General features: G+C 61.1%; 194 protein-coding genes, 2 tRNA genes and 2 pseudogenes (2 of these 198 only partly in view). 110 read left to right on the top strand and 88 right to left on the bottom strand.

The genetic code is table 11. The features are described 5' to 3' along the window. A protein-coding gene (locus H2170_14590) for a putative C-S lyase (GenBank protein ID MCS6301302.1) crosses the window boundary here: on the bottom strand, positions 1-1007 show its 5' portion. It extends 163 nt beyond the left edge of the window; 1007 of the gene's 1170 nt are visible here — the first part of the coding sequence; the start codon lies at positions 1005-1007; its stop codon lies off the left edge, out of view. 501 nt (positions 1008-1508) lie between these two features. On the opposite strand from H2170_14590, the gene nadD reads away from it, so the two are divergent. The 8 genes from nadD to H2170_14550 all read left to right on the top strand — a co-directional run bounded on the left by nadD (position 1509) and on the right by H2170_14550 (position 12769). Beyond that, positions 1509-2099, top strand: coding sequence for a nicotinate (nicotinamide) nucleotide adenylyltransferase (nadD, locus tag H2170_14585; GenBank protein ID MCS6301301.1), 591 nt, complete (start codon positions 1509-1511; stop codon positions 2097-2099). 1 nt (position 2100) lies between these two features. Beyond that, positions 2101-2754 (top strand): ribosome silencing factor, encoded by a 654-nt coding sequence (gene rsfS / locus H2170_14580; protein ID MCS6301300.1) that lies wholly within the window; start codon positions 2101-2103, stop codon positions 2752-2754. A 677-nt stretch (positions 2755-3431) separates the two neighbouring features. Then, positions 3432-3788 (top strand): prepilin-type N-terminal cleavage/methylation domain-containing protein, encoded by a 357-nt coding sequence (locus tag H2170_14575; GenBank protein MCS6301299.1) that lies wholly within the window; start codon positions 3432-3434, stop codon positions 3786-3788. A gap of 146 nt (positions 3789-3934) precedes the next feature. Continuing rightward, positions 3935-5797 (top strand): hypothetical protein, encoded by a 1863-nt coding sequence (locus H2170_14570; protein MCS6301298.1) that lies wholly within the window; start codon positions 3935-3937, stop codon positions 5795-5797. A gap of 5 nt (positions 5798-5802) precedes the next feature. Continuing rightward, positions 5803-7659, top strand: coding sequence for a hypothetical protein (locus H2170_14565; GenBank protein MCS6301297.1), 1857 nt, complete (start codon positions 5803-5805; stop codon positions 7657-7659). After that, positions 7640-9142, top strand: a complete 1503-nt coding sequence (locus tag H2170_14560; GenBank protein ID MCS6301296.1) for a glycosyltransferase — start codon at positions 7640-7642, stop codon at positions 9140-9142. Before H2170_14565 ends, H2170_14560 begins: the two co-directional genes overlap by 20 nt. Positions 9143-9157: 15 nt before the next feature. After that, positions 9158-11494 (top strand): hypothetical protein, encoded by a 2337-nt coding sequence (locus H2170_14555; GenBank protein ID MCS6301295.1) that lies wholly within the window; start codon positions 9158-9160, stop codon positions 11492-11494. Positions 11495-11506: 12 nt separating this feature from the next. Further along, positions 11507-12769, top strand: coding sequence for a hypothetical protein (locus H2170_14550; protein MCS6301294.1), 1263 nt, complete (start codon positions 11507-11509; stop codon positions 12767-12769). On the opposite strand, the gene H2170_14545 is transcribed toward H2170_14550, so the two are convergent. Beyond that, the gene (locus H2170_14545) at positions 12762-14786 is read right to left on the bottom strand and encodes a hypothetical protein (protein ID MCS6301293.1); all 2025 of its coding nucleotides are present in this window, start codon (positions 14784-14786) and stop codon (positions 12762-12764) included. The genes H2170_14550 and H2170_14545 overlap by 8 nt on opposite strands. A gap of 43 nt (positions 14787-14829) precedes the next feature. Between H2170_14545 and H2170_14540 the strand changes: the two genes are divergently transcribed. Together H2170_14540 and H2170_14535 are read left to right on the top strand one after the other, a co-directional pair. Next, positions 14830-15567: a class I SAM-dependent methyltransferase gene (locus tag H2170_14540; GenBank protein MCS6301292.1), complete on the top strand. Its 738-nt coding sequence runs from the start codon at positions 14830-14832 to the stop codon at positions 15565-15567. A gap of 12 nt (positions 15568-15579) precedes the next feature. After that, positions 15580-17178 carry a hypothetical protein gene (locus tag H2170_14535; protein MCS6301291.1) on the top strand — a complete coding sequence of 533 codons (1599 nt, stop codon included), beginning with the start codon at positions 15580-15582 and terminating at the stop codon, positions 17176-17178. Between the two features lie 198 nt (positions 17179-17376). On the opposite strand, the gene H2170_14530 is transcribed toward H2170_14535, so the two are convergent. Then, complete coding sequence (locus H2170_14530; protein ID MCS6301290.1) at positions 17377-18870, bottom strand: hypothetical protein; 1494 nt, start codon at positions 18868-18870, stop codon at positions 17377-17379. A gap of 239 nt (positions 18871-19109) precedes the next feature. On the opposite strand from H2170_14530, the gene H2170_14525 reads away from it, so the two are divergent. From H2170_14525 to H2170_14515, 3 genes are all read left to right on the top strand, one after another. Beyond that, positions 19110-20612 (top strand): hypothetical protein, encoded by a 1503-nt coding sequence (locus H2170_14525; GenBank protein MCS6301289.1) that lies wholly within the window; start codon positions 19110-19112, stop codon positions 20610-20612. Between the two features lie 242 nt (positions 20613-20854). Next, the gene (locus H2170_14520; GenBank protein ID MCS6301288.1) at positions 20855-21634 is read left to right on the top strand and encodes a glycosyltransferase; all 780 of its coding nucleotides are present in this window, start codon (positions 20855-20857) and stop codon (positions 21632-21634) included. 93 nt (positions 21635-21727) lie between these two features. After that, entirely contained in the window at positions 21728-23221 is a 1494-nt protein-coding gene (locus H2170_14515) for a hypothetical protein (GenBank protein MCS6301287.1), read from the top strand. Positions 23222-23640: 419 nt separating this feature from the next. Here H2170_14515 and H2170_14510 read toward each other — a convergent pair whose 3' ends face one another. The 7 genes from H2170_14510 to recQ all read right to left on the bottom strand — a co-directional run bounded on the left by H2170_14510 (position 23641) and on the right by recQ (position 34104). Beyond that, entirely contained in the window at positions 23641-25737 is a 2097-nt protein-coding gene (locus H2170_14510) for a hypothetical protein (GenBank protein MCS6301286.1), read from the bottom strand. Further along, a complete protein-coding gene (locus tag H2170_14505) occupies positions 25737-26705 on the bottom strand; it encodes a glycosyltransferase family 2 protein (protein MCS6301285.1) in 969 nt (322 codons plus the stop codon). The genes H2170_14510 and H2170_14505 overlap by 1 nt, the downstream gene beginning before the upstream one ends. A 411-nt stretch (positions 26706-27116) precedes the next feature. After that, positions 27117-28292, bottom strand: a complete 1176-nt coding sequence (locus H2170_14500) for a DUF1343 domain-containing protein (GenBank protein ID MCS6301284.1) — start codon at positions 28290-28292, stop codon at positions 27117-27119. Between the two features lie 293 nt (positions 28293-28585). Beyond that, complete coding sequence (locus H2170_14495; GenBank protein ID MCS6301283.1) at positions 28586-28849, bottom strand: DUF1653 domain-containing protein; 264 nt, start codon at positions 28847-28849, stop codon at positions 28586-28588. Positions 28850-29332: 483 nt separating this feature from the next. Beyond that, positions 29333-30976: an apolipoprotein N-acyltransferase gene (gene lnt / locus H2170_14490; protein ID MCS6301282.1), complete on the bottom strand. Its 1644-nt coding sequence runs from the start codon at positions 30974-30976 to the stop codon at positions 29333-29335. A 352-nt stretch (positions 30977-31328) separates the two neighbouring features. Beyond that, positions 31329-32147, bottom strand: coding sequence for a redoxin domain-containing protein (locus H2170_14485; protein MCS6301281.1), 819 nt, complete (start codon positions 32145-32147; stop codon positions 31329-31331). Between the two features lie 127 nt (positions 32148-32274). Further along, complete coding sequence (gene recQ / locus H2170_14480) at positions 32275-34104, bottom strand: DNA helicase RecQ (protein MCS6301280.1); 1830 nt, start codon at positions 34102-34104, stop codon at positions 32275-32277. A gap of 451 nt (positions 34105-34555) precedes the next feature. Between recQ and H2170_14475 the strand changes: the two genes are divergently transcribed. The 8 genes from H2170_14475 to H2170_14440 all read left to right on the top strand — a co-directional run bounded on the left by H2170_14475 (position 34556) and on the right by H2170_14440 (position 41340). Then, complete coding sequence (locus tag H2170_14475) at positions 34556-35041, top strand: hypothetical protein (protein MCS6301279.1); 486 nt, start codon at positions 34556-34558, stop codon at positions 35039-35041. Between the two features lie 574 nt (positions 35042-35615). Next, positions 35616-36764, top strand: coding sequence for a tyrosine-type recombinase/integrase (locus H2170_14470; GenBank protein ID MCS6301278.1), 1149 nt, complete (start codon positions 35616-35618; stop codon positions 36762-36764). Between the two features lie 4 nt (positions 36765-36768). Continuing rightward, positions 36769-37362, top strand: a complete 594-nt coding sequence (locus H2170_14465) for a hypothetical protein (GenBank protein ID MCS6301277.1) — start codon at positions 36769-36771, stop codon at positions 37360-37362. A gap of 69 nt (positions 37363-37431) precedes the next feature. Next, the gene (locus H2170_14460; GenBank protein ID MCS6301276.1) at positions 37432-37677 is read left to right on the top strand and encodes a hypothetical protein; all 246 of its coding nucleotides are present in this window, start codon (positions 37432-37434) and stop codon (positions 37675-37677) included. A 4-nt stretch (positions 37678-37681) separates the two neighbouring features. After that, complete coding sequence (locus H2170_14455) at positions 37682-37942, top strand: hypothetical protein (GenBank protein MCS6301275.1); 261 nt, start codon at positions 37682-37684, stop codon at positions 37940-37942. A 1-nt stretch (position 37943) separates the two neighbouring features. Beyond that, entirely contained in the window at positions 37944-38636 is a 693-nt protein-coding gene (locus tag H2170_14450; protein ID MCS6301274.1) for a hypothetical protein, read from the top strand. 62 nt (positions 38637-38698) lie between these two features. Beyond that, on the top strand, positions 38699-40288 hold the full coding sequence (locus H2170_14445) for a DUF3987 domain-containing protein (protein ID MCS6301273.1): 1590 nt from the start codon (positions 38699-38701) through the stop codon (positions 40286-40288). An 11-nt stretch (positions 40289-40299) separates the two neighbouring features. Then, positions 40300-41340, top strand: a complete 1041-nt coding sequence (locus H2170_14440; protein ID MCS6301272.1) for a hypothetical protein — start codon at positions 40300-40302, stop codon at positions 41338-41340. A 344-nt stretch (positions 41341-41684) separates the two neighbouring features. On the opposite strand, the gene H2170_14435 is transcribed toward H2170_14440, so the two are convergent. Together H2170_14435 and H2170_14430 are read right to left on the bottom strand one after the other, a co-directional pair. Next, positions 41685-41769: transfer RNA gene (locus tag H2170_14435), tRNA-Leu, on the bottom strand. Between the two features lie 270 nt (positions 41770-42039). Continuing rightward, positions 42040-42315 (bottom strand): LysR family transcriptional regulator, encoded by a 276-nt coding sequence (locus H2170_14430; GenBank protein MCS6301271.1) that lies wholly within the window; start codon positions 42313-42315, stop codon positions 42040-42042. A 135-nt stretch (positions 42316-42450) separates the two neighbouring features. Here H2170_14430 and hrpA point away from each other — a divergent pair, with 135 nt between their 5' ends. The 7 genes from hrpA (at position 42451) to chrA (ending at position 53823) form a co-directional block, all read left to right on the top strand. Further along, entirely contained in the window at positions 42451-46746 is a 4296-nt protein-coding gene (gene hrpA, locus H2170_14425) for an ATP-dependent RNA helicase HrpA (GenBank protein ID MCS6301270.1), read from the top strand. A 79-nt stretch (positions 46747-46825) separates the two neighbouring features. After that, positions 46826-48421 (top strand): hypothetical protein, encoded by a 1596-nt coding sequence (locus H2170_14420; GenBank protein ID MCS6301269.1) that lies wholly within the window; start codon positions 46826-46828, stop codon positions 48419-48421. A 148-nt stretch (positions 48422-48569) separates the two neighbouring features. Then, the gene (locus H2170_14415; GenBank protein MCS6301268.1) at positions 48570-48983 is read left to right on the top strand and encodes a Spx/MgsR family RNA polymerase-binding regulatory protein; all 414 of its coding nucleotides are present in this window, start codon (positions 48570-48572) and stop codon (positions 48981-48983) included. A gap of 133 nt (positions 48984-49116) precedes the next feature. Beyond that, a complete protein-coding gene (locus H2170_14410) occupies positions 49117-49380 on the top strand; it encodes a hypothetical protein (GenBank protein MCS6301267.1) in 264 nt (87 codons plus the stop codon). 408 nt (positions 49381-49788) lie between these two features. Next, positions 49789-51345, top strand: coding sequence for a carboxypeptidase M32 (locus tag H2170_14405; protein ID MCS6301266.1), 1557 nt, complete (start codon positions 49789-49791; stop codon positions 51343-51345). Positions 51346-51549: 204 nt separating this feature from the next. Next, a complete protein-coding gene (locus tag H2170_14400) occupies positions 51550-52347 on the top strand; it encodes a TatD family hydrolase (protein ID MCS6301265.1) in 798 nt (265 codons plus the stop codon). Between the two features lie 141 nt (positions 52348-52488). Then, positions 52489-53823, top strand: coding sequence for a chromate efflux transporter (chrA, locus tag H2170_14395; GenBank protein ID MCS6301264.1), 1335 nt, complete (start codon positions 52489-52491; stop codon positions 53821-53823). Positions 53824-54002: 179 nt separating this feature from the next. Here chrA and H2170_14390 read toward each other — a convergent pair whose 3' ends face one another. Next, on the bottom strand, positions 54003-54347 hold the full coding sequence (locus H2170_14390; GenBank protein ID MCS6301263.1) for a hypothetical protein: 345 nt from the start codon (positions 54345-54347) through the stop codon (positions 54003-54005). A gap of 153 nt (positions 54348-54500) precedes the next feature. On the opposite strand from H2170_14390, the gene H2170_14385 reads away from it, so the two are divergent. Further along, the gene (locus H2170_14385) at positions 54501-55256 is read left to right on the top strand and encodes a DUF2293 domain-containing protein (GenBank protein ID MCS6301262.1); all 756 of its coding nucleotides are present in this window, start codon (positions 54501-54503) and stop codon (positions 55254-55256) included. A gap of 315 nt (positions 55257-55571) precedes the next feature. On the opposite strand, the gene H2170_14380 is transcribed toward H2170_14385, so the two are convergent. Then, positions 55572-56897: an MFS transporter gene (locus tag H2170_14380; GenBank protein ID MCS6301261.1), complete on the bottom strand. Its 1326-nt coding sequence runs from the start codon at positions 56895-56897 to the stop codon at positions 55572-55574. Positions 56898-57187: 290 nt separating this feature from the next. On the opposite strand from H2170_14380, the gene H2170_14375 reads away from it, so the two are divergent. Together H2170_14375 and H2170_14370 are read left to right on the top strand one after the other, a co-directional pair. Further along, positions 57188-57418: a ribbon-helix-helix protein, CopG family gene (locus tag H2170_14375; GenBank protein MCS6301260.1), complete on the top strand. Its 231-nt coding sequence runs from the start codon at positions 57188-57190 to the stop codon at positions 57416-57418. Next, entirely contained in the window at positions 57399-57668 is a 270-nt protein-coding gene (locus H2170_14370; GenBank protein MCS6301259.1) for a type II toxin-antitoxin system RelE/ParE family toxin, read from the top strand. Before H2170_14375 ends, H2170_14370 begins: the two co-directional genes overlap by 20 nt. Positions 57669-57959: 291 nt before the next feature. Here the strand turns inward: H2170_14370 and H2170_14365 are convergent, their stop codons facing one another. The 6 genes from H2170_14365 to H2170_14340 all read right to left on the bottom strand — a co-directional run bounded on the left by H2170_14365 (position 57960) and on the right by H2170_14340 (position 71705). Beyond that, positions 57960-59228: a serine hydroxymethyltransferase gene (locus tag H2170_14365; GenBank protein ID MCS6301258.1), complete on the bottom strand. Its 1269-nt coding sequence runs from the start codon at positions 59226-59228 to the stop codon at positions 57960-57962. A gap of 211 nt (positions 59229-59439) precedes the next feature. Further along, the gene (locus H2170_14360; GenBank protein ID MCS6301257.1) at positions 59440-63306 is read right to left on the bottom strand and encodes a CHASE domain-containing protein; all 3867 of its coding nucleotides are present in this window, start codon (positions 63304-63306) and stop codon (positions 59440-59442) included. Between the two features lie 350 nt (positions 63307-63656). Further along, positions 63657-65798 (bottom strand): response regulator, encoded by a 2142-nt coding sequence (locus H2170_14355; protein ID MCS6301256.1) that lies wholly within the window; start codon positions 65796-65798, stop codon positions 63657-63659. Between the two features lie 522 nt (positions 65799-66320). Further along, positions 66321-68753 carry a response regulator gene (locus H2170_14350; GenBank protein MCS6301255.1) on the bottom strand — a complete coding sequence of 811 codons (2433 nt, stop codon included), beginning with the start codon at positions 68751-68753 and terminating at the stop codon, positions 66321-66323. Next, a complete protein-coding gene (locus H2170_14345) occupies positions 68750-69748 on the bottom strand; it encodes an ABC transporter substrate-binding protein (GenBank protein ID MCS6301254.1) in 999 nt (332 codons plus the stop codon). The genes H2170_14350 and H2170_14345 overlap by 4 nt, the downstream gene beginning before the upstream one ends. 931 nt (positions 69749-70679) lie before the next feature. After that, on the bottom strand, positions 70680-71705 hold the full coding sequence (locus tag H2170_14340; GenBank protein MCS6301253.1) for a haloacid dehalogenase-like hydrolase: 1026 nt from the start codon (positions 71703-71705) through the stop codon (positions 70680-70682). Positions 71706-72151: 446 nt separating this feature from the next. Between H2170_14340 and prfA the strand changes: the two genes are divergently transcribed. Together prfA and prmC are read left to right on the top strand one after the other, a co-directional pair. Next, a complete protein-coding gene (prfA, locus tag H2170_14335) occupies positions 72152-73273 on the top strand; it encodes a peptide chain release factor 1 (GenBank protein ID MCS6301252.1) in 1122 nt (373 codons plus the stop codon). Positions 73274-73629: 356 nt separating this feature from the next. Beyond that, entirely contained in the window at positions 73630-74493 is an 864-nt protein-coding gene (gene prmC / locus H2170_14330; protein MCS6301251.1) for a peptide chain release factor N(5)-glutamine methyltransferase, read from the top strand. Positions 74494-74576: 83 nt separating this feature from the next. Here the strand turns inward: prmC and H2170_14325 are convergent, their stop codons facing one another. The 6 genes from H2170_14325 to fliD form a co-directional block, all read right to left on the bottom strand. After that, complete coding sequence (locus H2170_14325; GenBank protein MCS6301250.1) at positions 74577-74792, bottom strand: hypothetical protein; 216 nt, start codon at positions 74790-74792, stop codon at positions 74577-74579. Between the two features lie 347 nt (positions 74793-75139). Next, entirely contained in the window at positions 75140-75472 is a 333-nt protein-coding gene (locus tag H2170_14320) for a hypothetical protein (GenBank protein MCS6301249.1), read from the bottom strand. A gap of 12 nt (positions 75473-75484) precedes the next feature. Continuing rightward, positions 75485-75892 (bottom strand): flagellar export chaperone FliS, encoded by a 408-nt coding sequence (gene fliS / locus H2170_14315; GenBank protein MCS6301248.1) that lies wholly within the window; start codon positions 75890-75892, stop codon positions 75485-75487. A gap of 4 nt (positions 75893-75896) precedes the next feature. Further along, positions 75897-76190 (bottom strand): hypothetical protein, encoded by a 294-nt coding sequence (locus H2170_14310; protein ID MCS6301247.1) that lies wholly within the window; start codon positions 76188-76190, stop codon positions 75897-75899. Positions 76191-76282: 92 nt separating this feature from the next. After that, entirely contained in the window at positions 76283-76966 is a 684-nt protein-coding gene (locus tag H2170_14305; protein ID MCS6301246.1) for a hypothetical protein, read from the bottom strand. Then, positions 76963-78705: a flagellar filament capping protein FliD gene (fliD, locus tag H2170_14300; protein ID MCS6301245.1), complete on the bottom strand. Its 1743-nt coding sequence runs from the start codon at positions 78703-78705 to the stop codon at positions 76963-76965. The genes H2170_14305 and fliD overlap by 4 nt, the downstream gene beginning before the upstream one ends. Before the next feature lie 630 nt (positions 78706-79335). On the opposite strand from fliD, the gene H2170_14295 reads away from it, so the two are divergent. From H2170_14295 to H2170_14225, 15 genes are all read left to right on the top strand, one after another. After that, positions 79336-79914: an Rrf2 family transcriptional regulator gene (locus tag H2170_14295; GenBank protein MCS6301244.1), complete on the top strand. Its 579-nt coding sequence runs from the start codon at positions 79336-79338 to the stop codon at positions 79912-79914. Between the two features lie 231 nt (positions 79915-80145). Then, positions 80146-81150, top strand: coding sequence for a sulfate ABC transporter substrate-binding protein (locus H2170_14290; GenBank protein ID MCS6301243.1), 1005 nt, complete (start codon positions 80146-80148; stop codon positions 81148-81150). Positions 81151-81243: 93 nt separating this feature from the next. Continuing rightward, entirely contained in the window at positions 81244-82074 is an 831-nt protein-coding gene (gene cysT, locus H2170_14285) for a sulfate ABC transporter permease subunit CysT (protein ID MCS6301242.1), read from the top strand. Between the two features lie 278 nt (positions 82075-82352). Further along, positions 82353-83264 (top strand): sulfate ABC transporter permease subunit CysW, encoded by a 912-nt coding sequence (gene cysW / locus H2170_14280; protein ID MCS6301241.1) that lies wholly within the window; start codon positions 82353-82355, stop codon positions 83262-83264. 193 nt (positions 83265-83457) lie between these two features. After that, positions 83458-84504, top strand: a complete 1047-nt coding sequence (locus H2170_14275; GenBank protein MCS6301240.1) for a sulfate ABC transporter ATP-binding protein — start codon at positions 83458-83460, stop codon at positions 84502-84504. 117 nt (positions 84505-84621) lie between these two features. Beyond that, positions 84622-85608, top strand: a complete 987-nt coding sequence (cysK, locus tag H2170_14270) for a cysteine synthase A (GenBank protein ID MCS6301239.1) — start codon at positions 84622-84624, stop codon at positions 85606-85608. A 355-nt stretch (positions 85609-85963) separates the two neighbouring features. Next, positions 85964-87301, top strand: coding sequence for an HlyC/CorC family transporter (locus tag H2170_14265; GenBank protein ID MCS6301238.1), 1338 nt, complete (start codon positions 85964-85966; stop codon positions 87299-87301). Between the two features lie 3 nt (positions 87302-87304). Then, positions 87305-87856, top strand: a complete 552-nt coding sequence (locus H2170_14260) for a DUF2062 domain-containing protein (protein MCS6301237.1) — start codon at positions 87305-87307, stop codon at positions 87854-87856. A 418-nt stretch (positions 87857-88274) separates the two neighbouring features. Continuing rightward, positions 88275-88499, top strand: a complete 225-nt coding sequence (locus H2170_14255; protein ID MCS6301236.1) for a hydrogenase nickel incorporation protein HypA — start codon at positions 88275-88277, stop codon at positions 88497-88499. A 103-nt stretch (positions 88500-88602) separates the two neighbouring features. Next, positions 88603-90144 (top strand): glutamine-hydrolyzing GMP synthase, encoded by a 1542-nt coding sequence (guaA, locus tag H2170_14250; GenBank protein MCS6301235.1) that lies wholly within the window; start codon positions 88603-88605, stop codon positions 90142-90144. Between the two features lie 673 nt (positions 90145-90817). Continuing rightward, entirely contained in the window at positions 90818-92113 is a 1296-nt protein-coding gene (gene hisD, locus H2170_14245) for a histidinol dehydrogenase (GenBank protein ID MCS6301234.1), read from the top strand. 100 nt (positions 92114-92213) lie between these two features. Beyond that, positions 92214-93317: a histidinol-phosphate transaminase gene (gene hisC, locus H2170_14240; protein MCS6301233.1), complete on the top strand. Its 1104-nt coding sequence runs from the start codon at positions 92214-92216 to the stop codon at positions 93315-93317. After that, positions 93302-93892 (top strand): imidazoleglycerol-phosphate dehydratase HisB, encoded by a 591-nt coding sequence (hisB, locus tag H2170_14235; GenBank protein ID MCS6301232.1) that lies wholly within the window; start codon positions 93302-93304, stop codon positions 93890-93892. The genes hisC and hisB overlap by 16 nt, the downstream gene beginning before the upstream one ends. A gap of 86 nt (positions 93893-93978) precedes the next feature. Then, positions 93979-94614: an imidazole glycerol phosphate synthase subunit HisH gene (gene hisH, locus H2170_14230; GenBank protein MCS6301231.1), complete on the top strand. Its 636-nt coding sequence runs from the start codon at positions 93979-93981 to the stop codon at positions 94612-94614. Between the two features lie 276 nt (positions 94615-94890). Beyond that, positions 94891-96186: a citrate synthase gene (locus H2170_14225; protein MCS6301230.1), complete on the top strand. Its 1296-nt coding sequence runs from the start codon at positions 94891-94893 to the stop codon at positions 96184-96186. A 101-nt stretch (positions 96187-96287) separates the two neighbouring features. Here H2170_14225 and H2170_14220 read toward each other — a convergent pair whose 3' ends face one another. The 7 genes from H2170_14220 to H2170_14190 all read right to left on the bottom strand — a co-directional run bounded on the left by H2170_14220 (position 96288) and on the right by H2170_14190 (position 101951). After that, positions 96288-97274, bottom strand: coding sequence for an alpha-E domain-containing protein (locus H2170_14220; GenBank protein ID MCS6301229.1), 987 nt, complete (start codon positions 97272-97274; stop codon positions 96288-96290). 88 nt (positions 97275-97362) lie between these two features. Further along, complete coding sequence (locus tag H2170_14215; protein MCS6301228.1) at positions 97363-97776, bottom strand: four helix bundle protein; 414 nt, start codon at positions 97774-97776, stop codon at positions 97363-97365. A 71-nt stretch (positions 97777-97847) separates the two neighbouring features. Then, positions 97848-99338, bottom strand: a complete 1491-nt coding sequence (locus tag H2170_14210) for a circularly permuted type 2 ATP-grasp protein (GenBank protein ID MCS6301227.1) — start codon at positions 99336-99338, stop codon at positions 97848-97850. Positions 99339-99359: 21 nt separating this feature from the next. Next, a complete protein-coding gene (locus H2170_14205; protein MCS6301226.1) occupies positions 99360-99872 on the bottom strand; it encodes a hypothetical protein in 513 nt (170 codons plus the stop codon). Between the two features lie 519 nt (positions 99873-100391). Then, complete coding sequence (locus H2170_14200; protein MCS6301225.1) at positions 100392-100898, bottom strand: hypothetical protein; 507 nt, start codon at positions 100896-100898, stop codon at positions 100392-100394. Beyond that, on the bottom strand, positions 100898-101365 hold the full coding sequence (gene nrdR, locus H2170_14195; GenBank protein MCS6301224.1) for a transcriptional repressor NrdR: 468 nt from the start codon (positions 101363-101365) through the stop codon (positions 100898-100900). Before nrdR ends, H2170_14200 begins: the two co-directional genes overlap by 1 nt. Before the next feature lie 19 nt (positions 101366-101384). Continuing rightward, positions 101385-101951 carry an aminodeoxychorismate/anthranilate synthase component II gene (locus H2170_14190; GenBank protein ID MCS6301223.1) on the bottom strand — a complete coding sequence of 189 codons (567 nt, stop codon included), beginning with the start codon at positions 101949-101951 and terminating at the stop codon, positions 101385-101387. A gap of 68 nt (positions 101952-102019) precedes the next feature. Here H2170_14190 and tgt point away from each other — a divergent pair, with 68 nt between their 5' ends. Further along, on the top strand, positions 102020-103162 hold the full coding sequence (gene tgt / locus H2170_14185; GenBank protein MCS6301222.1) for a tRNA guanosine(34) transglycosylase Tgt: 1143 nt from the start codon (positions 102020-102022) through the stop codon (positions 103160-103162). A gap of 129 nt (positions 103163-103291) precedes the next feature. Here tgt and tkt read toward each other — a convergent pair whose 3' ends face one another. The 4 genes from tkt to rpsP form a co-directional block, all read right to left on the bottom strand. Continuing rightward, complete coding sequence (gene tkt, locus H2170_14180) at positions 103292-105277, bottom strand: transketolase (GenBank protein ID MCS6301221.1); 1986 nt, start codon at positions 105275-105277, stop codon at positions 103292-103294. A gap of 134 nt (positions 105278-105411) precedes the next feature. Continuing rightward, a complete protein-coding gene (gene rplS, locus H2170_14175) occupies positions 105412-105780 on the bottom strand; it encodes a 50S ribosomal protein L19 (protein MCS6301220.1) in 369 nt (122 codons plus the stop codon). Positions 105781-105797: 17 nt separating this feature from the next. Continuing rightward, entirely contained in the window at positions 105798-106472 is a 675-nt protein-coding gene (gene trmD / locus H2170_14170) for a tRNA (guanosine(37)-N1)-methyltransferase TrmD (GenBank protein MCS6301219.1), read from the bottom strand. A 77-nt stretch (positions 106473-106549) separates the two neighbouring features. After that, positions 106550-106810, bottom strand: coding sequence for a 30S ribosomal protein S16 (gene rpsP / locus H2170_14165; GenBank protein ID MCS6301218.1), 261 nt, complete (start codon positions 106808-106810; stop codon positions 106550-106552). A 154-nt stretch (positions 106811-106964) separates the two neighbouring features. Between rpsP and ychF the strand changes: the two genes are divergently transcribed. After that, entirely contained in the window at positions 106965-108068 is a 1104-nt protein-coding gene (gene ychF, locus H2170_14160; GenBank protein ID MCS6301217.1) for a redox-regulated ATPase YchF, read from the top strand. 157 nt (positions 108069-108225) lie between these two features. On the opposite strand, the gene rsgA is transcribed toward ychF, so the two are convergent. The 3 genes from rsgA to H2170_14145 all read right to left on the bottom strand — a co-directional run bounded on the left by rsgA (position 108226) and on the right by H2170_14145 (position 110681). Further along, entirely contained in the window at positions 108226-109329 is a 1104-nt protein-coding gene (rsgA, locus tag H2170_14155; GenBank protein MCS6301216.1) for a ribosome small subunit-dependent GTPase A, read from the bottom strand. Between the two features lie 17 nt (positions 109330-109346). Next, a complete protein-coding gene (locus tag H2170_14150) occupies positions 109347-109655 on the bottom strand; it encodes a YhbY family RNA-binding protein (GenBank protein MCS6301215.1) in 309 nt (102 codons plus the stop codon). 135 nt (positions 109656-109790) lie between these two features. Next, positions 109791-110681: an HDOD domain-containing protein gene (locus H2170_14145; GenBank protein ID MCS6301214.1), complete on the bottom strand. Its 891-nt coding sequence runs from the start codon at positions 110679-110681 to the stop codon at positions 109791-109793. A gap of 350 nt (positions 110682-111031) precedes the next feature. On the opposite strand from H2170_14145, the gene H2170_14140 reads away from it, so the two are divergent. Both H2170_14140 and H2170_14135 read left to right on the top strand, forming a co-directional pair. Further along, positions 111032-111241 carry a DUF2934 domain-containing protein gene (locus H2170_14140; protein MCS6301213.1) on the top strand — a complete coding sequence of 70 codons (210 nt, stop codon included), beginning with the start codon at positions 111032-111034 and terminating at the stop codon, positions 111239-111241. A gap of 47 nt (positions 111242-111288) precedes the next feature. Further along, entirely contained in the window at positions 111289-111573 is a 285-nt protein-coding gene (locus tag H2170_14135; protein ID MCS6301212.1) for a hypothetical protein, read from the top strand. A 403-nt stretch (positions 111574-111976) separates the two neighbouring features. On the opposite strand, the gene H2170_14130 is transcribed toward H2170_14135, so the two are convergent. After that, positions 111977-112189 (bottom strand): DUF2132 domain-containing protein, encoded by a 213-nt coding sequence (locus tag H2170_14130; protein ID MCS6301211.1) that lies wholly within the window; start codon positions 112187-112189, stop codon positions 111977-111979. 409 nt (positions 112190-112598) lie between these two features. Here H2170_14130 and ltrA (H2170_14125) point away from each other — a divergent pair, with 409 nt between their 5' ends. Then, complete coding sequence (gene ltrA, locus H2170_14125; GenBank protein ID MCS6301210.1) at positions 112599-114299, top strand: group II intron reverse transcriptase/maturase; 1701 nt, start codon at positions 112599-112601, stop codon at positions 114297-114299. Between the two features lie 370 nt (positions 114300-114669). On the opposite strand, the gene H2170_14120 is transcribed toward ltrA (H2170_14125), so the two are convergent. Beyond that, a complete protein-coding gene (locus tag H2170_14120; GenBank protein MCS6301209.1) occupies positions 114670-114873 on the bottom strand; it encodes a transposase in 204 nt (67 codons plus the stop codon). Between the two features lie 441 nt (positions 114874-115314). Between H2170_14120 and H2170_14115 the strand changes: the two genes are divergently transcribed. From H2170_14115 to H2170_14090, 6 genes and pseudogenes are all read left to right on the top strand, one after another. After that, on the top strand, positions 115315-116382 hold the full coding sequence (locus H2170_14115; GenBank protein MCS6301208.1) for an IS630 family transposase: 1068 nt from the start codon (positions 115315-115317) through the stop codon (positions 116380-116382). 30 nt (positions 116383-116412) lie between these two features. Then, positions 116413-116682, top strand: a complete 270-nt coding sequence (locus tag H2170_14110) for an L-rhamnose mutarotase (protein MCS6301207.1) — start codon at positions 116413-116415, stop codon at positions 116680-116682. 52 nt (positions 116683-116734) lie between these two features. Beyond that, complete coding sequence (locus H2170_14105; GenBank protein MCS6301206.1) at positions 116735-118324, top strand: fatty acid desaturase; 1590 nt, start codon at positions 116735-116737, stop codon at positions 118322-118324. A 27-nt stretch (positions 118325-118351) separates the two neighbouring features. After that, a pseudogene (locus H2170_14100) lies at positions 118352-118606 on the top strand (NADH:ubiquinone reductase (Na(+)-transporting) subunit F). A gap of 21 nt (positions 118607-118627) precedes the next feature. Then, positions 118628-119023, top strand: coding sequence for a hypothetical protein (locus tag H2170_14095; GenBank protein MCS6301205.1), 396 nt, complete (start codon positions 118628-118630; stop codon positions 119021-119023). Positions 119024-119053: 30 nt separating this feature from the next. Continuing rightward, positions 119054-119887 carry a sugar phosphate isomerase/epimerase gene (locus H2170_14090; protein ID MCS6301204.1) on the top strand — a complete coding sequence of 278 codons (834 nt, stop codon included), beginning with the start codon at positions 119054-119056 and terminating at the stop codon, positions 119885-119887. A gap of 63 nt (positions 119888-119950) precedes the next feature. Here the strand turns inward: H2170_14090 and H2170_14085 are convergent, their stop codons facing one another. From H2170_14085 to H2170_14075, 3 genes are read right to left on the bottom strand one after another with little or no spacing between them, the layout of a single operon-like run. Then, the gene (locus H2170_14085; GenBank protein MCS6301203.1) at positions 119951-120814 is read right to left on the bottom strand and encodes a sugar phosphate isomerase/epimerase; all 864 of its coding nucleotides are present in this window, start codon (positions 120812-120814) and stop codon (positions 119951-119953) included. A gap of 14 nt (positions 120815-120828) precedes the next feature. After that, a complete protein-coding gene (locus H2170_14080; GenBank protein ID MCS6301202.1) occupies positions 120829-121668 on the bottom strand; it encodes a sugar phosphate isomerase/epimerase in 840 nt (279 codons plus the stop codon). Beyond that, complete coding sequence (locus H2170_14075) at positions 121665-122780, bottom strand: Gfo/Idh/MocA family oxidoreductase (protein ID MCS6301201.1); 1116 nt, start codon at positions 122778-122780, stop codon at positions 121665-121667. The genes H2170_14080 and H2170_14075 overlap by 4 nt, the downstream gene beginning before the upstream one ends. 157 nt (positions 122781-122937) lie before the next feature. Between H2170_14075 and H2170_14070 the strand changes: the two genes are divergently transcribed. Both H2170_14070 and H2170_14065 read left to right on the top strand, forming a co-directional pair. Further along, positions 122938-123570 carry an AraC family ligand binding domain-containing protein gene (locus H2170_14070; GenBank protein MCS6301200.1) on the top strand — a complete coding sequence of 211 codons (633 nt, stop codon included), beginning with the start codon at positions 122938-122940 and terminating at the stop codon, positions 123568-123570. 34 nt (positions 123571-123604) lie between these two features. Beyond that, a complete protein-coding gene (locus H2170_14065; protein MCS6301199.1) occupies positions 123605-125194 on the top strand; it encodes a transposase in 1590 nt (529 codons plus the stop codon). 42 nt (positions 125195-125236) lie between these two features. Here the strand turns inward: H2170_14065 and H2170_14060 are convergent, their stop codons facing one another. From H2170_14060 to H2170_14045, 4 genes and pseudogenes are all read right to left on the bottom strand, one after another. After that, entirely contained in the window at positions 125237-125851 is a 615-nt protein-coding gene (locus H2170_14060) for a hypothetical protein (protein MCS6301198.1), read from the bottom strand. Between the two features lie 70 nt (positions 125852-125921). Further along, positions 125922-126005: transfer RNA gene (locus H2170_14055), tRNA-Leu, on the bottom strand. A gap of 437 nt (positions 126006-126442) precedes the next feature. Beyond that, positions 126443-126703: a hypothetical protein gene (locus H2170_14050; protein ID MCS6301197.1), complete on the bottom strand. Its 261-nt coding sequence runs from the start codon at positions 126701-126703 to the stop codon at positions 126443-126445. A gap of 9 nt (positions 126704-126712) precedes the next feature. After that, positions 126713-127483, bottom strand: a pseudogene (locus H2170_14045) (IS630 family transposase). Positions 127484-127545: 62 nt separating this feature from the next. Here H2170_14045 and H2170_14040 point away from each other — a divergent pair. Next, the gene (locus H2170_14040; GenBank protein ID MCS6301196.1) at positions 127546-128718 is read left to right on the top strand and encodes a transposase; all 1173 of its coding nucleotides are present in this window, start codon (positions 127546-127548) and stop codon (positions 128716-128718) included. A gap of 96 nt (positions 128719-128814) precedes the next feature. On the opposite strand, the gene H2170_14035 is transcribed toward H2170_14040, so the two are convergent. The 4 genes from H2170_14035 to H2170_14020 form a co-directional block, all read right to left on the bottom strand. After that, positions 128815-129582 (bottom strand): ATP-binding protein, encoded by a 768-nt coding sequence (locus tag H2170_14035; protein ID MCS6301195.1) that lies wholly within the window; start codon positions 129580-129582, stop codon positions 128815-128817. Then, the gene (locus H2170_14030) at positions 129579-131045 is read right to left on the bottom strand and encodes an IS21 family transposase (GenBank protein ID MCS6301194.1); all 1467 of its coding nucleotides are present in this window, start codon (positions 131043-131045) and stop codon (positions 129579-129581) included. The genes H2170_14035 and H2170_14030 overlap by 4 nt, the downstream gene beginning before the upstream one ends. 286 nt (positions 131046-131331) lie before the next feature. Next, positions 131332-132921 (bottom strand): transposase, encoded by a 1590-nt coding sequence (locus tag H2170_14025; protein ID MCS6301193.1) that lies wholly within the window; start codon positions 132919-132921, stop codon positions 131332-131334. Between the two features lie 15 nt (positions 132922-132936). Continuing rightward, positions 132937-133704, bottom strand: coding sequence for a class I SAM-dependent methyltransferase (locus H2170_14020; protein ID MCS6301192.1), 768 nt, complete (start codon positions 133702-133704; stop codon positions 132937-132939). 444 nt (positions 133705-134148) lie between these two features. Here H2170_14020 and H2170_14015 point away from each other — a divergent pair, with 444 nt between their 5' ends. The 3 genes from H2170_14015 (at position 134149) to H2170_14005 (ending at position 138097) form a co-directional block, all read left to right on the top strand. Continuing rightward, entirely contained in the window at positions 134149-135126 is a 978-nt protein-coding gene (locus H2170_14015; protein ID MCS6301191.1) for an NAD-dependent epimerase/dehydratase family protein, read from the top strand. A gap of 230 nt (positions 135127-135356) precedes the next feature. Beyond that, positions 135357-136211 (top strand): hypothetical protein, encoded by an 855-nt coding sequence (locus H2170_14010; GenBank protein ID MCS6301190.1) that lies wholly within the window; start codon positions 135357-135359, stop codon positions 136209-136211. Positions 136212-136213: 2 nt separating this feature from the next. Beyond that, a complete protein-coding gene (locus H2170_14005; protein MCS6301189.1) occupies positions 136214-138097 on the top strand; it encodes a hypothetical protein in 1884 nt (627 codons plus the stop codon). Positions 138098-138142: 45 nt separating this feature from the next. On the opposite strand, the gene H2170_14000 is transcribed toward H2170_14005, so the two are convergent. Beyond that, on the bottom strand, positions 138143-139819 hold the full coding sequence (locus H2170_14000; protein MCS6301188.1) for a tetratricopeptide repeat protein: 1677 nt from the start codon (positions 139817-139819) through the stop codon (positions 138143-138145). A 354-nt stretch (positions 139820-140173) separates the two neighbouring features. On the opposite strand from H2170_14000, the gene H2170_13995 reads away from it, so the two are divergent. Next, positions 140174-142156 (top strand): tetratricopeptide repeat protein, encoded by a 1983-nt coding sequence (locus H2170_13995; protein ID MCS6301187.1) that lies wholly within the window; start codon positions 140174-140176, stop codon positions 142154-142156. An 805-nt stretch (positions 142157-142961) separates the two neighbouring features. Here the strand turns inward: H2170_13995 and H2170_13990 are convergent. Next, positions 142962-144014 carry a GntR family transcriptional regulator gene (locus tag H2170_13990; GenBank protein ID MCS6301186.1) on the bottom strand — a complete coding sequence of 351 codons (1053 nt, stop codon included), beginning with the start codon at positions 144012-144014 and terminating at the stop codon, positions 142962-142964. An 83-nt stretch (positions 144015-144097) separates the two neighbouring features. Here H2170_13990 and H2170_13985 point away from each other — a divergent pair, with 83 nt between their 5' ends. The 3 genes from H2170_13985 (at position 144098) to H2170_13975 (ending at position 147264) form a co-directional block, all read left to right on the top strand. After that, on the top strand, positions 144098-145015 hold the full coding sequence (locus tag H2170_13985; GenBank protein ID MCS6301185.1) for an NTP transferase domain-containing protein: 918 nt from the start codon (positions 144098-144100) through the stop codon (positions 145013-145015). A gap of 19 nt (positions 145016-145034) precedes the next feature. Next, entirely contained in the window at positions 145035-145961 is a 927-nt protein-coding gene (locus H2170_13980; GenBank protein ID MCS6301184.1) for an NAD-dependent epimerase/dehydratase family protein, read from the top strand. A gap of 184 nt (positions 145962-146145) precedes the next feature. Next, positions 146146-147264, top strand: a complete 1119-nt coding sequence (locus tag H2170_13975) for an aminoglycoside phosphotransferase family protein (GenBank protein MCS6301183.1) — start codon at positions 146146-146148, stop codon at positions 147262-147264. 436 nt (positions 147265-147700) lie between these two features. Here the strand turns inward: H2170_13975 and H2170_13970 are convergent, their stop codons facing one another. Then, positions 147701-148954, bottom strand: a complete 1254-nt coding sequence (locus H2170_13970; protein ID MCS6301182.1) for an ISL3 family transposase — start codon at positions 148952-148954, stop codon at positions 147701-147703. Between the two features lie 76 nt (positions 148955-149030). On the opposite strand from H2170_13970, the gene H2170_13965 reads away from it, so the two are divergent. The 5 genes from H2170_13965 to H2170_13945 all read left to right on the top strand — a co-directional run bounded on the left by H2170_13965 (position 149031) and on the right by H2170_13945 (position 154583). Continuing rightward, positions 149031-150524: a hypothetical protein gene (locus H2170_13965; GenBank protein ID MCS6301181.1), complete on the top strand. Its 1494-nt coding sequence runs from the start codon at positions 149031-149033 to the stop codon at positions 150522-150524. Positions 150525-150745: 221 nt separating this feature from the next. After that, entirely contained in the window at positions 150746-151381 is a 636-nt protein-coding gene (locus H2170_13960) for a hypothetical protein (GenBank protein MCS6301180.1), read from the top strand. 615 nt (positions 151382-151996) lie between these two features. Beyond that, positions 151997-152356 carry a hypothetical protein gene (locus H2170_13955; protein ID MCS6301179.1) on the top strand — a complete coding sequence of 120 codons (360 nt, stop codon included), beginning with the start codon at positions 151997-151999 and terminating at the stop codon, positions 152354-152356. Continuing rightward, entirely contained in the window at positions 152353-153819 is a 1467-nt protein-coding gene (locus H2170_13950; GenBank protein ID MCS6301178.1) for an IS21 family transposase, read from the top strand. The genes H2170_13955 and H2170_13950 overlap by 4 nt, the downstream gene beginning before the upstream one ends. Beyond that, the gene (locus H2170_13945; GenBank protein MCS6301177.1) at positions 153816-154583 is read left to right on the top strand and encodes an ATP-binding protein; all 768 of its coding nucleotides are present in this window, start codon (positions 153816-153818) and stop codon (positions 154581-154583) included. The genes H2170_13950 and H2170_13945 overlap by 4 nt, the downstream gene beginning before the upstream one ends. Before the next feature lie 397 nt (positions 154584-154980). Here H2170_13945 and H2170_13940 read toward each other — a convergent pair whose 3' ends face one another. The 3 genes from H2170_13940 to nagB form a co-directional block, all read right to left on the bottom strand. Continuing rightward, complete coding sequence (locus H2170_13940; protein ID MCS6301176.1) at positions 154981-155835, bottom strand: PIG-L family deacetylase; 855 nt, start codon at positions 155833-155835, stop codon at positions 154981-154983. Positions 155836-155884: 49 nt separating this feature from the next. Next, positions 155885-157309 carry an ROK family protein gene (locus tag H2170_13935; GenBank protein MCS6301175.1) on the bottom strand — a complete coding sequence of 475 codons (1425 nt, stop codon included), beginning with the start codon at positions 157307-157309 and terminating at the stop codon, positions 155885-155887. Between the two features lie 75 nt (positions 157310-157384). Beyond that, the gene (gene nagB, locus H2170_13930; GenBank protein ID MCS6301174.1) at positions 157385-159301 is read right to left on the bottom strand and encodes a glucosamine-6-phosphate deaminase; all 1917 of its coding nucleotides are present in this window, start codon (positions 159299-159301) and stop codon (positions 157385-157387) included. 130 nt (positions 159302-159431) lie between these two features. Between nagB and H2170_13925 the strand changes: the two genes are divergently transcribed. After that, positions 159432-160316 (top strand): AraC family transcriptional regulator, encoded by an 885-nt coding sequence (locus tag H2170_13925; protein ID MCS6301173.1) that lies wholly within the window; start codon positions 159432-159434, stop codon positions 160314-160316. Between the two features lie 576 nt (positions 160317-160892). Here H2170_13925 and H2170_13920 read toward each other — a convergent pair. Further along, positions 160893-162482, bottom strand: coding sequence for a transposase (locus H2170_13920; protein MCS6301172.1), 1590 nt, complete (start codon positions 162480-162482; stop codon positions 160893-160895). Positions 162483-162576: 94 nt separating this feature from the next. Continuing rightward, on the bottom strand, positions 162577-163671 hold the full coding sequence (locus H2170_13915) for a transcriptional regulator (GenBank protein MCS6301171.1): 1095 nt from the start codon (positions 163669-163671) through the stop codon (positions 162577-162579). 386 nt (positions 163672-164057) lie between these two features. On the opposite strand from H2170_13915, the gene tadA reads away from it, so the two are divergent. From tadA to H2170_13810, 21 genes are all read left to right on the top strand, one after another. Then, positions 164058-165185, top strand: coding sequence for a Flp pilus assembly complex ATPase component TadA (gene tadA, locus H2170_13910; protein MCS6301170.1), 1128 nt, complete (start codon positions 164058-164060; stop codon positions 165183-165185). A gap of 142 nt (positions 165186-165327) precedes the next feature. Continuing rightward, positions 165328-166854 (top strand): secretin N-terminal domain-containing protein, encoded by a 1527-nt coding sequence (locus H2170_13905; protein MCS6301169.1) that lies wholly within the window; start codon positions 165328-165330, stop codon positions 166852-166854. Beyond that, positions 166851-168608 carry a type II/IV secretion system protein gene (locus H2170_13900; GenBank protein MCS6301168.1) on the top strand — a complete coding sequence of 586 codons (1758 nt, stop codon included), beginning with the start codon at positions 166851-166853 and terminating at the stop codon, positions 168606-168608. The genes H2170_13905 and H2170_13900 overlap by 4 nt, the downstream gene beginning before the upstream one ends. A 23-nt stretch (positions 168609-168631) precedes the next feature. Continuing rightward, the gene (locus H2170_13895) at positions 168632-169522 is read left to right on the top strand and encodes a pilin (GenBank protein ID MCS6301167.1); all 891 of its coding nucleotides are present in this window, start codon (positions 168632-168634) and stop codon (positions 169520-169522) included. Between the two features lie 69 nt (positions 169523-169591). Beyond that, positions 169592-170407 carry a prepilin-type N-terminal cleavage/methylation domain-containing protein gene (locus tag H2170_13890; GenBank protein ID MCS6301166.1) on the top strand — a complete coding sequence of 272 codons (816 nt, stop codon included), beginning with the start codon at positions 169592-169594 and terminating at the stop codon, positions 170405-170407. Positions 170408-170991: 584 nt separating this feature from the next. Beyond that, positions 170992-171798 (top strand): type II secretion system protein, encoded by an 807-nt coding sequence (locus H2170_13885; protein ID MCS6301165.1) that lies wholly within the window; start codon positions 170992-170994, stop codon positions 171796-171798. A gap of 146 nt (positions 171799-171944) precedes the next feature. Continuing rightward, a complete protein-coding gene (locus H2170_13880) occupies positions 171945-172763 on the top strand; it encodes a prepilin-type N-terminal cleavage/methylation domain-containing protein (GenBank protein MCS6301164.1) in 819 nt (272 codons plus the stop codon). Positions 172764-172787: 24 nt separating this feature from the next. Further along, positions 172788-174224 carry a hypothetical protein gene (locus H2170_13875; GenBank protein ID MCS6301163.1) on the top strand — a complete coding sequence of 479 codons (1437 nt, stop codon included), beginning with the start codon at positions 172788-172790 and terminating at the stop codon, positions 174222-174224. Then, positions 174221-174775, top strand: coding sequence for a hypothetical protein (locus tag H2170_13870; GenBank protein MCS6301162.1), 555 nt, complete (start codon positions 174221-174223; stop codon positions 174773-174775). Before H2170_13875 ends, H2170_13870 begins: the two co-directional genes overlap by 4 nt. Beyond that, positions 174772-175320 (top strand): hypothetical protein, encoded by a 549-nt coding sequence (locus tag H2170_13865; protein MCS6301161.1) that lies wholly within the window; start codon positions 174772-174774, stop codon positions 175318-175320. Before H2170_13870 ends, H2170_13865 begins: the two co-directional genes overlap by 4 nt. 92 nt (positions 175321-175412) lie before the next feature. After that, positions 175413-175964 carry a hypothetical protein gene (locus H2170_13860; GenBank protein ID MCS6301160.1) on the top strand — a complete coding sequence of 184 codons (552 nt, stop codon included), beginning with the start codon at positions 175413-175415 and terminating at the stop codon, positions 175962-175964. Positions 175965-175977: 13 nt separating this feature from the next. Further along, complete coding sequence (locus H2170_13855; protein ID MCS6301159.1) at positions 175978-177186, top strand: type II secretion system F family protein; 1209 nt, start codon at positions 175978-175980, stop codon at positions 177184-177186. A gap of 14 nt (positions 177187-177200) precedes the next feature. After that, complete coding sequence (locus H2170_13850) at positions 177201-178202, top strand: hypothetical protein (protein MCS6301158.1); 1002 nt, start codon at positions 177201-177203, stop codon at positions 178200-178202. A gap of 491 nt (positions 178203-178693) precedes the next feature. Next, positions 178694-178945, top strand: coding sequence for a hypothetical protein (locus H2170_13845; GenBank protein ID MCS6301157.1), 252 nt, complete (start codon positions 178694-178696; stop codon positions 178943-178945). A gap of 335 nt (positions 178946-179280) precedes the next feature. Next, entirely contained in the window at positions 179281-179565 is a 285-nt protein-coding gene (locus H2170_13840) for a hypothetical protein (protein MCS6301156.1), read from the top strand. Positions 179566-180121: 556 nt separating this feature from the next. Next, positions 180122-180481: a hypothetical protein gene (locus tag H2170_13835; protein MCS6301155.1), complete on the top strand. Its 360-nt coding sequence runs from the start codon at positions 180122-180124 to the stop codon at positions 180479-180481. After that, positions 180478-181944: an IS21 family transposase gene (locus H2170_13830; protein MCS6301154.1), complete on the top strand. Its 1467-nt coding sequence runs from the start codon at positions 180478-180480 to the stop codon at positions 181942-181944. Before H2170_13835 ends, H2170_13830 begins: the two co-directional genes overlap by 4 nt. Continuing rightward, entirely contained in the window at positions 181941-182708 is a 768-nt protein-coding gene (locus H2170_13825; protein ID MCS6301153.1) for an ATP-binding protein, read from the top strand. Before H2170_13830 ends, H2170_13825 begins: the two co-directional genes overlap by 4 nt. 759 nt (positions 182709-183467) lie before the next feature. Beyond that, the gene (ltrA, locus tag H2170_13820; protein ID MCS6301152.1) at positions 183468-184445 is read left to right on the top strand and encodes a group II intron reverse transcriptase/maturase; all 978 of its coding nucleotides are present in this window, start codon (positions 183468-183470) and stop codon (positions 184443-184445) included. A gap of 249 nt (positions 184446-184694) precedes the next feature. Next, positions 184695-186035, top strand: coding sequence for an ISAs1 family transposase (locus H2170_13815; GenBank protein ID MCS6301151.1), 1341 nt, complete (start codon positions 184695-184697; stop codon positions 186033-186035). 47 nt (positions 186036-186082) lie between these two features. Then, positions 186083-186517 carry a hypothetical protein gene (locus H2170_13810; GenBank protein MCS6301150.1) on the top strand — a complete coding sequence of 145 codons (435 nt, stop codon included), beginning with the start codon at positions 186083-186085 and terminating at the stop codon, positions 186515-186517. A 66-nt stretch (positions 186518-186583) separates the two neighbouring features. On the opposite strand, the gene H2170_13805 is transcribed toward H2170_13810, so the two are convergent. From H2170_13805 to H2170_13765, 9 genes are all read right to left on the bottom strand, one after another. Further along, positions 186584-187594 (bottom strand): class I SAM-dependent methyltransferase, encoded by a 1011-nt coding sequence (locus H2170_13805; GenBank protein ID MCS6301149.1) that lies wholly within the window; start codon positions 187592-187594, stop codon positions 186584-186586. Between the two features lie 183 nt (positions 187595-187777). Continuing rightward, positions 187778-188566, bottom strand: coding sequence for a DUF1295 domain-containing protein (locus tag H2170_13800; GenBank protein MCS6301148.1), 789 nt, complete (start codon positions 188564-188566; stop codon positions 187778-187780). A gap of 254 nt (positions 188567-188820) precedes the next feature. Further along, entirely contained in the window at positions 188821-189318 is a 498-nt protein-coding gene (locus tag H2170_13795; GenBank protein MCS6301147.1) for a DUF2062 domain-containing protein, read from the bottom strand. 2 nt (positions 189319-189320) lie between these two features. Continuing rightward, positions 189321-189734 (bottom strand): DUF1475 family protein, encoded by a 414-nt coding sequence (locus tag H2170_13790; GenBank protein ID MCS6301146.1) that lies wholly within the window; start codon positions 189732-189734, stop codon positions 189321-189323. 327 nt (positions 189735-190061) lie between these two features. Continuing rightward, complete coding sequence (locus tag H2170_13785; protein ID MCS6301145.1) at positions 190062-191378, bottom strand: class I SAM-dependent methyltransferase; 1317 nt, start codon at positions 191376-191378, stop codon at positions 190062-190064. Then, positions 191375-192289 (bottom strand): DUF1365 domain-containing protein, encoded by a 915-nt coding sequence (locus tag H2170_13780; GenBank protein ID MCS6301144.1) that lies wholly within the window; start codon positions 192287-192289, stop codon positions 191375-191377. The genes H2170_13785 and H2170_13780 overlap by 4 nt, the downstream gene beginning before the upstream one ends. Positions 192290-192763: 474 nt before the next feature. Then, the gene (locus H2170_13775; GenBank protein MCS6301143.1) at positions 192764-193642 is read right to left on the bottom strand and encodes a DMT family transporter; all 879 of its coding nucleotides are present in this window, start codon (positions 193640-193642) and stop codon (positions 192764-192766) included. Positions 193643-193849: 207 nt separating this feature from the next. After that, positions 193850-196639, bottom strand: a complete 2790-nt coding sequence (metH, locus tag H2170_13770) for a methionine synthase (protein ID MCS6301142.1) — start codon at positions 196637-196639, stop codon at positions 193850-193852. 20 nt (positions 196640-196659) lie between these two features. Continuing rightward, on the bottom strand, positions 196660-197736 hold the full coding sequence (locus H2170_13765; GenBank protein MCS6301141.1) for a homocysteine S-methyltransferase family protein: 1077 nt from the start codon (positions 197734-197736) through the stop codon (positions 196660-196662). Positions 197737-198406: 670 nt separating this feature from the next. Between H2170_13765 and H2170_13760 the strand changes: the two genes are divergently transcribed. From H2170_13760 to H2170_13710, 11 genes are all read left to right on the top strand, one after another. Next, positions 198407-200407 carry a TonB-dependent receptor gene (locus H2170_13760; GenBank protein MCS6301140.1) on the top strand — a complete coding sequence of 667 codons (2001 nt, stop codon included), beginning with the start codon at positions 198407-198409 and terminating at the stop codon, positions 200405-200407. Beyond that, the gene (locus H2170_13755) at positions 200407-201426 is read left to right on the top strand and encodes an ABC transporter substrate-binding protein (GenBank protein ID MCS6301139.1); all 1020 of its coding nucleotides are present in this window, start codon (positions 200407-200409) and stop codon (positions 201424-201426) included. The genes H2170_13760 and H2170_13755 overlap by 1 nt, the downstream gene beginning before the upstream one ends. 43 nt (positions 201427-201469) lie before the next feature. Continuing rightward, entirely contained in the window at positions 201470-202447 is a 978-nt protein-coding gene (locus tag H2170_13750) for an iron ABC transporter permease (GenBank protein ID MCS6301138.1), read from the top strand. A gap of 64 nt (positions 202448-202511) precedes the next feature. Further along, positions 202512-203240: an ABC transporter ATP-binding protein gene (locus H2170_13745; protein MCS6301137.1), complete on the top strand. Its 729-nt coding sequence runs from the start codon at positions 202512-202514 to the stop codon at positions 203238-203240. Then, on the top strand, positions 203237-204721 hold the full coding sequence (locus H2170_13740; GenBank protein MCS6301136.1) for a cobyric acid synthase: 1485 nt from the start codon (positions 203237-203239) through the stop codon (positions 204719-204721). Before H2170_13745 ends, H2170_13740 begins: the two co-directional genes overlap by 4 nt. 50 nt (positions 204722-204771) lie before the next feature. Next, positions 204772-205353, top strand: a complete 582-nt coding sequence (locus tag H2170_13735) for a bifunctional adenosylcobinamide kinase/adenosylcobinamide-phosphate guanylyltransferase (GenBank protein MCS6301135.1) — start codon at positions 204772-204774, stop codon at positions 205351-205353. A 63-nt stretch (positions 205354-205416) separates the two neighbouring features. Next, on the top strand, positions 205417-206454 hold the full coding sequence (gene cobT / locus H2170_13730) for a nicotinate-nucleotide--dimethylbenzimidazole phosphoribosyltransferase (GenBank protein ID MCS6301134.1): 1038 nt from the start codon (positions 205417-205419) through the stop codon (positions 206452-206454). 166 nt (positions 206455-206620) lie between these two features. Then, positions 206621-207376: an adenosylcobinamide-GDP ribazoletransferase gene (locus H2170_13725; GenBank protein MCS6301133.1), complete on the top strand. Its 756-nt coding sequence runs from the start codon at positions 206621-206623 to the stop codon at positions 207374-207376. Further along, positions 207373-208092, top strand: a complete 720-nt coding sequence (locus tag H2170_13720; protein MCS6301132.1) for a histidine phosphatase family protein — start codon at positions 207373-207375, stop codon at positions 208090-208092. Before H2170_13725 ends, H2170_13720 begins: the two co-directional genes overlap by 4 nt. A gap of 4 nt (positions 208093-208096) precedes the next feature. Continuing rightward, positions 208097-208702 carry a cob(I)yrinic acid a,c-diamide adenosyltransferase gene (gene cobO, locus H2170_13715; protein ID MCS6301131.1) on the top strand — a complete coding sequence of 202 codons (606 nt, stop codon included), beginning with the start codon at positions 208097-208099 and terminating at the stop codon, positions 208700-208702. 393 nt (positions 208703-209095) lie between these two features. Then, positions 209096-211135: a chemotaxis protein gene (locus H2170_13710; protein MCS6301130.1), complete on the top strand. Its 2040-nt coding sequence runs from the start codon at positions 209096-209098 to the stop codon at positions 211133-211135. Positions 211136-211607: 472 nt separating this feature from the next. Here the strand turns inward: H2170_13710 and H2170_13705 are convergent, their stop codons facing one another. From H2170_13705 to H2170_13695, 3 genes are read right to left on the bottom strand one after another with little or no spacing between them, the layout of a single operon-like run. Continuing rightward, complete coding sequence (locus H2170_13705) at positions 211608-212753, bottom strand: response regulator (GenBank protein ID MCS6301129.1); 1146 nt, start codon at positions 212751-212753, stop codon at positions 211608-211610. A gap of 36 nt (positions 212754-212789) precedes the next feature. Further along, a complete protein-coding gene (locus tag H2170_13700; GenBank protein MCS6301128.1) occupies positions 212790-213305 on the bottom strand; it encodes a chemotaxis protein CheX in 516 nt (171 codons plus the stop codon). Positions 213306-213362: 57 nt separating this feature from the next. Beyond that, positions 213363-213725, bottom strand: coding sequence for a hypothetical protein (locus H2170_13695; GenBank protein MCS6301127.1), 363 nt, complete (start codon positions 213723-213725; stop codon positions 213363-213365). 137 nt (positions 213726-213862) lie between these two features. On the opposite strand from H2170_13695, the gene H2170_13690 reads away from it, so the two are divergent. Further along, positions 213863-215437, top strand: a complete 1575-nt coding sequence (locus H2170_13690) for a sigma-54-dependent Fis family transcriptional regulator (GenBank protein MCS6301126.1) — start codon at positions 213863-213865, stop codon at positions 215435-215437. A 231-nt stretch (positions 215438-215668) separates the two neighbouring features. On the opposite strand, the gene H2170_13685 is transcribed toward H2170_13690, so the two are convergent. The 13 genes from H2170_13685 to coaD form a co-directional block, all read right to left on the bottom strand. Continuing rightward, positions 215669-216919, bottom strand: coding sequence for an SAM-dependent methyltransferase (locus tag H2170_13685; GenBank protein MCS6301125.1), 1251 nt, complete (start codon positions 216917-216919; stop codon positions 215669-215671). A 134-nt stretch (positions 216920-217053) separates the two neighbouring features. Further along, the gene (locus H2170_13680) at positions 217054-218106 is read right to left on the bottom strand and encodes an ABC transporter substrate-binding protein (protein ID MCS6301124.1); all 1053 of its coding nucleotides are present in this window, start codon (positions 218104-218106) and stop codon (positions 217054-217056) included. Continuing rightward, on the bottom strand, positions 218103-218927 hold the full coding sequence (locus H2170_13675) for an aminotransferase class IV (protein MCS6301123.1): 825 nt from the start codon (positions 218925-218927) through the stop codon (positions 218103-218105). The genes H2170_13680 and H2170_13675 overlap by 4 nt, the downstream gene beginning before the upstream one ends. A gap of 188 nt (positions 218928-219115) precedes the next feature. Continuing rightward, on the bottom strand, positions 219116-221089 hold the full coding sequence (pabB, locus tag H2170_13670) for an aminodeoxychorismate synthase component I (GenBank protein ID MCS6301122.1): 1974 nt from the start codon (positions 221087-221089) through the stop codon (positions 219116-219118). Further along, complete coding sequence (gene folB / locus H2170_13665; GenBank protein ID MCS6301121.1) at positions 221058-221447, bottom strand: dihydroneopterin aldolase; 390 nt, start codon at positions 221445-221447, stop codon at positions 221058-221060. The genes pabB and folB overlap by 32 nt, the downstream gene beginning before the upstream one ends. A gap of 50 nt (positions 221448-221497) precedes the next feature. Further along, a complete protein-coding gene (gene folP / locus H2170_13660) occupies positions 221498-222355 on the bottom strand; it encodes a dihydropteroate synthase (GenBank protein MCS6301120.1) in 858 nt (285 codons plus the stop codon). A gap of 20 nt (positions 222356-222375) precedes the next feature. Continuing rightward, a complete protein-coding gene (locus tag H2170_13655; protein MCS6301119.1) occupies positions 222376-223170 on the bottom strand; it encodes an ABC transporter permease in 795 nt (264 codons plus the stop codon). Next, a complete protein-coding gene (locus tag H2170_13650) occupies positions 223167-223958 on the bottom strand; it encodes an ABC transporter ATP-binding protein (protein ID MCS6301118.1) in 792 nt (263 codons plus the stop codon). Before H2170_13650 ends, H2170_13655 begins: the two co-directional genes overlap by 4 nt. Beyond that, a complete protein-coding gene (locus H2170_13645; GenBank protein MCS6301117.1) occupies positions 223955-224881 on the bottom strand; it encodes a tetratricopeptide repeat protein in 927 nt (308 codons plus the stop codon). The genes H2170_13650 and H2170_13645 overlap by 4 nt, the downstream gene beginning before the upstream one ends. A gap of 15 nt (positions 224882-224896) precedes the next feature. Continuing rightward, positions 224897-226105 (bottom strand): ABC transporter permease, encoded by a 1209-nt coding sequence (locus H2170_13640; GenBank protein ID MCS6301116.1) that lies wholly within the window; start codon positions 226103-226105, stop codon positions 224897-224899. Next, positions 226102-226863, bottom strand: coding sequence for an ABC transporter ATP-binding protein (locus H2170_13635; GenBank protein ID MCS6301115.1), 762 nt, complete (start codon positions 226861-226863; stop codon positions 226102-226104). Before H2170_13635 ends, H2170_13640 begins: the two co-directional genes overlap by 4 nt. 26 nt (positions 226864-226889) lie before the next feature. Then, on the bottom strand, positions 226890-228248 hold the full coding sequence (locus tag H2170_13630; protein ID MCS6301114.1) for an efflux RND transporter periplasmic adaptor subunit: 1359 nt from the start codon (positions 228246-228248) through the stop codon (positions 226890-226892). Between the two features lie 110 nt (positions 228249-228358). After that, positions 228359-228844: a pantetheine-phosphate adenylyltransferase gene (gene coaD / locus H2170_13625; GenBank protein MCS6301113.1), complete on the bottom strand. Its 486-nt coding sequence runs from the start codon at positions 228842-228844 to the stop codon at positions 228359-228361. A 111-nt stretch (positions 228845-228955) separates the two neighbouring features. Between coaD and pgsA the strand changes: the two genes are divergently transcribed. Further along, positions 228956-229543 carry a CDP-diacylglycerol--glycerol-3-phosphate 3-phosphatidyltransferase gene (pgsA, locus tag H2170_13620; protein ID MCS6301112.1) on the top strand — a complete coding sequence of 196 codons (588 nt, stop codon included), beginning with the start codon at positions 228956-228958 and terminating at the stop codon, positions 229541-229543. After that, positions 229540-230064 carry a phosphatidylglycerophosphatase A gene (locus H2170_13615; protein ID MCS6301111.1) on the top strand — a complete coding sequence of 175 codons (525 nt, stop codon included), beginning with the start codon at positions 229540-229542 and terminating at the stop codon, positions 230062-230064. Before pgsA ends, H2170_13615 begins: the two co-directional genes overlap by 4 nt. Here the strand turns inward: H2170_13615 and H2170_13610 are convergent, their stop codons facing one another. Then, a complete protein-coding gene (locus H2170_13610; GenBank protein ID MCS6301110.1) occupies positions 230065-230430 on the bottom strand; it encodes a gamma-glutamylcyclotransferase in 366 nt (121 codons plus the stop codon). A gap of 75 nt (positions 230431-230505) precedes the next feature. Next, a protein-coding gene (locus H2170_13605; protein ID MCS6301109.1) for a low molecular weight protein arginine phosphatase crosses the window boundary here: on the bottom strand, positions 230506-230686 show its end. 308 nt of this gene lie beyond the right edge of the window; 181 of the gene's 489 nt are visible here — the last part of the coding sequence; its start codon lies off the right edge, out of view — the gene reads right to left on this strand; the stop codon is at positions 230506-230508.

Raw genomic sequence — 230686 nt, 5'->3', positions numbered from 1 at the left:
GTGAGGTTCAGCGTCTCAATGTTGATCCACGCCAGGTAGGTGGCCTCCATGGGGGCGTCGATTCGTAGGCCGGGTAATTCGCGGGCGAGAAAATCGAGCAGGAAGTCGCGGTTGCCGCGCAGGTAGGCGAGTAGGTCCTGGCGCCAGCCTTCGCTGTCGCGGTAGGCGGCCTCGCAGGCGGCGAAGCCCAGCGTGGTGACCTCGGCGACGATGCCGGTGGTCGCACGGACAAAGCGTGCGCGCAGGGTGGGGGAGGGGATGATCGCAAAGGAGGTGCCAAGCCCGGGGACGTTGTAGGTTTTGCTCGGCGCCATGAGCGTCACGGTGCGCTCGGCCAAGGCCGGTGAAAGCGTGGCGGCGGGGATGTGCGGCAGCGCGGGATCGAGGATGAGGTCGCAGTGGATTTCGTCGGAGCAGAGTACGAGGTCGTGGCGGGTGCAGAACTCGCCGAGTTTCTCCAGTTCTTCGCGACGCCACACCCGGGCGAGCGGGTTGTGGGGGTTACAGAGAAAGAAGAGTTTGGTCTGGGGCGTGACGGCTTTTTCCAGGGCGTCCCAGTCGATCGTCCAGCGGCTGGGTTGGCTGGTGGCGTCGAGGACGAAGGGCACCGTTACCGAGACGCGGCCACTGTTTTTTGGCGCGGTCATGAAGGGCGGGTAAACGGGGGTGAGGGTCAGCACCTCTTCGCCGGGTTGCGCGAAGGCTTGGGCGGTGACGTTGAGCCCGCAGACCAGTCCCGGTAGCCAGACGATCCAGGTCGGATCGATGGTCCAGCCGTAGCGCGCGGTGAGGGCGTCAGTGACGGCGGACACGGTGGCGGCGGTCGGGCGGGCGTAGCCAAAAATGCCGTGCTCCACGCGCTCATGAAGGGCGGCGATGATGGCGGGCGAGGAGCGGAAATCCATGTCGGCGACCCAGAGTGGGAGGATGTCGCGGCCGGCGTATTTTTGCCATTTTTGCGAGTCGGTGCCGAGGCGCTGCGGGACGGTGTCGAAGTCGAAGCTCATGATTGTCGCTAAGACGGACAGAGGCGGGGCGGCGGGCAAACCTCAAAACGGGGGCGTCTCCGTTTTTGAATAAAGGCCATTCGTTGAATTTTTTTAACGCAAAGGGCTCCTAGGACCGCGAGGGTCGCAAAGGCAGGGTTCCTCGACGTTTTCGGTGGATAGCACACTCATCCATTGGCCACAAAAAACACCAAATGACACAAAAAGCCCCATCCACGGCCATTGCTTCGGGGATAAATATCGGATGATTGAGCCGCAAAAAAGCGCAGGAGTCGCAAAAGGAAACCACCTCCGGAAGCACTCCGATTTTTTGCCCCCCTTGAGCCTCTTTGCGGCCACCCGCCGTCTTTGGAGTCGGAGGCTTGCTGAACATGGCTTGGCTTCCTGCCCTCTGCGATCGCTTGTTTTGAAGATGAGCCTACGGGGCTGCGCTTGAGGCTGGTTTTTGGGGGAGTCAAACGCGGCCTTGCGGGGCGCGGTGGGCGCGTTTTGTTTTGCGGCATGAAGATTGGTTTTATGGGCGGGAGTTTTGATCCCGTGCACTTTGGTCACCTGTTGGCGGCGCAGGACGCCTACGAGCAGGCGGGGCTCGACCGGCTGGTTTGGGTTCCGGCCGCACAAGCGCCGCTAAAACCGGATACGCCGCAAGCTTCGGCCGAGTCGCGGCTGGCGATGGTGCGCGCGGCGGTGGAGGGTGACGAGCGGTTCGCCGTGTGCGATTACGAGGTGCGCCGGGGAGGGGTTAACTACACGATCGATACGGTGCGTTATCTAGAGACGCAGTATCCGGGGGCCGAGCTGTGCTGGGTGATCGGGGCTGATCAAGTCGCGCAACTCAACAAGTGGAGCGAGATCGGCGCATTGGCGCAGAAGGTTGAGTTCATCGCCTTGGCCCGTCCAGGCTGGAGCGGGAGCCATGACGCGGGGATTGCCGGGCTGGGGGTACGGCTTCAGTGGTGTGAGGGGCACCAAGTGGAGCTCAGTTCCACCGAGGTGCGGCAACGCGTGGCACGGGGCTTGCCGATAGATTACATGATTCCGCACAAGACGGTTGAGTATATCCGGGAAAACTCCCTCTATCGCCAAAAATAACATGTCGAACACGCCTACACCCGATCCCATTTTCACGTTAGTTCAGCAGATGGTCCGCGCCCTCGCCGATAAAAAAGCCGAGGATCTGCGCGTGCTCAAAGTGAGTGGAAAGTCCACGATCACCGATTATCTCGTGCTGGCCACCGGTAACTCGGATCCGCATCTGCGCGCGCTGCGCATCGAGGTGGAGCGGGTGTTGGATGAGGTGAAGCACCCCATCTGCGGCATGGAAGTGGGCGGCTACGGCAGCGGCTGGACGGTGGTCGACGCCTACCAGATCATGGCGCACATTTTCACCCCGGAGCAGCGCGGCAATTACGCGTTGGAGCGCCTGTGGAAAGATGCGGAGTCGATCAATATTTCTAAGCTGATCGAAGAGCCGAAGGCGGTTAAGTCCGTGGCCACGCCGGCGGTCGAAGTTGTCGTCGCAGCCAAGCCTGTGGCTAAAAAAGCGGTGGTGAAGAAAGCGGTTAAGGCGGTCGCGAAGAAAACCGCGGTTAAGAAGGTCGTGAAGGCCGTCGCCGTAAAGAAGCCCGTCGCCGTCAAGAAGGTTGCCGTCGCGAAGAAAGCGGTCGTCGCCAAGAAAGTTGTTAAAAAAGCAGTCGTGAAGAAGGCAGCCGTGAAGAAGGTCGTGGCGAAGAAGCGGAGCAAGTGAGTAGGGCTGGGGCCGGCGGTAGGCGCGTGGCGCGTGAAGCGTAACGCGCGGCGGTGGTAGGGCGTGCGGGGGGAGCGAAGGCCTGCCGCCCGCGCCCGTGGCACGCTTCATTGCCCCAGCGAAGCGGTGGTTCTTCGACAGTTTCAGTGGGTGGAAAGCCAAACAACGAACGAGGAAACGGATGGGTGTCACAGAGCCAAGCCAGAGCGCCGACACAGAGAGCACAGAGTTCGATCCGCAGCAGCGGGGAAATCGTTAATCTCAATACTCGGAAGGAGTAAGGAACCCAGACGGAAGGGAGTTCGAATGCTTCTGAACCAACGGAGTCTATGCGGTCTTCCTGTCTTCAAACTCTGTGTCGGCGCTCCGGCTCGGCTCTGTGATACACTCCGGCGGTCTGATTTTCTACCTCGCAACCCACCGGAAACGTCGAGGAACCGAAGCGGTTACACCAATCAGCTTTGGAATAAGGGATGCCGCCCAAAGGCCTCCGTCATCAAGAATCGATTGAGTTAAGCTCATCTTGAACGCGAATGGGTATCAGCCCTAGGGGATTCCCCCTAATGGATACGGGGTGTTCCTGCCTGAAATAAGCATTGCAAGAGGCTCGGGTGCATGGCCAAGTTTTGGCAACTGCTCACCTTTGAGCCTTTCTTAAATCCAAACGTAAAACTGCTATGAAAAACCTCCGTTCCAGCAAGGGCTTCACCCTCGTCGAAATCATGATTGTCGTGGTCATCATCGGCCTGCTCGCCGCCATGGCCATCCCCGCCTTCCAAAAGGTGCGCTCCGCCTCGCAAGACAAGGCCGTGACGAACAACCTTCGCCAGCTCTCGGCTGCCGCTGACCAGTACTTCCTGGAAGCCGGTGTTTCCACCGTCCTTGCCGCTGATCTGATTGGTACCAACTCCTCCCAGTACATCAAAGTGCTGGCTACCGTGGCCAACGAGACCTATCCGGTCAACTTGACGCAGGGTATTGCCCTCACCGCTACGGGCGTGGGTGGTGCTCGTACCGTCACGTATAATAACTAAGCGACACTGCGTTCGCTTGGCTGTCTTTCGCCGCTCCCAGTAACGGGAGCGGCTTTTTTGTGCCCATTCCGCTGGAATGGGCACGTATCGGATTCCTTACTCGATTTCGCTGTGCCCCTAATCTAGTTACTGCATCTTATTGCCTTATGATTCGTTCGTTATCCGCAAATCGAGCCTTATTGCTTCTTATTGTGCTGTGCTTGCTGGTGCTGGCCTTGGGGCGGTGGCTATTGCCACCCGGACTGGCGCTGAATGCGGTGATTTCGCTCGGGTATTGGTGGACGCTGGCGGCGGTCATCCTTGCCGGTGTGTCTTTTTGGCGACTCTTCCAGCAGTGTGCGGTTGTTAACCGCCCCACGGGGCTAACGGTGGTAGTGATTTTGGCGGTGAGCGCCTGTTGGCACGCTCAGGAGCGGTTCGGCTTTAAGGTCCTCAGCGACGAGATTGTGATGTTGGGGACCTCGCAAAACATGCATCTCGGCCGTGATGTCGGTTATGGTATTCGCGCCACCGATGTGCGCGGGCCATTTGAGTTGCTTCAATGCGTGCTCGATAAGCGCCCGCTGCTGTATCCCTTTTTGGTGTCTGTCCTGCACGACTGGACGGGTTACCGGCCGGCCAATGCCTTTTGGCTCAATGCCGGCATCGGTGTGGGCTTCTTGGTGTTGCTGCATGGGCTTGGGGCTAAGATCGGTCGCCATCGCTCGGCGGGCCATGTCGCCGTGCTGATTGCCGGGGGAATTCCATTGTTGGCGCAGCAGGCCTCCGGCGGTGGGTTCGAGTTGCTGAACCTCACTCTGCTAACGGCTTGGTTGTGGCAGGGAATTACATACTTGGAGGACGTTGATGGCGTGCGCCAAGACGCCTTTGTGCTCACTGCGGTGTTGTTGGCCTGTACCCGTTATGAGTCGCTCCTTTATCTGGTTCCGACTGCACTGCTGGTTGGCTTTGCCTGGCGGCGCAGTCGGACGATTTTGATTACGCCCGCGACGGTGCTAGCACCGGTGTTGTTGCTGCCTTCGCTCTGGCTCCATGCCACCTTTGATGTCGATGCAGGCCGCTGGGAGATGGCCTCCAAGGGGGCTGATTCGGTTTTTTCGCTTTCCTATGTTCCTGATAATTTGGGGCACGCGGCGGCGCACTTTCTTGCCACCGATGGTTATCAGCCTAACTCATTGGTTTTTGGTGTCTTGGGGTTACTGGCGTTGCCGCTTTTTCTTCTTTGGTCGTTACGCGTGTGGCGAGCGCCGCGTCAAGCTGCGCCGGCGGATCTCGCCCTTGCTTGGTCTTGCCTTGGGTTGTGGGGCGGATCGGCACTGTTGATGCTGTATTTTTGGGGTCAATTCGATCACCCCGTGATCCATCGCCTCAGCTTGCCCACGCAATTGCTTATGTTGGTGGCGCTGCTCGTGGTTCTTGGTCGGATGGTTCCCTATCGTCAATGGCTGTGGAAAGCGGCGGCGTTGGTCGCCATCGCCACCTTGCTGGGATGGAGTCTGCCGGTGATGGCAAAAAATGCGTACGGGCACACTTATACTCCCGGCCTCGCCTATGCCTGGCGCGAGCAGTTCCTCCACCAAATCGCCGAGCGGCAGGTGTTGGTGATTGATCGTGACACCCAATTTTGGATTACCCAAAAGATCGCGGCCACCCCAGTAGCCCAAGCCGAGGTGCGCAAGGAGGGTATCGCCTTCCACCTGCGCAACCGCAGCTTTGCGGATATTTTCGTGTTTCAGTGTTTCAAGTATGACGAGGCAACTGGGATTGAGGCGGTTTACCCCGAGGATAGCCTGAGCCCGGCTTTTGAGCTCACGCCCGTGGCTCAGCTCCGGTTGACGATTGGGCATATGGCTCGGATCAGTCGGGTAACGGCGATTCGCGAGGGAGACAAGGTGGTGGCGCAACCCACCTGGCCGACCCCTACGCGTCCGGCGGTTAACCTGCCTGCCGAGCAAACGGAGGCCGCTCGGCGAGCCTATATGGATAATTGGATCAAGCAGTTGCCCTGACCCGCATGATTCCCGTGATCCCCGCCTGGCTGCGGCCTGCTGAGCCCGACACGCGTCGGCGGTTGGTGCTACTTATACTGACATCCCTGGCGGCTGTTCAGATCGGTTTTGCTACGTTCACGCCAGCGCAAGATGCGTGGATTTTACGCTACTGGGGGTATCCGGTAATCGCGCTCACCTTTGGTCTTTGGCTGGCAGCTCTCTGGCGCCTGCGCCCGGCGCGGGCCGAGATTCGTGGGTGGGTGGTTGGTGAAGGTCGTTGGGTGTTGGCCGCAGCGGCGGGATTTACGCTGCTCGCGTTGGTCTCCGCGCCCTACCTTTACAGGGTCCTCTACGACGAAGTGGTGATCCAAAGCACGGCAACTACCATGCACTGGCAGCGCGAAGTGGGGGCGATCGGTCGCGCCTACAATTATGAGGGGGCGCTGCAGATTCTCCAGCCGTACCTCGACAAGCGTCCCTATTTTTTTCCTTTTTTGGTTTCGCTGCTGCACGACCTGATCGGTTGGCGGGAAGCCAATGCCTTTATCCTCAACACCGCCCTGCTGCCGGTGGTCCTTGTGCTGACTTATGCGGGAGGGCGGGCGTTGGCGGGCACTCGCGCGGGGCTGGTCGCACTCGTTTCGCTGGGATCCTTTTCTTTGGTCCTGCTCAATGCCACCGGGGCAGGCCTAGAGATGCTCAATCTCGCCCTGTTTTTGGGTTTGGTTGTGAGCGGGGGAGCGTACTTGGCGCGACCAGATACTCAACGGCTCGATCTTCTGGTGCTTACCAGTGTCCTGTTGGCCAGCACGCGCTATGAGTCGAGTATCTACGTCGGCTCGACCGCATTGATCGTGGTGGCTGGCTGGGCCCGCGCAGGTCGGCCCCTGTTGTCGTGGGGAGCCCTGGCAGGGCCGCTGTTGCTCATCCCCTACGCCTTGCACAACCGCTACCTCACGGCCACGCCCATCCTCTGGGAGCTGCGCGAGGGCCTGCAGCATCGCTTTTCAGTCGATTACCTCGCGGCTAATATCGATTTTGCCTACGATTTCTTTCTTAACGTTGGGCCGAACATTGCCAACTCGCCTTGGCTTACGGGGGCCGGCGGAGCCGCACTTATTGGGCTGGCGAGCGTGGCATTTCGGCGCCACTTACGCTGGGGGGATTTGTCGCCAGCCAGCCAAGCCTGTGTGGCGCTCGCCGTTGGCGTTACGGTTAATCTCGTCCTGCTTCTTGCCTATTATTGGGGGGATTTGAGCGACCCGATTGTGTCACGGTTGTCGTTGCCCTTGCATGCCTTGCTCGCCCTGGCGATTGGCGGTGCTGTGGGGACACTCGAGGCGCATCGCTCTTGGCGATTGGCGGGTCCTGTGATGATTGGTGCGCTGGTTTGCTACGGCGTGTGGGGCGCGCGCGTAACCCAAAACCAGCCGGATGGTAACCAGGTGGAAACCGCTCAGCGCTGGGAGCTTTCTGTGATCGAGCGGCTCCCCCCAGCTACGCGTCTGGTGCTTACGGATAAAAGTGCCTTGTTTTGGTTCGCGCAGGGAATGGGCGCGACGTCTTGTTTCCGGTCGGTTCTGTGTGCGGAGGGAATCGCTTACCATTGGCGGGCCCATTCGTTTCAGGAGATCATCGTCATTCAGCGCTTTGCTCCGCTCGGAGCTGAGGGAGGGTGGGCGCCTGAGCCCGACTCGCGCATTCCGGCGGGCATCACCTTGGATCCCCTGGCGGAACGCCGCTTCGGGGTGAAGTTACAACGGATCAGTCGGGTCGTGGCCATAACCCCGCCGCCGCCCGTGCCCGCCGCCCCGTCCGCCAAGCCCAGTCCGCCCACCGCAGCCACCACCTCCCTTACTCATGCCATCGCCGGAAATTGACCCATCCTCTGCCTCCCTGGTCACCCACTTCGACTGGGTCGCCATGCACGACGCCCGCGCCCGCCGCGCCCAGCGCGGTTTCCACGCCCAGTTGCTGGCTCACTTCCGCCACCACATTCCCGCCGGCAGCCGGGTGCTCGAACTCGGCTGCGGCACGGGCGACTTGCTCGCCGCTCTCCAACCGGTGCGCGGCCTCGGATTGGACTTCAGCCCCGCCATGATTGCCAAGGCCCGCGTTCGCCACGTCGGCAGCCCCACCTTGGAATTCCGTGTCGCCGACGCAGCGCAGGTGCCCGAGGGCGAAACCTTCGACCACATCATCCTCGATTACATCACCGGTTACCTCGACGACATTCAGGCGGTGCTCGAACGCCTCCGGGCCTGCGCCCATCCCCGCACCCGGCTGCACCTGACTTCGCTCAACACCCTGTGGACGCCCGCCCTGCGGTTGGCCTCCGCCACTGGCCGGGTGATGCCTCAGCCGCCCAGCGCCTGGCTGGCCGACAGTGATCTGCTTAACTTGTTGGAGCTCTCCGGCTGGGAGGTCGTCCGCTTTGAGCGCCTCCAACTTTGCCCCTGGGCCATTCCCGGTCTGGCCGCCCTGTGCAACCGCTTTCTCGTCCGCCTGCCCGGGCTGCGCCACCTCGGGATTACCCTGGCTTTCACCGCCCGTCTGCGCACTCCGCCGTTACCCGACGCCGCTCGGCGACTGACCTGCTCGGTGATCGTACCCGCCCGCAATGAGTCCGGTAACATCCGCCCCGCGCTGGAGCGCATCCCCGTGCTCGGAGCGGGCACCGAGGTGATCTTTGTCGAGGGCCACAGCCGTGACGACACCTGGGAGGTGATCGAGCGCGAAGTCGCCGCCTACACCGGGCCGCATCGGGTGCGCTGCCTGCGCCAGCCCGGCAAGGGCAAGTGGGACGCAGTCCACGCCGGTTTCGCCGTGGCCACCGGCGACGTGTTGGTGATTCAGGACGCCGACCTCACCGCTCCGCCTGAGGATTTGCCCAAGTTTTTCCGTGTGATCGCCTCGGGGGCGGCCGAGTTCGCCAACGGCAGCCGCCTGGTTTACCCGATGGAAAGCCGGGCCATGCGCTTCTTGAATTTGCTGGGCAATAAGTTTTTCGCCTTGGCCCTGTCCTTCGTGCTCGGCCAGCCGGTCAAGGACAGCCTGTGCGGCACGAAAATGCTGCTGCGCTCCGACTACGAGCGCCTGCTGCAACGCATCGCGCCCTTTGGCGACTTCGACCCGTTTGGGGATTTTAATCTACTGTTTGGGTCTTCGTTGCTCGACCTGAAAATCCGCGACGTGCCGGTGCGCTACAAGGACCGCACTTACGGCGAGACCAACATTTCCCGCTTCCGCCACGGCTGGATTTTGCTGCGCATGACCTGGTTTGGTCTGCGCCACCTGCGCTGTTATTCGATGCGAGTGGCGTCCTGCGCGAGCGATCCGGCGCGCACCGTTTCTGTGGTTTAAGCGTCGCGTGGTTTTATGGCTGAAATCGGAGCTTTTCTTTGGGGGGTGATTCCCTGGTCGGTGTTGGGGCTGTTGATCTGGCAAAGCCACCGCCGCCGGGCAGGCCCGCTCGCGCTGGCGCGGTGTGTCGTCGGCTGGGGCATCGGGATTTGGGGCGTGAGCCAGCTGCTAGGCTTGGGGCACGCGCTGGCGCCTGGGCCTCTGCGACTGGCTTGGGTCGCCGCGTTCGCTGGCGTTGCTTTCTACGGCTGGAATCAGCGCGCTGAGCGTCCGGCTAACGGCATCGACGGCGGTTGGCTGCCGCGTGAACCAGGGGTGCGTTGGCTCTTCGGACTGGCGGTGCCTTTGCTGGGACTAGCCTTGGTGCGCGCTTTCGTTTCGCCGCCGAACACCGTGGATGTACTCAGCTACCACCTGCCGCGCCAGTTGCTTTGGTTGCAGCAAGGCTCGTTGGATTTTTATCCAACAATCAACGACCGGGAAAATATGATGCCGCCCTTGGCCGAGGTGCTTGGCCTGCAGTTTTTGGCAATCACCGGCGATGATCGTTGGGCTAATCTAGTCGAGTGGGCCGCTTATCTGGGCTCCGCGTGGGCTGTCGGTATACTGGCGCGTCTGCTCGGGGCGCGTCGGTTGTTGGCCGCTGCCGCTGGGGTGGCGGTGCTGCTGGTACCGATGAGTCATCACGAGGCTTCCAGTGGTAAAAACGACCTCCTCGCCGGGTTCTGGATGCTTTGTTTCGCTGTGGAACTGGCTTGGCTGGTTCGTCGCGGCCTGACTCGCCTAAGGCCTCGCGATGGGCTGTGGCCAGCGTTGGCGTTGAGTGCCGCTTGGTTGACCAAGAGTACCACGATGGTCATCGCTCCGGTGCTCGTGTTGTGCGCCGGGGTGGCTCTCGTGTGGCCGGCCCGCGCGGCCTTTCGCCGGTTGTTCGTTCCCGCACTTTTGGCCATCGGCGTGCTCCTGCTCTGCGTCGCGCCGTTTCATTTGCGCAACATCGCCTACTACGGCACTCCGCTCGGCCTGCACCGGGCCGAGGATGGCGGTGCCCAAGCCAACGCCGCCTGCTCCCCAGCGCTGGGTACCTCCAATTTGCTGCGTCATGCCACCGTCCACCTGCTGCTGCCCTGGCCGGCATGGAACGAGACGTTGCTGGCGGGCGTACGTGACGCCCACCGTATCCTCGGTGTCGATGCGGAGGACCGACGGACCACGCTCTGGACGCTGTCGTTTGATCCGGTCTATCACCCGGATTGGGAGTCTCAGGCTGGCGCTCCAGGCCACTTCGGGGTGGGCGTTCCCTTGCTTATACTGGCAGCAGTCTTGCCGGGGCGACGGCGCGCGCGCTGGTGTGCGGTTGCTGTCATTATCGGCGCATTCGGATTGGTGTTGGTCCTCAAATGGCAGCCTTGGTTGGCGCGATTACATCAAGGTTTGTTTTTTGCCGGTATCGCTGCTGTTGCCGCTTCCTGGCAGCCCCTGATGGCTAAGGGGTGGGCGCGCGTTGCCTTGGGCATCGTGCTCGTTGGACTGGTGGGCGCCTGGTGGCCGGGGCGAGAGACCGACGGGCGTCGGCTTTGGGGTGCTCATTCACTTTTTTCAGAGAGCCGTGATGCCAACTATTTTAGTCGAGTAGACGGGGTGGTGAAGCGAGTGGATGGATTGGCGCGTACGGTCATCGTCAGCGGCGCCCGCAGCGTGATCATTCCGAATGTGCATGATGTGGCCTATCCGCTCATGCGTGCCTTGCGGGTGGCTAATCCTGAAATCGTTTTCGCGGAGGTGCCTCGTCGAGGGGCTCCGGCGCTTTCGGCTGAAGCACTGGTGCTGATGGAATGCGGTCAGGTGCAGCCGCTTTGGCGCGAGTACGCCGGCCGCACCGATTGGCGCCTGGTGGGAGTGGGATTATCCAGTGGAGGCGTTTATTTGCCGCTCGCCCAAGTGGTCGCACGGGGCGGGTTGGACGTCCTGCCCACTTTCGCTGGTTGGCGACTCGCTAGCGGGCTGCAGTTGGCGCACGTGCAAACCCCTGCCGGGCCAATTTTACCGGCCTGTATTTTTACGGAGGACACGGCTGCGATTGTGCTGCCACCGCTGCCCAGTGGCGGCGAGTTGCGTTGCACTCTATTGGGGGCCCCGCGTGAGCAATTGCGGGTGGGGTGGAAAGACGAAATCACGGGCCACGATCAGCCCCTCACCTTGAGCTGGCAGGAGAACTCGGTTGCGGGGCATGGTTTCACCCTGCAGTTATCGGCGGCGATGCTGCCTCGGCGCCTCTATTTTCAATTACCCGCTGGCAGTCGCCCGGTTTTAACTCGGTTGCAGCTGCAGGATCGGCTTAGCTCCCATTGACCTCTTTCCCGGATGTTTTCCTTCAATCTCCTTTGGATGCGTTGGCGCTGGTCGTTATTCGTCGGCGCGACGATTTTTGGGCTCATCAGCGGCGGCATTCTTTATCCAGTACTTTGGCGGGTTCTAGGGGTGGGGGCCTCGCCCCCCGCCTTTTCCGACATGGAGGCGCTGCTGGCGGCGGGTGAGGCCTGGGTTGCGGGACATGACCCCTACCTCACGCCCAATCACTTCGATTCGTTTGGCCGCCCGCATATTTACGGTCCTGCTTGGTTACTCACTGGTCTGTTTGGCTTTACCGTGGCGCATATCGCTGAGTTTGGCGTGCTATTGCTCATGGTTTTTTTGGGGGGATTGGCTTACTGGTTCCGCCCACACAATGCGCGGATGGCTGCCGGTGCACTCGCAGTGATGCTGGCTCCATCGATTTTGCTCGGTTTGGAGCGCGCCAACAACGACCTCTTTATTCTGACGTTGATCTCGTTTGCGGCACTGCTCAGCCGACGTGATGAGAGGCTCTCAACGCTGGGGGTTACCCTGCTCTTGGCCAGCGCCGCATGGCTTAAGATTTACCCGCTGGTTGCCGGTCTTGCGTTACTCACCTTGCCGGGTGGTTTCCGCTTGGCGGTCGAACGGCTAATTTTATGGGGTTTGCTGACCGTGACCGGGTTTGCGCTCTACGCCTTCGACTACTTGCGGTTGCTCAAAAATGTCCCCGTTGAGCAGTCGGTTTTTTCCTATGACCTGCGCTATGCTTTTTGGATTTCAGTCGGGGGGGCGGGCGGCCGCGGCTGGGCGTGGGCGGGGGCGCTGCTCGTCGCAGTGGGGTTTACCGCAATGGTCTGGCGGTACTGGCGTGACTACTGGCATGGGCTGCCTTTGACGGGGCCGTGGGCGTTTTTTACCGTTAGTTCCGCGTCCATCTGGGTGGGATGTTTGCTGGCGAACCCGAGCTATCCTTATCGTTCTGTGTGGGTGCTGCCGCTGCTGGCTTGGGTGGCGGCGACCGGAGCGATGCGACCTGCCGCCTGCCGGGCGCTGATCGGTTGCCTGCTGTGTTTTTTGTGGCTCTGGTGGATTCAATGGCAGTGTTACCACACCTTGGTCGAACCGCATCCGGGCAAGTATGAGTCGCTTTGGCTGTTCGTGCTGGGGGCCACGCAGAACAGTGTTCTGCTGACCACCGGCTTGGTTGCTTGGTTATTACTGGGTTGGGGGTGGCGCCGACTTCGCTCGCTGGTTCCCCCCTCGGCGGTCGGTAGCGCCAGTGTCACTTAATACCTGAAGTCGGTGGGCAATCTGCGGCTTGCAGTTCGAACACCAGCAGCGCACCGCCGGCGAGCACGGCCAACGGTTTTCGCCTGTGTAACTGGTGGGTGACTCGTCCCAACGTCAGCGCATCGTAATCGGCCCGCGCCAGGTCGGCTTCTTCGGGGGTTAACAACCGGCCTGTCGGGCCGGTGATCGTCGCTCCTGGCCGCCGGGCTCCTTGCGCCGGTAGCCAGGCGTTCAGATCCAGATACAGCCGTTCCCGCTCCGCAGTCCAGGGCCCGCGCACATAGCTGTAGACCCGCTCAAACTGGGTTGAGCCGAACACATATAGACCGGGACCCAAGGACGTCGGCAGGGCGCGGGGTTTTCGGCTGAAGGGCAGGTCGCCCCAGCGCACCACGTCGCTCAGCTCGGGGTAAAACGCCGGGTCATCGGAGCCAAAATAACTGAGATAAACACTCCGCCCCTGCTGGTTTTCTTGCAACCAGGTGGCCAGCTCCGGCAAGCCCTGCCCCCAGTCCAGATTGCTATCCACCAGCAGGCGGTGGTGTTGTTCGGCGGGGCCGGCCAGGAGGTTGAAATAGGCCAGGTAATGGGGCCGGGCCGCGATACTGGCCCAAGCGTGCGCAGCGAGCAGTGCCACCACCGCGCCTTCCACCGCCCAGCGCCGTGCCCTCCGGAATTTGGTCGTGCCGAGGGTGGCCACCGCTCCGGTCAGCACCCACCCTGCGGCGATCAAGGGTAGTTCATGGCGCAAGCCGATGTTCAGGTTGCCCGCGATGGAAACGCCTCCGTAAACCGCCCCCAGCGCGATCAAGGGCGCCAGGCGATAAGCGTGCCGTCCGCGCTCCCTCCCCAGTGCGACCGTGGCCACAGCCACCACCAGCAGCAGGATTCCTGCGAGCGTGCTCTTCCACCACCACGCCAAGGGGAAATACAGCCACCATCCGGTGGTGCCATGTTCGCCGGCGAAAAACGCCAACCGCGAGTGCGAGTGGTAGGCCACGAATCCCATCCCATAAAGCCATGCCTCCGGCAGTAAGCGGTGATCCCGGGCCCAGCGCAGACCCTGTTGCAAGGCCCCGGCCTGTAATTGAACTTGGTGGGCCTCCGCCGGCTCGCACAATTGCGGTAGCCCTACCTTTTGCGGTTGGGTGATCAGGATCGTGTCCCAGTTCTTCATCCAGGTGCCGCCTGCCGGCGCTGCGGCGAACCGAAACCCATAGGCGGACCAGACGATGACCCACGCCACCAGGATCGCCGCCAACCAGGCCCCGCCCAGCGCCCAAATCCGGCCGCTGCGGTGGCGGAGTCGGCCTGCGCCCAGTCCCGGCAGCGACCACGGTAACGGCGCAGGCCGGACGACGCGCACCACCAGTAGCCCGGCTATGACCGCCGGCAGTAGCACTGCGGAAAACTTCGCGATCGCCAAAAATCCTGCCGCCAGCCCGGCCATCGCCACGCGTCCGAGGGTGATCCGGTGGCACAGTCGCCAGCCTGCCAATACGGCGGCCAGAAATCCCAGTGCTCCCGCCGTGTCGGAGGTGGCCAGTCCGGCGTGAGCCAAAAGATTCGAGCAAAACGCCGCCGCCGCCACCGACACCAAGCCGCCCCGCCGTCCCCACAGCCCGGCTGACCAGGCGTAGATCACCAGCAGCAACCCGCAGCCGAGCAGCACGGTCATGGCTCGGCTGGCCGCCAGCAACGCCGTGCGTCGCGGGCCCGCCGTATCCAGCAACTGGTGGCCGAGGGCCCAGATGTCGGCGTGTTCCCATGCGGCTCCCGATTTGGCAGGCACCTCGACACCCGCCAGCACCCAGGGCAGTGCCACCCAGCGTTGCGGGAAGTTGCCGTTTTCCGGCTGAAAGCGGAAGTCGCCCGTCTGCCAGTAATACAGCCCGGAGACGATGTGCACCGGTTCGTCCGCCGTCATTCCGACCTGGGGTGAGACGCTCCACGCCATCACCGCATGGGCTGCGATTAACAGCGCGACTAGCCAGCCCGAGCGCCGCCGCATTTGCATGGACGGGGCGGGGGTTATCGGGTGACGTGCAGAACTTTCCGGCATGAATCCTGAAGAATACGCCAATCTCGACCGCGTGGAGCAATCCCATTGGTACTATGCCGGTAAACGTGAACTCGTTCGGCGTTGGATTCAGCGCGTTCGCCCGCCCCAACCCGACGACACCCTGCTCGACTGCGGTGCCGGCACCGGGCGCTTTGGCCTAGAAATGGCTCCCCACTGCCGAGTCTTCGTGCTCGACGACCACGAGGAGTCACTGCGCCTGCTGCGCCAGCGCTTTCCGGCCGAGTGCGTGCTCAGCCTCGGAGCTGACGGCAGCGTGCCGTTACCCGACGCTTCGCTCGATTACCTCACGGCCCTCGACGTGCTTGAACACACCCCCGATGACACCGCGGTGGTGAAGGGGTTTCGCCGCCTGCTGCGCCCGGGTGGGTTGGCGGTGATCACGGTGCCGGCCAGTATGGCTCTGTGGAGCGATTGGGACGTCGGGCTGCATCATTACCGGCGCTATTCACGGGGGCAGCTGCAGGCGCTTTTCCCCAACGGCGAGTGGGAGACGGTTTATGTTAATTACACCAACGTGCCGGCCTTCCCGGCGGTCTGGCTGTTGAGGAAGTGGCGCCGCTGGTTCCCGGCCCGCGCCGACGCTCCCCGGGCTGAAGACCGCCAGCCCGCCCCGTGGTTGAATCGCCTGTTGCATCGACTGTTTGTCGGGCTGGCGTTTTGCCGCATCCCCTTTCCGTTTGGCGTCAGTTTACTCCTGGTTGCCCGCCGCCGCTGATTCGCCCCGAGCATGACTAAATTTGATGTTTTTATCGCCGCGCTAATCGCCCTCGTGGCTGGGCTAATTTTTTACCCCTTCGCTGCCATCGGGGTGGATTCTCACCACGACGGCATCATGCTCAAGCCGGCCATGGATGTACTCTCCGGCCAGGTGCTGTTTCGCGACACCTTTAGCCAATACGGACCACTCACCACTTACTTTCAGGCGCTGGCTTTGGCCGTGAGTCCGACGCTCCACAGTCTGCGGATTCTTACTGTATTGGCCTATGCCGGAAGCCTCGGATTTCTCTACTTGGCCTGGCGCGCGCTGCTGCCGCGTTCGCTCAGTCTGATCGCTTCCCTTGTGTTTGTCGGCTACGCCCCGTTTTTTCACCCAAATTGGCCGATGCACCCATGGTCGTCCGTCATGGCGCTGGGGTTTCAATCCATAGCCATCCTCGCATTGGTGCGGATCGTTGCCGGTGACCGGCCCGCGGTTTGGGCGTGGGTGTTGGGCTTGGCCTGCGCCTCGACCCTCTGGTGCCGCCAGCCGGTAGGCATTATCTTAACTGCGAGTGTAGGAGTGATCGCAGTGGCACTACACCTCACAGGGTGGCGATTGGCCCCCGGTGAAGTGAGCCGCGTATGGGTGCGAGCAGCCGTTGGATTTGTGTGCGTCACGATCTTGGTCCTGGGTTACCTGATGATGAATGGTGCAGTCGCACCTTGGTGGGAGCAGACCGTCTTATGGCCATGGAAATGGGCTAAGTCGGGCACGATCGTATCATTTTGTTTTTACCTCACACCCAACAACACGCTGATCTTTCCCAGCATCCTGTTGGTCGCATTTTCGCCCGCTTTATTACGGCTCGTTTTCACTCGGCTGCCCCTCTTCGTTGATCTCTCCTGGTGGATGTTCCTGGTGGTTTTATATTGCACAGTTGCGGGTCCGACGGTGCGGCCTTACCTACTGATTTATACCGGCGGGTGGGGCGTCCTCGTACTTGCTCTCACTGGACTGCAAGTGCTGCTGGTTATCATTTGTGCGTTCATAAAAAAATGGGGGGAGTCTCACGGCAATGAGTTTTACCGGGTGTCGGTGCTGAGTGGATTGGCCATCGGCAGTGCGGCCCAGATTTATCCAGTGGCCTGCGTTGATCACGTTTATTGGGCGCTCGCTCCAGGGTTTGGGGTTTTTGTCTATTTTGTCTACAGATGCCTGCGGTTGCCTTCGCTGTATTGCTGTTTGGGGCTGTTGCTCCTCCTTGCTCCGGCAATATATGACAAGTTTAGGTGGGGCTTGTATAATTTTACGCGGCCCACTGTGGCGTTGTCCAGTCCTTCGGTTTTAGTGGGGATGCGTGTTGATTCAGACTTCGCCGGGGCGATCATGCGCACGGACACGGTTGTGCGGGGGCTGCTTGCGCGGCATCAGAATCGACCGGTTGTGTTGTATGGGAACAGTCCGCTTTGCCTGGAGTGGTTTGATAATCGGTTTAATCCGTCGCCCTATTTTGTTACGTGGGATCGTTTGGTTCCCGAAGCAGAGCAGCATAAAAGAACTGCGTATTTGATGGGGACGCGACCTGTATTACTCCTCGCTGAGTCGGCTTCAGAGGCCTTAAGTTAGAGCCTGTCCCAAATTTCCGGATTTTTAAAAAGTGCGCAGAGGTCCATTGGGATTGCGGGCGAACGAGGTGGCACGAATCACCCCAGCGACGTTAAACGGCGGCCCGAATCGATTTTTCCCGCCCCCAAGCGCGGTAGTAAGGTACGGCAAAGCCGGGGCGAGCCCCAGGGTTATTCACATTTTTGCCGGAAAATTGAATTAAGCGGCCAGCGGAAGTGTTATTTCCTCGGCAAGGATTCGTGACACCAGCCAGAGGTTGTGACCGAGTACACTCCAACCCACCGAACGGTAGCGGTTGGCAAACCCTTTACAGCGCAAGCGTCCGCCGAGGCGTTGTTTGAGGATCGCAATGCGCGCTTCGGTCGCCGAACGGCGCCGCTGCAATTGGGCGAAGCGTTTTTCGCTCAAACGCTCCTTGAGCGCGTGCGGATCACGCGGGCATACCGCATCGTAAACGTCTTGTTGCTTGAGCATTGCGGAAGTTTTTTTGGTGGCGAAGCCGCGGTCGGTGCCGACCGCGCTAATCGGCGCACTCAGGTCAAAGCGGTTCTGCCGCGCCAGGCTTTCCTCGAGTTGGCACCATTCTGCCGGAGCCGCGCCCTGGTAGAGTTGCCAGTCGGTGATTAAACCGGAGAGCGCCTCGCTCAACAGCAACGAGTTGCCAAACTCGACTTGGCTCCCTGCTTTGCCGCGAACCAGTACGTTCACATCAAGTTCATGCACGCTGAGGATCTTTTGGTCGTTGGGCACCGGGCGTCCGCCGATGATGCGCTCGTGGGCCTGCTTGATGACGGCGGGCAGTTGGCCGAGCATAGCGTCGATGCGGGTGGTTATCCGCTTGGTTTGGCGTTGGCTGTAATGGGTTTGGCTATACTTCTGCGCCAACAGGTCGCGGTGGCGGCGGGCATGTTCTCCGATCGTGCGTAACAGCGTCTTCATCTTGCGCAGGATCTGTTTACGCGCGCGCTTGGCGTCGTTGCGGCGGCCTGCGTGGGTCATTGACATGCACAACTTGTTCATCTGCTTGGCAAAGCACTCCGGCTCTTCAGGCATACGGTGGAGCAGTCCAGCGCGGCGGATTAAAATCATGGCCTTGAGCAAAGTCTTGGACACATCACGCAACAGCACCCAGTCCACCGGGAAGTGGATGTTGGTCTCCAAGCACGTGCCGTCGATGAGGCAAACATCCATGTCCAGCGGCGCGCTCAACCCGAGTTCAGTGGCGCGATCCTTCTCGCCGCACATCTCCACCAACACTTGCCCCATCCAGCGCACCTGTTCGGCGGTGAAAAACTTCGAGGCCCGCTCCAGCACACTTTTGGACGCCCCCTTGATTCCCTCAAGCGTGCGAACACCGCAAAAATCCGCCAGTAAATCACTTGAGGCAATGCTACGGGAAAGCTCGCGAAAGGATATGTTGCCCAAATGCACCCGCAACACTTCAAAGCGTAACGCTTTGAGCGCAAACTCCATACGCTGGCGTAGTTGTGCGACACTGGCTTGGCCTGCCCCCGCCTTGGCAAAGTCCATCGCCATCGTCTCCAAGTGGCTGCCACGCAACAACGCGTCGAGTCCTTCCAATTGCTGGCGAAACTCGGCGTAATCTTTATTGGCACCGACTGGCGTTAGCGCCGGACGCAACCAGCGTTGCAGGGCAATGGCCGAGGTGGCGGATACGGGTTTTGACTTCATGGCCGATTATAGCGGCTTTTTTTTGACCAAAACCAGGGAATTACCCCTCTTTAGGCATCATTAAACTTATGCTAATAGTTCACTGCTAGGTTTTTATGCTTTCGGGACAGGCTCTAAGTTATGTTCCGATTGATTATGAGGTGGTTCACCAAGAACCCGCCCTTTCACTGCGCATTATGGTCCCTCGCAACAGTATCGCCGACGGTGGGCTCTAGTTATCCGCTTCACTGCTTCAATTAATGTTTATGCTGGATCTAAGAAACTTCATTTGGAACCCGCTCAAATCAGACGCATGGATTGCGTCATTGCTCACGCTAGTGGCGGGGGTGATTTTTTACCCGTTCGCGGCCATCGGCGTGGATCCTCACCACGACGGCATCATGCTCAAGCCGGCCATGGATGTACTCTCCGGCCAGGTGCTGTTTCGCGACACCTTTAGCCAATACGGACCACTCACCACTTACTTTCAGGCGCTGGCCTTGGCGGTGAGTCCGACGCTCTACAGTCTGCGGATTCTTACGGTATTGGCCTATGCCGGCAGCCTCGGATTTCTTTACTTGGCGTGGCGCGCGATGCTGCCCCGTTCACTCAGTTTGGTCGCCTGTTTATTTTTCGTCGTCTACGCACCATTTTACCACCCCGACTGGCCGATGCTGCCGTGGTCGTCGGCACTGGCTTTGTTTTTTCAGTCGTGGGCGGTGTTGTCCCTCATGCGCATCGTCGCCGGCCGTGCGCATCCGGTTTGGGCTTGGGGGCTGGGAATCGCATGCGCCTGCACCCTCTGGTGCCGACAGCCGGTGGGCATCATCCTGACGGCGAGTGTGGGGGTGATTGCGATCGCCTTACACGTGAAAGGCTGGCGGATCCCGGACGGGGCCACCGGGAGGGTCTGGGGCCGGGTCGCCGCAGGCTTTGGCGTCGTCACCGTGCTGATCCTCGGGCACCTTGCGACCCATGGTGCGTTCGGGGCGTGGTGGGAGCAGAATATCCTCTGGCCCAAGCGCTGGGCCCAGCATGCGGACAAGTTTCTGTTCACATGGTTTGCGCCCCGAAACCTGTCGCTCGCGCCTATGTTGGGGTTGCTGGGGCTGTTTTGTGCGGGGTTTGTGCCTGCCATTATTCGCCGAGCTTGGTCGGGTCTTCCCCGCTGGGCCGACCTAGTTTGGCTGGGGGTGGGGGTGGCCGCCTACTTCGGTTTTGCCCGCGCTCTGGTTCGTCCTTGGCTATTGTTACCCGAGGGCGGCTGGAACGCCCTGATCATCGGCCTGATCGTGCTACAGGCGCTGTGGGTTGTCGTGGTCCGCATCGACCCTGCGCGGACCGGTGAGCGGGCGGACGGATATTTGCTCGCGGCGATGACGGGCGTGGCGCTGGGCTCGGCGGCGCAAATCTATCCTGTGCCCTGCGGCAACCACATCTACTGGGCCCTTGCCCCTGGGTTGGGACTATTTGTTTACCTGTGCTGGCGGTGGTCGCGGGCAGAGGTATGGGTCTGCAGTCTGCTCGTCGGGTTGTTGCTGCTGCCACTCGGCTACGACAAATTTCGCTGGGGACAGTATACTCTGGGCCTGCCGGCTATCACCCTTGAATCCCCCTCGGTGCTGCGGGGTATGCGGACCACCCCGGAGCGGGGCCAAGCACTTCAGCGGTTGGATCAGGTGCTGCAGCCTTTGCTGGCCGCCAATCCGGCCCAGCCTGGGATGCTCTACGGCGATGATGCGCTTTACCTCACTTGGTTTTAAAACACGGAAAATGCTTCGCCCTTTTATGTGACGTGGGGCGGCCTGCTGAGTTCAGCCGATCAGCTGCAACGAATCCGCTTTCTGGTGGAGCGGCGGCCAGTTTTATTGCTGCATCTGCAAAAGGAGGACGAGGTGCAGGCACTGCTACGGGCCGTAGATTATCAAATCGTTTACAAGGCCCCCGAGCTGTATCTGTGGGTCGCCCTGCCTATTTCCTCAGCGTCAGCTGCTTCCTCTCGTCCATGAAAACCATCACCATCGTTTCCGGCTGCTATAATGAAGCGGATAACCTCGATGAATTCTTCCGTCGCGTCTGGGCGGTCACCGCCGGGTTTTCTCAGTATAACTGGGAGTTGCTGGTGATTGATAACTGTTCGACGGACGGCACCCAGGAGCGGCTGCGGGCGGCGGCCACGCTGGAGCCGCGGCTTAAAGTCATTTTTAATATCCGTAATTTCGGCCACATCCGTTCGCCTAATCACGGGATTCACCAAGCACGGGGCGATGCGGTTATCTTTATGGCTTCGGATCTGCAGGACCCGCCCGAGTTAATCGAAAAGTTCATTTCCCCATGGGAGACGGGCACGAAGGTGGTCGCTGCCATCAAGGAGCAGAGCGAGGAGTCGCCCCTGTTTTTTATGGTCCGCAAGGCTTACTACCGTACGGTGGCGCGCTTGGCTGACGTGGATTTGCTTACGAATTTCACCGGCTTCGGGCTTTATGACCGCGAAGTGGTGGATCATTTGCGCGCGGCCGAAGACCCCTATCCTTATTTGCGGGGGCAGATCTCGGAGTTGGGGTATCCGGTGGTGCGGGTTCCGTTCGTCCAGCCATTGCGCAAGCGGGGGTTTACCAAGAATAATTTTTATACGCTATTTGATATAGCGATGCTTGGGTTTACCAATCACACCAAGGTTCCGCTGCGCCTGGCCTCCATGGTGGGTTTTTCCATGGCGCTGTTTTGTTTTGGAGTGGGGGTGGCTTACTTTACGTATAAACTAGAGCCTGTCCCGAAAGCATAAAAACCTAGCAGTGAACTATTAGCATAAGTTTAATGATGCCTAAAGAGGGGTAATTCCCTGGTTTTGGTCAAAAAAAAGCCGCTATAATCGGCCATGAAGTCAAAACCCGTATCCGCCACCTCGGCCATTGCCCTGCAACGCTGGTTGCGTCCGGCGCTAACGCCAGTCGGTGCCAATAAAGATTACGCCGAGTTTCGCCAGCAATTGGAAGGACTCGACGCGTTGTTGCGTGGCAGCCACTTGGAGACGATGGCGATGGACTTTGCCAAGGCGGGGGCAGGCCAAGCCAGTGTCGCACAACTACGCCAGCGTATGGAGTTTGCGCTCAAAGCGTTACGCTTTGAAGTGTTGCGGGTGCATTTGGGCAACATATCCTTTCGCGAGCTTTCCCGTAGCATTGCCTCAAGTGATTTACTGGCGGATTTTTGCGGTGTTCGCACGCTTGAGGGAATCAAGGGGGCGTCCAAAAGTGTGCTGGAGCGGGCCTCGAAGTTTTTCACCGCCGAACAGGTGCGCTGGATGGGGCAAGTGTTGGTGGAGATGTGCGGCGAGAAGGATCGCGCCACTGAACTCGGGTTGAGCGCGCCGCTGGACATGGATGTTTGCCTCATCGACGGCACGTGCTTGGAGACCAACATCCACTTCCCGGTGGACTGGGTGCTGTTGCGTGATGTGTCCAAGACTTTGCTCAAGGCCATGATTTTAATCCGCCGCGCTGGACTGCTCCACCGTATGCCTGAAGAGCCGGAGTGCTTTGCCAAGCAGATGAACAAGTTGTGCATGTCAATGACCCACGCAGGCCGCCGCAACGACGCCAAGCGCGCGCGTAAACAGATCCTGCGCAAGATGAAGACGCTGTTACGCACGATCGGAGAACATGCCCGCCGCCACCGCGACCTGTTGGCGCAGAAGTATAGCCAAACCCATTACAGCCAACGCCAAACCAAGCGGATAACCACCCGCATCGACGCTATGCTCGGCCAACTGCCCGCCGTCATCAAGCAGGCCCACGAGCGCATCATCGGCGGACGCCCGGTGCCCAACGACCAAAAGATCCTCAGCGTGCATGAACTTGATGTGAACGTACTGGTTCGCGGCAAAGCAGGGAGCCAAGTCGAGTTTGGCAACTCGTTGCTGTTGAGCGAGGCGCTCTCCGGTTTAATCACCGACTGGCAACTCTACCAGGGCGCGGCTCCGGCAGAATGGTGCCAACTCGAGGAAAGCCTGGCGCGGCAGAACCGCTTTGACCTGAGTGCGCCGATTAGCGCGGTCGGCACCGACCGCGGCTTCGCCACCAAAAAAACTTCCGCAATGCTCAAGCAACAAGACGTTTACGATGCGGTATGCCCGCGTGATCCGCACGCGCTCAAGGAGCGTTTGAGCGAAAAACGCTTCGCCCAATTGCAGCGGCGCCGTTCGGCGACCGAAGCGCGCATTGCGATCCTCAAACAACGCCTCGGCGGACGCTTGCGCTGTAAAGGGTTTGCCAACCGCTACCGTTCGGTGGGTTGGAGTGTACTCGGTCACAACCTCTGGCTGGTGTCACGAATCCTTGCCGAGGAAATAACACTTCCGCTGGCCGCTTAATTCAATTTTCCGGCAAAAATGTGAATAACCCTGGGGCTCGCCCCGGCTTTGCCGTACCTTACTACCGCGCTTGGGGGCGGGAAAAATCGATTCGGGCCGCCGTTTAACGTCGCTGGGGTGATTCGTGCCACCTCGTTCGCCCGCAATCCCAATGGACCTCTGCGCACTTTTTAAAAATCCGGAAATTTGGGACAGGCTCTAAACTACTCAACTGGGACAGTTTTTCCCTAGGCACCGCACCGGTGGTGGTAGGGCTTTTTTTTATCGGCTCAGTCCAACTCTTTTTTATTGGCGTGTTGGGTGAGTATATTGGCGCGATTCATACCAAGGTAACCAAGCGCCCGTTGGTGGTGGAGCGGGAGAGGCTTAATTTTTAAGGCAACAATTTCGGGGAAAGCCACAAACGCCTATGTCGTTTGTTAGTCGGCCGGCAGGGCGTTCTCCGGGATCACCTGCACCGAGATCTCCCCGATGGCGATTTCCCGCTGTACCCCTTTCGGCCAGTCGTTGGGTAGCGACGCCTCAATGTGCCAGGTCGTTGCGTCCTGTTGGCTCCACGTTGCTGACGTGAGGCATATGCCAAGCCAATCCGATCGGGCGGGGGCGCGTAGCCGGATCGGGGCCGGACCGCTGGGGCGCACCACCATTGCAACCAACCGGTCATTTTCGACCCGAAACGTGTCATAGGCCGCAATCCGGCGCCCCCGCTTCACGCAGAGGTCGTAGCCGCCTACACGGATCGCAGGTGCAAAGGCTGTACGGAGATAATCCGCCAGCAGTCCCGAGGGGCCGTAGCCATTTTGGTAAAGCAGTCTTAATAAATCACGCTGAACCACGAGCATGGCCTTTGGGTCAGCCGCCAGAACCTTTATAATCTCCGTCTGTTGAGGCTCATTGAGCAGGCTGAACCAGTGCGTGGTATTGGCCGCCGTCGGGGTCGGCCTGCCGCTCCATAGGTTCAGGCTGAACATACCCGGCAGGCTAAAAACCACCCCGGCGTCACGCTGGAGGTTCGTCTGCAGGATTTGCAGCGGACGGGTAATGTCGGGCGGCGGTCGCAGCCACCGGGCGCCCGGCAGTTGCAGCGGTGTGCTGTCCATCCACCAGTTGTGGGCGCCGCGCACCACGATCCCCGTCGTGGTTAAGGCCACCCCGGCCCAAGCCAGCGCACCCACCGCGGGCGCCCACCGCCAGCGCACGCTGGCCCAGCGCCCTAGGTCCACGCAGCCGACCCCGGCAATGACCACCCACAAGGCCCCACCCCAGGTCACTTGCGATCCAGCCACCGGGTAAGCCTGTAACAGTTGCCAGACAAAAATCCACCCGAGCCACCAGCGTGCGCGCAGCTGCCGGGAGGAGTGCTCGGTTAACGGAATAAGCATCCATCCGGCCAGCGCTGGCCCCCAGGCCAAGGCGTAGTCGTATAACCCCCACTGATTATGCGGGGCTTTCATGTGCCAAAAGTAGCCCGCCACCCCCGTTAACCTTACCGCCACAATGATCGATGTGCGCCAGCCGCCGAGGCGACTGCGCGTCGTCAACCAAAAGGCGAGGAGTGAAACCCAGGCCACACCGCCGACCACCAAGGGGGTGCGCGCCGGAAAGGTGTACATTTGGGGGTGGCGCAACGGTGCCAGCAAGCCGCCTTCCAGCAGCGCGGCCGGTGAAGTGCCGAGCGCCGCCATGCCCGCGACGACGGTTCCGATCACCACCCCGACCGCCCCCAGCCAAGCCCAGCCGGCTGCGTTTTCATCGCGCCCCTGCGATCGTACGATTTGCCACCATAACCCGAGGGCCCCGGCGCTGAATATCCAGGCAAAACCCAGCGCCCAAGGCTCCGTTAAATGAAGCCGCATCAGCACCAGCGGAGCCGCGATCACGCTCACACTTATTGCCCATCCCAGATAATGCCGCCAGCGGGAGCACTGCACCTCTTGGGCGAGCCACCAACTGCCCCACGCGCAGAGCAAAAACAGGCCCACGTTGATTTTGATCAAGAGCATGGCGGCTCCGATGGCGCCCATCACCACCCCCATGCGCTTGCTCCAGCCTCGTAGGATACATTCCGCACCCGCCCAGGTTGCCACCACGCTTAATAAAACCAGTAAACTGCCGGGGTGAAACGGCTCGTTGATGTTGGGGGTCAGGGCAACAAACCCCAGCGCCGTCGCCGTCCAGCCGGTGATCACGGAGGCGGTCAGCCTTCGCGTTAACCAGCCGATGACCCCCGCCGTCGTCAGCCAGTAACCGAGCGTCAGAAGCCTGCCAACCTCATGATCGTAGACTAGTCCGGTGAGCGCATGCAGGCCGCGATAAAACAGGAAAAATGCCGGCCCGTACTGGCTGAAAACCTCGGTGTACAGCGGCTTGCCGTCGCAAAACTGCCGCACCGACATGAGCACATAGCCTTCGTCATCGTAGACCATGAAGGAGGTGGCGATCAGCACCCAGCCGAGCCCAGCGAGCGCCCCCAGCAAACCGATCCAGCCGAGCGTTTCCCCGAGGCGGCGTTTCATCACGATTCAGCCGGCGGTCTCAGCACATACAGCGGCCGGCGCTTCGCCTCGTCATAAATGCGTCCGAGGTATTCGCCTAAAATGCCGATGCCGATCAGCTGCACTCCGCCTAAAAACAAGATCAGCGTCACCAATGTCGTGAACCCCGTGAAGGCCACCTCCTGCCCGAGCAGCCGGCGCATCACGAAAAACGCTCCCACCGCGAAGCCTAGGCCGGCGATGAACATGCCCGTGTAGGTCATCATCCGCAGTGGGAAATATGAAAAACTGAAAATCCCGTCCAACGCGTAGCGCACCAGTCGGCGCAGGGTTTGCCCCGGGGTGCCCGCTGCCCGCTCTTGGCGGTCGTAGATCACCTCGGCTTGTTTAAAACCAACCCACGCCCGTAGCCCGGGGAAAAAGCGGTGGTGCTCCTCCAGCGCGTTGATCGCCGCCACCGCCGGGCGGGCCAAGAGGCCGAAGGTCCCGGTGTTGGCTTCGATCTTGAAATCACTCACCCGCTGAAACCAGCGGTGAAAGACGTCGAAGCCCACCCGACGCAGGCCCGCGTCTTGGCGCGAGCGGCGCACCGCCAGCACCACTTCGGCACCGGCTTGCCACGCTTTTACCAATTCGGGGATGAGCTCGGGCGGGTCTTGCAGGTCGGCGTCCATCGTCACCACCGCATCGGCCAGCCCGGCCTGCGCCAGTCCGGCGGTCAGAGCGGGTTGGTGTCCAAAATTCCGCGACAGGCGCACCAGCTGAAAACGCGGTTCGAGTACGGCTGCCGCCGCCAGCATTGAGGCGGTGCGGTCGCGCGACCCGTCGTCCACAAACACCACTTCCCAGCGCACGGTCGTCAGGCTGCCCAAAACCCGCTGCAACCGCTCTAGCAATTCTGGTACAACCGGCTCTTCGTTAAAAACGGGGATAACAACGCACAGCAGGGGCAGGGTGGCGGATGGCGACGGTGTTTGGGGATCGGACATGCGGAGAAAAAGGGGGTAACGGTTTATACGGCTCTGGCGGCCGATTCAGCGGTGGTGAAACGGATGGGATTTCAACGGATAATACAAGTCCGCGCCACGCTCTGAGGTAGTGCGGTGCTTTAGCCCGCAGGTTTGTATTGAATTTCCCTCACAATCGGCCGATGCGGGCTAAAGCACCGCACTCCTTTCGATCCGTTCCTTTGAGTGTTACTGCCGCGTAGTGGGTCGTAACCTGAAACCTAGCGGATGAAGCCAAGGCAGTTTAGCCGCGAAAGAACGCAAGGATCGCAAAGAACAGACCCTGTGTTTCTATGCGTTCTCTGCGATCTTTCGCGGCTAAACGGATCGATGGATTCTGTCGATTTTGTCGGCCCGAAGTCGGCCGCCGCCGCTGCGGCCCTTGGTCGTGGATTATTGGTAAAGCCAGTATTTGCGCGTGGCCTGCTGGTAGGCGAGCGCCTTGACGTTCCACGCGGCTAGGTTGCCGCTGACGTCCACTCGCGCGCCGTCGCGTTTGAGCGCTTCCCACCAGGCGGTCGAGCCGACGTGAATGTTGAAACTGCGCATGCTTTTCGCGTCGATTTTAACAAAGGGGTTGGGCGGATCATAGCGGCAGGCCAGGCGCATGAGTTCGAAGCTCAGCTGGGTGGGGCGCCACGCGGCGTAATTACTCACGTCTACGTAAACGCCTTCCTTGGGTTTCCCGTCCAGGTCGGGACCGGTGATTTTGCGGTAGCTGAGGCCGGCGATTTTGAGTGCCTTTAGGTCTTTGATGAGGCGATCGGCGGTCACCCCTTTGAAGGCGATTCCACGGAATGGATACTGCGAGCCGATCCCGTGTTTAAAGCCGCTGTATTCGCAGCCAAGGCCGGTCATCGCATAACCCATGACTGTGGGGAAATCGCGCACCATTGGGGATGTCGGGATAAACTTCAGCCCGGTCTCCGGCCAGAGCATCGAGCGTTTCCAGCCGCGCATGGAAATCACCGTGAGTTTACCTTTGCCGCGGATGTTTTCAGCGACGGCGAGAACCCCGGGTTCGCTGGCGGCCCAGCGCGCGAGTTCGCCCATCGTCAACCCGTGAACGTAGGGCATTTGAAAGGCTCCCACGCCACTGAACCATTCGCGGTCGAGGCTGGGGCCGTCCACCTTCAGGCCGCCCAGCGGGTTGGGGCGGTCGAGCACGATCACTTCGACGCCCGCCTCGAAACACGCGTCCATCGCGTAGCGCATGACCACGTTGTAGGTGTAGGAACGCACTCCGATGTCCTGCAGGTCGATGACCAGGGCATCGATGGTTTTGAGCTGGGCGGGGGTGGGCTTGCGGTTTTTGCCGTGCAGCGAATAGACCGGCAGCTTGGTCACAGAATCGATGCTGTCATCGACGTTGACGGAGGCTTTCACGTCCCCGCTCAAGCTGTGTTCGGGGGAGAATAGGCAGGTGAGTTTGGCGTTGGGCGCGCGGCGTAAAACCGTGATGGTGCTCTCGCCGCGGCGGTTGACGCCGGCGGGGTGGGTGAGCAGGCCGATGCGTTTGCCGGCAAGGGCGCGAAAGCCGGCGGACTCCAGCACGTCCACCCCGAGCATGACGGGGAATTCAACCACCGGTTTGGCAACCACGGGCGCAGGTGCCGCTTTAGGGGCAACAGCGGTGGGGGCGGGAGCTGCGGCGGGTTTGGCCGGTGCAGCGACGGCGGGGGTGCGCTGGGGCTTTGGTTGAGCATGTGCCTTGTTCGACGAACAGCCGGCCAGCCCGATCAGGGTGGCGGCGAATACCAGCAGCAGCGTTGCAGAGGGGGGGCGAGGGAGTCCGGACATGCGCAGGGTGGAGAGTTTAACCGAGAGTGGAGTGGGTCGAGGCGGAATCCTGCCGAGGGGCATTATTCCGGGCCGACGTAGGCAAAGCGGGGCAAAGTTTGGCCGTTGATCACAACGGTTTCCATGAACATGGCGCGGGGCCGTATCCACAGGCTGAAGTCGCCGTAGAGCATGCGATAAACCACCAGTTCCTCGGTCGTTTCGGAGTGGCGCGCGACCCCGAGCACGAGGTACGGGTTGCCCTTGTAGTGGCGGTAGCGGCCGGGGCGGGGGCCGTCGGGGTGCTCGGCAAGCGGGGGAATGGCGGTGGGGTTGAGCGCGGACATGCGGTGAGTAGTGAGTAGCAATTAAGGTGTCGGATCGAAAGTAGCGCGGTGCTTTAGCCCGCATCGGTAATTGCAGGAGGGAATCCGGTGTAAACCTGCGGGCTAAAGCACCGCACTACCTCAGAACTCAATCCGACAATTTTCATGTGACTGCGTACCCGTTTCAATCGGGTTGGGGCGAGAAAACAAAGCCTCGAACAGCGCGGTACGCGATTTTTCCGGTTTTGGGCGGGTGGCGAAGCGTTAGCGTGTTTTCTGGGAAACTATAGCCATACCGGAATCGGATTTTAGCCGCAAAAGAACGCAAGGATCGCAAAGAAAAGATTTAATCTGATTCCTCTTTGCGGTCTCTGCGTTCTTTTGCGGCTACACTTCCGGTTGAAACGCTCTAGCGTGCACCGAAAATAATATTATAGCCGAGATCGGCTCGACGTAGCGCAGGCTTCTAGCCTGCTTTTCTCATGAGCAGACTGGAAGTCTGCGCTACTTCAGGCGGCGTAGCAGCAGGAATGCGACGAGCACCAAGCCTGCGCTCACCACGACGAGCCAATCGCCGTGCTGCACATAAAAACTCGGGCGGCCGATCCAGCGCGCATCGACGTTCACGGCGACCGTCTGGGTGCCGCGGAAATACACCGAGCCGTGCGGGGCGAGTTTGGGGCTGGCCGTGGAGAGTTTTCCGCTCTCCGGATCGCGGGTGAGCACGGCGCGGATACTGCCAAACTCGTCGATCCAGCCGCTCCAGCCGCCGTTGCCGCAGCGCAGCACCGGGCGGCGGGTTTCGACGGCGCGCAGCACGGAATTGGACGCGTGTTGGTACGCCGCGCCGCCCTCGCCGAACCAGCCGTTGTTGGTGTGGACCACCAGCACATCGGCCCCGGCGAGCACGCTGGCTCGCACCGTTTGCGGGAAAATATCCTCGTAACACAGCAGCGGTCCCAGCGCCACGGGACGGCCGTTGAGGTTAACCGTTAAAAGCGACGGATCGTTGCCGCGCTGGAAGTCCTCACCGATGGGAACGAACTTTTCGAGCCAGCCGAGCACGGGGCGCAACGGTACGAATTCCCCAAACGGCACCAGTTTTCGTTTGGCGTAAAACTTCGGCTGCAGGCCGGTGGCGGGATCGACGGTGAACACGCCGTTGCGCCAGTCGTCCTCGGCCGGGTTAACTGGGGAGGCTTCGCGGGCGATGGAGCCGAGCATCAGCGGGGTGCCGGTGCGCGCCACCAATTGCTCGACCCAGCCGCGCATGGCGTCGTCGCCTTTCACCGCCCACGGGGTGGTCGCTTCGGGCCACAGGATCAAATCGGGCTTGGTCGCGCCGGCGGCTAGGGTGAGGTCTTCGAGGACTTTGAGGATGGCAGGGCCCTGGGCGTTGTCCCATTTCACGGTTTGTGGGATGTAGGGCTGCACAAAGGCCACGCGTCCCAGCGGCGCGGAAAAACGGTGGCGGTTAAAGGTTTCCTGGAGCCGGGTGGCCACGCAGATCACCAGCAAAAACATCGCGGCGAAAAACTCCGGGCAGCGTTTGCCCAAACCGGCTCGGCCTTCGCGCAGGAGGCGGTGCGCGTAGGCGGCAAAGCCGAGGTTCATGGCGATCAGGATAAACGACACCCCGCCCGCGCCGGTGAACGCGGCGATTTGCAGGATGGTCATGCGTTGCCACTGGCTCGCGGCGAGCGGCATCCACGGGAAGCCGCTGAGCATCCAGGTGCGCGTCCATTCGCCGATCACCCACAGTCCGGCCAGGCCGAAGAGCGCGGCGATTCGCACGGGCGTGGCGCGTCCGAGCATGCGGGGCAGCGCCCAATGCGCGGCGATGAACCACACCCCGATCCACATGCCGATAATGGGCCCGAGCAGGAGCAGCCCGCCGACGGTGACGTTGTGCAACCAGCCGAGCAGGATCGTCCACGCGACCGCCTGGGCGCCGAGAATCGTCGCCGCGTAAAGCCGCAGCGAGGGGCGCAGGTAGGCCCAGAACAAGGCGGGAACGGCAAACGCGTAGGCGAACTCCGGGGTGGGGGAGGGCGGGAACGACAGTACGGTTAACACCACCGTGGCGACGAAGACCCCGGCCGCCCACAGGTGTTGCGCGTGGCGGTTCACCCAGGACGACGTCGGCAAATCAGAGGCGTCGGAGTCGCTGCCTGCGGCCGCAGTGGCCGAAGCCGTCACGCGGTCAGCGGCAGTGGAGGATGTGGAGGGACGGAAGCGCACGGAAAAGAGGTCAGTGTGCCGAAGCACGGTCGGGCTGCAAGCGGCTCGGTTATCCGGAACCTGCCGCAGCGTTTTTGCGTAACCTCGGTTATACCCATTCGCGTTCAAGATGAGCTTAACTGAATCGGTTCCTGCGCGGGGGGCATACCTTTGGCAAACACCCTGAGCTCACGCTCAAGGCCACGAGGAATGTGTTCGCGAAGCGTGTGGCCTTGAGCGTGAGCTCAGGGATGCCTCCCAGTTTGAACGCTAATTAGCATCACTTCTTAAAATGCTTCTGTATCGTCGCGAGCACGGCTCCGGGGCCGGTGTAGGTGCCACTGGAAGTGTAGGTCGTGGCGAGTTCTTTGCCGTCGGCGGTCATGAACACGAGGTTGGGGATGCCGCTTTCATTGCCCGGCCGCTGGAGGGTTCGGACGTTGTCCTTTTGGTCGAAACGCACTGCTGGCCAGGGCATGAGGCTTTCGCGCATGTAGCTTTTCATCGAGTCCTCGTCTTGGTCGCTGCTGACAAAAATCACCTCAAACTCGGGGTGAGCGGCCTTGATCGATTTGTACGCCGAGACGAGTTGGGGCGTGAACGCGCGGCAGGGCGGGCACCAGTGCGCGGAATAATAAAACGCCACATAGCGGATGCCGGCTAGTGGCGCCTGTGGCACGGGAGCCAGCGACGAACCTTTGAGGTGAACGAGTTTGCCGATAAGCGGTGCGATCACTTTGCCTGCCTTAGTTGATGCGGCTGGTGCAGCGGAATCATCCTTGGGTTCGACTGCGGCCGCAGGCGTTGACGCGGTCACGGGTGCAGCAGCCCCTGTGGCGGCTACGGCACCGGGGGCCTCAGCGGGGGCGTTGCGGCCGGTGAGTGCATCGATCCGGACGCGATCGGCTTCGGAGAGTTTACTGTAAGGCAGCAGGTAGCGGGCGCCCGAGGATTTTTGAAACGTGATGTAATCGCTGCTCCTGCGGATAAACTCGGCCTGGATGGGCAGCCCGTCGGGCCCGGTCCATGTTTCAACGGCGGCCTGGGTCGAGAGGGGGAGGAGGGCGGTGATCAGCAGGGCGAGGCAGCGGGAGTTCATGGGGTAGAAATGAAGCGGCGTTGGGTGTGGCGTGAGGGGATACGAAGAAAATGGGGGCGGGGGCAGATCAGGGGCGTCCCGTATTTGCGGCGGGCCGTGTTGGCTTGCGGGGCGTGCTGGCGGGCGGTCAGTCGTTAAAAGTTTGTCGCGAGTTATCCTGAAGGAAAGTCGAGATCTCGCGGGCGAACAGCTCGCTGAACTCGGCGCGTTTCTTCGCACCCATGCCGAAGATGTGCGCCATGGCGTCGTCGCCTTGCGGATACTCGCGGGCCATCTGGCGCAGCGTGGCGTCGCCAAAGATAACGTACGCGGGGACCTTGCGCTCGTCGGCCAGCTTTTTGCGCAGGTCGCGCAGGCGGTTGAACAAAATCTCGTCGCACTCAATGTCGCCCTGGCGGCGCACGACCTTGCGGACTTTGGGCGCTTCCATGGGCTTGGTGAGCGTGATGGGGCGGCGGGTTTTGAGCGCGTCGAGGCCCTCGGCGGTGAGCTGGAGGGTGGGGAATTCGCCTTGACTTTGCGCGAGCAGGCCGAGGCGGAGCAGGTCGCGGCCGATGGCGGTCCAGGCGGGGCGCGAGAGGTCTTTGCCAATCCCGTAGGTGGTGAGCCGGTCGTGGTCCCAGCGGCGGATTTTGTCGGTGTCGGCGCCGGTGAGCACTTCGCCTACGTGGTTGATGCCCACGCCGAAGCGGCTGGCGGCGTTGATGCGGTAAACGCAGGAGAGGAATTTTTGGGCAACAATGGTGCCGTCGTAGGTGTCTCGAGGCTCTTGGCAGTTGTCGCAGGCACCGCAGTTATCGAGGGGGAACTTTTCGCCGAAGTAGGCGAGCAGTTCGCTGCGGCGGCAGTTGGAGCCGTCGGCGTAGCGCAGGATTTGGCGGAGCTGATTGCGGGCAACTTGCGCCTCCTGCTCGTTGGTCATCTCGTCGATGAAGTGGGTCTGCTTGGCGGCGTCGCCGGCGGAGAACAACAGCAGGCAATCGCCCGGCAGACCGTCGCGGCCCGCGCGGCCAGTTTCTTGGTAGTAGCCCTCGATGTTTTTGGGCAGGTCGTAGTGGATGACCCAGCGCACGTTGGGTTTGTTGATACCCATGCCGAAGGCGATCGTCGCGCACATGATGTGCACCTCGTCGCGCAGAAACAGCTCCTGATTACGGGCGCGTTCGTCGGCGGGCAGGCCGGCGTGGTAGGGGCGAGCGCTGTAACCTTTGGCGGCGAGGGCTTCGGCCACGCGCTCGGTGGCGGCGCGGCTGGCGCAGTAAACGATGCCGCTCTCGTCCTCGCGCTTTTTTACCCAGGCGATGATTTGATCGGCGGGTTTTTCCTTGGGCGTGACCTTGTAGGTGAGGTTGGGCCGGTTAAAGGAGGCGACGAACACCGCGGGAGCGCGCAGCTTGAGGTGTTTAATGATGTCGGCGCGTACCCGTTCAGTGGCTGTGGCGGTGAGCGCCATCAGCGGCACGTCGGGCAGGAGCTCGCGCAGTTTGGCGATCTGGCGGTACTCGGGGCGGAAGTCGTGGCCCCATTCGGAAACGCAGTGCGCCTCGTCGATGGCGATGGCGGCGACGTTCCAGGCCTTTAAGTTAGCCTGCCAATTATCGAGCATGAGGCGCTCGGGGGCGACGTAGAGCAGCTTCCATTCGTTGCGGTGCAGGCCGGCGAGGCGCGAGCGGGCTTCAGCGGGCGAAAGCGTGGAGTTGAGAAACGTGGCGGCGACGCCGGCGGCCTGGAGCTGGTCGACCTGATCCTTCATCAGCGCGATGAGCGGGGAGACGACGATGGTTAGCCCGGTGCGGTGCAGGGCGGGGATTTGAAAGCAGAGGGATTTGCCACCGCCGGTGGGGAGCAGAGCGAAGACGTCGCGGCCGGCGAGCGAGGTTTCGATGATGTCACGCTGGAGCGGCCGGAATTCCGGATAACCGAAGCTGGAGTGGAGAGTGTGGAGAAGTTCGGGCACGGGAGCAGGCGGGACGCAGCGGCAGCCAAAGGGAAGTGGGCCCTATCAATCGAGCTCAATGCGCAGGAGGTGGCGCGTAAAACGCCAAAATGAGCTGGCGAAGCGGGCGCCGTAGTGGTGCTGATACGCATTAGCGTTCAAGTTGAGGTTTACGGCATCCTTGAGCTCACGCTCAAGGCCACACGCTTCGCGATCACACGCCTTGTGGCCTTCGTGTAGACACTCATCGTGGCCTTGAGCGTGAGCTCAGGGTGTTTACCCAAAGGTACCCGCTCCCCCTGAACCCTCTTAATGAGGCTCATCTTGAACGCGAATGGGTATGAGTTGGCGATAATGACGCCGTTTAAGAAGTTGGGTGGTTAACTGCTCGCGAGTTGCTGGAGCGTACTTTAATTTCATGGGTTGCCCCTTGCCTCGTTAAGTCCGAGCGCTCTGATTCGCCAATCCACTTATGAACGACGATCTGCTCAAAGCTATCCACCAAGAATTGGTTGCCATCCGCCAGCTCCTCGCTGACGGCAACAAAGCGGCTCCCGCGCGCAGCACACCGGCGCGTGCGACCACCTCCACCAGCAGCGCATCCCGCCCGAGTTCCGGTGATGCCGAAGTGGTTCCGCAGCCGAGCGAAATCATCGCCAATCCCGGTGACGTTCAGGTGCATTTTGGCAAAAACAACGGCGTGCCTCTTTCGCAACTGGGTGAGCGCTCGCTGTCGTGGTATGCCCAAGAGCAAGCCCCGCGCCTCGACAGCAGTGGCAACCCGTATCCCGCGCGTCCCCAGGAAATCACCCTGCGCAATGCCGCCCGCACACTCTGGCATCAAAATAAGGGCACGCTCGGTGGCGGCGCACCTGCCTCGAAAGCGGGTTCCTCGGCCGAGGCTTTTGTTGAGCCCGCCTCGCATCCTTCGGATGAAGAAGAGGCGCTGCCGTTTTGATTTATACCTGAAGGCATCTCCAGAAACAGCCCTTGCCAGAAGCCCCCAGCTGAAACCACAGCCAAGCCGGGGGATTCTTTTAACTGCCTCAGCGCGGGCTAGGCATAGGATGATCTTTTGTTTTCGATCGGGCATCGTCGCGATGAGGCATGCGGCGTAAAGGGGCTGCGGGAGTAAACGCAACAGGCGTTTCGACCGGCGCTTAATACTCATTAGCGTTCAAGTTGAGGTTTACGGCATCCTTGAGCTCACGCTCAAAGCCACACGCTTCGCGAACACATTCCTCGTGGCCTTGAGCGTGAGCTCAGGGTGTGTATCCAAAGGTGTTTTTTCCTCCAGGAACCAGGTTAATTAAGCGCATCTTGAACGCGAATTGGATTACTACCTAGGCTCTTGCGTTAGGGGTGAAACCACTAAGGTCTTCACGTACTTACAAAAATGGTGCCCGGGAACGGACTCGAACCGTTACCTTGTTTCCGTTCCTTTATAAATCGCTGTTGCCTAGGTAAAAGCAAAGTATGGACAACCTAAAACATCCTTGAATGTTGTAAGTCCGGTTGTAAGGTTTTGGTCCATGGCATCGCTCCGCAGACTTCCCGGCACCAAGTTTTTCATCGGCTGTTACACCGACGCCAATGGTCGGCGCTGCCAGCGGTCCACCAAGTGCACCGACCGCAAGTCCGCGCTGAAGATCGTCACCGCATGGGAAGGCGTGGCCAGTAGTCGCGCCACTGAGGCCCAGACTCGCCGGGTCTTGTCATCGCTGCATGAGCAAATCCACGGCACCCCACTATCGTCGGCCACCGTCCAATCCTACGCCGACCAATGGCTGGCACGTAAAAAGGTGGAGACTCGCGCGGTCACTCATGCGGCCTACCGGGGAGCGCTAGGCTCATTCCTCGGCCATCTGGAGGCCAAGAAAGATCAGTCCATTGCCTACGTCACCCCGGCCACCGTCGCAGCGTGGAGGGACGCCGGTGCCTCTGCTGCCACCCCCAGGACGGCCAACAACAAGTTGAAGGTGCTGCGCGTATTCTTCCAGGCGGCCTGGTGCGAAGGTCTGCTGCCAGACGGCAACCCCGCCGCGAAGATCAAGATTTTGGCCACCGAGGAATCCACTCGCCGCCCCCTGACGATCCCGGAGATCAAGCGCGCGCTGGCCGCAGCGGATAACCAATGGAAAGGGATGATCCTCGCCGGCCTTTATTCCGGCCAGCGGTTAAAAGACTTGGCTGGCCTTACATGGGCGAGCGTGGACCTGGTGAGTAAACAGATCAGCTTCGCCACCTCGAAGACGGGGAGGCGGCAACACATCCCGATTGCCACCCCGCTGCTCGCCTACCTGGAGGCACTACCATCTACCGACGATCCCAAGTCGCCCATCTTTCCCGGCCTGCATCCCTACGCCATCAAGGCCAACGGGAGCGCGGCCCTGTCTCAGCAATTCCACGACCTGCTGGCCGTCGCTGGTCTGGTCACTGCCAGGGACGCCAACAAGCAATCCACCGGCGTCGGCCGCAAAGGTGCCCGCGCCAAAACCGAGATCAGTTTCCACTCGTTGCGCCACTCCGCCACCTCGCTGCTGAAAAAAGCAGGCGTGAGCGAGTCGGTTGCCATGGACCTTATCGGTCACGACTCCGCCGCCATGAGCGCCAACTATACCCACACCGACGACGACGCTCGGCGCGCTGCCGTAGAATCGCTGCCAGACATCACAAAATAACCCCATGCCCCGCAAAGATCGCAAGCCCGCCGGGCACATCTACCAGACGCCCGACAAGCCGCAGACCAGCGCGCCGTACCTCGAGATGGTACTCGGCAACCTCTCCACCTCCGAGGTCCTAAGCTCCGACCTCTTAAAAAAGCTCGGCCTATGGGACGGTAGGCGCCGGACATTCAAGCCGCAGGCGCTCGCGCTGGATATAAACGAGCCGGGCCATCACGCCGTCATGCTGCTCCAGGAATCGCGCAAGGTCCGCGCCTACCTCCGGGACCATCCCGGCGCCGCAGAAGTGGTTTATTCAACGATGGGCGTGGAACACCGCCACACCCAGATCGTGAACGGCCCGCACATCGCCGCAGCATTTAATCGAGCCGCAGGGAAGCGTCGGCAAAAAGCCGAGGCGCCCACCATCCGAATGGCGGCTGAGGTGGCGGCATACCGAGAAGCGCAGCGCATGAAAGGCAGGGAGAAGGTTTGGGTGCAGTTTGATCGCTTGTGCGGGGAGCGCAAAATTGGCCCTAAGCCGCATGGCTGCAAATCGGCAAACGCACTGGCACGACGGAAAATGGCGTGGAAAAACGCTGGAGCCTTAAAATAGGCGTCGGGCATTCAATGCCCTCACTTTAAGCGGAAAGACATTTTAGCAGGTGCGCGGTTGGGTTGTTTTATGCAACCCGCATACCTTACTAATCCCCCCGCCGCCGCTTCGCCGGTTGGCGTTTGTCCTGAGTTTTTAAATATACCCGCCAAGGGTGGAGACGCGCTGTTTAACCGTAGCCGCTCATGGTGGTACGGAATTGAGGCCCAAGGGCTCATCCGCCTGACCCGCTTCCGCCGCCCCGGCAACGTGCGCGGCCGAGTCGCCATCCCGGTGGCCGCCGCCCGCCAGGTCCTCGCTGGTTTAGCTGCTTAATACCATGAGCACCACCACCGACACCCACCTGGCCCGCCACCGCATGTTCACCATTGCACAGCTCGAGGCCGACCTGGCCGAGATCGCAGGCAATAAATCCCTGACCCCGGCCGAGAGGCTGGAGGCCAAGGCCATCGCCATCACCGACGCCACCACCGCGCTCGCCACTCCGCCCAAGGGCACCCGCGTTTCCTACGTTCGCCCCACTGCCACTGACATCACCACCCCCACCGGCCTGTTCGGCCCCAACTCCAAAAAACTCTAATATGACCTCTACCATCACCGACCACACCGACCCCATCGTCGAATCCACCGCCCCCTCGGCCGCCATTTTCGCCGGACGCCAGGCCATCGTGGAAGCCAAGCAACGCGAAGCCGCCACCCGCACGGCGCACTTCCGCACCCAAGCCGAGGTTTCTCAGCTGGCCGACCAAATCGAGGCCGACCGCCTGGCCGACCTCGAGCGCAGGGTTGAAGCCGAGATCGCTGGACTCACCGCACCGGCCGCAAACATTGGACTGGAGCGCAAGTTGGCAGCTCTCGCCACAGCCGTGGAAGTCGCCAGCCGCGTGTCGGCGGCATGGGAGAAGGCCCGCAACGACATCCCCCAAGCTTCCAACTCGCTCATGCGCGCGATCCTGGAGGAGCACGCCGCCCAAGACCTGCCCCAGCTCGAGAACGCACTCGAGCGCGCGCTCGGCGGCCTGGCCGACCTCACCAAGATGGCCGGCGCCGATCAGCACCACCTCTGGGGAGCGCTGGCGCCGATGCTGGCGATGACCGCCACCGGCCACAGCTCCGCTCGCGATGCGGCCAGAATCTCCGCTGAGGCGAGCGAAGCCCAGGTGATCGTCTTAATCGACCGCCAGCGCGAAGCTCGAGCCGCCGCCGGCTGGCCATCGTTCGCCCAAATCGAAGCGCGCGCCAAAGCCGCTGCTGAGGCCCTGCGCACCGTCTAATCCAAACACAAAAAGCCGGTAAGGCACCAGCGCCCACCGGCTTTAATAAACATCTAACTCCGATGTCAAAACTGACTAATTCACCCCATGGAATCAATCCCATTATTGGTATTCTGGATACGGTTTCACCGTCATCTGTTCTGCCTTCTACCTTTGTTTATCCTAAGCCGATTGAGGCCATCGACCTCACCTTTGGCCGGCCGGAAAACTTCCCCTTAAATGCCCTGCCGGCGGTCCTGCGCACCGTCACCAAGTCCATGAGCTCCACCTACCAGGTCCCGGCCTGCCTGCCCGCCATGAGCGCGCTGGCGGTCCTGAGTGGTGCCATCGGTAAAAGCACCACCCTGGTCGGCGGCCACAAGGACAAGACCACGCACTTCAACATCTATGTCTTTGCCTCCAGCGAGCGCGGGAGCGGCAAGGGTAGCGTGGCTGAGCGGTTGGCTCGGCCCATCGTCGAAGCCAACGAGCTGTTGCGCCTAAAGCACGACGGCGCACTGGCGCTCTCCCGTAGCCGGTTGGGTATTCTCAAGAAAGAGATCACCAAGCTGGAGACGGTCTGCTGTTCTAAAACTGGGCTGGAGCGCGACCAAGCCGAGAACGAGCTGGAGCACAAACACCGCCAGCTACTCGAGGCCGAGCGTGAGACTCTCAACGGGGAGCGCACCACTCTGTTGGTCCAAAACTCAACGAGCGAGGGATTGGCCGCCGCCCTCGCTGCATCCGACGAGACGCTGTTCTCGTACTCGGCTGAGGCCGGCGCATCGCTGCGCGTCTGCCTGGGTAAATATACAAGCGGTTCGGGAGACTTCGACCTGCTGTTGAACGCGTACAGCGTGGAGTTTGTCCGCCTCGACCGCGCTGGCCGCCCGCCAGTTGATTTAAAGGCGCCATGCCTGTCGCTGCTATGGTTGGCCCAGGGTTGCGTCGTGCGTGAGCTCTGCGCCTCACCTGAGGCAATCGAGCGCGGCCTGACTGCGCGCTGTCTGGTGTTTGAAACTGGAGCCGAGCGCCAACTCGACGACCGGCTGAGCCTGCGCGCTGAAACCGAGGAATGGGACAACCTACTGCGCCAGGTACTCGCCCGCCGCCTCGACGGCCAAATCGAGATGATCCAAGCCGACGACGACGCCCGCGAGGTGTTCGCCAAGTTTCACGACGAGAGCGTGGTGCTCGGCCGCACCCAATTCCAAGACCTCGACGGTGAGCTGAGCCGCTGGCGGGAAAATGCAATCAAGGTGGCTGGACTGTTCGCCGTACTCGAAGGTGCCTCCACCGTTGGTTCCGACATCGCCACCAGTGCCTGCGCGTTGATCCGCTGGTGTGCCCACAGCTATCTGTCGATCCTGAGCGCCGGCCGGTCGCAGGCCAAAGCTAAGGAATTGGCCCGCCTGCTGGAGATCGTCGCAGAGCACGGTGGTGCGGTTGCGTTGGGTGAACTCGGCAGGCACCACGGTATCGACCGCAAGCAGGTGGAGGCAACGCTGGCCGCCTGCCCTGGTCGGCTGGAGCTGGTAAAGTTGGCGCCAACTGGTGCCGGCCGCCCCCGCGAAATCCTGCGGCACCCCAGCAATAAATCTGATAAATCCGACTTATTACCCGATGGAGCGAATAAGTCAGATAAATCAGATTTATCGGCGGCCCCCTGCTGATTTATACGGCCATGAGCATCAACACATCGAAGCTCGAGCACATCCGGGTACTGAGCGGGAAAACCACCGCCAGGTGCCCGGCCTGCGCTGAAGTCGGCACCGACCGCAGTGGTGAGCACCTTGTCATCCTCGAGAGCGGGAAATGGGGCTGCATCGCCAACGCTGGAGCCGCTGGCCATGAGCACCGCCGCCGCATCGCTGAGCTGGTCGGGGACGACGATCACCGAGATCGTGGTGCCTATCGCCCTGCACCACGGCCGGCACCGCCAAAGCCTGTTTGCAAGCCCGCCCGACCACTGCCTGAGCTGCGCCGACCCACCGCTGAGGAACTGCGCCAAATCGCCACCGTTCGCCGCTGGCCATCGGCCGCCGGGCTCGAGGTACTGGTGGAGCGCGGTCTGCTGTTCGTCGGCGGTATTTACGACGACGGCACGACCTGGCCGTGTTGGGTGGTCACCGACTCCACCCGGCGCAACGCACAAGCCCGGAGACTCGACGGCCAGGTGTTCGTCGGCATCGACTCCAAGGCCAAGACCCTGCCCGGCACCTCGGCCCGCTACCCCATCGCCAGCGTCGGCCCCGAGCACGACGAGATCGTGGTGGTGGAGGGTCCGCCCGATTTACTCGCCGCCGCTGTTGTGCTGAGCCTGGCCGGACGCGACCTGTCGAAGATCGGGTTTATCTGCGTCACCGGCGCTGGCTGCGCGCTCGGGGAGATCGCCCATCAACTCGAAGGAAAGATCGTCACCATCGCCCAGGACGCCGACGCCGCAGGCCGGGAAGCTGCTGCTGGTTGGGCGCGGGAGGCTTACGCTGGTGGAGCGCGGGAGGTTGTCGGGTTTACTTACGACGCAGGATGTAAAGACCTGAGCGACCACCTCGAGCGCATCGGCCCGACCCCCGCACCAACTGGTTTGTGTCCGTCCTGCTGGTCCCGTCGCATCGCTGCCACCATCGGCGGCGCTACCTGCGGTTGCACGACCTACACCTGGCCGAGCTGGTCGGCTGAGCAAATCGGGGCTGATCGTGCGCAGGTGGCCGACGGGGAATGAGTGCATCTGCACCGGCTGAGGCCCCCCCCCTAAAATATTCGGGTAGGTACTCCGCAAGCCGGGGTATGTCGGAGGGGATTTGCCCAGCGCCGACCCTTTTCTAGACATAGATTTTTTAAAAGTGACTTCCTTCCCTGTTTCGGCACCCGAAAACCCAAATTAGCACCCCTCGGCATCACCTAAGCCATCGACCGTTCCTCAAAAGGGAGCGGTTTTTTAGTGCCCAAACACATCACGAAACGAAACAGCACAAAGCTGGACGTGTTGTAAGTGGCGTTGTAAGTTGGCCTGTTTTGGTCAACCCTCACTTTTCTTTCTCCCTCGTAAATAGTCACTTACAAAAATGGTGCCCGGGAACGGACTCGAACCGTTACACCTTTCGGCACAGGCTTCTGAGACCTGCGTGTCTACCAATTCCACCACCCGGGCAGGGAAGGGAGGCAAACCACACGGGCCTCGGACGCCCTAGGCAAACATAAAATGCACCGATCCCTTGGCGAGGCATAGATTTTGCGGAAAGCGCGCCTGTTTTGCGAAAGTAGCGCAGACTTCCAGTCTGCTTCTGCCTCGTGGTTACTGCCAAAATAAAATCCGCCTAACTACGTTCACACGCACTCTCTCTCTTTCGCCATCTCCCACACCAAGCAGACTGGAAGTCTGCGCTACTTTTTTCTTCGGCGGGCCTCGTGGCCCGTTGGGTTATTTACTCCACGTGGCCAGCTCGGTGCGGGCGCGTTGCATCTCGGCTATGATTTTGTGCGCATGATCGAGCAGGTGTTTGCCGGGCGCGGTTAACGTCACCCGCCGCCCCAGCCGATCGAACAGCCGACACGATAAATCATCCTCCAAAGCCTTGATCGCGTGGCTGATCGCCGACTGCGTGAGGTTCAACTCGTGCGCAGCCAAAGTGAAGCTGCCCACGCGGGCTAGGGTGGTAAACGCGAGCAGCTTACGGCTATCTAGAAGGATCGTCATGGGAAAGGTGGGCGTAAGTAGGAGTCACCTTAAAAGCACGTTCCAAGCCAGCCGGCCGCCTCAGCCAGACTTGGTGCAAAAAACCCCTCGCGGGTGCCGCACTTCAGTGCCACGGTGCGCTTCCTTTAAAAAAACGTGGCCCGCTCCGACGACCGTTCTCCGCCTGCTTTCCGCATCGATTTCCCTCCCGAACTGCCCATCAGTTCGCGTGCCTCCGAGATCGTGGACCTGATCGCGGCCCACCAGGTCATCATCCTCGCCGGCGAAACCGGTTCGGGCAAAACCACCCAGATCCCCAAAATGTGTCTCGCCGCCGGTCGGGGCGTGCGCGGGGTCATCGCCTGCACCCAGCCGCGCCGCGTCGCCGCCTTGTCCGTTTCCCGCCGCGTCGCCGAGGAGCTCAACGTCCCCTGGGGCGGCCCGGTCGGCTGCAAGATCCGCTTCGATGACCGCACCACCCGCGACACCGTCATCAAGTTCATGACCGATGGCATGCTGCTCGCCGAGGTGCAGAACGACCCGATGCTGCGCGCCTACGACACCGTCATCCTCGACGAGGCCCACGAGCGCTCTCTCAACATCGACTTCCTCCTCGGCCACCTTCGCAACCTCCGCCATCAGCGCCCCGAGCTTAAAATCATCGTCACCTCGGCGACCATCGACACCGAAGCGTTTTCCAAGGCGTTCGACGGCGCGCCCATCGTCCAAGTCTCCGGCCGCACCTACCCGGTCGAGGTCATCTACGCCCCGCTCGATTCCCTCGGCAGCGACGCGGCCGAGGGTGACGAACGTTCCTCGCGCTCCGAGGCGCTGCACTACATCGACGGCGCGGCCGAGGCCGTCGAGCGCATCTTGCGCGACAGCGCCTCGGGCGACATTTTGGTTTTCCTCCCGGCCGAGCGCGACATCCGCGAAACCACCGAGCTGCTCGAAGGTCGCCGTTTGCCGAATACCGAAATTGTCCCGCTCTTCGGCCGGCTCTCCAACTCCGAGCAGCAGCGCGTGTTCGCCTCATCGCAGCGGCGCAAACTGATCCTCGCGACCAACATCGCGGAAACCTCCCTCACCATCCCCGGCATCCGCTACGTCGTGGACACCGGCCTGGCGCGCATCAGCCGCTACTCGCCGCAGGCCCGCACCCGCCGCCTGCCGATCGAGGCGGTCGCCCAGTCCAGCGCCGACCAGCGCAAGGGCCGCGCCGGCCGCGTCGCCGACGGCGTCTGCATCCGCCTGTATTCGGAAGCCGATTTTAACGAGCGCCCGCGCTTCACCCAGCCCGAGATCCAGCGCGCCAACCTGGCCGACGTGATCTTGCGCATGAAGGCCTTCGGCTTGGGCGACATCGAGCGATTCCCTTTCATCAACATGCCGGCGGCCAAGTCCATTCGCGCCGGCTATGCGCTGCTGGAGGAAATCGGCGCGCTCGATTCCAACGCCACCGAAGCCGCGCGCCAACTCACGCCCGTGGGACGTGAACTGGCCCGCCTGCCGGTGGACCCAACCGTGGGCCGCATGATTTTGCAGGCCCGTACCGAGAAGGCGGTGCGCGAAGTCTTGGTGATTGCCTCGGGCTTGAGCATTCAGGATCCGCGCGAGCGCCCGATGGAGGCGCGCGAAAAAGCCGACTTGGCCCACCGTCGCTTTAACCACCCGGACTCCGATTACCTGGCGTTGCTCAACATCTGGGACGCCTACCACGAGCAGTTCGACCGCCTGTCCCAGGCCCGCCTGCGCCGCTTCTGCAAAGACCACTTTTTGAGTTACACGCGCATGCGCGAGTGGCGCGACGTGCATTCGCAACTGCTCGACGTGATGGAGCAGCGGAAGGATTTTCAATTCACCTCGATTTTCGATGGCATCCCGGCGGACAAAATCAACGCGGACAAAACCGCCTTCGCCTCGCCCGGCTACCGCGCCATTCACCGCAGCATCCTCGCCGGTTTGTTGGGCAACATCGCGACCCGCGACGACGACAACGGTGGCTACAAGGCGACTCACGACCGCCGCGTCGCGCTGTTTCCCGGCTCAGTCTTGTTCGTGCGCGACGAGAAGAAATCGCACTCCAAGCGGGGTGAAGACCCGCGTCAAAAAAACGATTCAAAAAACAACAAGAGTCCGCGGTGGATCATGTCGGCGGAGATCATGGAAACCACGAGGCTGTTTGCCCGCACCTCCGCGCGGATGGATCCGCTTTGGGCGCTCGATCTAGGCTCGCACGTGGTGAAGGTTGCCCACAGCGAGCCGTTCTGGAATCAGGACGCCGGCCGCGTGATGGTTAAACAACGCACCCGCCTCTACGGGCTGGAGCTGGAATCGCGCGCCGTCAGTTACGGCAAGGTGAACCCGGTGCACGCCACGGAGATATTTATCCGCGAGGCGCTAGTTAACGACCAGGTGACGTGGCCGCTGGATTTTATCGCCCACAACCGGGGCGTGCGCGAAGAGGTCGAAAACCTGCTCACCCGCACCCGCGACAGCGGCTACCTTAACCTCGACGAGGGGATTTACCGGTTCTACGCCGCTCGGCTGATTCCTGAAAGCGGCAAAGGTGCCGGAAGTGGCACGGGCGTCCCGCCCGTGGGATCGACGGCGAGCCCCGACATGGGCGGGGACGCCCATGCCACGTCAGACACGCAAACCCATGGGCGGGGACGCCCATGCCACGCCGGAGCGGATCGACGTGGCACGGGCGTCCCGCCCGTGGGATCGACTGATCGCAATCATGGGCGGGACGCCCATGCCACTTTGGAGGCTGCTTCCAATCCCCCGTTTGCGGGCGTCTCCTCCGTCGCCGAGTTGGTCGACCTCGTCCGCGAGCGCAAAGGCGCCGAGCCGCGTTTCCTCATGTTTGCGCCCGACGACCTGCGCGACCCCGAAGAACTGCAGGCCGACACCGAGGCCTACCCCGAGGCAATGCCGCTCCAGCAAGCCGCGCTGCCGCTGAACTACGCCTACAAACCCGGCCAGACCGACGACGGCGTTACCCTCGATGTGCCGGTGCGCGTCGCCGCCGATCTCACGCCCGCCGCGCTCGACTGGGCGGTGCCCGGCCACCTCGCGGCCAAGGTGGAACATTACCTACGCGCGCTGCCCAAGGAGCTGCGCCGCGACTTTGTGCCGCTCGGTGACGCCGCGCGGCAGTTGGCCAAAACCGCCGCCCAACACACGCGCCTCACCGCCCAGCGCCACACCTTGCCCGAGGCGCTCGCGATTTTGATCGGCGAACGGCTCAAGTTGAAGATCAACGCCAGCGTGTTTGCCGAAGAGCGCCCGCTGCCCGACCACCTGCGCGTACGCGTGCGGGTCGTCGATGACGAAGGCCACGAAATCTGCGCCAGCCGCGAGTTGCCGGAGATCGCCCTCGCCATCGCCGCGCACCAGCGCGAGGCCAGCGCGAGTGTTTCGCGAGAAGACCCCGACGCCTGGCGCCGCGCCCGCGCCAAACACGAACTGGGCGAGCAGACGGAGTGGAAGTTTGGCGACGTGCCCGAGCGCGTCCACGTGTGTGACCAATCCGGCGTGGAGGTGTATGCGTTTCCTGGACTCAAAAACGGTCCGGGCGGCGGTGTGGCGCTGCGACTATTTAAAACCCCTGAAGAGGCGGCTGTGGCGACTGCCCCGGCGCTGGGACGGCTCATGGAGTGGCAACTCGCGCACCCGCTGGCCTGCCTGCACAAAGATTTGAAACAACTGCGCGAGCTGGGCGCGCTGCTCGCGACCCTCGGCACCACCGAGACGTTGCGCGAACACGCCTACGAGGCGCTCCGGCACTGGGCCTGCGCCGCTTCGCGCGTTAAAACCCTCACCGCCGCCGCCTTCGCCGCCGCGGTCATGAAGACCAAAGCCGACCTGCTCGGGTTGGTGCCGCGCCTGGTCGATTTGCTCCGGGAAATCCTCACGCTGCGCCAGGCGCTGTTGGTGCATGCGCATCCTTATCGCGGGCAAGGCCCCGAGCTGACCGCGCTGGTGCCAGCGGACTTTTTGCGGGTGACGCCTTACCCGCAACTGGCGCATTTCCCGCGTTATCTAAAGGCGATGAAGCTGCGCGCCGACCGCTGGAAACAGGCCCAGGTCAAAGACACCGAGCGGGCCAAACAACTCGCGCCCTTCCTCGGAGTGGCGGCGCTGCGCTGGCAGGTGGAGGAGTTGCGGGTGAGTTTGTTTGCCCAGGAGTTGGGCACGGCCGAACCGGTCTCGGTGCAAAAACTCGAACGCACCCTCGCCGAACTCAAGCAGAGCCAGTCGGCGAAGGCGGGAGTGACAAGCGCCAAGCTCGGATCTGCCGTGCCCAAGCTCGGTGCGGCGTCCGCTCCCGCGCCGGTTGTCGAACCGGTTAAACCGCGTGAATCTACCCCGTTGCCGGTGACGACGACCAAGCCCAAAGCCCCGCTCAAGAGCTTTGGTTCGCTCGATGCGCTGTTTCGTAAATAAGGCGAATGAGAGGTAGTGTAACCGCGTGTCCATGATCGAGCCAATCCCACGGGCGGGACGCCAGTGCCACTCTGAGGCCATGCATGGGCGGAACGCCCATTCTGCGTGGACTCGGTTCGGTGTGGCATGGGCGTCCCGCCCATGGGTTTTCCTGCTGCTGGCTCTGGCACCGTCCTCGTTGCTGGCGCGGCCGTTCACGGTCATGGTTTATAACGTGGAAAATCTTCACGACGCCGACGGTGTGGCGGTTTACGACGATTACCAACCGGCGCGTTACACGCCTGCCCATGCGTTGACCAAGCTGCAGAATATCGCCGCCGTCGTTGCCCGCGCGGGTTCCGTCGGCAACCCGCCCGAAGTCATTTTGTTTCAGGAAATCGAGATCGACCACACGCCGGGGAAACGCCCGCCGGATTATCCGGCACTGCTCAAGCGTTACGCCGGTACGACCATCGAGCGGATGCTCGGCCCTGACTTCACGCCCGAGATCGCCGACCTGCCCGCCGAGGCGCTTTTGCTTAAGGCCTTTGTCGATCGAGGAATGGTTGGCTACTCCGTAGTCAGCGGCGGTGATGGCGACGCTGCAGCCGAAGGCGCTGGGCCCAACGCGGACGAGGTGGTCGACCTGCGCGCTCGCCCTGCGATCAAGAACGTGGTGTTCACCCGGCTCCCGATAAAAACGGTGCGCACCTTCGCGATGAGCAGCGCCCGCAACCTGCTTGAGGTGCAACTCGACGTGGACGGTTATCTGCTGACGGTGTTCAACAACCACTGGAAAGCCGGCGCCAGCGACGCTAAAATGGAGCTCATTCGTCTCGAAAATGCCGCCGTGTTGCGCCGCCGTCTCGACGAACTTTTGAAGGCCGATCCTCATGCCGACATCGTCATCGGGGGTGACCTGAATTCCCACTACAACCAGAAGCGGCGTTACCGTAAATTCCCCTCCACCGGGATCAACGAGGTGCTCGGTTCGCAGGGCAACGAGCTGGCGATCCGCGGCTCGACCCGCGACCTCTACAACCTGTGGTTCGAGTTGGCCGAGGCCGAACGCGGCAGCGACGTCTACGCGGGTGAATGGGGGACGTTGATGCACCTGCTGATCACCCGCGGCCTCTACGATCAGACCGGCGTGCGTTATGTGGACAACTCCTTCGCCGTCGCCCGCTTCGCCGGGCTCAACGCCGACGCCGCCGACTTGCTGCCCGTGCGCTGGAGCGCGGAAGGCGCGGGGGGGCGCGGCTACTCCGATCATTTCCCGCTGACCGCACGATTCCAGACCGTCACCGATGGGCAGCCCGGTAAATTTACCCCGCTCACCCGAGAAGCGGCCGGCCGCGAGGACGACGGCGATGCGGCCGCGCGCAAGGTGGATTTGGCCAAGACGGATTTCTCCGCCGCTGTGGAGCTCGCCCAGCTCCCTGCAGAAGCGAATCTGCGCGACGGCACGTGGACGGGTAAATTCTTTCGCGTCAAAGCTCAGGCGCTCGACGATCGTCTGCTCCGCATCGAGGTGCGCGGTCAAATCTACGACGTCTACGGCCCGCGCAAAGAGATCCGCGAACGCCTCTACGCCCAACGCCGAAACCAAGAGGGGAACCTCACTTTTTACGGCGAACTGGGCACGTTCAAAGGCACCTGGCAGTTTTTGGTGAAATCGACCGACTGGGTGAAATGAGGCGGATAATGACTGGCCAAGTGACGCAGTCTTCCGGTCTGCTCCGATAAAAGTAGCGCAGACTTCCAGTCTGCTTTGCGACCGCTACAAGAACCAACCGGAGCAGACTGGAAGTCTGCGCCACTTTTTGCCCTTAAACCAAACACCGATGTCCACGCTCACGCTTTATACTTACGCCAACTGTGATACCTGCCGCCGCGCGGTAAAATGGCTGGACGCACACGGCATCGATTTTGACGAAAAGCCGATCCGCGAAACCCCGCCATCGCCCGCCGAGTTGCGCGCGATGCTCCGCCGCCTCGGAGGCCGGGTTGCGCTGCGCAAGCTCTTCAACACCTCGGGGGTGGAGTACCGTAAGCTCAAAGTCGGCGAACTGCTGCCCACCTTATCGGAGGCCGAAGCCCTCACGCTGTTGGCCGGAAACGGCAGCCTGGTGAAACGCCCCTTCGTCATCGGATCGGGTGATTCAACCGGTGCCAATGGTGCGTTGGCCGGGGTGGGTCTGGTGGGTTTCGACGAACCCACGTGGTCGGGCGTCTTCGCCGGCTGCGTGCGTAGGTAGCGCCAATTTCCCCTCAAGGGCGGGTGTTTTCAGCGTAAACGCACGGCTCCATGCTACCCGTTTTCACCCTAATCTGCGCGTCGGCTCATTCCGCCCGTTGACTCGCGCCGGATTCTTCCTGCACTGTGCCGCCGTGAGAGCTCCCGAAACCAGTCCTTTTCAAAAAACCGTCAGCTGGCTTGCCGCGCATGCGAATTTCCCTGCCTATCGCCTGCCCGATAAAGCCGAGCTGATGGTGCTCATCGTCACTGCCGCCGAACAGGAGCAGGTCGCATTGCAGCGTTCCCCCCGGTTCCTCGTTGAGAGCAACAACGTTGCCGCCGACGCCTCGCTCAAAGCCTACAACATGAACCGTTCGTTGGCTCACTACGTGTGCAACAACGGTCAGAAGACGTAATCCTTTCTGAAAAGTAGCGCAGACTTCCAGTCTGTCTGAGGAATTAAGCGCGCAGGTCAGGTGGGCGGTGATACGGGTTAGCGTTCAAGTAAGGGGTTACGACATCCTTGTGCTCACGCTCAAGACCACACGCTTCGTGAGCCCACTCCGCGTCACCCCACTCCTCGTGGCCTTGAGCGTGAGCACAGGGTGTTTTCTGCAAAGCATCCGCGCACCCAAGAGCCCCTGTAGTTAAGCTCACCTTGTACGTGAGTTGGTTTACCGCGAACTTGCCGGCTCAACCTGCGGCAATGAGTTCGAGTCCAGGCTCCCGTGGCGCATGAAGGCGGATAGCCCGTTTTGATTCGTACGTCCGTCTGCGGCGATTCTTCGCTTCGCGATCTTTGTTGGCTGTGCTTGCATGGTGCCATGACTGCCACCGCCTACGAGCGCCTCGTCGCCAAACTCAACCGTGCCCATTATCTGGGTACCGTGGCCGGCCTGCTTGGCTGGGATGAACAGGTTAATTTGCCCGCCGACAGCGCCGACCAGCGCGCCGAACAACTCACCCTGCTCGCCGAACTCCAGCACGCCGCCGCATCCGATCCCGAAATCGGTGAACTCCTCCGCGATCTGGAGTCCACCACCTTCGCCAATCCAAAGTGTCACCTAATAGGTGACACTTTGGCCGGGGGCGGTGTGGCGGGAGGGGCGGATCAGGCGGTGGTGGTGAGAGAGGCGCGCCGCGACTATGAGCGGGTGGTCAAATTGCCTGCTGCGTTTGTGGCCGAGAAGGCCCGCCACTCCAGCGCCGCCTACCACGCCTGGGCCGCCGCCAAGGAGCATTCTGATTTTGCGGCGTTCGCCCCGTTTCTCCAAAAACACCTCGACCTCGCCCGCCAGGAGGCCGTCTTCCTCGGCTGGGGCGACCGGCCCTACGACTACGCCATCGACAAACACGATCCCGGCCTGACCGCCGCGAAACTGACCGAGCTGTTCGCCGAACTGCAGGCCGGCCTCGTGCCGCTCGTGCGCGCCATCGCCGCTTCTCCCGTGCGCCCCAAGCCAGGCATTTTCAAAAACTTCCCCGTCGAGTCCCAGCGCGACTTCCTGCGCGAGGTCACCGAAAAACTCGGATTCAACTACCGTCGCGGCCGCATCGACGTTTCGCTCCACCCTTTCTGCGAGGGCTCAGGAGCCGATATCCGCATGACCACGCGCTTCGACGCCGACAACCCGCTCGATTCGCTGTTTTCGGCCATCCACGAGACCGGCCACGGGCTCTACGAGCAGGGCCTCCCACTCGCAGCTCAGGGCACGCCGCTCGGCCAGAACGCCGGCATGGGTGTACACGAATCGCAGAGCCGCCTGTGGGAAAACCAGGTCTCGCGTAGCCGCGCCTTCTGGAGTTTTTTCGAGCCGTGTTTCCGTGAAAAATTTCCCGCGCAACTCGCCGATGTATCGTCCGCCGACCTGTACTTGGCGGTCAACGAAGTCGCACCGACACTCATCCGCGTCGATTCTGACGAGGTGCATTACAACCTCCATATTCTCCTACGCTTCGAGCTGGAGCGGCGGCTGTTTGCCGGCGAACTCTCGGTGGCCGACCTGCCGTCGGCATGGAACGCGCTCTCGGAAAAGTTACTCGGCCTTACACCGACCAGCGACCGCGTCGGGGTGTTGCAAGACGTGCACTGGTCGGGTGGGGCGTTCGGGTATTTCCCGAGCTATTGTTTGGGTAACATGATCGCCGCCCAGCTCTGGTTTACCGTGCGCAAGGTGTACCCCGAGCTGGACGCCGATTTTGAGAAAGGGGATTTCACTCGCCTGCTGGGCTGGCTGCGCACGCAGATCCACGAGCAGGGACGGCGCTACGAAGCGCTGGAGTTGGTCCGGCGGGTGACCGGTGACGAGCTAAGCCCGAAGTACCTTTTGCGTTATCTGCAGGAGCGTTACGCACCGCTGTACCTGACGGGAAAAGGGTGACGCTTTAACCAACGCATCGGGGCGGTTTGAGGCAGCGGAGAGTGGGGTGAGGAGGAGTGTGCTCACGAAGCGTGTGGCCTTGAGCGTGAGCTCAGGGTGGTTGGAGTTATCGTTGCTACCCAACCCGAGTATAACCGCCCCATCGGTCGCCGTGGGTTTGGTTTTGCCTCGCGCACTGCGGGCGGGCCATGCCGTCATGGTGCGATGCACCTGATCGATACCCACACCCACCTTGATGGCTTTGCCCGGCGCGGCGAGCTGCCCGCGGTGCTCGACCGCGCCCGCGCGGCCGGCGTCACTTCGATGATTTCCATTGGTACTGATAGCGAGGATTGGGCGCTGATCCGCGATCTCGCCGTCGCGCATCCCGGCGTCGTTCACTTTACGGTCGGGCTCCACCCGTGTTCGGTGCGGGAAAACTGGGCTGACGAGGTCGCTCAAATTGAGGGTTTTTGGGCGGACGGAAAAAAGCCCGTCGCCCTCGGCGAATGCGGGTTGGATCGGTTTCATTTGCCCAAGGACGACGCGGCTCGGGCCGAACAAATCTTCGCCTGGCAACAGGCCGCCTTCGCCCTCCAGTTGAAAATCGTCCAGCGCCTGGGCTGCCCCGTGGTGGTTCATTCCCGGGGGGCGTTTACCGAGACCGTGGCGATGATCGACGCGAGCGGCGTCGACTGGACCCGCGTGGTGTTTCACTGCTTTAGCGAAGGGCCCGAGGAGATGGCCGAGTTGGTGAAACGCGGGGCCTTCGGGTCGTTCACCGGTGTACTCACGTATAAGAATGCGGAGAACGTGCGGGCGTCGGCCCTCGCCCAGGGTCTCGACCGGCTGATGCTGGAGACCGACGCGCCGTACCTCACGCCGGTGCCGCATCGGGGCAAACCCAACGAGCCGGCGTTTATGCGCCACACCGCCGACTACGCCGCCGGGGTTTTCGGGGTGAGCGTGGAAAAGTTGGCGGAGGCGACGACCCAGACGGCGCGGACGTTTTTCGGGTTGTAGCCCACGAAAAACACGAAACGACACGAATAACCTGAATATGCGCCCTCTGCGCAGGCACACCCAAGCTGCCGGATTCCTTCGCTGGTTTGCTTTGCACAACTAGGCTCGCCTCGGGTGAGGCGTTGCGCACGTTCGGCAACCATGGCGGGTCATCCTACTTTTCGTGAGGCGTTCCGGTTCTGGCTCAAGCTAGGCTTTATCAGCTTCGGTGGGCCGGCCGGGCAGATCGCCCTCATGCAACAGGAACTCGTGGAGCGCAAAAAGTGGATCGGCCAGCAGCGCTTTCTGCATGCGCTGAATTTTTGCATGCTGCTTCCCGGCCCCGAAGCTCAACAACTGGCCATCTATTGCGGCTGGTTACTGCATCGTACGTGGGGCGGCATCGTCGCCGGCGTCTTGTTCGTGTTGCCATCGGCGTTCCTGCTTTGGGCGCTAAGCGTGGTGTATGTGTTTTATGGGCACATCGGGTGGCTGGCTGCCGTTTTTCACGGGCTGAAACCGGCGGTGGTGGCCATCGTGGTCGCAGCCGTGTTGCGCATCGGAAAAAAGTCGCTGCACAACGCGCCGCTGTGGGCGATTGCCATAACGGCCTTCGCCCTGGTGTTTTTTCTTAAAACGCCGTTCCCGCTCATCGTCGTGGGGGCGTTGCTGGTGGGGTGGATCGGAGCGCGGCTGGCGCCGGAGGTGTTTGCGCCAATGGGCGGCGGCCTCGGGGTGAGGGCAGGGGCTTCATCACCTGCTGATATTACCGAACGCGTCACCGAGCGGGCGGTGATTGCTGATGCGGCGTGGCATTGCGGCGTGTTGCCCACGATGCGGCGGGCGGTGCGCGTGGTGACGGTTTGCGTGGTGCTCTGGTTCGCGCCGGTGGGGGTGATTGGCGTGCTGCTGGGGTGGCACTCGGTGTGGGTGAACCAGGCAGTGTTTTTCAGCAAGGCGGCGATGGTGACTTTTGGCGGCGCCTACGCGGTGTTGCCTTACGTGGCCCAGCACGCGGTGGAAACCCACGGCTGGCTGGCCGCCCCGCAGATGCTCGACGGGTTGGCTTTTGCCGAAACCACCCCCGGGCCGCTCATCATGGTGCTGCAGTTTGTGGGCTTCCTTGGCGGCTGGAATCAGCCGGGAGCGTTGAGCCCGCTCGCCTCGGCAAGCTTGGGGGCAGCCATCACCACGTGGGTGACCTTTGTGCCCTGTTTCCTGTGGATTTTTCTCGGTGCGCCTCACATCGAGCAGTTGCGCGGAAATAATCAGCTGGCGGGGGCGCTGAGCGCGGTGACGGCGAGTGTGGCGGGCGTGATTTTAAACCTCGCGGTGTGGTTTGGTTGGCAGGTGCTGGTGCCGGGCGGAAGTTGGGCGAGCGTGGATTGGCTGGCCGTCGGCCTGGTCGTGGGGGCGTTTGTGGCGTTACACCGCTTTCGGGCGAACGTGGTGGCGGTGATCGCCGCCAGCGGCTTGATCGGTCTGCTGGCGGCGTAGGCAGTAACATCCGAGTTGTCGCATTCTGCCGCCCTGAAAAACAAAAACACTTCGATCCGTTTAGCCGCGAAAGAACGCAGAGAACGCATAGAAATACATGGGTTTTTCTTTGCGCTCTCTGCGTTCTTTCGCGGCCAAACTGCGCTGGTTTGATCCGACACTTTGCTTGTTACCGAAACTCAGCGCATCGCCGGGCGCAGTTCGCGGCGCAGGGCACCCGCGACGATGACCTGCTCGCGGCAGGCGGCGCTGACGGCTTCGGGCGTGGTGTCGGCCAAAGGCATGGCTTTAAAGGATACGGTCAGCGCGGTGCCGGCCGGGATTTTGGCGGTGGCGAGGCGTTTCACGCAGAAATCACGCAGGCTGCCCGCGCGCGATTCGAGTACCAGGTAAATGGTTTCGCCGGCTTCGCCCACCGCGTAAACCACGGCGACACCGATCGCCTTGGCGGGAATGGCGGTGGTGATTTTTGCGGCGGTGCAGGTCTTGAGTTCGAAGCGGACTTGCCAGGAGGGAGTTGTCATAGCCGGATCGTTTCCACGGCGCGTGGCTAACACAATGGCGTTTACGCGGGAGTTTAACCCGTCGGGCCTGCCCACGAACGGTCCGCCTCAGGTGTTTCCTCTAAAAAACAGAATGGTTCGACGCCCGCGAGGCGCCCGCTTTGCTTCGACTTCATGCCTACCGAAACCCGTGAAGTCCGTCCGTTTTCCAAGCCCGGCCACGTCCTCGCTGCTGATACCCGGGTGCTGGCGATACCGGCCGGTTGGGCCCTGCTACCGCCCGGCGACGCCGCCCTGAGCAAGCGCATCAAGCAGGACGGGCCGACTTGGACGGTGGTTGAGATGAAGGGCAATAAACGCTTTTCGCGTGGTATTTGGGCGCCGGCTACACGCATCGCCGCGCTTCAGACTGAACGCGCCGCCGAGCTCCAGGACCCAGCCTACCAGCGCCAACTCGCCGCCGGGCGCAACCGCCGTGCCGCCGAACAGGTCGTCTACGCCGAGGATTTCCGTGCGGCCGTGCAGGCGTTTCTTAACTTCCATCCCGCTTTTCGCGGTGAGGCGCAGTTGATGGCGAAACTCATTGCCGATCACGCCGTGCCGGTGGGCAGTGGCACGGTGGCGCGCACGGAGCGCATTCCCATCGAGGAGCGCGCCGAGGCGGCCACCATCGCCTGGATGCGCCATCAAACCACCGGCTATGACACCATGGTGATTCCCTTGGTCAAAGGCCGCCGCCGCGAGGTCCGCCGAATGCTCGCCCAGCGCTCGGTGCAACTGCTCGCCCGCTACCGCCAAGGTCAGCCGATCGAAGTCGCCACTTGCCCCCTGGCCCGGGCGCTCGCCCCGTATCGGCCCAAGCCGGCGTCACCCGCTTCGGCCGGCGCTCCCGCCGCCGCAGCTCCGGCGCAGATGCCGCTGGCGTTTTAGCAAACACCTTGAGCTCACGCTCAAGGCCACGAGGAGTGTGTTCGCGAAGGGCAAACACCTTGAGCTCACGCTCGAGGCCACGAGGAGTGTGTTCGCGAAGGGCAAACACCTTGAGCTCACGCTCAAGGCCACGAGGAGTGTGTTCGCGAAGGGGAAACACCTTGAGCTCACGCTCAAGGCCCCGAGGAGTGTGTTCGCGAAGGGCAAACACCTTGAGCTCACGCTCGAGGCCCCGAGGAGTGTGTTCGCGAAGGGCAAACACCTTGAGCTCACGCTCAAGGCCACGAGGCGTAGTTTATGCGGCGTCCGTACCACTCACTTCACCGGCTGCGGCAGGCGGGTGCTGGCGATCCACGCACCGATCGCCATCACCGCCGCACCGATGAAGACGGCCTTCGCGCCCAGTGTCCAAAACACGATGCCGGCGCTGATCGGCGTAATCGCCCGCGAGAGCGAGCCGAGCGAGCGGAAAATCCCCAGCACCCGGCCCTGTTCGTCGGCTCCGGCGTACAAGGAAATGAGTCCCGTGGTCGAGGGGTTAACCAAGCCGGACCCCAGCGCCAACAGGCCGACGCCGGTGTAAAGCCAGAAGGGCACCGGCGCGAAGCCGATGCACAGCAGGCCCACCGTGGAGATGAGTAAACCACTGGCCAGTAAGCGGGTCTCGGGGACTTTCAGCAGTAGGCGTCGCACGATAAAACCCTGGGTGATGATCGAGCACAGGCCGAGGAAGCCCATGAGCAGGCCGTTGTCGCGGGCGGTGTAGTTGAAGCGTTCAGCGCTCAAAAAAACCAGCGCGGCTTCCATCGCGACGAAGGCGATCGAGTAAACAAACGCCACGACGTTGACGCCGCGGATGCGCGCGTCGGCCAGCGAGAGGATGGCGCCGAGGGGGTTGCGCAGGCGGGTTTCGCCGGGGACAACGCGTGCCTCGGGCGGGCGGGTTTCGCTAAAGCGGCGGTAGATCCACACCAGGTTAACCGCACTCATGCCCAGCGAGAACAGGGCGGGCACGGAGAACGGGTTAATGCCCCACGCGGCCAGGCCCGGGAAGCGGTCGAGCAGGTTGATGTGGGCGGTGAACGCGCCGATCATCGGGCCGGTGACCAGGCCGAGACCGAAGGCGGCACCGACTAGGCCCATCGCCTTGGAACGTTCGGCGCGGGTGGTGACGTCGGCGACGGCGGCGGTGGCGACGGAGAGGTTGCCGCCAAACGCACCGGCGATCACGCGGGCGGCCAGGAACAGCCAGAACGAGCCGCTGATTACCCAGAGCAGGTAACTGAGGGTAGTGCCGGCGACGGTGAGCAGTAGAATGGGGCGGCGGCCGCGTTTGTCGGAGAGCGTGCCCCAGAACGGCGCGAAGACGAATTGGAGGATCGAGAAGACCGAGCTGATGATGCCGCCGAAGAGGACCTCGGGCAGGTGGGTTTCGTTGCCGAGGGTGCGGGCGAGGGCGTTGATGTGCTCTAGGAGCCAGCCGAGCAGGCCGCTTTGGCCGTCGACGGCGAGGTAGTGTTTGAGCAGGTCCGGCCCGAGCGGGAAGATGATCGAGAAGCCGATGAGGTCGATGTAGAGCGTGAGGAAGATCACGCCAAGGGACAGGGAGCGTTTGGGCGCGGGAATCTCGGTGGTGGACATGGGCAAGAAATGCACAGGAAAACGACTCCGCGAGCATAGCCAAGGCGCGAATCGGTGAAAATGGGCCGGCGGAGGGAGTGGGGAGCAATGACCAAGGACCAATGGCCAAGGACCGAGCCGGAGTGCTGAGGGCGGGGGTTGGCTCGGGTTGGTTGGAGGTTGGACGTTGTCCGGGAGTAGCGCACTCCTTGCGCTCACGCTCACGTGGCTGTGTTCCATGACTGGGAGATTGCGTACGCCGTGGGCTCAATGACCTTGACCGGAGGCGTGAACGGAGCAGGGTTTCGGGCATGGTTTCGTTAAGATTACCCGCTAAAGCCGAACGCGAGCTGGGGCGCCTTGCCAAACGCCAGCACAGCTCCAAGGCGGCGCTGGCCCGCGAGGCGGTTTATGGTTTACTGGCCGACCTGAAGGACTCCCGTGATGGCGCTGCGGTGCTGGCCCGGGTAGAAGCAGGTAAGGAAAAAACCTACACGCTCGAACAGGTCGCGGCGGAACTCGATGTCACCTTGGAAGGTTGAGCTGGCCGACACGGCCAAAAAGCAGTTGGCCAAACTGGATCGCGGGGCCCAAGAGCGCATTGTACGCTACCTGTTCACTCGCATCCAACCGGCCAGCGATCCCGCCGTGTTTGGTAAACCACTCCGGGGCGATGCGCACGGCCTTTGGCGGTATCGGGTGGACGATTATCGGGTCATTTGCCGGATCGACGCCGGCAAACTGATTGTTCTGGTGGTGAAAGTCGGCCACCGTGCGGATGTTTACGAGTGAGTCCGTTGCTCGGATTTCGGAGAACGTTCAACATCCAGCACTCAATATCCAACGTTCAACGAAGCTGCGCAGACTTAGTGGCGGTTGGACGTTGTCCGAGAGTGGCGCACTCCTTGAGCTCACGCTCAAGGCCACGGGGAGGTGTCGTGGGCGCAGGGCGGGGAGCGGGATGTGGCCTTGAGCGTGAGCTCAAGGTGCAGCATAGGCCCACAAAAAGCCGCCCCGGGGTTTCCGGGGCGGCTTTGGGGCGGTTACATTAACGCAACCGGGGGTGCCTACGCTTTCGCTCGCTTACAGCGTGTAGGGCAACGGGTACTTGGCCGTCACCACCGCCACGCGGGCTTTGGCGGCGGTCAGCGCGGCGGCTTCGCCTTCGGTGCCGATCGCTTTGAGCACCAGATCAATCACCGCAGCGACTTCGTCCATGTCGGACTCCACAAAACCGCGCGAGGTGATGGACGGCGTGCCCACGCGGATGCCGGAGGCTTGGAAGGGCGAACGGGTCTCGAAGGGAACCGTGTTTTTGTTGAGCGTGATGTGCGCCAGATCGAGCGTTTCTTGCGCCTTCTTGGCGGTGAGCTCGGGCAGGTTGTGGCGCAGGTCGACCAGGAACAGGTGGTTGTCGGAGCCGCCCGAAACCAGCTTGTAGCCGCGGCTAACAAAGGCGGCGGCGAGGGCTTGCGAGTTTTTAACCACCTGCTGGGCGTAGGTTTTGAACTCGGGCTTGAGGGCTTCGCCGAAACACACGGCCTTGGCGGCGATCACGTGCATGAGCGGGCCGCCTTGGGTGCCGGGGAACACGGCGGAATCAAGCGCCTTGCCGTGCACAGCCTTGGCCAAAATCAGGCCGCCACGCGGGCCGCGCAGGGTCTTGTGCGTGGTGGTGGTGACAAAATCGGCGTGCGGGAAGGGCGACGGGTGAACTCCAGCGGCAACCAAGCCGGCGATGTGCGCGATGTCGGCAAACAGGAAGGCGCCGACCGAGCGGGCGATTTCACCCATGCGGGCGAAGTCGATCACGCGCGAGTAGGCGGAGGCGCCCACGGTGATCATCTTGGGCTTCTCGCGCAGGGCGATGGCGGCGAGCTCGTCGTAGTCGATCAGGCCGGTGTCTTCGCGCACGCCGTATTGGACGAAGTTGTAGAGTTTGCCGGAAAAATTCGCCGGGTTGCCGTGGGTGAGGTGGCCGCCGTGGCTCAGGTTCATGCCCAAAAGTTTGTCACCGGGGGTGAGCACCGAGGCGTAGACGGCGGTGTTGGCCTGCGAGCCGGAGTGGGGCTGGACGTTGGCGTACTCGGCACCGAAGAGCAGTTTGGCGCGGTCGATGGCGATTTGCTCGATCTTGTCGACGTACTCGCAGCCGCCGTACCAGCGCTTGGCGGGGTAACCCTCGGCGTATTTGTTGGTGAGCACGCTACCCTGGGCCTCCATGACGGCCGGGTAGGTGAAGTTTTCGGAGGCGATGAGCTCGATGTGGCTCTGCTGACGGGAAAACTCGGAAGCGAGGGCCGAGTGGATCTCGGGATCAAGGGTGCGGAGCGGCGTGGAGTTTAGTGACATGGTGATAGGAAAAGGGGCAGTCCGGAGATCAATCGGCGCGGGCACAAACGGAAAAAGCGCCAAGGACCAATTACCAATGACCAAGGGCCAATGACCAAGGACCAATGATCAATGTCCAAGGAGCAATGACCAATGTTTAGCAGGCGGAGGTGCGGAGAACGTTCAACCTTCGCGGCAATCCTCGGGTTGAGCATTGGTCATTAGTCATTGGTCATTGGACATTGGTCATTGCTCCTTGGCCCTCCCTCCGCCCGCGCAGGCCTTCGGCCGCCCGCGCGATCGCCCCCGTCAGCGCCTGGCCGCTGATCGGCTTGCTCACATAGTCGTCCATGCCGGCCCCAATACACTTTTCCCTGTCCCCTTCCAGCGCGTTGGCCGTCATCGCCGTGATCCACGGGCGCGTCGACGCCGGGTATTTCGCACACAGGTGGCCCGCACAGGTTAACCCGTCCATCTCGGGCATCTGCATGTCCAAAAAGATCAGGTCAAAGGTCTCTTTGGCCACCGCTTCAAGCGCTTCCACACCGTTGTTGGCAATCGCCGCCGTGTACCCGAGCCGCCCCAACAGCAGCGTCGCCACTTGTTGGTTAATCTCGATGTCTTCCACCAATAATATGCGCAGCGCCGGCTTCAGCGTAGGCGCGTCCGCCCCCGTCTCCGCCCCTGCCACGCCTGAGTTCCCATTCGCCGCCGCAGCCCCGGCCGCGTCGGCTTTCGCCTTCGTGGGCTTGGGCTGAAAGAGCTCACCTAATGCACCTCGGAGTACCTCGGCGCGCGCCGGTTTGCTCAGCACGCGGGCCACGTCGAGCCCAGCGAAGGCCTGCGCGGTGGTGCCTTGCGAGGTCAGCACCAGCAGCGGCAGTTGGCTCGCGGGTAGGCGGCGACGCAACTCGGCGGCGAGCGTCAGCCCGTCCATGCCGGGCATTTGTACGTCGATGAGCGCCGCGTCAAAACGGGTGCCGGCGTCGATTAACTGGAGGGCGGCGGCGCCGGAGTCGACCGTCTGTGCGTCGAGTCCCCAGCCGCTGCACTGGCTGGCGAGGATGCGGCGGTTGGAGTCGTTGTCATCGACGATGAGCAGGCGGCGTCCGGCCAACACTGCCCTGTCACCTTCGCCGGCGCGCGGCGGGCAGGCGGCACTTTCGTAGGGGATCTCAAAGCTGAAGGTGGAGCCTTGGCCCGGGGTGGATTCCACGCCGATGCGCCCGCCCATCATCTCGACCAGGCGTTGGCTGATCGCCAGCCCCAGCCCCGTGCCGCCGAAATTGCGCGTGATGGAGCTGTCCACTTGGCTGAACGACTTGAACAGCCGGTCGAGCTTGTCGGCGGGAATGCCCATACCGGTGTCGCGCACCGCAAAACGCAGGCGCTGGTCCGCTTGCAGGGAGAGGCTCACTAACACCTCGCCTTGAGTGGTGAATTTGACCGCGTTGCTTAACAGGTTGGTGACGACTTGGCGCAGACGGGTGGAGTCGCCGAGCATGGCCTCGGGAGTGCCCGGTTCGATTTCGAGCATCAAGTCGATCCCCTTGGCGGCGGCACTGTGTCCGCTGATTGACACAGCGGTTTCAAGGCAGTCGCGCAGGTTGACCGGCATGTGCTCGAGTTCGAGGTAGCCGGACTCGATTTTGGAGAAATCGAGGATGTCGTTAATCAAACTCAGCAGCGCCTCGCCACTGGTGCGGATGGTGCCAACTAACTCGGTTTGTTCGGCGTCGAGCGGCGAGCCTTGGAGCAGCTCGGTCATGCCGATGACCGCGTTCATGGGGGTGCGGATTTCGTGGCTCATGTTGGCCAGGAAATCGGCCTTGGCGCGGGTGGCGGCCTCGGCGGCGTCTTTGGCATGGGCGAGCAACTCGCGCTGGCGGTGCGACTCGGTGATGTCCTGCAAAGCGCCGCGAAGGAGCACGGTGGTTTCACCCACGCGGCTGGCTTCGCCGACGGCGCGCACCCAGAGGTGGTTGCCCTGGGCGGTGCAGAAGGGCAGTTCGATGTCGAAGGGCGTGCCGTGGTCGAGGGCGGCTTTAATGAGCCCCTTGATCGTGGCGGCGGCCTCGCCGAGGTAGAAGGCGGTGGCGGTGGCCAGCGTGGGCTCGTAGTAGGCGTCGACCTCGTGGATCACGCGCACCTGGTCGCTCCAGGTGAGGGTTTGCAGGAGCGGGTTGTATTCCCAGGCGCCGACCTTGGCCAAGCGGCTGGTGTGGTCGAGCGCGGTGACGTGCCGCTCGATCTCAAGCTGGGCGAGTTGCGTGCTCGTGATGTCATGGTGGGTGCCGACCATACGCAACGGTTTGCCGTCGGCTGAGCGACTCACGACGCGGCCGCAATCCATGATCCACAGCCAGTGGCCGCGGCGGTGTTTGACCCGGTGCCGGCACTGATAAAACGCGGTCTCTCCGGAGAAGTGGCGCTGCAGCGCGGCCTGGGCGATCGGCAGGTCAACCGGGTGGCAGCGCGTTAGCCATTCGTCGACGTGGGGGCGCAAATCGGCCAACTCCTCGCCAACGATGGCGGCCCAGCGGTGGTCGAAGAGGGTTTCGCCGGTGACGACGTTCCAGTCCCACAGGCCGAGTCCGCCGCTCTCCATCGCCAGCTCGGTGCGTTCGGCCTGTTCCTTGAGCAAAACCTCGGCGTGTTTGCGTGCGGTGATATCCAGCTCGATCGCCATAAACCCGGTGAGCAGCCCAGCGTCGTCGCGCAGCGGAATGATGTTGAGGTCGAGCCAGTAGATCTGGCCGGCTTTACCGCAGTTGATGATCTCGCCTTTAAAACCTTCGCCGGCGTTCAGCGCTGCCCGCATCGCCAGGATCGTCTCAGGGTCAGTTGCGCTGGATTGCAGTACCTGTCCGGGCGACTTGCCGAGGACTTCGTCCAGGGTGTAGCCGGTGATTCGCGTAAAGCCCGCGTTGACCCAAGTAATACGGCGCTCGGCGTCGGTGAAGACGACGGCGTTGGTGGTGCGGGTGGCGACCAAGGCGAGCATCTCCGCCTTGGCCTTGGCGGCGGCGAGGTCGGCGGTCATCGCGGTGGCCAGCGCCTGGGCTTTGCGCGTGGTGCGACTTAGGTTCATCAAGAGGGCCGCGAGCAGCAGCGTGAGCAGCGGCCCGCCGATTGCGGCGCTATAAACGCCGAGCCGCGAAGTATGGTTGAACTTGGGGGTCGTGCTGGTGGCGAGTGTCCACATGAGCCCGCCGACGCTCACAGGCGTGGTGGTGTGGAATTGGCGCTGCGTATAGTTTTGGGCCGTTACGGTGCCGGTTGAGCCTTTTAAATGCCCGTCGGCATCGAAAATCGTGTGGGCGGCGTCGAGGGTTTCACCCTGGAAAATTTCAAAATCGAGTTCGCCGCCGACCTCCTCGGTCACGTGGGCAAAGATGCGCGAGGCAACGATGGGCATGTAGGTCCAGCCTAACAAGGCGGCGCGGCGTTGCTCGGGCGTGACGGGGTGGGTGCCGTTTTTATAAACGGGGTAAAAGTACAGGAAGCCGGGGCCTTCATCCTTGGCCTGCACCAGGATAATGGGCTCGGTGAGCGCAGCCTGGCCGGTGAGCATGGCGCGTTCGGCCGCAGCGCGGCGGTTTTTTTCCTGGCCGACATCGAAGCCCTGCGCGGCTTGGTTTTTGGCCAACGGTTCGATGAATTCGATGACGAACAGGTCGGCTGCCTCGCCGCTGGTTTTGAGCTTAAAATCAGGCGCTTCGTCGGCGCGCGTGGCGGCGAGGAAGGCGGGGATGTCGGCGCGCTCGACGCGTTTGATGAAACCGAGGCCGAGGGCACCGGGGAACTCGCTGGGGAGGTCGCGCGCAGTAAACATCTGGGTGAATTCGCCGCGTTCCACCGACTTAGTGGCGGGCCAGAGCGCCATGGAGCCGCGCAGGCCGTAGTCGAAGCGGCGGACGCTGCGGGTGACCGCCGCTTGGATGCGCTCGTTGAAGCGCTGGAAGCGTTGGAGGTCGGAGGAGGCGGCGGTCTTCTCGGCCTGCCAGGCGAGCGCAGCGCTCAGGGCCAGGCCGAGGGCGATCACCAGTGGGGTGAGCGTGCGGAGCTTGGAGGCGCGAAAGTGGAGCGGGAGCGGCATGGGGGGGGGCGGAGGGCTTAAAATCTTTCTCGTTACTCTTTATCTTAATCGTTCTCTACTCCGATCCGACTCGGGCCGGCCTTGACGAAAGATTAAGATGAAGAGGAAAGAGAAAGAGGGCGGAGGGGGGCCAATGACCAATGACCAATGACCAATGACCAATGACCAATGACCAATGACCAATGACCAATGTCCAATGACCAATGAGCAATGACCGAGGTGGAGTGCGGGTGGCTGGTTTGCTCGGGTTGGTTGGATGTTGAACGTTCAATGTTGGATGTTGGACGTTGTCGGGGATGTTGTTTCGGGGTCCGTTGTTGGCGTTGTTTGGCGGCTGGTTTTTCGGGTTTTCACCGCCGAAGCATTAGGCTGGCGTGGGCGTTGACCAGGGCGCGGCCCAGCGCCACTGCGTTGATCGGTTTGCTGACATAAGCGTCCATGCCCGCCTTCAGGCAGACTTCGCGGTCTCCTTCCATCGCGTTGGCCGTCATCGCCACAATCCAGGGGCGTTTGCGCGTCGGATACAACGTGCCGAGCCGAAGCGAGGCTTCCAAGCCGTCGAGTTCCGGCATCTGCACATCCATAAAAATGACGTCAATGGGCTGGCGGGCGACCGCTTCAAGCGCTTCAAGGCCGTTGCCCACGGTGATGCAGGTGTAGCCGAGGCGCTCTAGGAGGAGTTGCGCAACCAGTTGGTTGGTGGGGTGATCTTCAGCGAGCAGCACCTTGAGCGGGTACGCGGCGCCGAGGTTGGCGTCGATCGGGATGGTGGCAGGGGCGGCCTCTTCGCTGGCCGACGCAAACAGTCCCGAAATCACCTGGAGCAGCACGGTGGTTTTGGTCGGCTTGGGCAGTACGCGGGCTAACGTAAACGGAGCAAAGCGCGTGGCGTCTTCGCCCAGCGGAGCCAGCGTGATAATGGGGAGTTTTACGGCCGACCTTCGTTGGCGCACGGCTGCGACGAAGGCGTGGCCGTCGGCGGCGCAGGTTTGCACGTCGATAATCGCGAGGTCGAATGCCTCGCCTTGATCGAGCAGGGCGAGCGCTTCGGAGCCGAAGGCAGTGGGTGTGGTCACCAGACCCCAGCTGCGGGCCTGGCGGGTGAGCACCTGGAGTTTCTCCGGATTGCCATCGACCAGCAGCAGGCGTTTACCAGCGATCTGCGCCGGGGGCGTGGCGGCCACGGGCTCATCGGGCGGCAGCTCCAGCGGTAGTTCAAATTGGAATTGGGATCCGCGACCGGGTTGGGACTCCACCCAGATGCGTCCGCCCATCAGCTCCACCAGACGCCGGCAAATCGCCAGGCCGAGCCCCGTGCCGCCGTAGTTGCGGGTGGTGGAGGCATCGACTTGGGAAAACGCCTTAAACAGCCGGTGCAGCCGGTCTGTCGGGATGCCAATTCCGGTGTCGCGCACGCACACGTGCAAGCGCTCGGGCTGCGGCGGCTGCGTGAGGGTGGAGGCGGTGGCGGGCAGCCGTGCAAGGCTAACGACCACTTCGCCGCAACGGGTGAACTTGATCGCGTTGGACACCAGGTTCACCACGACTTGGCGCAGGCGCGTGCTGTCGCCGAGAATACGCCCGGGCAGCTCGGCGGAGATGTCGGCGTACAGTTCCAGTCCCTTGGCGTTGGCCTGAATGGCACCCAAATCGAGGGCGCTTTCCAGGCAGTCGCGCAGGTTAACTGGCACCTTTTCCAGTTCCAAGTGGCCGGACTCGATTTTCGAGAAATCCAAGATGTCGTTAATCAACGTCAGCAAACTCTCGCCGCTGCTGCGGATGGTGCCCACGAAGTCGGTTTGCGTCTCGGTGAGTTCGGTGTGCTGGAGCAGATCGGTCATACCGATGACCGCATTCATGGGGGTGCGGATTTCATGGCTCATGTTGGCCAGGAAATCGGCCTTGGCGCGGGTGGCGGCTTCGGCGGCCTCTTTGGCGGCGACGACCGCTTCGTTGCGCAGGCGCAACTGGGCGGTGGTTTCGCGGTGGTCGATGTTTTCCTGGCGCAGGGCGATCTCGGTCATGACCATCGCCGTGAGGTCTTCGAGTAGCGCGATGTCGGCGGGGGTCCAGGAGCGAGTCACGCCGTCGATCACGCAGAACGAACCAAGGACAAAGCCGTCGCGGTCGCGCACCGGGATGCCGAGGTAGGCGGCCACACCGAGATCGGGGATGGCGAGGTTGTCGCAGACCACGGGGTGGCCGCGGGCGTCCTCGACGACCAGGTTGGCACCGGAGGTGACGACGTGTTGGCAAAAGGAATGGGTGAGGGGCGTTTCGCGGGCTTCGCCGGCCCAGCCGCCGAGGCCGACGGCGGATTTGAAAAACTGGCGGTGGTCGTCGACAAGCGAGAGCAGGGCGACGGGGGCCTTGAGCAAGTGGGAGGCGAGGCGGGAGACGCGGTCGAAATTGGCCTCGGCTTCGCTGTCGAGCAGGCGCAGGCGGTGGAGGGCGGCAAGCCGGTCGGGGTGGGCGAGGGGGAGGGGGAGCATGGGGGGATTGGGGAGGGGAATCTTTCTCGTTACTCTTTATCTTAATCGTTCTCTTTTCCGATTGGATCGATCCGGCTGATCCCTGACGAAAGATTAAGATTAAGAGGAAAGAGAAAGAGGGAGGAGGGGGGAGGGGGGAGGGGAGGCGGCGGAGGTCGGAATTCGGAGAACGTTCAACTCAGGGGCGGGGGGACCAATGACCAATGATCAATGACCAAGGACCAATGACCGAGTCGGAGTGCGGGGGGTGGAGGTCGGGTCGGTAGGTTGAATGTTGGACGTTCAATGTTGGATGTTGGATGTTTTCCGAGGCTTTGTTCCGGGGGATGGACGACCTCCGTGTCGTCTGGGTCGGCAGGTTGAATGTTGGACGTTCAATGTTGGATGTTGGACGTTGTTCGAGGGGTTGTTCCGGGGGAGGGGCGGAATTCGGAGAACGCTCAACATCCAACATTGAACATCCAACGTTCAAAGGGCCGGATTCGGAGTGCGGAGATTTTCGGTAGGTTGAATGTTGGACGTTCAATGTTGGATGTTGGACGTTGTTCCGGCTGTTGTTGGCGACGCCGGTAGCCAGCGCTCGACCATCGCTTTCAGCGCCAGCGGTTCGATGGGTTTACTCAGGTAATCGCTCATCCCTGCCGCCAAACACGCTTCGCGGTCACCACTGAGCGTGTGCGCGGTCATCGCGATGATCGGTACCTGGCGCTTGGCTTCCCCGGCTTCCCCTGCACGGATGCGCGTGGTGGCTTCATGGCCGTCCATCTCCGGCATTTGCACGTCCATCAACACCAGCTCGTAGGGGTGCGCGGCGAGGGCGCGAATCGCCGCTGCGCCGTCGCCTACCGTGGCGCAGGCGTAACCGATTTTTTTTAATAGGCTGAGCGTCACCAGTTGGTTCGTCTCGTTGTCGTCGGCGAGTAAGATGCGCACCGGCGTGGTCGACGCGGGAGCCGAGACGCTGACGGAAGCGGTTACCGGGGCAGCCGAGCTCCAACTCGGCGTTACACGGGCAGCTTGGCGGGCTGTGGGCGGCTGGCGTCCGAGCCGCGCGGTGAACCAAAATTCCGAGCCTTGCCCGGCTTGGCTGCTTACCCCGACTTCTCCGCCCATTAACTCGGCGAGTTGTTTGCAGATGGCCAGGCCCAACCCCGTGCCGCCGTATTTGCGCGTCGTCGAGGTGTCCACTTGGCTGAACTTGTTAAATAACCGCCCGATTTTGTCCTCCGGTATTCCCAGTCCGGTGTCGCTCACCGCGAAACGCAAAACCACTTCCGTGGGCGTGAGGCGCGGGGCGGTGATGCTCAGTTTCACCTCGCCCTGGGTGGTGAACTTGAGGGCGTTGGTCATCAGGTTGGTGATAACCTGGCGCAGGCGCACCGGGTCGCCCACGAGTAGCGTGGGCACCGTGGGCTGGATTTCCTGGATCAACGCGATCTGTTTCTCCTTCGCGCGGAATTCGAAGATCGGCATCAAGGAGCTGATCAGGTGTGCGAGATCCAAGTCGATGGACTCGATGGTGAGTTTGCCGGCCTCGATCTTGGAGAAATCGAGGATATCGTTGATCAAGGTGAGCAGGGTCTCGCCGCTGGCGTTGGCGACGGTGGCGAACTGGCGCTGTTCCTCCGAAAGCGGGGAATCGATTAACAGGCTCAACATGCCGATGACCCCGTTCATCGGGGTGCGGATTTCGTGGCTCATATTCGCCAAAAAATCGGCCTTGGCGATGGTCGCCATCTCGGCGGTGAGGGTCAGTTGGTTGGCCCGGTCGATGGCGAGGTTGAGCTGGCTGTTGGTCTCCATGAGCTCGGCTTCAGCGGCCTTGCGCTCGGTGATGTCGCTACGCAGCGCTACGTAGCGAACGGGTTTCCCAGCGGAATCCAATTCAGGGACGATCGTGGTATCCACCCAGTATAACTTGCCACTTTTGGTCCTGTTGCAGATTTCCCCATGCCAGACACCGGCATGCTGGATAGTTTTGTAGAGATCGGCGAAGAATTCGCGTGGATGGTGGCCGGAGTTAACGATGCGGTGATCCTGACCGAGCAGTTCTTGCCGCGAATACCCAGAGACGTTGCAGAACCGGTCATTGGCATAAATTATCCGGCCGCGCGGATCTGTAGCCGCCACGATGACATGTTGGTTGAAGGCGAATTCAATGTGATCGCGCTCAATGCGTGCGGCGTTGATGGCGGTGAAGGTGCGGGTGAGCGCGGCGTCGAGCTGGCCGATTTCGTCGGCGGGGTCGACCACGGTGGCCGCAGGGCGTGGACTGGGGACCGGGGCGCCGAGGTGGCGTTGGGCGAGCTCGGAGAGCGGGCGCAGCACGAGGCGGCGTAGGTTGAGGTAATACAGCGTGCTGAGCGCTACCAGCGTCAGGCTGAATCCGACCGCCGCCCACGCGGTGAGGCGCCAGACATCCGCCCGCGTGGCGGTGGTGTCGAGGGCGACCAGCACCACGGCGGGGTACAAATTAATGGTGTTAACCTCTAGGTTGTGCAGTTGCAGGGGCAGGGAAACCACCAGCCAGTCGGCGGGTGGTTTGCGCGGGTCGAGGCCAATCGCGCTCCATGTGGCTTGGGTGATCTCCTCGTACCGGTGGAGTTTTACCGTGGCGAAATCGAGTTCGAGCGGGCGTTTGCGCCAAGTCGGGTTGCTGCTAGCGACAACCGCGTTGGGATAGCCGCCGGAAACCAGCAGCAGGGAGACTTCCCGCTCCGCACCGGTTGCGCTGACGATGCGCTGCAATTCGCCTTCCCTATCTATGTTTTCGGCGGCGTAGGCGATGGATTGGGCGATGGTCTGAGCGCGCAGGCGCAGGCGCGCTTCTAGGTGCGAGCTGACGATGGTGTAGATGCCCGCCACGCCGAGCGCGGCCAGGCAGGTGCCCACGAGCACCAGCGGCAGGGTGATCTTGCGCGAGAGCGAGCGTGTGGGCGCGGGGCTTTCGCTCATGGGGCAGCCGTTACGAAGCGATCGCTGAAGTAGGACTCAGCCGCCTTGGGTTGGCGGAGGAGTTTGGTTTGGGTGAGGACCTGGCCGGTGCGGGCGATCACGGTTTTGATTCCGCCCTCGCGCAGGTAGGCGGCTTGGTCGGCGGCGGTCACGATGCGCATGCCATCGGTGAGCGCCTGTTCGAATTCCTCAGGGGAAACGCCTTCGCGTTTGGCCATGATCTGGAGCGCTTCGGCCTTGTGGGTCACGTAGTAATCCTGCGCTCGTTTGAAGGCGCGCAACATGGCGGCCACGTCCTTGGGGCGCTGGGTTATGGCTTTGTCGCCAAAGGCGATCACGTCGATGACCTCGCGTGGCGTTTTTTTGGTGCTAAAAACGGTTTGGAACGCCGGGTCTTTGAGGATCGCCATCGAGGTCGGCGGGTAGGTGACGACCGCGTCGAGCAGACCGGCGCGCAGGTCGGCCTCCATGCTGGCCTGGTCTTTGGACACGGGGGTGATGTCGGCGAGCGTCATGCCGGCTTGTTCGAGGGCGCGAGCGAGCACGTACACGCAAATCGAGCCGAGTTCGACGCCGACCTTGCGGCCCTTGAGCGAGGCGAGGTCGGGGAAGCTGGGGCGGGTGATGATGACGTCGGCGCCGTCGGAGTAGTCCACCACGTTGACGATTTTAAGGGGATCGGCGGAGGCTTCGCCGGCCATCATGACCTCGACGGAGGTGGTGCCGAGGCCGTCGATCTGGCCGCGTTCGAAGGAGCGGCGGGCGTCGCCCAGCGAGGAGAAGTCGATGATTTTAACGTCGACGCCCTCCTGCTTGTAGTAGCCCAGGTGTTGGGCGAGGTAGATGAATTCGTAGCCCGGCCAGATGTTCAGGCCGATGCGCAGGGGTTCGTGGCGGGTGCAGCCGGCGAGGCCCGCGAGCAGGCTGAGCAGGGCAAATGCGGGCAGGACGGAGCGGCGGAGGGTAGGCAGGCGGAAGCGGAGAAAGTGGGGCATGGGGGTGGCTTTGGGGTAGTTGTTACCCGTGTTATCGGCACGTTCGGCGAGGGGCTTAAGGGGTATCTTCGGCCAAAATGCGGGGGGGGCGGGGCGTTTGGAATCGTTCTCGTTACTCTTTCTCTTAATCGTTCTCTCCTCCTCCTCCGATCCGGTCCGATCCGAAACCTCGACCCCTGACGAAAGATTAAGATAGAGAGGAAAGAGAAAGATTCGGGAGGCCGGCGGGCGGGCACGGACGACACGGAGGTCGTCCCTCCGGGGGAGGCGGGATCGAGGGAGGGCCCACCTCCGTGTGGGCTGGTTCGGAAAAGTAGCGCAGACTTCCCAGTCTGCTCCGGCGTCGGCACTCGCAAGCAGCTGAGGCAGACTGGAAGTCTGCCTAGAGTTTGGCCCCTGACTAGTCGAACGCAGATCAGCCGAATCCTTGAGCTCACGCTCAAGGCCACATGATTCGCGAACACACTCCTTGTGCCCTTGAGCGTGAGCTCAAGGTCTGGAGTTTGGCCGTTTAACCTGAATTCCGAAGTTCAAACCAACCACAGATTACACAGATTGCACAGATACAATCCCTTAGGAGGTAAACGGACTCAGCTTGATCCCCTTTTTTTCATCCTGTCTTCAAATTCAGTAACACTCTGTTATCTGTGCTCATCTGTGAATTCCGTGGTTAAAACTTCGGCGTTCGGGTTTAACTCGTGCCAAGAACCATACAGGTGCTGCGCATCATGTATGGCGATCTGAGCTGATCACTCCGGAGAGTTTCGCAGACTTCGCAACAGCCACCCTCACGTCAACGAACTCATCGAAACCCATGCCGTTGCTACCTGCGGTACGATTCTACCTTAGCTGGGGGGGGGGCGGATCTCAATTCGTTTTGGGGCCAAACTCCAGGCAGACTGGAAGTCTGCGCTACTTTGCGGAGCCGCGCCTACGCTTCGTCAATAAACGTGCTCTGCCTCGGGGCGGCGGGCGTCTCGGGGGCCGCGTCGGTGGCCGCGCCGAGGTGCCTTGGCGGGCGCGAAACGCGTTGCGCCACCGCGGCTTCGCGGTCTGCTACGATGCGGTCGCAGATGCCGTGGATTTGCAGGCGTAACCAGCGTGAGGTTTGGCTCTTTTCCGCGTAATCAGCCGGGCCGTAGTGGTCGATGCGGCCCACTTGGCGCAGGCGGTCGTTTTGCTCGAACTCGGCCGATGAGTCGGGGTTGTACACCGCGTACGCTTTGCCGCCACCGCGCTTGACCACCGAAAAACTGGGGATGTCGCTCGGGCCGTCGGCGATGTAGATCATGTTCTGCAACGGGATGCGGCGGTCCTCGGGCTTGATGTTGGAGTTCACATCAATGGAGGGGTTTTTGTTGGTGCCCTTGTTGATCTCGAAAATGGCGCGCGTCTTGGTGGTGTTGTCGATGACCATGCCGATCTGGGCGATCTCAGACTCGGCGGCCAATTCCAGCTCCTGTTGCTCCAGAAAGCCGGGCTGGAGTGGGTTTTCGACAAACTCGCAGCCCCAAATCCCGTCCACGCCCTTGGCGGCGGCGCTGCCGCGGATCATCTCGGCCAAGCCGGTGCTCACGATGTAGTGTTCCAGGGTGATCTCGTGTTTGCGGTACTCGGGCTTTTCGTGGACGAACGCGCGGCTGCGTTCGAAGAAGCCGGGCATGCCGGGGTAAAAGCCGATGTCGGCCCCGCACTCGCGCAGGATGCGGTTGTTGAGCCCGGCCATTTTGCCGGCGAGCACGTGGGTGAGGATGTGGTTAAGGTACGCGATTTCGCTGGAAAGCTGGTAGCCGCGCTTACGGTAGTGGGAGACCAGGTTGTTGGTCTCGTTCCAAAAATTAGCCTCGTTGACCCCGTAGCGGCGGAATAGCGGCGCCTGCATGTAGTCGGGTATCAGGGTTTTGTCGAAGTCCCAGATACAGGCGATGATGTTCTGAGTGAAAAGCGTCGTAGCCATGGTTAAGCAAGACCGCCACGGACGAACCCCTGAATCAACACCCAAGCCCCTGAATCAACGTCCAACATTCAACATTGAACGTCCAACGTTCAACCAGCCCGGTCTCCGATTTGAGCCTTGGTGCCTTGGCCATTGGTCCTTGGTCATTGAGCCTTGGTCCTTGGCCGGCTCCCCCTTGGACGTTGGATGTTCAATGTTGGATGTTGAACGTTCTCCGCGTCCTCCCGTTCCCCGTGCCGCCTTTTCCCTCAATCGTTCTCGTTCTCTTACTCCTACTCGTTCTCACCTCGTGAAATCGGATTCCTCCGCTCTCTAGGCGGCCTTGGAGAACGAGTAAGAGTAAGAGAACGAGTAAGAGTAAGAGAACGAGTAGGAGTAGGAGAACGAGAACGATTCAAACCGTCCTCGCCAGTCGCTGCGCGCTCCCCTACTTAAACCGCTCCCGCATGGATTCCCTGCCCGATATTCTTCCCTTTAAACGCCGCCTCGATGAGCTCGACGCGCAGATGGCCGATCCGTCGTTTTACGCCAACGCACGCAAGGCCACCGAGATTTCCCGCGAACAACAAAAAGTCGCCCAAATGGTGGCCGACCACCGCGCCTACGAAAAGGCCGTCCTAGAGCTGGCCGAGGCCCAGGCGTTGCTCAAAGATCCGCACGGCGACCCCGAGCTTAAAGAGCTTGCTGCCGGTGAGTTGCCTGAGTTGACGGCGACCATCGAGCGCCTGCACGGCACCGTGCTCGCCGCCATGATCCCGCCCGAGGCGAGCGATTCGCGCAACACGGTGATGGAAATCCGCGCCGGCACCGGGGGCGAGGAAGCCGCGCTATTCGCCGCCGAGCTCACGCGCATGTACCAGCGTTACGCCGAAAACCGCGGCTGGAAGATCGAGCCGATGGGCAGCAGCCTGAGCGAGCGCGGCGGCTACCGCGAAATCAGTTTTCTCATCACCGGCCAGGATGTTTATCGCCAGCTCAAGTTCGAAAGCGGCGTGCAGCGGGTGCAGCGCGTGCCGCTGACCGAGGCCAACGGCCGAATTCACACCTCGACGGTAACGGTGGCCGTGTTACCCGAGGCTGAGGAGGTCGATTTCCACCTCGATCCGCAGGACCTAGAAATCAGCGTGCAACGCGCCAGCGGCCCGGGCGGGCAAGGGGTTAACACGACCGATTCGGCCGTGCGCATCCTGCACAAGCCCACCGGCATGATGGTGTACTGCGCCGACGGCCGCTCGCAGCAGAAGAACAAAGCGAGTGCCTTGGCCGTGCTGCGTTCGCGCCTGTTGCAGCACAAGGAGGAAGAGGAGCGCGCCAAATACGCCGACCAACGCCGCAGCCAGATCGGCACCGGCGGGCGCAGCGAGCGCATCCGCACCTATAACTTCCCCCAAAGCCGCATGACCGACCACCGTATTGGGCTGACGCTGTACAGTTTAGCGCAGTTACTGCAGGGTGCGATCGACCCGGTGATCGAGGCGCTGCAACGCGCGGATTTCGAGGAAAAGTTCGCCGCCCTCACCGGCCAACCTTACGTGCGCACCCGCGCCAAGGACGGCGACGACGACTGAGCCGCCACCGAGCCAAGTGGAACCCGAATTTTTAACCGCTAATGAACGCTAAGGGACGCTAATAAAAACCACTGAATCCGAGGCTCTAAATTAGCGTTCATTAGCGGTTAAAAAACGCCGAGGTTCTATTCCACGTTCGGATCAGTGCCCATCAGTGAGAATCAGTGGTTAACTCGTTTGCTGGTTCGCCTCCGTATTGAATATCGATACTCGATCTCCCCAGCTTTTAACCACTTATTGGCACTTATTATCACTGATGAAGATCCGGGAATTACTCCCTGGCCTCTACGTTGGTCGCTCTGGCTCGGCTCTGTGTAACCCTTCCGAATCCGACTCCGCTGCCCCCTTTTTCTAAAATGATCACCGTTCTCGCCGTCGTACAGAAGACCACCGATTTCCTCGCCGCCAAGGGCGTGGAATCGGCGCGGCTCAACGCCGAGTTGCTCATTGGCCACGCGCTCGGGCTTAAGCGCATGCAGCTTTACCTGCAGTTCGAGCGCGAGTTGCCCGAAACCGACTTGGAGAAAATCCGCCCGCTGGTGAAGCGCCGCAGTCAGCGCGAGCCGTTGCAGCATATCCTTGGCGAGACCGAGTGGTCGGGGGTGAAACTCAAGGTGGACCGGCGTGCGCTCATTCCCCGGCCCGAGACCGAGTTTTTAATCGAATTACTCGAAGCCCGGCTCGCCCCGAATCCGCCGGCGCGGATTCTCGACCTCGGCACCGGCACGGGAGCCATCGCCTTGGCCCTGGCCAAGCGCTTTCCCGAGGCCCAGGTGGTGGCGGTCGACGCCAGCGACGACGCGCTGGCGCTGGCCGGCGAAAACGCCCGCGCGCTGGGGCTCGACAGCCGTGTTTCGCTCGTGAAATCGAGTTGGTACACCGCGCTCACGGCGGCGGCGACCGAGCCGTTTGATGTGATCGTCTCCAATCCCCCGTATTTGACGGCGGCGGAGACGGCGGCGGCTGAGCCCGAGGTGCGCGTTTACGAACCCGTTACGGCGCTGACGGCGGCGGAAGCCGGGCTGGCGGACCTGCGCGAGATCATTGCCGGCGCAGTGGCCTTTTTAAAGCCGGACGGCTGGCTGGCGCTGGAGACGGGAATCGCGCAACACGCTGAATTAATAACGGTTCTGGAGGCCGCGGGGTGGGCGGGCGTGGAATCGAAGCGGGATTTAACCGACCGCGACCGGTTTATGTTCGCGCGCCGTCCCGCGCTTTGAGGGCAAAATGAGGGCAGCACGCAAGGGTGATGGTATGCCGGCTCCGAGGGAGGGCCCACCTCCGTGTGGGCTGGTTCGTTAACTCACTCGGTCAGCGCACAGACCTCGACGACGCGCTCCAAGGCCTTGGCGAGGTGATCGCGGGCCACGTTGGTGCCGAGCATCTTCGGTTTGTTCTCTTCCAGACGGCCCAGCAGCGTCGTCATCAGTTCCGTGTTGTAGGCCTGCATCACCATCTCGATCGCCTTGTCGCGGGCGACCTTTTCAGTGATTTTTTTCATTGCTTGTTTTTTGTCCATAAGATTGGCGGGGTGTTGGTTATGACGTTTGTTGAAAACGCGGGTTTTGCAAGTTCGGCGGCGTGTAAAACGGCTGATTTACGCCGGGCCTTCGGCTCCCCTGCGACTTCGGCCGCTTCAGCGCGCGTTCGTCTCGCTAAGAGTCGGAGTTAACCTTCGAGTTGTTGCCTCCGTCGCCCCCGCAAAATCAACCGAAACCATCGAACCTTTAGCCGCGAAAGAACGCAAAGAACGCATAGGGATTCAGGGTTTGTTCTTTGCGCTCCTTGCGTTCTTTTGCGGCTAAATTGCCGTGGCTTGATCCGGCCCGTTTCCTGTTGCGGCTTCCTATTCGGCCTCAGCGCGGTTCAGGCCTTGAGGTAGGTGTTGCGCACTCCGTGGATGCGTTTGGTGGTCTCGCCCAACTTGGCGAGTTCCTCGCTGTCGCGGGCTTGGGCCGCGGCGATGCGTAGGGCCATTTTATCGAAGCGCTGTTGCAACTTTTCGGTGTGCGGCTTGAGCGCCGAGGCCTCGGTCGGTTTTTCTTGGGAAAGGCGCTGCAATAAGGCGAGTTCACGCTCCAAAATGCTGACCAGCCCGTGCCAATCTTCGTGGCCCATCGCGCCGTCTTCTTGGTGGGAAAACGATTCCAGGCAGGCAACCAGCCGCTGCGTGGTGGGGCTGAGGGTGGAGTGGGGCATAACGCGGACAAATCAGGCGACGCGGTTTTCGTTGGAACGGAGCATTTCGGCCCAGGCGTCGCGCAGGGTGCGCACCAGGGTTTCGACCTCGATGAGCGGGGCCTCGTCTTTGCGCAGGTTGCATTCAAAGAGTCGGCGAAGGTGGTAATCGTAGAGACGATCCAGGTTGGCCGCGATGTCGCCACCGGCCTCCATGTCGAGGTTGGCGCGCAGTTCGCTGAGGATCGCTTGGGCGCGCAGCAGGGCGGTGTGGATCGTCTCGATGCGCCGGGGGTTGTCCTCGGGCAGGGCGAAACCGGCGCGGGCTTGGGCCATAAAACGCAATGCCCCGTCATACATCAGCAGCACCAGTTGGCCTGGGCTTGCTGTGAGTATCGACTGCGTTTGGTAGGCGCGTGCGCCCGGGTTGGCATACGCCATGAGCTTAATTCTCCTGTAAACTCAGGTCCTTGGACTGGGCGAGTAAGCGCCCGATTTTACCCATAATGGCTACCGAGGGATAGCCCGGGTCTTTGGCCAATGCGGACGCGCGTTCGACCACTTCGGGGCGGATCGCGGGGGTTTTGGCCAGCGCTGCGTGCAGTCGCGCGGCATTTTCGGTGCTCAGCGAGTCGTTCGCGGCGAGTGCTTGCGGCAGCTCGGCGCGGCTCGTACTCGGTCGAGGGGCGACGTTGGCGGGTGTCGGGACGGACCCGAGGTTGTTGGTATTCGTGATCATTGTTTTTGTTATGATAGCACGGTCAGCCCTGAAGCACTAAGGGAACGCCGTTGGTCTTTGCACAGGTCATATCGGCACAGCTTGTAAAAAGTTTAGTTCGATTTTGCATTCGGATCGATTCGAGGAGGAAGCAGTTCGCAGACCGCCTGAAACGCATATTCGGCGAAACGGGTCGGACTTTGGACAATGCTGCTGGTGGTGTCGCCCTTGCCGGAACCGTTGGCCTTTGCATAGCGGCGGGCGGCTCGGGCGGTGGAATCCCGGCCTGAATCGAACAACTCGTCGACCATCCAGAGGGTTTCTCCGGTGGTCACGTCCACCAGGCGGGCACGGAAGGACAACGCCAGAGGTGGGTAGGCGGTGGTGTTGTTAAGATCGAGGAAGAGCACCGCCTGCGCGTCGGTTTCACGACCTATGCGCAGCAGTAAATCGGGGGGAAGTAGGCCGGTGGCCGAAAAGGTTTCTTTGGTGGTCCAGGTGGTGAGTTGCGGGCGGTTCAGGCCGATAAATTCGGCGCGTTGGCTGCGATCGAGGGTGCGGCGCCAAATCGTGTCGTAGGTGGTGACAAAACTGGCCGGCAGGCGTCCCGAGGTGTCGTGGGCGGGCAGGATCGCAACCCGGCGAATGGCCGCCGGCCAGGCGGCGGGGCCGCGTGAGTTGACCGGTTTGTAAACCGGCCCGATATCGTCGAGATGCGGGTCGAGCGAGGCGCAGCCTCCTGCGAATAACGCCAAGCCAAGAAAAGTGAGTAAACGAAGGGAACGCGGGGCGGTCATGATTTGTTGTAGGCACTGGCTGGCGTGATGCTGGCTATCTGCGACTGCGAGCTCTTGATCAGGGACTGGGCTCGCTCCATGGCGATGAAGCTGGCTTCGAGCACGGAGCGGCGTTGCACCAGGCGGCGGTCGATGTCGGCAATCTGGGTGGTGAGCGAGGTGTTGCTGGTGGTTAACCCGGTTTTCTGCTTCGCCAGGATGCCGCCGGTGCCGAGCGTGCCGCCGTTAAAGCTGTCCAGTAACGTGTTGAGGCGGGCGAAGATACCCGTGGAGGATTGACGGAACATCGCGGATACCTCGGTGGGCCGCTCTTTGAGCGCGGCGTCCAGTTTGGCCGGTTCCTTGATCGAAAGCAGGGAGCTGGTGCCGGAAAAATCGATGCCGATGTGGCTGAGTTGCGACATCGTGCTGCTTAGGCCGGGCACGGCTGCGAAGATGTTTTTGCGCAGAGACGGCCCCCAGCTCTGAATCTCGCGATTGTCGCTGAGCGTGGAGGTGGTGACTTTGCCGTTGGTACTGGTGACTTTGGTCTGCGTGTCGATGAAGCTTTGGACCGCGTTAAAACTGTTGATGAAGGCGTCGATTTTGGTGCGCACCGAGGTGGTGTCGGCGGCGACGCTCACGGTTTGTGTTCCCAGCGAGGTGGTGGTGAGGGACAGGCCGGTGATGCCGTGGGTGTCGGCGGTGAGCGTGTTGCTCATACTGGTTTGGGTGGCACCGCCGTTGACTGAGAATTGGGCGTTGAGACCGCTTGTTAAGGTGGCTCCGCTCGTCAGGCCCAACGAACTCAGAAACGTGCCCGTGGTATCGGCTAAACTGAAGCCGAGGTCGCCGGTGCTGGTATTTTGGAGCGAAACTTTATCGGTGATGGGGTCAAAGGCGGCGGTCACCCCGGCGCTGGCGGCGTTGATGCGGTTAACGACACTGTTGAGCGTGTCCGTCCCGGTATTATAAGCGATGGCGACGCCGTTGATGGTGAACGAGCCGTTACCCGAACCATCGACTCCGGAGATGGGGGTTTTAAGGCGGGCGTTGGCCAAGGTTGCGGTGGGGTTAGCCGCGCCCAGCTTCGTGCTGCTGGTAATCGAGGTGCCAGCGTTGTTGGCTAAGCGTGTAATGGATAAAAAGTTGGAGGTGTCGGTGGACGAGCCGAGCACGATGGGCGTGGTGTTCAGCGGGTTGCTATTGGCCAGGGTGATTTTGTCGTCGGTCGCGTTGTAGGAGGCGGTCACTTTGCCGGCGGTGGCCGTGCCAATGGCGGTGAACAGATCCGCGAGAGAACTGCCGAGGTCCACGGTCACGCGCGAACCGTTGACGGTAAACACGCCGGCGGTAAGCGCCGTGCCGGTGCCGAGGTTTGCCAAACTGACGCCGGAAACGTCGGAGGAGGAGGCGATGTCGTTGCCGATATCGTTGGTGCTTGTAAGTTTAGCTGCCGTGGCAAGCTGGGTCACAGTGAAGGCGGCGGAGCCTGGGGCGGCGGTGCTGGCGGCGGTGGCGGCCCAGCCGGTGCCTGAGGTGGAGGCGGTGCGGGCGTCGAACACCCCATCGGTATTCAGGGCGGTGATCGCCGTATTCAGGCTGGTGAGCATGGTGCCCACGCCGTCGAGGGCGGCGGCCTTGTCCGAATTGGTCTCGATTTCGGTCTGCAGTTTTTTGGCAGGCGTGCGCTCAAGGTTGATGATGGTGTCGACATAAGTTTTCCAGTCGAAGCCCGAAACGAGACCAGAGAGTTGCATGGCTGGCATGAGATTGAGGTGGTTCGAAGGTGAAGAGCGGACGGAGGTGTCCGGCTAGTTAATCGGCACGTTTGCCCGCGAACTTGAATTATTTTTTTGGGGGATCGTTTCGGGCGTTGTGGCCTTGAGCGTGAGCTGGGTGACAAGCCCCCCCCCTTGCGCTCACGCGCAAGGCCACGGGGAGCTGGGGGGGAATCGTAGCGGCGCTTGAGCGAGTTCCGAACGTGGCCTTGAGCGTGAGCTCGAGGAGGCTCGAAGGCCGGCATACGGCCGACCTTGAGCTCACGCTCAAGGCCACGGGATCGGCAGAACCGCGCGAACAAGTAACGAAGTGGGTAAATGGAATTGATTAACAATGTTTTGCGTACTAATTCACGCCACTTCGCGGGCCGTCGCGGCATGTGGGGAAGCTGGCCGTCTTTCGTGTCATTTGGTGTGTTTCGTGGGCAACATCGGCCGATGCCGTACTGCCGAGTAGGGATGGATCGCCTTCCTCATGAGCTTTAAATAATTACGTTACCCATTTTATTTAAGTGTTTAATGTATTAATTAAACTGAGTTCATGACTTAACCTAGGATTGTGCTTGAGCTCAAACCCTACCTATTCACTGTGGTTTAAGTTTAACGCACATGAAGCTCTCCAAAAAAGGTGAATACGCCCTCCGGGCCCTGATCGATCTCGGCATCGCTGCCGAGGTGGGCCGGCCGCTCGTGCAGGTGTCGGAACTCGCCGAAAAGGAGCAGATCCCGGTGAAGTTCCTCGAGCAGATCATGCAGCTCCTTAAGGAGGAGGGTTTTGTGGAAAGTCGGCGGGGCAAGTTTGGCGGCTACCGGTTGGCGGGGCCGGCCGCCAAGATCACAGTGGGCAGCGTGGTGCGGGTGATCGACGGCCCGCTGGCCCCGATCGGCTGCGTGAGCCACTCGGCGTACGAAAAGTGCAGTTGCCCCGACGAGGTGCACTGCGGCTTGCGAATGTTGATGCTCGATGTGCGCAACGCCATCGCCGGCATCCTCGACCGCTATTCGCTGGCCGACGTCGTTGAGGTGACGCTGCGCAAGATGCGGCGCGACGAAGTGCCCCTGCCGTTTTCCGAAGCGCTGGTCCCAGGTCGCGCCGCCTGCAAAGTCTCGGCTCGCTGCCCGGACCATCCCGACCTCAAGCCCGTCGCCGGCCTACTTTCTCAACTCTTTCCTGATTATAGTATTTAACGGCGATCGTCCGCATCATGAGCGCCCCCACCTCCCATTCCGCTAAATCCACATTGCCCGTTGGGCTCGCCATCGTCCGCCAGAGCGAGCGTAGCGAAAAGACCCGCTAGCCTTATTAATTGAAACATAGCGCGGTGCGGCAGGTCTCCCGTCTCCCTCCCTCCGTTCCCGCGCCGACCATCGTTTAATCCTTCCACTCGCCCCCTTTCACGCCTGCTTCATTCCAGCATCATGAAACTCAAATTTCTGCTCTCCCTTCTCGCCGCCGTCGCCCTCGCCGGCACGGCCCTCGCCAAAAACATCGAGCTGCTCAACGTCTCCTACGACCCCACCCGCGAGCTTTACGTCGATTACAACGCCGCTTTTGCCAAACACTGGAAGGTCAAGACCGGCGACACCGTCACAATAAAGCAATCCCACGGCGGCTCCGGCAAACAGGCCCGCTCGGTCATCGACGGCCTGCGTGCCGACGTCGTTACGCTGGCCTTGGCCAACGACGTCAACGCGCTCCATAAAAACGGCAACCTCGTCCCGGCCAACTGGCAGCAGCGCCTGCCGCACGACTCCGCGCCCTACACCAGCACCATCGTTTTCCTGGTCCGCAAGAGCTCGCCGTTCTATGGCAAAATCAAGGACTGGGCTGACTTGGCCCAGCCCGGCGTCGCCGTGATCACGCCCAATCCGAAGACCTCCGGCGGCGCGCAGTGGAACTACCTGGCCGCCTGGGAATACGGCCGTCGCACCTATGGCAGCGATGAAAAGGCCAAGGAGTTCGTCGCCAAGATCTACAAAAACGTGCCCGTACTTGATTCCGGTGCCCGGGGCGCCACCACCACCTTCGCGCAGCGCGGCATCGGCGACGTGTTCATCTCGTGGGAAAACGAGGCGTTCCTGGCGGTCAAAGAGTTTGGCCCCGACAAGTTCGAGATCGTCGTGCCCTCCGTGAGCATCCTCGCCCAGCCTTCGGTGAGCATTGTGGACCGAGTGGTGAAACGGAAGGGCACCGAGGCAGTCGCCAAGGCTTATTTGGAGTACCTCTACTCCGACGAGGCCCAGGACATCATCGGCAAGCACTACTACCGGCCAACCTCAGAAAAGGCCAAAGCTAAGTACGCGAATGTCTTCGCCAACCTGGAGCTGTTCACCATCGATGCGGCCTTCGGGGGCTGGGCCAAGGCCGCCGCCACCCACTTCGCCGACAACGGCACTTTCGACCAGATCTACCTGCGCCAGTAATCCTTGCCGAAACCCTTGCCATCCGGCGCGAGCTCGAAAGCATCCCCTGTCCTCGCGCCCACCGCGTCCATATCGCCACTCCGTCAACCTTTGATGTCCAGCCGTTCCTCACGTTCCATCCTGCCCGGCTTCGGCCTCTCGCTCGGCTTCACGGTCGCCTACCTGAGCCTGATCGTGCTGCTGCCGCTGTCGGCCGTTTTCATTAAAACCTCGGGCATGACGGTGGCGGAGTTTTGGGCGTCGGTGAGTTCGCCCCTAGTGGTGTCGGCCTACAAGGTCACCTTTTTCGCCTCGTTGGCGGCCTCGCTGGTTAACTCGTTTTTTGGGCTGATTGTGGCGTGGGTGCTGGTGCGTTATACGTTCCCCGGCAAGCGGGTGGTGGATGCGCTGGTGGATCTGCCCTTCGCGCTGCCCACGGCGGTGGCGGGCATCGCGTTGACCACGATTTATGGGCCGACCGGCTGGATCGGCCGCTGGTTGGCCCCCCACGACATCCAGATCGCCTACACGCCCTTGGGTGTTTTTGTAGCGCTGACCTTTATCGGTTTACCCTTCGTGGTGCGCACGCTCCAGCCGGTCATTGAGGAGCTGGAGCCGGAGTTGGAGGAAGCCTCGGCCACCCTCGGCGCCAGCCGCTTTCAGACCGTGTTTAAGGTGATCATTCCGCAACTGGTGCCGGCGCTCATCGCCGGCACCGCCATGGCGTTTGCCCGGTCCCTGGGCGAATACGGTTCGGTGGTTTTTATCGGGGCGAATTTGCCCATGAAAACCCAGATCGTGCCGCACGTGATCATCGAAAAACTGGAGCAATACGACTACAAGGGCGCCACCGCCATTGCCACCGTAATGCTCGTATCTTCCTTCGTTTTATTGTTGCTCATTAACCTGTTGCAGAAGTGGAGCCGTCGCTACCACAAGATCTAGGCGAGGCGGCAGAGAAATGAGCAAGGACCAATGCCCAATGCCCAAGGACCAAGGACCAATGAGAAATGACTAATGACCAAGGACCAATGAGAAATGACCAATGACTAAGACTCGATGACCAATAACCAATAATGAAACGCCCAACTTCAACCAGCCGCCCCCTCCGCACTACGGATTGGTCATTGGCCATTGAGCATTGGTCATTGGTAATTGGTCATTGGTAATTGGGCCTTGGTCATTGAGCATTGGATTTTCCGCCCTCCGCCTCCTCCTCCCGCATGGCCTCCATCGTCACTCACCTCCATAAACCCGGTTCCTCGCACGGCCACGCCTCGCGGGTGACGCAGGATGCCCCGTGGGTGCGTTGGTCGCTCACCACGGTGGCGCTGCTGTTCCTGTTTGGCTTTGTGCTGCTGCCGCTTACCGCGGTGTTTGCCGAAGGGTTGCGCAAGGGCGTGGTTTTGTTTTTCCAGGCGCTGGTGGATTCCGATGCGCTGGCGGCCATCAAACTCACCTTGCTCACCGCCGTCATCGCCGTGCCCTCCAACGTCGTCTTCGGCGTGGCGGCGGCTTGGTGCATCACCAAGTTTAGTTTTCCCGGCAAAAGCGTGCTCATCACCCTCATCGACCTGCCCTTCGCGGTCTCGCCGGTGATCGCCGGCATGATCTTTGTGCTCCTGTTTGGGCTCCAGGGCTGGTTGGGCCAGTATTTGAACGCTGAAAACGTCTGGTTTCCCTGGCTCCAGCAGTGGCTTTATCGGCAGGATTTCCAGATCATCTACGCCACGCCCGGCATCATCCTAGCCACCATTTTTATCACCTTCCCGTTTGTCGCCCGTGAGCTCATTCCGCTGATGCAGGCCCAGGGCACCGACGAAGAATACGCCGCCGTCACCCTCGGTGCCAGCGGCTGGCAGACCTTTTGGCGCGTCACGTTACCCAACATCAAGTGGGGGCTTTTCTACGGCGTGGTACTGTGCAACGCCCGTGCCATGGGCGAGTTCGGTGCTGTGTCGGTGGTTTCAGGCCACATCCGCGGCGAGACCAACACCATGCCGCTGCACGTCGAAATTTTGTACAACGAATACCATTTTTCCGCCGCCTTCGCCGTCGCCTCTTTACTGGCGCTGCTGGCCATCGTCACCCTGGTTTTGAAATCCGTCATCGAGTGGCGTAACAGCCGGGCTTGAGCCGGACATCAGACATCAGACATCAGACATCAGACATCAGACATCAGACATCAGACATCAGACATCAGACATCAGACATCAGACATCAGACATCAGACATCAGACATCAGACATCAGACATCAGACATCAGACATCAGACATCAGACATCAGACATCAGACATCTCAGATCTCCGACTTTCGCCCGATCCCGCATGAGCATCACTGCCAAAAACATCAAAAAAACCTTCGGGGCCTACAAAGCGCTCGACGGCGTCAACCTGAACGTGCCCGCGGGCAAGCTGGTGGCGCTGCTCGGCCCGTCCGGCTCCGGCAAGACCACGCTGCTGCGCATCATCGCCGGGCTGGAGTTTGCCGACGAGGGCAGCGGCCAGATCGGCTTTCACGGCGAGGACGTCACCCAAGTGCCCGCCGGCAAGCGCGGCGTCGGCTTTGTGTTTCAACACTACGCGCTGTTCCGCCACATGACCGTCGCCGAGAACATCGCCTTCGGCCTGGATGTGCGCAAACGCGCCGATCGCCCCGCCAAAAGCGAGATCGCCGACCGGGTGAACAAGCTGCTCAAGCTCGTCCAGCTCGACAACCTCGGCCAGCGTTTCCCCTCGCAGCTCTCCGGCGGCCAGCGCCAGCGCGTCGCCCTGGCCCGCGCCCTCGCGGTCGAGCCCAAGGTCTTGTTGCTCGACGAGCCGTTTGGGGCGCTTGACGCCAAGGTCCGCAAAGAGCTGCGCCGCTGGCTGCGCCAGTTCCACGAAGAGATCAACCTGACCACCCTGTTCGTTACCCACGACCAGGAGGAGGCGCTGGAAATCGCCGACGAGGTGGTCGTTATGAACAACGCCAAGGTGGAGCAAATCGGCACGCCCCAAGACGTCTACGATCACCCGGCCTCGCCCTTTGTTTACAACTTTTTGGGCAACGTGAACCGCCTCCAGTTGCCCTGGCGCGGACTCGCCCCCGAGGGGGCCGGCGGGCCGTTTACCGACACCAAGATCGCCTACGTGCGCCCGCACGAGCTGGAGATTTTGCGCTACCGCGTCGGCGTCGAGGGTGAGGTTGCCGTGGTCGAGACGATCCACTCCGCCGGTTCGGTGGCGCGGGTGACCGCCCGGCGCGGATCCAACGAGTTGATCGACATCGAGCTGGGCCGGGCGTTGCTCGAAGAACTGGCCCTTCAGCCGCGTGACCCCGTTCTGCTGCGCGTGCGCCGCAGCCGGCTGTTCACCGAAGACTACGCAATTTAAGCAACCCTCGCCCCGTTGCCCTGACTATTTCCCAAACGAATTTCCCTGTCCGTACGTTTCCTTTCTCCATCCCCTTTCCGCCTTTTTCACCTTTTTTCACCTAAACCCACCACCACCATGGCTCGTATCTACAACAACATCACCGACACCATCGGCAACACCCCGTTGGTTCGCCTCAACCGCACCGCCGCCGCTCACGGTGCCCAGGCCGAAATCCTCCTCAAGCTGGAGTTTTTCAACCCGTTGTCCTCGGTTAAAGACCGTATCGGCAACCACATGATCGAGGAGGCGCTCAAGTCCGGCCGCATCAACCAGAACACGATTCTGATCGAGCCGACCTCCGGCAACACCGGCATCGCGCTGGCCTTCGCCGCCGCCGCCAAGGGCCTCAAGCTGATCCTGACCATGCCCGAGACGATGTCTTTGGAGCGCCGCAAGCTGCTCAAGATCCTCGGCGCCAAGCTGGTTCTGACCGAAGGGCCCAAGGGCATGAAGGGTGCCATCGCCAAAGCCGAAGAGCTCAACAAGCAGATCGCCAACAGCGTCATCCTTCAGCAGTTCGCTAACCCCGATAATCCCGCCATCCACCGCGCGACCACCGCCTTGGAAATCTGGAACGACACCGACGGTTTGGTCGACATCCTCGTCGCCGGCGTCGGCACCGGTGGCACCATCACCGGTGTGGGCGAAGTGCTCAAAGCCAAGAATCCCGCGATCAAGATCGTGGCGGTCGAGCCCGCTGGTTCGCCGGTGCTCTCTGGTGGTTCGCCTGGCCCGCACAAGCTGCAAGGCATCGGTGCCGGCTTCATCCCGGCCGTGCTCAACACCAAGATCATCGACGAGATCATCCAGGTGAAGGAAGACCAGTCCGGCCCCGTCTCCAAAGAGACGATCAAGCTCGACGGTATTCCGGTGGGCATCAGCTCGGGTGCCGCGATTTTCGCCGCGCTGGAGTTGGCCAAGCGCCCCGAGAACAAGGGCAAGAAGATCGTCGTGATCATCCCGTCGTCGACCGAGCGTTACCTGTCCTCGTGGTTGTTCGCCGATATCGACGTCGAGAGCGACAACATCGCCGAGTTCATCACTACGCCCGCCGCGCAGTAAGCGCGGTTGGTGGCCCCGACGCGTTTAAATCGTGCGCCTCGGGGCTTTGTTGACACCAGCGGACGACACGGAGGTCGTCCCTCCGTGTGGGCCGGTTTCGGGAAAAGTAGCGCAGACTTCCCAGTCTGCTCCTCACTCGCAAGAAGCTGCTGCAGACTGGAAGTCTGCGCTACTTTACGGAGCCGAGCTCGGACGACACGGAGGGTTACTTGAGGTTCATCTTCAATTCCCGCTACGCAAAACGGCTTAAACCGAACGGGCCTTTCCCCGCGGTTTTTCCCTCGTCTTCCGCTGGCATCACGCCCCACTTGGCCGACGCTCACCTGTCCACGGTTTACCGGGCGGGCTGCGACTTATGACTCTCTTCGGCGAAATCCTCATCATTTTCATTCTGCTTTTGGCCAATGGCGTTTTTGCCATGTCGGAGATCGCCGTCGTGTCCTCACGCAAAGCCCGCCTCAAAAGCCTGGCCGACGAGGGCAACGTGAAGGCGCGCGCCGCGCTCTCGCTTGCCCAGCAGCCCTCCAATTTTCTCTCCACCGTTCAGATCGGCATCACGCTGGTCGGCATCCTCGCCGGCACCTTCGGCGGTGCCACGCTCTCCGAACAACTCAGGGTCTGGCTTGAGACCCTGCCGGCGCTGGCACCTTACGCTGAATGGATCAGCATCCTAGTGGTTGTCGGTGCGATCACCTACTTTTCACTGATCATCGGTGGACTTGTGCCCAAGCGCGTTGCGCTCAGCAATCCCGAGGGGCGAGCCATGCTCATCGCCAAACCGATGACCGGCCTCGCCGTCCTAGCCGCGCCCGCCGTCTGGTTTCTCACGATCTCCACTAACCTCGTTCTCAAAGTTTTCGGCCTAGGCAAGGACGTGGAGGCACCGCCCTCAGAGGAAGAAATTTCCAACCTCATTGAGCAGGGCACCACCGCAGGAGTTTTTCACCGGGCCGAGCGGGCCATGGTCGAGGGTGTGCTCCGGCTCGATGAGCGCTGCGTGACCGAAATCATGACGCGCCGCACCAAGATCGTCTGGCTGAACGTCGCTGACACCGAGGAGGTCAACTGGCGCAAAATCGTCACCAGCGGGCATTCGCATTTCCCGGTTTACGAGGGCACGCGCGATCACGTCATCGGCATGGTCTCGGTTAAATCCCTTTGGGCCAACGCTGCCGCTGGGGTCGCCAATGACATCCGCAATCACCTCACTCAGCCGCTCGTGGTGCCGCAGACCGTGCATGTGGTGCAGCTGCTCGACGGGTTTAAGAAATCCGGTAAACACCTCGCCCTCGTCACCGATGAATTCGGCAGTGTGCAAGGCCTGGTGACGCTCATCGACGTGATGGAGGCGATTGTCGGCGACCTGCCCGAGCCCGGCGACCGGGTCTCGCCCGACGCCGTGCAACGCGACGACGGCTCCTGGCTGGTCGATGGCAGCCTGGAGGTGGGCGAACTGCGCCGCCGTTTCGAGCTGCCGACGCTGCCCGGCGAGGAGGACGAGGATTTTGAGACCCTTGGCGGTTTTGTTCTCGATCGCATGGGCTACATCCCGCGTCCCGGCGAGCATTTCACCTGCCATGGTTGGCGCTTCGAGGTGGTGGACATGGACCGAAACCGTGTGGACAAGGTGCTGCTCGCCAAAATCCCGTTGCCCCCGGGAGCGGCGAGTTTACCGGGGCCCAAGTCCGCCTAAAGCATGCGTTTTCCCTACTGGATATTGCGCTTGTTGCATCGTAGTCGGCTTTCCCGCAGCCGGTTGCGTGGAACCTGGCTGCACACGCGCTTGGGCGACCGCTTGCTAGACAAAACCCTGTGGAAACCCACGCGCGAATCTCTGGCGCGCGCCTGGTTGGTGGGCTTCCCCATTACCATAATTCCGTTTCTTCCGCTTCAGTCGGTGCTGGCCTGCATTGCCGCGATCTTCTTTCGCGGAAACCTGCTGCTGTGCATTGTCCTGCAGTTTCTTTCGACGCCCCTGACCGCGCCGGTGCACCTGCCCGCGTGTTATTTTGTCGGCGAGGTAGTGCGCGGAAACCGGCCCTCCGAGGTTTGGCATAAAGTCACCCACTCGCCCCTCGGGGTGTTCACCGGGGATTCGCTCTTCTCGCTGTACCTGGGGGCCGTCGTACTCGGCGTTGCCATCGGCCTGCTAGGCTATGGGGTGCTCAAAAACTTTTGGCACATGCCGCTGAAAAAACGCCCCTCACTTGGGCCGGGGCGGGGAGGCAGAGAGAGAGGCGATTTTTAACCCGAACTCCGAAGTTTTAACCACGGAATGCACAGATGAGCACAGATAACAGAGTGTTACTGAATTTGAAGACAGGATGAAAAAAAGGGGGGCAAGGTGAGTCCGTTTACCTCATAATGGATTGTATCTGTGTAATCTGTGTAATCTGTGGTTGGTTTGAGCTTCGGAAATCAGGTTTAACGCAAAGATCGTCAGACCTGCGGATGGGCATCAATCCACCGCGCCCAAAAAACGGAGAGTGGCCGCAAAGAGGCGCAAGCGGCGCAAAAAACGGATGATTGCAGAGGGGTTGCCATTTGCGACTTCTGCGCATTTTTGCGGCTAAATTATCCGGTTTTAACTTATGCAGGTGGGATTGGATCGCGGCGTGATTCCCTGCTGGCGCTCTTGCGCCGGTGTTGCCTTCATTACGGTTTTCATGGGCCTGCAAATCGCGTCATTCATCTACTGTTCGTTGGTCGCAGCCGTGTTTCTTGGCCTTTGGCTCTACTACGATCGCCGCGATCATGCCCGCTTTGAGGGCGAACGCCGGCGTACTTCGTTTTGCTGCGTCCGCTGCAGCCACCTTTATTTCGTCCGCGGTGAGGTCGACTCCGGCGCCTGTCCCAATTGCAAGCAGGACAATGACCGCCTTCGCTTTTAACCTGCCCTCACTGCCGCCGACGCATTGACACGGTGCGCCCCGTTCGCCCACGGTTGCCGCTTCATTTTACCTATCCCTCACGCCTTTTCGCTTTTTTTCCTACATGCCACAGACCATCGCAGTCATTGATTTCGGTTCCCAGTACACGCAGATCATCGCCCGCCGTATCCGCGAGTGCCAGGTGTACTCCAAACTTTATCACTACACGGTGACCGCAGAAGAGCTGCGCAAGGACGGCGTGGTGGGCATCATTCTTTCGGGTGGTCCCAGCTCGGTGTTTTCCAAAAAGGCCCCGATCCCTGACAAGGCGCTGTTCGACATGGGCGTGCCCATTCTCGGCATCTGCTACGGCATTCAGCTCATGGGGCATCTGCTCGGCGGCGAGGTGTCCAAGAGCGACCACCGCGAATACGGCCACGGCACCCTCACGATTCAAAAATCGGGGCGCCTTTTTTCCAAGCTGCCCAAAAAGCTAAACGTTTGGAACTCCCACGGCGACCGCCTCATCAAGCTGCCGCCCGGCTTCACGGCCATCGGCACCACCGACAATTCCGAGTACGCAGTCATCGAGGACGCCAAGCGCAACTTTTACGGCATTCAGTTTCACCCCGAGGTTTCTCACAGCGAGCGCGGCACCGATGTGATCCGCAACTTCTTGGTCGGCGTTTGCAAAGCGTCCCAAGACTGGACCACCGCTGATTTCATTAACCAGTCTGTCGCCTCGATCAAGGCCACCGTCGGCAAGAAATCCCGCGTGCTCCTCGGCCTGTCTGGCGGCGTCGACTCCTCGGTTGCTGCCGCGCTTATTCACAAGGCCATCGGCAAGCAGTTAACCTGTGTGTTTGTCGACAACGGCCTCCTGCGCAAAGGCGAGCGTGAGGTCGTCGAGTCGCTGTACGCGCGTAATTTCAAAATCGACGTGCGTGTCGTCGATGCCTCCGCGCTGTTCCTGCGCCGCCTGAAGGGGATCACCGATCCCGAGCAAAAGCGCAAAATCATCGGCCGCACCTTTGTCGAAGTGTTTGAGAAATCCCTCAAATCCATCGGCGGCGCCGACTTCCTCGCCCAAGGCACGCTTTACCCTGACGTGATCGAGAGCGTGGCGATTGCCGGCAACCCAGCCGCGCTCATCAAATCGCACCACAACGTCGGCGGCCTGCCCGAGCGCATGAAGCTCAAGCTGCTCGAGCCCCTGCGTGAGCTCTTCAAGGACGAGGTGCGCGCGGTGGGTGAAGCCTGCGGGCTGCCCCGCGAGGTCGTCTGGCGTCAGCCGTTCCCCGGCCCGGGTCTCGGCGTGCGTGTCGTCGGTGAAATCACCAAGGAGCGTCTCGAAATCTTGCGCAACGCCGACTTCATTCTCCAGGAGGAGATGATGTCCAATGGCTGGTACTGGAAGGTCTGGCAGTCCTTTGCCGTGTTTATTCCCGTCAAAACGGTCGGCGTGGTCGGCGATGAGCGTAACTACTCCTACGTGATCGGCCTGCGCATCGTGGAGAGCATCGATGCGATGACTGCCGACTGGACGCGTTTGCCCTACGACCTGCTGCAGAAAATCTCCTCGCGCATCACCAACGAGGTGCGCGGCGTGAGCCGTGTCGTGCTCGACATCAGCTCCAAGCCACCGGCGACCATCGAGTGGGAGTAATCCCTGCCGGCCGCCTTAACCCCAATGCCGTTAAGGCATGCTCTACCTCGAGCAATCGGCGTCGGATCGAGAACGAGTAAGATTAAGAGAACGAGGACGATACGGAATTCAGCGGTGCCGCTGACGTGCCGATCGGTGGACGGGGATTGAATCGTTCTCGTTCTCTTACTCGTTCTCTTTCGTCAGGGACTCGGGGGCGTTTCGGTTCGGTGTACTCGATTCCTTTGTCCGTATATTAATATTATAGCGCAACTTGCTTATCCCGAGATTTATCCGGGCCATGCCTTACAGGCATTAGCCTTAACCCACTTCGCGTTCAAGATGAGCTTTAACGAAATGGGTTTGTGCGGGAGCGGCTTACCCTTTGGGCAAACACCTTGAGCTCACGCTCAAGGCCACGGGGAGTGTTCTCGAGGCGTGTGGCCTTGAGCGTGAGCTCAAGGATGCCGGAGGGGTGTTCCCGGGGTGTGTGGCCTTGAGCGTGAGCTCAAGGATGCCGTCTCAACGTGAAAGCGAATTAGCCTTACGCTTGCGGATGTCTTTCATGCTGAGCCCGTCGCGAGTGATCACGGCGGGCTTTTTTGTGTCCTCAAGGCTCTTTTCACTGCGGAGAGTTTTCCTACTCGCGCCGGAGGGGGCGGGTGCCTAGTGCTTGCCGACTCATTTTACCACCGTGCGCCTACTTCAGTCCTCCTCCAAAACCTTCGATTCTGATCTGGCTGAATTTTGTCGCGGCGCTGCCGTGCCCAAGGACATCCGCGACGCGGTCACCTCGATCCTCGCCGACATCCAGCAACGCGGGGACGAAGCCGTGTGTTACTACGCCGCCAAGTTCGATGGCGCCAAGCTCCGCGCCCGCGATTTCCGCGTTAAGCCGGCCGAGATCGCCGCAGCCGTCAAACGCTTGCCCGCCGCTGAGCGCAAGGCGCTGGTCGCCGCTCACGAAAACATCGTCGCCTTTAACAAACAGAGTTTGCCCAAGGACTGGATGGGCAAAAATAAACACGGCGCCGATGTCGGTGAGGTTAACCACCCGATCCGCCGCGTCGGTCTCTATGTGCCGGGTGGCGAAGTGCCGCTGGTCTCCACGGTCCTGATGACGGCCACGCTGGCCAAGATCGCCGGTTGCCCCGAGATCGCCGTGTTCACGCCCTCGAATTCCCAGGGCAAAATCGCCGATGGCGTGCTCGCCGCGCTGGACTTAGTCGGCATCGACGAGATCTACCGCGTCGGTGGCGTTCAGGCGATCGGTGCGGCTGCTTTCGGCACGCTCACCGTGCCGGCCGTCGATAAAGTCTTCGGGCCCGGCAACGCCTACGTGTGTGAGGCCAAGCGCCAGGTGTTCGGCACTGTCGGTGTCGATTCGCTCCCCGGTCCCAGCGAGGTCATGATCATCGCCGACGAAACGGCCAATGTCGCTTTCGCCGCCGCCGATTTGCTGGCCCAGGCCGAGCACGGTTCCGGCCGCGAGAAAATCTACCTCGTTGCAACCTCCGCCGCGATTATTGCCGCCATTGGCGAAGAGGTGAAGGTGCAGCTCAAACAGATCTCGCGCTCCGAGAAAACCCAGCGCGTGCTCAGTCAGGGCTTTTTGGCGATCGAGGTGAAAAACCTGACCGAGGCGGTCAAGATCGCCAACTATGTCGCCCCCGAGCACCTCGAACTGCTCGTTAAGGATTCGGCGCAAAAGACCCTGTTGCGCGACATCACCACGGCGGGTGCCATTATGTTGGGCAACTTCACGGCGACGGCTCTCGGCGATTTCACCGCCGGACCGAGCCATGTCCTGCCCACGGCTCGTGCAGGACGCTTCTTCAGCGGACTGCGCGTGGCCGACTTCATGCGCCGCACCAGCGTGGTTTGCTACAACAAGGCCTCCGTCAAAAAAGCCGAACCCGTGGTTTCGGCCTTCGCCGCCATGGAGAAACTCGACGCCCACGGCCGCTCGGTGAAGATCCGCGCTCTTTGAATTAACGTCGTTCCCAAGTCCTTTTGCGTACTCGCTCTCAGGATATTTCTCCGGGGCGAGAACGAGTAGGAGTAAGAGAACGAGAACGATATTTCTGATCATGTCTGACCTCGCCTCCCTCGTCCTCCCGCACATCCAGAAACTGCACGCCTACACTCCCGGCCTGCAACCGACCGAGTCGGGCTGGGTGAAGCTTAACACCAACGAGTGCCCGTATCCGCCCAGCCCGCGTGTGGCCGCTGCGGTTCGCGAGGAGCTGGCCGACGATGGAGAGCGCCTGCGCCTTTACCCCAACCCCAAAGCCACTCCGCTGCGCCAACTCGTTGCCAAGATCAACGGCCACGGCCTGCGCGAGGACAATGTGCTCATCGGCAACGGCTCTGACGACGTACTCAATCTGCTCGTACGCGTCTTCGGCGGGCCCGCCGCGGCCACCGGCTTCATGCTGCCGAGCTACTCGCTCTATCCGGTGCTCGTTGCCATTAATGACGGCGCGACCACCGTGATCGAATTCGACCGGTCGATGAAACTGCCGGTGGACAAAATCGCCGCTTCCGGCGCTCGGGCATTTTTCCTGACCTCGCCCAACGCGCCCACCGGCGTCGCATTCACCAACGCCGAACTCGCCGCCGTTTTGGATAAATTCCCCGGTGTCTTGGTCGTCGACGAGGCATACGCCCCGTTCGCCGAAGAAAACGCCGTGCCGCTGCTCGCGCGTTATCCCAACCTCGTCATCACCCGCACGCTCTCCAAGGCCCACGCGCTTGCCGGAATCCGCGTCGGCTACGCGCTCGCCAGCACCGCCATCATCGAGCTGCTCGACCGCGTGCGCGACAGCTACAACGTCAACCGCCTCTCCCAGGCTGCCGCGCTCGCCGCGCTGAGTGACGGCGGTTATTACGACGCAATCATCGGGAAAATTATTCAGACGCGCGATTTCTGGCTGGGTGAGTGGGCGGGGAAGTTCGGCTGGTTTATCTATCCTACGCAGACCAACTTCATTTTCGCCGAGCCGAAAAACTCCCGTGGTGAGACCGGGCCTGCGATCGCGAAGTCACTCTACGACTTTCTGCTTTCCCGTAAAATCCTCGTTCGCGCCTTTCCCAGCCACGCCTTGACCGCGCCATTCCTGCGCATCAGCGTCGGCAGCGACGACGAAATGTTCGCCGTTAACACCGCATTTGAAGCATGGCTCGCAACGTAACTCTCTCCCGTAAGACCGCCGAAACTGACATCGCGCTCACCCTCGCCGTTGACGGCGCTGGTGTGTCCAAAATCGACACCGGCGTCCCGTTTTTCGACCACATGCTCACGCTGTTCGCAAAGCATGGCCTGTTCGACCTCGACGTGAAATGCATCGGCGACGTCGCCGTCGATTATCACCACACGGTCGAGGACGTCGGCCTCGTGCTCGGCGACGCCTTTAAGCAGGCGCTCGGCGACAAACTCGGCATCAAGCGTTACGGATTCTTCCTGTTGCCCATGGACGAGTCCCTGGCGCGCGTTGCGGTGGATATCGGCGGCCGCCCGCACTTGGTTTACCAGGTTGAGGCGCCGACGCAGTATGTGCGCGATTTCAACATCATCCTCGTGAAGGAATTTGCCCGCGCGTTCAGCAACGCACTCGGTTGCAACTTGCACATCACGCTCGAATACGGCGAAGAGCCGCACCACGTCGCCGAGGCGATTTTCAAGGGCCTGGCCCGGGCGATGGACGCCGCTACGCAGATCGATCCGCGCACGGCTGGCCAGTTGCCTTCGACTAAGGGGAAAATCTAATTCAGGTCTCCGGTGCGCCGGGGCGTAATTAAGGGCCAAGTCTTAAAAACCACGGGCGAGACGCCCGTGCCACTTTCGATCTATCCATGTCTATCATCGCCGTCATTGATAACGGTCTTTGCAACCTCGGCAGCGTCACCAAGGCCTTTGAGGTCGTCGGTGCCACGGTAAAAGTCGTGCGTACGCCGGCGGAGGTCGCTGCTTGCGGCGCCGATGGCTTGGTATTGCCGGGTGTGGGAGCCCTCACTGACTGCGTCGCTTCACTCAAGGCCAGCGGGCTAGCCGACACCGTGCGCGAATGGATCGCCGCCGATCGGCCGTTCCTGGGGGTTTGCTTGGGGATGCAGGCGCTCTTCGAGTATTCGGAAGAAGGCGACACGGCTGGGCTCGGCATTTTCCCAGGTAAAGTGGTGCGCTTACGCCTCCCGGCCGAGTATAAGATTCCGCACATGGGTTGGAATACGGTGCGTTTCGTGCAGCAGGGAACGCCATTGCAGGCCGGGTTGAATGATGACGGCGAGTCCTTCTATTTCGTGCACAGTTTTCACTGCGTGCCGGCCGATCCGAAGCTGGTGCTTGCCGAATGCGACTACGGCGCGGGATTCACTGCGGCGATCGCCCGCGGACGTTGTTTTGCCACGCAGTTTCACCCGGAAAAAAGTCAGGCCAAGGGACTTCAGATTTATCGCAACTTCGCCGCTCTGGCCGGTGCTGCTCGCTAGCTGCGTTCTAAGTTCATCTGAGGCCGGATAGAAGTAGCGCAGACTTCCAGTCTGCATTTTCGGGTTAGGCCAAAAGAGGCGTGTGTTTTTCGCGCAAAAACGTTCGAACGCGCGCCTCGCTGCGCCCATCTCCGGCGGCCGATTGAGACCGGAGGCTTATAAGGGGTAACACTTTTGCTAACGTGAACCGGCGCTCTCGCTTATGTCGCAGCTATGCGGAGGGGATCGGGTGACTTTGTTTTGCATCCGGTGCGGATTTTGCTCTGTTGAGCCAATATGTCGAATATTGCTACCCTGAAGCTGGATGACAAAGAGTTGAATTTGCCGATCTTCGTCGGTTCCGAAGGTGAGAAAGCACTGGATATTTCCAAGCTGCGGGCTGAGACGGGTTACATCACCTATGATGATGGATTCGGCAACACGGGTTCATGCACCAGTAAAATCACCTACATCGATGGTGAAGCAGGTATTCTCCGCTACCGCGGTTACCCGATCGAGCAACTGGCCGAAAAGTCCAATTTTGTGGAGACGGCTTACCTCGTTACCCAAGGCGAGCTGCCGACCAGTGATCAGCGCGCTAAGTTTTCACGTATGCTGACTCAGCACGCGCCACTGCGCGAGGGCATGGTTCGCTTTATTCAGAGCTTTCCGCGTGATGCGCATCCGATGGCAGTTCTTTCGGCTTCGATCAACGCGCTGGGCGCTTATTACCCGCACCTAGCCAGCAACAATCACCAGCGTGATTTGGAGCATTTCGATGAAGCGGCTGCCATCGCCATTTCCAAGGTGCGCACCATCGCTGCGCACACCTTCCGCGTGAGCAACGGTCTGCCGCTTAACTATCCGCGTCCCACGTTGGGCTACTGTGAGAACTTCCTGCATTTGATGTTCTCCGAACCGTATAACGAGTTCGTGCCGACCCCGGAGGTCGCCTCGGCATTAAATCTGTTCCTGCTGCTGCATGCTGACCACGAGCAGAACTGCTCCACCTCGACCGTACGCATGGTCGCTTCGGCTGGCGCCAACCTGTTCGCCTCGGTTTCCGCCGGCGTTAACGCGCTTTGGGGCCCGCTGCACGGTGGTGCCAACATGGCCGTTTTGGAAATGCTCCAGAACATCCACAACGACGGCGATGACGGCACCAAGTTCATTGCCGCCGCCAAGTCCGGTAAGGGCGACCGCCTGATGGGCTTCGGCCACCGCGTTTATCGTAACCACGACCCGCGCGCTAAGATCATCAAGGGTTCCTTCTACAAGGCGCTCGCCTCACTCAACATCAAGGATGACCCGTTGCTCGATATCGCGATGCGCCTCGAAGAGTGCGCGCTTAACGACGAGTATTTCATTGCGCGTAAACTCTATCCGAACGTCGATTTCTACTCGGGTTTGATCATGCGCGCCCTCGGAATTCCGTTGAACATGTTCACGGTGATGTTCGCGATCGGTCGTATGCCCGGCTGGATCGCCCAGTGGCGCGAAGTGGCCGCCAATCCAAAACTGAAGATCTATCGTCCACGCCAGATCTACGTCGGCGCACCGCAGCGTAATTTTACCCCGATCAATCTGCGTTAAGCAGGGTCGGCGAATTCAACAAAAAGCCCGGCCGATTCGGCCGGGCTTTTTTGTTCTTATGAATGGGGGGGACGACCTCCGTGTCGTCCACGCCGCCGCGCTCAGGCTACCACCTGCGCACCACTGGTGGGGTAATCGACGAAGGTCTCCTGGATCGCGGAGTGGATTTCGGAGATCTTCATTTGCACGTCATCGAGGAACTCATGTAGGCCGTCGGCTATGACCATGGTGACATCGATTTGCTCGAGCTCGACACGTAGCGAGCGGAGTAGTCGGGAGGGAGGTGAGTCGTCCAGTTGGCTGCCTTCTGCGGTGATCTGGGCGAGGGATTGCTCGGCTTCGGCAATGGAAAACAAGATGCTGCGGGGGAAAACCGCGTCACGTAGCAGATAGTCGACTACGCGTTCCAGGTTGAGCTGGCCGCGGCGGGAGCGGCGGAAAGCCTCAAAGGCGGAGCACGAGCGCAGCACCGAGGCCCACTGAACCATGTCGAGAGCCGAGCCTACCGTGTGCACGTCGGGCAGCAGCATGTAGTATTTAACATCGAGGATGCGCGAGGTATTGTCGGCGCGTTCGAGGTGCCGGCCGAGTTGGAAGAACCACCACAGGTTGGTGCGGGGGATCATCGAGTCGGCCACGCCGAAGAGGAGTTGGATCTGGGTTTTAACCCGATTCAGGTACTCGGCGGAGCCCAGTTGAGCGTAGCGACCGAAGTCGTCGCTTTTGAGTTTGAGGTAAAAGGTGTTGAGCGTCTCCCAAACGTCGCCGGAAAGCTGGTCGCGGATGCAGCGCGCGTTTTCGCGGGCGAAGGCGATGCAGGAGATCAACGAGCTGGGATTGCGCTTGTCGAAGAGCATGAACTCGATGACAGCACGCTCGGTCACGGCGTCACCGTAGAGTTCAAAGAACTTGTCCTCATCGCCGGTGACGTAGACCAACGGCTCCCAGGACTTGGGGTCATCGGCGGCCTGGCGCGACTGGAGGTCGAGCACGAGCTGGGCGTTCACATCAACGATGCGAGCGGTGTTTTCGGCGCGCTCAAGGTAGCGGGCCATCCAGTAAACGAGATTTGCAACGCGGGAAAGCATGGTGGGAGAGGAGGAGGGGAGGAAGGACCAATGACCAATGACCAATGACCAAGGACCAATGGCCGAGGTCTAAGGTGGAGGAGGGAAGTTAAAGGCGTTTTTTAAGTAACCGTTCGCTTTGTAGGTTGGCGTCGGTGGTGCGAATTATTTTACAGAAAATGAGGTGAAGCTCGTGGGCTTCTTGCCAAATGCCACGCAGGCTTTCGGTTTGCGTCGGGCAGGCGGTCGCCATCATGCGACACCAGTATTTGGTTTCTTTGGTTTCTTTGGCTTCTTTGCGGCAGATCGCGATTTTGTGTCTGAAATCTGGCTTCGATTCAGCCTCATCGGCTTCGCAGTAGTTGGCACCCATACTGGTGCCCGACTTTACGAATTGAGTGATCAGCGGCGAAGCAGTGGGGCCAAGGGGGATCAACCGGCAAAATTCGGTGACTTTTTCGCCGAAGGCAGCTGTACGTTCTTCCAAGTCAAAAGAAGTGGTGAGTGCTGGATTCGCCTTCATGGGTAATTGGGCCTTGGACATTGGTCCTTGGTAATTGGTCCTTGGTCATTTCGTGTAGCTCCGGGTATTGCTTACACGATGATTTTTTCGGGAGCGGGCACGGGCGTGGAAGCGTTGTCGTCGCTGAGCACCCAGGTGTCCTTCGAGCCGCCGCCTTGGGATGAATTGACCACCAAGCTGCCTTTGCGCAGCGCCACGCGGGTGAGGCCGCCGGGCATGATCTTGATCGTCTCGCCGTTGAGAATGTAGGGCCGGAAATCGATGTGCCGGCCTTCGATGGTGCCGCCTTCGCACACACTGGGGCAGCGCGACAATCCGATGGTCGGCTGCGCGATGAAGTTGCGCGGATGGGCGATGATCTTGGCTCTAAACTCCTCGATTTGCGTCTGCGTGCTGTGAGGGCCGACCAACATGCCGTAGCCACCGGCTTCGTTGACGCTCTTGACCACGAGCTTGGGTAAATTGGCGAGGATGTAGCCGAGCTCCTTTTCGTTGCCGGAGAGAAAGGTCTCGATGTTCGGCAGGATGGGGTCCTCGCCGAGGTAAAATTTGATCATCTGCGGCACGTAGTAATACACGGCCTTGTCGTCGGCCACCCCGGTGCCGATGGGGTTACAGAGGGCGACGTTGCCTTTGCGATAGGCTTCGAACAACCCCGGCACGCCGAGCAGCGAGTCCTTGCGGAACACGGTGGGGTCGAGGAAATCGTCGTCGATACGGCGGTAAATGACGTGCACGGGCGACAGCCCGTGGGTGCGGCGCATGTACACCTTGTCGTCTACCACCACCAGGTCATTGCCTTCGACGATTTCGATGCCCATCTGGCGGGCGAGGAAGCTGTGCTCGAAATAGGCGGAGTTAAAAACGCCGGGGGTGAGCAACACCACCGTGGGCTCGGGCACGTGCTCCGGGGCCAGGTGGACAAGCAGGTTGAGCAGGTCGTTGGTGTAGTTTTCCACCGGGCGCACGCGGTAGTCGCGCAGCAGATTGGGGAACACCCGCTTCATCACCTGGCGGTTTTCGAGCACATAGCTCACGCCCGAGGGCGTGCGCAGGTTGTCCTCAAGAACCGAGTACAAACCGGCTTCGTCGCGGATCATGTCCGAGCCGTTAATGTGGACGTAAAGGTCGCGGGCGATTTTGCAGCCAACCAGTTCCTTGCGGAAGTTTTTCGAGGTCTCGACCATCTCGCGCGGCATAATGCCCTCGGTGAGGATGCGCTGCGCGCCGTAGATGTCGGCGAGGAACAGGTTGAGCGCCTGCATGCGCTGGATCAGGCCGCGCTCCAGGTGGGCCCATTCGTGGGCGGGGATGATGCGCGGGAGCAGGTCGAAGGGGAAAATTTTCTCCGTGCCAGCGTTGTCGGAATAGACCGTGAAGGTGACGCCGCGGTCGATGAACGTCTGGTCGGCGGTACGCTGGCGATCCATCAGCTCCGCCATATTCGCCATCTGGCTGAATCTTTCCTGCAGCCGCTGGTAGTGCGGGTGGGTTTGCCCAGGGGAGGCAAACATCTCGTCGTAAAATTTACCGTGTTCGTATTGAGCGAAAAGATCAGCCATGGGAAGTGGGCGGGGAGGTGGTCAGTCCACCTTTGCGGCGGAGGGATCAGCGGGTTTAACAGGAGTGGGTGAGTCGGGTTTGGACCAAAGGTAGCTTTGCTCCGTTGCAAGTTCCGCGCCGTTTACCCCGAGGATGCGAAGTTTCCATGCAGCGGGACGATCTTTCGCATTCGGCCAGTCCTTGCCGGTCAGACCTAAGCGAATGAGGTGGCTGCCCTTAGGTAGAGAAACAGCAAAACTCTCTACGCGGGTTTCGGCGGAGGCCGGCGTGATGATTTCCAGTACCACCCAAGCCAATTCGATGGGCGCGTCGGTCTGGGTGCGCAGGTTAAAATAAAAGCCGTCACGCGATTTTGGCTGGGTGCGCAGGATGGTGGCACCGCGGGTATTTTCCTTGCCGTTGAAATACTCGGAAATCCGGACGAATGAATCGGCGGGCATGTATTCGGGCAGGATTCGAACGACTTGAACGCCGCTGGCCGAAACCGAGGCACAACCGAGGGTGAGGGCGAGAAGGAGGGCAGGAAAACGCATGCGAGGGATTTAGGCGGCGGGAGGGGGCAGCACAAGACCGCTTGCATTTTATATGCCAGCCCCGTGCTCACCCGTGCCGGAGAGTAGCGCAGGCTTCCAGTCTGCTCCGCGCTAGGGCCGCAACCCCAAGTCGAGGGGAATTGATTCAAAGCAGACTGGAAGTCTGCGCTGGAGTTTGGCCCCAAAACGAGTTGAGATCCGCCCCCCCCCCCAGCTAAGGTAGAATCGTACCGCAGGTAGCAACGGCATGGGTTTCGATGAGTTCGTTGACGTGAGGGTGGCTGTTGCGAAGTCTGCGAAACTCTCCGGAGTGATCAGCTCAGATCGCCATACATGATGCGCAGCACCTGTATGGTTCTTGGCACGAGTTAAACGGCCAAACTCCAGACCTTGAGCTCACGCTCAAGGATTCGGCTGATCTGCGTTCGACTAGTCAGGGGCCAAACTCCAGAGCAGACTGGAAGTCTGCGCTACGTTTGGCGTTTTAGCTGTAATGCTGGTTCGAAACGCACGCGCCGCTCAGAGCAGCAGCAGGCGCAGGTCGGCGCTCGGGGCGGTGCGCGCGGCGGCGAGGTCGCGGATGTAGGCGAGGGCGTCGGCGTACTCGCGCTCGCGGCGGGGGGTGGCACGCTTTTCCGGCGGCAGCAGGGCGGGGCGCAGGTTGGTGATCAAAAGCGTGGATTCGCGGTAGGGCGCGAGGCGTTTAAGCCCAGTCATCAATTCGGCGCGGGCAAACAGCGGAGTCGCCGAGGTAATCGTACTCAGGGCATCCCAGTGGAAAAAACCGTGGCGTGGTTGGCCGGCAAAAAGCGATTCCAGTAACCTCGCGGCCGAGGCGTTGAAGGCGGCGTCGTAGGTGGCGGCAAACTCGGGGTGTTCGTCCGTTTGCGCTTCAAGCTCCGCCAAGCTGAAGGTAATGGCTCCCTTGATCTGCTCGGCCAGATAGAGATCGTGCCCGGTAACATGCGCGAACAGCGCGTTGATAAAGTGCAGGCGGCGCAGGGCGTCGCGGTCGGGAGGGGGCATCAGGCAGTCGAATCCGGCTTTTTGTCCAGCGAGCTGATTTCGAGCATGAACTCGGAGACGTCGCGGAATTCTTTATACACGCTGGCGAAGCGCACGTAGGCGACCTCGTCGATTTTGCGCAGGCGGCTCATCACGGCATCGCCGATGGTGCGCGAGGGAATGTCCGTGTCGTGGTGGGCTTCGAGGGCGTCCACCACATCCTCTACCAACATGCCGATTTGCTCGTCGTTGACGGGGCGTTTTTGGCAAGCGGCACGCAAGGCGCGGATGACCTTTTCGCGGTCAAAATCCTCGCGGCGACCGTCGCGTTTGATCACCACGATGCCCTCACGAACGATGAATTCGGTGGTGCTGAAGCGGTGTCCGCACTCAAGGCATTCGCGGCGGCGGCGAATGGAGCTGCCCTCTTTGCTGATGCGGGAATCGATGACCTTGTCGTCGATGGAAGTGCACTTGGGGCAACGCATGCGGATGGAGGCGGACGGCTCAGTTGAGCGTGAGAAAGTTTTCCAGGATCTTCATGCCGCCTTCGGTGGCGATGGACTCGGGGTGGAATTGCACGCCCCAGATCGGCAGGGCTTTGTGGCGCAGGCCCATGATCTCGCCTTCGGCGGTGTCGGCGGTGATCTCCAAGCAGTCGGGCAGGGTGGAGCGTTCGACCAGCAGCGAGTGGTAGCGCGTCGCCGCGAAGCCCTGCGGCATGCCTTTAAATAGGTCGGTGTCCTTGTGCAGGATCGGCGAGGTTTTGCCGTGCATGAGGCGATCGGCACGGATGACTCGGCCACCGAAGTAATGGCCGATCGACTGGTGGCCGAGGCACACTCCGAAGATGGGTTTTTTGCCGGCGAAGGCACTGATCATGTCGAGCGATACACCGGCCTCTGCGGGCGAGCAGGGCCCGGGCGAGATGAGCACGCGGTCGGGATTGAGCGCGAGGGCCTCGGCGACGGTGATCTCGTTGTTGCGAAATACCCGCTGCGTTACGCCCAACTGACCGAAGTATTGGACGAGGTTGAAGGTGAACGAATCGTAGTTGTCGATGACGAGCAGCACGGTGTTATTTTTTCGCAGTATCCTCGCGGGTTGACACAAGGGTCAAGCGTGGCGGTAGGTTGGGGGCGATGCCCGACCATTTTCAACTGCTCAAAACCGACACCCTCACGGCGGCCCGTCGCGGCCGGCTGCGCACCCGTCACGGGATGGTCGAGACGCCCATTTTTATGCCGGTGGGTACTCAGGGCACGGTCAAATCCCTCACGCCCTCCCACCTGCGCGAGATCGGCTCGCAGATCATTTTGGGCAACACCTACCACCTGAACCTGCGCCCCACCAGCGAGCTTATTCGTGACCTCGGTGGACTGCACAAATTCATGGGCTGGGACGGCCCGATCCTCACCGACAGCGGCGGCTTCCAGGTGTTTTCCTTGGCCAAGCTGCGCAAGATGCACGACGACGGCGTGGAGTTTCAGTCCCATCTCGACGGCAAAAAACTTTTCCTCGGTCCGCGCGAGGTGATGTCGATCCAGCAAAATCTCGGCAGCGACATCGCGATGGTGATCGACGAGTGCCCGCCGTGGCCATGCGAACGGGACGCCACTGCCGAGGCCTGCGCGCGTTCTCTGCGCTGGGCTGCGCAGTGTAAACAGATCGCCACCGACACCGGTTGGCTCGCGGCGGGCCACCACCTGTTCGCCATCGTGCAGGGCTCGACCTACGACGACCTGCGCCGCGAGGCTGCCGAGTCGCTGGCTGCGCTGGATTTCCCCGGCTACGCAGTGGGCGGGGTCAGCGTGGGCGAGCCCGAGCCTGAGATGCTCAAACAAGTGGGCGCGACCACGCCGTTTATGCCGGCGGATAAGCCCCGCTACACCATGGGGCTGGGCACGCCTCCGCAGTTGTTAAAAATGGTCGCCCTCGGGGTGGACATGTTCGACTGCGTGTTGCCCTCCCGCGTCGCCCGCAACGGCCTGGTTTTCACCCCCGACGGCCCGCTCAATCTGCGTAACGAAAAGTTCCGTACGGACCCGCGTCCGATTAGCGACGAGGTGGTGAATTACACGACCCAGTTCTCGCGAGCCTACCTGCGGCACCTGACGGTGGCGGGCGAGATTTTGGCCTGTACGCTCTGCACGTTGCACAACCTCCATTTCTACCTCGATCTGATGGCGCAGGCCCGAGCCCACATTGAGGCCGGCGATTACGGCACCTGGCACCGCGCCTGGGTGGCGCGCTACGAGGCGGGGGCTGCGGCACGCGTGGCCTGATCGGGCGCGTTTGGGGCGCGGGTCTCAGCCTCGCCTGAGAGGCGCACAAAAAAGGCGGGCCACAAAATGGCCCGCCTTTTCTGTGGCTGGGGCGGTTGCCCCAGCCGATTTTCTCAAGATCCCGAGTGCTTAGAGCGACTGGGCGGCCTGGACCACCGCTTCGGTGGTGATACCGAGCTCCTTGAAGACGGTCGCACCAGGAGCGCTGATACCGAAACGGTCGATACCAATGACTTTACCGTCGAGGCCGACGTACTGGTACCAGAGGCCGGTCACGCCCGCCTCGATGGCGACGCGCTTGCGCACGGCGATCGGCAGCACGCTTTCGCGATAGTTGCAGCTCTGGCGGTTGAAGCGCTCGAAGCAGGGTACCGATACCACGCGCACACCGGCACCCAGGATCTTGGCGGCGTTGACGGCGTATTGCAGCTCGCTGCCGCTCGCCAGGAGGATGTGGGTGAGCTCGGCGGATTCTTTGACTGCAATGTACGCGCCCTTGGCCACGCCTTCACGGCGGGTGGCGACGGGAATGTCGTTGAGCAAGGGAATCGCCTGGCGGCTGAGCGAGAGCAGGGTGGGGCCGTCGATGCGCTCAAGCGCGGCGGCGTAGGCACCAGCGGTTTCCTCGGGATCGCCGGGGCGGATCACGTCGAAACCGGGGATCACGCGCAGGCCGGAAACGGTCTCAACGGGCTGGTGCGTCGGGCCGTCTTCGCCCACGCCAACGGAGTCGTGGGTGTAGATGTAGATGACGGGGAGCTTGGCCAGCGCGGCAAGGCGCATGGCGGGACGCGAGTAGTCGGCGAACACCAGGAACGTCGCGACCGAGGGACGGAAGATACCGTCGTAGGCAACACCGTTGGCGATGGCGGCCATGGCGTGCTCGCGAATGCCGAAGCGGATGTTGCGGCCGGCGCGGTTGGTCTCGTCGAAGTCTTTGTCAGCGGCGATGTAGTTGAGCGTGGAGCCGTAGAGGTCGGCGCTGCCACCGATCAGCAGCGGGAGCTGAGCGGCAACCGCCTGCAGGACCTGCTGGCCGGCTGCGCGGGTGGCGAGCTTGGCGTCGGCGGGGAACAGCGGCGTGTTTTCCAATAATTTGGCTGCCACTGGAGCGGTGCCACGGCTGGAGAGAAGTGCGGCCTTTTCGGGGTTGGCGATCTTCCAGGCCTCGTAGGTTTTACCCCACTTTTTGTAGGCGCGGATCTGCTTCTTTTTGTGGCCGGCAAAGTAGGTGCGGACCTCGTCGCTGACGAAGAAGTGCTGGTCGGCGGGCAGGCCGAGACCGGCACGGGCGGAATCGGAGAACTTGGCGCCGCCTTCGCCGTGGCCCTTGGAGGTGCCGGCGACTTCAGGAATGCCCTTGCCGATGATCGTCTTGGCGATGATGAGCTGGGGCTTGCCGGTGGCCTTCTTGGCCTTGGCGATCGCCTTGGCGATGGCGAGCAAGTCGTGGCCGTCGATGAGTTGCACGTCCCAGCCGATGGCCTTGAAGCGCTTCACGTCGTCGCCGCTCTGCGACTTGTTGGCCATGGCGTCGAGGGTGACGTCGTTGGAGTCGTAGATGAGGATCAGGTTGTCGAGCTTCTGGTGGGCGGCGAAGGCGATGGCCTCCAGCGCGACGCCTTCCTGCAAGCAGCCGTCACCGGCGAGGGCGATCACGTGGCTGTCGAACAGGGTGTGCTCGGCGGTGTTGAAACGCGCGGCGGCGGCTTGAATCGACAGGGCCAGACCGGTGGCGTTGGCGACGCCCTGGCCGAGGGGGCCGGTGGTGCATTCAACACCGGGGGTCTCGTGGAACTCGGGGTGGCCGGGGGTCTTGCTGTGAAGGACGCGGAAGTTCTTCACCTCTTCGATGGGCAGATCGTAGCCGGCCAGGTGCAGCCAGCTGTAGATGAACATGGAGCCGTGGCCGGCGGAGAGCACGAAACGGTCGCGGTTGAGCCAACGCGGGGCGTCGGGGTTGTAGGAAAGCGCGCTGCCAAAAAGCACGGCGCCGATCTCGGCGGCACCGAGCGGCAGGCCGAGGTGGCCGGAGGAGCACTTGTGCACGGCGTCGATGGCGAGGCCGCGGGCCTGATTAGCAGCGTTGGATAAAATAAGGGTTTGGAGTGGCATGGGTAGAAATGGGAATGCGATGAAAATGAACGTTCAGGAGTAAGTGCTTTTCCGCGCGTTGGGGAAGGCCAAAGGGCATGAAAAAAGCGAGTCGGGTAGACTCGCTTGTTTCATGGCTGAATCGTAACGGCGGCTTACTTGGCAGCGACTTCGCGCTTGGCCACCTTGACGGCAACGGCGGCCTTGCCGAGGCGGTCACGCAGGTAGTAAAGGCGGGCGCGCATCGGCTCGGAGACCTGCTCGATCTCGATTTTGTCGATGTTCGGGGAGCTGATGGGGAACACGCGCTCCACGCCCTCACCGTAGCTGATACGGCGAACGGTGAAGGTCTCGTGGATGCCGCTGCCCTTGATGGCGATGACAATGCCAGAGAAAATCTGGATACGCTCTTTGTCACCCTCGCGTACTTTGGTGTGAACGCGCACGCCGTCGCCGACCTTGAAGGGAGGGAGGTCTTTTTTGACCTGGCTGGCGGTAATTTCTCTGATGATCGGGTTGCTCATGACGGTTGATTGGAAAGTTATTTGAGTAAATCGGGTCGGACTTGTCTGGTTTTCTCGATACGACGGGCGTTTCGCCACTGTTCTATTTTAGCATGGTCTCCAGATAAGAGGACTTCTGGAACGGACATGCCGCGGAACTCGGCTGGACGTGTGTATTGAGGAAAGTCGAGCAACTTGCCTGTGAAGGATTCGTGCGTCAATGACTTTTCTTCGCCAAGAACTCCGGGGATAAAACGCGCGAGTGCATCGATGACCACGGCTGCCGGCAGGGTGCCGTTGGTGAGCACGTAGTCACCGATGCTGATTTCCTGATCGATGACCTTGTCGCGAATGCGTTGGTCGATGCCTTCGTAGTGGCCGCTGAGCAACACGAGGTGCGTCTCCTGAGCCAGCTCGCGGGCGAGTTTTTCCGAGTAAGGCGTGCCGTCGGGGGTCAGATAAATGCGCCGGCAGCCAGGCGTCTGCAGTTGCTCGATGGCGGCGAACACGGGTTCAGGCTTCATCACCATGCCGGCGCCACCGCCGAAGGGGCGGTCGTCGGCATTCTTGTGTTTGCTCGTCGCCCAGTCGCGCACGTCGTGGACCTTCACGGTCAACAGGCCACTTTCGATGCCCTTGCCCAAAATGCTTTCAGCAAGGAAGCCTTCGAGCATCCGAGGGAAAAGCGTGAGCACATCGACGTGGAGTGGCATTGTGTAAAGGAAGTAGGCAAAAAAAATCGCCCGAGCCGTGAGGCTGGGCGATTAAAGGCGCTTTCTAGGTCGAAAGCTTAGGCGGCGGCAACCACCAAGGCCTTGCGGGCGCGCTTGATGAGCGAGTTGGCGGTGTCGGTCGGGGTAGCACCCTTGCTGATCCAGTAGTCGCAACGGGCGACATCGAGCTTGATGATGTCGTTCTTGATGCGGGGGTTGTGGGTGCCGAGGGTTTCGACAGCAGCACCATCGCGACGCGAACGGGCTTCGGCGACGACTACGTGATAGATCGGGTTGTGCGTGGAACCGATGCGGGAGAGACGGATTTTAAGGGCCATGAGAGTATGCTTTCGGACAGGTGCTTGAATTGAAAAGTTGAGGAATCCACCGAACGGGACAATTGATGTCAAGCTGCCATTTCATACGATAATCGCCGCGCAAAGAAAGACGGACCTTGACCACACCTGCGCGCGGACCGAACGTGCGACTCTTATGCTCAAAGCAGGCATCGTCGGCCTACCCAATGTAGGCAAGTCCACTCTCTTCAACGCACTCACCCGCTCCCGCAAGGCGGAGGCGGCTAATTACCCGTTCTGCACCATCGATCCCAATGTGGGCATGGTGGTGGTTCCCGATGAACGCGCCTATGTGCTCAAGGCTATTGCCAAGACCAACGTGGTCGTGCCGGCCGCCATCGAGTTCGTCGACATCGCCGGCTTGGTAGCCGGTGCCAGCAAGGGTGAAGGCCTCGGCAATCAGTTCCTCGCCAACATCCGCGAGACCGATGCCATTGTGCACGTCGTTCGCTGCTTCGAGGATGATGACATCCTTCATACCATGGGTTCGGTCGATCCGGTGCGTGACATCGAGGTGATTACCACCGAGCTGGTCCTTGCCGACCTCGACGCCGTCGAGAAGCGCATGAACAAGACCCAGAAACTCGCCAAGGCCGGCGACAAGGATGCAGTGGCGGAATTCGCCCTGCTGGAGCGCCTCGTGCCCCACCTCAACGAGGGTAAACCTGCCAACGTTCTTGAGGCCACCGACGACGAGAAAAAGCTGCTTCAGTTCTTCCAGTTGCTCAGCGCCAAGCCAGTGATCTACGCCTGCAACGTCGCCGAGGGCGATCTCGCCACCGCCGAAGCCAATCCCTTCGTGAAAAAAGTCGCCGAGTTCGTAAAGGCGCATCACGACGCCGCCTACGTGCCGATCAGCGCTCGTATTGAGGCCGAATTGATCGACCTGTCCGCCGACGAAGCCAAGGAGTTCCTCAAGGATCTCGGCGTAAGCGACTCAGGCGTTTCCATGCTCATCAAGGGTACCTACACCCTGCTCGGCCTGCAGACCTATTTCACCGCCGGTGAAAAAGAGGTGCGCTGCTGGACGATCAAAAAGGGTTTCAAGGCCCCGCAGGCCGCGGGTGTCATCCATACCGATTTCGAGAAGGGTTTCATCAAAGCGGAAATCGTCAGCTATGACGATCTTACCCGCTTGGGCAGCACCGCTGCGGCGCGTGATGCCGGTAAATACCGTCTCGAAGGTAAGGAATATGTCTTTCAGGACGGCGACGTCGCATTGTTCCGTTTTAATAACTGAGCCACGCGACGGCCAACCGTCCTGTTCTGGTAGCGCGCAAAAAAAGACGCGGCCCCATCGGGGGTCGCGTCTTTTTTTTGCACTTAAATTCGAACCCGTTGAGGGGCTTCCCGGTAAACCGGATGGCAGGTAGGGCGGGGCGGGGAAGAGCGGGCCGTCACTCGTCTTCGCGGTGCTGCCGATCGCGGTAGGTCCGTACACTGGCGGCCTCGGCCTTTTTCCGCCAGCCTGGCGCGCTGGCGTGCGCCCCCGGCTTGAGCTGTTTGGGCGCTTTGGCCACCTGCTCGGCTTTGAGTTTACGGTAACTCTCCAATCGCGAAGCGGGCAACACGCCGCTTTCCAGCGCCACCCGCACCGCACAACCGGGCTCCTCGTGGTGTTTGCAGCTGGTGAAACGGCAGCGCACGGCCAAGTCGATAATGTCCGGATAGGCGTCCTCTACCGCCTCCTTGGCGTCCCAGAGTTGGAATTCCCGCATGCCGGGTGTGTCGATCACCAGTGCGCCGGTGGGCGTCTGCATCAACTCGCGGCGTGTCGTGGTGTGGCGGCCCTTGCCGTCCTTTTCGCGCACTGCAGCCGTGGGCATCGCCTCGGCGTCCTTGAGCAGGCGGTTAATCAGCGTCGATTTCCCCGCACCCGAAGATCCGACAAAGGCGAGTGTGCGGCCGGGCAGAGCGTAGGTCTCCGTCAGCGCCTTGAGGCCCTTGCGCGTGTAGGTGCTCGTGATCGCCACGGGCGCGCCCGGCACGAGCAGCTCGATCTCGGTACGTACCGCATCGGGGTCGTCGCAAAGATCCGATTTATTTAAAATGATGACCGGCTGCGCACCGCTGTCGCGGGCGGCGACGAAGAAGCGCTGGATGCGCTTCGCGTTGTAGTTGGCATCCAGTCCGCTGACCAAAAAAACCGTGTCGATGTTGGCGGCGACGATCTGCTCGACCTGCGCCTCGCCGGCGGCCTGGCGCGAAAAACGCGTCCGGCGCGGCAGCAGCGCATGAATTTGCGCGCGACGCCCATCGGTGCCGACTTGAACCACCACCCAGTCACCGACGGCCGGATACGCTTGGGCATCGCGGTCGGCGGCGTGATGGAACTTGCCGGTGAGTTCACCTAATAATTCACCACCGGCGGTCTGCACCGCGTAATAATGGCGGCGCAACTCGACTACCACGCGAGCGGGCTCCAGCCCTGCCTGAACGTGCGGAGTAAAGGCGACCGCCCAAGCGTCGTCCCAGCCAAAAGCGTTAATGGCGGAAGCCATGAACCGGAATCGTTAAATCAGGCCAACGTGACAACGCGGCGTGAGGGATCGGGGTTTTGGCGGAAAAACAAGGCGGTGGCACCCACGGAACTTACAAAAACGCAGCGACCGCCATCGGCGATCTGTTGGGCCAGGGCGGCGCGGTCGTCGCGCTCGGCGGCGACAAAGCGGACCTTGATCAGCTCGCGGGCGTTGAGGTGCTTTTGCAGCTCGATGAAGAACTCGGGAGTGAGGCCGCTTTTGCCTACTTTGACTGAGGATTCGAGCGTCTGTCCGGCACCGCGGAGGAAGGTTTTTTGTGCGGCAGTGAGAGGGAATTCGTACATGAGCCCGCCACGCAAACCGCCCCGCGCTCCCGACGCAAAGGGAAACGCCTGTGGCTTTCACTCGGCGGGTATATCACGCCGGTAAATCGGGCGGTGGCGAGCGGGTGGAACGCTTCGCCGTTAGCGGCGCTCGGGTTACGACGCAGCCGCTACGGGCCCCTCGACCTCAAGTTTACGCAGGACAGTGTCAAACCGCTCCTTGATTTCATCCACTTCAAACGCCAGCGAGGCTGCAGTTAACTGAATCGGCGCGAGCATGCGGGAGTCGGGAGTTGCCCCCTTGTAATTCGATCCTGCGCAGACCCGATCGGTGAGCCATTTTGCGGCATATAGAAGGCAATTAAGCTGCTTATGCGCTACAGCGCCTTGTGGCGCATGCTGCCAACGAATCGGTTCGGACATCTCTGGCGGGAATTCCCATCCGCGCAGCACCGCCGCCCCCACTTCGGCACTGGTAAACCCTAGCAAAACACGTTCGCCATCCGAAAAATCATTGGGAAAACCGCGCCCGAAAAAGCCCAGCGTCGGCATATGCCGCTGCAACCACTGGTCGACCGCCACCATACCCACGCCATGCAGTAACCCAATGGTATAGGCTACGTTGTCATCCTCGTCGCGCATGCTCGCAAGCCGTTCCGCAGCCATGCCGCAAACCACCGATCGACGCCAAAATTCATCTGCCTCCATCGAATAGGAGACGAGCGACTGCACCAAAACCTGCTCCGCGACCGCGTTCGTCACGATTTCAAAAATCGGGTTAAATCCGATCCGATTCACCGCAACGGCGACCGAGTGGCAGCGCACGCCGCGGGAGAACACCAGGCTATTGGCTGCGTGCAGCACCCGGGCGGAAATCCCTGGGTCGAGCCGCACAAGGTCGATGATCTGCTGGATATCGACATTAATATCAGTCAGTTGGCGCTTTAAAAGCGGTAAAACCCGCGGTGCTGAGGGAGGGAAATGTAACGACTGAGCGACGGTCGCGACTGAGACCTTTGCCGCAGGAATTATGTTGGGCGCGTTCATGGTTTTAGAATCACCTGCCCATATCAATCGGCACATTTGCTGAAAACTGTTGTGAAATCGGCGCATGCCCCCGTTTTTTTGTCCCGCCTCATAGAACCCAGGCACGCGCAACATTTTCGCTGAATGCGGTGGCAGACTTTAAGGTGAAAATCGAGCAGCTCGCCTAGCTTTTAAACCCATTTGGCGTAGGTTACCCGACGCTGAATCGCGCTGGTTTTTGGCCAATCAACTGAATGCCTGCCTCGATTTCGGCTTTTCCGTGATCGTTCGCGCCGTCTCTTAATTGGAACCCGTTACGATTCATGTCCCTACGAATAAAAGACTCCAGAATCACCGCATACCCCATGCAAATGACAACCCTACTCCCCACCTTGGCCGAAGAGATGGCCGAGGAACACGCGGTCACCCATGAAGAAATCGCCCGCCGCGCTCAAGAGCTGTGGCGGGAACAGGGGCGCCCGCTTAACTGTGACCTCGGCATCTGGCTCGAGGCCGAAGCCGAGCTGCAGGCGATCAAACACAAAGTTTACCGCCATCCACACCTCAACCTCTCTTATTAACCCCCCCCCCGTTCCCCCCCCCCCCCCCCCCCGAAAGGAACCCGTTTATGCTCAGCAAATTCACCATCGATTACGTTATTTTCCCTCAGCACAATTCAACCGTTAGAACCCACTTTGCCGAAGATCCAATTGAGGCGGAGGAGTTCCTGATGAGCCTCCTGTTGCTTCACGCCAGGATTACGGCCATCCGCCACGAAGGCGGCATGCTGACTCAACACCAGTTCGACCGGATGCTTAAAATTGCCGCCGAACGCATCGTTTCCCAATTGTTAGCTGAGTCCATACAGGTGGACGCTTCAGACATCAAGAACCGATTTGGCTTCGCTGCCTGACCCCGCGAGCGCCAGCATCGCAAATTTTAGCTAGGCACGGTTTCGGCCTTGGACGTGCCTTTTAAGAAAGCGTCCGTGTCCTACGTAGCACAGGCTTCGGGTCTGCAACCAACACACCAGTCACGACTAGGGGCCTTAGGGGGCGTTTTGGACAGCGAGACCTGTGGCCCTGAGCGTGAGCTCAGGGATTACGCAGTATTTGCGCATCCAGAACCCTGAGCTCACGCTCAGGGCCACGCACCGGTTCGCTGAGCAAGAACCCACGCTACACTAGGACCCGTTTTTCCAGCTAAAAGCAGCTCACTATTCAAAAACTGGGGCGCCCGGCCTGAGTTGCTTTTCTGGATGACTCTGGATAGCGGGAGCGTTCTGCTGTTAAAACCGCCTGAGCGCTGAGAGTTAATTAACGTCGGCTGCGTACAAAAAGATCTTCCACCTTTTTGCGTGCCCAAGGGGTTTTACGCAAAAAAGTAAGGCTCGATTTGACGCTTGGATCGTGGGTGAAGCAGCGCACGTCGATCCTGCTTGCTAGGCCATCCCAACCATACAGGGCGACAAGCTCGGTTATAATCGTCTCCAATGTGATGCCATGCAAAGGGTCGTTGGACGCGTTCATAGCAGTGAGGCAAGGCCCCTCGCCCGTCGTGGGCAAGGGTGTTTCACTACAGGTGCCCTTTCCCGTTTAACCTGAATTCCGAAGTTCAAACCAACCACAGATTACACAGATTGCACAGATACAATCCCTTAGGAGGTAAACGGACTCAGCTTGATCCCCTTTTTTTCATCCTGTCTTCAAATTCAGTAACACTCTGTTATCTGTGCTCATCTGTGAATTCCGTGGTTAAAACTTCGGCGTTCGGGTGTGCGACCATGAAACTAACAACCATAACAGTGAAAGTCTGTTCGGCCGAATTTAATGATTCGCGGTCGAAGGGCCCGGTCACGGATGCAGGCCGCGAGGCCTCGCCGGAAAGCACGACCGTGTGCCCGAACCAGTCAGCCGCAACGAAGGTGAACCCCATCCAATGAGCTCCGTTACCGAAACAACCGACGAGTCCAGCCGCTACCTGAACGGTGAAGACTGCAAGGATCGGAAAAGGCAGTCTCGCAAAGACGTAGGACCTAAATCGTTGATTTCCGATCAACACGTCGGCGGAGTCAGCGGGGGCGGCGGGGTGGGAAAGGTCGTTAGGTTAAGTGGTGAGACCTGCGGCGGTGGGGCGTCTTGCGATGCCTCAACCACCGGCACAAGCGCGGCAAAACCTCGTAAGGCCGGACGGGCCGTGGCAGGAGTCGGAGACCTCCATAGTAGTGATGATCTAGCGGACATTAAAACCGCCGGGGAGCGAAGGGAGGGCACTTGTTCCCACGCATCACAGAGCGGCAAAGGACCCGACGATGGCTGGGGTGATGAACTCTGGATAAAAACGTCACCGAAGGTTCGGAAGCTGCAACGTGTGCTATATCGGAAAGCAAAAGCGGAGCCGCATTGGCGGTTCTATAGTTTGTATGGAGAGCTGTATCGGCAGGACATTCTGTCGGATGCGCTCGATCAGGTGATCGCCAATGACGGCGTGCCGGGAGTGGACGGGTTCGAGGTGGAAACGCTCGCAAAGAACGAAGCCTATCGGGCGGCATGGCTGCTTGCGCTGGCGGAGGAAATGCGAACGAAAACCTACCGACCCAGTCCGGTCCTGCGCGTCTATATATGGAAGGATCAGGCCAGGACCAAACGTCGTGCGCTGGGCATCCCTACGGTGAAAGACCGGGTGGTGCAAAGCGCGGCGGTGATCGTGTTGCAGCCAATCCTAGAGGCGGACTTCCATGACCATTCCTACGCCTACCGGCCGAAACGTCGGACCCATCAGGCGATGGACAAAGTTAAAGAGGCCCTGCTGAGCGGAAAGGTGGAGGTGGTGGACGCGGATTTATCGAGCTACTTCGATATGATCCCGCACCGCGAACTCCTGCAATTGGTGGCCAAACGGGTGAGCGATGGGAGCGTGTTGCGTTTAATAAAAACGTGGCTGCGCGCACCCATCGTGGAAGAGGACCGGGACACGGGGTGCCGCAAGGTGAGCGCGAACCGGTGTGGCACGCCACAAGGCGGAGTTATATCGCCTCTGCTGGCGAACCTCTACCTCAACGACCTCGATCATGCGGTGAATGAGAAGTGCGAACAAAAGCCGACGATGGTGCGTTACGCCGACGACCTCCTGATCCTGTGCAAACCGGGTCAAGGGGCGGGGCTGCAAACGCGACTGAAACGGTGGCTGGAGGCACGTAAGTTAAAGCTCAACGAAGAGAAAACCCGACTGGTGGATACACGAAAGGAAGGCTTTGAGTTCCTCGGTTTTTCCGTCGCATGGCGGCAAGGCATGAAGAGCAAACGAAGGTATCCGCACGTGGAACCCAGTGCGAAAAGTCTGGCCAAGTTACGCGACAAAGTGCGGATGGAGCTAGATGTGCGAACGCGCAACCAACCGGCGGTGGCGGTGGTCCGCAAGGTCAACCAAATCACTCGCGGTTGGGCGACGGCGTTTCATTACGGCAACAGCACGCACGTGTTTAGTAACCAGCAGGCTTTTGTGCGCAACCGGTTGCGGCGGTGGCTGTGGCGAAAGTATAGCCGCACCCACGGACTCTTCGAGTTCTTCACCGACGACCGTTTGCATGGTCAATACAAACTATGGCACTGGCCGCTTACGGCGGCTTGGAAGCAATGAACTCCGCTGAAACCAAACCGAAAGAATGGGGACTCGGTAAGCCGTGTGCGGGAAAACCGCTTGCACGGTTTGACGAGGAGGAGGGTCGCGCTGACGGGTTACCGACGCGCGGCTCTCTCTACTCTACTTAACTCGTGCCAAGAACCATACAGGTGCTGCGCATCATGTATGGCGATCTGAGCTGATCACTCCGGAGAGTTTCGCAGACTTCGCAACAGCCACCCTCACGTCAACGAACTCATCGAAACCCATGCCGTTGCTACCTGCGGTACGATTCTACCTTAGCTGGGGGGGGGGCGGATCTCAATTCGTTTTGGGGCCAAACTCCAGGGGAGGGAGCTTGCTCCCTCCCCGCATTGTCTGGCCTCCGTCAGGCGGCCTTCTGGGGTTTGGTTTTCAGGTGGTAGACTTCCGAAGGCGTTTGGCCATCGTGCGAACTGTGCGGACGGCGGTCGTTGTAGAAGCTTAAGTAGGCGCGTAGTTGGCGTTCGGCCTCGACTAGGTTGACGTAAGCATGGAGGTAGACTTCCTCATATTTTACGGAGCGCCAAAGTCGTTCATTAAAGTTCCACAGCCTGAAGGCTGTAGGATTTAGCCGAGAACCTACACCGAGACCGAACCGTCGTCAGAGACGATAGGTTCAGAAGCGATATTAGCGGTTCCGGCCGGACAGGGAAGAAAACCCACCCACGGAAGAAGAGTATTACTCTTTTTAAGGGGAAGAAGATCCACCGAAGAAGAAGTGCATTCCTAACCGCCAGAAATAGACGCTTTCCCGCTCGCCGCTCACATGTAAGGAAAACCAGTCCACCCAAATCGAGTGGGCGTAAAAGTGGCGGGAAAAAATAAGTTTCGCCGATTTCGCCCTGGACACGTTATCGATAAAAAACCTGAACAGACGCCTTTACAGGCAGGTTAGGCTTCGTGTGCATTATGCTTGAGCCAGTGCCTCCAAGGGTTCAATCGCATCTAGTGCTTACTTGCAATAATAAGTGATATTGTATCCGCTTTGTAGATGGGACGAAAAGCCGTGCGAATCACTTGTAGCGAGGGGGATCAGCAATCCCTAGAAAAACGGGCCACCAGCCGGATTGAGTCGAGGCAGCGAGTTGAGCGCGCCCGGATGATCCTTGGGTGCGTGAGTGGCGAGCAGGTGCAAGAGGTGGCGCGCCGCTGCAACACTAGGCCGAACACCGTAATAAAGTGGAGGGATCGCTTTGTGCTGCTTGGCATGAAGGGGCTGGATGATGCGGCACGGCCGGGCGCGAAGCGCACCTACGGTGAGGACTTTCGAGATCGGGTGCTGGCTTTATTGGAAGGGCCACCCCCTCCGGGGCAGGCGCGCTGGGATGGTCCAGCGGTGGCCCGTGCGCTCGACGGCTCGGTGCACGCGGTCTGGCGAGTGCTGCGCAAGGAGGGCATTTGCCTGCAGCGCCAGCGCTCGTGGTGCGTGAGCACTGACAAGCAGTTCGCGGCCAAGGCAGCCGATATCGTCGGGCTCTACCTGAGCCCACCGGAAAAGGCATTGGTGATAAGTGTGGATGAAAAGCCTGGCATCCAAGCCCTAGAGCGCGCCACCGGTTACGTGGAGACCGACAATGGTAAAATCGTCCAGGGACTCAAAAGCACCTACAAGCGCCACGGTACACTCAACTTGTTCGCTGCACTTGATGTGGCCACGGGCTTGATCAAGACGCAGAAAACCACCCTTAAGCGCCGGGAGGAGTTCCTGCTGTTCATGGACCAAGTGGTGGCGGATCACCCGCCCGAGAGGGAACTCCACGTGATTTTGGATAATTATTGCACCCACAAAAAGTGCGACGCTTGGCTCGCTCGGCACCCCAATGTCCACTTCCACTTTACCCCAACCTCGGCGAGTTGGCTCAATCAAGTGGAAATCTGGTTCGGCATACTAACAAGGAAGGCTCTACGGGGCGCGAACTTCAGAAGCGTCGCCGAACTTAGTCAGGCCATTGACGCTTTCGTCGCCGCCTACCTGCCCAATGCCAAGCCGTTCAAGTGGCGCAAGCGCGAGGTCAAGGGTAGCCAACTCAGAAATACTATCATTAATCTACGCAATTAAGCACGAGTTCACGAGGCGGTCTGGCCGGAGATCCTTGAGAAGATAAAGGACTGCAACATCCGCAACTACTCGATCTTCCTCCGCAAGCTCCCCGACGGGAATCACTATCTCTTCAGTTACTTTGAATACATCGGCGCGGACATCGCCGCCGACTCCGCCCGCATGGCAGCCGACCCGAGAACTCAGGAATGGTGGGATCTTTGCAAGCCTTGCCATATCCCTCTCGACGACCGTGCCGAGGGCGAGTGGTGGGCAAATATGGACGAAGTCTTCACCACGAATGACACCTCAACCGGCTAATGCCTCGGTCATCGGTTCCGCACAAAACACCCTACAACAGCTCCCTAGCCCCATGAGCACAGATACCACTATTCTCTCCAAACCTACGCCCCACCTTGACTACAGTCTTACGGGTGAAAATGCCACCCGTGCCATCGAGCGCGGACTCGCCGAGGCCGAGTGGTATCAATGCCCCGTCCCCCGCGCCACCATGCGCAAGCTCCTCGAGCGCCGCGACGGTCCCGCCCTCCGTGACACCTTCATCTGGTTCGCCCTCCTCCTCGGCACCGCCTACGCCACCTACGCCCTTTGGGGCACTTGGTGGGCCCTCATCCCCTACGCCTTCTACGCCGTGCTTTACGCCTCCACCTCCGACTCCCGCTGGCACGAGTCCAGCCACGGCACCGCCTTCAAGACCGACTGGATGAACAACGCCCTCTACGAGATCGCCTCGTTCATGGTCATGCGTGAGTCCACCCTCTGGCGCTGGTCCCACACCCGCCACCACTCCGACACCATCATCGTCGGCCGCGATCCCGAGATCGCCGTCCCCCGCCCGCCCGACGTCAAAGCCATCGTCATGGGCTTCTTCAACCTCGGCGTGTATCCGGTCTATTTCGGCAAACTCCTCCGCCACTCCTTCGGCCGCATGTCCGCCGACGAGAAGACCTTCATTCCCGAGACCGAGTTCCCCAAAATCTACCGCAAGGCCCGCATCTCCGTCGCCATCTACGCCGCCGTCATCGCCACCGCCATCGCCACCCAGAGCATCCTCCCGCTGCTCTTCGTCGGCCTCGCCAACCTCTTCGGCTCCTGGCTCATGGTCGTCTACGGCCTCACCCAGCACTCCGGCCTCGCCGAGAACGTCCTCGACCACCGCCTCAACTGCCGGACGGTCTACATGAACTTCATCCACCGCTACCTGTATTGGAATATGAACTACCACGTGGAGCACCACATGTTCCCGCTCGTTCCCTACCACGCCCTGCCGAAGCTCCACGCCGCCGTGAAGGACGACTGCCCCACCCCCTACCCGAGCCTGCTCGCCGCCTGGCGCGAGATCGTTCCCTCCGTCTTCCGCCAGGTCAAAGACCCCGCCTTCCACGTCAAACGCGTGCTCCCCACCCCCAAGTCCCGCGTCGCCGATTCCGCCGCCGGACGCCACGCCGACGCCAAGCCCGACGCCCGCGGCTGGATCGAGGTCTGCGCCGCCGCCGACCTCGGCCCCGCCGACGTCATCCGCTTCGACCACGGCAAAAAGACCTACGCGCTCTATCGTGACGCCGAGGGCAAACTCTACGCCACCGACGGCATCTGCACCCATGGCAACACCCACCTCGCCGACGGCCTTGTTAAAGGCAAAATCATCGAGTGCCCCAAGCACAACGGTCGCTTTAACCTCGCCGACGGCTCCCCGGCCCGCGCCCCCATCTGCCGCGGCCTCGCCACCTACCAGATCGAGGAGCGCGGCGGCCGTCTCCATCTCAACGTCGTCCAGGCCGGCGGCGTCGGCGCCCGTCCGCAAAAAACCTACCGCCTCCGCGTCGTCTCCAACCGCAACGTCGCCACTTTCATCAAGGAGTTCGTCCTCGAGCCCATCGACGCCGCCGAGCAGATCGCCTTCACACCCGGCGACTACCTCCAGCTCGACATCCCCGCCTAAGCAGAACTTCGCTTTGCCGACTTCGATATCCCCGAGCCCTACGCCTCTGTCTGGCGCACCCAGCACGTCTTCGACCTCGTCGCGCGGAATCCGGAGGCTGGTCGCCGCAACAACTACTCCCTCGCCAGCAACCAACAGACTGAGCGAGTCCTGCGCTTCAACGTCCGCATCGCCACCCCGCCCCCCGGCCAGGCCTGCGCCCCCGGCGTCGGCTCCGCCTACGTCTTCAGCCTAAGGCCGGGCGACACCGTCACCGCCATCGGCCCCTTCGGCGATTTCCACCCCAAGCCCACCCAGCGCGAGATGGTTTACATCGGCGGGGGCGCCGGCATGGCCCCGCTCCGCGCCCACCTCTCGCAGCTCTTCGAGACCGAGCACACCGCCCGCCGCGTGTCCTTCTGGTATGGCGCCCGCTCCAAACAGGAAATTTTCTACGACGACTACTTCGCCGCCCTTGCCACCAAGCATCCAAACTTTGCCTTCCACCTCGCGCTCAGTTCCCCGCTGCCCGAGGACGCCTGGACCGGCCACACCGGCTTCATCCACGACGTTGTCCTAGAAAAACACCTACGCGCGCACGCCAACCCCAAGGCCGTCGAATACTACCTCTGCGGCCCGCCCCAGATGATCAAGGCCTGCGTCAAAGTCCTCACCGACCTCGGCGTCCCAGCCAACCAAATCGCCTACGACGAATTTTAAGGACTGCGCATCGCACCTTTGAAACCTTCCATGAACCTTAAACTTGTCCGACACCTATGGGGCGTTGATCTCAGTCACGGCCTGAACCACTATCTCCCGCATTGGCGGGAGGTGGGCTACGATGCCCTCGAAGTTTCAATCCGGTTCGTGCCAGACCGGGATATATTTCTACGCTTTATCAAGGAAACCAACTTCGGATGGGTGCCTCAAATCTTCAGCAACGACTTCATCGCCGGGGGAACCGTGCGCGAACATCTGGATTCGCTGCGCGTCCAGATCGAGGAGTGCCTTGAACACGAACCGCTGTTTTTCAATGCCCACTCCGGCTACGACAACTGGTGCCCCGCCGAGGCTGAGGATTTCTACGGGCAGGTCTTGGCTCTGGAAAAGGAGGTGGGGATTCCCATTTCGCACGAAACCCACCGACTCCGCTACTTCGGAACGCCATGGCAGACACGGCAGATTCTGAAGCAGTTTCCCGACCTGCGCGTGACCTGCGATTTCAGTCATTGGGTCTGCGTCTGCGAGCGACTGCTGCCCGACATGGCCGACACCATCGCGCTCGCTGCAAGCCAGTGCCACCATCTCCATGCACGGGTCGGGTATGAGGAAGGGCCTCAAGTCCCCGATCCCTCGGCACCGGAATATGCACCGCACCTGAAAGCGCACGAGAGCTGGTGGGAACTCGTCTGGCAATCGCAGGCTGCCCGAGGCTTGGCGACTTCCACCCTGACTCCAGAATTTGGCCCGCCACCTTACCTGCACACCCTACCGCACACCAATGTCCCAGTCGCTGACCTTGGCGCTATCTGCGACTGGATGGCCCTCAGGCAGGTTGAGAAATTCAAACTCAAGGCAACCTGACTTGTGAGTGCCGGATTCTTATGTGGTGGTCAGGAAGCATCGGGCGAGGAGGCGTGCCAACCTTTACTCGGGGATTCCGAGTTCCTTGAGCGTCTTGCGCAGCCAGTTGAGGGAAGTTTCCAGCATCGGGCCGGACTGACCTTCGCACTCGATACTGAGGGCGCCATCGTAGCCGTGGGCGTGCAAGAGTCGGAGGCACTCGCGGATGTTGTCGGCATTCACGCCGTCGCCGAGCGCGCAATGGCTCAGGGCGATCCCCGTCTGGCCACCCCGCACAGCGGCGGCGAGCGAGGCGGACACATCCTTCACATGGACATGTTTCACGCGGGTGATGAATTTCTTCAGGTATGCGACGGGGTCTTGGCCGGCGATGAAGGTGTTGCCGGTGTCCATGTTTAAGCCGAGCAAAGGGCTGTCCACGAAATCGAGCATGCGTTCGACATACTTCGGCTTGGTCGTGAAATATCCGTGAGGCTCAATATTGATACCGATATCGTATCGGGCCGCGACCGAAACGACGCGGCGGTAGGAAAGCGCCATCCACTTCATGGATTCCTCCTCGTCCACGCCATCCGGCTTGTGCAGGCCGTCCGTGGTATCAACAAAGGGGCAGCCGACATGGGCGGCCCACGGAATGGTTTTTTCGATGTAGGCCACGCCGCGAGTCAGCCCGTCGAAGCCGGAAAGCGGATAGGCGGCGTCCACCTGGGAGAAGGTGACATGGCGCGCATCCATGTATTCGCGCAGTTCGAGCGGGTCTTCGTGGAGGCCCACGTGGGGCTGGTAACCGAGGCCGTGAATCCAGCTGACTCCATCTAGCATCCCGCATTCGATGTTGGGGATCTTGTGTTTCGAGGCCCAGTCCACGCTGTGGCGAAATGAGACGAAGGCACTGTTAAACGCGTCGGTGTGGAATCCAATTTTCATAGAGGTAATTTGGGTTAGTGGTGGAGTGAACGGCGGGAAAGAAGGTCGCAGAGAAACTGAAGTGATCGAGCAGCGCAGTCGGTAGGGTCGCCGGTGATGTCGCGCCAGATGCGGGTGGCAGCGGAAAGTTCGGCAAGACCTCCCGCGAAGCACTCGGCAACGACGCTGGCAGCACCGGTGGTTCTGGCGGCTGGGAGCCAGGGTTCCCAGTCAACCTGTCCCCCGCCGATGGGGCCGCGATCATTCTCGCTGGCATGCAGGTGAATGCATCGTGGGCCAAGGCCTCGGAGAGCGGCGGCGGGATCGCGTTCCTCGATGTGCATATGGAACGTATCGGCCATGAGTCCCACCGCAGGATTGGCGGCGGCGTCCACGACACGTGCGCCGTCTACACAGAGGTTGAGCACGTTGGTTTCAAAACGATTGAGCGGCTCAATCGCCAGGCGCACCGCGGCCTCGGGTTTCCATTTTGAAAGACGCTGCGCTAGACGTTGCTGTAAATCACTCTGACTCCCCGCGGCGAACCCGCCGACCGGGTGATAGAGCGGACCGACGATGAGTTCGGCCCCCAATGTTTCCGATGTGCATGCCAAACGCGCTAGGAACTCCTGCCAATGATCAGCCGACGTTTGGTCACTCACCGCAGAAGCCTGCGGCGGCAGGGCACTGGAAACCGAAACACCCAGTCCGAGGTCGCGTATTTGTCTGGCGATTTCCTTAAATACAGCGGGCCTTGGCTCAAAGACAGGCACCTCGATCCATTCGGCTCCGGCCCCATGCAGTCGAGGAATCAAGTCCTTGGGCCATGAAGCCGGGGACGCCCCAAAAAGCATGAGATTGATGCCGGTTTTCATGAGGAAGTGGGCACCGCCGGTGCGAGACCATAGGATGCAAGCACGTCGGATATTTTGACCGGCAGTCCACGCTCCACGCTCAGCTCCATGGCCTGCATGATGGCGATGGTCTCGATGCCCTCCTCCAAATCCGGCTCGGCGGACACGCCCGTATCGAGGCAACGGGCAAAGTAATCGATGTAGTTTTGGAACTCACCGGCGTGGTGCGAACGATTCGGGAAACGAAAGTAGAAACTGGCTTCGTGATCGAGTCTGTGGATGATGCCGCCCTCACCCGGAAAATTGGTCGAGTAGCGAAGTTCGGGATAATCGGCCTGGCTGCCGCCCTGGACTCCGCGCAACACGCAAGTCACATGGCTGTCGCGAAGGCCAGCGGGCGTCGGCGTGCTGTAGCAACCACTGGCGCGGCCAATTCGCCCGTCCTTTGATTTCAGAACAAAGTGCATCGCATCCGGATGCTGCAAGCCCAGGGAAGCTCCCCGGGGAGAAAGGATCGCATAGCCGAACACCTCCTCGATCGGCCCGAGATACCAGCGCACCAAATCCACCGGGTGGCTCAAGCCGCCGTAGAGCGGCTTGTAGGCGGCGAGGTTTTTGTGTTTCGCGAAATAGTAGTCGTGATTGGCGTGGTAGTGGGCCTCCACGGAGTAAACATCTCCCATTTTCCTAGCCTCAAAATCGGCGCGTTGCCGCAGCATGGGTCCGAAGAATCGCGAGCTTTGACCGACAAAAAGCCGGCGGTGGGCCTTCGATGCGGCTTGTCGCACGGCGGCAGCCTCGGAGAGCGTGTCGAACAACGGCTTCGTGCAGATCACATGCTTTCCAGAACGGAAGGCCTCGATGCAGTGCCTGGCATGGAACTGGTCGGGCGTGTAAATGGCGATGGTGTCAATATCAGGATCGGCCAGCAATTCCTCGTAGCGGGTCGTGTAACGCGGCAGAGCAAACTCGTTTTGCCGCTCGCGACAGAGTTCTTCGTTCATGTCGCAGACATTCCCGATTTTCCAGTGCTGGCTGCTCAGCGCGGCGGAAATGATGCTACGACCTTCACCGAGCCCCAGCACGCCTAGAACGTGGCGCGGAGGCGTTGAATTGTCATTTTTGGATGTCATCCGCTACTTGTAAACTAAATCGCCAATACTAACCATGTCCCGAATGGGAACATCTTTGTCTCTTTTGGCGCGACGTGAACAGAACCAGTCGGCTTCCGATCTTTTGCTAGGTTCGGGAGAACGAGTGCGCCTGGGGGCCGTTACCCGCGCGGGGCGCTTGAGCAAACGCGACCCCGGGCTCGAGTTTGGGCAAGGGCTTAGAATACTGGGGGACTATGCGATTATCCTCCTGCTTTCGGGGGCTGGGCACTACCGAAACGCCAGTGGTTTCGCGACGAGAGTCACCGCCGGCGACTTGATTTGGGTTTTTCCGGGTCAGGGCCATGCCTATGGCCCCGGCGCTGGAGATCGCTGGGAGGAGCTCTACCTGGTGTTTACCGGCAGCATGTTTGATCAATGGAGTGAAACAGGATTGATATCCCCGGATCGCCCTATCTGGCGCGCAGATCCCGTGGCGCGCTGGCAACGTCGAATCTGTGAAGTGATACCGCCCGAGCTACCCATAGGGGAGCTGGCGGCGCTAGCGGCCGCCGGGCGTCTTGTCGCACTCCTCGCAGACTTAGCCTCCCAACAGGAAATTCGCGACCTGGGTATGGCCAAACACCCGGATTGGCTGGAACTGGCACGGAGCAAACTGGCGACCGGCGAATCGGCGGTTGCAGTGGCGCGCAGCCTCTACGTGAGCTATGACTCGTTTCGCAAACACTTCACTGCCGCCACAGGATTGGCGCCGGCGAAGTTTCAAATGCTGGGGCGTATCCATAAACCTAAATCCGGCAATAGAAACTAGCCAAAAATCACGCAGGTGATTGTTTGGCTGTCATATGCCGCCGTTTTTACCGCCGGAAAAAGCTCACCCCGAGGGTGAGTCAGAAAACCCTGATCACAAGGCAACGCCAAGCGATGCCGCCGAGGTGTTGATTGTGGATACACCCGGAGGACGTTTTCGTGCGCAGTTCGCCCCAGAGTTGCCGGTGAGCCCCTTGGGGGCACTGGTGTTTTTCACGCAGTACTTGTGTGCGACAGGAGGCTTCGAGGCACTGGTTGCGGACACGCCGCTTTGTTACAGCAGCAACCGCGCACACCGCCCTCGCGACGTGATTGGAACCCTGCTTTTGGGGATGCTCTCCGGGCACTATCGCTACGCGCACCTCGCGGCCCTGCGCGGCGACGACATTGCCCCGAGCCTGCTCGGACTTAAGTCGATTGTCAGCGAGGATTGTGTGCGCCGGGCGCTGGCTCGCATCGGTGCCGAGCAGGGGCAGGACTGGTTGCGGCGTCACCTCGACCAAACCTGTCATGGGTTTTTGGATAACCAGTGGATCCTCGACATCGATGTCACCATCAAGCCCATCTATGGACGTCAGGAAGGTGCCAGCATCGGCTATAACCCGCAAAAGCCCGGACGCCCCAGCCACGCCTACCACACCTACTGGATCGCCACCTTGCGCCTGTGTCTGGACGTGGAGGTGCACCCCGGCGATCAATCCGCCGCCGGACATGGTTTTGCGGGGCTGTGGGCGCTCATCGACCGACTGCCAGCCGAGCGCCGGCCCCATCTTTTGCGCGGTGACTGCGCCTATGGCCAGGAGGCGCTGCTCAGTGAAGCTGAAGCGCGTAAACTCAACTATTTGTTCAAACTGCGCCGCACCGCCAAGGCCCGCGAGCTGGTGGCCGCGCTTGAACGCACCACCACCACCGCTTGGACCGACGCCGGACAAGGCTGGCAGGGCTGCGAAAGCTGCCTGCGCCTGCAAGGCTGGAACCGGGCCCGACGTGTGGTGGTCTTGCGCCGTCGCCTCAACGACCAACGCCACCCCCGGGCCCGCCGCCGCCTCGTGCGCGAGCAAGCCGACCACGCTTTGCTGCTGAACATCCCCGACGCGGCCGCCTGCGAGCCGATCATCTACGAACATCAGATCCTCGTTACGAGCCTGCCCTACGAGATCCTTACCCTTGCCACCCTGTATCGGGAACGTGGGGGCGCGGAAAACCCCTTCGACGAGCTCAAGAACCAGTGGAGCTGGTCGGGGTTTACCTCCCAGGAGCTAAACTCCTGTCAGCACGCCGCGCGTTTGGCCGCACTGGTTTACAACTGGTGGACGCTCTATCACCGCCTGCTTCAACCCGGTCAGCACCACGAGGCGGTGAGTACACGTCCCCGTCTGCTCTGCGGAGCGACCCGGCAGAGCGAACACTCCGGTCAACGCCGCCTGGACGTGCGCTTGAGCCATGCCGAGGCACCTCGCCTGAGTGAACTCATCACAAAGCTGGCCAGATGGTTACATGGTATCCTTCATAATGCGGAGCAATGGAGTGTCGCCCAGCGCTGGGGGCAAATCGTAGCGAGGATTTTACAGGAAAACTTCCCTGTACTCGGCCCTGAACCGCCTTTGGCCACCGCCCCAAGCTGATCGCGCTTCCGTTCAGCCTGCCGCAGCACTCTCCACCCTCATCTATCCGACGGGCAACGCCCGCCGGCCGCACTTTCTATTGCCGGATTTAGGCTGATAGGTTAAATCTGCGGCGGGATTCTTCGCGATGACATGCGCCTTTACCGCGAGTTCGAAGGTGTCGCGAAGACAGGTGACGAGCTTGTTAAAGGTGGAGGCGGAGTTGCCTGCGACGGTCTTGGTTTTTGCGAGAAAATGGAGAAAGGGCCATTTCCCCCGTTCAAAGTCGGCGATATACCCAGCAATGGATGCCGCCGTTACGCGGCGGACCTCCATGCCGAACAACTCCGGCCACGTGCGGCGAAGAGTCGCAATGGGGCGCAGGCGAACTTTTTTGGACGCGGGTCGCAGTTTGGGGTCGGCCTGCACCTGCTGCGTATAAATCAACGCCACCTCCTCGAACGTCGACTTCAAGTTCATGCCGGAGGCGACAGTTCCGGTGGGAACACTCTCGCGGATTTCATTCAGCTTATCTTGGAGCCGCAGCTTAGCGGTCGTGGAGACCTTGGTGTCCAGCGACCGATATTTGTTTAACCCCTGGATCTTGAGCCGAGCGTAATAGACGCCCGTGTCGCCGTCCTTAACGAGGTTTTGCGTGGCGGTGGAAATGACTTTCATGCCCAAGGGTTAGGTGGCCGGGTTAGGTATGAGTCAATTCCGACCTCACCCCACTTCCGTAAGTCACTGCTGGTGCCCGGGACAGGAGTCGAACCTGCACATCTTACGATAAAGGCTTCTAAGACCTTCGTGTCTGCCATTCCACCACCCGGGCGTTGCTGCGAGAGCCGCCACAGTGCCGCGCCCGTCTTGTCCGTGGCAAGACCGAAGGCGCGTGTACCGTCAGTTGCTGACGCACCCCAGTTTCTGGACAGCAAGACCTGTGGCCCTGAGCGTGAGCTCAGGGATTACGCGGTATTTGCGCATCCAGACCCTGAGCTCACGCTCAGGGCCTGGAGTTTGGCCCCTGACTAGTCGAACGCAGATCAGCCGAATCCTTGAGCTCACGCTCCAGGCCACATGATTCGCGAACACACTCCTTGTGGCCTTGAGCGTGAGCTCAAGGTCTGGAGTTTGGCCGTTTAGTAGAGTAGAGAGAGCCGCGCGTCGGTAACCCGTCAGCGCGACCCTCCCCCTCGTCAAACCGTGCAAGCGGTTTTCCCGCACACGGCTTACCGAGTCCCCATTCTTTCGGTTTGGTTTCAGCGGAGTTCATTGCTTCCAAGCCGCCGTAAGCGGCCAGTGCCATAGTTTGTATTGACCATGCAAACGGTCGTCGGTGAAGAACTCGAAGAGTCCGTGGGTGCGGCTATACTTTCGCCACAGCCACCGCCGCAACCGGTTGCGCACAAAAGCCTGCTGGTTACTAAACACGTGCGTGCTGTTGCCGTAATGAAACGCCGTCGCCCAACCGCGAGTGATTTGGTTGACCTTGCGGACCACCGCCACCGCCGGTTGGTTGCGCGTTCGCACATCTAGTGCTTAATTGCGTAGATTAATGATAGTATTTCTGAGTTGGCTTCCCTTGACCTCGCGCTTGCGCCACTTGAACGGCTTGGCATTGGGCAGGTAGGCGGCGACGAAAGCGTCAATGGCCTGACTAAGTTCGGCGACGCTTCTGAAGTTCGCGCCCCGTAGCGCCTTCCTTGTTAGTATGCCGAACCAGATTTCAACTTGATTGAGCCAACTCGCCGAGGTTGGGGTAAAGTGGAAGTGGACATTGGGGTGCCGAGCGAGCCAAGCGTCGCACTTTTTGTGGGTGCAATAATTATCCAAAATCACGTGGAGTTCTCTCTCGGGCGGGTGATCCGCCACCACTTGGTCCATGAACAGCAGGAACTCCTCCCGGCGCTTAAGGGTGGTTTTCTGCGTCTTGATCAAGCCCGTGGCCACATCAAGGGCAGCGAACAAGTTGAGTGTACCGTGGCGCTTGTAGGTGCTTTTGAGTCCCTGGACGATTTTACCATTGTCGGTCTCCACGTAACCGGTGGCGCGCTCTAGGGCTTGGATGCCAGGCTTTTCATCCACACTTATCACCAATGCCTTTTCCGGTGGGCTCAGGTAGAGCCCGACGATATCGGCTGCCTTGGCTGCGAACTGCTTGTCAGTGCTCACGCACCACGAGCGCTGGCGCTGCAGGCAAATGCCCTCCTTGCGCAGCACTCGCCAGACCGCGTGCACCGAGCCGCCGAGCACACGGGCCACCGCTGGACCATCCCAGCGCGCCTGCCCCGGAGGGGGTGGCCCTTCCAATAAACCTAAATCCGGCAATAGAAACTAGCCAAAAATCACGCAGGTGATTGTTTGGCTGTCATATGCCGCCGTTTTTACCGCCGGAAAAAGCTCACCCCGAGGGTGAGTCAGAAAACCCTGATCACAAGGCAACGCCAAGCGATGCCGCCGAGGTGTTGATTGTGGATACACCCGGAGGACGTTTTCGTGCGCAGTTCGCCCCAGAGTTGCCGGTGAGCCCCTTGGGGGCACTGGTGTTTTTCACGCAGTACTTGTGTGCGACAGGAGGCTTCGAGGCACTGGTTGCGGACACGCCGCTTTGTTACAGCAGCAACCGCGCACACCGCCCTCGCGACGTGATTGGAACCCTGCTTTTGGGGATGCTCTCCGGGCACTATCGCTACGCGCACCTCGCGGCCCTGCGCGGCGACGACATTGCCCCGAGCCTGCTCGGACTTAAGTCGATTGTCAGCGAGGATTGTGTGCGCCGGGCGCTGGCTCGCATCGGTGCCGAGCAGGGGCAGGACTGGTTGCGGCGTCACCTCGACCAAACCTGTCATGGGTTTTTGGATAACCAGTGGATCCTCGACATCGATGTCACCATCAAGCCCATCTATGGACGTCAGGAAGGTGCCAGCATCGGCTATAACCCGCAAAAGCCCGGACGCCCCAGCCACGCCTACCACACCTACTGGATCGCCACCTTGCGCCTGTGTCTGGACGTGGAGGTGCACCCCGGCGATCAATCCGCCGCCGGACATGGTTTTGCGGGGCTGTGGGCGCTCATCGACCGACTGCCAGCCGAGCGCCGGCCCCATCTTTTGCGCGGTGACTGCGCCTATGGCCAGGAGGCGCTGCTCAGTGAAGCTGAAGCGCGTAAACTCAACTATTTGTTCAAACTGCGCCGCACCGCCAAGGCCCGCGAGCTGGTGGCCGCGCTTGAACGCACCACCACCACCGCTTGGACCGACGCCGGACAAGGCTGGCAGGGCTGCGAAAGCTGCCTGCGCCTGCAAGGCTGGAACCGGGCCCGACGTGTGGTGGTCTTGCGCCGTCGCCTCAACGACCAACGCCACCCCCGGGCCCGCCGCCGCCTCGTGCGCGAGCAAGCCGACCACGCTTTGCTGCTGAACATCCCCGACGCGGCCGCCTGCGAGCCGATCATCTACGAACATCAGATCCTCGTTACGAGCCTGCCCTACGAGATCCTTACCCTTGCCACCCTGTATCGGGAACGTGGGGGCGCGGAAATGTGAGCGGCGGCGCGAACACCGTCTATTTCTGGCGGTTACAAAATCACCTGTCGTAAAAGCCGATGACCGGCCCCGCCAGGGGCCGATCATCAGGCCCGGTCAGCTTGCAGGTTCGTCGGCTAGGCGGTCTTTCATGCGGTAGGATTTGCCCTCGATGACGACGGTCTGAGCGCGGTGCAGCAGGCGGTCCAGGATCGCCGCGGTGATGCCAGCGTCGTTGTTAAAGATCCCTGCCCAGTGTTTGTAGGCCTTGTTGGTGGTGACGATCAGCGAGCCGCGTTCGTAGCGTTGGCTGACGATCTGGAAGAGCAGGTCGGCCCCCGACTTGTCGAGCGGCAGGTAGCCGACCTCATCGAGCACGAGCACCGCAGGGGTCATGTAACGCTTCAACTCGGCTTGCAACCGGTGCAGGGACTGGGCGGTGACCAGGGCGTTGATCGCGTCCACCGCCGTCGTAAACAGCACCGTGTAACCCGCCTGGCAGGCCGCGTAGCCCAACGCGCTCGCGAGATGTGTCTTCCCAAGCCCCACACCACCGCAAAACACCACGTTGGTGCGCTCCTTCACAAAACCCAGTTCGAAGAGGTGGCGTACCTGCGCTTCGTTCAACTCCTTGGGCCAGTCCCACTGGAACTGGTCGACGGTTTTCTTGACCGGGAAGCGCGCTGCCTGGATGCGCCGCTCCAGCGCCCGGATCTGGCGGTCCTGGGTCTCGGCCTGCACCAGTCGGCGTAAAAATTCGGCGTGCGAACAGCGCGCCTTGGCCGCCTCGGCGGTCAGTTCGCCGTGGTGACGCAACAGGTAACCGAGTTTCAGATACTTAAGCTGGTCTTTTAATAAATCGGGTTTTTCGGGTTCTGTTTTCATAGAGTGTAGGGGCTTAAATCCGGGGGACACAGTTCGAGTTCCAACGCGGCCACCGCGTCGGCGCGGGTGAGGTGGATCGGCCCGGCTTGCGGCAAGGCCCGCGCGCGTTGTTCGAGCAAGTTGAGGATGTAATCGCTGGAGTAGGCGCCGAGTTCATGGGCGCTTTCGATCGCCCGGCCGACTGCCTCCGTTCCATACAGGGCCACCAAACCCACGATAGTCGCCAGGTGGTGTCCCGCGTTGAGCCGGCGCTCCTCCAGCCCCCGTTGGTAGGCGGGTGCCGCCGGGCTCAGTTCCAAAAACCGTAGCCGCAGGCGCTGCCGCGCTCCCTGCCGTTTGCGCTCTTCGAGTTCGCGCACGTGCTCGGGGTTTTCCACATCGGCGCGGCGGGCAAAACTGCGGGCGTGCTCGGCCACCAGGGTGCGGTCCGCATAAAACCTCACCTGCGCCCCCTCGATCTGCGCGGTGAGTAGCGCCCCGGCAAACTTCGTGGGCACCGAGTAGCGGTTCGTTTCGATACTCACCCGGCACCGCCGCGACGCCCGCACGCTTAAGGTGCGCACCGCCGGACTGGCCACCGGGTTAAGCGGCAGGAGCGCAGCGCGCTCCTCGGGCAGCCGGTCCACCGGCCGGCCCTGGGTTTCAGCGTGAACGCGCACGTTGGCCACCGTTTCCAGCCACAAGCTGGCGGCCGGCCCCAGCTCGGTAAACCCATTCATCTGCCTCCCGCCAAGGAAGCTTTTTTTCACGTAACCCACCGCGTTTTCCACCATGCCCTTGGACTGCGGATGCCCCGGCCCGCACGCTTTTATCGTAAACCCGTAGTGCCGGGCAAAGTCCAGGTACTGGGCGTTGTACACCGGGTCGGTCCCGGGCACATGCGAGAGGACGGCCGTCTTGCAGTTGTCCACCATCACCTCGCGCGGCACCCCGCCGAGTTTTTCAAAGGCGCGCCGGTGACAGCCCAGCCACCACTCCTGGCCCTGCCCGAGGGTAAATTCCACATGCAGGAACCGGCTGTACCCCAAAACCATGACGAAAAAACTTAAAGCCCGCCGGGTGCCGTCCACCTCCACCGCGCCAAAACTGCCCCAGTCCACCTGCGCGGTCTGGCCGGGGGCAAACTTGAGGGTAAGAAACGCCTCCAGGTTCCTCGGCCGCACCCGCCGCACGTAGTCTTTCAAAATTGAATACCCGCCCGTGTACCCCCGCTCGCGCACCTTTTGCCAGAGCTGCATGGCGGTGAACGGATGGGCCTCCAGCCACCGCGCGATCGCCGGCTTGTGCACGTCGAGCTTGCTTGGCCTAGGCACCTGCGCGGCCTGGCTGCGCACGTACTTTTCCTGCGCCTGCCAGCGCCTCACCGTCTGCACGTGCAACTGGAGCGAGCGGGCGATTTGCGGCGCACTGTGACCGGCCGCCTCCGCCTGTTTTATCCGGCAATACAGTTCGTAATTGATCACGCCCCCACCTCCCGGCTCGGCGACGGCGTTACCGCCAGCGTGTGCGATGGCCTGCCCCGGTCCAAGGAAAGCACCTGGTAAAGTGGCGCGGCGTAGGCGATCACCCCGGCCTCGATTAACTGCCGACGCGCCTCGACCAGGCCGTCCTCGCTGAGCGTGAGCAGCCGGGCCAGGGTGCGCGTGGCGTAGTAACCCTAAATCCGGCAATAGAAAGTGCGGCCGGCGGGCGTTGCCCGTCGGATAGATGAGGGTGGAGAGTGCTGCGGCAGGCTGAACGGAAGCGCGATCAGCTTGGGGCGGTGGCCAAAGGCGGTTCAGGGCCGAGTACAGGGAAGTTTTCCTGTAAAATCCTCGCTACGATTTGCCCCCAGCGCTGGGCGACACTCCATTGCTCCGCATTATGAAGGATACCATGTAACCATCTGGCCAGCTTTGTGATGAGTTCACTCAGGCGAGGTGCCTCGGCATGGCTCAAGCGCACGTCCAGGCGGCGTTGACCGGAGTGTTCGCTCTGCCGGGTCGCTCCGCAGAGCAGACGGGGACGTGTACTCACCGCCTCGTGGTGCTGACCGGGTTGAAGCAGGCGGTGATAGAGCGTCCACCAGTTGTAAACCAGTGCGGCCAAACGCGCGGCGTGCTGACAGGAGTTTAGCTCCTGGGAGGTAAACCCCGACCAGCTCCACTGGTTCTTGAGCTCGTCGAAGGGGTTTTCCGCGCCCCCACGTTCCCGATACAGGGTGGCAAGGGTAAGGATCTCGTAGGGCAGGCTCGTAACGAGGATCTGATGTTCGTAGATGATCGGCTCGCAGGCGGCCGCGTCGGGGATGTTCAGCAGCAAAGCGTGGTCGGCTTGCTCGCGCACGAGGCGGCGGCGGGCCCGGGGGTGGCGTTGGTCGTTGAGGCGACGGCGCAAGACCACCACACGTCGGGCCCGGTTCCAGCCTTGCAGGCGCAGGCAGCTTTCGCAGCCCTGCCAGCCTTGTCCGGCGTCGGTCCAAGCGGTGGTGGTGGTGCGTTCAAGCGCGGCCACCAGCTCGCGGGCCTTGGCGGTGCGGCGCAGTTTGAACAAATAGTTGAGTTTACGCGCTTCAGCTTCACTGAGCAGCGCCTCCTGGCCATAGGCGCAGTCACCGCGCAAAAGATGGGGCCGGCGCTCGGCTGGCAGTCGGTCGATGAGCGCCCACAGCCCCGCAAAACCATGTCCGGCGGCGGATTGATCGCCGGGGTGCACCTCCACGTCCAGACACAGGCGCAAGGTGGCGATCCAGTAGGTGTGGTAGGCGTGGCTGGGGCGTCCGGGCTTTTGCGGGTTATAGCCGATGCTGGCACCTTCCTGACGTCCATAGATGGGCTTGATGGTGACATCGATGTCGAGGATCCACTGGTTATCCAAAAACCCATGACAGGTTTGGTCGAGGTGACGCCGCAACCAGTCCTGCCCCTGCTCGGCACCGATGCGAGCCAGCGCCCGGCGCACACAATCCTCGCTGACAATCGACTTAAGTCCGAGCAGGCTCGGGGCAATGTCGTCGCCGCGCAGGGCCGCGAGGTGCGCGTAGCGATAGTGCCCGGAGAGCATCCCCAAAAGCAGGGTTCCAATCACGTCGCGAGGGCGGTGTGCGCGGTTGCTGCTGTAACAAAGCGGCGTGTCCGCAACCAGTGCCTCGAAGCCTCCTGTCGCACACAAGTACTGCGTGAAAAACACCAGTGCCCCCAAGGGGCTCACCGGCAACTCTGGGGCGAACTGCGCACGAAAACGTCCTCCGGGTGTATCCACAATCAACACCTCGGCGGCATCGCTTGGCGTTGCCTTGTGATCAGGGTTTTCTGACTCACCCTCGGGGTGAGCTTTTTCCGGCGGTAAAAACGGCGGCATATGACAGCCAAACAATCACCTGCGTGATTTTTGGCTAGTTTCTATTGCCGGATTTAGGTTAATGCCCTCGTAGAAAAAGCCCTCATGGTTGGGGAAACGGCTTTTGAGTTTTTCGATCAGGTCGTAGGACATCAGGCTCAGGTATCGATCCGAGAGTTCGGGGTGGGTGTAGCCGTAGCAAAAACACACCTCGAGCGGGCTGTTGTGGTAGATCCGCACATGGTCGCTATACATGAGCCGATTTTGCCCCGGGTCGCGGTAGACCCAATCCAGGATAAGTTTCACGCTGGGCGGATCGTAGGTCTTCGACAACCACTCGGCCAGTTCGGGCTCTAGCATGAGCAGGTGGCACCACGGCGGCAGGATGATTTTCCAATAGGTATTCCCTCCGGGCAGATAGATGTGGTGACCGTAGAGCGTCGACCAGATCGGTCCGTGATGGGAGTAGATGAAGCCGCCCGGCTTGAGGATCCGGTTCATTTCGACCAAAGCGCGGTCGAGATTGGGAATGTGCTCAAAGGCGCAGCTGGAGATGATTAAATCGAACGTGGCGTCCGCGAATTCAGTTTTTCGAATGTCCCCGGGGATGACCTCGCAGCAATCGCTGATGGTCAACGGAGGGGCGATCGGGTTGATGCCGACTGCCGCTTGGGCTTGATAGTCCTCAGTCAGGCAGCGGACCAGGTCCCCTTTGAGTTCACAGCCGACATCGAGGATCACTTTTCCTTTAAAGCCCCCGAGTATGGGGACGAGGTCTTTCAGGAAGGTATGGAAAGGGTTCATGGGTTTTGGGCCGGGACTGGACTGATGTATAGGATAGGAATTAACCGACTTAGCGTGCTTACGTTTTAAAAGGATTAAACTTAAATTTAAATCGCTACTTGTTTATTGTGAGAGTTTAATGATTTTAAGGTAACTTGTAATCCTAAAAGTAGACCGTTGAAATCTACGAACAGCGCATTTTGATTTTATGTTTTATCGACACGTTCAGTGTTTGGCTGAAGGGGGGGAATTAAAGAAGCGGTTAGCGGGGTGGTATTACGGTATCATCGGTTTCATCGGGGACGTCACGGACCCGACGGATTGGGGCGTTCAAAGCTGAGTTCTGTTTGGGTTGTGCTGCATGATCTCCGTCCCACCACCTCGTCATTCGCTTTTTTCAGTGCTGATGGGTTAAGTTTTTGCGCGCTGGGACGATATATCCACAATCGCCAAGCGGATAGCCCCATGAAATCGACCATCATTGTAACCGGAGCGGCCGGCTTTATCGGCAGTCACACCTGTGACTGCTTGTTGGCTGCTGGGCACGGTGTGGTGGCGGTCGATGACCTTAGCAGTGGTCGGTTGGTGAATTTGGCCGAGGCTCGGGAGCGCCCGAATTTTGTTTTTGAACAGTTTGATCTGCGCATGCCCGGGCGGTTTGCCGAGCTCGTGTGTTCTACGCAACCGGCGGCTATCATTCATCTCGCGGGGCTTGTGAGCGTGCAGGCCAGTATCCGTGATCCCGGACTGAACTTCGCGCTAAATCTCGAACTCACCCAGACCGTCGCCGAGGTCGCACGGTCACATGCAGTCCCGCGGTTGGTGTTCGCCTCCTCAGCGGCGATCTATGGTGATGCGCCGGGGCTTCCACTGGTTGAAGAGACCCTCGCGCATCCGCTAAGTCCCTACGGTGCGGCCAAGGCAGCATCCGAACACCTGTTGTTGAGCTACTCCCACACCTACGGGCTCATCGTGCGCTGCCAGCGTTATTTTAATGTTTTCGGACCGCGGCAGGATCCGGCCTCGCCTTATTCAGGGGTTGTCACCGTTTTTCTTAATCGGATGCGGGCGGGCCTAGACCCTGTCACTTTCGGCGATGGAAATCAGTCACGCGATTTTATCTCCGTGCAGGATGTGGCCCGGGCCAACCTGTTGGCGGCAACTCAGCCAGCAGTTCGTAGCGGTGTGGCCAACATATGCTCGGGCCGCGAGACCACCCTTAATCAACTTCTTTCGATACTGGCTGGCGTGACGGGGTTTAGGGGGGCGATTCGGCGCGAGGAGGCCAAGCCCGGGGACATTCGCCGCTCTGTGGGCGATCCGCGGCGAGCGCTGGCCGAGCTGGATTTTACATGTGAGTGGTCGCTCGCGGATGCCTGTGCTGTAGTCGCACAAAACTCCTTGAGCGCGGTCCCGAGGTCGAAGGCAGGCGAACCACATTAATCTTTTTCTGGATCAATTATCCTATGCAGAGCACTGCCACTATCATCTTTTTTAACCCCTGGGCCGATGGGCTGGAGACGGTCGATTCTTACCTGAGTCGTTTGCCAAGCTGGGACATCACTCCCCGAGTTTCTGCCGGGGCCGACGAGCGGTTGCGGAAAATGGCCCAACTCGACTGCGATTGGCACGGCGAGTGTGCCCGGTGCTTTGCGTGCCTAGTGCATTCCCAGATGTCTTTTCAAACCGCCTGGGTAACCGGCACCAGCGGCTTGGCCGAGTTGGCGCAATTTTGCTCTCAGCCCGCCGAAGCGACCCGTTGGCTGGTGTTTATGGGGCAGCATCCTGAGAAACTCGGGCCTGCCCTAGTGCCATTCTGTTCATTTTTAAAAAAGCAGGGCGTGCGCATCGCCTTTTACGCCTACGATGAGGCCAGTCGCACGATGCCGTGTTTTGCGGCACTCGCGCCTCATCTGGATGTGTTGATTCACGATGAATTCCCGCTTGGCCCCGCCGCCGCCCGACTGCGCCCGGATTGCCTGAGGCGGCATCGCAGCTGGGTGGCCAACGTCGTGCCGTTCGCTGTCCCGTTTAACGAAAACCCTGAGCCTAAAATCGTGTTTCTCGGTTCTCAACTGGGCCTCACCCCGCATCGGCATCGGCAGATCGATTTTTTGCGCTCCACCTTCAAGGACCGCTTTATCGCCCACCACGACCATTCCCTGAGCGTCGGTGATCGCGCGGGATTAAGTCGCTACGCGGTGGGTTTTTGCCCCGAAGGGCGCAAGTTTAACACCCCAGCTATGGCGGGCACGCATACTGATCGTCCGTTCTGGTCAGGCTGTCTTGGGCTGGTTCCGGTTTCGGAAAACTCGGCCCAAGGTGGACGCCTTGATGGCTTGGCCGATGCGGGATTAATCCGCCGCTACGCCCACGCCGACTTGCCCGCGCTACGTGCCGCCTGCGAGGAGGCCCTGGCTACCTCTGGCAGTGAGAGGCGCCGCATTTACGATCATTTTAACCGAGCTGAAACGGTCGGGCCGGTGTTGGCCGATGCCTTGGCCGCCTTCCACCTTTCGACCGCCTGAACGTGCCGCCTCCCCTTCGCGTCAATTCCGGGTTCGAAAAGCAGTTCACTGCCGCCACGGCGCTTCACCAAGCCGGACGCCTGGTCGAGGCTTTGGCGGCCTATCAACGCCTGCGGCCCCTTGCGCCGCGTGACTATCGGGTGTTGCACCTGGGTGGAACAGCCCTGTTGCAACTCGGGCGGGCGGTGGAGGCCTGCCCTTGGTTGGAATCCGCCTTACGCATTTTACCCCATGCCGCAGCAACGCACATGTGTTTGGGCTTGGCCCAGTCGCAATCAGGCCTGAACGAGCCAGCCGAGGTTCATTTGCGCGCAGCCGTTCGGCTGGAGCCAGCCAATGGTGAAAACGCCACCAACCTCGGGATTTTCCTCGTGCGTATCGGACAGGGGGCCGCCGGTTTGGAAGCGCTGCGGCGCGGGGCTGAATTGCGCCCCACGGTCGCCGCCGGCTGGCTGAATCTGGGCGGGGCGTTGCTCACCCTGGGGCACCCGACCGAGGCGCTGGTTGTCCATGAGCGCGCCATCGCGCTCGCGCCCCACGAAGCCATTGGCCATCGGGGCCGGGCGATGGCGTTGCATGGCTGCCACCGCATGCGCGAGTCGTTGGCGGCATTCGATGCTGCACTGCGCATCGATCCTCTCGATGTGACCTCCGCCAGCCAGCGCCTGCTGGTGTTGCACTACCTCGATGATTTTTCTGCGGCTGACGTGGCTGAAGCGCATCGGGAGTTCGGACGGCTTGCGGCGGGACTTCAGCCGGCGCGGGTGCTGCCGCGGGTGGGCGGCCCCGATAAACGCCTGCGTGTGGCGTTCCTCTCGCCCGACCTGCGCACCCATGCCGTCGCGTGTTTTTTAGAGCCTCTGCTGGGTGGCTTGACCCCAGACGGCTTCGAGCTGGTGCTTTACCACGATCATGCGATCGAGGACGCCACCAGTGCGCGCCTGCGCGGTCGGGCGGCGTTGTGGCGCAATTTTACCGGTGTTCCCGATGTGGAAGTGGCGCGGCAGATTTTGGCCGACGCCCCGGATGTCCTCGTCGATCTGGTCGGCCACACCGGGCAAAACCGCCAAGGGCTGCTGGCGAGCCGGCTCGCCCCGGTGCAGATCACCTACCTGGGCTATCCCGATACCACCGGGTTAACGACCATGGACTTCCGGTTAACCGACGCGCTGGCGGATCCCGTGGGGACGGCCGAAGCGTTGCACACGGAGCGGTTGGTGCGTTTTGCGTCAACCGCGTGGTGTTATTCGCCAACGCCGGATGCGCCTGAAGTGGTGCCGCCACCGTGTTGCGCGGATGTAGGTGCGGAAGTGGGTGCGGGGGTAGCACCCGTGTTTGGGTCGTTTAACAATTTGGGCAAACTTTCGCCGTCCACGTGGCGGCTGTGGGCGCGGCTGTTGGCGGCGGTGCCCGGGGCGCGTTTGTTGCTCAAAGGCACGGAGCCCTCGCCTGACTGGGTCGCGCGGCAGGCTGGGGCGGTGGGCTTGGACCCGGCGCGGGTGACGTTACTCCCCGTGGTGGTGGGGCAGGCCGCGCACCTGGGGTGTTACGCGCAGATGGACGTCGCACTCGATACGGTGCCCTACAACGGAACGACCACCACGTGCGAGGCGCTGTGGATGGGGCGCCCTGTGGTCACGCTGGTAGGCGACCGCCATGTGAGCCGGGTGGGCGCGTCGCTGCTCACGGCGGCGGGTCAGGGCGATTGCGTGGCGGCGACGGAGGACGAATTCATTGAGCGGGCACGGGCGCTGGTGGCGGACCGCGCGGCGCTGGCGGTGCGGTCGGCGGGATTACGTGAGGGCCTGTTGGCATCGCCGCTGATGGACGCGGCGGGGCAGGGCAGGGCGTTTGCGCAGGCGATCCGGGCGTGCTGGGCCGGGTGAGGCGGCTGAGGGAGCTCAGCGCTCCTGCTGGGATGAGAAATGGTTTTAACTAGCCGCCGTGGTCACCTCATTGTGTGTCGTGCGCAGCGCGTTTTCCCAGTTGCGGGTGAAGGTGGTGGTTTGCCCCAAGGGTCCGCTTAGCAGGCGCTCCCGCAGGCTCGCACGCAATCGGGCCAGGGCGCTGCGGTCTTGGGCCAACCGCACTGCGATTTCTACAAACTCAGCGCTGGTTTGCGCAACGAAGTCAGGCAGTCCCACTGAACGTAACAGGCTAACCCCTACACGGGAAACGTGGGTTTCGCCGGCCAGCGTGATCACCGGCACGCCCATCAGGAGGGCTTCGCAGGTGGTCGTGGTGCCCGCGTAGGGCGTCGAATCAAGCGCCACGTCGGCCGCATGATAACGGGCCAGGTGGGCGCGCACCGGCAGGGGTTCGCCACTGAGCGCGACACGACCCGGCGCGATGCCATGAGCGACGAATTTTTCGGCGAAACCGGTTTGAGCGCTGGCGTCTTCGCCGCCGGGGGCGTGCAGGTGTAACCGCGAGTCGGGTACAGCGCGCAGCACCGCCGCCCACAATGCGATCGTGGTTGAGCTGAGTTTGGCGAGGGCGTTGCAGCTGATGAAGGTAAATGGCGCACCGTCGAGGCAGGGCAGGGGACCGACCGCAGGGGCGTCGGCGGGCGGGCGATAACAACAAAACACGTTCGGTAGGCGTAGCAGGCGCTCGGTGCCGTGCAGGCGCTCGTCCGCGTCGAGCGGGATGCAGGCGTCGTCGGTGACGCGGAAGTCGATGGCGGTTAACCCCGTGGTGGCGGGGTAGCCGAGCCAGGTGATTTGGCAGGGGGCCGGGCGGCGTGCAAACACGCCGAGGCGGTGGTCGGCGGTGTGGCCTGACAGGTCAACGAGCACGTCGATATGATCGGCGCGGATACACGCGGCGGCCGCTTCGTCATCCATGCGCGTGATGTCGCGCCAGTGGTGGGCGGCTGCGCGCAGGCGGGCGGTGACAGGGTCGGCTTCGCGGTTGCCCACATAACAGAACGTCTCGACTGCGGCGGGGTCGTGGGCGCAGAGCACCGGTTCCAAAAAGAAGGCGATCGCGTGTTGGCGGAAATCCGCCGAGACGTAGCCGATGCGCAGGCGTGCGCCGGGAGCGGGGAAGCTGCCGCTGGCGCGAGGCGGGCGCGGGCGGGAGGCCCAAGGCGAGGTGTGGCGGCGCGCCCAGGCCGAGGCGCGGGCGGTGAGTTCAGCGAGGCCAAGGCCGGCGACATACTGCGCGGCGAACACGGCGTTGCTGTGCGTTGCAGGCAGCGGGGAACTGGCCGCGGCGGCGTCGTAGGCTGGCAGGGCTTCGTCCATGCGCCCCAGCGCGCGCAGGCAGCGGCCGAGGTTTTCAAGGGTGGCGGGGTGTCCGGGGCGCAGTTGTAGAGCGGCGGAAACGTGTAGATGGGCGGCGCTGGTTTGGCCGGCGGCGAGCAAGGCCGAGGCGAGGATGTTGCGCGCTTCGGCGAATTGAGGGACGAGGGCGACGAGACGTTCAAGCGGAGCGACGGCTTCGCGCGGGCGTTGTAAATCGAGTAGGGTAACGCCCAAGGTGAGGGCGGTGCCAGGGTCGTTGGGGGCGAGTGCGGCGGCTTGCTCCAGACAGGCGAGCGCCTCGGTCAGGCGAGCCTGGTCGCGCAGTCGGTTGGCTTCGCTGAGGAGGCGTTCGAGCGTCATGGGCACAGGCAGGCAGAGGGCGGGGCCGCTGCCAATTCAAGAGATGGCGCCATGCGGCGGGGCCGCAGGCGGAGGGCAGAGGCGGGTGGAGCGAGAACGAGTAGGAGTAGGAGAACGAGAACGATTCTATTGAGGGAAACCCACAGGAGTGGACACTGGTACCAACCCATAATGCCTAATCATTCTCGTTCTCCTACTCCTACTCGTTCTCATTCCAATACCGAAGACTTCAAATCAGAAGTCGTACCTGGATTCGGGCCATGACCTTGAATTCGATGTTTTAAGCCTGTGCATCTCTCCGCGAACCGTATTTTTTTCAGGTTCAACAAGTCGTTTACCCCCACCCCTTTTTCGATGCGTCCGACTCCCCTTCAGCATGCCCTGCAACAAGCGATCGCCCATCACCAAGCCGGCCGTTTTGCCGCAGCTTATCCGATCTATCAACAGATCCAGCGGCAGGGGCCGGCGATGTTCGACGGCTGGCATTTGGGTGGCTTGGCCGCGATGCAACTGGGGCGCCTCGATGAGGCCGTCAGCCAGCTGACTCGGGCCCTGACACTGATGCCGAAATCGGCGGTGTGCCTGATGCGACTTGGAGTGGTCCGGCGGATGCGCGGCGAATTGGTTCAGGCCGAGCAGGTGCTGCGGCGTGCAACCGAGGTGGATCCAAAACTGCCGGAGGCTTGGGAGCACCTAGCGGTGGTGCACGACCAAGCCGGGCGTTTGCCCCAGGCGCTGGAGGCGGCCCGTGCCGCAGTACGGCTTAAACCCGACGAGCAGGGGGCGTTCAGCCGTGTGGCGCAGCTGGTCGGTCGTATTCAGGGATTGATGACTGCGCTGCCGCTTTATCAGGAGGCTACCGTGCGCTGGCCGAAGGTGGCCGATACCTGGAAGGACTTGGGCACCGTGCAGGCCTGTTTGCATGAGGCCGAGGCCGCCTTGGTGTCGCTGGAGCGCGCCCTGGCCATCGAGCCGACGTTTACCGCCGCCCGGCTGGGGCGGGCGCTGGCGCTGCAGGAATCGTTTAGCATTCCCGAGGCGGTCGCCGAATACGAGGCGGTGCTGCGCGCCGAGCCCGCCCATCCCGAGGCGGGCAGCGCGCGCCTGCTGTGTTTAAATTATTTGGATACAGTTAGCGCCGAGGCTTTGCGCGAGGCTCATTTCGCCTACGGGCGGGCGCAAATAGCCGGGCTGGCCACGCGACCGGCACCTCGAGGACAAGTTTCGGCCGGCGGGCGCCCCCTGCGCGTGGCGGTGCTATCGGGTGATTTTCGCCGGCATGCCGTGGCGTCGTTTTTCGAACCTCTTCTGGCGCATCCGCGTCCCGCCGGTATCGAGGTGTGGCTGTACCATGATCACACGGTGGTCGATGAGGTCAGTGGGCGTCTGCAGGGCTTGGCGACCCAGTGGCGGCATATCGGCGGGCTGGCGAACGGGGCCGTGGAGGCGATGCTGCGCGCCGACTCTCCCGATGTGTTGATCGATCTGGCCGGGCATACGGGGTTGAACCGCCTGCCCCTGTACGCAAAGCGGGTGGCGCCCGTGCAAATTTCCTACCTCGGTTATCCCAACACCACGGGTCTGGCGGCGATGGATTACCGTCTGACCGACGCCTTTGCCGACCCCGTTGGACTTACCGAGTCTTTGCATACGGAGCAGCTGGTGCGTTATTCGCCCTGCGCCTGGGCTTACCAACCGCCGGTTGACGCGCCGGTGCCTGCGCCGCCCCCCTGCGCGGGAGGGGCGCCGGTGACGCTTGGATCATTTAACAATCCGGCGAAGCTGAGCGGGCAAACGCTGCGGTTATGGGCGCGGATTTTGCAGGCTGTGCCCGGCTCGCGCTTGTTGCTCAAGGGCCATGGGTTCGATGGCGCAGCAATGCGGGATCGTATGGCTGCCCGTTTTTCCTCGGTGGGAGTGGATGCCGCCCGGGTGGAGATGATCGACCGTACGCGCTCGTCGCAGGCGCATCTGGAGCTGTACGCCCGGGTAGATGTGGCGCTCGACCCGGTGCCCTATCACGGCACCACGACGACCTGCGAGGCCCTGTGGATGGGGCGTCCGGTCGTCACGCTGGCAGGTGAAGAGCACCGCAGTCGGGTCGGGGTTTCTCTGCTGGCCGCCTGCGGGCACCCCGAGTGGGTGGCTGTATCCGAAGATGAGTACGTGCGTATCGCTGTGGGTTTGGTGGCGGACCCTGTCGGGCTGGCCAACATAGGCAGGGACCTGCGCGGGCGCATGGCGGCCGGGGCAATGCTGGACCATGCCGGGCAGGCGGTACGGTTTTGGTCGGCTGTGACCGGTTGCGCCCACGGCACTATTGCGAGTGACGCCTGAGCCGAAACGGTAGTGGGTTTCAGGTTTACGGCAGGAGGGCCGTAAGGGCGAGAGGTGCTCCTTTAGCCCTGTAAATGGGCGCCTTTTCTAGGCCGCACCGCACTCGTCATGACATTCGTGTGTATGCGTAAAGTGTTTTATAGGGATTACTTTTTTTAACTTATACATTAATTAATTTTATTTTATTAGTTTCTAAGTATTTGTTTAATATTGGATTCTATTTTCGGTGTTTCTTAAATGGACGCAGCATTGTTCAAAGACCTACATTTTCCTGGTGATTCCTCGTGGGGGCGATTTGGGGCATTATTGCGGTGGTTAACCCATTGTAAGACGGTCGAAGCCATCCCGACCAAACTGGGTCTTTTAGGCATGGGCAGGAAGAAGCCATTGAGTCCGTATGGATGAACTCGAGCCGACCGATTTACATCTGTAAATTCGGGTGTGGTGGGAGGCAGAAGTCATGCCAACCGAAACCCGAACTTACCCCGACGACTTTACACAGTCCCTGAAATCAGTCCGTGCGACGCTTCTAGGAAGCGGTATTGCTAACCTTATCAGGCCTGTCCGAAAAGAGTGCAAAGTCACTTCCACCGAGCGCAGATAATTCGAATCGTAATTACGCCAAAGAAGTCGCCAATTTTGCTAGTGGCAGTGACGATAGCTTCGCCGATATTGACCTGTCTCTCGTGCTCGACCGCTACTTTGGTCTTCGGGCAGGCTATTTTGAGCGATGGTTAAACGGCTACACGGATTGACCGCCGACTTTCGTGGCTTCCAATTAAATCCCCGACGCACTTCCGCTCGCCTAGACGTTCGGGCCGATCAGCCGACTGCCCTGGCGGCGAGCCACCACCGCAGCCACCGCCTCCCGGCCCATCTGCCGATAATTATAACGCAGCCGCAGCACCTGCCCCCGGATTTCCCCGGTGCCCTGCATGCCTGCCAATGTGATCTTCCCCTTGGCCCCGCGCCCGCCCCGGGCCAATTCCTCGGCCAACATCACCGTCACGTTGTCCTCGGCGCAAACCAGGCCAAACCGGCCGGTTAACCCGCGCAACTTGCCCACCGACGCCGCTCGGGCCTCCGGGGTGGAGCAGTCGAGCGACTCCACCGCGGGCCAACCCTCAGCCTTGGCCTCCGCGCCCAAGGCTGCGCCGGCCGCATCCACCGCCGGGTCGCCCGCAAACGGCACCCCCAAAAACACCCGCTCGCAGCCCTCGGCGCGCAGTTGCCCCAACAGCACCCGCGCCCCCGCCGCGAAATCCGGCGCAAGCGAATCGAGTTCGCCCAATTGCGAACCCCGCGCCAACAGCAGGCGCGGCACCGCCGGAAAGCGCGTCGTCGCGATCAAGGTCTCCGCCCAAAGGTGGTCCAATAAAATCCCCGCACACAGCCGCGGCACCGCGTCGGCCAGGCGTTGCAACTCCTCCGCTTGCACCGCTCCCGGGGCAAACGCCGGCGGGTGAGCCGGCGTGGCGTGCTCCACCAGTTTTTCCGAGGACAAAAACATCAGCGGGCAGCCCAGTTGGGCGCAGCTCTCCGACACCCCCTCGATGATCTCCTGGTAGAGCCGGCTCCAGCGCTGGATTTGGCGCCCGAGCACCACGATCGGCAGCCCCGCCGCCGCCTGCGAGCCGGCGTGCACCGGGTAAAACCGCCCATTCGGGTGCTGCCAGGCCTTGCCCTCCCGCACCAGGCGCTGGAGCAGCCGCGACACGGTGGCAAACGACAACCCCAGCTCGTCCCCCAGTTGGCGTACCGCCGGCAGCGGAGCGGACACTTCCAGGCTTTTGTTTTCCAACATCCGCAGCAGCGTCAGTTCGGCCTCGCGGGCCCGCAGGGTGGGTTTTTTCGGCATAACCTCAAAGCGGACCAAACCTTTGTTATTTGCAACAAAAATAAAGTGTTGCTTTCTGCCATCGGCTTGGTCTGTCTCCACCCATGTCCACCACCTTGCTCATTTTGGCAGCCGGTATGGGAAGCCGCTACGGCGGCCTCAAGCAGCTCGACTCCGTCGGGCCCTCCGGGGAAACCCTCCTTGACTACTCGATTTTCGACGCGATTCGCGCCGGTTTCACCCGAGTGGTCTTTGTCATCCGGCGCGATTTCGACGCCGAGTTCCGCGCCAAGATCGGCAGCCGCTACGAAAACCGCATCGACGTCGATTACGTCTATCAGGGCCTGGACACGCTGCCCGCCGGTTGCAGCGTTTCGGCCACCCGCACCAAGCCGCTCGGCACCGGCCACGCCATCTGGTGCGCCCGCGATGCCGTCAAAACCCCCTTCGCCGCGATCAACGCCGACGACTTTTACGGGGCCGACGCCTACCGCTCGCTCGCCCACTTCTTCGCCCAGTCCGCCCCGTCCGCTGGCCGGCAGAATTTCGCGATGGTCGGATACCGCCTCGACCGCACGCTCTCCGATCACGGCACCGTCGCTCGCGGGGTCTGCGCCACCGACAGCACCGGCCACTTGCAGTCGATTATCGAATGCGTCGGGATTGAAAAAGCCCCTGCCGGCGCCCGCTATAAAGATGCGGCCGGCGAATGGGTGAACTTCTCCGGTGCGGAAACCGTCTCGATGAACTTTTTTGGTTTTACCCCGGCGATTTTCTCCATGCTGGAGGCCGGCCTGATCGAGTTTTTAAACACCCGCGCCGCCGTCGACGACAAGGCCGAGTATTATATCCCCTCGGCTGTCGCCGGGATGATGGCGGCCAACACCGCCCAGGTTAAAGTGCTCACCAGCAGCGGCTCCTGGTTCGGCGTCACCTACCGCGATGACAAGCCCCTCGTCACCGCTGAGATCGCCAAGCTCGTCGCCGCCGGCGAATACCCCGCGTCCCTGTCCGCGCAATAACCCGTAGTTACAGTACCCCATGAAAATCCTCATCACCGGCGGCTCCGGTTTTATCGGCAGCCACCTCGTCGAGCATTACCAAAACCAGGCCGAGGTCGTGGTGTTGGACAACTTCCGCACCGGCCATCGCAAAAACCTCGCCGGCCTGAAGTGCGAGCTGATCGAGGGTTCTATTCTCGATAAGGCCTTGCTCGACCGCGTGATGGCGGGGGTTGACTACGTTTTCCACCTGGCCGCGCTGGTCAGCGTGCCCGAGTCGATGTCGCTGCACGCCGAGACGGTGGAGATCAACGTCCAGGGCCTGCTCAACGTGCTCGCTGCCGCCAAAAAGCACGGGGTGAAAAAACTCTGTTTCGCCAGTTCGGCCGCCGTTTATGGGGAAAACCCGGTGCAGCCCAAGGTCGAGACGATGACGCCCGACCCGCGCAGCCCGTATGGGATCACCAAACTCGACGGTGAATATTATTGTTCCCTGTATAGTCGCGAGGGCTGGCTCGAAACCGCCGCTCTGCGTTTCTTTAATGTTTTTGGCCCGCGCCAAGATCCGTCCGGCGCCTACGCCGCCGCCGTGCCGATTTTTATACAGAAGGCCCTCGCCGGTCAGCCGATCACCATCTTTGGCGATGGCGGCCAGACTCGGGATTTTATTTATGTGAAAGACATCGTCGGCGCGCTCGCCTTTTTGGCGCAGAGTCCCGGAGTCACCGGAGTATATAACGCCGGTTATGGTCAATCGATGAGCATTGCCGAACTCGCCCGGATCATCCTCGCGGAGTCCGGTTCGGTTTCGGAGATCAAAAACGCGCCGGAACGCACCGGCGACATCCGCCACTCTCAAGCCAGTCCGGCCAAACTGATGGCCGCCGGTTGGAAGCCCGCCCACGGAGTGATGAACGGCCTCAAGGCCACCCTGGCTGCCACTGCGGTGACCTCGCCGCAGGCCTAACGGCCGCACCGCATTCGGAATTTTTATATACAATAATCACTCATTCAATCCGTTCTCAAAATGAGTTGAATTGGCCGAGGACGGCCAACGCTACACCGCTTGCTTTTTGTAGGGTTGGCCGTCCCTGGCCAATGCCGAATTGCCGTCATATTTTAATCAAGAATTAGCATTACGCCTGAATCACATGTCCCCTGCTACCACTCTTTCTCTCGACGAAATGCGCGCCATCGCCGCCCAGTTTGCCCTTCACGGCAAGCTGGTGAGTTTCGACCGCTACGGCAGCGGTCATATCAACGACACCTACGCGCTCTGCTTTGACCAAGCCGGCGCACCCGTTCGCTATATCTTTCAGCGGGTAAATCATAATATCTTTAAAAACGTGCCCGAGTTGATGGAAAACATCAGCCGGGTGACCGCCCACGTAGTCGCCAAAACGGCCGGTGGCGACAGCCGGGCCGCACTCACCTTGGTGCTCACCCGCGACGGCGCCCCGTTTTATAAAACTGCCTGCGGTAATTTCTGGCGCGTTTATCTTTTTATCGAAAAAGCCCGCACCTACGATGCGGTAGAAAAACCCGCCCAGGCCCGTGAGGCCGCCCGCGCCTTCGGTCTGTTTCAGCAGGCCTTGGCCGACCTGCCCGGTACTCGCCTCCACGAGACGATCCCCAACTTCCACAACACCGTGTCGCGTTTCGCCGCGTTGCGTAAAGCCGCCGAGGCCGACGTCGCTGGGCGCAAAAAAGAAGTGCAGGCCGAACTCGATTTCGCTTTCGCTCGCGAGGCCGATGCCGGCCGCCTGCTCGCGCTGGTCGCCGCGGGGAAAATTCCCGAGCGCGTCACCCACAATGATACTAAATTGAATAATGTGATGCTCGATGACGCCACCGGTGCAGGCATCTGCGTGATCGACCTAGATACCGTCATGCCCGGCCTGTCGCTCTATGATTTCGGTGATTTGGTGCGTTTCGCCGGCAACACCGCCGCCGAGGACGAAATTGATCAGGAGAAAATCCAAGTTTCACTCCCCGTGGTGGATGCGATTGTGGAAGGCTATATTGCCGGTGCTGGCGATATTCTTACTCCGGCTGAGTGGGATAATCTGATTTTCGCGGGCAAGCTGATGACCTACGAGGTCGGTCTGCGTTTCTTAACCGATTACTTACAAGGCGACGTCTATTTCAAAACCAAACGCCCAGGCCATAACCTCGACCGTGCCCGCAACCAGTTGCGTCTGGTGGCCCGGATTGAAGCGGCCGACAAGGAGTTGCAGGCGATCGTCGCCCGTCATCGCGGCAAGAAATAATACTTAGTCGGCAGTAACATTCTATCGGTCGGAGCCAATCAAGGCGGTTTAACCGCAAAAGAACGCAAAGTACGCAAAGAACCTACACTGTAGTTCTCTGCGAACTCTGCGTTTTTTGCGGCTAAAGGGTTCGAGTCATTGAGTTGATATTAAGACTAGGGCTAAACCCCAACGCCGTACTGCACATGCCCGAGCCCGAATCCTTTGTCTCGCGAAGGGAGCGAAGCCGGAAGAAGTACCAACCCCAAAGCAACTCAGGCAGTTCCTTCGCTCCCTTCGAATACTTCGCGAGACAATCGGGTTTTATCCGACATCTTGAATGTTACTACTTAGAGCCTGTCCCGAAAGCATAAAAACCTAGCAGTGAACTATTAGCATAAGTTTAATGATGCCTAAAGAGGGGTAATTCCCTGGTTTTGGTCAAAAAAAGGGTTCTTCACGGAATACTGTGGGTTAGGGCTGGGGGGAAATTAGGCTCGAGGTCGAGTTTACCACAAAAGAAAAGAATACGGGTGCGATAGTTTTCGAACTTACGGAAGCCACGAGCATCGGCTTTAATTGCTTGGATTTTTGAATTAAAACCCTCGGTGAGTGCATTCGAAATACGGTGCTTAAAGTAAGTCAGTAATCCGGCCAGATGGGCTTTTAGTGACTTTGCTACTTTTTTGACTCTGGGCAGGCGGCTACTCATAACCGAGCGATACCACAGCTGGAAGAAAGTATTACCCGCATCGGCGTTGGGTTGTCCCCAAAACTCGACCAGCTGCTCTTTATAAGCCCATGCCTTGGCCGTACGAAGATTGGACTCCAGCAGCGCCTCGAAGTGCTCTTTGCGGTCATCAGGAACGATGCCATGCAGCCAAAGAAAGCGAGTGCGTTTTAAGATGTCATCGCCTTTGGCAGCGAGTTCAGCGGCCTCATCCCGGCGGGTATGATCGACCGCCTCGTTCATAGGCTTTGAAACATGAAAGCGGTCGTGAACGATGTCAGCGTTGGGCGCGGCCTGGTGGGTGGCGGCGATGAAGGATGCACCCATGTCCATCGCGACGGCTTCAATCCCGTCAATTTGCTCCTTTGATAATGATGCCCAAAGCTTTAACCCACTCCCTGTATCCCGGCCTGGAACCACGTCCAGTACCCGCCGACCGGTGAGATCGGTCATCAATGAAACGTAGCTTTGACCGCGCAAAAAACTCTTTTCGTCTAAGCCAACTCGGGTGATGCCGTCGAGGTTTCGCCGCGCCAAGCCTCGCTCAACAGCCTGATCGATTATACGTTGTACACTATCCCAATGAAGTCCCAGCAACTCGGCGGCTTGGCTTAGCGATCGGCTAGAGGCGATCACGGCCACGGCAAAGCTTTCAAAAAGCGAGGTGAACCGCGAGCCTGGTTCGGCCCACGGCACGTGCATCGTTTTAACACCATGCTCCTCGCAATCGCAGCGGGGCACCGCGCACCGCAGTTCGAGTCGATATTGCATCACATCACGGTGACGCCAACTCCGCTCCTTCATTCGGTCGTAAATAGGCATCAACTGACCGCACACTGGGCACGGCACCTTGGCCCCGTCTGGCCATCGTAACCAGACCGTCACGTTTAGTCCGAGAATGTCTTCCTCCACTTTGGTTACTTCCCACGGTTCCGGCAGCAACAGCAACCGCCGGTAATGTTCATGTGCGCTTATGCTCATCTTTACTTTTTAGCTGCTTTTATGCCCGAACCCACAACAAAACGGGAAGAACCAAAAAAAGCCGCTATAATCGGCCATGAAGTCAAAACCCGTATCCGCCACCTCGGCCATTGCCCTGCAACGCTGGTTGCGTCCGGCGCTAACGCCAGTCGGTGCCAATAAAGATTACGCCGAGTTTCGCCAGCAATTGGAAGGACTCGACGCGTTGTTGCGTGGCAGCCACTTGGAGACGATGGCGATGGACTTTGCCAAGGCGGGGGCAGGCCAAGCCAGTGTCGCACAACTACGCCAGCGTATGGAGTTTGCGCTCAAAGCGTTACGCTTTGAAGTGTTGCGGGTGCATTTGGGCAACATATCCTTTCGCGAGCTTTCCCGTAGCATTGCCTCAAGTGATTTACTGGCGGATTTTTGCGGTGTTCGCACGCTTGAGGGAATCAAGGGGGCGTCCAAAAGTGTGCTGGAGCGGGCCTCGAAGTTTTTCACCGCCGAACAGGTGCGCTGGATGGGGCAAGTGTTGGTGGAGATGTGCGGCGAGAAGGATCGCGCCACTGAACTCGGGTTGAGCGCGCCGCTGGACATGGATGTTTGCCTCATCGACGGCACGTGCTTGGAGACCAACATCCACTTCCCGGTGGACTGGGTGCTGTTGCGTGATGTGTCCAAGACTTTGCTCAAGGCCATGATTTTAATCCGCCGCGCTGGACTGCTCCACCGTATGCCTGAAGAGCCGGAGTGCTTTGCCAAGCAGATGAACAAGTTGTGCATGTCAATGACCCACGCAGGCCGCCGCAACGACGCCAAGCGCGCGCGTAAACAGATCCTGCGCAAGATGAAGACGCTGTTACGCACGATCGGAGAACATGCCCGCCGCCACCGCGACCTGTTGGCGCAGAAGTATAGCCAAACCCATTACAGCCAACGCCAAACCAAGCGGATAACCACCCGCATCGACGCTATGCTCGGCCAACTGCCCGCCGTCATCAAGCAGGCCCACGAGCGCATCATCGGCGGACGCCCGGTGCCCAACGACCAAAAGATCCTCAGCGTGCATGAACTTGATGTGAACGTACTGGTTCGCGGCAAAGCAGGGAGCCAAGTCGAGTTTGGCAACTCGTTGCTGTTGAGCGAGGCGCTCTCCGGTTTAATCACCGACTGGCAACTCTACCAGGGCGCGGCTCCGGCAGAATGGTGCCAACTCGAGGAAAGCCTGGCGCGGCAGAACCGCTTTGACCTGAGTGCGCCGATTAGCGCGGTCGGCACCGACCGCGGCTTCGCCACCAAAAAAACTTCCGCAATGCTCAAGCAACAAGACGTTTACGATGCGGTATGCCCGCGTGATCCGCACGCGCTCAAGGAGCGTTTGAGCGAAAAACGCTTCGCCCAATTGCAGCGGCGCCGTTCGGCGACCGAAGCGCGCATTGCGATCCTCAAACAACGCCTCGGCGGACGCTTGCGCTGTAAAGGGTTTGCCAACCGCTACCGTTCGGTGGGTTGGAGTGTACTCGGTCACAACCTCTGGCTGGTGTCACGAATCCTTGCCGAGGAAATAACACTTCCGCTGGCCGCTTAATTCAATTTTCCGGCAAAAATGTGAATAACCCTGGGGCTCGCCCCGGCTTTGCCGTACCTTACTACCGCGCTTGGGGGCGGGAAAAATCGATTCGGGCCGCCGTTTAACGTCGCTGGGGTGATTCGTGCCACCTCGTTCGCCCGCAATCCCAATGGACCTCTGCGCACTTTTTAAAAATCCGGAAATTTGGGACAGGCTCTACTTATTACACAATCGAACCCATGACGATCAACTGTCCGTGCTTTGACGCAATTTACCTGTTCAGCTGGGCGCACCGTCCGGCGGTCGCCGAGCCGGTGCTGACTCTGCACCAGGCGTGGAAAGGCCCTGAATCAAATGACGGCGGTACCGTCCGGTTTGCCTGGTATGGCCGGGATTTATTGGTCCAGGCCATCCTGCCGGATCAGGATATATTCAATCCCGCCACCGCCTTTAATGAAGAAGCGTATTTGGTGGGCGATGTGTTTGAGGTTTTTATCAAACCGGTGGGCCAGGAGGCTTATTATGAATTCCACGTCACGCCGGGAAATCAGCAATATCAAGTGCGTTTCCCGCAGGATAAAGCCGGGGTGAGGGAAGGGGAAGTCCACGCCTTTACCTTTATGGATCTGCCGATCGCCAGTGGGGTGGCGATTAATCGTAAGAATAAACAATGGACGGTCTGCGCCCAGATTCCTCTGGGGCCGTTGAGCGAGCACGAAGCCGTGCGGGTGGGCAGCGAGTGGCTGGTTTCCTTTTCGCGTTATGATTATACGCGGACTCCCACCGGTCTGGTGATTGTGAGCGGCGAGCGGGAAAGCGTCTATTTCTGGCGGTTAGGAATGCACTTCTTCTTCGGTGGATCTTCTTCCCCTTAAAAAGAGTAATACTCTTCTTCCGTGGGTGGGTTTTCTTCCCTGTCCGGCTGGGGATATGAGGGGTGCGAATGGGTGGAGATTGAACCGGCGGGACGCTTGGCGGATGCACAGCGATGCATCCAACCGGTTCACGCAAGTGTTTGCACTGTGTCGATTTCTTTCTGCCCGACGCGCATAACCGCGAGCGTCAGCGCTACTGCGGGAAGCCGGGATGCCGACGGGCGAGCCGGGCGGCCAGTCAGGCCAAATGGTTGGCGAAGCCGGAGAACCTCGACCACTGGAAAGGCCCAGAAAATGTCCAACGGGTGCAGGAGTGGCGGAAGGCCAATCCGGGGTACTCAAGGCGGAGGGGGCCGCGACGGCGGGTGGCGTTACAAGACATCCCAACTACGCAATCCGTTGTGCACCAGCCTAAAGCCGAGCCGGTCGCCGAGGTGGCGTTACCGAATCCCTGCGTGCCGTTACAAGACAGATGGGAGTCGCAAAACCCTGTGCTCGTGGGGCTTATCGCGCAGTTCGCCGGAGTGACGTTACAAGAGGACCTCGAACCCATGCTGCGACACCTGCAATCCCGGGGGCGGGTGATCCTGGGCATCGACGTCCAGCCGCCCGATTATGCAAAAACAACCGATCGATCGCGAACAACTCCGGCGCACGCCGGCCCAGTTTAGCTGGCTGGACCACCGGCTGGTGCGGGGCAATTACCTGGGGCGGGCCAGTGCCCCCGCCTGGGGCCTCTATCTGGTCCTGGTCACCGTGGGCGACGCCGACGGGCTGAGTTACTACGCCACGCGCACCCTGGCCCGGCTGCTCACGCTCAGCGAGGACGGCCTGGTCGAGGCGCGCCGGCAGTTAATCGAGGCCGGGGTGATCGCCTACGCCGCGCCACTTTACCAGGTGCTCTCCTTGGACCGGGGCAGGCCAACGCACACGCTGGCGGCAACGCCGCCGCCGAGCCGGGAGGTGGGCGCGTGATCGATTACGAACTGTATTGCCGGATAAAACAGGCGGAGGCGGCCGGTCACAGTGCGCCGCAAATCGCCCGCTCGCTCCAGTTGCACGTGCAGACGGTGAGGCGCTGGCAGGCGCAGGAAAAGTACGTGCGCAGCCAGGCCGCGCAGGTGCCTAGGCCAAGCAAGCTCGACGTGCACAAGCCGGCGATCGCGCGCTGGCTGGAGGCCCATCCGTTCACCGCCATGCAGCTCTGGCAAAAGGTGCGCGAGCGGGGGTACACGGGCGGGTATTCAATTTTGAAAGACTACGTGCGGCGGGTGCGGCCGAGGAACCTGGAGGCGTTTCTTACCCTCAAGTTTGCCCCCGGCCAGACCGCGCAGGTGGACTGGGGCAGTTTTGGCGCGGTGGAGGTGGACGGCACCCGGCGGGCTTTAAGTTTTTTCGTCATGGTTTTGGGGTACAGCCGGTTCCTGCATGTGGAATTTACCCTCGGGCAGGGCCAGGAGTGGTGGCTGGGCTGTCACCGGCGCGCCTTTGAAAAACTCGGCGGGGTGCCGCGCGAGGTGATGGTGGACAACTGCAAGACGGCCGTCCTCTCGCATGTGCCCGGGACCGACCCGGTGTACAACGCCCAGTACCTGGACTTTGCCCGGCACTACGGGTTTACGATAAAAGCGTGCGGGCCGGGGCATCCGCAGTCCAAGGGCATGGTGGAAAACGCGGTGGGTTACGTGAAAAAAAGCTTCCTTGGCGGGCGGCAGATGAACGGGTTTACCGAGCTGGGGCCGGCCGCCAGCTTGTGGCTGGAAACGGTGGCCAACGTGCGCGTTCACGCTGAAACCCAGGGCCGGCCGGTGGACCGGCTGCCCGAGGAGCGCGCTGCGCTCCTGCCGCTTAACCCGGTGGCCAGTCCGGCGGTGCGCACCTTAAGCGTGCGGGCGTCGCGGCGGTGCCGGGTGAGTATCGAAACGAACCGCTACTCGGTGCCCACGAAGTTTGCCGGGGCGCTACTCACCGCGCAGATCGAGGGGGCGCAGGTGAGGTTTTATGCGGACCGCACCCTGGTGGCCGAGCATGCCCGCAGTTTTGCCCGCCGCGCCGATGTGGAAAACCCCGAGCATGTGCGCGAACTCGAGGAGCGCAAACGGCAGGGGGCGCGGCAGCGCCTGCGGCTACGGTTTTTGGAACTGAGCCCGGCGGCACCCGCCTACCAACGGGGGCTGGAGGAGCGCCGGCTCAACGCGGGACACCACCTGGCGACTATCGTGGGTTTGGTGGCCCTGTATGGAACGGAGGCAGTCGGCCGGGCGATCGAAAGCGCCCATGAACTCGGCGCCTACTCCAGCGATTACATCCTCAACTTGCTCGAACAACGCGCGCGGGCCTTGCCGCAAGCCGGGCCGATCCACCTCACCCGCGCCGACGCGTTGGCCGCACTGGAACTCGAACTGCGTCCCCCGGATTTAAGCCCCTATACCCAATGAAAACAGAACCCGAAAAACCCGATTTATTAAAAGACCAGCTCAAGTATCTGAAACTCGGTTACCTGTTGCGTCACCACGGCGAACTGACCGCCGAGGCGGCCAAGGCGCGCTGTTCGCACGCCGAATTTTTACGCCGACTGGTGCAGGCCGAGACCCAGGACCGCCAGATCCGGGCGCTGGAGCGGCGCATCCAGGCAGCGCGCTTCCCGGTCAAGAAAACCGTCGACCAGTTCCAGTGGGACTGGCCCAAGGAGTTGAACGAAGCGCAGGTGCGGCACCTCTTCGAACTGGGTTTTGTGAAGGAGCGCACCAACGTGGTGTTTTGCGGTGGTGTGGGGCTTGGGAAGACACATCTCGCGAGCGCGTTGGGCTACGCGGCCTGCCAGGCGGGTTACACGGTGCTGTTTACGACGGCGGTGGACGCGATCAACGCCCTGGTCACCGCCCAGTCCCTGCACCGGTTGCAAGCCGAGTTGAAGCGTTACATGACCCCTGCGGTGCTCGTGCTCGATGAGGTCGGCTACCTGCCGCTCGACAAGTCGGGGGCCGACCTGCTCTTCCAGATCGTCAGCCAACGCTACGAACGCGGCTCGCTGATCGTCACCACCAACAAGGCCTACAAACACTGGGCAGGGATCTTTAACAACGACGCTGGCATCACCGCGGCGATCCTGGACCGCCTACTGCACCGGGCCCAGACCGTCGTCATCGAGGGCAAATCCTACCGCATGAAAGACCGCCTGGCCGACGAACCCGCAAGCTGACCAGTCTCGAAAGCCGGCCCCTGGCGGGGCCGGTCATCGGCTTTTACGACAGGTGATTTTGTAACCGCCAGAAATAGACGGTGTTCGCGCCGCCGCTCACATGGTGATTGAGAATTATTCATCTTCCCCGCACCGGGAGCTTTCGTTTCACCGCCAGCAGGAGTGGTCCCGCGTACGGCTTGGTTAAATCCGAGCTGAAAACAAAAGCTCTTCGCGATCCCGTTACGTCACGGAGCCAAGAATCTGGCCGCCTGCACGGCGTAGCGGGACGACGGAGTCGTTTCGAGTCGGAGGGATGGACTAGCTTCTGTTGAACGCACGGAGCGCCGAGCTTCAGCTCGGCCTGAGCGGGCCCCCGCCCAAAGGCCTCGAGCCGAGCTGGAGCTCGGCGTTCCGGTTACCCGCCCAGCCGCTGGATGCGACCGGTTACATCGGCGCGTAACCGGTCGATATAGCCCTGCGTGTAGCCGGCCAGATCGAGCGTCGGCGCGGTCACCAGTGGCGTCAGGTCCATCGCCCAGGTGATGCCCTCGGTTTTGTCGGAGGCGTGCGAGGTGTGATAAGTGGCGTTGGCCGCGCGTCGGCCGATCGTGGCCAGGTCGTAGCGTTTGCCGCCGCTGATCTGGGAATCGAACACCTTTAACAAATCCGCGGCCAGTTCGAGCCGGCGGCCGGAATCGAGCGCGACCTTGTCGGTGTCGATCATCCAGTCGAGGTCGCGCCAGACTTCGCAACCGAGCACGCGGCGCGGGCGGCGCTCCACGGGCAGCGCCCGAATCGCCTCCAAACACCGCGCCAGCACGCCGATGTGGGTGTCGTGTTTGTCGGCGGGTTGGTGCAGATAAACCACCTCGGGCTGACAGCCGGCGAAAATCGCCAGCAGGTCGGCGGCGACCCCGGGTTGCCCGGGGCGCTTCACCTCGGCGCTGGGGTGGGCGAGTTGAATCTGGATCGCGTAGCTCCCGAGATCGGCGGCCTTGCGCTGTTCGAGGCGGCGGATGTCCTGCATCTGCTCGTCGGTGTAGGCGGCAAAGGGACCGGTGCGGGAGGAGCCGGCGCCGTTGGTCACGACCACCCCGCCGAAGGCCTTGCCTGGGGTGTCGAGGCAGTCACAGATGCCCGCGTGGGCCATGATCTCGATGTCGTCCTGGTGCGCGCCGATGCACAGGTGGGTGACCTTGGCGAGCGCGGCGGCGGGCGGCAGCGCGCCACCGGGGACATAGACGTCGGCTTTGGGATGGGAAAAGTTCATCGGGAAGGGAGCTAGGAGCTGGGAGCTTTGAGTTGGGAGTTGGGAGGTTTTAGCAGGACGCAAGGTTAGCGGCTGCGCAAACGGGGGTGAGGGCGGGCAGGCTGGCGGCGGCGACCGCCTGGCCGTGGCGTTTATCTTTTTCGTCGGGCATGGTCAGGCGCAGCCCGGCGGCGAGTTGCGGGAACTCGGCGCGGAGGACTTCGCCGGCTTTTTCCAAAATCACTTCGCCTCCGCTGCCCGTGGTCACGCGACCAAGGACGAGCAGGTTGCGGAGCTCGTAAAACTCGGCGTAGTGGGCGATCGAATAACCGAGCATGACGCCGATGCTCTCGTAAATGGCCAACGCCCGGTCGTCGCCGGCCGCCATCGAGGTCTGCACCACCACCAAGCGCTCGGCCAGCGGCATGGCCTCCGAGAAGACGATGCCGGCGCGTTGGGCCAGGCGGTTGACGCCTTGCTGGGAGAAATATTGCACGCCGCAGCCCCGGTCCCCCGACCACTCGTCCACCGCCGCCTCCTCGGCGTAATCGATCGGAGCAAAGGCCAGCTCGTTTAACCAGGGGGTGATTCCTCCTGAGGGGGTGACGTAACCGCCCGCCATACTGGTGCCCATCGACACGCCGAGCACCGCGTTGTCGCCCAGCGACATCGAGCCGGCCAGGGCGGTGACTTCGCCGTCGTTGACGACCTCGAACGGGATGCCGTTCCAGCGCGTCTGCAGGTCGAAAAACATCCGGCGGATGTTCGCCTCGAAGCGGTCGCGGGGTACGCCGCGGAACAGCGAGGCGACGCGGACCTCGTTGTTCACATAAACGCCGGCCGAGCTGCCACCAATTGCGTCCACCCGGGGCAAGTGGGCTGCGGCGCGCAGTAGGGAATCCTGCACACCCTCGATGTGGTAGGTGGGGTCGGCCTGGAAATACGGGTCCCAGCCGATCTCCTCGGAGAACACCACTTTGCCGTCGATCAGCGCGGCCACCTTGCGGTCGCTGCCACCGAGATCGAAGCCGATGCGGCAGCCGTCCAAGTTGCGGCCGATCGGCAGCCCGGTGGATTTTTCCTGGGGCAACTCGTCCCAACCACAGGCCTCCACCGCGAAGGTTTTGCCGTAAACTTCGTCGCCCATGAAACGGTGATCAAAGGCCCGCGCGCCGGTGGGCGAGTAGACCTCATTGAGATGAGCAGCGACCTCCGCAGCCCCGGCCAACCGCACGCGGCATCCGCCGCGCTGCCAGAGCAGGAACTTGAGCAGGCGCTCCACGTACCGGAGGGTGAGGGCGGCCTGGGGATGGTTGGCTGGCAGCACCTCGCCTTGCCAGACCGAGGCTTCGCCGTCGGCCCGGACCAAGGCGAGTGCGAGTGCCCGGCGGTCAGGCGTGGCCGCGACCACTGACTTATAGGCCCGGTTCCAGAGCACCGCCGGGACAAATTCCGTGTTGAGCGTTGGGATAAACTGAGGAGAAGTTTTTAACATGGGAATGAATGAGGGAAATGGGGGGTGTGGAGTTGCGAACAACGCAGCGGGGCTGGGGAGCGGTGACGGCGGTGGTTAGCGGGCGGGAGTCCAGCGGCTGAAACCCTCGATCGCCTCGTAGTCGGCCAGGCCGAGCGCGTCGTAGCTGTGGGAAAGATCGCGGTTCTGCTGCTCGGCCTGCTGCCAGGGCTCGCGCAGACCGGAGGCCAGCGCCGAACTGCTGCGCTGCGAGCGGTGCGGGAAAATCGCCTGGGTTTTTTGGCCGAGCTCGCGCGGGCTCAGCGGCACCACCATGTCCACCTCAGCCACGCCCCAGGGCGTTTCCAGACCGCGGTACAGCCAGACGCGGCAGTCGGCCTGCCAGGTTGCGCTGGCGAGTTGCCCCAGGGCCTGGCGCACCAGGTCAAAACAGACCGCGGTCACCGAGGACGGATCGTCGCGTTCGCCGGTGACAAAAATCTGGTGCGGCTGAATCTCGGCGAGCACCGCGGCGATCGCCTGCAAGTCGGCGGCAGCGGGCTTGAATTGGCGGTAGCGGCCCTGCTCGTAAAAGGGCAGGTCCAGGAAGCGGATACGCACCGCGCCCACGCCGCAGGTTTTGAGCGAGGCGCGCGCCTCGCCTCGGCGGATTAGGCCTTTGAGGCGGCGAACTTGGGCGGAATCGCCGGAGAAGGCTGACTTTTGGCTGATCTGCATACTCACGACCTGGGCGAAGTGTTCCGCCGGGCCGGTTTGGCCGGTGAAACTGCGGGCTAGGTCGGTGACGAAATCGGTGGCCATGAGCGCGTCGGCGTCGGGCACCGCGAGGTTGCCCGAGGTTTGGTAAACCACCGTGACCTGGTGGCCCTGATCGACCAAGCGGCGCAACGTGCCACCCATGCCGAGCATGTCGTGAGACGGCTCCGGGCTAAACACGATGACGCGCTTGCTGGCCGGCTCGGCGCGCTCCGGCCGGTGGGTGTCGTCGGCACCGGGTTTGCCGCCCGGCCAACCGGTGATGGTGTGCTGGAGTTGGTTAAAAATGCGGATGTTTAGCTCGTAAGCCGAGCCCTGCTCGGTGAGCAGATCGGCCATGCCATGCTCGCTGTAATCTTCGTCGATGAGCTTGAGCACCGGGCGGCCGACCTTGAGCGCCAACCACACCACGGCGCGGCGGCTAAGCTCCGGGGTCCACGTGACCGCGCCAACCAACCACGGGTGGCGTTCGCGGGTGAGGGCAGAGGCGGCGGAGTGATCGACGTAAAAGCTCACGTTCGCGTGGCCTTGCAGGAAGCTGGCGGGCAACGTGTCCACCGGTGCGCCCTCGACGGCCTGCGCGAGCACGGCGGCTTTGGGTTCACCCCAGGCCAGTAGCACGATACGGCGGGCATCGCGAATGGTGCCAACGCCCATGGTGATGGCGTGGCGCGGGACGTTGGCCTCACCGAGGAAGTCACGGGCGGCGTCGCGGCGCGTGAGGCTGTCGAGGGTCACTAGGCGGGTGCGCGAATCGCGGCTCGAGCCGGGCTCGTTGAAGCCGATGTGGCCGGTGCGGCCGATGCCGAGCACCTGCAGGTCGAGCCCGCCTGCGGCGACGATTTTTTCTTCGTAGGCGCGGCAGGAGGCGAACACGTCGGCGCGGGCGACGGTGCCGTCAGGCAGGTTGATGTTGGCTGCCGGAATATCGATGTGGTTAAAGAGCTGCTCGTGCATGAAGCGCCAGTAGCTCTCCGGGTGGTCGCGGGTCAGCCCGTAGTATTCGTCGAGGTTGAAGGTGGTGACGTTTTTGAAGGACAGGCCCTCCTCGCGGTGCATGCGGATGAGCTGGCGGTAGAGGCGCACTGGGGTCGAACCGGTGGCCAGACCAAGGACGACGCCCTGGCCGGCGGCGGCGCGTTGGCGGATGAGGGCGGCGATCTCGTTGGCCAATTGCAAGGAGGCCGCGTCGGCGGCGGGGAAGATCTCGGTCCGGATGTGTTCGCGCTGTTGGGATTCGGTGAGGGGAGTGGTCATAAAAAATAAGAGGCTGGCGGTGGAGGGGAGGGGGGAAGTGGCGGCCGACGGGCCGGTGATTCGATGCTTCACACCTTAGACTTTTGAGTTCATTCCGTGAATAGCCAAACCGACTCTAAGTTTAACAAAAATGACAAAATTAAAAAAGCAGGCGTTTGACCGGTTGGCGGTGATTGCCCGGCGCTTGCCCAGCCCGGCCAGCCCGCTCCACGGGGTGCGGCGCACGCCTCCGCCCTTGCCAGAGAACATCATCTGTTTTCAGCGCCGATCGGGGGACGCGCTAAACCACCCGCAAAAAGGCCGGGCGATGCACCATCGTCACGTGCTGATCGTGCCCTTGCGCGGTCAGGCGGTGGTTTGCGCCGAAGACGTCGAGCTACCACTCGGGCCCGGCGAGGGACTGGTGATCTTACCCTACCAGTATCACCATTACCTGCGGCCCGACCGGCGCCTGCACTGGTTATTCATCACATTCGAGTACGCCCAGGGCGTGGCGATGGAGCCGCTCCGCCAGGTGGTGTTTCCGGTGAGCGCGGAGCTGGCGGTGCAACTGGCCGGGCTGCTCAGCGCCCACCGCGATTTGGCCGACCAGGGGATGCCGGAGCTGCGGCTGGCCCTGCTCCTGGCGGAACTCACCCCGCCGCCCGGGCGGAGTGGCGCGGAGGCCAAGCCGAAGGCGCGGCTCGACTTGAAGGTTAACCATGCCGCGCAGCAACGCCGGCCGACCGCCCCGTCGATCCGCGAGTTGGCGGGCGACCTCGGGATGAGTCAGAGCAACCTGCGCACGCGCTTCCGCGCTTCCTGCGGGGTGAGTCTGGGCCGACACATGCGCACCCTGCGCCTAGAGCGCGCCAGCGGGTTGCTGAAGATGAGTACGATTCGCGTTTCCGAAATCGCCGAGCAATGCGGCTTCGCCTCGGTTTTCAGTTTCAGCCGGGCGTTTAAACACCACTACGGGGTCGCCCCGACTGAGTTCCGCGCGAATCGCCCCGCGGTTCAGGCCGGTTCCACGTAGGCAATGAGCCTGGGGTTTGGCCGATTCTTGATCGGTTTTTTTTGGCGAACAGCGACAAACGGAGCGCCTAGCTCCAGCTCGGCGCGGAAAACCTTGGCCGGGGACGGCCAACTCTAGTGTGCCCGGCATGGGCGTGAACTAAACATATGAAACGAAATGTTCGGACTAAGTGACAACAACAGTAGCCAAGACCAAGGCGGGCCTCGCGAGGGGCTCAGCACGAAAGAAGGTGGAGGCAAAGACACGGCCGTAGGAACACGAACAGGCAGCGAGGCCTTGATGCGGGCGATGAGCGTGCTTGGAAACGCAAAATCCAACTGTCACCGAAAGACGCATCGGGTAGAACCTGACGGAACGGGTCGAAAGTTCACGCACCTTACCCGGGGAGATCTCTGGCGCGAGAGCGCTGGAGAAGTCAGCAGAGGCCGTAGTAGTGAAGACGCTTGGGGAAACCCAGGAAGAGCGAAGGGCCGAAGGAGTCAGCCTAAATCCGGCAATAGAAAGTGCGGCCGGCGGGCGTTGCCCGTCGGATAGATGAGGGTGGAGAGTGCTGCGGCAGGCTGAACGGAAGCGCGATCAGCTTGGGGCGGTGGCCAAAGGCGGTTCAGGGCCGAGTACAGGGAAGTTTTCCTGTAAAATCCTCGCTACGATTTGCCCCCAGCGCTGGGCGACACTCCATTGCTCCGCATTATGAAGGATACCATGTAACCATCTGGCCAGCTTTGTGATGAGTTCACTCAGGCGAGGTGCCTCGGCATGGCTCAAGCGCACGTCCAGGCGGCGTTGACCGGAGTGTTCGCTCTGCCGGGTCGCTCCGCAGAGCAGACGGGGACGTGTACTCACCGCCTCGTGGTGCTGACCGGGTTGAAGCAGGCGGTGATAGAGCGTCCACCAGTTGTAAACCAGTGCGGCCAAACGCGCGGCGTGCTGACAGGAGTTTAGCTCCTGGGAGGTAAACCCCGACCAGCTCCACTGGTTCTTGAGCTCGTCGAAGGGGTTTTCCGCGCCCCCACGTTCCCGATACAGGGTGGCAAGGGTAAGGATCTCGTAGGGCAGGCTCGTAACGAGGATCTGATGTTCGTAGATGATCGGCTCGCAGGCGGCCGCGTCGGGGATGTTCAGCAGCAAAGCGTGGTCGGCTTGCTCGCGCACGAGGCGGCGGCGGGCCCGGGGGTGGCGTTGGTCGTTGAGGCGACGGCGCAAGACCACCACACGTCGGGCCCGGTTCCAGCCTTGCAGGCGCAGGCAGCTTTCGCAGCCCTGCCAGCCTTGTCCGGCGTCGGTCCAAGCGGTGGTGGTGGTGCGTTCAAGCGCGGCCACCAGCTCGCGGGCCTTGGCGGTGCGGCGCAGTTTGAACAAATAGTTGAGTTTACGCGCTTCAGCTTCACTGAGCAGCGCCTCCTGGCCATAGGCGCAGTCACCGCGCAAAAGATGGGGCCGGCGCTCGGCTGGCAGTCGGTCGATGAGCGCCCACAGCCCCGCAAAACCATGTCCGGCGGCGGATTGATCGCCGGGGTGCACCTCCACGTCCAGACACAGGCGCAAGGTGGCGATCCAGTAGGTGTGGTAGGCGTGGCTGGGGCGTCCGGGCTTTTGCGGGTTATAGCCGATGCTGGCACCTTCCTGACGTCCATAGATGGGCTTGATGGTGACATCGATGTCGAGGATCCACTGGTTATCCAAAAACCCATGACAGGTTTGGTCGAGGTGACGCCGCAACCAGTCCTGCCCCTGCTCGGCACCGATGCGAGCCAGCGCCCGGCGCACACAATCCTCGCTGACAATCGACTTAAGTCCGAGCAGGCTCGGGGCAATGTCGTCGCCGCGCAGGGCCGCGAGGTGCGCGTAGCGATAGTGCCCGGAGAGCATCCCCAAAAGCAGGGTTCCAATCACGTCGCGAGGGCGGTGTGCGCGGTTGCTGCTGTAACAAAGCGGCGTGTCCGCAACCAGTGCCTCGAAGCCTCCTGTCGCACACAAGTACTGCGTGAAAAACACCAGTGCCCCCAAGGGGCTCACCGGCAACTCTGGGGCGAACTGCGCACGAAAACGTCCTCCGGGTGTATCCACAATCAACACCTCGGCGGCATCGCTTGGCGTTGCCTTGTGATCAGGGTTTTCTGACTCACCCTCGGGGTGAGCTTTTTCCGGCGGTAAAAACGGCGGCATATGACAGCCAAACAATCACCTGCGTGATTTTTGGCTAGTTTCTATTGCCGGATTTAGGCTTAGACAACTTTTGCTTCCCCTTTACTGCGTCCGATCAGGTGGTGTTGCCTGGTTCCAAAATACCGGTCATCGAGATGCTCTGCGGTGTTCCTTGACGAAGTAATGCTACCGCCTTGGCACCCATCTCTCGGAAATCGAAGCGAAGTCGGCTGATTCCGGTGTTGTCGCTTACCGAAGTGCCCATCACGCAGAGAACGCCCGCGTCGGCCGGAAGGTTCCAACCTTCTGCCCGTATTTCCGCGCATAGCCGGACCGCCACGTGATCCTCCGGCACGATGAGGGCCGCACGGGTGTTCCGTTTGAGACTTTTACTGATCACACCCATGTCTGCAGGAACTCGGGGCGTAAGCTTATCCCTGCAACCCAGCAAATCGACGATGGACTCCAATTGCGTGAGAAACTCCTCTACGGCTGGGTCGCCTCCAAACGGCTGCACGGGAATGATTTGGTTAAACCCCTTTCCCAGCAAGTGGGTGATCGCCAGCATGGCGGCAGCAGGGAAATCGGCATACACATTTCTTATGTGCAGGTCGGCCGGTGCCCGGCGATAGAGCAACACCGCCGGCTGCAGTTTGCGCGATACCTGCCTGAGCGCTTCATCGTCCCAGATGTGATCCAAAATATACCCACCCGAGGATTCGCCATGATGGTTAAGAAAGTGCTTTAAAATCGCCTTTTGCTCAGGGGGAAGTGCAAACGACGGCGGCGAGTTCAGATCAGGATGGTTGACCAGTAACTCGTCGTGCCAGAGCAACATTGTGCGGCGTTCTTTGCCACAACCCGTGCTGATTCCCTCCAGAAATTCACGATACAGCGCACTACGCAACTCCACTCGCCGGATAAGACACGCCAACGGCTTAGGACGTTCCAATGAGGCCCGCGCCGAGATCGGATAAAACCGTCCGTTGACCGGATGTTGCCACAGAACGCCCTCCGCGACGAGCCTCATCAAGGTGCGAAATATGGTCGTGCTGGCGCATCCAAATTTAAGGCCCAGCGCACGGGTCGATGGAAGTGCCGTTGCACCCGGAAGTTGGCGTTTAAGAGCTATAATCTCATCGAGCAGGGTCGTCTCATCCACTTCCGAAGGGGTATTCGAGGAGGCCGACTTCGACAGTGTTTTCTTCATGCAACATCGAAAAATTAAACACCTCTGCATGCAACACAATTTGGTCATGTTGCAATAAAACAGCTTGGTACTGGGTAACAAAAACCATTGGTTGGTTTTTAAAACGAAGGCAATGGGGTGAACACCTACCCTCCTCATGTCGACCACCAACATAAAATTTTTAAGTCCCTGTCCCTCATTTCCGTAGTCGCAAGCCGAAGCGAGGTTCAACTTTCACATCTCCTCATGAGCCCCCCTCATTTTACGCCGACTACTTCGGGAAATCAGCTAAGCCTCTTCCCAGGCTTGGCTGGTTTCCTGAAGACTTCTGCCTGGGGCGCTTGGTCGGGTAAACCACGCCGTAAATCCCGCTCGTGTGTGCTATGTCTCCACGACTTATAGACTGCTTGCTGAAAGGCCTGCAAATGGAGGCCTCGGACTGGCATTTCACGGCCGGTAGCCGTCTGTGTTGGCGGGTGTTTGGGAGCGTGGTGTGGTCGGAGAGCGAGCTTTGGTCGGAGCAGGAAGTCTTGGCTGCCTGGCAAGCGCTTTGTCTCGAAAAGGCGAGTAGCGTGCCGTTGCGCGACCGGTCCCGAAGTGCTGACGATCGCACGATTTCTTTTCAATTAGACTCCATGCCGGTGCCGCGCCGTTTCCGCGTCCATGCCAAACGCTGCGAGACTGGTTTTAGTTTTAATTTACGCTTGATTGCGGAGACCGCCGCGACCGTCGATCAGCTGCAATTGCCGGCCGCCCTGGTGGATCTCGTTACCACTCGTGGCTCAGGGATTATTTTGGTCACGGGTCAGACCGGTTCGGGTAAATCCACCACGTTGGCCGCATTGATTGAACTGCTGAACCAGACCCAGCCGATAAAAATCGTCACCTACGAGGCACCCATTGAGGTGATCTTTAATAACCGCCAGGCCTTGGTGCAGCAGCACGACGTGGGCGATCTGGCCTCGTCCCACGTGAGCGATTTTGTGGATTCGGCGAAATCGGCCATGCGTGAGGATCCAGATGTGGTGATGTTTGGGGAGCTTCGCGACAAAGCCTCTATCTCTATGGCGGTCGAGGTTGCGGAAACCGGGCACCTGGTTCTCGCCACGTTGCACACCGGAGACGCAGCCACCGCCATCAGCCGCTTGGTCTCGGCCAACGACATGGGCGACAGTGCTTTTTGGAAATCCAAAGTAGCGTCCCAGCTCATCGCGGTCGTCTCCCAGCGCCTCATTCCGACGCGCTCCGGCAAGCTGAGGGGCAATTATGAACTCCTTATCTGCAATACTGCGATAGCCAACCTGATACGGCAGGAGGATTATGTGCAAATTTCCAGTGCGATGGGCCTGGGTCGCTCCATCGGCATGCAGTCGTTTGACGATCATTTGGCGGCCTTGGTGGCCGTGCGCGATTACACACCTTCCGAAGTTCTCAAATTCGTTCCCGTTCCCCAGGAAACTCTTAGAGTTCTGGTGACCAAGAACTTGGTGAACACACGGGAAGAAGCCGAGCTAAAGAAAAAATATGCGCTTTAATTGTTTAAAACGCGGGTTGTTGGTCACCTTCGCTCTCGCCGCGACTTCTCTGTCGTTTGCGCAAACCCGCGAAAGAGTGGAAACGGCACTCGAAGCACCCGTGACCCAGTTTGTGGTCTCCAACGCTCAGCCTATCGCCGGGGTGATCGACACCCTCTCGCGCACCTACCGCATTCCCATCGTCTTGGACGCCGAAGTGCAGGGCTCGGTCACGGTGCGTACCTACGATACCACCTTGCGTGGGGTACTCGATACGCTGTGCCGCTCGAATGGCTGGCATTACAGCATCGAAGGCAGCGCTGATTACACGTTCGTTATCGTCCGGCGCTTTATCACCCGGATTTACTCGGTTGATTATATCCAGCTGCAGCAAACGGTCTCCTCCTCGGCCAGTGTCTCGGTTTCGAGTGGTACCAGCAGTGGCGGTGGCAGCTCTTCCGATTCTTCCGGTTCTTCCGGTTCCTCGGGCTCCAGCTCGGGCGGAGGCACCGGCAGTTCAAGCGTTTCCCTGTCATCAAGCACGGAAACCGATTTTTGGACCCGTTTTGAGACGGATGCTCGTGCACTGATCAAGGCCGACGAAATAGTGGTGGTCAACAAGTTCGCAGGCGTCCTTCAAGTGCGCGCCACCCCGGAGACGCATGCCCAGATCGAAACTTATCTCAATTCCGTGATGAAGCGGGTGCGCCGCAGTGCCACCATAACAGTGCGACTGTTGCGCGTTGACCTCAATGATTCGAACAAACAGGGCGTGAATTGGGATGTCACCGCTTTCTCTATTGGTTCAGGGAACAATTCCCCGAAGATCGGCCAGCCTTTCCGAGGCGATGCCGGTTTCTCCGGTTTTGGCTCAGACACCAATTTTACGGGATCAGTCGGCCCGGCCCAACTCCCGGGCGATACCGTGCGCGCAGTCGTTTCCTCGGGAAAAGTATCGGCGCTGATTTCAGCCTTGAAGGAACAGGGCAACGTCACCGTCGAAAACCGCACCATCGGTTGGTCGCTTAACAACCAGACCACGTTGGTTCAAGTCTCCGATGACCGGCCGTTTTTCACGCGCACGTCCGAGACAACTATCAGCAACGTCGCAGGCGGCAACACCTCGGGCTCCTCCACCAGCTCAAGCACTTACCAGCAGACCAATATCTCCTTTGGTGCGATCTTGGAAATGACCCCCCAGATCGACGACAACTTGGTGACTACGCTCAACATCGCGCCGTCACTCACCGATTTTAAGGGGCTAGTGCAGTCTCCCGACGGTTTTTCCACCGCTGCGAACGTGGGGGTGCGCCGCCAGCGTTCCACCGTGGTGTTGCGCAACGGGGAAACCGCCGTTTTGGGCGGCTACATCTCCGACACCAAGGGGTCCAAGATGCGCGGTATACCCGGTCTTTCTTCCATCCCATATGTTGGCAGGCTCTTCCGCACGGACGCCACGATTTCCGAGCGCAGTGAGTTTGTCATTCTGGTCACCGTGGAGGCGCAGGATCTTCGCCCGAGCAGCCCGCGCAACGTCGTGTTGCCCGGCCCCGGCGACAGCATTTCGCCGCGCATGCGACAGCTCATGAATGAACCGATCAGTACAGGCACCGGCGGCAAGTCGGATGTGATCGCCGATCCGGTCGCAGCACCACCCGCTCCCAATAACCTCCAGTATATCGAACCATGATGCCTCAGACTTCAGCCTCATCTTCCTCCGAAAACCTGCTCACCCACGCCGGGCGTTGCTTGTGCAAGAGCCTGCGGGATCGCGGCCTGACCAATGCACAGGTGGACAACCTGCTAGAAGAATACCGCAGCCGAGAGGGCAGCCGCGCCTTGTCCGAGATGTTTATCGAGCACGGCTTCGCCACCGAACGCGAAATCGCCGATTGGCTTTCCAAGGCTCACGGCTTACCTCTAGCGGCGAGCGAGGATTATCTCGTGCAGGCCGATGTCGCCCGGGTCCTTTCCCGTGCCTTGTGCCGCCAGCGTGGCGTGCTGCCCGTGCGCCGCGAGGCGGGAAAAGTCGTGATTCTGTGTTATGACCCCGAGGTGTCCCAGTTCGCCCAGGTCACCCAGGCGCTGACGCAGCACCCGCACCGCTTCGTGATCGCTCCGCGCAGCGACATCCTCGCGGTTTTGGACGCGCTCGATGCCCCCACCATCCGCCTTGAATCGGAGAACGAGTGGGCCAGTTTTGTCGAAGCGCAATTCAAGGAGATGTCGCTTACCCCGGGTGCCTCTGACTTGCACGTCGTTCCCGAGGAGCACACCGTGCAGATCAAGTTCCGCATCGACGGCAAACTGGTCGCTCGCCGCACGGTCGCCGGCGAGTTCCGCGACCGCCTCGTCACCGCGCTTAAGTTGTCCGCCAACCGCGCCGAGGACGGCCGCACGCTGCTCAAAGACCGCCTCGGCGGCATCGATGTGGCCATCCGCACCCGCCCGCAGGATGGCAGCGCCGTGCGCCGCTACGGCTCCAAGCGCATGGGCCTGCGCTACAGCTTCATCCCGACCCTGCATGGGGAATCGGTGGTGGTGCGCTTTCTCGATCAAGACGCGCAGGTGGGCGACCTCGCCTCGCTGGGCATGTTGCCCGACCACGTCGAGCTCTACCGCGCAGCGGTGCGCAAGGCCGACGGCCTGATCATCAATTGCGGACCCACCGGTCACGGCAAGAGCACCACCTTGGCGGCGGCGGTGCAGTACATCGACATCCATAACAAGCGGGTGATCACCATCGAGGATCCCGTCGAGTACCGCCTGCGCGGCGTCACCCAGATCCAGGCCAACATCTCCCCGGACATGGGCTTTGCCGAAGTGCTGCGTGCGCTCATGCGCCACAACCCCAACGTCGTCATTCTGGGTGAAATGCGCGATCCCGAGACGGCCAAGTCGGGCCTTTCCCTTTCCAACACCGGCCACCTCCTGCTCACCACCACCCACGCCAACACCGGCTTGGGCGGCATCATCCGCTTGATCGATCTGGCGGTGGAGCCGGCCATGGTGGCGGCCTCCATCCAACTCCTACTGGGGCAACGTCTGGTACGTCGGGTGTGCATTCATTGTCGCCAAACGCATTCTCGCCAGGACGAGCTGATGGAAGAACATGGCGAGACGCTGGAGCGCGCCAAGGCGGCCAAGGTCATCCGCGGTCCGCTCGGGTTTTTTGAAGCCGGCCCGGGCTGCGCCGCTTGCAACCAGACCGGGTTTCGCGGGCGCATGGCCATTCTCGAATTGCGCAAGCCCGACTCCGTCCTGCGCAAGCGCATCAGTGAGGAGAAACACGAATTCGACCTCGCGGCGGCCGAGCGTACCTTTGTCGATTCATTTTTGGCGGGTCGTCTGAGCGACCGCACCTTGCTCATGGACGGCATGTTTAAGGCCGCCATGGGCTGGACCACGCCCGAAGAAGTCTTTTCCGCCTCCAGTATCGAATAACTTTCACCTCCACCCTCTTCACCATGCACACCCGACTTCGTCGCCGCCCCCTTCAGCGGGGTTTTACGCTCATCGAGATACTCACCGTTCTCGCCATCATCGGCATTCTCACCGCCATTCTCATCCCCGCAGTGTCGAAAGCACAAGAGCGCACTCGATTGACGGCAACGTTGGCCGAAATTCGTTCGCTCACATTGATTGTCAGCGAAGCGGCCACTCAGCTCGGCGGTACGCTACCGCTAACAGAAGGCCTTCAGTTCACACCCAATGTCATAGGAACAATCAAGTTTTTTCCAGCTAGTCACACTGAACCACCTCCGGAGGATCTTATCCCCCATAACCGACAAGTCGGCCAGAACGCGAGTAGGCTACTTACGCTCGATCTTGTGTTGACTAGTTTAAAACCAAGCCTAATGGACGGTCTTTGGACAACCAAATTTGGCGGGGGGCGCCCTCTGACTCCCTTCATTCAGCCGGCACTTTTCTACAATCCCGATTTACGGCGCTTCGAAAAAAGAGGGCCCGTCCTTGACCAAACTCAATACACTGTGGTCGGGGTAAATGCTGGTGACGACTCATCCAACAGATCCCGGCTCGAGTGCGCTAGGATGGTCTCACGGACTTTGTTCGACATCACCAACCCGCTCCTTTCCGATGTCGTCACTTCCTACGGCATCAATTTCGACTTGGATGGTAACGGTGCTTTTATTGCCGAAGCGTTCAATTGCGCCTATGTGGTCTACAAAAGAGTCTCTACACGGGATGCCTATGCACTGGCACGCGAACTAAACGGGAATCTTTTGATGGACGATACGGCACCGGGCGGCGTCGCAGCGCAGAGTCGCGGTAAGGTGATCTATGGTGCATCCAATGGCGGAGTTGTGGATGTTTACGTGTTCCTCGCGCAGTTCTAAACGCCCCGCCTCACAGTCTTTCCCTTTATTCAATTTCTCCAATTTCTCCAAAACAGGAGCAAAAAAAACATGAAAAAATACGTTAAAAAAACTAATACTACTCAGGGTTTCACTCTAATCGAGATCCTGACTGTCCTCGCCATCATTGGTATCCTCACCTCGATCTTGATCCCGGCCGTTTCCAAGGCGCAGTCCCGCGCCCGCGTCACCTCCGCCGTGGCTGAGATCAACTCCGCCCGTACCGCCGTTGTCGAAGCCGCCGCCCGCAACGGGGGCACCTTGCCGCTGACCGAGGCTACCACGAACGATATCGGCTATGCTGCTACGGACTTCTCTTCAGCCGCCGATAGAACAAGGACTGGCGATGCGGCCTCTTTTAATGCTGGTGCCCGCTTGGATCAGATGTTGTTGAGTATGAATCCGGCCGTGCTGGATAGTGTATTCACCTCAAAATTCGCTCCTGGCACCAACAATGCTTGGCCAGCTACCGCTGGTCGCCTCACGTGGAACTCCATCTCGGGCACTTGGCAAACTACCAACCCCACCAACGTGGCTAACTGGGCTGCCACCGTAAGCCAAGCCACCGCCACCCGTATGGAGTGTTCTGTGGTAGATGCAGCGTTCGTCTTGGCGAACGGTCCGGCGAACGGCATCAACTTCCTGCTCGACGGCACCACCTCCCTTCCCAACGGCAGGTGCGCCTTCGTCGTCTATCCCAAAACGCCTGTTAACGACGCCCGTTCTCTGGCCTACGATTTGAACTCCTCGTCGTTGATGGATGATGTGAACCCCAACGTCCCTGTGGCTCAAACCCGTGGTCGCGTGATCTATGCCGCGCCCGTCGGTGGTGTGACCACGGTGTACGTCTTCCTCGCTGTATTCTAAGCCACTCGTTTATCCGACGAAGGCCCTCCGGCTTGGAGGGCCTTCCGGTGGACGATTAAGCGCTGGGAGGCCTCGTACCCAAGAGAGTCGCCAGAGGGTGATCTAGTAGGCAGTAACATTCAAAGTGTTGGATACGGAATCAGATTTTTAACCACTAATGACCGCTAATTAGCCGAGAAAGAACGCAGAGAAAAAAGAGGGCTTGTTCTTTGCCCTCCTTGCGTTCTTTCGCGGCTAAACTGCGTTGGTTTTATCCGACACTTTAAATGTTACAGCCCACTAGTAGGCATTAACATTTAACTTGTCGCATCCTGAGCCTTCTTAGAATCAACAACATTCAACAAACCCTTTTAGCCGCGAAAGAACGCAAAGAACGCATAGAAAAAAAGTGCTTGTTCTTTGCTCTCCTTGCGTTCTTTCGCGGCTAAACTGCGTTGGTTTTATCCGACACTTTAAATGTTACAGCCCACTAGGGTGCACCCCATGGCGCAGTTATGGCTCTGTACGTAGTCTTCGCTCAGGTCTAAACGCGCCGCCACACGGCCTTTCCCTTTTTACACTTTCTCCCCACCAGGGCGCTAAACTTGAAAACACACCAAAAAAACGCCCGAGTTTTCACGCTGATCGAAAGCCTGACGGTTCTCGTCATCATCGGTATCCTCACCTCCATTCTGATCCCGGCCGTTTCCAAAGCGCAGTCCCGCGCCCGTGTCAACTCCGCCGTGGCGGAGATCAATTCCGCCCGTACCGCCGTCCTCGAAGGTGCCGCACGCAATGGCGCCTCCTTGCCGCTGACCGAGGGGGCCACGGACGATATCGGCTGGCATCCTACGGACTTCGCTACAGCCGGCGATCGAAATCTAACTGAAAACGCGGCCATTTTTAATGGTGGTGCCCGCTTGGATCAGATGTTACTGAGTATGAATCCGCCCGTGCTGGACGGTTTATTCACCTCAAAATTTGCTCCTGGCACCACCCTCCCTTGGCCAGCCACCTCGGGTCGCATCACGTGGGACTCCAACACCGGCACTTGGTCAGTTACCAGGCCCGTTAACGTTGTTAAATGGACCGCCACTGTAAGCCAAGCCACCAGCACCCGTATGGAGTGTGCTAAGGTGAACACCACGTTCGTCTTGGCGAACGGTCCGGTGGCCGGCATCAACTTCCCGCTCGACGGCACCACCAACTTGCCCACCGGCAGGGTAGCCTTCGTCGTCTACCCCAAAACGCCTATTAACGACGCCCGTTCACTGGCCATTGAGTTAAACAGCATGTCGTTGATGGATGATGTGGACCCCTCCGTCCCTGTGGCTCAAACCCGTGGTCGCGTGATCTATACCGCGCCCGTGGGTGGTGTGAACACGGTGTACGTCTTCCTCGCTGTAATCTAAGCCACTCGTTTATCCGACGAAGGCCCTCGGTCTTAGAAAGCCTTCGTTACTTTATTTAAATTCGTAAGCGGTATTTTAACACCAAAAACCAGTTATTTTTCAACGTTCTTTACTCAAATCAATCACCTCCCATTAAAGCTCAATTCATGAAAACACCTAAATTTAGAAACAAAAAAAAGCATGCCTTTACGCTCATCGAAATCTTGGTGGTGGTGACGATCATCGCCCTCTTGGTTGGGGTCTTTGTACCATTAACCTCCAAGGCTTTGTCCAACGCTCGGATAAATTCAGCGGCGGCAGATATCAGGAATTTGTCCAATATTGCAGGCGATGCAGCGTCTAAACTGGGCGGCACTTTGCCACTGACCGAGGGGATAACCAACATGAATCAAGTATCAAACGGACTTTTAGATGGGCGTTTGGGTGGGGCCAATAATGCTGCAAGACTAAGTAACTTAAACGCCCTTTTAGGTTTAGATAACGTGTTTATGAGCATGAAAAATGAAGATAGGCGTATGGACGATTATTATCGAAGTCCGTTAGGAATAACTATTGAGAAAACCCGAGTGAGGCCACCTGTGCGTTACGATGTCGCAACAGGAGAATATAAAGTAGATATTCTCCCCGCCGGAAACTACACTAAAACGGACGGTTTCGGCGACAGCAGTCGCATAGAATGTGCGAACGTCACGGCAGCAGAATTCAACCTCGCTACAACAGTCAACACCGCTGGTGGGATCAACTTTCGGCTTGATGGGGTGAACTTGCTACCAGCCGGTCGATGTGCTTTCCTGATTTTAGAAGGAGTTCCCTTAACAGTTGCCTATGATTTAGCGCGAAAACTAAATTCACCTTCACTGATGAACGGCCGAGCGTTTAATAATCAAAATCAAACCTTGGGTCCGGTGATTTATCGAGGTAACGCCGTGACGACAACCGTGTATGTCTACCTCGCGAACTTCTAAGCGTTGGCTCGCGCCTTAAAAACCGTGGCTAAAAACCCGACACCTCCTCCGGTCCTGCTGAAATTCGGCCGTCATCTCTACGCCGTGGTTGCGGAGGGCTTGTCGCGGCTGGAGTTCGAAGGCACCGAGGCCGCGCGACCGCGCGCTGCCGATCAACCGGTGCCGGAGACGCTCGATGAGCATCTCCTCGATGGGTGGGCGGGCAAAGCCGTGGTGACGATCTGGGAGCCGGATGGAATGGGGCATGAACAAGTCAAGGTCCCGCCCCGGGTGTCGCGGCGCAATTTCGTGCGTCTTAGCGCCATCCGGAGGGACTTTCCCTCACTGGAAGAAGGTCCCGCCTGGGGCTTGGAACATCGCAAACAAGGTGCCAAAAAGGTGGAGAGTTGGCTACACCTGGAGTCGGTGCCGACGTTCAAGCCCTTTTTGGCAAAAGTCGAAGGCTGTGGTGTGCGGCTGCGCGCCGCTTGGCCGGCTCCAGCGATCGCGGCCCGGCTCATTGCCAGCCCGCTCGATCATCTGCTCTTCGTCACCGCCGACTACATCGGGTTCTGCCCTGGTCGCAGCCAAGCCGGGATCGCCTCCAGTTATCGGGGCTACGACGTGAGCTTGCCCCAAAACTTGACCAGCCTGTACCAAGACTTGGTGGCCAACAGCTCCTCGGTACCCTCCCAGGCTCCGTCTTGGCTCATTGTGGGCACCCCGGCCGACATCGCCTTGCTGCCCACTTGGGCCGAGCCCTACCCGGAGCTCGATGGCCTGGTCAATTTCTGGAAGCGCATGATCCCGGAGCCGATGGGGGTGAAGCAGGTGACGACCCAAGCGAGCTTCATGAGTTGGCCGACCTTTGCCACCCAGGTGTGGAAACAGGGGCCCGCCGATCCGGCCAATCTTATGGCCGGATTCCCCCGTGCCTTCAATGTGGACGATCTGTTCGCCCCAGTGGCGGGCGCAAGCGTGGTGGCCTGCCTGGCGGCGGGCTGGCTGGTGTGGAGCACCCTGGGCGCGATCACCCTGCTCAACACGCAGTCGCAAACCGAACTCAACCGCCTCAACGAGGAGATCGCTAACTTTCGCCAGCTCGGCGAAAAATCGAAGCGGATCGAGTCGAACCTGGCGCTGGCGGACCGCTTTGTGTCATCGCATCGACTTGCCATCGCGCTTTTAAAAAACCTTGGCCAAAAGCTGCCGCTGGAGTTCACCTTAACGCAGTTGGACGTGACGGCGGACGGGGAGGTGCGGGGCACGTGCCTGCAAGTCGGCAGCAACGGGTCGCCCAGGCAACTCAAGACCAGCCTAGAGGCGCTCGCGTTGCACGATGTGCAACTCGACCTGCCCGCGCCGCCGCCTTCCGCTGCATCAGCGCCCCAACCCTCAGGGGCCCCCGTGGCCGAGCCAAAAACCCGCCGGGGTGATCGCCTCCCCTTTTCCGCCAGTCTCGTCGAAAGGAAAAAAACGTGAGCGAAGCGGTCACCTATACGCCTTGGAAACTGGCCTTGATGGTGGCAGGCGGGCTGGCGGCGGCTGGCTTGGGCTGGTACGGGCTGCACCTGCGCACCACCTTGGAGCAGGAGCAGCAACGCTGGGCGCAGGAGATCAACAACCTGCAAGGCGAGCTGGCCCAGGTGAGCCAGGGCATCGACGCCCGCCAGATTGAAAAACGCGGCAAGGAGCTGGGCGCGCTCAACGCGCAGCGGGTCAAAGTGGAGGTAACTGACGCAGTGAGGACCGCGCTGGGTGCGGCCTGGAAAGTGGAGCCGGCAAGCTCCGCCGCCAAGCTCCCTGAGGGGCGCGGCGAAAGCCTGCTGGAGCTGCGGGGAGCCTTCCTGCCGGTGGCCGCCTGGCCGGATATCGTGACCGCGCTCGAACGCCTGGAGGCGGTGCGCCCCGGCTGCGGGGTAGTTGCCGTGCGCCTCAAGACCGACGAGGCCTATCCGGAACGAAGTTTCGATGAACTTCGGGTCCGTTTCGGCCAAGACTTTTCAACCTCAACCACTGATCGAACACCGTGAAATCCTCATTTAGTTTACCTGTTATTTTTTTTCTGCTTGGTGTGACCGGCCTGCCTGCGCAAACCACCGGACTCGCTGCGGTCGAGCCGCTTTCGTCCGGGGCCACCCGCACCCGGAGCGAAACGGAGCTCGATCTATCCGAGGCCGATGCGGAAACGCGCGCGGCGGTGCGAGCCGCCGCTGAAGATGTGCTCATGCGTCGGGGCAACCCGCCCTTCGCCGCGATCATCAGCAACGACGCGGTCAAATCGGTGGAACTCAAAGCTCGCTTCGAGCAGGTGCGCGATCTTCAGCGCCTGCGCCAGGAGAACGAGCTGCTGACGCAGCAGAAGGCGATTTCCCTCAACGAAATCCTCCGCCTACAGACCCAGATCGGTACGCTCAGTGTGCAAAGTGAGGAGGCGCGCCTCAAGCTGGGCCAGCTCCGCCAGATCATCGACCTGGTAGTTGTCGATCTGAAGAAAACCCAAGAGACGATCCAGGATGCTCCCGCCCGGCAGGCTCCCGCACCGGCCGCAGTTGCTCCCGCCGCCTCACGCAAGTAAGCCCATTGAAATCGGTCCAGACAGCATCCCCGCTGCGGTTTATTTCAAGTCAACGAGCGACTTGGCTAGCGATAGCTGCGTTTTTCCAGACAATGGGCACGCCGTGCGCAGTCGCCTCCGATGAACACGACCTTGTCCATGCGGTGAAAGATATTCTCGATAAGAGCAGCCGGACGGCTGTCCCCGCAGCCCCGCCGACGCCGGCAGCCAAACTGTTGGATTTCGTTAACCTACCCCCTTTGGCGCGCACCGAGGTGCAGTCACTGCCATCGACAGCGCCCCTAGCGCCTCCCCTCTGGCAGGAGCAACCCCGCCCTCCTGGAACCCTCGTGCCCGATGCTGGCGGCACGGTGACGTGCGAACTCCCGTTTGTGCTGACGGAGGCCATGCGGGTCAATCCGTGGGAGGTGCGCATCGAGCCCGAGCTCACCTATGAGCTGCGCACCTTCGAGTTGCAGTCGGTGCTGATCGCCAATGAAGCGCATGCCTTGATCAACGGCCAGTTCGTGCAAGTCGGCGGCACGGAGTTCGAGCCGTTCGCCATCGTGATGATTCGCTCCAGCGAGGTCGTGCTGCAATACGGCCCCTTCAAACTGGCCGTGCCGGAAGGTCGCCCCGTGACCGTGCGTACCGTCCGCAAGTGAACACCCACTCGTCATGATCACCTTCAAAGCGCACTATGTCAGCCACTTGGGTTTCGAGCGCCGCCAGCTCATCGAGGCGGAGGACGAGGTATCGGCCATCGAGAAAATCGAAGGCAAGGGCGGCATGTTAATCGAACTCGTCTACGCCGGTGCGGACGACCGCGCCGACAAACGACTTAAGATCAACATTAAATCCCTGCTCATCTGCCTGGAAGGCCTCACCCTGATGCTCGAGGTAGGCGCCAAGGTCGATGTATCGCTGCGTTCGGCGTTTAGCCGCACCAGCAACCCCCAGTTGCGCAAGTTCCTCGGTAGCGCCACACGTGAAGTGGAGCGCAACGGCAAGATATCAGAGGCCTTCGCCCGGTTCCCCCGGGTGTTTTCCCCGTCGATGATCTACATCCTGCGAAACCACGAACAACAGGGTGACTTGCGGCTGGGGTTACAGCGGGTGACGGCCTACTACCACCGGCTTGCAGAGCTGCAGGGAGATGTGAAAAAGGCACTCCTGATGCCAGGCGTAAGCATGGTAGCCTTTGTGGTCGCAGCGGCAGTGATCTTCGGCAATACGCTGCCCAAGTTTAAGAAGTTCATCACCGAGATGATCCCTATGGAAGACCTCTCGCTGTTATCCCAAGTGTTTTTCGGCATTTCGGATTTTGTTGTGGGGAACCCCTGGCTGTGCGTCGGCGGCGTGATCGGGCTGCCGATAGCGGCCTGGCAACTCATGCAGATCGCGCGCGTGAGGTTGTGGCTCTTCGAGCTCGGCGCCAAGCTGCCGGTGGTCGGCCCGGCGCTCAGTGCCAGCGCGCTGGCACGTTTCTGCGAGACGTATGCAACACTGGCCCGCTCTGGCATCAAAACCGTAGAAACCTTGGAAATGACCGGCGCGGTGGTCGGTCATCCCGGCTACGAACGCGCCGTGGCGCGCGTGCGCCTGAGCATCCTCAACAACAACCTTATCGCCGACGCCTTCCTCGCGGAAAAAACCTTTCCCGAGGAGTTTCGTACCGGCGTAGCGATGGGAGCCGACGACCTGGCTGGCGTTTTCGAAAAACTGGCCCGCCACTACGTGCGCGAGTCAAAAAATCGCATCGCTATCATGGTGGCGGCGATCGAGCCGCTCATGGTGGTGTTGCTGGGCGGCTTCGTCCTCTTGGCCGCACTCTCGATCATCCTGCCCATTATCGCGCTGATCAATGCGCAGAGTTCTGCCCGCTAGGCCCGCCCCCCCCCATGAAACCCCGGAAGCAGTTTTCCCGCCGCCGCCCCTTTGGCTTCATGCTCATCTCCATGATGGGTACTCTCACCATTGCGGGGATTTTACTCTCGGTGACGGCACCGAGCATCATGGCCTTGATCGAAAGCCGTGACCTCGACGAAGAGCGGGCCGCCTGCGAAGCGCTGGCCAACGAGATCCGCACGTCGTGGAGTATACCTGATCCCGATTACAACATCGCTCAATTCAACGGCGGTTACGGTATCGCAGGAGCAAAGAAGGAGCACACATTTGGCGACCTTAAGAAGAAAAAATGGGAAAAGAACCAAAACCAAGAAGACCCCCTCCTCAAATTGGCGCGCATCCGCGATCGCGCTCCCGCTGACACCGACGAGTTAAATCACCAAAGCCACGGGGGCATTTCGGATCTGTTTTTTAACAAACGCCGCACCAAGCGCTTGATCCTGGTTGGTGAAACGAATGAACCCTTCAAGCAACGCTATCTGGTGGTCTCATTGATGGTTCCTTCGCACCTCGATCTGACATTTCCCATGCCTGCTGGCCTTGTGACCGACGGTGACCTTTTTGATTCCTTTTGGTCGACCACCTGGGAAAACCCCAAAGTCGAGATTCCAAATAATAAATGGAACCTAAATACAACCAACCGCGACCTCTGGAATGAAATGAACCGTGGCCGTACCAACGCATCGCGCTTGGTCGTGGTACGAGTGATTCAGTCTAAGTACCAGTTGATCGTCAACAATACCAATACCGCCGGCCAGAAACTCTGGGTTGAGCTGCCGTCCAAAAGTGGCAATACATTCATTGATGAAACGGGAAACGTTGGGATCAGCAACACCTCGCCGTTTTCAACCAGTGACTTACCGGACACTTCGCCGTTCAAGCGAGGAATTCCTGAAGGCACCTTGGTTAACATTTGGCAAGGAATGACACCCACCAATCGGGTAAAGGTACGACAGTTTTTCTTGGAAAAAACCAGCAGTATTACCGTGGATTAGTTGTATTTTTACTTATAAAGAACCGAATTTGATGCGGTTTAGGTGACTACCCGGCACCTGTTACGCCGCAGAGCGGTTCTTCCCGTTTTGCTGTGGGTAAATCCAATCGTAAATACCCCAAACCGCTTTTAAGTAGGTAATTAAGCGAGAATCCGGTGAAATGCCCATCGCGCTGGTAATTTATCGATTAACTTATTATCCATTAATAGCATCCGATGTATTTTGCCTGAACCTACCCACAGCATTCCGTGAAGAACCCGCAGAGCGCTCTAATTTATAAACTATATACACTTAACCCAACTGCAACACCACCGGTTGATTATCCCACATATGCGAACAACCAAACGATCCTCCCTGAATACGACCGGCATCCTTGTAGGCGGCAGGAACACCCATCAATTTTCAATCAAATGTTAATCTTTACGATAATAGGATTTTCATTCCTTTTATATTTTGTCTTCGCATCAAAAAATCCAATATCACCGAAAACCATGAACGACACTAATAATCCAGAAATCGAAGTTACGACAAAAAAACCGCGCGGCTATTTTCCGCCACAAGTCATTAAATCAATTTCATTCATTATTATTTCGTTCTGTATCGTGGCAAGCGTTGTTGTTTGTATTTTGGCTATCTGGGATTTTGCCAAGCAAGACGCACTCTGGCGCTTAGTTTCTTCCTTCGGTGTTGTTGGTATTGGTACTGCTTTGTTTGCCAAAGTAAACGGAATGTATGGTGAGTGATACCCATTACACAGCTATTCAGGCCTTTTAACGCAAGGACGCTAAGGCGCGAAGTATGAGATAACTCGTTTTGAGAGAGTACTTTCTTTGCGCCTCTGCGACTTTGCGTTAAAGACTCGGTTTGGTTACTTGAGAGTATAAGGACTCGATTATGATTCCATATAGGTGTTTGAAGTAAATATTCGGAACTCAGAACCGAAAACCAAGTAGGCTTCACCTATACTTCACGCAATAAATCAGAATCCAATGCAGCCGAACCAGGCGCTACAGCGAATAACCACGCTTGTCACGGTTCATGCTTCGAGCCGCATGAACCGCGCCAAGCGCGTTCATCGATGAGCATTAAAGTTCGGCAAAAAATGAACATGATATCCCTTTGGTTTTATCTTTATCTGAAAATGTGGCCACTTGAGCTGCTGGCCGCCCTTCCGTTCGGCTTTATTGCAGTTCGAAGCGTCTCTTGGCCGCGCCGCGCGATTGAGTGTGAGCGGCGAGCGGGAAAGCGTCTATTTCTGGCGGTTAGGAATGCACTTCTTCTTCGGTGGATCTTCTTCCCCTTAAAAAGAGTAATACTCTTCTTCCGTGGGTGGGTTTTCTTCCCTGTCCGGCTGGGGATATGAGGGGTGCGAATGGGTGGAGATTGAACCGGCGGGACGCTTGGCGGATGCACAGCGATGCATCCAACCGGTTCACGCAAGTGTTTGCACTGTGTCGATTTCTTTCTGCCCGACGCGCATAACCGCGAGCGTCAGCGCTACTGCGGGAAGCCGGGATGCCGACGGGCGAGCCGGGCGGCCAGTCAGGCCAAATGGTTGGCGAAGCCGGAGAACCTCGACCACTGGAAAGGCCCAGAAAATGTCCAACGGGTGCAGGAGTGGCGGAAGGCCAATCCGGGGTACTCAAGGCGGAGGGGGCCGCGACGGCGGGTGGCGTTACAAGACATCCCAACTACGCAATCCGTTGTGCACCAGCCTAAAGCCGAGCCGGTCGCCGAGGTGGCGTTACCGAATCCCTGCGTGCCGTTACAAGACAGATGGGAGTCGCAAAACCCTGTGCTCGTGGGGCTTATCGCGCAGTTCGCCGGAGTGACGTTACAAGAGGACCTCGAACCCATGCTGCGACACCTGCAATCCCGGGGGCGGGTGATCCTGGGCATCGACGTCCAGCCGCCCGATTATGCAAAAACAACCGATCGATCGCGAACAACTCCGGCGCACGCCGGCCCAGTTTAGCTGGCTGGACCACCGGCTGGTGCGGGGCAATTACCTGGGGCGGGCCAGTGCCCCCGCCTGGGGCCTCTATCTGGTCCTGGTCACCGTGGGCGACGCCGACGGGCTGAGTTACTACGCCACGCGCACCCTGGCCCGGCTGCTCACGCTCAGCGAGGACGGCCTGGTCGAGGCGCGCCGGCAGTTAATCGAGGCCGGGGTGATCGCCTACGCCGCGCCACTTTACCAGGTGCTCTCCTTGGACCGGGGCAGGCCAACGCACACGCTGGCGGCAACGCCGCCGCCGAGCCGGGAGGTGGGCGCGTGATCGATTACGAACTGTATTGCCGGATAAAACAGGCGGAGGCGGCCGGTCACAGTGCGCCGCAAATCGCCCGCTCGCTCCAGTTGCACGTGCAGACGGTGAGGCGCTGGCAGGCGCAGGAAAAGTACGTGCGCAGCCAGGCCGCGCAGGTGCCTAGGCCAAGCAAGCTCGACGTGCACAAGCCGGCGATCGCGCGGTGGCTGGAGGCCCATCCGTTCACCGCCATGCAGCTCTGGCAAAAGGTGCGCGAGCGGGGGTACACGGGCGGGTATTCAATTTTGAAAGACTACGTGCGGCGGGTGCGGCCGAGGAACCTGGAGGCGTTTCTTACCCTCAAGTTTGCCCCCGGCCAGACCGCGCAGGTGGACTGGGGCAGTTTTGGCGCGGTGGAGGTGGACGGCACCCGGCGGGCTTTAAGTTTTTTCGTCATGGTTTTGGGGTACAGCCGGTTCCTGCATGTGGAATTTACCCTCGGGCAGGGCCAGGAGTGGTGGCTGGGCTGTCACCGGCGCGCCTTTGAAAAACTCGGCGGGGTGCCGCGCGAGGTGATGGTGGACAACTGCAAGACGGCCGTCCTCTCGCATGTGCCCGGGACCGACCCGGTGTACAACGCCCAGTACCTGGACTTTGCCCGGCACTACGGGTTTACGATAAAAGCGTGCGGGCCGGGGCATCCGCAGTCCAAGGGCATGGTGGAAAACGCGGTGGGTTACGTGAAAAAAAGCTTCCTTGGCGGGCGGCAGATGAACGGGTTTACCGAGCTGGGGCCGGCCGCCAGCTTGTGGCTGGAAACGGTGGCCAACGTGCGCGTTCACGCTGAAACCCAGGGCCGGCCGGTGGACCGGCTGCCCGAGGAGCGCGCTGCGCTCCTGCCGCTTAACCCGGTGGCCAGTCCGGCGGTGCGCACCTTAAGCGTGCGGGCGTCGCGGCGGTGCCGGGTGAGTATCGAAACGAACCGCTACTCGGTGCCCACGAAGTTTGCCGGGGCGCTACTCACCGCGCAGATCGAGGGGGCGCAGGTGAGGTTTTATGCGGACCGCACCCTGGTGGCCGAGCATGCCCGCAGTTTTGCCCGCCGCGCCGATGTGGAAAACCCCGAGCATGTGCGCGAACTCGAGGAGCGCAAACGGCAGGGGGCGCGGCAGCGCCTGCGGCTACGGTTTTTGGAACTGAGCCCGGCGGCACCCGCCTACCAACGGGGGCTGGAGGAGCGCCGGCTCAACGCGGGACACCACCTGGCGACTATCGTGGGTTTGGTGGCCCTGTATGGAACGGAGGCAGTCGGCCGGGCGATCGAAAGCGCCCATGAACTCGGCGCCTACTCCAGCGATTACATCCTCAACTTGCTCGAACAACGCGCGCGGGCCTTGCCGCAAGCCGGGCCGATCCACCTCACCCGCGCCGACGCGTTGGCCGCACTGGAACTCGAACTGCGTCCCCCGGATTTAAGCCCCTATACCCAATGAAAACAGAACCCGAAAAACCCGATTTATTAAAAGACCAGCTCAAGTATCTGAAACTCGGTTACCTGTTGCGTCACCACGGCGAACTGACCGCCGAGGCGGCCAAGGCGCGCTGTTCGCACGCCGAATTTTTACGCCGACTGGTGCAGGCCGAGACCCAGGACCGCCAGATCCGGGCGCTGGAGCGGCGTATCCAGGCGGCGCGCTTCCCGGTCAAGAAAACCGTCGACCAGTTCCAGTGGGACTGGCCCAAGGAGTTGAACGAAGCGCAGGTGCGGCACCTCTTCGAACTGGGCTTTGTCAAGGAGCGCACCAACGCGGTGTTTTGCGGTGGTGTGGGGCTTGGGAAGACACATCTCGCGAGCGCGTTGGGCTACGCGGCCTGCCAGGCGGGTTACACGGTGCTGTTTACGACGGCGGTGGACGCGATCAACGCTTTGGTCACCGCCCAGTCCCTGCACCGGTTGCAAGCCGAGTTGAAGCGTTACATGACCCCTGCGGTGCTCGTGCTCGATGAGGTCGGCTACCTGCCGCTCGACAAGTCGGGGGCCGACCTGCTCTTCCAGATCGTCAGCCAACGCTACGAACGCGGCTCGCTGATCGTCACCACCAACAAGGCCTACAAACACTGGGCAGGGATCTTTAACAACGACGCTGGCATCACCGCGGCGATCCTGGACCGCCTGCTGCACCGCGCTCAGACCGTCGTCATCGAGGGCAAATCCTACCGCATGAAAGACCGCCTGGCCGACGAACCTGCAAGCTGACCGGGCCTGATGATCGGCCCCTGGCGGGGCCGGTCATCGGCTTTTACGACAGGTGATTTTGTAACCGCCAGAAATAGACGGTGTTCGCGCCGCCGCTCACACTTCGGTATTTGGGTGTGCGACCATGAAACTAACAACCATAACAGTGAAAGTCTGTTCGGCCGAATTTAATGATTCGCGGTCGAAGGGCCCGGTCACGGATGCAGGCCGCGAGGCCTCGCCGGAAAGCACGACCGTGTGCCCGAACCAGTCAGCCGCAACGAAGGTGAACCCCATCCAATGAGCTCCGTTACCGAAACAACCGACGAGTCCAGCCGCTACCTGAACGGTGAAGACTGCAAGGATCGGAAAAGGCAGTCTCGCAAAGACGTAGGACCTAAATCGTTGATTTCCGATCAACACGTCGGCGGAGTCAGCGGGGGCGGCGGGGTGGGAAAGGTCGTTAGGTTAAGTGGTGAGACCTGCGGCGGTGGGGCGTCTTGCGATGCCTCAACCACCGGCACAAGCGCGGCAAAACCTCGTAAGGCCGGACGGGCCGTGGCAGGAGTCGGAGACCTCCATAGTAGTGATGATCTAGCGGACATTAAAACCGCCGGGGAGCGAAGGGAGGGCACTTGTTCCCACGCATCACAGAGCGGCAAAGGACCCGACGATGGCTGGGGTGATGAACTCTGGATAAAAACGTCACCGAAGGTTCGGAAGCTGCAACGTGTGCTATATCGGAAAGCAAAAGCGGAGCCGCATTGGCGGTTCTATAGTTTGTATGGAGAGCTGTATCGGCAGGACATTCTGTCGGATGCGCTCGATCAGGTGATCGCCAATGACGGCGTGCCGGGAGTGGACGGGTTCGAGGTGGAAACGCTCGCAAAGAACGAAGCCTATCGGGCGGCATGGCTGCTTGCGCTGGCGGAGGAAATGCGAACGAAAACCTACCGACCCAGTCCGGTCCTGCGCGTCTATATATGGAAGGATCAGGCCAGGACCAAACGTCGTGCGCTGGGCATCCCTACGGTGAAAGACCGGGTGGTGCAAAGCGCGGCGGTGATCGTGTTGCAGCCAATCCTAGAGGCGGACTTCCATGACCATTCCTACGCCTACCGGCCGAAACGTCGGACCCATCAGGCGATGGACAAAGTTAAAGAGGCCCTGCTGAGCGGAAAGGTGGAGGTGGTGGACGCGGATTTATCGAGCTACTTCGATATGATCCCGCACCGCGAACTCCTGCAATTGGTGGCCAAACGGGTGAGCGATGGGAGCGTGTTGCGTTTAATAAAAACGTGGCTGCGCGCACCCATCGTGGAAGAGGACCGGGACACGGGGTGCCGCAAGGTGAGCGCGAACCGGTGTGGCACGCCACAAGGCGGAGTTATATCGCCTCTGCTGGCGAACCTCTACCTCAACGACCTCGATCATGCGGTGAATGAGAAGTGCGAACAAAAGCCGACGATGGTGCGTTACGCCGACGACCTCCTGATCCTGTGCAAACCGGGTCAAGGGGCGGGGCTGCAAACGCGACTGAAACGGTGGCTGGAGGCACGTAAGTTAAAGCTCAACGAAGAGAAAACCCGACTGGTGGATACACGAAAGGAAGGCTTTGAGTTCCTCGGTTTTTCCGTCGCATGGCGGCAAGGCATGAAGAGCAAACGAAGGTATCCGCACGTGGAACCCAGTGCGAAAAGTCTGGCCAAGTTACGCGACAAAGTGCGGATGGAGCTAGTGCTTAATTGCGTAGATTAATGATAGTATTTCTGAGTTGGCTTCCCTTGACCTCGCGCTTGCGCCACTTGAACGGCTTGGCATTGGGCAGGTAGGCGGCGACGAAAGCGTCAATGGCCTGACTAAGTTCGGCGACGCTTCTGAAGTTCGCGCCCCGTAGCGCCTTCCTTGTTAGTACACCGCCGATTCATTGAACAGCTAAACACCTGAATACTAACAAAGGAGCGGAATAAGCGGGACAAGCCCCAGGAATTCATTTTGGCTGGGTGAATGATGCCGGCCGAAACGAACCCGTCGAACCCCCAAGGGGAGGTGATTTCGCTGCGCCACTTGCAGGTGCAGGTGCTAGACAGCCCCGAGTTAAACGCCCGAGCGCAGGGGCTGCTTGAGGAGCATCACTATCTGGGCGCGGTGAAACCGGTGGGCGAGCGGCTGCTGTACGCGGTGAGCGATGCGCAGGGCACCTGGGTGGCGGTGCTGGTGTTTGCGGCGGCGGCGCTGCACCTGCGCGGCCGGGAGGCGTGGATTGGCTGGAGTGGCGAACAGCGCCGACGCCGATTGGCGCTGGTGGTCAACAACGTGCGGTTCCTGCTGCTGCCCAAGCCGGCGGTGCCCAACTTGGGCTCGGCGGTTTTGAGCCGGGTGCTCGGCCGGCTCAGTGCCGACTGGCAGTCGCGTTACGAGCACCCCGTGCTCGTCGTGGAAACCTTCGTCGACCCCGAGCGTTTTACGGGAAGTGTATACAAGGCATCCGGGTGGACCGAGTTGGGCCTGACCAAGGGCAACACGCGTAAGTCGCGCGATTACTACGAGCACCACGCCAAGCCCAAGCGCTTGTTTGTGCGCGAGCTGGAGCCCCGGGCCCGGAGAGCTCTTCAGGCAGGGCAGATCAAACCCTCGCTGGCTGCGGTGGAGGCGAAAGTTCCGGTGCGAAGTACCCTGAAGGCCCCCGATTTAATCAGCCTGGCGGAGGCCTTCCGGCAAGTGCCTGAATACCGCGCCTACATCGGGGCCTATCCCTTGCACGCGCTGCTGGCGATCACGGCGGCGGCCTATCTGGCCGGAGCACCCCGCGGCCAACGTGACCTGGCCGCTTTCGCCCGCCGGCTCTCCCCGGTCCAACGCCAAGCCCTCGGGGTGATCCGCCGCCGCGGCAAATACGGCGCTCCCAGCCAGCCCACCTTTAGTCGGCTGTTCGCCCGCGTTCAGGCCGCGCGCATCGAGGAGGTTTTACTCGCCCACCAACGCCAGGTGCGAGGCGAGCCTCCCGCCACCGAGATCGTGGTCATCGACGGCAAAGTCCCCAAGCACAGCGGCGGACAAAACGTCGTGACCGCGGTTACCTCGCCGAGCTTGTTTTATCTCGGCAGCGAGGTCGTCGCCGAAAAAAGTAACGAGATTCCCGCCGCCCGCGCCCTGTGTGAGAGACTCGATTTGGTCGATAAACTCGTGAGCCTTGATGCCCTGCATACCCAGGCGGACACCGCGCGGGCGATCGTACTGGAGCATGGCGGCGACTACCTGTTCACCGTCAAAGGCAATCAGCCCGGCTTGCAGAAAATCGTAGCAGCGCAAGTGCCCGATCCGGGCGCCCCTTTTTTGACCCGTTAAAAGATCCCGCTGCCGAGCAACGTACCACCCAGGAAAAGAAGCACCCCGTGACGCGCACCCTGGTGGCGCGCGAGTTGAGCGCGGAAAGCGCCTGCTTCCCCCTGGTGGCGCAAGCCGCGAGAATCTGCCGAAAACGCCACGGCAAGCCCACCGAGACCGTGGCGCTGATCACCAGTCGCCCCGCCGCCGAGTTGACTCCCGCCCAATGGCTGGAGGTCAACATTGCGCACTGGGGAATCGAGACCGGTTTGCATGCCCGCCTCGACGCCTCGCGCCAGGATGATCGCTGCCGATTACGCCGCCCGAACGCGGTGCGCATCCACGGCATGTTCAACCGCTGGGCCAACAGCCTGTTCATGCACTGGCGCGGTCAACGAACTAAAAAACGCCACCTTTATACCTCCGACTTTATCGCCCACATGTCCGAAAATCATGACCGTCGCGCGCTCCGCGCACTTACCTCGGTAAACTTCCCGCTATGAATCGGCGCTGCGAGGGCATTACCCCCCCCAAAAAACTGTTGCACACATAGGCGGTCCGGGCAGGGCTCAGGACCTGCGAAATAAATAGTGGCTCACCAGCCATTCCTCGCCGCCCCGGTAGCCCCAGAGTTCTGCGCAACTCAGGTAAAACACGCGCCAGTACGCCCACCACTTGGTCGCTTGCTCGGGCCCGTAGGTTTGCGCCAAAAGCGGCATGATCTCGGCGCGGTGGGCGTCCATGTTTTGCAGCCAGTGCTCGGCGGTTTGCTGGTAGTGGCGGCCGTTGACCTGCCAGTCTTGCACCAGCGCCAGGTCGGCGTTGAAGCGCGGCAGCAGGTCGTGGGCGGGCATTTGTCCGCCAGTGAAAAAGTAGCGGCTCATCCAATCGCTCGGACCCGTGGACACAAAGTGGTAACTGAAGCGGTGGTGGGTGAAAATGTGGGTGAAAAGCAGTCCGCCGGGGCGCAACCACCGCGCGATGTTTTTAAAGAGCAGCTCGTAATTTTTGAGGTGCTCGAACATCTCCACCGACACCACGCGGTCGAACGACGCGGGGGCGATATCGAAGCGGTTAATATCGCAGGTGATGATCGTGAGGTTGGTCAGCCCGCGGTGGCGCGCCTCGGCGTCGATGTGCTCCTTTTGGGTGCGCGAATTGGAGATCGCGGTGATGCGCGAGCGGGGAAATTTTTGCGCGTTGTAGAGGCAAAGCGAACCCCAGCCACAGCCGAGTTCGAGGATGTCTTGGCCGTCGGTGAGTTGGGCGCGTTCGGCGTAAACGGCGAGCATGAGCTCCTCGGCTTCGGCAAGTGTCTCCTTGCCGGTCGGGTAAAGGCAACCGGAGTACTTGAAACGCGGGCCCAGGCAGTAGCGGTAGAAGTCGGTGGGTACCTCGTAGTGTTGCTCATTGGCGGCGGCGGTTTGCTCGGCCAAGGCGCGGGTTTTCAGGTCGGCGACGTAGGCATCGGCGTTGTAGCGGGGCGACTCGTCGGCGATGCGTTGAGCCAGCAGGCGGCGGATGCCAATGCGCAGCAGCCAGTCAGGGAGAAGGTTTTTTTCAAGGAGGGTGTCGAGCATGACGGGGGGGGGCGTGGGAAGTAGCGAGTAGGTCGGAGTAGGAGGATTGGAATCGTTCTCTTTCTCTTAATCTTTCTCGTTCTCGGGATTGGAGTCGGGATCTCGGATTTGGCTGTAGGCAGTCGGATTCGGACGGAGAACGATTAGGATAAAGAGGAACGAGAAAGAGTCACAGCGGGCGGATTAACTCTTTTTGGTAAACCAAGGAATGAACGCTGACACGCGCTGTTGATAGGCGCGGTAGGCGTCGCCTCGGGATTTTAACGATTGGGCCTCGGCCATCGGCACGCCGGTCACGTAGAGCAGCAGATACAGTATACCGAGCGGGCAGATCACGCTGGTCCAGCCCCAGGGCGAGGCGCAGGCGAATACAAAAAAGCCCAGCCACACGCACCACTCGAAAAAGTAGTTGGGGTGGCGGCTGTGCGCCCACAGGCCCACCGCGCACACCTGGCCGGCGTTGGCGGGATTTTGTTTAAACGCGGCAAGTTGGGCGTCGGCCAGCGATTCGCCAACAAGCGCGACCAGCCACAGGGCCGCGCCGGCGATTTCCAACGGGTGCAACCCCGGGGCCGCGTTGCGCGCGATGAGCAGGAACGGCAGGCCTAGGATAACGACCGAGACGGCCTGCTGTTGAAAAAAGATGCCCATCTTGCGCCCGAAGTCGGCCGACCACAGCACGCGCATCGTTTGATAGCGGGCGTCCTCGACGGGGTGGTGGCTGCGCACCCGGTGGTAGAGGTGCGTGCCGAGCCGAACGCTCCAAATGCCGACCAGCGCGGCCATGAGCCCCCGACGAGGCCCCCAGCCGGCGCCGGTGGTGGCGTAGAAAGCGGCGAGCAGGCCAAACGCGTAGGCCCAGACGACGTCGACGATCCCGTAGTTGTCCACGCGACGGGCGAACTTAAACGTGGCCGCAAACAACCCGCAAAGGGCGGTCGTGGCGATCAGGAGGCTGGGGAGGATGGTCATGGGGGAAGTTTAAAAATCGTTCTCGTTTGGGGATTGAGTGTTTTAGGGGAGGGACGACGTCCGTGTCGTCCGTTCCGAGCTCCGCAAAGTAGCGCAGACTTCCAGTCTGCCTCGGTTGCTTGGGTGTTCCGACACCGAAGCAGACTGGGAAGTCTGCGCTACTTTGATGAACTCCGTTTCGTCTGCTGCGGATTTCGGAGTCGAGAACGAGTAAGAGTAGGAGAACGATTGATAGGGGCGGAGTACGATTGGAGTCAGGTGTGCTTGGGCCGGCGCAGGCTGCCGAGTTTTCGCATGAGCGGGCGCAGCGTGTAATACAGGACCCCGATAATCACCGGCACGCTCAGCGCCCAGGCGGTGAAGGCGTGGATGCCGGTCCAGCCAAAGCGTTGAAGGAATTCGCCGATGGGTTTTTCGGTAAACGTGCTGAACAGTTCGCGGATACTGAAGGGCGCTTCGTGCACGCCCCAGAGGGTTTCGCCGATACGCACGTAGACAAAGATCATGACCAGGTGGACGGGCGTGATCAGGTAGTTGAGCGCTTGGAGGAGCGGCTGGTTCATCCGTAGTTTTAGGCCAACAAGGATGTTGGCCAGAGTGGTCACGCCGAAAAACGGGAGCAGGGAAACGGCGGTGCCGACGGCGAGGGTGGCGGCGATTTTGTCGGGAGTGACCCCTTGCGAGAGCAGAGCGAGGACCGGGTCGCCGAGGCGGCGTTTCCAGAACGAGCGGGGGGGCGGGGAATCGGTCATGGTCACGCGAAGAGGGTCTTCGCGCCGAGCAGGTAGACGGCGACACCGGCGAGGGTGAGGGTGGCAGGCAGGGCGATTTTACCGGGATTGCGGGTGGCGAACACCTCGCCGAGTTGGGCGCTGCGCTGGATGCGGAAAAGTTCGACGAGGACGTAGGTCGCCATGGCCAGGTTTCCCCAGAGGATGATGGCGACAAACCACAGGACGCGGGCTGCGGTGGAACGCTCTTTCCACGCGACCCAGACAAAGAACGTGATGAACGCCCAATAGGCGTCGAAGAGCGTGGCGATGAACCACGGGTGGGTGAACACATCGCGCGGGATGGCGAAGATCGCGCACTGCGAGCTAGCCCAGCCGGTCACGGCCAGCATGCTGACGATGATTCCACAAAAGAGCAGACGAAGGAAGAGGAGCATGGGGGGGCGGAGGAACGTTCAACGTCCAACATTCAACATCCAACGTTCAACCCAGAGTGCGGCAGATGTTGGTTGGGGCTGGTTGGAGGTTGAGCGTTCAATGTTGAGTGTTGGACGTTGTCAGGGGCGGAGGGTTGGAATCTTTCTCGTTCTCTTACGCCTACTCGTTCTCGGGATTGTGAACGGTCTTTTCGGTGTGAGTGGGGCGGGGGGGGATTCGGATGGAGAACGATTAAGATAAAGAGGAACGGGTAAGAGTAGGAGTAAGAGAACGAGTGGCGGAGGGTTCTTTTACTCGCTACTCACTACTCGCTACTTCAAAAAAAATCATAGCGCGAAGTTGTTGGGGCGGGTGTGGAGGGTCTGCACGACCGAGATATTGCGCAGGGCGAAGGCGGCCTCGCAGTAGCACAGGTAATAGCTCCATTTCCGAATAAACCGCTCGTCGAAGCCGAGTTTGCGCACCTCGGTGAGTTTGCGCGAAAAGGTCTCGTGCCAGAGGCGCAGGGTGCGGGCGTAGTCTTGCCCCAGATCGGTGATCCCGTGCATCACAAAATCGCCGTGGGACGAAAGCTGTTCGTTCACCCGGTTGAGCGACAGCAGCAGCGAGCCGGGGAAAATGTGCTTTTGGATAAAGTCCACGCCGTTGCGGAACTCGTCGTAGCGGGCGTCCGGGCAGGTGATGAATTGCAACCCGACCAGCCCGTTGGGTTTTAATACCCGGTCGATCACCGCGCAGAAATCGGGCAGGTAGGCGTGGCCGATCGCCTCCATCATCTCGATGGAAACGATTTTATCGAACTGCCCGGAGAGCTCGCGGTAGTCCTGGAAACGCACCTCGATGCGTTCGGCAAGGCCGGCTGCGGCGATGCGCTGGCGGGCGTAGTCGAGCTGGCGTTGCGATAACGTGATCGTGGTCACGCGGCAGCCGTAATGGCGCGCGGCGTGCAGCGCCCAGCCGCCCCAGCCCGAGCCGATTTCGAGAACATGGTCGGTGGGCAACAGGCGCAGGCTGCGGCACAGCGCGTCGTTTTTCTCAAACTGGGCCGCCTCCAGCGAGAGATCCGGCGTGGTCCACTTGGCCGCCGAATACATCATCGAGGAATCGAGGAAGAGTTCGAAAAAGTCGTTGGACAGGTCGTAGTGCTCGCGGATGTTGCGTCGGGCGGTCTCCTGGGAGTTGGGGCGCAGCAGGTGGCCAATCCGGTCGGCAAAACGCAGGAGGTTGAGCGCAAACGAGCGCGCGCTTTTCGAGCCGGAGAGCGTCGGGGCTTGGTCGATGTTGTGGACGAACCAGGCGATGACTGCCGTCAGGTCGGGGGTTTCCCAGTCGCCGTCGATGTGGCTCTCGGCAAAACCGATGTCGCCGTGCAGAAAGCACTTTTTGAAAAACTTGGCGCGGCGCACGCGGATCGTGGCGTCGGCGGGGATGTCGAGCGGGAGTTTTTGGCCGGTGGGGGCGGGGGAGCCGAAGGTGCGGCAGGTGCCGTCGGGTAACTCGATGTGCAGGTGGCCGCGCGTCATGCCGGCGAAGGTGCCGAGCACCGCGCGCTCATAAAACGAGCGCGCACCCGTTGCCGACGCGGGCAGGGCGGCGGAGGTTTGAGCGGGGGCGGCGGCGGCGGATTCGATGTTGATGTTCATGCGTTCGGATGGCGGTCAGGCGATGCGCTGTCGTCGTGGGTCAAAGAGGCGTGCGGGTGGTACAGGTCACGTTGGTCGTCCGGGCGGGCGCTTTTGGGGAACCAGGGGATTTTTTTTAGAAACAGGCGCAGGGCGTGCCAGTGGATCAGACCGATAATACGCAGGGTGAGGAGCGGGTATTTGAGGGTGAACCAGGCGAGGCGGGCGTCGGTGAGCGGGCTGGAAGGGCCGTGAAGCGAGCTGGTGAGGGTGCGTTGGGTGCCGACATAGTCGTCGATTTGGACGGCGAGTTTTTCCGTGGGGGCGCTCAGGTGGAAATCGAAGGCAACATCCACGTCTGAGAAGGGCGAAACGTAAAAGAACTTCGGGGTGCGCAGGCGGAACTCCCCTGGGCTAGCTTCAGAGCCCACGAAGTACGGTTTCATTTCGCGGAAGGTGTTGGTGACCTCGGCGATAGCCCCGAGGCAGGAGCCGGAGGCGTCATAGCCGTAGTAAAATGAAACGGGGTTAAACGAGTAGCCGAGAACGCGGGGCAGCGCCACGAGCACGACGCGCCCGCCCGGCCCGAGATCGACACCGTGGGAGGCAAAAAAGGCGAGCACACGGGCCTTGAGCGGGGCAACGGTGAGGGCGGGGCTGGCGACGCCCAATGACGGAGGAAGGTTGGCAGTCGGTGAGGTGGCGCAGGCGGAATGCGACGGGTTAAAGAGCGGTTCCGAAGTGGGGAGGAAGTCGTTTTCCCTGAAAGAGTAAAAGTTGGCGCGGTTGACAGAAAAAAGGCGCAGGCGGCGGTGGAGTGCGGGCAGTTCGTCGAGGTCCACGGCGAGCATGAACAGGCGGTAGGCGAAGCGGTGGGGCTTCGGCACAAAGCGCGCGTGCAAGACCCGGCATTCGTAGATCCGCGAGTTCATGGGCGGAGGCGTCCCGCACGGGGGGCGTGCGGAGCGGGCGCAATGGGGACTGGAGGGTCAAATCGCACGAAAAAGGTAGGTGTTGGCGAGGCAATGAATAGAGTTCTTGACCCGTTGCAACTGGCCGAGGGCGATTTTTGCGACTAGCTAAACGCGAATGCATGGAGCCGGACTATTTGACCGCGAAGACGATCCAGAGTCTCGCGAAGTTGCTGCGGTGGCAGAGAGGTTGCCCACGGAACACTCGGAATACACAGAAGAATCAAGTCATGTGGGCCTTACTTACATCCATTCGCGTTCAAGAGGCTCTTAATGAAGTCGGTTCATTGGGGGAGCGGTTGCCTTTGGGCAAACACCACTGAGCTCACGCTCAGGGCCACACCCTTCGTGGGCACACTTCCCGTGGCCTTGAGCGTGAGCTCAAGGATGCCTTAAGCCGCAACTTGAACGTGAATCGGAATTAGATCGGCGCGGTCAGGATTTACGCAACGCAGTCACGGCGGTGCCGGCTAGGATGAGCGCACCGCCACAGAGTTCCAGCGCGGTGAAGTGCTCCTGGAAAAACACAGCTCCACCCAGTGCGATGCCCAGCGGCACGAGCATTTGCATGAGGGATCCTTCGGCCACCGAGAGGTCGCGGAAGGCCTGGGTCATCAGGAGTTGGCCGGCGCTGGCGAACACGCTCGCCACAATAATTATAGCCCACGCCGCCGGGCTGATGACCGTGAGATTGGCGAGGGCGGGGCCCAGACACAGGAGCAGGCCGTAAACACATTGGGCGGCGAAGATCGTCGAGCTGTGTTCGCGCGCGTGCAGTTGGCGAATGGTGACGACGATCCATGCCGCGCCAAAGGCATTGAGCAGCGCAATCAGTTCATAACCCCCCGTGCCATCTGTCGTGCCGGCAAAGGGATTGGTGAGCAGCCCGAGTCCGAGCAGGGTGACGGCCGCGCCAAGAAGAAGAATGGGCCGCAGGCGTTCGCGCAGCGCCAACACCGCGAACAGCCCGCCCCAAATCACGTAGGTGTTGTTGATAAACGTGGCGCGCCCCGCGCCCAGCAGCGGAATCGTGTAATAAAACCCAAGGGTGCACAGGCCTCCGAGCAGGCCGCGCTCGATCAGTTTGCCGTGGCTAAAGAGGTTCTTGGGCTGAAACTCGCGGCGGTAAACCGTCGTCACGATCGCCAGCCCGATGACGAAGCGGGCCGAGGTGACCACCCACACACTTGCGTTGCCCATGTGCCCGAGCGCGCGGATCAGCAGCACGTTGGCGATAAAGCACACGGTCGATCCCAGCATCATAAGCAGGCTGGTGGAATGGGCGCGGGGCGCTGGCCTAGTAGGCAGTAACATTCAAGGTGTAAGATCGAAAGTAGTGCGGTGCTTTAGCCCGCATCGGCAATTGCAGGAGTGTATCCGTTGTAAACCTGCGGGCTAAAGCACCGCACTACCTCAGAGCTAATGAAACAAGCGGCCATCCTGCTGCCATTAGCGTCTATTCGCGTCCATTAGCGGTTAAAAAATGCCTTTCGGTGTTTGTTGCTGCGGGTTTTCAGTCGCTCAGCTCGGATCGTAGTCGAGGTACGGCCCGAGCCATTTTTCGCACTCGGCGAGTGTCCAACCGCTGCGGCCGGCGTACTCGGTCACCTGGTCGCGGCCGAGCTTGCCCACAGCGAAATACTTCGACTCCGGGTGGTTGAAATAAAACCCGCTCACGCTGCTCGCCGGATACATCGCGCAACTCTCCGTCAGGCCGATGCCGATTTCCTTCTCCACCGGAACCAGGTTCCAGAGCTGCGGCTTGTGGCGGTGGTCGGGGCAGGCTGGATACCCGGGCGCCGGGCGGATACTGCGGTACTTTTCGCGGATGATGTCGTAGGCGCTCAGGTTTTCGGTGAGGCCGTAGCCGCACAGGTCGCGGGTCTTTTTGTGGAAAAACTCCGCCATCGCCTCGGCTATGCGGTCGCCGAGCGCCTGCACCATGATCGCGTTGTAGTCGTCGCCGGCGGCTTTGAATTCGTGGGAGAATTTCTCCACGCCGTCGCCCGCCGTGACAGCAAAACTGCCGAGGTAATCGGCGCGTCCGCTGCTCTTGGGCGCAATGTAGTCGGCGAGGCAGTGGTTGAACTGGTCGGCGGGCTTTTCCAGCTGCTGGCGCAGGAAGTGGAACGTGTGCAAAACCTGGGTACGCGTCTCGTCGGTGTAGATCTCGACGGAGTCGCCGACCGAGTTGGCCGACCAGAAGGTCTGGACTGCCTTGGGCTGAAAGCGGTTTTCGCGAATGATGCGCGCGAACATCTCCTGCGCGTCCGCCATCAGCTTGGTCGCCTCTTCGCCGACGACTTCGTCGGTGAGGATCTCGGGGTAACGCCCATGTAGCTCCCACGCGCTAAAGAATGGGCCCCAGTCGATGAACTCCTTTTCGAGCAGCTCTTTTACGCTGGCGTCGTGGTAAACTTGGGTACCGAGGAACGCTGGTTTGGGCAGGTCGGTGGTCGCCCAGTGGAACTGCGGAGCGCGGGCGCGCGCCTGATCGAGCGAGAGTAGCGGGCGTTTGTTGCGGCGCGCGGCGAATTCCTCGCGCGACTTTTCCTGCTTGGCGACGACCTCGGCGAGGAAGGCGGGTTTTTGCGTGGGCGAGAGCAGCGAGCTGACCACGTTGACCACACGTGAGGCGTCGAGCACGTGCACAACGCCGTGCGGGTATTCGGGGGCGACTTTGACCGCGGTGTGCGCGGGCGAGGTGGTCGCGCCACCGACGAGAAGCGGAACCGTAAAACCCAGACGTTTCATTTCCTTGGCGACGTGCACCATCTCGTCGAGCGACGGGGTGATCAGGCCGGACAGGCCGATCACGTCGGCGCCGATCTCCTTGGCTTTGGCCAAAATCTTGTCGCACGACACCATCACGCCGAGATCGACGACCTCGTAGTTGTTACAAGCCAGCACCACGCCGACGATATTTTTGCCGATGTCGTGAACGTCGCCCTTGACGGTCGCGATGAGGAATTTGCCCTGGGCGCGGGTGGCCTCGCCGGCGGCGGCGGCGCGGGCTTTTTCGGCTTCCATGAAGGGCGTGAGGTAGGCGACCGAGCGCTTCATCACGCGGGCGCTTTTCACGACTTGGGGGAGAAACATTTTGCCGGCGCCGAACAGGTCGCCGACCACGCGCATGCCGTCCATGAGCGGGCCTTCGATGATGTCGAGGGGACGTGGATATTTTTGGCGGCACTCCTCGGTGTCTTGCTCAACAAAGGTGTCGATGCCTTTGACCAGCGCGTGGCTCAATCTCTCCTCGACGGAGAGATTGCGCCACGCGCTGGCAGCTGAGAGCTGGGAGCTAAGAGCTGAGAGCTCGGAAGGCGACGCTTTGGCAGCCGTTTCATGGGCTTTGATTTCGTCGGCTTTAACAATCAGCTTTTCGGTGGCGTCGGGGTGGCGATTGAGGATGACGTCCTCGCAGAGCTGACGCAGCTCGGGCTCGATCTCGTCGTAGTTGCCCAACATGCCGGCGTTGACGATCGCCATGTCCATGCCCGCCTTGATGGCGTGGTAGAGGAACACGGTGTGGATGGCTTCGCGCACCGGATTGTTGCCGCGGAAGCTGAAGGAGACGTTGGAAAGACCGCCGGAAACTTTGGCGTAGGGCAGGGTCGCTTTGATGATCCGCGTGGCCTCAATGAAATCGACCGCGTAATTATTGTGCTCCTCGATGCCGGTGGCGACGGTGAGGATGTTGGGGTCAAAAATGATGTCCTCGGGCGGGAAGCCGAGGGTGTCGACGAGTAGCCGGTAGGCGCGGGTGCAGATGCGGACTTTTTCGTCGCGGGTGGCGGCCTGGCCTTGTTCATCGAAGGCCATCACCACGGCGGCGGCGCCGTAGCGCATGAGCCGGTGGGCGCGGCGCAGGAACTCGGTTTCGCCGTCCTTGAGCGAGATGGAATTGACGATGCCTTTGCCCTGGAGGCATTGCAGGCCCGCTTCTAGGACGGACCACTTGGAGGAGTCGATCATGACCGGCACGCGGGTGATGTCGGGCTCGGCGGCGATCAAGTTGAGGAACTTGACCATGGTGGTTTCGCCCTCGATGAGCGCCTCGTCGACGTTGATGTCGATGATGTTGGCGCCGGATTCGACCTGTTGTTTGGCGATGGCGAGGCAGGCGTCCCAGTCGCCGGCCTTGAGGGCCTTGGCGAACTTGGGCGAGCCGGTGATGTTGGTGCGTTCACCAACGACGAGGAAGGAGGAGGCGGCGGATTGGGTCACGGGAAGGTCGGAGTTATCTTTCCTCTTTATCTTAATCTTTCTCTTTCTTCCGGCTGACTTTCGGAAAGAGAGAACGAGAACGATTAAGAGGAACGAGAAAGAGTTTAAGCGGTGAGCGGTTCGAGGCCGCTGAGGCGCAGGGCGGTGGGGATGACGGGTGGCTTACGCGGAGGGAGTCCGCGCACGGCGTCGGCGATGGCACCGATGTGGGGCGGGGTGGAGCCGCAGCAGCCGCCGACCATGTTGACCAGGCCGGCGGTGGCGAATTCACGCTGGATCGCAGCCATGTCGGCGGGCGCTTCGTCGTAGCCGCCAAACGCGTTGGGCAGGCCGGCGTTCGGGTAACAGGTGATGTGGCAGTCGGCGATGCGCGCCAATTCCTCGATGTAGGGGCGCATGGCGCGGCCACCGAGAGCACAGTTGATGCCCACCGAAAACGGCTTCGCGTGGCGGATACTATTATAGAAGGCCTCGGTGGTCTGGCCGGAAAGCGTGCGACCGGAGGCGTCGGTAATCGTCACCGAAATCATCACCGGCAGGCGGATGTTTTTCTCCTCGAAAACGCCTTCGATGGCGAACAGCGCGGCCTTGGAATTGAGCGTGTCGAAGATCGTCTCGACCAGCAGGGCGTCCACGCCGGCGTCGATGAGGGCGCGGGTTTGTTGGGTATAGGCTTCGACCACGCCCGCCCAGGTGACGGCGCGGTAGTCGGGGCGGTTAACATCAGGTGACATCGACAGCGTGCGGTTAAGCGGTCCGATGGCACCGGCTACAAAACAGCGGCGACCCGGGGTGGCGGCTTCGGCGGCGCGGGCTGCGCGCAGGGCGCACCCGACGGCGGCGTGGTTGAGCTCGGTGACGATCGCTTCGAGGTGGTAATCGGCCATGCCGATCGTCGTGGCGGAAAACGAGTTGGTTTCGACGATATCGGCCCCGGCAGCGAAGTAGGCAGCGTGGATTTCTTCGATCACGGACGGCTTGGTGAGGCAGAGCAGGTCGTTGTTGCCCTTCAAGTCGTGCGGATATTCGGCAAATTGGGTGCCGCGGAAGTCGGCCTCGGTGAGGTTGTAGGTTTGCACCATCGAACCCATGGCGCCGTCGAGCACGGCGATGCGGCGGGCGAACAGCTCGCGAAGGGCGGCAAAAGAGGCGGATTCGGGCAAGGTGGCGGCGGCGGACATGGCGGGTGAGAGTTGCTAGTTGAAGCGGCAAACCAAGGTAAAATTGCCAGTGAGGCAAGAAACATATCTTTACATGCGAATGCGTTGATGCGTTGGTTGAGATGCGTCGGTTAACGTGGCGTTCGACTGCGGCTACAGAAAACGCGGAAGCTTTGGCAACGGTTGCACAGGCTTGGGCGTTGAAGTGGACGGTGGCGGGCGGCAGGGTAGCAGACGGTTCGTTGTTCTTTTAAAATTTTTGTCCGGGCAGCGGGGAAGGCCGTTAGAATCGGCCACAGTTGCGCTGCGGTAACGTATCAAACCAAACCCACACCTTGCGAACGAACGCAGGGGCAAAGCCAATCGGAGTCGCATCCGGTGAAGGCGAGGGGCGAGGACGCGGCGCGCAGGCGCGCAAATACCAAACGTTTAAAATCCAAATCCCAAAAGAGTCAGCGGCCACCGCCGCACTTTTTTTGGGATTTGGAGATTTGAGCCTTTGGGATTTGCGCCCTGCGTGCGCACGAAATACGGAGTCCGAATATCCCGTCCGGGCATACTCACGCGGTGGTCGCTAACCTTTGCGGGCTACCATGCGCGAAATCTTCATCGCAAAATGAAGCGTGAGGGCAGGTTGCGGACTTTGTTTTTCAACAGGTTCGTCTGCTCGCACTGCGTCCAGACAGATCCTATGAAAACCTCCACTCCCTGCCGGAGCGCTTCGGCGCGCCGGTTTGTTCCCGTCGCCGCTATTATTATAGCGACGACTCTTAATACAACGGCCGCCGAGGCTGGAAATAACGCACCCGAGCCCACGGATCCCCATCTTGTGGAGTTGCCTGAACTCGTCGTCACCGCGCGCCGCATCGAGGAGCATCCGCTGAATGTTCCGGCCTATACGAATGTCATTACCCGTGAGCAGATCGAGAAAAGCGGCGCGAGTAATCTGATCGATCTACTTAAATCGCAGGCTAACCTGAGCTTTACCTCACTATCGAGCAGCCCGACCAACACCAAAGTGTCGATGCGCGGCACGGGCAACGGCGACAATAACGGGCGCGCTCTTATATTAATCGACGGCATTCGCGCCAATCGGCCGGACATGGGCAGCTTTAACTGGCTGCAATTTGCGGTGCAGGACATTGAAAGTATTGAGGTGATTCAAGGCCCGCAGGGCGGGTACTATGGCGACAACGCCGTGGGCGGGGTGATTAAGATTAATACTCGCGGAGCGCCGAATAAAAGTGGCGGCCGGGTCAGCGCATTGGTGGGTTCTAATGCGACTGTTAAAACCTCTGGCAGTTACACGCAGGCTGTAGGCAATGCGTGGACTACGGTTTCTGCGGGGCATGATGAATCCGAGGGGTATCGTAATCACTCGGACTATATGGCGGATTCCGGGGCATTGCGTTTTGGCTATGATAACAAAAAGAACTCGGCTACGCAGGTGGGCGTTTCTTATATCGCAACCGAGTTCGAGCAGCCGCGTCCTTTGACGGCAGCCCAGTACCATGCGGACCCATCTCAAAGTGGCGGTGGCTTTGATGAGGGGTGGTCGAAAACCTATCGGGTTAACGGCAGTAATCAGTTGGGGGCCAAGGACCAGGGGCAGTTGTTCACGGATGCGGCTTATTTTAGGACGACTGAGTTCGCCACGGCCACACGATTTGGCTCGACGCTCCACAACCGCAAAATTGAGGGGGGCTCTTTCAGTCCAAAGATTTTGTCTAATTGGGCCGATTTTCGCCTCACCAGTGGGGCTGATTTTAATTACGATCAGCTCGATGCAGTTACATCCGGAGGGACTTTTGGTGATGTGAGCCGTTTGGTAATGGCGCCCTATATTGGCGGCGAATGGAGTTTAGCTGAAAAGTGGTCGGTTTCCGGTGTGGTTCGCCATGAGTTCGCTGAAATCAAGGTCGAGGGCATCAATACCACTCCGCTTGTGGAGAGGGCGAGTCGAAGCGAGGAGGGGGATGCCTTTCAGGTGGCGGTTAATTATCGTCCGACCAAGGCCAGTCGCCTCTACGCCAAATATGACCATACTTACCGGTTCCCGGCCACCGATGAAATTGCTTATTATCAAGGGTTTTCCTCGGCCAAGTTTTTCAATGCGAATCTTATGCCGGAGAGCAGTGATAATATTGAGTTGGGCGGGGATTACTCGATTGGTTTTTGGACTATGGGTGGGGCCGCTTATCATATGGTTACCAATGATGAGATAGCTGTTAATGATAGTACTTTTATTAATGAGAATATTGCTGAAACTGAGCGTAATGGCGTTCAGGCGCACGTCGTATATGACCGTTGTAGTGTTGGGTTTCGTGCGCGGGCGGATGTGGTCGATGCGCAGGTGATTGATGATCCTGTGAATAATAAAAAAGGTCGGATTCCTATGGTTCCTCGGTGGCAAACGACAGAAACGGTGTTTTCACGGCCCCTGACGGGGTTAATGGTTGAGTTGACGCATCGGTATGTCGGTGAGTCCACTGCGAGCGCCTCCACTCCAGGGATATTGCCTGCGGCGAGTTTCTTCGATTTCAAAGCTACCTATGATGTTAATATTCGTTGGTCGGTTTATTCGGGGGTTAATAATATAGCGGATAAAAAAAGTATGGCGGCTAACTTTTTTGGAGACATTTACCCCAACGAAGGCCGTTTCATCTATCTTGGCAGCACGTATAAATTCTGATGCCGCTTAGGCTGATGATATTAATACGCGGCTATATATTGTATTCGCTCAGCGCCTTTTTGGCGCTGGGCGTTTTGCGCGCCCAGGTTCCGTCCGCCCCCCCCCGCGTCGTTTCCCAGACGGTCGGCACCGATGAGTTGCTGCTCGCCTTGGCCGAGCCGTCGCAGGTGGCGGCACTGAGCGAACTCGCGGTTAATCCCAACTACTCCGCCGTTGCCGCTCAGGCGGCGGCGTTTCCGCATCTGCCTCCGGCCGGCGATGCCGAATCGATTCTTCGTTACCGGCCCACCCTCGTCCTTTGCGCCGATTACAGCCGCACCGAACTCGTCACCCAGCTCAAGCGCGCCGGGGTGCCGGTCTTGATTTTTGATCGTTACGCGACCCTCGACGACGCCTTTGCCAACCTCCGCCGCCTCGCCCGAGAACTCGGCCCGGCCGCCGAAAAACGCGCCGAGGCCGTCATCGCCGAGGGCCAAGCCCGCGTTCAGCGCCTCAAAACCGCGCTCGCCGGCGTCACCCCCAAACGTGTGATCGCGCCTTCGACTTATGGCGTCATGGCGGGAGACGGCACCACGTTTCAGGATCTGTGCAATTACGCGGGTGCCATCAATCTCGGCGCGACTCTAGGCGGATTGCACGGCCATGCACCGCCGCCGAGCGAAAAAATGCTCACCTGGCCAATCGACGCCGTGGTGCTCGACGGCCCCGACCTGTCGGCGGCGCTGGCGGTGTTTAAAAAACTGCCGCCCTACGCCTACCTGGCTGCTGTGCGTGAGGGGCGGGCGGTGCGGGTCGAGTCGTATCAACTCAGCTGCGTGAGCCACCGCCGCATCGATGGTTACGAGCAGTTGGCGCGCGCGCTTCACCCCGAGGCGTTTACGGTGAATGGAAGTGGCATGGGCGTCCCGCCCATGGGGTCGAAGTCGAGCGCCGACATGGGCGGGACGCCCATGCCACGTCGGGCAAGCAATCCCATGGGCGGGACGCCCATGCCACTTCAGGCGCAGATGCTTCGCTGAGGCGTTTACACTGAGCGGATCCGCTACCAGAACAACCGTTCACATGCCCGACTCCTCCCGCCAACGCCTCGCTTTGCCCTTCGCCGTGACGGCGCTGGTCGCGTTGGCGCTGCTCTCGCTCGCCGTCGGCGACATGCGGCTTTCGCTCGCCGACATCGGCCATGGTTTGATGAATCGCGAGTCGCTGGAAGGCACCATTCTTTGGCAAATTCGCCTGCCGCGCCTCTTGGTCGCGGTTTTGGTCGGGGCGGCGTTGTCGGCGAGCGGGCTGGTCATGCAGGCGTATTTTCGCAACAGCCTCGCCAGTCCCGGCCTGCTCGGTGTGAGCAGCGGCGGGGCGGCCGGCGCAGTGACGGCCATCGCCGCAGGTTGGGCGGGGCTTTCGCTTTTGGTCCTGCCAGTGGCGGCGATCATTGGGGCGATGTTGGCCACCGCCGCCGTGCTCAGCCTTGCGCGCAAAGGTGCCAGCACCGAGCGCCTGCTGCTGGCCGGCGTGGCCCTCAACGCGCTGCTCGGCGCGGTCACCAGCTATGTGTTGTCGCAGGCCAACGTGTCGTTTGAGCGCAACGGCCAGATTTTGTTCTGGCTGCTCGGTGGTCTGGAAGATCGCACCTGGGAACACGCCGTCATGGCGTTGCCCATCGTGGTCGGCGCGATTTGCCTGTGGCCGCTGGGGCGACAGATGGACCTGCTCAGCCTCGGGGCCGACGAAGCGCAGAGTCTCGGGGTGAACGTGCGCCGGTTGCGGCGGCAACTCTTGGTGTTATCCACGCTCCTCACCGCGCTGGGTACGGCGGTGGCGGGCACGGTGGGCTTTGTCGGACTGATCGTGCCGCATTTGCTGAGGCTGCTGGTCGGGCCCGAGCACAAACGCCTCGTGCCGCTTTCACTCATCGGTGGCGCGGCCTTCGTGGTGGCGTGCGATGTGTTGGGCCGCTCGGTCGGCGGGCTGCGACTGGGCATCGTAACGTCGCTGGTGGGCGGGCCGTATTTCCTGTGGTTGTTAAGGAGGGCTGCATGAGTAAAAAAACGGAGTTTTTAACCACGAAGAACGCGAAGCAGCGCGAAGATCGGAGCTGCTGCACATGACCTCCCTGAGTCTAAAAAACGTGTGTGTCGGCGCGCGGTTAACGGACGTGAGCCTCGATCTGCCCGCCGGCGCGACCGTGGCGTTGGTCGGCCCCAATGGCTCCGGTAAATCCACGCTGCTGCAAGCCGCCGCCGGTTTGTTGCCGTGCGCGGGAAGCGTGCTGTGGCAGGGGCGGGCGCTCGCCGCGATTCCGTTTATCGAGCGCGGACGACTCACCGCGTGGGTGCCGCAGGAGGCGCGCTTCGAGTTTGGGTTCAGCGTACGCTCGGTGGTAGCCCAGGGGCGTTTCGCCCACGGTGACGACAACGCTGGGGTCGAGACCGCGTTGGCGGCGATGGATTTGCTGCCCCTAGCTGAGCGGGCGGTTAACCAGCTTTCGGGCGGCGAACGCCACCGCGTGCTGCTCGCCCGCGCGCTCGCCACCGCCGCGCCGTTGCAGCTCTGGGACGAGCCGCTGGCCGCCCTCGATGTGCGCCACGCGCTGCAAGCGCTCGTGCTTGCCGATACCCTCAAGCGCACCGGCGGCACCGTGGTGTTTTCGCTGCACGATCTGCGCATCGCCCACTGCTTCGATTACATCGTCGTGCTGCACGCCGGGCGCATAGCCGCTCAAGGTAAACCCGCCGACGTGCTCACGCCCGAGCTGTTGCTCGCCGTTTTCGGTGTGCAGGTGCGTATCGAACCCGGCCTCATCCTCTCTTTGCCCTCATCCGCCTCCGCATGAAAGCCCTCGGCGTCCTCGGCACCGCGTCCAACGTAGGGAAAACCTGGACCACCACCGCGCTCTGCGCCTGGCTGCGCCGCGAGGGCGTGCGCGTCGCCCCGTTCAAGGCCCAGAACATGTCCAACAACGCCTTCGTCACCCGCACCGGTGGCGAAATGGCCCGCGCCCAGGCTGTGCAGGCCGAAGCCTGCGGGCTGGAGCCGTGCGTGGAGATGAACCCGATTTTATTAAAACCGTGCAGCGACACCGGTTCGCAACTCATCCTGCTCGGCGAGGCGCAGCCGCATTTTTCGGCGCGCGAGTACTACGCCAATTTTGACCGTCACCGCAAAATCGTGGCCGACGTGCTCGATGGCTGGCGCTCGCGCTGCGACGTGCTCGTCATGGAAGGCGCGGGCAGCCCCGTGGAGCTTAACCTGCTCGACCGCGACTTGGTTAACCTTTTTCCGATTCGCCACCTCGACGGTAAATTTGTGCTGGTGGGCGACATCGACCGGGGCGGCATTTATGCGCAATTGGCCGGCACTTGGGCGCTGCTTGATCCGGCCGACCGGACGCGCTCGCTTGGCGCGATCGTCAACCGCTTCCGCGGCGATCTAAGCCTGTTTCCCGACCCCCAAAGCTGGCTCGCGCCCCACGCGCCCGGTCTCGACGTGCTTGGCACCGTGCCGTTCCGCCACGACTTGCAACCCGAGGAGGAGGACGGCCTTTCCGCCGTTGACGAAGACCGCGGCGCGGGCGACCTGATTGTTTGGATACGTTATCCCCATGCTGCGTGTTTAACCGATTGCCAGCCGTGGTGGGACGATGCCGGTGTGCGCACGTTGTGGACGGCGGAACCGGCCGAACTGGCGCGGGCAAAAATCATCGTTTTACCCGGCACCAAAAACACCATCGCCGACCTGCGCTGGATGCGAGCGCGTGGGTTGGACCGCGCGATCCATGCGGCGGCGCAGCGCGGCGCGCTCATCGTGGGCATTTGTGGCGGTTACCAGATGTTGGGCGAAAGCCTGAGCGATCCGAACGGCGTGGCGGGCGACGCCGGCGAGGAGCGCGGACTCGGGCTGCTGCCGGTGGCGACCACGTTTTACCCGCAGAAAGTGGTTTGCCAGACGACCGCCGAATGCGACGGCGAGCGCTGGTCGGCGTACGAAGTCCACATGGGCCGCACGGTGGCGGTGGCACCGATTCAAACCAACTTTACCGCCGCCGTAGCCCAGTCGCTGCACACCGTGTGGACTGCCGACGGCGAAACGCGGCCCGAAGGACATGTGGCGGGTAACGTCATGGCGACTTACCTGCACGGCTGGTTTGAGTCGCCACGCCTGCGTGCCCGTATCGCCCGCCTCGGCGGACTCACCGAGCACAGGGTTGCGGCGACGCCGTGGCGTGAGCGGCGGCAGGCGGTTTACACGGCGATGGCCGACCACGTCGCCGCCACACTCGACCTCGAAAAAATCCGCCGTGGCCTCGGGCTGTAGCCGTGATGCACGTGAACCCTTCGTTCTGTTAACGTCCTCCGCGCAATCGTATGGCTCACCTCACTTTTTTAACCGGTCCTGTGCGCAGCGGCAAAAGCCGTCGCGCTGTCGAGCTCGCTCGCAGTTGGGGTGACGACGTGGTGTTTGTGGCGACTTATCGCCCCGATCCGGCGGACGCCGAGATGGCTGAGCGGGTGCGCCGCCACCAAGCCGAGCGTCCGAGCTGGCGCACGGTGTTGTCCCCCTTGCCACGGAAGGCGGCAGCTGCGGACCAGGCATGCGTGGATGCGGGACGCGTGGAGTCGTTGACCGACCTGCTCGCTGCCTTGCAACCGCCGCCTTCCGGTGTGGTGCTGGATTGTCTCACGTTGTGGTTGAGCGACCGCTTGGAGTTAACCGACGCGGAGATTTTGGCCGAGTGGGATGCGGTGATGGCCGGTTTGCGTGAGCTGCCGTTTCCGAGTGTCGTGGTGGGCAACGAAGTCGGTTGGTCGCCGGTGCCGGATCATCCGGTACTGCGGCGGTTTCGTGATTTGGCCGGCACGCTCGGCCAGCGCACGGCGGCGGCGGCGGACGCGGCGTATCTGTATGTCGCGGGTTGCGCGGTGACGCTGAAAGGGGGCTCGGCGTAGCGCAGGCTTCTAGCCTGCATTTTAAATCGGAGCAGACTGGAAGTCTGCGCTACTTTTTTCTCTATGAACCTACCTGTGATTCCCCCTTTGGCCCAGCACCTGTCGGCTGCGCTGCAGCACAAGATCGACCACAAAACCAAGCCGCTCGGCGCGCTCGGGCGGCTCGAAGAACTGGCGCTGCGTATCGGCCTCATGCAGGCCACAACCGAACCCGTTTTGCGTCAGCCCACCGTACTCGTCTTCGCCGGTGACCACGGTCTGGCAGCCGAGGGCGTGAGCCCGTTTCCCTCCGAAGTGACGGTGCAAATGGTTGCCAATTTTTTGGCGGGCGGTGCCGCTATTAGCGTGCTGGCGCGCCAAAACGGGCTGGCGCTCAAAGTCGTCGATGCCGGTGTTGCTGCCGTGTTGGCTGCGCATCCCGCGCTCATCGCCGCAAAGGTGCGCGCCGGCACGCGAAACGCGTTGCACGAACTCGCACTCACCGCCGCCGAGGTGGAGCTTTGCCTCATGCGCGGCCGCGACATCGTGGACGCGTTGGCGCGGGACGGATCGAATGCGGTTTTGTTGGGCGAAATGGGCATCGGTAACACCTCGGCCGCGGCGCTCTTGATGAGCGCGTTGCTGGACCTGCCTATCGAAGACTGCGTCGGTCGCGGCGCGGGGCACGATGACGAAGGGCTGGCTCGTAAGCGGGCCACGCTGGTGGCGGTGCGCGCGCGGCACGGTAACGTAGCCGACGCACGTGCGGCGTTGGCGGCATTTGGCGGCTGTGAGATTGCGATGATGACGGGTGCAATGTTGGCGGCGGCTTCGCACCGCATGGTGATTGTGAACGATGGTTTTATTGTCACCTCAGCTCTGTTGTGCGCGGCACGTATCGATCCGTGTGTGCTCGATTATGTGGTGTGTGCCCACGGTTCGGCGGAGCAGGCGCACGGGCGGCTGTTGGCGGCGCTCGAGCTGCGCCCGCTGCTGGATCTCGGGCTGCGCTTGGGCGAGGGCAGCGGCGCGGCGCTGGCGTGGCCGTTGCTGGTCGCGGCGTGCGGATTTCTGCGCGAGATGGCGACCTTTGAGTCGGCTGGCGTGAGCCGAAATGGGTGAACCGCCGCCCAACAATCGAACCGGACAAGCACGGAGTTTTTTAACCACTGATGAGCACTAATGGACACTAATCCGAACACTGAATGGGCGAGGTTGGGACGAGATTGTTTACGTCCATTGGCGGCCATTCGCGGCTAAAGAGGATGGTTTATTACTCATGATGAAAATGCTCCTCTGTGAACTGCGATCGTTGGTGGCAGCGGTGATGTTTTTCACCCGACTGCCGGTGCCGTCGTCGGCGCACCATGACCCGGCGGATTTGCAGCGCGCGGCGGCGTGGTTTCCGCTCGTCGGCTGGCTGGTGGGTGCGGTCGCGGCGGGCGTGTGGTGGGCGGCGGCGCAGGTGTGGACTCCAGCGATTGCGAGCGGGCTGAGCCTCGTGGCAACGCTGCTGTTAACAGGTGCGTTTCATGAGGACGGGTTTGCCGATGTGTGCGACGGGTTTGGCGGCGGTTACACCAAAGAACGCGTGCTGGAAATCATGCGCGATTCGCGTGTCGGTGCATTTGGGGCGATCGGCGTGGTGGTCATGCTGGGGCTAAAATGGCAGACGGTGGCGGCGCTGCCGCTGGTGGGTTTTGTCGGGGCGGCGGTGATTTTTGCGGGGCATACGGTGAGCCGAGCGGCGGCGGTGTCGCTCATGGCGGTGCTGCCGTATGTGCGCGAGGAAGCGGGCAAAGCCAAACCGCTCGCCACCGAACTCAGTGGCGGACGACTCGCGACCGCGCTGGTGTGTGGACTGGCCCCGCTGGCGCTGTTGCCCCTGAGCGCGTCGTGGGCGTTGGTCGGCGTATTGGCGGTGTGGCTGGTGCTGGCTGCGTGGTTTCGGCGGCGACTGGGCGGGTACACGGGCGACTGTCTCGGCGCGGCGCAGCAGGTCACGGAAGTCGTTTTTTATCTCGGGGTATTGGCGCTGATATGAGTGTGATTTTGCTCAGGCATACCCGGTTGGCGGGAGCGGAGGGGCTTTGTTACGGGCGCACCGATGTGGCGCTGGCGGGGAGTTTTGCCGACGAGGTGGCGGTGATCCGCGCTGGGCTGGCGGGCGTGCGTTTTGGGGCGGTGTGGAGCAGTCCGGCGGCGCGCTGCCAACGGCTGGCGGTGGCGCTGATCGGGGAGTGGCACGGGCGTCCCGCCCGTGGGGTTGAGGATCATGGGCGAGCCGCCCATGCCACGCCGATCCCGGATCATGGGCGGGACGCCCATGCCACGCCGATCTCGGATCATGGGCGCGACGCCCATGCCACTTCGGACTCTGGCGTGCCCACGGATGCACGGCTGCAGGAGCTCAATTTCGGCGCGTGGGAGAACTGCACGTGGGACAGTTTTCGCAGTCCGGAGAGCGAAGCGTGGGCGCTGGATTCGTGGTCGCTGGCTCCGCCCGGCGGCGAAAGCGGCGCGCAGTTGTGGGCGCGGGTGGCGGCGGTGCGTGGGGAGATTTTGGGCACGTTAGCCACAGGATCGAGCGGTGCGGATGGCGCATCGGTCTTGGTGGTGACGCATGCCGGGGTGATCCGTGCGTGGCTGGGGCTGGAGCGCGGGTTGGGCTGGGCAGAGGCGATGTGTTTGCCCGTTCCGCATGGCAGTTTAACCGTGATAGATCCGTGTGGACGTCAGGCCACAGGCGATAAATTTTAAACCCATGAGCACTTACAAAACCGAGACCGAAGCCGAGCACCGCGAGCGCATGAAGGAGCTCCAACTGGAGATGCGCGCCAAAATGAAGGCGGCCAAAGAGCGGCGCGGGCTGCTCATTTGCCACACCGGCGATGGCAAAGGCAAAACCTCGGCAGCCTTCGGCATGCTCACGCGTATGTTGGCTCACGGCCACAAATGCGCGGTGGTGCAGTTCATCAAGTCGCGCAACGATGCCGTTGAAAGCCTGCTGCGCGGGCCGCTACTCACCTGGGACCACGTCGGCGAGGGCTTTACCTGGGACACCCAGGACAAGGCGGCCGACATTTCCTGCTGCCGCGTGGGCTGGGAGCTGGCGCTCAAGCATTTCGCCGACCCTGAGGTGGACTTCGTGCTCCTCGACGAGCTCAACGTGGTGTTGCAGCTGGAGTACCTGCCGCTCGACGAAGTGCTGGTGGCGCTGCGGGCGAAGCGCGTGGATCAGCACGTGGTCGTCACCGGACGCGGGGCGCGACCGGAGTTCATCGAATTGGCCGACTTGGTGACGGAGATGAAGATGATCAAACACCCCTTTGCCGCCGGAGTGCAGGCGCAGGCCGGAATCGAGTTCTAAGGCGGGTGGGGGACGGCCTAGGCAGGACGGCATGTCCCTGCTGCCATTACCCGTTGCCCGCTGGTGAAGTGGCGGCGAGTTCGAAGCGGAGGTGTTAGGCCCTACACGTTCCGATTTTAGGCTTTAACGCAAAGGCGCAAGGACGCAAAGAAGCGCAAGGAACTCATTTGTTTGTAATCCTTTGCGAACTTAGCGTCTCGGCGGCTTTGCGTTAAAAATAGCCTCGTTCGTTTAAGCTATAAGTATAGGCCCCATTGAAACGCCTTCCAGGCATAGGTAATTTGCCTGTACGCCTCAAGTTATCCGGCAGGCTGCCGATATATGGAAGGTTACCTCATTGGTCCTGCGGCCTCCCTGCCGAACTTCCTACCTATCGACCGCTTCCCTCCAGCTATGAAATTCTCCTCACTCACCATCGGGAAACGCGTTGCCCTCGGCTTCTCCTTCCTCCTTTTAATCAGCGCCGCTCTCGGTGGTTTTGCCGCCATCAAGATGCTCAACGGTGCCAGCGGCGCACACTTCCTTGCCGCAGCCGTCGCGCCCCAAGCCGAGGTCACCAGCACCTTGGCCGCTGCCTCGGCCAAAACCCAATTGGCCGCCCGCACCTACGGGCTGACCAGCGACGAGGCTTTTCACGCGGCCGCCCTCAAGCACCTCGGCGAGGTCAACACCTCCCTGGATGCCTGCCGCAAGCTCGGCGAGGCCCAGCCTTCGCTCACCGCGCTCAAAGAAGGCATAGTCGCCGCCGACAAGGCCCTCGCCGCCTATGTCACCCAGTTCAAGGCCACCGAGGCCAACTTGGACGCGCTCGATAAAATCCGCGCCCAACTCGACTCCAGCGGCGGCGGGTTTGTCGTTGCTATTACCGCCTATATCCAGGCCCAGGATAAAAAGCTCGCGGAGGAAATCGCCGCCGCAGCTCCCGCCGATAAACTCGAGGAGCGCCGCGTAAAGGCGGAGTTGGGTAACGAGATTATCGATTTGGGGGGCGCCATCCGTTTGGCCACACAGCGCGCCCAGGCCCTGCGTCAACCCGAGCTGGTCGACAAGGCCGTGCCGCTCTTCGCCCAAATAGAGGCCGTCCGCCAAAAACTGCTGCCGATCACCCGCAACGATGCTGATAAAAAACTGCTCGCCGATGTCGGCCAGACGGCCGCCTCCTACAAGGCCGGCATCGAGGCCCTGGTGAAAAACTTCGCCGAGGCCCAAGTGATCATGAAGGCCCGCGGTGCCGCCGCCGACGAGTTCGACGCCGTGGTCGAGGACGTGCTGCATCGCTCCATCACGCGCACCCTGGAGTACGCCTCCACTTCGGCCTCGGGTCTTAGTGCCACCACGCAACTGTTGATCGGTGGTGAAATCGTCATGGTCGTGCTCGGCTTGTTGGCCGCCTTTTTCATCATCCGCGGCGTCAACCGCGCCCTCACTGCCACCGCCGAAACGCTTTCGCAGGGTTCACTGCAAGTTGCTGCCGCCGCCGGCCAGGTGTCCTCCGCCAGCCAGTCGCTCGCAGAGGGTTCCAGCGAACAGGCCGCCTCACTCGAGGAAATCAGTTCCTCGATCGAAGAGCTCGCGAGCATGACCAAGCGCAACGCCGACAACGCCCAATCGGGTAAAACCTCCTCGGGTCAGGCCCGAGTCGCCGCCGAAGCCGGTGCCGCCGAAATGGAACGCATGCAATCGGCGATGAACGCGATCCAGCAGTCGTCCAACGACATCTCAAAGATCATCAAGACGATCGATGAGATCGCCTTTCAGACCAACATCCTAGCGCTCAACGCGGCGGTCGAAGCCGCCCGTGCCGGCGAGTCCGGCGCCGGGTTTGCTGTGGTGGCCGACGAGGTGCGCTCGCTCGCCCAGCGCTCGGCCCTCGCGGCCAAGGAAACCGCCGACAAGATCGCCGACGCCTGCACCCGCAGCACTCAGGGCGTGGAGCTTTCATTAAAAGTCGCCTCCGGCCTGCAGCAGATCTTGGAAAAGAGCCGCGAGGTCGACCGCCTGGTGAGCGAGGTTGCCACCGCCTCCAACGAACAGAGCGAGGGCATTGCCCAGATCAACACCGCCGTCAGCCAGATGGACAAAGTCACGCAGTCCAACGCGGCGAACGCCGAGGAGACCGCCTCGGCGGCAGAAGAGCTCAACGCCCAGTCCGAAGAGTTGCGCAACGCCGCCGCGCAATTGGCCGCACTGGTCGGTGTGAAGGACGGCGCCAGCGTGAGCCACGGTTCCGCGCATGCGACCGCGCACGTCACTCACCACGCATCGCACCACGCACCGGCCAAACACGAGTCCACGCACGAGTCGCATGGTGGCGGAGCTACTGGCGGCAAGTCGGGTAAACACGCCGCGGTGAAGCACGCTGTGGCGCATGCCGATAGCCACGCCCAGAGCGGTGGCCATTCGGGTAACGAAAAGCTGAGTTTCCGCGACTAAGCCGGGGGAGGTAAAAGGCAGCGTGTCTCCAGCGCGCTGCCGGTAGGTTAGGGCCTGCTTGTCGGCGAGGGGGTGGGGTGGCCAACGCCAGCCCGGCTCCAGCGCCTGCAAGCAGGCTTTTGCGTTTTTTTTGGGGGGGCACGAGCGTGAGCTGCTCACGGTGGGGGGAGCGGTGTGGGCGTTTATGGGCGTTTAAAAACGCCCCCTGCGCTCACGCGCAAGGCCACGCGGAGGCACGGGCACACGGAGGCAAGGCTACGTGGAGGCAAGGCTACGCGGAGGCCACGCGGAGGGATTCCACAAGATGGATCTTCGCGTTCTGGAACCCGTGGCCTTGAGCGTGAGCTCAAGGGGCTTGGGCTGAGTCGCCTTGAGCGTGAGCTGCTCAAGGATGCGCAAAAAAAACCGCGCCTCGGGTAGAGGCGCGGTTTTGCGGGTGAAGATCGGGCTGAGTCCGCTGCGAGCGCTCGGTTTAGGCTGTGGCTCCGACCAGCTTCTGGAGGCTTTGGCGTGCGTCCGCGATGCTCTCGTGGAACTGCCAGTTGCGGGTGTCCTCGTAGCCTTTGCAATCCGCCACCAAGGAGGCGCTGCCGACCAGCGCGTACTGCAGCGCAACTTCGCGGCAGGTTTGCATGGCCGTCAGGAGCATCTTGATGATGCTCATGTCGAGGCGCTTGACCTCATGGAGGTCGAACACGGCTTTGTTAATACCGCTGTCCACCGCCTCGGCGACTTTGCCCTTAATGTAGCCAGTGACTTCGTTGATCACCGTGGGTGTGACGACTTCAGGAAGACTCATGATGAGTAGATCGCTTTCGTTTTTGAAGTAACGCAGAGAGGTATCGAGGTTCATCGACTTGGCGATCTTCGACTCCAGCTCGGACATATCGATGGGCTTGGTGACGATGCCGGTGAAGCCGACCTGCTGCGCCATTTGTTGCGCGGCCACATCGGTTTTGACCGCTAGGCCGAAGACAGGAGTGTACTTGGTTTTGAGGTTGGTGCGCAGCACGCGGAACAGCGTGAAGGCGGACTCGTCGGGTAGGGACAGCGAGATCATGACGAAATCCACCGCCGTGCGCCCGCAGAAATCGATGGCTTCGCCGGTGCTGGCGACCCCGTGCACCTGCCACGGCGTGTGTTTCAAACCCTCCTGGATCTGCGCGAAAATCGCGGGCTTGTCCTCGACGACGAGCAGCGTGGCGGGGTCGAAAATCGACTTGGCCTTGGCGGGCGCGTCGGTGATCGGCTTGAGGTCGATGATGCGGCCGACTTTTTGCACCAGCAGCTCCTCCTTGAAGGGCTTCACGATGTAGTCGCGCACGCCGATCTTGGCGATCTTGAGCACGTGCTCCTTGCCGCCCTCGGCTGTCAGCATGATTACCGGAATGCCTTTAAGGGCGGGATCGGCCTTGAGCTTGGTGAGCATTTCCACGCCGTCCATCACCGGCATGGTGACGTCGAGCAGGATGATGTCGGGGGTTTCTTTGGTCGCGAGCGCAAGGCCCTCGACGCCGTTGGCACCTTCAAGGATGTCGCAGTCGTACAGCTTGAACGCTTTTTTGATGATAATACGGACGGTTTTGGAGTCGTCGACAGAGAGAATTTTATAACGCATGGGGATCGGAAGTTGGGTGGATAAAAAGTAAGGAGTTTATTCGGAAGGGGGCTGCATGAGCAGGTCGGCGATGATCGAGTTGCCGCCTATCGCAAATTTGTAGGTCCGGCGCGTGGCCGCGGTGATCGATTCGACCTGGAAGTTGCTACCGCGCATGATCGAAGGGATCGTGAGTTTGCAGGGGAATCCCTTGTCGGAGAGTTGGTTTTTAAACGTGCCGACGGTCATGTTGGTGATTTCACCGATGGCGTCGTTAACCGTTTCGTCACCGGCCTCCTTGATCTCCGCTGCATCCATGCCGAGCATGGTCCCGGCACACTGGGCGGCGAACGAGTCCTTCATATACAGGTAAATCAGTCCGTTGATCGAGCCGATGAAACCGACCGTGCTGACCACGTGAGGCGTGTCGAGACCCAGGCAGGCCTTGGTCTCTTCGGCATTCATGGGCACATGGGTCACGTTTTGGTTCAGCATGGTCTTAAAGACCTCTTGTACGGCGCGGGTGATCGTTTCTTGGAAAACGGCTTCTGGTATTTCTTGGATCGCAGGCATGGGGTAGGGGGTCGCGGGTGTAAGGAAAGTGATGATGCGGGTTGAGGGACTGGACGCTTAGGCGACGGAGAAACGCGGCGCGTCAGAGGAATCGGCAGGCGGGACGATGAGATCGGCTGGGTCGGGCATAGCTTCAGCGACGGAATCGGCGGCGGCTTGCCAGTCAAAGGCCGAAGCGCCGCAAAAGTAGGTGTGATCGTAAAGCGACAGTCCCGAAGGGCCGGTCCAGCGGGTTTGCAGGCTGAAGCGACCACCGCCGAGTTCGCAGCTACGTAAATTCAGGACGAGTCCGATCTGGTCATGCCAATATGTTGCTGCTCCTGTTTGATAATCAGCACGGCGCTTCCAGCCCGCCGAGCATTCAGGTTTGAGCATGGCTAGGGTGGTCTCGACTTGTTTGAAAAATGAGAACAGGCGCATAGTTTTTGGGTTGTGCAGAGTATATCGGCCCGAATTGGCGCGGGTTTAGTCGTTTCGGTGAAATTCCCTTAAATTTACCGCTTTCCGATCGCAGCGATCTTGTTCAGCTTAGCCCTTAGCTTTTATTTTGCCCCTCTATGTCCCTTGAGAAAATTCTGGTGATCGATGATGAGCCCTTGGTGCGGCGCTCCATGGAGGAAATTCTGAAGAGCCGGCGGTTTCAGACCTCAAGCGCTGGCACGCTCGCCGCCGCCGAAGCCCTTTTGGGCAAGGAGACGTTTGATTTGGTGATGCTCGATGTGCGTCTGCCCGATGGAGATGGACAACGTTTCCTCGAGCAGGTGATGGCCATGCCGACCCATCCGCTGGTGGTCATGATGACCGGCCACGGTACCATCGAGAGCGCGGTCGGCTGCATGCGCGCCGGGGCGTTCGACTACGTGATCAAGCCGTTTCAACCCGCGCAGATCGACATGATCCTGCGTAAGGCCGACAACTACAGTCAGTTGATCAAGGTTAACCGCTATTTTAGCGAGCGCAGCGGCGGCGATGGCGAACCGATGCTCGGGCGCAGTTCCTCGATGTTGCGCGTGCGCCAAATGGTTGAGCGCGTGGCACCCACCGATGCCACGGTGCTCATTACGGGCGAAAATGGCTCGGGTAAAGAAATGGTGGCCCAGGAGATTTATCGTAATTCGCCGCGGCGCGCCGAGCCGTACATCAAGGTGAACTGCGCCGCACTTTCCGAGCAGTTGATCGAGAGCGAGTTGTTCGGCCACGAGAAGGGCTCGTTCACCGGGGCGATCGAACGCCGCGAAGGCCGCTTCGAGCTGGCCAACCGCGGCACGCTCCTGCTCGACGAGGTGAGTGAGTTGCCCTTGAACCTGCAATCCAAGCTGTTGCGCGTTTTACAGGAGCGTGAGTTTGAGCGCGTGGGCGGCACCAAGACGATCAAGGTCAACGTGCGTATTCTCGCCACCTCCAATCGTGATCTGGCGCATTTCATGGAGCGCGGTCTATTCCGCTCCGACCTGTATTATCGGCTCAACGTGTTCCCGATCGCCGTGCCGCCCCTGCGCGAGCGACCGGAGGACATCGAGGTGTTTTCGGAAAACTTCCTGCGGCGTTTCTCCCGCAAGCACGGCCTGCGCCTGCCCGGCTTTAGCGACCACGCGGCCGCCGCACTGCGCGACTATCCCTGGCCGGGTAACGTGCGTGAACTCCAAAACACCATCGAACGCGCGGTGATCTTGTCCGAAGATCACCGCCCCGTAACCACCGCCGCGCTCAGCCTACCAACGCTCACGCGTATTGAGCCAGGTCGGCCGGTGGCGCATTCCGGTCTGACCGCCGAGCCCGCCCCGGCCCCCGTACCTGTTTATGCGGTGCAAAATCCGCCGCCTGCGCCCGCCCCACTCATGGCGGTCGTTCCCCCGCCGGTGGTTGAGCCGTTCATCGCCGCTGCGCCTGAGCCCGAGGTGGCGCGGGTTGAATCGGTGGCGAGCGCCCCAGCCGAGTCCGCTGCGCCGGTTGCGCTGGCCGAGTCACCGATCCGCTCGCTGGGCGAAATCGAGAAAAAGGCGATTTTGGACACATTGGTCGCGACGGAAGGCAATCGAACCAAAGCAGCTGAGCTGCTGGGGATTTCGATCCGCACCCTGCGCAACAAACTCAACGAATACCGGATCGACGAAGGCCTGGACGGGAAGTGATATCAGTTCGCATTCAAAGAAATACAAACGAACCGGTTTACCGCTAATGAACGCTAATGGCCGCTAATAAAAAGCAGGGATAAAGGGCTTCTGAATTAGCGTATCTTAGCGTTCATTAGCGGTTAAGAATTCCGTTGTTTGATGTTTGGCTGCTTGGTTGCTGGTGCGGTGAGCCTGAACTGTTACCGATTTTTTATACGTATGAATGAGAAATGGTATGAACGGCGGTTTTTAGCCTGTGAGGCTGAACCCCAGGTGACGAGCGAGGGCCTGTTCGCGGATCCCGTAAAAGGCGGCAAAGGCGCGGATTCGCGTGGCCAGCGCAGGATCGGACCCGCGGGCGCGGCCGGTTTTGATCGCCGTGATCATGAGGTTTTTGGCGGTGTGTTCGGTGGCGATGAACTCAAAAACCTTGGTTTTGTAGCCCGCCCACTCCAGCAGCAGGGCGCGCAGCGAGTCGGTGGCGAACTCAGCCTGGCGTTCCTGGAAAATCCCGTGGCGCAGCGCGTCGGCGAGCACGGCGGGCGCGGTGAGTTGGGCGCGCAGCTCCTTTTGGCAGCACGGGGAAACCACCAGCAGGCGGGCGCCGGCGGCCAGGCCCTTGGCCAGTGCGTCGTCGGTGGCGGTGTCGCAGGCGTGCAGGGCGACCAGCACGTCGAGGTTTTCCAAAACACTGGAGGCGATGTCGCCGGCGGCAAAGCGCAGGTGCGGGGCCAACTGATGCGCGCGCGCCAAGTCGTTGCAGAGTTTAACCAACTCCGGGCGGAATTCGATGCCGGTGACCTCCGCGCGCGCCCCCAGGTGCGCGGCCAAGGCGAAGGTCAGGTAGCCTTTGCCGCAGCCCATGTCAGCGATGCGTAAGGAGCTGGGAGCTAGAAGCTGTGAGCTAGGAGCTGGGAGCTCAGAGCCGGAGGCGGAGGCGGGCGGGAGCAGGTCGGCTTCGGCGAGGAGTTGGGCGAGCAGCTCGGTGAATTTTTGGATTTGGCGGAACTTGTGGGCCATGCCTTCGCGGGGCAGGCCGCGGTCGTTGGTCACGCCGAGGGCGCGCAACCAGGGGGCGTCGCCGGCGATCAGGTGGGCCTTGGCCCGGTCGTGGGTTTCGGGCGCGGGTGCGGGGGCGCTGGCGGCGTTTTTAACCGTGAGCCGGGCGCGGCCGTCGGGGCGGGTTTCAAACTGGGCGGTCTGCGCCGGGGTGAACAGGTGGGCGTCGAGAAAGTCCCCGCCGATCAGCGGTTCGAGCAGCGCGAGGGCCTCGGCGGGCGGGAGGTTTTTGGTGATGTCGCGGGTGGCATGGCGCCAGAGCAACGAGAGGTGAGGGCCGGCCTTGAGCGTGACCGGACGCACAAAGAGGTTGTGCAAGGTCGGATCGGCGTGGGTGCGCGCGGGTTTGCCCAAGGTGAGTTTGACCAGCGTGCCATCGGCGACGGCGGAGCGCAGGAGCACGAGAAAACGGGGGCGGGCGTCGGCGGCGGGAGTGGGCATGGGGCGGGGGGATGGAGTGGGTAATTTTTAACGCTAAGACGCAAAAGGCCGCGAAGAGTAGCGCAGGCTTCTAGCCTGCATTTCGATTCTGAGCAGACGGGAAGTCTGCGCTACTCTCAGCGGTAACCGCGTGCTCACGGCAGGTAGTCGGTGGTCATGACCTGGTCGACCGTGAGTTTGCCTTTGGGCAAAATGGCCAACGCTTCGAGTTGGTTGATCTGATTCTGGAAACGCTCGCGGGTGATCCGGCCGATGTTGGCCTCGCCACCCTCGGGGCCGCGGCCGGTGACCAGCTTTTGCTCAATGATCATCTGGCGCGAAAACAGCATGAATTCGTCGGTGTTTTGGGCGTTGGCCGCCTTCATCAGGGCGTGGGCGGGCGCGGGGTCGTTGGCCAAATAGTCGGCCCAACCAGCGATGTAGGCTTTGATAAACGCACGGGCCTGGGCGGGGTGGGCGGCCAGCCAGGTGCGGTTGGCGACGAGCACGGCGTAGGCGTCAAATCCGGCGTCCCATGCGTAAAGGAAACGGGGCAACCCGCCGCCGGCTTTGGTGATGTGGTAGGGTTCGGCGATGAAGTAGCCCTGCTGGATCAGCCCCGGGGTCGCCACGAAGTTGGCCACCGAGTAGTTTTGGGGAATGAGTTTGAAATCGATGCCGTACTTTTTTCGCAGATACGGCAAAAACGCCCACTCGGGCCGGGCCATGATCGTTTGGCCGTCGAGTTGCTCGAAGCGGGTCACCGGGTTGCCGTCGTGGAGCATCAGCACCGAGGGGTCGTTTTGGAAGACTGCGGCGACTTGGGTGACGGGCAGGTCCTGGGCGAGGGCGAGCAGGGTGTTGGTGCTGTCGGCCTGGCCGAACTGGGCCTGGCTGGTGGCGATTTTCTGCATGACGAAGGCGTTGGGACCGCCGGGGATGAGCACAACGTCGAGGCCGGCCGCTTTGAAAAAGCCCTTGGCCTGCGCCTGATAAAACCCGCCATGCTCGGGTTCTGCCACCCAGTCCAGTTGCACGATGATCTTGGTCGGCGCGGCGGCTGTGGACGAATCGGCGGGATTCGGCGCGCCGGAGGTGGAGCCGGTGGGAGCGGAATTTTTACCGCAGGCGCTCAGGCCGAGCGCGGCGAGACAGGCGGCCAAGCCGAGCCACAGGCGGCGGGCGAGGCGGGCGAAAGGGTTGCTCATAAGGATTGGGCTTCGAGGGCGTGGTAGGCTTCGCTCAAGGCGCTGGTAAAAGGCGTGCGCTTGAGGTCGAGCGCGCGGTCGTCGCAGCGGCACACCGGCATGACTCCCAGCAGGGCGTTGGTCACGAAAATCTCGTCGGCGTGGTCGAGTTCGGTGCGGGTGAGAAAGCCCTCGCGGACGCGCTCGGGCCCGAGCAGGGCGAGCACGCGGGCGCGGGCGGTGCCCGGCAGCGGTCCGCAGGCGAGCGCGGGGGTGAGTGCGACTCCGCCGCGCACCGCAAAGACGTTGGTGGTGGCCCCTTCGATAACAATGCCTGCGGGGGTGATGAAGAGCGGTTCGTCAAAACCGGCGGCCATCGCGGCGCGTTTGGCGCGGATGTTAACCAGGTAGTTGAGCGTTTTATATTCGGAGAGGGTGCCGGTGCGTTCGCCGCTGAACACCGTGCGCAGCCGGAAACCGCGAGCGTAGGTGTCGGCCGGATATACTTTTTCGCTCGTGCAGATCAGTTCGCTGGTGGGCGCGGTTTCGTTATGAAACAGCACGACCTTGGCCGAGCCGTCGGCAAGGTGGTTGGCCACAATGACGCGGTGCAGGCGGTCGCGCAGGGTGCCGAGGTCGAGCGCGTAGGGCAGGTCGAGGGCGCGGGCGCTGGCGGTGAGGCGGGCGTGATGGTCGGCGAGGAAGGCGGGGTGGGCGCCGCGGACTTTTATCGTTTCAAACACCCCGTGGCCGTAGAGGAAACCCTCGCTGAGCGCGGGGACCCGGGCGGCGATCCCGGGCTGCAGCACGTTGTCGAGTAGGACGTAGTGGGAGGTGTTCATTGGGGGCGTCGGTGGACAGGTTGGAAAATCGTTCTCGTTCTCCTACTCCTACTCGTTCTCTCAGTTTATCTGCTTCGGGATGACGGAGGACGGCGGCGGGATAACAAGCGGGTGGCGACGGGGAATCGGCGGCGGAATCGGAACGAGTAAGAGTATGAGTAAGAGAACGAGTAGGTAGGCGAGCAGGGTTAAACTTGGGTCAGAGCCTCGTGCATGGCGCGGCCCTTATCGAGAGTTTCCTGGTATTCGGCGCTGGGGTTTGAATCCCATACAATTCCCCCACCAACATGGTAATACGCTTGGCCTCCCACGCAGGTGAGGGTGCGAATGGCGATGTTGAGGTCGGCGTTGCCGTCGAAGCCGAGGTAGCCGATCGCCCCGGTGTAAAGGTGTCGGCGGTGCGGTTCGAGTTCGTCGATGATCTCCATGGCGCGGATTTTCGGTGCTCCGGTAATCGAGCCGCCGGGGAAGCAGGCGGCCACGCAGTCGATCACGTCGATCTCGGGCCGCAAGGTGCCGGACACGGTGGCGACGAGGTGGTGAACGGTGGGGTGCGACTCGAGTTGCCAGAGTTTTTCAACCTGCACCGAGCCGTAGGCGCAGACGCGGCCGAGATCGTTGCGCTCCAAGTCGACGATCATGAGAAGTTCGGCCCGGTCCTTTTCGCTGGCGAGCAGCTCGGCGGCGAGGCGGGCGTCTTCGACCGGATTGGCGGAGCGCGGGCGAGTGCCCTTGATCGGCCGGGTTTCAACGTGGCGGCCGCGCACGGTGAGAAAACGTTCGGGTGAACTGCTCACCACCTGGACGGGGCCAAACGACAGGTAGGCGGCGAACGGGGCGGGACTGCGTTCGCGCAGGCGCTGGTAAAGCGCGTAGGGCGGGCAAGGCAGCGGCGTGGCAAAGCGCTGGGTCAGGTTAACCTGATAAACGTCCCCGGAGGCGATGTAGGCCTTTATGCGGCCGATGGCGGCCGTGTAGCCGGCGAAGTCGAAATTCGCCACCGGCAAAGAGGGCGCTGTTGTAGGGGGTCGCGCCGCAGCCGTGTCGTCGTGAGTGTCACCTAATAGGTGACACTTGGGCTCGGGCTGTGATGGGGGACTTGGCTGCGATTCAATTGCGGCGCGCAGGCGGGCGAGGATAGAGGAGGCAGTCGAAGTGTGGACGGGGCTGGCGACTAGCCACGTGCGGTCCGTGGCGTGTTCGTGGGCGATGATGCCGTCGTAAAACCCGAATTCGCAGTCGGGCACCGCCGGCAGGTCATCAGGGCGGTGGCGGCTAATCTTCTCTAGTTGGGCGCACAGTTCGTAACTGAGAAAACCCACCGCCCCGCCGGTGAAGGGCAACATAGGCGCGACTTTCGCCTCTTCGGATCCAGCCGCAGCTACAGCCCCGCCCCCAGCTACAAAATACCCCGTTGTGTTAGTTTTCCTCGCTGGGCGGGAATACTTTTTGAGGACTTCGCGCAGCTCGTTCAGCGGGGCCGTGGCGCCTTCTTGGGCGCGGTAAATAAAAAAGGGGGCGAACCCGATAAACGAATACGCCCCAAGCCCGCCCGTGCTGCGGCCGCTGTCCAAGAAAAAGGCGTGATCAATGCTTTCCACTTGGGCGAAAAACTCGTGCGGCGCACCCGGCAATTTCACCTCTTCCAGCAGGATCGGCGGACTCAACGCCCACTCGGGTCGTACCGCGATGCCGGTGGCGTCGGCGCGTGCCAGGTGTGCGGATACCGTTTTTCCCCTCACCCGTAGCTCGGGCGCAAGCTCCCCCAGCGGCGCGAGTACGAAGGCGCGTTCGCATAAGCGGGGGTGCGGGAGCGTCAGGCGCTCGTCGGCGCAAAGCTCCGTGGCGCCATAAAGCAGCACGTCGAGGTCAATGGTGCGCGCACCCCAGCGTTCGCGTCGGACGCGTCCGAGTTGTTCTTCGATTGCCAAACAGAGATCGAGTAACCCGTGCGGCTCCAGAGTTGTCTCCAGCTCCACCACGAGGTTGAGGTAATCGGGCTGCGCAGCCTGTCCGGGCAGACACAGGGCCGTCGTCTCATAAACGGACGATACGCGGGCGATGCGCACCTCGGGCGCGGCGGCTAGGCGGCCGAGCGCGTTGGCAAGGTGCGCGTGGCGGTCGCCGAGATTACTGCCCAGTCCGAGATAGGCTGTCTGCACGCGATTTGCTGGTTTCGACGGCGACATGGTCGAGGATGCCCGCGATGGGAACCGAGGGCTTTTTAATCACAATGTCCACTTGGTCCACGATCGGGCAGGCGGCGAGAATTCGGTCGATCACCCGGTTGGCCAACGCCTCGATGAGCTTGAAGCGGTCCTTTTCGACCGTCTCGCGACAGATGCGGTAAACTTGGGTGTAATCGACGGTTTTTTGCAGGTCGTCGGTTGCGGCGGCCGCCGCGATGTCGAGCGTGAGCACCAGATCGATCACGAAGCGTTGGCCGAGGGTTTTTTCCTCAGGCAGGTCGCCGTGGTAACCGTAAAATACCATGGTGGAGAGGGTGATGCGGCCGGTCATTGTGTGCAGCGAAAAGAGAACGAGAACGAGTAAGAGAACGAGAACGATTTTCAGGGGCGGCGTACGGCGGCGGCCATAAGGGCGGCGCGGTGGTTGGCGCGCACGTCGTGAACGCGGTGAAATTGCACGCCTTGAGCCACTGCCAGCGCAGTCAGTGCCAGAGTGCCTTCGAGGCGCTCTTCGGCAGGCAGGTCGAGCACGTGGCTGATCACCGATTTGCGTGAAATGCCCAGCAGCAGCGGATGGCCAAGGGCGTGCAACTCGCCCAGCCGGGAGAGGATTTCAAGGTTTTGCGCCTGGGTTTTCCCAAACCCGATGCCGGGATCGAGGATGATGTGGCGCGGGTCGATGCCCGCCTCCGCCGCCAGCGCCAAAGTTCTCCCTAGGAAACGTTTAACATGGGCCAGCACGTTGTCGGTTGGGGCGGGCGCGGCCGTAGGGGCATCGCGTAGCGCCGGATCGTTGTGCATGAGGATGGCGGCGGCGCCGTAGCGGGCGATTACCCCGGCCATGGCTGGATCGCGCTGGAGTCCGTGCACGTCGTTGACGATGTGCGCCCCGGCGGCGAGTGCGGCCTCTGCCACGGCTGGGTGATAGGTGTCGATTGAGAGCGGCGCAGCAACGTGGCGCACCAGTTCACGGATGACCGGAACGACGCGGCGAATTTCCTCCTCAGGGCCGACTTCGGTGTAGCCGGGGCGGGTGGATTGGCCGCCGATGTCGATGACCGAAGCACCCTCGGCGACGAGCAGGCGGGCGTGGGAGACGGCGGCGGGAAGCGAGTTGTGCTGACCGCCGTCGAAGAAGGAGTCGTCGGTGAGGTTGAGGATGCCGACAATCAGCGGACCCTGGTCGAGCGGCAGTCGGCGGTCGCGGCAACGAATTTCCCGAGCTGGGGTGGTGGTCATGGTGGAGGCGGTGGAGTGAGTTAGACGTCGTTCGATGCGTAGGCGTCGTGCCAGCGGTGGAGGGCGAGCCAACTCAAACCCACGACTGCGCCGGCAAAAACGAAGCCGAGCAGGCAGCTCACAAGCGCGGTGGCGAAGAGGGCGGGGATTTGGAACTGGGCGCTGTAGATCACGGCGAGGAAACCGAGACCGCCTTGGCCGCCAGCGGAGTTGCCCGCATAGGCGTCACCGGCGATGGCCCCGATCGGGGCGAGGGTGGCGGCGATGCGCAGGCCGGTGAAAAAATAGGGCAGCGCGGCGGGAATGCGCAGGTGGCGAAGCTGCTGGAGAGTCGACGCGCGCCCCATACGAAACAGGTCAACGAGCAGGCGGTCGGTGGCGACGAGTCCCTGCGTGGTGTTCACCACCAGCGGGAAAAAGCTGATCAGAAACGTGATGATGACGACGCTCGGCAGCCCGGGGCCGGCCCACAGGATGAGAATGGGCGCGAGCACGATGATGGGCGTGAGTTGGAGCGCCATTAGCCACGGGTAGAGGCCGGCGCGCACCAAAGGTGAAAGCGAGAGCGTCAGCGCCAGCACGATGCTCCCGGCCACGGCCGCCGCGAAGCCCAAAGCCGCCCCGCGCGCCGTGCTCAGGGTGGCCGCCCACAGTTGCGCACCGTGCGTGGAAAACGAACCCAGCACCGCCTCGGGCGCGGGAAGCAGGAAGCGCTGCTCGACGGGCAGCAGGTAAAGCCGAACTGCGTACCACACCGCGATTAAAAGAGCTCCGGTTAACACGGGTAAACCGAAGGTAAGCAGGCGGCGGTTCATGCGGCGGCGGTGGGGGCGGTGGCGGTGCGCAGGAGACGTGAAACCTCCGCGACGCGCTGGAGAAAGGCGGGCGATTCGCGGGTCTCGGCGTTGCGGGGAAACGGCAGGTTTATCGTTAAGTCGTGGGCGATCGCACCGCCGGCAAGGATCACGATGCGCGTTGAAAGAAACACTGCTTCGGCCACCGAATGGCTAACGAAAAAGGCGGTCCACTTTTGGCGCTCGCGCAGAGTGAGGAGCTCTTCGCCCAAAGCTTCACGCGTGAGTTCGTCGAGGGCGCCGAAGGGCTCGTCGAGAAGCAGGAGCGCGGGTTCGAAGGTGAGGGCGCGGGCAAGGGAAACGCGCATCTTTTCGCCGCCGGAGAGTTGGCGCGGGTGCCGGTCAGCGAGGTGGGCAATACGGGCGAGGGCGAGCATTTGGGCGGCGCTTGCGCGGCGGCGCGAGGCGGGCACGCCGCGCAATTGCAGCAACAGTTCGGCGTTGTCGCGGACCGTGCGCCAGGGAAGCAGCGCCGCATCCTGGAAAATAAAGGCGCGTTCCGTGGTGGCGGTGGCGGCGGGGCGCGCCTCAACCAAAACCTGGCCGGAGGTCGGCGTGGCCAGGCCGGCGAGCAGGCGCAACAGGGTGGATTTACCGCAGCCGCTGGCCCCGATCAGGCTGACGAATTCCCCGCGTTCTACCCGCAGCGAGAGTCCGGCCAGCACCGGCGGGCGCGTGCCGGCACCGAATTGCTGGGTCACATTGCGGAGTTCGACGAAGGGGGCGGCGGCGGTCGGCACGTCGGTCATGGCTGCAGGCGGGCGAGTGCAGTGGAGGCATTTTCGAGGGTAGGCTCCAATTTGAGGGCGGCTTGGTACGCGCTGCGGGCATCGGCGGGTCGGTTGGCTTTTTCAGCGATCAAACCCAGCCGGTAATAGGCGCCGGCGTGATCGGGTTCTTGAATACGCGGGGTGATTTGGAGGCAACGGCGCAGGGCTTGCTCGCCACGCTCTAGACCGCGGCCGGTCTCCGAGGCGATGCGGCCCAGGGTGTAGAGCGCCAGGTAGTTGTCCGGCTGGGTCAGCAGGAAGGCTTCGCAGGCGGCAAGGGCCTCGTCGTAGCGTTTCTCGCTGCACAGGGTGTTGGCCCGAATAACCGCACCGCGTGACGGATCGTGTTTTTCGATTCCGGCGATGTGGGCGTAGGCGCGGGCAAAGTCACCGCCGACAAAACCGGGGGCGCGGGTGTAAAATTGAACCAGCCCCTCTCGGTAATCGATGTTGTCGGGATCGAGTTTGACGGCCTGCTCTAGGGCGGTGCGGCCTCGGCGGGCGTAGCCGATGGCGCTAAACGTGAGGCCCAGTTCGGTTGCGCGTAACAAGCTCGCGCTGCCGTAGTCGGCGAGGATTTCGGCGTTGGTCGGGGCGAGTCCTGCGGCGCGGGCAAGGATGTCGGCGGCGACGCTGCGGTGCTGCATCTTGAGTTCGCACTGGCCGAGGTACCAGAGGGCGCGGGTGTTTTTCGGCTCGCGGGCGACGATGGGGGCGAGTTGGTCGCGGGCCTCGGGCACGCGTTTGGCGTTAAACAGGGCGATGGCGGCGGCGAGCGGGGCGGAGTCGGCTTTACTTGAGTTGGCTGAGGCCGGGAGCTCGGCAGCGCGGAGGGCGGTGGACGGCGCTGCCGTGGCGAGAACAAGGAGGAGTAAGGGAACCAGAACGATACGGCAGGGCATCGGGACGGGGGGGGGTTACTCGAAGCGGAGGGCCTCGATGGGGTCGAGTTTGGCTGCCTTGTGCGCGGGATAGAAGCCGAAGCCGATACCGACGGCGCCAGAAAACACAAAGGCGACGATGATCGAGGCGCTGGAAACCTGCACGGGCCAACCGTTGAGTTGAGAAACGATTTGGGATGCGCCGACACCGATGAGGATGCCGAGCGCGCCGCCCATCAGACTGAGGACCATCGCTTCGATGAGAAATTGCAGGCGAATGTCGTGGTCGTGGGCACCGATGGCCAAACGAATGCCGATCTCACGGGTGCGTTCGGTGACCGAGACGAGCATGATGTTCATGATACCGATGCCGCCGACGATTAGGGAAACCCCGGCGATGGCACCAAGCAATCCGGTCATGGTGCGTGAAGTGGCGGTGGCGGCCTGGGCGAGTTCCATCTGGTTGCGCACGGTGAAATCAGGTTCGCGGCCCTGGCGGCGCTGCTGGAGCAGGTCGGTGATTTCCTGTTGGATACGCGGCATCTGATCTTGGGTGGCTGCTTGGATGAGGATGCTGCTGAGGTTGGTGCGCCGGGACACGCGGCGCATGGCGCTGGTGTACGGAATCAGCACGGTGTCGTCCTGGTCGGAGCCAAAGTAGTTAAATCCTTTGGGTTTTAGCAGGCCGATGATTTTGAAGGGGATGTTGCGGATGCGCAGGGTTTGGCCGATGGGCGAAGAGCCAGGGAAGAGCTGGTCGGCGACGGTTTGGCCGATCACGGCGACTTTGGCGGTACTGCGCACTTCGAGGTCCGTGAAAATGACACCTTCTGCGAGTCCCCAGTCGCGAATACTGAGGAAATCGGGGGATTCACCATTTATGGAGGTGTTCCAATTCAGGCCGTTGGCGAGGATCTGTTGGCGGTCGCGCACCTCGGGGCTGACGGCCACTACCCCGGCAATGTCCTGCTGGATGGCGAGGGCGTCCTCCGGAGTGAGGGTGCTGGCCGTGCCCGAACCGCCGCGCGCGCCGCCGGTGGTGAGTGTCCCCGGGTACACGCTGATGATGTTCTGGCCGAGGCTGGCAATAGAAGCCTCGACCTGGGCCTTGGCGCCATTGCCGATGCTGACCATGGCGATCACGGCGCCGACGCCGATGATCATGCCGAGCGCGGTGAGTACCGAGCGCATCTTGTTTCGGCGTAGCGCGCGTAGCGCGATGATGGTGGTGGCAACCAGTCTCATGGTGCGGCGGAAATGAGTTTGGCGGCGGCCTCGGCGGCGAGGTGTTTTTTCATCTCTTCGGCGGCGATCGAGCGGTTTGCGACCAGCTCGTCGCGCACGACCAGCCCGTCGCGCACGATCAGGTTGCGTTTGCAGTAGTGGGCGATGTCGAGCTCGTGGGTGACCATGACAATGGTGATGCCGGCGTCGTTGAGTTTTTGGAAAACCCCCATGACTTCGACGGAGGTTTTGGTATCGAGGTTACCCGTGGGCTCGTCGGCGAGGAGCAGTTGTGGGCGGTTAACCAAGGCGCGGGCAATGGCGACGCGCTGTTGTTGGCCGCCCGAGAGCTGGTTGGGCAAGTGGTCGTGGCGCGCGGCCAAGCCTACGATTTCCAAGGAGTGCATCGCGCGTTCGCGCATCTCCTCGGCCGAGATGCGCTGCGGGGCGTAGAGCATGGGCAGCTCGACGTTCTCGAGGGCGGTGGTGCGCGAGAGCAGGTTGAACCCCTGAAAGACAAACCCGAGCTTCTGGTTGCGGATGTCGGCGCGCTGGTTGCGGTCGAGTTCGGAGACGTTGATGCCGTCGAGTTGGTAGGTGCCGCGCGTCGGCCGGTCGAGGCAGCCCAGGGTGTTCATGAGCGTGGACTTGCCTGAGCCCGACGAGCCCATGATGGCAATGAACTCGCCCTTCTGGATCTCCAGGGAAATGCCGCGCACCGCGTGCACCTCGACCTCGCCGCTGGTGTAGATCTTGTGGATGTTATCCAGTTTGACGATGGGGGCGTCCATGGCGGAGAGGGCGCTTAACGCCGTTGGGAGGAGCCGCCGAAGGGGTTGGCCGCGCCGTTGCCGGAGGCCGGCAGGTAGGCGCTGGTGATGACCGCGTCGCCCTCCTCCAAGCCCGCGATCACCTCGGTGGCGCTGCCGTCGGTGATGCCGACTTTGATGACCACGGGAATCACTTCAGGGGCGGCGGAGGTGCCGCCGAGCTTGTACACGGTGCGCGTGACCGGGCCGTTGGACTCGGTGTCATCGCTGTTGCGCAGCAGGCGGGCGGGCAGCTCCAGGCCGCGCTCTTTGGCCAACTGGATCAGGCGGCCGCGCACCTCGGGGGCCATGCGGCGCGAGTTGCTGCCGGCGCCCGCCTCGGTCATGAGCTGGCGGATCTGGTCGCGGGAGGCGGGCTGGGTGGTTTTGCTTGGTTCGGGCGCCGCCGCCGGGGTGTCGGGCAGGAGCTGTTCAGGGATGCGCACGCGCAGCGCGCTGTTGGCGATGCGCAGGGTGTCTTCCTTGCGCGCAATGATGATCGAGACGTTGGCGGTCATGCCCGGCTTGAGCAGCAGGTCGTCGTTTTTGACCTGAATGATCGCGATGTAACTGACCACGCTTTGCACGTTGATGGGCGCGTTGCGGATCTGGGAAACCTGACCGTGAAATTGGCGGTTGGGGTAGGCATCTACGGTGAAGTTGACGCTTTGCCCCACCTCGACCGTACCGATGTCGCCCTCGGACACGGCGGCCTCGATTTGCATCTGGGTGAGGTCGGCGGCGAGGGTGAAGAGGCGCGGCGCGTTGAGGCTGGCGGCGACGGTTTTTCCGACCTCTGCGACGCGGTCCAAAATGAGGCCGTCGATCGGGGCGTAAAGATTGCAGCGGGCCAAGTCGACTTCGGTAGTTTGCACGGAGGACTGGCGGATTTGCAACTGGGCTTCGGCCTGGGTGAGCTGGGCTTCGGCTTGGTCGAGTTCCTGTTGCGAGACGAGATCCTGGGCTCGCAAGGCGCGGGTGCGCTCGGTGTTGAGTTTGACCAGTTGGTAGTTGGCGCGGGTGTTGGCCAGCTCGGCCTTGGCGGAGCTCAGGCGCACCTGGTAGGTGGCGGGGTCGATGCGGGCGAGCAGGTCGCCCTGTTTCACCTTAGAGTTGTAATCCACCTTTACCTCTTGGATCAGGCCGGAAATCTGCGAACTGATTTCGACGGTGGTGACGGGCTGGAGGGTGCCGGTGGCGGTGACCGATTGGATGATCTCGCTGCGGCTGATCTTGGCGGTGGCGAACTCGGGTTTCGGGCCGGAGCGCCCCTGTAGGTAGTAGTACGCGCCACCGGCGATGGCGGCGACGGCGATGAGGGTGAGCCAGATTTTGAGTGAACGGGATTTGGCCATGAGGATAACGAGTGAGGCGGGGGGCAGCGTGGGCGGGAGGTCAAGTGTCACCTATTAGGTGACACTGTAGCAGGTGACACGGTGGGGTACGCGGGGTGGCGGGGCGGGTGCTAGGCGGGGAGGGGGAAGGCGGTGGCGAGTGCGGCGGCGACGTTGGCCGGCACGAAATGGGCGATGTCGCCGCCGTAGCGAGCCACCTGTTTCACAAGTGAGGAGCTGGTGTAGCTGTACTGCTCGTGCGGCATGACGAAGATCGTCTCGATCTTGGGCTGCAGGTGGCGGTTCATCAGCGCCATGTTGAACTCAAACTCGAAGTCGGAGAGCGCGCGCAGGCCACGAATGAGTGCGTCGGCCTTCTGGGCGATTGCGAACTCGACAAGCAGGCCGTCAAAGAGAACAGCGGTGACGTGCGGGTATTGGGCGATGTTGGCCTGAACCAGTTCGAGGCGCTGTTCAGGGGTGAACAGCGGGCCCTTGCCCGGGTTGCGGGCGATCGCGACGGTGATGCGGTCAAACAGCCGGGTCGCGCGGTCGAGCACGTCGAGGTGGCCGTTGGTCAGGGGATCGAAGGTGCCGGGATAAATGCAGTGACGCATAAGCCCGTCGATAATCGAAGTGGCGCGGCGAGGGGCGAGAACCAAATCGAGGCGTTTCCGGGGTTGCCTTTGGGCTGGGGCAGCCCTGTCTTTCGGCCCGACTCACACGCCATGAATTTACCTAACATCATCACCCTTTCGCGCATTCCGATGATGTTTTTGGTGGTCTGGCTGATGAACCAGTCGTGGAGTTGGGCCGCCACGCTGACCTTCTGGTTGTTCATCGCCGCTGCGATCGGCGACTGGGTGGACGGCTATATCGCCCGCAAGCGCAACCTGATCTCAATCTTCGGCAAGTTCATGGATGCGCTCACGGACAAGATTTTTGTCCTCGGCATCATGATCGCCTTCGTCGAACAGGGCGCGGTGCCGATTTACTGGGTGCTGATCGTGCTGTGCCGCGAGTTTTTGATTTCAGGGATGCGGATGATGGCCGCCGCCAAGGGCGTGGTGGTCTCCGCCGAGCGTGGTGGGAAAACCAAGACCCTCACCCAGCTCATCGCGGTGGGTTTTCTGTTGTTCGTACCGATGTTGGAAAACGACATCGCTCCCCGGCTGGCGTTCGATTTTTCGGCCTATTCCGAGGTGATTCACAATGTGGGGCTCGGGCTGTTTGTGCTGGGGGTTTATTTCACGGTGCGCTCGGGCTGGGACTATATCGTGAAGTACCGCGCGGTGATTTTTGACGAGCGGACATGAGCGTATTCAAACAACCGATCTGGCCGCGGTTTCTGCCGACGAGTTGGGTGCTTTCCTGCGCGACGGTGGGTCCGGTTGGGCGCATGCGCAAGGCCCCGGGCACGTGGGGCTCGGTGGCGGGTCTGTTGTATTTTTCCACGCTGTTCGCGGGCCGCATGGGCGACGTCGGCGTGCTGGTGTTGAGCGCGGCCGGATTTTATTTCTCGGTGGCGCTGTGCGGCGAGGCCGAGTTCCGGCTCGGCGAACGCGATCCGGGCAAAATCGTGCTCGATGAGTTTGTCGCCATGCCGCTTTGCTTTCTCGGCTGGACGCGTCTTGCCGAGGTGGTGCCCAACTGGGCGGTGTTTTTGGCAGGATTTGCGCTGTTTCGGCTCTACGACATCGCCAAGCCGTTTGGGATTAAAAAACTGCAGGATTTACCTGGTGGTTGGGGGGTGACGGTGGACGATACCGCTGCGGCGCTGGCGGCCTGTGCAACGATGCATCTGGCGTTTTGCGCTTGGGTGCAGTTCGGGGCGTGATCAAGCGGTGGCATCGTGCCACGTTGTCCCGATCCGGCGCTGGCCGGGGTCACGCGCATACAGGTAGGTGTGCGCTTGGATGGGATTAACGGTATCCATTAACTCCACGCGTTGCCGCTGATAGAGCCCTTCGGCCACGCCTTCGAATTCGTCCAGTCGGGCGAGGGCGGCCTCGTCGACCTCCCAGAGTTCACCGGTCACGCCAGTTGTGTCGCTGGAGTCGGCCACCAAGCCGGGGTAATCGCCCAAATCGTAAAGTGCGTAGCCGGGAACGGTGCGCGCTTGATCAAGGAAGCGTTGATCGGCGATGTGGTGGTGGTTTTTGCACCCGCGCTTGAGAGTGCCGTAAACAAAAAGGACGGGCATCGGTGACGGTTGATAGTCGAGGCGCTTCCCAACCTTAGGCGCGGCTTTGGGGCTAAACGTGCGCTTGGCTTGCGCCTACTTTTGTTTGGCGTCGAGTCCCTTGAGGAACTCGACCAGCGAGGGGATCGCTTCCACCATCTCATCGCGACAGGCTTCGTACTCGGCCAAATTACCGCCGTACGGATCGCCGATTTCCTTGTCGGCGGAGCGCGGCATGAATTCGCGGAAAAGATACACGTTCTTCGGTACTGGATCC

The organism is Opitutus sp. (genome assembly GCA_024998815.1).
GTDB lineage: Bacteria > Verrucomicrobiota > Verrucomicrobiia > Opitutales > Opitutaceae > Rariglobus.
The sequence above is the reverse complement of the archived record's forward strand: the minus strand, read 5'-3'. Positions and strand labels throughout refer to the sequence as shown.

Bases quoted from the DNA above. Each gene is read 5' to 3' on its own strand.
- H2170_14095 (MCS6301205.1), top strand. From the start codon at position 118,628: ATGGTTTACATCGGCGGGGGCGCCGGCATGGCCCCGCTCCGCGCCCAC.
- H2170_13965 (MCS6301181.1), top strand. From the start codon at position 149,031: ATGAAGTCAAAACCCGTATCCGCCACCTCGGCCATTGCCCTGCAACGC.
- H2170_14370 (MCS6301259.1), top strand. From the start codon at position 57,399: ATGTCACCTTGGAAGGTTGAGCTGGCCGACACGGCCAAAAAGCAGTTG.
- cobT (MCS6301134.1), top strand. From the start codon at position 205,417: ATGAACCTACCTGTGATTCCCCCTTTGGCCCAGCACCTGTCGGCTGCG.
- H2170_14360 (MCS6301257.1), bottom strand. From the start codon at position 63,306: ATGCCGCTCCCGCTCCACTTTCGCGCCTCCAAGCTCCGCACGCTCACC.
- H2170_13705 (MCS6301129.1), bottom strand. From the start codon at position 212,753: ATGCGTTATAAAATTCTCTCTGTCGACGACTCCAAAACCGTCCGTATT.
- H2170_14555 (MCS6301295.1), top strand. From the start codon at position 9,158: ATGGCTGAAATCGGAGCTTTTCTTTGGGGGGTGATTCCCTGGTCGGTG.
- H2170_13915 (MCS6301171.1), bottom strand. From the start codon at position 163,671: ATGAAGAAAACACTGTCGAAGTCGGCCTCCTCGAATACCCCTTCGGAA.
- H2170_13980 (MCS6301184.1), top strand. From the start codon at position 145,035: ATGAAAATCCTCATCACCGGCGGCTCCGGTTTTATCGGCAGCCACCTC.
- rpsP (MCS6301218.1), bottom strand. From the start codon at position 106,810: ATGGCCCTTAAAATCCGTCTCTCCCGCATCGGTTCCACGCACAACCCG.
- tkt (MCS6301221.1), bottom strand. From the start codon at position 105,277: ATGCCACTCCAAACCCTTATTTTATCCAACGCTGCTAATCAGGCCCGC.
- H2170_14225 (MCS6301230.1), top strand. From the start codon at position 94,891: ATGTCGAATATTGCTACCCTGAAGCTGGATGACAAAGAGTTGAATTTG.
- H2170_14140 (MCS6301213.1), top strand. From the start codon at position 111,032: ATGACAACCCTACTCCCCACCTTGGCCGAAGAGATGGCCGAGGAACAC.
- H2170_14345 (MCS6301254.1), bottom strand. From the start codon at position 69,748: ATGCCCCACTTTCTCCGCTTCCGCCTGCCTACCCTCCGCCGCTCCGTC.
- H2170_13610 (MCS6301110.1), bottom strand. From the start codon at position 230,430: ATGCCCGTCCTTTTTGTTTACGGCACTCTCAAGCGCGGGTGCAAAAAC.
- folP (MCS6301120.1), bottom strand. From the start codon at position 222,355: ATGACCACCACCCCAGCTCGGGAAATTCGTTGCCGCGACCGCCGACTG.
- H2170_14465 (MCS6301277.1), top strand. From the start codon at position 36,769: ATGCCCCGCAAAGATCGCAAGCCCGCCGGGCACATCTACCAGACGCCC.
- H2170_14000 (MCS6301188.1), bottom strand. From the start codon at position 139,819: ATGACGCTCGAACGCCTCCTCAGCGAAGCCAACCGACTGCGCGACCAG.
- H2170_13855 (MCS6301159.1), top strand. From the start codon at position 175,978: ATGATCACCTTCAAAGCGCACTATGTCAGCCACTTGGGTTTCGAGCGC.
- H2170_14200 (MCS6301225.1), bottom strand. From the start codon at position 100,898: ATGCCCCCTCCCGACCGCGACGCCCTGCGCCGCCTGCACTTTATCAAC.
- ltrA (MCS6301210.1), top strand. From the start codon at position 112,599: ATGAGCTCCGTTACCGAAACAACCGACGAGTCCAGCCGCTACCTGAAC.
- H2170_14310 (MCS6301247.1), bottom strand. From the start codon at position 76,190: ATGATCACGAATACCAACAACCTCGGGTCCGTCCCGACACCCGCCAAC.
- prmC (MCS6301251.1), top strand. From the start codon at position 73,630: ATGATCACCGTTCTCGCCGTCGTACAGAAGACCACCGATTTCCTCGCC.
- H2170_13615 (MCS6301111.1), top strand. From the start codon at position 229,540: ATGAGCGTATTCAAACAACCGATCTGGCCGCGGTTTCTGCCGACGAGT.
- H2170_14085 (MCS6301203.1), bottom strand. From the start codon at position 120,814: ATGAAAATTGGATTCCACACCGACGCGTTTAACAGTGCCTTCGTCTCA.
- H2170_14295 (MCS6301244.1), top strand. From the start codon at position 79,336: ATGAAGCTCTCCAAAAAAGGTGAATACGCCCTCCGGGCCCTGATCGAT.
- tgt (MCS6301222.1), top strand. From the start codon at position 102,020: ATGCCCGACCATTTTCAACTGCTCAAAACCGACACCCTCACGGCGGCC.
- H2170_14575 (MCS6301299.1), top strand. From the start codon at position 3,432: ATGAAAAACCTCCGTTCCAGCAAGGGCTTCACCCTCGTCGAAATCATG.
- H2170_14305 (MCS6301246.1), bottom strand. From the start codon at position 76,966: ATGACCGCCCCGCGTTCCCTTCGTTTACTCACTTTTCTTGGCTTGGCG.
- H2170_14560 (MCS6301296.1), top strand. From the start codon at position 7,640: ATGCCATCGCCGGAAATTGACCCATCCTCTGCCTCCCTGGTCACCCAC.
- nagB (MCS6301174.1), bottom strand. From the start codon at position 159,301: ATGACCACTCCCCTCACCGAATCCCAACAGCGCGAACACATCCGGACC.
- H2170_13890 (MCS6301166.1), top strand. From the start codon at position 169,592: ATGAAAAAATACGTTAAAAAAACTAATACTACTCAGGGTTTCACTCTA.
- hisH (MCS6301231.1), top strand. From the start codon at position 93,979: ATGTCTATCATCGCCGTCATTGATAACGGTCTTTGCAACCTCGGCAGC.
- H2170_13700 (MCS6301128.1), bottom strand. From the start codon at position 213,305: ATGCCTGCGATCCAAGAAATACCAGAAGCCGTTTTCCAAGAAACGATC.
- H2170_14365 (MCS6301258.1), bottom strand. From the start codon at position 59,228: ATGTCACTAAACTCCACGCCGCTCCGCACCCTTGATCCCGAGATCCAC.
- H2170_14545 (MCS6301293.1), bottom strand. From the start codon at position 14,786: ATGCAAATGCGGCGGCGCTCGGGCTGGCTAGTCGCGCTGTTAATCGCA.
- H2170_13960 (MCS6301180.1), top strand. From the start codon at position 150,746: ATGACGATCAACTGTCCGTGCTTTGACGCAATTTACCTGTTCAGCTGG.
- H2170_14355 (MCS6301256.1), bottom strand. From the start codon at position 65,798: ATGCTCCCCCTCCCCCTCGCCCACCCCGACCGGCTTGCCGCCCTCCAC.
- H2170_13650 (MCS6301118.1), bottom strand. From the start codon at position 223,958: ATGACCGACGTGCCGACCGCCGCCGCCCCCTTCGTCGAACTCCGCAAT.
- H2170_14260 (MCS6301237.1), top strand. From the start codon at position 87,305: ATGCGTTTTCCCTACTGGATATTGCGCTTGTTGCATCGTAGTCGGCTT.
- H2170_13630 (MCS6301114.1), bottom strand. From the start codon at position 228,248: ATGGCCAAATCCCGTTCACTCAAAATCTGGCTCACCCTCATCGCCGTC.
- H2170_14405 (MCS6301266.1), top strand. From the start codon at position 49,789: ATGACTGCCACCGCCTACGAGCGCCTCGTCGCCAAACTCAACCGTGCC.
- H2170_14380 (MCS6301261.1), bottom strand. From the start codon at position 56,897: ATGTCCACCACCGAGATTCCCGCGCCCAAACGCTCCCTGTCCCTTGGC.
- H2170_14520 (MCS6301288.1), top strand. From the start codon at position 20,855: ATGAAAACCATCACCATCGTTTCCGGCTGCTATAATGAAGCGGATAAC.
- fliS (MCS6301248.1), bottom strand. From the start codon at position 75,892: ATGGCGTATGCCAACCCGGGCGCACGCGCCTACCAAACGCAGTCGATA.
- hisC (MCS6301233.1), top strand. From the start codon at position 92,214: ATGTCTGACCTCGCCTCCCTCGTCCTCCCGCACATCCAGAAACTGCAC.
- H2170_14400 (MCS6301265.1), top strand. From the start codon at position 51,550: ATGCACCTGATCGATACCCACACCCACCTTGATGGCTTTGCCCGGCGC.
- H2170_14565 (MCS6301297.1), top strand. From the start codon at position 5,803: ATGATTCCCGTGATCCCCGCCTGGCTGCGGCCTGCTGAGCCCGACACG.
- H2170_14505 (MCS6301285.1), bottom strand. From the start codon at position 26,705: ATGTCCGATCCCCAAACACCGTCGCCATCCGCCACCCTGCCCCTGCTG.
- H2170_14010 (MCS6301190.1), top strand. From the start codon at position 135,357: ATGTCTTTTCAAACCGCCTGGGTAACCGGCACCAGCGGCTTGGCCGAG.
- H2170_13800 (MCS6301148.1), bottom strand. From the start codon at position 188,566: ATGACCATCCTCCCCAGCCTCCTGATCGCCACGACCGCCCTTTGCGGG.
- H2170_13925 (MCS6301173.1), top strand. From the start codon at position 159,432: ATGACAAAATTAAAAAAGCAGGCGTTTGACCGGTTGGCGGTGATTGCC.
- H2170_13975 (MCS6301183.1), top strand. From the start codon at position 146,146: ATGTCCCCTGCTACCACTCTTTCTCTCGACGAAATGCGCGCCATCGCC.
- H2170_14485 (MCS6301281.1), bottom strand. From the start codon at position 32,147: ATGAACTCCCGCTGCCTCGCCCTGCTGATCACCGCCCTCCTCCCCCTC.
- H2170_14525 (MCS6301289.1), top strand. From the start codon at position 19,110: ATGTTTATGCTGGATCTAAGAAACTTCATTTGGAACCCGCTCAAATCA.
- H2170_14455 (MCS6301275.1), top strand. From the start codon at position 37,682: ATGAGCACCACCACCGACACCCACCTGGCCCGCCACCGCATGTTCACC.
- H2170_13815 (MCS6301151.1), top strand. From the start codon at position 184,695: ATGATGCCGGCCGAAACGAACCCGTCGAACCCCCAAGGGGAGGTGATT.
- H2170_14080 (MCS6301202.1), bottom strand. From the start codon at position 121,668: ATGAAAACCGGCATCAATCTCATGCTTTTTGGGGCGTCCCCGGCTTCA.
- H2170_14215 (MCS6301228.1), bottom strand. From the start codon at position 97,776: ATGAAGGCGAATCCAGCACTCACCACTTCTTTTGACTTGGAAGAACGT.
- H2170_14570 (MCS6301298.1), top strand. From the start codon at position 3,935: ATGATTCGTTCGTTATCCGCAAATCGAGCCTTATTGCTTCTTATTGTG.
- H2170_14035 (MCS6301195.1), bottom strand. From the start codon at position 129,582: ATGAAAACAGAACCCGAAAAACCCGATTTATTAAAAGACCAGCTTAAG.
- H2170_14390 (MCS6301263.1), bottom strand. From the start codon at position 54,347: ATGACAACTCCCTCCTGGCAAGTCCGCTTCGAACTCAAGACCTGCACC.
- H2170_14325 (MCS6301250.1), bottom strand. From the start codon at position 74,792: ATGGACAAAAAACAAGCAATGAAAAAAATCACTGAAAAGGTCGCCCGC.
- H2170_13645 (MCS6301117.1), bottom strand. From the start codon at position 224,881: ATGCCCTGCCGTATCGTTCTGGTTCCCTTACTCCTCCTTGTTCTCGCC.
- H2170_14220 (MCS6301229.1), bottom strand. From the start codon at position 97,274: ATGCTTTCCCGCGTTGCAAATCTCGTTTACTGGATGGCCCGCTACCTT.
- H2170_13725 (MCS6301133.1), top strand. From the start codon at position 206,621: ATGCTCCTCTGTGAACTGCGATCGTTGGTGGCAGCGGTGATGTTTTTC.
- chrA (MCS6301264.1), top strand. From the start codon at position 52,489: ATGGCGGGTCATCCTACTTTTCGTGAGGCGTTCCGGTTCTGGCTCAAG.
- H2170_14015 (MCS6301191.1), top strand. From the start codon at position 134,149: ATGAAATCGACCATCATTGTAACCGGAGCGGCCGGCTTTATCGGCAGT.
- H2170_13655 (MCS6301119.1), bottom strand. From the start codon at position 223,170: ATGAACCGCCGCCTGCTTACCTTCGGTTTACCCGTGTTAACCGGAGCT.
- H2170_14130 (MCS6301211.1), bottom strand. From the start codon at position 112,189: ATGAACGCGTCCAACGACCCTTTGCATGGCATCACATTGGAGACGATT.
- H2170_14145 (MCS6301214.1), bottom strand. From the start codon at position 110,681: ATGAACGCGCCCAACATAATTCCTGCGGCAAAGGTCTCAGTCGCGACC.
- cysW (MCS6301241.1), top strand. From the start codon at position 82,353: ATGGCCTCCATCGTCACTCACCTCCATAAACCCGGTTCCTCGCACGGC.
- prfA (MCS6301252.1), top strand. From the start codon at position 72,152: ATGGATTCCCTGCCCGATATTCTTCCCTTTAAACGCCGCCTCGATGAG.
- H2170_14535 (MCS6301291.1), top strand. From the start codon at position 15,580: ATGACTAAATTTGATGTTTTTATCGCCGCGCTAATCGCCCTCGTGGCT.
- H2170_13900 (MCS6301168.1), top strand. From the start codon at position 166,851: ATGATGCCTCAGACTTCAGCCTCATCTTCCTCCGAAAACCTGCTCACC.
- coaD (MCS6301113.1), bottom strand. From the start codon at position 228,844: ATGCGTCACTGCATTTATCCCGGCACCTTCGATCCCCTGACCAACGGC.
- H2170_14255 (MCS6301236.1), top strand. From the start codon at position 88,275: ATGGGCCTGCAAATCGCGTCATTCATCTACTGTTCGTTGGTCGCAGCC.
- guaA (MCS6301235.1), top strand. From the start codon at position 88,603: ATGCCACAGACCATCGCAGTCATTGATTTCGGTTCCCAGTACACGCAG.
- H2170_14530 (MCS6301290.1), bottom strand. From the start codon at position 18,870: ATGAAGTCAAAACCCGTATCCGCCACCTCGGCCATTGCCCTGCAACGC.
- H2170_13775 (MCS6301143.1), bottom strand. From the start codon at position 193,642: ATGTTACTGCCTACTAGGCCAGCGCCCCGCGCCCATTCCACCAGCCTG.
- folB (MCS6301121.1), bottom strand. From the start codon at position 221,447: ATGACCGGCCGCATCACCCTCTCCACCATGGTATTTTACGGTTACCAC.
- fliD (MCS6301245.1), bottom strand. From the start codon at position 78,705: ATGCAACTCTCTGGTCTCGTTTCGGGCTTCGACTGGAAAACTTATGTC.
- H2170_13790 (MCS6301146.1), bottom strand. From the start codon at position 189,734: ATGCTCCTCTTCCTTCGTCTGCTCTTTTGTGGAATCATCGTCAGCATG.
- H2170_14060 (MCS6301198.1), bottom strand. From the start codon at position 125,851: ATGAAAGTCATTTCCACCGCCACGCAAAACCTCGTTAAGGACGGCGAC.
- H2170_14540 (MCS6301292.1), top strand. From the start codon at position 14,830: ATGAATCCTGAAGAATACGCCAATCTCGACCGCGTGGAGCAATCCCAT.
- H2170_14475 (MCS6301279.1), top strand. From the start codon at position 34,556: ATGAACGACGATCTGCTCAAAGCTATCCACCAAGAATTGGTTGCCATC.
- H2170_13995 (MCS6301187.1), top strand. From the start codon at position 140,174: ATGCGTCCGACTCCCCTTCAGCATGCCCTGCAACAAGCGATCGCCCAT.
- H2170_14020 (MCS6301192.1), bottom strand. From the start codon at position 133,704: ATGAACCCTTTCCATACCTTCCTGAAAGACCTCGTCCCCATACTCGGG.
- H2170_13710 (MCS6301130.1), top strand. From the start codon at position 209,096: ATGAAATTCTCCTCACTCACCATCGGGAAACGCGTTGCCCTCGGCTTC.
- pgsA (MCS6301112.1), top strand. From the start codon at position 228,956: ATGAATTTACCTAACATCATCACCCTTTCGCGCATTCCGATGATGTTT.
- H2170_14090 (MCS6301204.1), top strand. From the start codon at position 119,054: ATGAACCTTAAACTTGTCCGACACCTATGGGGCGTTGATCTCAGTCAC.
- H2170_14500 (MCS6301284.1), bottom strand. From the start codon at position 28,292: ATGCTCGGGGTGGACGTGCTGGAGTCCGCCGGCTTTCGCGCCCTTGCC.
- H2170_13880 (MCS6301164.1), top strand. From the start codon at position 171,945: ATGAAAACACCTAAATTTAGAAACAAAAAAAAGCATGCCTTTACGCTC.
- H2170_13745 (MCS6301137.1), top strand. From the start codon at position 202,512: ATGACCTCCCTGAGTCTAAAAAACGTGTGTGTCGGCGCGCGGTTAACG.
- nadD (MCS6301301.1), top strand. From the start codon at position 1,509: ATGAAGATTGGTTTTATGGGCGGGAGTTTTGATCCCGTGCACTTTGGT.
- H2170_13755 (MCS6301139.1), top strand. From the start codon at position 200,407: ATGCCGCTTAGGCTGATGATATTAATACGCGGCTATATATTGTATTCG.
- H2170_13735 (MCS6301135.1), top strand. From the start codon at position 204,772: ATGGCTCACCTCACTTTTTTAACCGGTCCTGTGCGCAGCGGCAAAAGC.
- H2170_13680 (MCS6301124.1), bottom strand. From the start codon at position 218,106: ATGAGCAACCCTTTCGCCCGCCTCGCCCGCCGCCTGTGGCTCGGCTTG.
- cysK (MCS6301239.1), top strand. From the start codon at position 84,622: ATGGCTCGTATCTACAACAACATCACCGACACCATCGGCAACACCCCG.
- H2170_13845 (MCS6301157.1), top strand. From the start codon at position 178,694: ATGAACGACACTAATAATCCAGAAATCGAAGTTACGACAAAAAAACCG.
- H2170_13675 (MCS6301123.1), bottom strand. From the start codon at position 218,927: ATGAACACCTCCCACTACGTCCTACTCGACAACGTGCTGCAGCCCGGG.
- trmD (MCS6301219.1), bottom strand. From the start codon at position 106,472: ATGCCACTCCACGTCGATGTGCTCACGCTTTTCCCTCGGATGCTCGAA.
- H2170_14515 (MCS6301287.1), top strand. From the start codon at position 21,728: ATGAAGTCAAAACCCGTATCCGCCACCTCGGCCATTGCCCTGCAACGC.
- rplS (MCS6301220.1), bottom strand. From the start codon at position 105,780: ATGAGCAACCCGATCATCAGAGAAATTACCGCCAGCCAGGTCAAAAAA.
- H2170_13835 (MCS6301155.1), top strand. From the start codon at position 180,122: ATGCAAAAACAACCGATCGATCGCGAACAACTCCGGCGCACGCCGGCC.
- H2170_14350 (MCS6301255.1), bottom strand. From the start codon at position 68,753: ATGAGCGAAAGCCCCGCGCCCACACGCTCGCTCTCGCGCAAGATCACC.
- H2170_14470 (MCS6301278.1), top strand. From the start codon at position 35,616: ATGGCATCGCTCCGCAGACTTCCCGGCACCAAGTTTTTCATCGGCTGT.
- H2170_14320 (MCS6301249.1), bottom strand. From the start codon at position 75,472: ATGCCCCACTCCACCCTCAGCCCCACCACGCAGCGGCTGGTTGCCTGC.
- H2170_14210 (MCS6301227.1), bottom strand. From the start codon at position 99,338: ATGGCTGATCTTTTCGCTCAATACGAACACGGTAAATTTTACGACGAG.
- H2170_14265 (MCS6301238.1), top strand. From the start codon at position 85,964: ATGACTCTCTTCGGCGAAATCCTCATCATTTTCATTCTGCTTTTGGCC.
- hisB (MCS6301232.1), top strand. From the start codon at position 93,302: ATGGCTCGCAACGTAACTCTCTCCCGTAAGACCGCCGAAACTGACATC.
- H2170_14105 (MCS6301206.1), top strand. From the start codon at position 116,735: ATGAGCACAGATACCACTATTCTCTCCAAACCTACGCCCCACCTTGAC.
- H2170_13640 (MCS6301116.1), bottom strand. From the start codon at position 226,105: ATGAGACTGGTTGCCACCACCATCATCGCGCTACGCGCGCTACGCCGA.
- H2170_14150 (MCS6301215.1), bottom strand. From the start codon at position 109,655: ATGTACGAATTCCCTCTCACTGCCGCACAAAAAACCTTCCTCCGCGGT.
- H2170_14205 (MCS6301226.1), bottom strand. From the start codon at position 99,872: ATGCGTTTTCCTGCCCTCCTTCTCGCCCTCACCCTCGGTTGTGCCTCG.
- H2170_13780 (MCS6301144.1), bottom strand. From the start codon at position 192,289: ATGAACTCGCGGATCTACGAATGCCGGGTCTTGCACGCGCGCTTTGTG.
- H2170_13805 (MCS6301149.1), bottom strand. From the start codon at position 187,594: ATGCTCGACACCCTCCTTGAAAAAAACCTTCTCCCTGACTGGCTGCTG.
- H2170_14440 (MCS6301272.1), top strand. From the start codon at position 40,300: ATGAGCATCAACACATCGAAGCTCGAGCACATCCGGGTACTGAGCGGG.
- H2170_13970 (MCS6301182.1), bottom strand. From the start codon at position 148,954: ATGAGCATAAGCGCACATGAACATTACCGGCGGTTGCTGTTGCTGCCG.
- H2170_13840 (MCS6301156.1), top strand. From the start codon at position 179,281: ATGAGCATTAAAGTTCGGCAAAAAATGAACATGATATCCCTTTGGTTT.
- H2170_14420 (MCS6301269.1), top strand. From the start codon at position 46,826: ATGCATGGGCGGAACGCCCATTCTGCGTGGACTCGGTTCGGTGTGGCA.
- H2170_13690 (MCS6301126.1), top strand. From the start codon at position 213,863: ATGTCCCTTGAGAAAATTCTGGTGATCGATGATGAGCCCTTGGTGCGG.
- H2170_13940 (MCS6301176.1), bottom strand. From the start codon at position 155,835: ATGAACTTTTCCCATCCCAAAGCCGACGTCTATGTCCCCGGTGGCGCG.
- H2170_14025 (MCS6301193.1), bottom strand. From the start codon at position 132,921: ATGCCGCCGTTTTTACCGCCGGAAAAAGCTCACCCCGAGGGTGAGTCA.
- rsfS (MCS6301300.1), top strand. From the start codon at position 2,101: ATGTCGAACACGCCTACACCCGATCCCATTTTCACGTTAGTTCAGCAG.
- H2170_13955 (MCS6301179.1), top strand. From the start codon at position 151,997: ATGCAAAAACAACCGATCGATCGCGAACAACTCCGGCGCACGCCGGCC.
- H2170_14460 (MCS6301276.1), top strand. From the start codon at position 37,432: ATGCAACCCGCATACCTTACTAATCCCCCCGCCGCCGCTTCGCCGGTT.
- cobO (MCS6301131.1), top strand. From the start codon at position 208,097: ATGAGCACTTACAAAACCGAGACCGAAGCCGAGCACCGCGAGCGCATG.
- H2170_13860 (MCS6301160.1), top strand. From the start codon at position 175,413: ATGGGCACGCCGTGCGCAGTCGCCTCCGATGAACACGACCTTGTCCAT.
- H2170_13935 (MCS6301175.1), bottom strand. From the start codon at position 157,309: ATGTTAAAAACTTCTCCTCAGTTTATCCCAACGCTCAACACGGAATTT.
- H2170_14430 (MCS6301271.1), bottom strand. From the start codon at position 42,315: ATGACGATCCTTCTAGATAGCCGTAAGCTGCTCGCGTTTACCACCCTA.
- rsgA (MCS6301216.1), bottom strand. From the start codon at position 109,329: ATGGCTTCCGCCATTAACGCTTTTGGCTGGGACGACGCTTGGGCGGTC.
- H2170_13985 (MCS6301185.1), top strand. From the start codon at position 144,098: ATGTCCACCACCTTGCTCATTTTGGCAGCCGGTATGGGAAGCCGCTAC.
- H2170_13695 (MCS6301127.1), bottom strand. From the start codon at position 213,725: ATGCGCCTGTTCTCATTTTTCAAACAAGTCGAGACCACCCTAGCCATG.
- ychF (MCS6301217.1), top strand. From the start codon at position 106,965: ATGCTCAAAGCAGGCATCGTCGGCCTACCCAATGTAGGCAAGTCCACT.
- H2170_14275 (MCS6301240.1), top strand. From the start codon at position 83,458: ATGAGCATCACTGCCAAAAACATCAAAAAAACCTTCGGGGCCTACAAA.
- H2170_13720 (MCS6301132.1), top strand. From the start codon at position 207,373: ATGAGTGTGATTTTGCTCAGGCATACCCGGTTGGCGGGAGCGGAGGGG.
- H2170_14075 (MCS6301201.1), bottom strand. From the start codon at position 122,780: ATGACATCCAAAAATGACAATTCAACGCCTCCGCGCCACGTTCTAGGC.
- H2170_13750 (MCS6301138.1), top strand. From the start codon at position 201,470: ATGCCCGACTCCTCCCGCCAACGCCTCGCTTTGCCCTTCGCCGTGACG.
- H2170_13685 (MCS6301125.1), bottom strand. From the start codon at position 216,919: ATGCCCACTCCCGCCGCCGACGCCCGCCCCCGTTTTCTCGTGCTCCTG.
- H2170_14115 (MCS6301208.1), top strand. From the start codon at position 115,315: ATGGGACGAAAAGCCGTGCGAATCACTTGTAGCGAGGGGGATCAGCAA.
- H2170_14510 (MCS6301286.1), bottom strand. From the start codon at position 25,737: ATGAAACGCCGCCTCGGGGAAACGCTCGGCTGGATCGGTTTGCTGGGG.
- H2170_14415 (MCS6301268.1), top strand. From the start codon at position 48,570: ATGTCCACGCTCACGCTTTATACTTACGCCAACTGTGATACCTGCCGC.
- H2170_14550 (MCS6301294.1), top strand. From the start codon at position 11,507: ATGTTTTCCTTCAATCTCCTTTGGATGCGTTGGCGCTGGTCGTTATTC.
- H2170_13785 (MCS6301145.1), bottom strand. From the start codon at position 191,378: ATGAACATCAACATCGAATCCGCCGCCGCCGCCCCCGCTCAAACCTCC.
- H2170_13920 (MCS6301172.1), bottom strand. From the start codon at position 162,482: ATGCCGCCGTTTTTACCGCCGGAAAAAGCTCACCCCGAGGGTGAGTCA.
- H2170_13945 (MCS6301177.1), top strand. From the start codon at position 153,816: ATGAAAACAGAACCCGAAAAACCCGATTTATTAAAAGACCAGCTCAAG.
- H2170_14495 (MCS6301283.1), bottom strand. From the start codon at position 28,849: ATGTCCGCGCTCAACCCCACCGCCATTCCCCCGCTTGCCGAGCACCCC.
- H2170_14340 (MCS6301253.1), bottom strand. From the start codon at position 71,705: ATGGCTACGACGCTTTTCACTCAGAACATCATCGCCTGTATCTGGGAC.
- H2170_13760 (MCS6301140.1), top strand. From the start codon at position 198,407: ATGAAAACCTCCACTCCCTGCCGGAGCGCTTCGGCGCGCCGGTTTGTT.
- H2170_14385 (MCS6301262.1), top strand. From the start codon at position 54,501: ATGCCTACCGAAACCCGTGAAGTCCGTCCGTTTTCCAAGCCCGGCCAC.
- H2170_14040 (MCS6301196.1), top strand. From the start codon at position 127,546: ATGCCGCCGTTTTTACCGCCGGAAAAAGCTCACCCCGAGGGTGAGTCA.
- H2170_13990 (MCS6301186.1), bottom strand. From the start codon at position 144,014: ATGCCGAAAAAACCCACCCTGCGGGCCCGCGAGGCCGAACTGACGCTG.
- cysT (MCS6301242.1), top strand. From the start codon at position 81,244: ATGTCCAGCCGTTCCTCACGTTCCATCCTGCCCGGCTTCGGCCTCTCG.
- H2170_14445 (MCS6301273.1), top strand. From the start codon at position 38,699: ATGTCAAAACTGACTAATTCACCCCATGGAATCAATCCCATTATTGGT.
- H2170_14135 (MCS6301212.1), top strand. From the start codon at position 111,289: ATGCTCAGCAAATTCACCATCGATTACGTTATTTTCCCTCAGCACAAT.
- H2170_13850 (MCS6301158.1), top strand. From the start codon at position 177,201: ATGAAACCCCGGAAGCAGTTTTCCCGCCGCCGCCCCTTTGGCTTCATG.
- H2170_13825 (MCS6301153.1), top strand. From the start codon at position 181,941: ATGAAAACAGAACCCGAAAAACCCGATTTATTAAAAGACCAGCTCAAG.
- H2170_14450 (MCS6301274.1), top strand. From the start codon at position 37,944: ATGACCTCTACCATCACCGACCACACCGACCCCATCGTCGAATCCACC.
- H2170_13765 (MCS6301141.1), bottom strand. From the start codon at position 197,736: ATGTCCGCCGCCGCCACCTTGCCCGAATCCGCCTCTTTTGCCGCCCTT.
- H2170_14290 (MCS6301243.1), top strand. From the start codon at position 80,146: ATGAAACTCAAATTTCTGCTCTCCCTTCTCGCCGCCGTCGCCCTCGCC.
- H2170_13740 (MCS6301136.1), top strand. From the start codon at position 203,237: ATGAAAGCCCTCGGCGTCCTCGGCACCGCGTCCAACGTAGGGAAAACC.
- H2170_14065 (MCS6301199.1), top strand. From the start codon at position 123,605: ATGCCGCCGTTTTTACCGCCGGAAAAAGCTCACCCCGAGGGTGAGTCA.
- nrdR (MCS6301224.1), bottom strand. From the start codon at position 101,365: ATGCGTTGCCCCAAGTGCACTTCCATCGACGACAAGGTCATCGATTCC.
- H2170_13795 (MCS6301147.1), bottom strand. From the start codon at position 189,318: ATGACCGATTCCCCGCCCCCCCGCTCGTTCTGGAAACGCCGCCTCGGC.
- H2170_14375 (MCS6301260.1), top strand. From the start codon at position 57,188: ATGGTTTCGTTAAGATTACCCGCTAAAGCCGAACGCGAGCTGGGGCGC.
- H2170_13895 (MCS6301167.1), top strand. From the start codon at position 168,632: ATGCACACCCGACTTCGTCGCCGCCCCCTTCAGCGGGGTTTTACGCTC.